Consider the following 230686-nt stretch of genomic DNA (forward strand, 5'->3'; position numbering starts at 1 on the left):
GAGGCTGCTGTGGTCAGAGCCCTGGGTCAGAGCGGTGCTGATCGCGCCGGGTGGGAGTTCATCGAGACCGGATCCAGCAACCTCGTGGTGCTCGCTGGCGATGTCGCGGTGAGGATCGCGCGAGACCCACGATCAAGCGTCGAACTGCGACGCACTCAGGGCCTCATCGACAGGCTCCCGGACCTTTCGTTCGCTGTTCCGCGCAGTCTCGGACCAGTCGTGGAGCACGAGGGGCTGGCGGCCGTGCCCACCCGGCGTCTAGTAGGAACCCCCCACCCTGCGCGTTCGGGTGATCCGGTCAGACTGCGGAACCTCTTGGATGCCGTTCACTCGATCGACGTATCCCCGCTCCGTGAGTGGCTGGCGCGGCCACGAGCGTTTTGCGGGGGCCCGGACTGGCTGCGGGTGATGAGGGAACAGGTCATTCCTCGGCTACCGGAAGACGTTCGCGGCGAAGCGTCCGAACGCGTTTCCGCGCTGGCCACCCTGGATACCCCGGGTTTGGTGTTGAACCACGGAGACCTTGCTGGATCGAATGTCCTATGGGACGGCGGGCGGGTCACCGGGGTGCTGGATTGGGACCTCGCCGCAGAAGATGACCCGGCGGAGGACGTGGCGAGCCTGGCAGGATGGCACGGTTGGGATCTGGCCGCCCAGCTTGCTGATCCGGACACCGTGGCCCGAGCAGAGACCTTCCGGCGATCCTTCCCGCTGCAGGTCATTGCCTTCGCCTTGTCGCACGACCGGCCGGCACCGGAGGTGGAACGAGCAATTCAACGGGCGCTTCCAAAGCTTCGTGACACGACTGACTGATAGCGAAATCCCGGTCACCGATCGGTCTCCGGACGTCTGGCGAGCCGGATAGCGTCGACAATCACCGCCGCTCACAGCTGAGAGCCCGGGGCCGCGCGTACCCCAGGACGCTAGACAGTTACGGCCGAAAGTGCGGCGGCAGCAGCAGCGATCTTGGCGGCGACAGCATCGAGCGACGAGTCCTTCGTGCTCAACCCGGCGTGGGATGCCAGCATGGGGCTCACGTCGTAGAGCTCGTCGAAGGTCACCCCGTGCGTCACGGGCACGACTCGGCTGGTGTTCAGCAGGACAGCGAGCTCCTTCTCGGCGATGCCCTCATTCCGGATGCTCGCGAGCAGAGCTGGCGTCACCAGCACGATCCCGATGCGGGAGTTGCGAAGGCCCTTGTCGATCTCGCGCATCTGCAGCGAACCGAGCGGGATGTCTTCCTCGCTGAACCACACCGTCGCACCGCTGGTCTTTAGGTGCCCATGCAGCCCCTTTGCGCTGCCCTCCCGATCATTCCACGCATGGCACAGGAACAGGTCCCGCTTGTCCGGGTGGGCGACGGCCTGCTCGGCAGCCTTCGCGGCGTAGGGCTGGACCGCACGCCACTCGGCCGGGGTGTATGACACGGACCTCCCGGACCTGGTGCTACGCGAGGTGCCGCCGCCGGACGAGCCGCTATAGGACGACCCGCCGCCGCTGTACGACGAGCGGGGGGAGTACGAGGAGTAGCCGTACCGCCGACCTCCTCGACATGCGGGACAGTTTGCTGCCCCACTGGCGGTGCGGTGACCCTGCGACGGCGCTGTGCACTGCGACATGCTCGTTCTCCAAACAGTTGTGAGAGCGACACGGGCTGCCGCGCCGGATGAGAAATAAGCTAGCCGAACGTCCGCCCCATCTTGTGCATGACACGCCCCAGCACCACTAGATGTTGGGTTCGGTAGGAATGGGCATTCCGAATCCACACGACCCGGGGTGTCCGGGCAGTGATCGCCGACTAGTCACGTTTCCCACCCGCGGTAGATGGTCCGGTGTACGTGCACACGGGTCAGGGAGAGCTGGTCCAATCAGTGGCGACCCAAGATGCGCAGGAGGCCGGCTCGACGCCGTTCACGTCTTTCGCGTCGAGCTCGTTGATAGGGGTACTCAAATCCCTCCAGCATCGGTTGTACGCGCTCCAGCTCGCGTCGCAGCACTGCTTCGTACGTGTGCCGCTCGAACCGAATGTTCGGGAAGAGGCCCGCTGTGCCCAGTTCGACCATCTCGTCGGTGTACTCGTACTGCTCGGCGATCGCGCGCCAGGTGACGGTGTCTTCGCCAATGTCGAGGCGGGCGGTGATCACACCGCAGTCAGGATTCTGGCATTCAGGGCACCCGTAGAGCGACACTCCCGCGTTGCCAAGATCGGGTGAAGTAAGCCCGAGCAGTCGCTCCAGTGCAGCGACCGTTTCGATCGGCCACTCCTCTCGAACAACGCTGACCTTGTCCAGCGGTCCGCCAGTTGCCGACGTCAGGTAGTCGAGCACGCGGCCACCATCGGCAGTGAAATCGAGGTAGGCCACTGGAGATCTATGCAAAGCATTGACGTGCAGGCTGGTCGTTGCCCCTCCCTGGATCGTCAGGTCCCGATCGGCTGCGATGAGTCCGAGTTGCGTCTGCACGGTGCGAACTCTCCCAGCTCTAGCGTGCCGATATCGTGCTGTTTCCCGCAGGCGCCGGACGGTGGGGCGGCACAAAGCAGGAGCACGGCGCTACAGGCTGCACCTCATGGCGTCTGTCCGTTCGCCAATCAGCGCGTGAGCGTGCCGCCAAGGGATCCGTCAGCGGTGCGTCGCTGAGGTGAAGCAGGCGCGGACCTGACGCTAATGAGCTAGTTCAACGCCGGGTAGTGCCTTCGCGCGGCGTGGTTTGTTCCAGTGGGCCCACCACCACAGGAAACCCGCTCCACCCGGGACGGCCAGCAACATGGCGATGAAGAAGAACCAGTCCCGGCCTGCCTCTTTGGTGTTAACCACATCTCGTGGGTGGGCGGGGTTTACCAGGATCCGTTGAGGAGCTCGTTCTGGGCTGTCTCGGTCATTAGCGACGGCGACTCCAGATTCGACCTTCCCGCCGACTGTGTAGTGCCCGTTGGACCACCAGCGGCAACCTCCGCGGCCGCACTCTTTGTAGACCCTGTCAACGGCCGCGGTGACAGTCACGTCGTCAGGGTCGTAGCGGATCTTTAGCTGTTTGCCAGCAACGACCCCGAAAAAGATCCCCATGATGAGGAGCATCGTTCCCGACACCATCAGCTGCCAGGGCCGCTTCCCGTGGGCGCGGACTCCACTTGCAGTGGTGGCTGTTTCTGGGCTCGCCGTGGTGGAGTCTCGCCACAGCTTCAACGTGCCCGCCGCGTCAGGCGTCACAGTGGCAGAGCTGGCCAGGATTTGTTCGGCGACGTGATGGGCTACTGGCCCACGCCAGTGCAACGGGAACCGGTGACGGCTATCCCCAAGGTGCAGGACCACCGAATCGGTGTCTTCAGCGACCGAGGTCAGGTCCGCGAAGTGACCAGACATCGGCGCACGAACCATCCCGCTCCGTTCCAACCACCACCCCTGTCCCACAGCAACGAAATGACGGCGGTACAGAAGGAAAACGTTCAGCGCGGCGGCTGGACCGACCAGACTGATTAGGCCCACCGGGCCAAGGATCCACACGAAGAGCCCCGACAACGCCAACAAGGGGACGCACATGAGCGCCCGCTGCCGGGCGGCGGCTGGCTCCGGTGGCTGCACAGCCAACGTCGGCCCCGTACACCCCGGCGGGGGCACCGGCGGGGTGCGCCCCGCCCACAGTGCGCCCCGCCCCCGCATGGCCACCCCGCCAAGGGCTCCACCAGCCTCCCCTAGCGTCCCGCCCTGAGCTTTGGTGAAACGGCCCAAGGTCGCGTCCTGTCCCGACATCTCTCCGCCCGAGGTCCCGTTCTGGTCTGAGCTGGACGCCGCCGAGGAACTCTGGCCGTCGCTGGCGGTTCCACGTCCACCGAGCAGACCCTGGAGCCCGCCTTGGGCCTCCAGTCCGGAGCGCAAGGCCGCGCCGGAGGTGCTGCCCGGGTCCACGAACGCCAGCAGCTTGAACAGCGCGAGGGGACAAAAGCAGGAGATGAGGGTGAGAATGACGCTCGGGACAGCGGTACCAATCGCGGCCTGCGTGGAATCGGTCATTCCGGTGGCCACGCCGGTGGTCAGCTGCACCCCGACCCCCAGGACCAGCACCATGATGACGGGGGTGAACGCGGCAGCCAGGAACCAGCGCAATGACTTCCAGAACCATCCGCGACCGGCGTCGGCGACCAGGCCCGCTGCGGACAGGGGCGTGGTGGTCGAGAGCACGAGCAACGCGCCGGCCCTGGTCAACATCACCAGCAGGTGACCGATCGCAGCCAGCCAGAGCAGGCACCCCATGCCCCCGAGGATGGTGGCGACCGTGCCGTCGGTGACGTGGGTGGTGTCGACGGTGTGGAACGGTTTCCACCCTGACCAGGTGCTCACCCCCAATAAGCCCGTCATTAACGCCCGTGTCAGACCACCGGCCGCGGCGAGCACCGCGACGGCGCCGCCGACCCAGCAGGACCACACCAGACAGAACTGACCACTGCCGATCAGAGCGGTCGCAATGCTCTTCCCGTCGCGTCGGATCGCGGCCGCGCCCAGCTGAATCATCAGCATCAACACGACCAGGGACCCAGCGATCCAGAACGTGTACTGGTACACCCGACCCCCGGGGCCGTCCGCTCTGAGGTCGGGGGTCAGGAAGGCGTCCATGATGTTCAGGACGAGCCGCAGCATCCACAAGCCTGCGTTCCAGAGGCCGAGCATGGCCGTGATCCACGCGCCCGTGACGGCCCGGCCCGCCGCATTTGCCAGCCAATCAAACGGGTTGGGCACCCCGGGGATGGCGGGCATCAGTCGTCGCCCTCGCCGGCCCACGTGCGCCACCCAGCGGCGCGGCTGACATCGCTGCCGGGCCAGGTGGACGGTGCCGGCGCCGGTGTTGCGCCCGGTGCGATCATCCAGCGATCACCGTGCCACTGCATGCGTTCGCAATAGCCGTAGCCCATCTGCGCGTCCCGGGTAATGGTGGCGTGCACTGTGACGAGCACGCACGCCAGCACCCAATCCGGGCCATCGGTGCCTTTGACCTGGGCTCCCCCGGGTGACCACGACGGTGCTCGTCGGGTCCAGTGCGCTGCCCATCTGAGCGCTGCCAAGGAACGACCGCACGTCCTGCGCTAACGGCCACCGCGCGACCCCGGGCGCTCCGGGCAATGCCCAGTCCGCGTGCACCGCGGCCGTCTCGCGCATGCTCATGCTCTGCAGCACGACCTGCTCGATGCTTGCAAGCTGCCCGATGGCGCCCTGCGGGGTGTGGGGAAAGCCCGAGGGAACTCCTGCTGGACCCTGCATCAAACTTGCCGGAACGGTCATGGCCGGCGCCGCGACCGCACCGGGCGGGGCCGGCTGCGCAGCGGCCGCGTCCACCGCCGGCATCTGCTGGGCCGCGACGGCGTCACGATGGGCGCGCCCGGTGGCCGTGGCACTCGCTGGTCGTTCTGCTCCCGTAGGTCGAGCGCCGTCGTGCCCCTCGGAGGTAGTACCCGCGATCGCGAAGTAGACGGCAAGCAGCAGGCCGACCAGCACGGCAACGCCCATTGTAATGACGGCCACCAACGCGCCCAGCAGTCGACGGCGGGCCCAGCTGCCTGCTGTGTCGAACTGCGCGATCACGTCACACGCAGCCCTTGCCGACAATGCCACTGAGGACTCCGGGAAGCACCAAGTAGGCGATGGCGGCGCCGAACACCACGCAGATGCCGACCACCGACATCTTGCTCGCGTGCGGCATCGAGAACACCCGCCCGGCAACCACGCCGCCGACGCCGACCAGCATTCCCAAGCCCATCAGCGCGATGACACCCCACATCACGTACCCCGTGATGTCATTCATCGGCGCCGATGCCCCCGGTGGCGCCTTCGGACACACCTGCGCGGTAAAGGCAATCAGCTGCGTGTTTGTCTGACTCATCATTGCGATACCCCTTGGGTGAGGTCACGGTTCGACAGCCACCGGAGAAGTCGACGCGCCGTGGCCAGCAGCGGCCCCGGCAGGTCGGCTGCGGTGAGCCCATCGCTGGCCAAGCGGCGATCGTGCGGGATGGCAAACAGGGCCCCGTCGCGCTCCAGGTGTCGCACGGCGCGTCCGGCGGTGTGTGAGACGCTCCTGGTCCATTTCCGGCGTGGTGTGCCAAGAACAGCAACACAAGGGTCGGCGCCGGCAAATGAATCTAGTGCGCCCTCAAGACGGCGCATGCCAGGCACCGTGGCAGTCGTCGTCAGGACCAGGTGCGGTGCATGGCGCACCACGTCGGCGACCCAACCGGGCGAGCCCAAGACCTGACCGATGTCCCATCCGATGTCGAGGACAGTGAGCTCGATGGGTCGGTCCAAGGCCGCGGGGTGCGGGATATCCCCCACGCTCGTCAGCACATCGCTAACCCGCTCAAGTAAGACTTGCCCGCGCGTGCCGCGGGACCAAACCCGCTCATACCTTCCGAGTTCGGCGGTGCTGGCGGCGACAAGCCCAGAAGCGGCAACCGAAGCGAACTCGACGACCCGGGCGGGACGCTGAGCGACGGTGGCGATCGCGACCGCGACCGCCAAGGATGTGGCCCCGGATGACCCTCCGCAGCCAACCACCGAAACGACCGTCTCGGTGGGGCTCGGCTCCCACCGATAGCAGGGGGAACGTCGCACTGCCTCAACGGGTGGCCTCCTCGTGCCGGGACGTGCGCTGAAGTCTCCCGCCTGTACCGCAGTCCAGGCTTGTTTGAGCTCATCGACCGAGGCCACCGAACGGTCGGGTACGGTCTGCGTCATACCGATGCACCGCATGCGATCGTCAGCCACCCGTCGATTCCGGCGGGTCGATAGAACGCTGAAAACGAAAAGACTGCGGGCCGTACCCGTCGCAGTAGCCGCCGACCGCCCACTCCTCGGGCACGCCATCCAACAGCCAAGCCGTCAGAAGTCTCCGTGGCGCGAACTGCAGCAGCGGTCGCGGCTTCACTCACCCAGTCGGGACACGCGGTCTTCGATCCTGTCCGCACCCACGTGCGGACCCCGCCTGATGGGAGTGGCAGTGGCTGGTGTTGGAGGCAGTTCACGCCAACGCCTGCCCATTCCCGCACGCGTCGGCCAGCGCATCGATGCTGCGCCGGGCGCGCCGACGCAGGGTGCGTGCCGACATTCCGAGTTGGCGCGCCACGTGCTCGGTCGTCTCGTTCGCCATCAAACCTGCGCCACATCGACCCGTTCGGCGTGACCTCAAGCGATCCCCGGCCTCGAGGAGACGCAGCAGCATGCGCCGGTCCGCCGCCGTGATCACGTCGCGGTCGCAGGCCCAGTCGAGAAGCTCGAACAGCTCCGTGGCCGCGTCAGCAGCACCGACCTCCGAAGCTGACATACGTGCCCAAAAGGGTCCGTAGGGATCCACCGGGCTGGTTCGCGACCAGGTCGGGTCCGATCGCTTCAGCTGCGACGGGGCATCGCACTCGCGTAGGACACCGGCCCGCGTGTTGAGCACGATGTTCGAGGAAACTTTGGTGAGCCGGCGCCAGGGAAAGCTGCGAACCTCCAGCCACAACTGGCTCGCCACGACCTGATCAATCGAGGGGCTGAGCGTGCGTAGTCGATGCGCCAGGGTGCAGGCAGCCGGCAGCATTGCCCACGCCAACGCGGCAGCGGCCGCGTAGTCATCGCCGCCGTCGGGAGCCGCCAGCCGTGCCAACCCGAGCAGCACGGTGTCTGCGTCGGCCGCGGCCGACTGCTTCAACCACGACCGCAACGTGGCGGTGTCGGTGGCAACTGCCAGAGCCGGATCCTGGCGACACCACGTGGCCCATGCGTGGTCGGCCTGCGCCAACAGCTCGCTGTTCTCCGTGAGGCCAAGACAGTCTGCAACGCTCATCTTCGGCTCCTGCCTGTCGAATCGGACAGGCAGAGACTCGCGTGCGGTCGTATCGTGTTTCGTCCCCCCAGAACCTGTCGGCAGGCGGTACGACGGAGGCACGTTCCCCCAACGAGGGTGCTGACCTGCGCGAACGCGGCGTACCCCCACCGGTCGAAATACTTCGATGAGTACGCGCTCTTGCGCGCTCTCTCCTGCGTCCGCTAGGGCCGCGGCGACTGTCAAGCGGTAGCGCGCTATCCACGGGGCCCACCCCTTGGGCAGGACACCGACGCAGGATGACGCAGGGCGACCGGCCTCGGTGGCTGCGGTCGCGTCCTAATGCAGACCCCAGGCTCTGTTCGGATCGGCCAGTACCGGCCGCAGGTCTGCCGCCGGTACCCGTCGCTGAATGACGACCGGGTCCTCCTCCTGACGCAGCCTCACGACGACCACCAACGCCTGCCACTCCGACGAACGTCGCCGCCACGCCACGGATTCCCGAGAGTTCACGGATACTGACGGCCGCTTGAGATGAACTCAGCCCAGATACTCGACCAATTCGGCTGATCAACCCTGAGATTTGCGGAACCGGGGTGTACGTCTCGATGTTTTTGGCCAGGGGCACGGCCCAAGTGGCCGACCTCGCTGTTCAGCTCAGTTTCCATGATCCGGGCGCCCGTACGCCGATCGGCTGACGGTGTGTTCACGGTCCGGGGATCTGGTGAGCACGGGTGGTGACGTAATCGATGGGGCTCATCCATAGCGGATGGGGCCCGGTCGACGGCACCCGTCACGACTGACCTGTCATGGAACTTAAGCCTCCCGGCCTGATCAGTGACGGTTCGTGTCGACGGCCCAACCGTTCGTCGTGGACCGCTGTTGACGGCGTAGGAAACCTGTGGTCATTGTCGGCGCTGTTCGAGATCTTCGCGGGACGCAGTGTCCGGCGCTGGCAACGTGTGGCTGTCGGGCTGGTTCTAGCGTGGCGTGAGCTGGCGGGTGAGGGCATGGGTGACGGTCAGTGCTAGTCCGACGGCGATGCTGACGGGTGCCAGCAGTGCTTGGCCGGTTCCGGTGAATTCCAGGGTCAACAGAATGGCGGTTAGCGGTGCGCGTTGGGTGGCGCCCAAAAGCGCGGCGGCTCCGATGATGGCGTACTGCGCGTCGTTGCCGCCAGGCCAGATGTGGTTCCACAGTTGGCCGGTGAGTACGCCGAGTACGGCGCCGGTGGCCAGGGCGGGGGTCAAGAGCCCGCCGGTAGCCCCTGCGCGCAGGCAAGCGGCGGTGGCTACTGGTTTCAGCACAAGGATGGCGGCGGCCAGCGAGATGCCTAGGGTGCCAGTGAAGGCGAGGCCTGCTGGGCCTTTGCCGTTGCCGAGCAGCTGCGGGTACACAGTCGCGGCGGCGCCAAGGGCGGTGAACGTGGTGGTGGTCAGGAGCACTGCTCGCCATCCGGTGGGAGCGTGGCGCGCGGCGGTATTCGTCAGTCGGGTGAACAACACGCCGAGGACACCGGCCACGGGGCCGAGCAGCACAGCCCAGGCCAGGATCGGGTTGCTGTAGTGCACCGCCGGTATGGGGTAGGTGATGTGGTTGTGCAGCACGGGCCAGGCCACAACCGTCGCGACACCCGCGCTGAGGACAGCCGCAACGACGTCGGCCAAGGCGGCGGACGCGAGCAGGATCTCCAGGGTAAAAGCGGCCCCGCCTAAGGGCACGTTGTAGACCGCGGCCAGACCGGCACCTGCACCACAGGCCAGGACCGTGCGCCGTTGGGCTGCGGGCAGGCCGAAACGCGAAGCTGCCCATCCCCCGAGTGCTGCACCCGTTTGCCGGGGGGCACCTTCCCGACCCAACGATCCGCCCACACCCACAGCGACGATTTGCAGTGCGGCGTCGGTGAACGTGGCCAGGATCGGCAGCTGCGGGATCGGTTGGCGCAGCGCCGCGGTGACCGAGACCGCTGGTGGGTCGGTCCGGCGTCGGTGAGCCCACCAACCGACACCGACGAGGAGGCCGCCGACGCCGACAGCGAGCACCCGACGCAGGTAGGTGGCCCGTTGGACACCGGTGAGGAACGTTGCCTCGGTGTAACCAAATGCTGCGTGTTGGACAAGGTGCAGCAACAGCGTCAAGACCGCCCCTGCTACTCCGGCCAGGACTCCAGTCAGAAGGGTCGCACCGAGCATCCTCAGCGAGGCGGGACCTGCCCTGAAGGGCGACCGGGGGCTCACATTGTGGATGGAGTGGCGTGCACCGTGGCTCGGGGCCAGGCGTTGCTGACGTATCCCTTGGGGTTCCACAGGTGGGCGGCATCAGATGGTTGCGCCGCAGCGGTGCCGTCCCAGGCCCGGGCCAGCAAAACACAGTCCCCGGCGGGAAGGTTTACTTCGGTGGACCACATCCGCCACGCCCATGGTCCATGGTCTTCGCCGAGGTCGGCTTGGACCCAGGTGTTGCCCTCGTCGGGGGAGACATCCACTCGGGCGACCGCACGTGCGTCACCGGCGAAGGCGTACCCACGAACCTGCACCAGGCCGGCGACGACGGTGGCGTCATTGGCCGGAGACAGAATCGCGCTGTTGAGGGCGATCGGACCCAACGACAAGCCGTCACCCGGGCCGGCGCTATCAGGGTCAGCCTCCGGGGGCAGGAGCCGGTAGGCCACTGACTGAAAGTAGTTTTCTGACGGCGTGTGTTGCACGGTGATCCGGTTCAGCCACTTCACGCTGCGTGCACCAATCCAACCCGGCACGATCACCCGCAACGGCGCCCCGTGGACGGGTGTGAGCGGCACGCCGTTCATCGACCAGGCCAGCAGCACCTCACCGGACAGCGCCTTGCTCAGGGGGATTGATCCGCCGTACGCCTGGGGTGGTTCGGCCAGCTGGGACACATCAGGTGCATCGAACGCCACATGCGCCCCCTGCGCGTCCCCTGCGGTCGCTGTGACGCCGGCCCTGGCCAGGACATCGGCCAGGCGCACACCGGCCCAGGTCGCGGTCGAGGTCGCCCCGTCCCGCCAGGGATCCTCGCCAGGAATCTCACGAACCGCGATCAGCGCCGCCCGACGGTTTCCCGCACACTGCACCGTCGCCGTGATCGAGTACTCCGTGAACTGCTCGCGCAGATCCTTCAGGGATAGCCACAAATGGGTGCCCACCAGACCGTCAACATCCAGGCGCCACGCTGCCGGGTCCAGGGTGGGAATCGGCCCGTGATTACGGCTGTAGAACGTGTCCGTCGCGGTCAGGAAGTTCGTTCCTAACGCGGCCGAGGTCGGCTCGGCGTTGAATGGCTCGGCCTCGTGCACGAGCATGTCCGTTCGCTTACCCCAGCTGCTCATCGTCAGCGCTCCCATCGATTGGCTCAGGACCAGCATGGCCTCTCACCCGCAAGTTGGCTCACGCAGAGGCACCAGAGACATCCTGGTCGACCGTCGCACTGGTCATCGTCGGAATCAGACCCGCGTTCTTCGCCGCCCTGTGAAATGACTCCGAAGATCGACTTGTGAGCCGCTGCTCTGTTGCGGGAGCAGAACAGCGCAGGCGTAGTGCAGGCCTGGTTCCAGCGGATGAATCCCCAGCTGAAGGACATCGCACTGGCGAGGGTGCTGCGCGAGCAGCTGCTTGATCGGGCCGGCCCCGCGATGCTCGCCGTGGCTCGCGCTTTCGCCGCCGAAGGATGACGCTGAGCGTCTCCCGGCCAGAGACGGTAGCCGTCGACCAACAGGTGTGGCGGGTGGGTTATCTGCCGCAACCGTGGACTTGGCCGTCGTGGCAGTACTCCACCGACAGACGCTTCCCCAGACGGTGGGATGACCGGAACGGCACCGTCCGCACGATGTACGCCGGCGCCTCTCTGCTCCGATGCCTCCTAGAGGTCCTGGCAGGCTTCCGACCCGACTGCTCATCGATCTCGGACAGTTCTGCGTCCAGACGTTCCAGGACGCGTTAGCAGATGCTGCTGGGCTGACCCATCCAGGTGGGGGTGGCCAGGATCACGATGTCGGATGCGATCAGCTGGGCCCGGATCTGTGGCCACTGGTCGCCCTCGCCCATGTCGGCCTCGACGCCGGCCTTGACGTCATGGTCGGCGACCCGGACGACGGTGGCCTCCACGTCGGGCATCTGCTCGATGAGCAGGCGGGCCAGCAGATCACTGCTGGAATCGGACGAACTGTCGCGCAGGCTGCACACCAACGCCAGCACGCGAAGGGACTGCGTCATCACGTTCTCCTCACCACTTGATATCTCACCTTGCATGCAAGATACTTGCACACAAGTTTTCCTATCGCCGACAGACTGGACCAAATGACCACGATCACCCCAGCCCCGGACCCCGCGTTGGAGTCGATGGTCTGCTTCGACCTGTACGCGGCTTCTCGTGCTGTCACCGCGGTGTACCGGCGGCTGCTGTCGCAGTACCACCTCACATACCCGCAGTACCTAGTTCTAATCGTTCTGTGGCGCACCCCGCAGCCCACCATCGGGGAGTTGGCCGAGGCGGTGCGCTTGGACTACGGCACGCTGACCCCGCTGCTGCGGCGGATGGAACGAGCCGGTCTGGTGACGCGCTCTCGCCGTAGCCGGGACGAACGGATCGTGACCGTCTCCGTCACCGAGGCCGGCGCCGCGCTGCAAGAGCAGGAGCCCCACATCCGGGCCGTCATCACCGAAGCCACCGGTCTGGCCTCTGAGGAAATGGCCGCACTGCAACAGACCTTGCGCACCATCGCCACGACGAGCCGTCGGTTCCAGTGAGGCCGCCGCTGCGCAGATGCCAGGTCGGACTCACTTCCTGGAACGCCTCTCCTAAAAGGCCGCTAGACCGTCTGGGCTGCTACACCTTGTCAATGAAGCCGCGATGGGGCACCCAGGTACCTGCTGCCGCCGGCGGAGACCGGGCCGCGTTCGCGCAGATCTACGACATGACGACCGCCCTGGTCTATGCCCACCTGGTCGCTTTACAGCTTGACCGCACTGAGAGCCGCCTGCAGGAGGCCTACCTGCAGTACTGGACGCAACTACCCAACCTGATGCAGCAACGGTCAATGTCCAGCGTCGTCGCGTGGCTCGTTCAGGCTGGCGTGAACGCCGATCACATCGCTCTCCCTGCCACCACGCTCACCGGGACGCGCGCGCTCACGGTCGTACCCGACACAACGGTCCAGGCGGGGTTGCCTGCTGCTGTGGTGCAGGCAACCCCCAAGGCCGACGCGTGAGGGACCCAAGGAGATACCCACATCGTGTTGATGGGGGTACGACGTGACACCGCGCCTACCCACCGAGGCGCTCAGCGACCTCCTCGACAAAGCCGCCCGTCTCGATCGCGAACTCGGCCCGGACAGTGATGTCGAATGGGCCCTGCTCGAGATGGCCACCCGCCCTGAGCCTGCAACCGCACGCAGCAGATCGGCCCACCCAGAAGGCACCGTGGGTGACGCCACCGCTCAAAGGCCAGCTGCGACCAACGCCGTGCGAACCACGGGCGATGTTCGGGTCGCGCCGCTGGTCGGGGCAGCGCGACCTGGGTAGCCCTATTGACATCAGTAAGCAGGTTCTAAGAAGAGAGTTCGTCGTGATGACGCACCACCTGTGCGACCCGTGACCGCGCCACCACCGGCTCCTGCGCTCCCTGTACAGGAGCTCTTGCGGCAGCACCTGCCGGGATCACCCGGGGTCATGCGCCGGCAACTGCGGACCGCGCGCATGGAACCCGTTGTTGTTCCACCAGCCGGGGCCAACACCGAGCTGTTGGCGTACGCGATATCGGCCCGACTCAGGCTCAGCCGCGCGCGACGTAAGCACCTGAGACATTCTCCCGCACAGCGCGCACCCATCAGATCGTTCGCCGCGAGCTGGCGGGCATCGATGTGGAACCCCTCAATCCTGGATGAGCTGGAGGCCATCGTGGTCCCAGACGGCCGGGGACCAGGCAAGGGCACGATATTAAGTGGAGAGCCCACCAGGTGCGCTCAGATCGCGCTGCTGCTGGGACTGATCGAACAAGGCGCCAGCGCCTCCGCCCTGACAGTCCACCATCGAAGGCTGATGGACGCCCCCACTCTGGACGCAGCGGTCGATGCGCTGGACCCAGCGTGGGTTCAGGACGTGCACGACGTGGCCGCCCTTTCGGTGCCCTTGCTGGCGGACCTGTCGGGACCGGTGCGCATCGCGCCACCGCAAGCCAACCTGGGATCACTGCAGCAACCGGTCGCAGACCTGATCATCGGATCCACCCTGGTCGCGGTGAAAGCCACGCAATCTTCCCGCGTTCCTACCGGCGATCTCCTGCAGGCCTTCTGCACGGGATTGCTAGCCAGCGGGCACGATCAACCCGTGACCACCATCACGATGCTGATGGCACGATTCGGAATCGCGGTGTACTGGGATCTGGAGGAACTGACCCGCGCGACCAACGGCCTCACACTTCACCAGGCGCGCCATCGAATCTTGGTCCCTACAGTTCCCGTTGACTGAGGGCCCACCACCCCGATCCCTGACTCACTTGACGGCATCTGAGCCAACGGGCACGTGGTGAACTCGCCACAACGGGAACCGCACGGGGTGATTTGAAGGCGCATAACCCGATTGGTGTTCTTGCGGCGCGGCCGCCGCCGCATGGGCCGTTCGGGTGGTGGCACCGGGACACGGGCGGTGACTGGTGACCGCGAGGTGGATCGGTGACGGAACCGCTGGAAGGATGGCGTCGGCCGTGACCGCCTCGCCTTAGTCGATGAGTCGGCTGGCGTCTCGCGCGTAGCGAATGGCGGTGTGGTCGCACATCCCGAATAGGCGCTGCAGGTGGAGGGGGTCCGGGCCGTGCATGATGGCCTCTTCTAGTTGGCGGTCCATGCGTATCCGGTCGAGGGTTGTTCCGCTTGGGTTGAGTAGCCCGCGCAGGTAGGTCGCGCTGACTGGTCCGGTGGTGCAGGCGCTGGTCCGGCTGATGATCAGATGCGGATTGGCGGTGTGTGGCCAGTTGTCCCTTCGCTGGGTCAACCAGTCCAGGACAGTGTCGCGGGTCAGGTCATCGAGGCGGCGCCAGATCTTGTTCACGAGGAGCTGGCGGTTCCACAGATCGACGTCGTGGAGTTGGAGTGCACGGATCTGGGCGGGTCGTGCGGCGTGAACGCCGGCTAGGGCAAGCACCAGGCGGTGTACTGGCGTGGTTGCACGTGTCACGGCCCGGCGGTAGTCCTGGCTGGTCAGGGGGATGATCGGAGCGGGCGTCTTCGTGCCGAGGGTCAGCCCGTTCATCGGGTTGGCGAAGATGCGGCCGGTGCGCTTGAGGTATCTGAAGAGCGACCGCAGCGCGCTGAACAGGTTGGAGGTGCTTACCCCCGCCCCGGGTGCGTAGAGGGCAGCCTTGACCATGGTGGGGGTTACTTCACGCAGGCTGTCGCATTCACCGGCCCACCGGTTCATCGATGGGCGGATCCAGCGGGAGTACTCCTGCAGGGTCTTCCATGACCGTGGTGTGGTGCGGTCCCCACCCTGGGCGAGGTGGCTCATCCATGCTGCGATGTCGTGGACGAACGCGTCGGGTAGTTCCTGGGTGCGCCGGTCGAGCAGGGTGTTCAGACGGTTTGGGCGGTCGTCGACCAGCAGTTGTAGATCCTCCAGTACCGGCAGTATCCGTGCCGTGCGCCGAATTGCGTGCGGCAACGTCTCGACCTCGGTTCGGCGGACCGGGTCGGCTGGGCCGCGTTGTGACAGCAGGACCACCAGTGCCTCTTGGACGCATTCAATGGTGGTGCTCGACCAGCCATGCGCGTTTCCGATCGCGTCGGCGCGCCTGATCGCTGCGATCGTGTGCGGGAGCGCCGTCGCCGTCATCCTGCGCAGCGCCGGCCGAGTCGGCCGACGCTGTGTGGCAATCGTGAACAGCTGCAGCTGGCCTGGTGTTGGGGTCGGGTTCAGATCCGTCGCGTCACGCGGCCGCCACGGCAGGCGTCCACCACCTCGACGGCGCAGCGCGTACCGCATGTTGGTGAATTCCAGCTGGTGGCAGTCGAATTGCTCGCCGTGCGCAAGTAGTCGATGGGTGTTCTGTGGCCCGGCGTCGCGCGCGGCTTGAAGCCAGCACATGCGGCAGTAGCCCCGCTTCAGTCCTGTGTTGCCTTGCCGACAGCCCACACAGGTGCCCTTTGAATGCAGTTTCCGCCAGCTCACGCAGGGGCTGCATTGGTCGCGCCACGCGAGCATTCCCCAGCTGTGGCAGTCGCGGCACTCCCCCACCACCGGCGCTACTGGCATCAGTGCGGGTCACACGGTCGGGGGCAGCGTTCGCCCGTGACGGCGTTGAGGAGTGATCACGTCAGGACCGTTCGTGCCCGTGTCCGTCGTGCTGGTTCGTTCAAACTTGTCGCCGGCGGATGGCACGAGATCGGGTTCGGGAATGAGTAGTTCGTCGATGCCGCATTGCAGCACCGCGCAGAGCACGTCGAGGTCGGACAGCTTCAGGCTCGCGGGCTGACCAGACCAGAGCCCTGACATCTTCCCAGCGCTGATGACCATTCCGCGTTGCGCGAGCATCCGCTGCAGGTCGCTAGCGGTCCAGATCCCCTGGTTCGCGGCGGTCAGTCGCAGGTTCCATTTCATTGGCGTAGTCCCTCCAGGCGTGTGGAGGCCCGGTCCTGTCCTGCGGCCCAGGCGTCCTCAATGTGTGCGCGGTGGACGTGCACGTACCGCATGGTGGTGGCGATCCACTCGTGGCCGAGTAGTTCTTGTACCGCGAGCAGATCCATGCCGGACTGGTACAGGGTGGACGCGCAATAGTGGCGCAGGACGTGCGGGGTCAAACGACCCGACCACGACGGCAAGCAGCGGGCCACGACATCGGCCAGGCCCCAGCGCAACGTGTCGTCGCCGACCCGGGCACTGGTACCCGAGACCGTCCGACGTTCGGATGGAAACAACGGTGCGCCCGGAGCATCAGCGTCCTGGTCGAACAGCCCCCACACGTCGCGGACATACCACTCCATCAGCGGTCGAGCCTCGTTGATCAGTGGCACAACTCGTGCTTTGGGCCCCCGTCCGCGTGACCCCTTGCCGTGGCGCACGTGCAACTGCCCGAAGCGGCCGACTCCCCAGTGCATATCGGACAGATCCAGCTGCAGCAGTTCGCTGATGCGCAACCCGACCAGCGACATCAGCCGGCACGCTGCGTAGTTGCGCGCGGACGGTGCGTACTTGCGGCACGCCGCCAGATCCGTGCGCCACGCCGAAGACAAAGTCGACATCTCAACGGGTGTCGGCGGTATCCGGATCAGCAGGTCCGGTTTGGACGCTGGTCGGTTCAACTCGTCCAGCGGGCACTCCACCACGTGACCCGTGCGGTGATAGATCTCCACCTTGTGCCGCAGCTCGAGGTACCGGAAGAACACCGACAACGTCGCGGCCTTCCCGGCGCGGGTGCTCGGCGCGCACGACCGCAGGTGGTTGGCGAACAGCCGATCAGCGTCCGACGGGCTCATCTCCCACCAAGGTTTCCCGATCAACTCCCGAACCTGCTCCAAGGTGTTCACGTCGATCTGAATCGTGCTGTCGGCCATCCCCGCCGATGCCCGCGCAAGCACGAAACCCGCGAGGACGTCGGTCTCCAGCGCGGCCAGCTCCTCAGCAGTCGCGCGCGGACCGAAGTCACGAAGGTCTCGCACCAGCTCAACGACCACAGCACTTCACCCAACCAGGAACGCTCTCACTATTCCTGATGAGACTTCACCTAAGCTGAGAATCTGTCAATGCTCCACAGCTGAGCGCCTACCCTCCGCTTGACGCCGAGACGCGGCAGCGATGACCAGCTAGGTACTACCGGAACATGCGGGTATCCCTGCAACGAGCCCTTGGTCCGGGGGCTGGTGCGGGTGCAAGTCTTTGGACCTGACCCACACATGCCCGGTGGGCGCGCGGCCGTGGCCACGTGCGCTCTGACCGAGACTGCCCCATCACACCCAGCATATGTGTACATATGTACGAATGCGGGCCACGGATCAAGACTCGAGGCCCGGTCCGGATGACGCACTCACGCTGAGCCACCGCCACTACCGCCGCGTCATGACACCCGGCCGGCACGCGTATCCGCACCCGGCCTACGCGGAAAGCACAGACTCCTAGTGGGTTAGAGATCGCAGATCAAGTGTCCTTGGGGGTCGCCATCGCACAGGTGCTCAACGAGGTTCCGTCCTAAGCGCGACGACAGTGGATCAAGGTCGACGGAACCAGCAAGGAGCGCCACGTCACCAGGCCTGTGGGGCACTTTGAGCCCCTCTCGGGTTCCTGGCGTCGTTGCTTCGCGCCCAACGTTGAATGGAATCACTCAAGAAACAAACCCTGGCGTTCACACCCACCCGCCTCAGGAGAGGGTGAGAAAAAGCTTCTCCATCGTGGCCTGGTCTTCGGTGCTGATGCCATCGGGCGAGGTCAGGCACTCGCGCATGCCGGAAGAGACGATGGCGAAGCCGGCGCGGTCGAGGGCGCGGTTGAGAGCGGCGAGTTGGGTGACGACGTCCTTGCAGTCGCGGCCTTCTTCGATGAGGCGGATGACGCCGCCGAGTTGGCCTTGCGCACGGCGCAGTCGGTTGAGTACGGGGGTCATGTCATCTGGGGGCAGGCTGACCATGGTGGTGGTCCTTCGCGGTCTGGGAGGGATTAGGAGGTTGTCGTGTCGCCGAGTGATGCGAGGGCCTTGGTGAGCCTGTCGCGGGCGTCGGCGGCGACCGGGGTCAGTTCGTCGTTGCCGGTGAGGGTCACCATCAGTTCTGGGTCCATTGCCTCCACAGTGGTCCGCTGTTCGTCGATCGCGCGGACGACCACGTTGCACGGCAGGAGCAGTCCGATCGAGGGCTCGGCCTGAATGGCGGTGTAGGCCAGCGGGGGGCGGCACGCTCCCAGGATTACCTGGGGGGCGATGTCGGCATCGATCTTGGTCTTGAGGGTGCTGGCCAGGTCGATCTCGGTGAGGATTCCGAAACCCTGATCTGCGAGGGCGTCGCGGGTTGCCTGAACGGCAGCGTCGAACGGACGGTCGATGGTCGTGGTCAGTGCGTAACTCATGGGTTCCTCTTTCTCGGGGCGTGAGTGCTGGTGATGATGTGGTTTCAGGCGGTGGGTTGCGCTGCGAGCTGGCTGCGGATGTCGTCCATGTTCAGAGCGCGTACGTCGTCGATGACCTGCTCGAGAGCGGCCGCCGGTAGGGCGCCGGGCTGGCTGAAGACGAGGATGCCGTCGCGAAATGCCATCAGGGTCGGGATCGAGCTGATCTGCGCTGCGGCGGCCAGTTCCTGCTCGGCCTCGGTGTCGACCTTCCCGAACACCAGGTCAGCGTGCTCGGTGGCCGCCGCCTCGTAGACCGGCGCGAACATGCGGCACGGTCCGCACCAGGACGCCCAGAAGTCCACGAGCACGATGTCGCGACTGGCGATGGTCTCTTGGAAGTTCCCCGCGGTCAGGGTCTGTGTGGTCACTGCTCCTCCTTCGACGAGCGGGCCCAATATACCCGCTGGGGTATCCAACGGCACCAGTGATCGCATCATTCCCGACCGCCCTGCCCCATTGCTCGTGAGGTGGAACACATCATCCACCCGGGTGGACAGGAATACCCTAGGGGGTATATAACTTGTGCTCTACATACCCCCTCGGGTATGCGTCGATCCGCTGGGTGACGCGACGTCATGGCTGTACACAGCGTGACCCGCTCGCCACCGATCGTCGCCTCGACCGTGAGCAACGAGAGGAAGACCGTGATGACAACCGTGGACCAGCCGACCGTGCTGACCCTCGACACACCGACCCTGGGCAACCGCTCCTACCTGGTGCACGACGGATCGGTGGCGCTGGTGGTGGACCCGCAGCGCGACATCGACCGGATGATCGATCTGGCGCCGGAGGCCGGGGTGCGCATCACGCACGTGTTCGAGACGCACCTGCACAACGACTACCTGACCGGTGGCCTGGCCTTGGCACACGCCACCGGCGCCGCGTACCACGTCAACGCCGCGGACGAGGTGGCCTACGACCGCGACCCGGTGCGCGACGGGGACGTCGTCCGGGTCTCCCCCACCATGCGGATGCGGGTGATCGCCACACCCGGACACACCTTCACCCACCTGTCCTACGCCCTGGAGGCGATCGCCCCCAGCGGGACCGACACCGTCGGGGTCTTCACCGGCGGGTCGTTGCTGTACGGCACAACCGGGCGTCCGGACCTGCTCGGCACCGAACACACCCACGACCTGCTGCACCACCAGTTCGACTCCGCGCACCGGCTCGCTGCACAACTGCCCGACCAGGCGCAGGTCCTGCCCACCCACGGGTTCGGCTCGTTCTGCTCGGCGGGTGCCTCCGGGGGCGCCAGCGCCTCGACCATCGGCGCCGAGAAGAGCACCAACCCCGTCCTGACCCAGGACGAACGACGCTGGGCCGAAGAGACCCTCGCCGGACTGAGCAACTATCCCGCCTACTACGTCCACATGGCCCCGGCCAACGCCGCGGGACCCGCGGCACCAGACCTGAGAGCCCCCGAGCCCGCCGACGCAGCGACCCTGGCGCGCCGCATCAACGACCGCGAGTGGGTGGTGGACCTGCGCAACCGCACCGCATTCGCCGCCGGACACGTCAGCGGCACCCTGAACTTCGGCATCGACGGCCAGTTCGCCACGTACCTGGGATGGCTCATCCCGTGGAACACCCCCCTGACCCTGCTGGGCGACAGCCCCGAGCAGGTCGCCCAAGCGCAGCGGGAGCTGGTCCGCGTCGGCATCGACCGGGTGCAGGGCGCCGCGTCCGGCGGCCCCCGCGACTGGACCACCGACACGCTGGCCTCGTTCCCGCGCGCCGTCTTCGCCGACCTGGCGCAGGTACGCCACCACCGCGCCGTGGCCGTCCTGGACGTGCGGCGTGCGGCGGAGTACGACGCGGGGCACATCGACGCGGCCCTCAACATCCCGCTGCACGAGCTGATCCCCAGCCTGGACCGGGTGCCTGAAGGCGAGGTCTGGGTGCACTGCGCCGGCGGCTACCGCGCCTCGATCGCAGCGTCCGTCCTGGCCGCACACGGCATCGACGTCGTCGCGATCGACGACAGCTACGAGGAGCACGCCGCCTCAGCCGGCCTCCCGCTCGTCTGAACACACCCCACGCCCCACACCCCACACCCCACAAGGAGAAACATCATGTGCCGACCCGCCACCTGCAAGACCTGCGGCAAGACCACCTGGGCCGGATGCGGCCGCCACGTCGACCAGGTCATGGCCGGCGTACCCCGCGCCGACCGCTGCCCCGGTCACCCCACTGAGGCCACCGCTGCGCAGGGATCGTTCCTGCGTCGGCTCCGTGGCCGCGGCTGAACGAGGCCCCGACGATGATGACCGTGACGGCCGCAGCCCTGCTCGGGCTGCTCATCGGGATCAGCCTCGGTGCGCTCGGCGGCGGCGGTTCCATCCTCACCGTGCCGGCCCTGGTCTACGCCCTGGGCGAACCAGCCCAGGCGGCCACCACCGGCAGCCTGGTGATCGTCGGAGTCACCTCCCTGATCGGCGCGCTCGGACACTCCCGCGCCGGCAACGTGCGGTGGGTCACCGGCGTGATCTTCGGTGTCACCGGGATCGCCGCGTCCCTGGCCGGAACCGCCCTGAACCGGCAGGTCGACCCGAACGCGCTGCTGCTCGCCTTCGCCGCACTGATGGCCGTGGCAGCCGTCGGAATGCTGCGTCGGGCAACCCGCCCTTCCCTGCCCCGCGAACAGCATCACCAAGTGGCTGGGCGGTTCCCTGTGACCCCGGCCGGCGTCGCGAAGTTCGTCGCTGCCGGCCTGGTCGTGGGTTTCCTGACCGGGTTCCTCGGCGTCGGCGGTGGGTTCGTCATCGTGCCCGCGCTGGTCATGGCCCTGGACTTCCCGATGCCGGCGGCCGTGGGCACATCGCTGCTGGTCATCGCCCTCAACTCCGCCGCCGCCCTGATGGCCCGAGCCGGGCACGCGACGTTCCACTGGTCGCTCATCCTGCCGTTCACGGCCGCTGCCATCGCCGGGTCCCTCCTGGGCAGCCGAGTGGCTGATCGCACCTCGCACACCACCTTGAGTCGGGCTTTCGCCGGACTCCTGGTCCTCGTAGCGACCTACGTCGCCGCCCGCAGCGCCGTGAACCTGGCCTGACCAGTCCGTCGCGCGAACACCCTCCTCCGCCCCCCACCGTGAAAGAGATCGACGTGAGCTCCCCCCATCAGGCCACCGCCACCGGTCGCCCGACCCCCTCCCCCGCCACCGCGAACGAGAAACAACCCGACACCACACGTCACGCCGGTCTGGCACGCCTCGGCGCCTGGGCCGGTGCGCACCTGGGCGCGGTCCTGGCCCTGTGGCTGATCGCGCTCGCCGTGTTCGGCGCCTTCGCACCCCAGGTCGAGTCGGCCCTGTCCGGAGCAGGATGGCAGGACAGCGGTAGCCAGTCCGTGCAAGCGCGAGACGTCATCCAGCGCAACTTCCACGGCATGGGCGCGACCGCCCTACAGGTCGTCATCCACGACGGCACCGGACCGATCGCCAAAGATCCCAAAGCCCAGCAGCTGATCTCTCAGGTCGAGGCGCTGCTCAAGGCCGACCCCCGGGTCAGCACAGTCCTCGGCCCCCAACCCGGGTCATCCCTGTCGCGCGACGGTGCCACGGCGATCGTTCAGGCGGGCGCAGCAGAGGACGCGAACACGATGGTCCGCGCCGCGGACGACCTGACCGCACCGCTGTCCCGGCTCGCCACTCCCACCGTGTCGGTCAACCTCACCGGCGACAGCGCCCTGTGGTCGGACTTCAACAAGGTCAACCACGCCGCCATGATCAAGTCCGAGGTCCTGTCCTGGCCGGTCACCATGATCGTGCTGGTCATCGCGTTCGGCGGCCTCGTCGCCGCCGGCCTACCGTTGATGCTCACCATGGTCGGCCTGCTCACCGCAGCCGGCGCGCTGGTCATCTCCACCCACGTCGCGCCCGTCAGCGTCTGGGCGTTGAACTTCGCGATGATGTTCGCCCTCGCCCTCGGGATCGACTACGCACTGTTTCTGGTCGTACGGTTCCGATCCGCGCTTCGACACCGATCCGCCACGCCAGGAGACCGACAAGCCGCCGTCGACGCGATCGCCGAGACCATGGGCACCGCCGGCAAGGCCGTCGCATTCTCCGGGATCACCGTGCTGGTGTCCCTGTCCACTGTGCTGCTGGTGCCCAGCCCCGCGTTCCGCTCTATGGCCCTCGGCATCATGCTCGCCGTCATCGCCGTCCTGGCCGCGACCCTCACCCTGCTGCCCGCCGTCCTGGGCAGACTCGGCACCAAGATCGACGCCGGACGCGTGCGACTGCCCGGAAGGGGCGCCCGCACAGGGCGCCACACCGCCTCCTCCCAGGGCCGGCACGGCATGGAACAGGTCATGCACCGGTGGGGCGCCCTGCTGCACCGCCACCCCTGGGCCACCGGCGCCCTGGCCCTGGCGGTCCTGGCGATCCTGGCCGCCCCCGTCGCAGGGCTACGCACCGGAATGCCCTCGATCGCGATCATCCCCGCCGACCAATCGGCACGCGCCGGCTACCAGCAGGTCACCAAGGCATTCGGTCCGGGCGCACCCGGAATGCTCCAGGTGGTCACCCCCAGCAACGACGCGAAAGCCACCCAGACCACCCTGAGCAAGGACCCGGGTGTCGCGGCGACACTGCCGGGCGGCCAGCACAACGGATGGACCATGCTGATGACCGTCCCCACCACCGACGCCTCCGCGAGAGCCACCGGCGCCACCATCGACCGGCTCCGCAGTGAACTGCCCCACGGCACCCTGATCGGCGGCGCCGCCGCGGAGAACCACGACCTGGAGAAAGTGCTCTCCTCCCGCACCCCGCTGGTCTTCGGCCTGCTCATAGGTCTGGGCTTCCTGCTCCTCCTGGTCGCGCTGGGCAGTCCCCTGGTCGCGTTCGTCGGCACCGTCACCAACCTCGCCTCGATCGCCGCGGCGTTCGGGGTCGGAAAGCTGATCTTCGCCGACGGCCACCTGTCCGGCCTGCTCGGATTCCAGCCCCAAGGGTTCGTCGACGCGTGGGCGCCGCTGTTCTTCGGGGCCATGCTCACCGGGGTCGCGATGGACTACACGCTCTTCCTGCTCTCGGCGGCTCGTGAGCACTACGACGCCACCGGCGACCCCCAACACGCGATGCGCGAAGCGCTACGCACCTCCGGGCGAGTCGTCGTCGCCGCCGCCGGGGTCATGGTCGCCGTCTTCATGACATTCGCGTTGTCCGGGCCACTGGCACCCAAGGAAATGGGCATCATCCTCGCGGTCGCGGTCTTCCTGGACGCGCTCTGCATCCGACTGATCCTGCTACCCGTCATCCTCCGGCTGGCCGGACACGCCGCCTGGCACACCCCCGCGTGGCTGGCCCGGATACTGCCGAACGTCCAGTTCTCCCACTAAACCCCGCCAACGCCAAACGCGGCGCTGCTACCGGCTGTCTCATGAGCCCTCGCGTTCAAACCCAGACGTTGAGACCCGGTCCATCGAATACCCCCCAGGGGTATACATTGAGAGGTATGGAACGCGTGAGGCAGAACGTGACGCGGCGATCGTTGTTCGCACTGACCGCAGCTGCCGGCGTAGGTGTCCTCGGTGCGTGCTCGACCGACCCGCGCACGACTCCCCGCGCAAACCGGCAGACCTCAAAGGTTGCTCGGGTGCGGCCCACGAGCGAGCTTGTGCAACAGGTCGAGGCGCGGCGGCCCGGGGGTGGTCGCACCGTCAGCGCCACCCTGACCGCGGCCCCGATGACCGCGAGACTTGACGGCAGGCCGGTGCAGACCTGGGGGTACGACAAGAGCCTGCCCGGTCCGGTGCTGCGCGCCCGCGTCGGAGACACGCTCTCGGTGGCGCAGCACAACGGCCTGCCCGAGGCAACTTCGATGCACTTCCACGGACTGGCGCTGCGCAACGACGCGGACGGAGTGCCTGCTCTGACGCAGGCGGCGACCGCCCCCGGCGCCGCGTTCACCGCACGGTTCAAGACCGCGCACCCGGGCACCTACTGGTACCACTCGCACATGGAGCTGCAGCGCGATCGTGCGCTCTACGGACCGTTGATCATCGACGATCCCCACGAGCCGCAGTCGTACGACGCGGAGTGGGTCGTCCTGCTTGATGACTGGCTGGACGGCATGAACGGCAGGACGCCGGCGACCGAGGCGGCCATGTTGTCCAAGGGCATGAGCTCGTCAACTTCGGGGATGTCGGGAATGTCGGGAGGCAAGGGGGTGGAAGCGCGCCCGCAAGCCCGTTCCTCGGTGGCGACGGCGGGGACGTGACCTACCCGCTGCACCTGGTCAACGGTCGCGACCCGATGGCCCCTGAGGTGTTCGCGGCTAAGCCCGGGCAGCGGGTGCGCATTCGACTGATCAATGCCGCCGGAGACACCGCCTACCGGGTCGGGATCCCCGGGCTCCAGCTGACCGTGACGCACACCGACGGGTTCCCGATCGTGCACCAGGACGTGGACGCACTCGTCCTGGGGATGGGTGAGCGGTTCGACGTGCTGGTGACTGTGCCTGACCACCCGGTTGCGTTGACGGTCCTGGCGGAGGGCAAGAGCGGAGGCACCTTTGCGGTCCTGGACGCTGGTCGCGGTGCTCGACCAAGCGTGGCGACCCTGCCGGCCATCCTGGGCGGTCGGGTGATCGAGGCGAGGATGACCGCCGCCGATCCCTCGGTGCGCCTGGCGTCTCGCACCGCGGACGTCGTGCACACGCTGGCCCTGACCGGCTCGATGTCGAAGTACGACTGGGGCATCAATGGCCGCCGGTACGACCAGTCAGACCCGTTCGCGTCCGCAGTCACCATCCGCGCCGGCCAACGCGTGCGCCTCGACTACACGAACCGCACGATGATGTGGCACCCGATGCACCTGCACGGGCACACCTTCCAGGTCGGAGCCACCGGGCCCCGTAAAGACACGGTGATCGTCAAGCCGATGGAAACCGTCAGCGTCTTCTTCGACGCGGACAACCCGGGACAGTGGCTCACGCATTGCCACAACGCCTACCACGCCGCCCGCGGAATGATGGCCGTCGTGTCCTACGTGCAATGACAGTTACCTGGCAGCGACGCCATCGATCCCAGGTTCCGCACTGACCGGAGCCAAGGACAACCCGCTGCGGCTCTACTCCCGCATCGCCGCCTGCGACGGCAAGACCTGGGTGTGGGACATCCAGGACGTCGGGGTCTCAACCGACCGTGTCCCACCACCTACGCAAGCTGCGTGAAGCCGGGGTTGATCGACTGTGAACGCCGCGGCTGGGTATACGCCCTAGGGTCGCCCTCGTCGCCCTCGTCGCCTTGGTCGCCGCGTGCCGCCTGGCCGTCGGCGCTCACTACCTCGGCGACATGCTCGCCTCGTCGTTGTTCGCGACCGGCACCATCCTGGTCCTGGCATCCCCGAGCTCACCGGTCCCCGTATTGCTGGCTACCCGTCGCCGAATACGTCCATGACACGCTGAGCACCTAGGGCAGCGACCTCGCTCCGGCCGGTCCAACACCCGGTCGCCGGGAAGGCCACTGCGAGTCTGCTAATTGCGGTTCTGGGCGTTGACCTTCCTCGACGCTTGCCCGGCCGATCCCATGGCTGACCTTGCGGTAGTTACCTGGTTCTCTTTCCGAACGGGTCATTGACCTGACCGCTCACCGTCTAGCTGCGACGCCAGGACAAGGGCGTTTTCCGAGGGCGACGCGCCGGGAGGAGATCGCCGCAGGATCATCGCCAGCGGCCTGGCATGCTGTCCATTGATGCTGACCGGTGCCGCGAAGCCAGTGCTGCTTGCCCTACTCGTAGTGCTGTTCACCGTTGGTGCACGGCTCCTGCTGAGCCGGTTCAACCAAGTCGAGCACCGGGCCCCGCCCACCAGGACCAGCGATCCACCTTCGCCGCACCGCACCACGATCAAAGATCGCTGGGTGGCGATGCGCGCACCCGGCCAGCGGGGCTGGTACTGGCGTGGGCCCGTCGAACTCGCCGTCCTGGCCGCCCTCGATTTCGCCTATGAGTCGCTGCGCAACCTGGTCCCCAACCAGCGATCCCGCGGTGACGCCCTCGCCAGCAAGATCAACGCGCTGGAGGTGCACCTGCGCTGGGGCCTAGACCTGCGCCTCAACCACGCCCTGATCACCCATCCCCACCTGGCCCAGTTGGTCAACGACTACTACTCCTGGTTGTTCCTACCCGTCACCCTCACCGTGCTGACCTGGGTCTTCCTACGCCATCAACACCACTACCGGCACGTGCGCACCGTCCTGGTCGCGGTCACACTCATCGCCCTGGCGTGCTTCTACCTTTACCCGATGGCCCCACCCAGGCTGTTGCCCGGTGGCGCCTTCATCGACACCAGTCATCTCTTCCCGACCTGGGGGTCCTGGTCCACCCCCACCGTCGCGGATAACTCCAACCAGTACGCGGCCATGCCCAGCCTGCACTGTGCCTGGGCCCTGTGGAACGGGCTGGTCATCGCCCACCTCGCCCGCCGCACCTGGGTCCGCGCCCTCGGCATCCTGTACCCGGTGCTGACTTACCTCGCCGTCATCGCCACCGCCAACCACTTCACAATCGACGCCCTGGGTGGCCTAGCCACCACCGCCGCCGTCTTCGCCATCACTACCGCTCCCAGACGGTCCCTGCTCCAGAGGAGGCATCAAGGAGTCGCTGTCTAAGACCCGCCGTCCTACCAGTGCCAAAACTGGCGCCAGCGCCGGGGCTGCTTGTCCGGTGTCACCCTTCGGCGGGAAAGCTCGCGCCATGACGATAATTGCTGGGCCGGGCCTGGTTGAGTAGTTGCTCGCGGAACACGCGCGCCGCGCGATGTCCTTCAGGCAGGTTTCCTTTTCCTAAACCGGGCCTGCACCGCGCTGTCCTGGTCCCGGATCCGCGCAGTCGCCGAGCCCGCCTGAAGCGCTGCGTCGTCAAGTGCCTTGAAGACGCTGGGTCTGCTTACGAAGCTGACGTGTCGCCTCTGCAACGGCCGACCAGGACTCTCCTGAAGCTTTCGCGTAAGCCAAAGCCGTTGCAGCACCGCGGGTGGTGCACCCTTGCTGCGGGTGGACGTTAGGTACGGCTGCGTTCACAATCGAACTCATCGGGTGTTGTGAGCCCGGACCAACGCATCGATCGCTGGCCGGTCGTGGTTGGGGACCGCGCGCATGACCTCTTCGCACTTCTCGAGGACTGCGCCGGAGACAATAGCAAGGATGTCGCGTTGAACGTCCTGTGCGGTGTACAGCGTCGCTGGGTCCGACGGGCCGCCGACACCGTCGATGAGGTTGCGGGAGTCGTGGGCGACGACGAGCAGGGTGCCCCCTGGCGCGAGCAGGTCCCACGCACGGGTCAGGGCTGCCTGCCGGTCCGGCTCAGGCAGCTGCAGGTAAATCATCATCGCCAGGTCGAAAGAGGCGGGCAGGTTCAGTGCGGTCGCGTCCGCACTGAGCCACGTGATCGGCATGCCCGACCCGACCCGGCCCCGCGTCGCTGAGCGCTTGGGCTTTGCGGATCGCTTCGGCGGAAAAGTCGACTCCGGTGACCCGCCATCCTCGGGCCGCAAGCCAAACGCTATTGCGTCCCTCCCCACAGGCGAGATCAGGCACACGCCCGGCCGGCAGGTCGGTGGTTACGCGTTCGACCCAGATGTTGGGACCACCACCCCAGACTAAATCACTTCCTGCATAGCGTTCGTCCCACTCCGCAGCGGACATTGAGACAGGCATCCGGTCTTCTCCCATTGTTGGTTCTGGATCTGGAGTGTGGTTCTGGGCCCGTGCGGGTGGCCTTGTTCACTGCCCGCGTCGGGACGTCTCGTGGGGCAAGAATCGCTGGTATCGCGCGGTGGCCCTGCGGCCACAACTGATCCCTCGGTGTCCAACTCGTCACGTTAGTAGGCCCCAGGGTTAAACGAAGCCGCTTCAGCCGCGTTCCGCCCAGAACCGGTAGAGCCACGAGTCATAAAACTTCCCGGACAGCCACGCGTCGTCCCCCCTCAGCATGGGTTCGAGGAACCGCCCCTGCATGTCCGACTTAAGGTGCTCTTGGGCTGGGTCCGGGGAATCCGATGGCACTCCGAGGTAGGTCACCATGAAATCAGCACCCAGGACCTTCTCAGCCACCATGGCAATACGCGGGATCCGCCAATCCCCCAGCGGAAGAACGATCTGCTGCGGGGCCCCGTATTGGGCAAGCTTACGTTTCACGTAGTACAGATTACTGATGACATCCCTGGATTCTCCTTCGCGCAAGATGTCTGCACCCGAGACCCCCCGGGTAACGAGATCGTCCGCCAAACGGTCGCACTCGCGAAATGGTTGAGCCGCTTCGCCACGAGCAAAGCTCAGGCTCTGATCTCCCGATGTAATCACGACCGGCTTGATGGACGCTTGGGCGTAGCGCTGGGCTGCCAGGTCCAGGGCGTCATACACGTGGCGTGGGAAACGCCAGGTACCCGGGTCTGGCTGCGATCCAAGAACGACGATGGCCTCGCGCCGATTCACCGCGACCTCGATCCTTAGTCAGCCGCGTTCACGTGCAGCCGTGCAGGTGGGTCTCGATGGTAGCGAGACTTTCGCATCGGCTGTGGTTGTCGTCGAAACGAAGCGATGATGATGGGGATCTGGGATAAACGAGTGGACACGCGGCTCTCGCGGGTTCCATGTTCTGCCCTTAGTAGGTGCGTTCATCGCACCCCTGGCGTCAGGCTCGTCGTCGGCTGCCGTGTGCATGCACAATGGGGACGGTGCGCGCTCAACTGCTGTGTTTTGATGAGTGCCCCAATTGGGGGGTAGCCGACGCGCGCCTGCGGGAGGCGCTGACGTGGTTGGGGTACCCGGTTGAGGTGGAGAAAGTCCTTGTGGATACTGAACCGCCCCGGCGTGTCCGGAGACTTTCTCAGACGGGCAGCCCGGCGGGTTGCTGGGTTGTGAATCGAGCGTAGTAGGCGGCCTCGAGTTCGGCCGGTGGGATGTCACCGCAGTATCTATAGAGGCGGTGGTGGTTGAACCAGTCGACCCACTCCGCCGTCGCGATCTCGACGTCGTCGGCACCTTTCCAGGGCTTGCGGGGCTTGATCGGTTCGGTCTTGTACAACCCGTTGATCGATTCCGCCAACGCGTTGTCGTACGAATCACCGGTGCTGCCAATGGATCCCGCGATACCAGCGTCGGCCAGGGCCTCACCGAACCGAATCGAGGTGTACTGGCTCCCGCGGTCGTTGTGGTGGACGAGGTTGGCGAAATCGGCTGTGCTGTCACGGTTTCGGGTCCACACAGCCTGCTCGAACGCGTGCACCACGAAGTCCGTGGTCATCGACGACGAGACCGACCAGCCCACGATCCGGCGGGCGTAGGCATCGATGACGAACGCGACGTACGCCCATCCCGACCAGGTCGAGACGTAGACATCCCACGCGGGTCAGGTGTCAAGCAGCGGTTTCGCGTGGGGTGGCTGGGGTGGCTGGCCAGGCTTGGTTTTCGTCCCAGGGTTGCTCGTTGGCCAGGCACCACCACAGCCGGCCGAGGTTCTTGTTGGCCAGGTTGCGCAATGCTGCGTTGTGGGTCTCGCCGGTGGCGCGGCGTCGGTCGTAGTGCGCTCGGGCGCCGGGGGACTTGGTGAGCATCGAGAACGCCCACCAGTGGCATGCGTCGGCCGGGCGTTTGTTTCGGACTCGGCGGGCGTTGACGAACCGGGATCTGCCCGACGCGCGGGTGATCGGCGCGGTGCCGGCGAATGCGCGCAGCCCCTGGGCGGTGGCGAACGGTGTCGGGTCGTCTCCGATCTCGGCGAGCACTCTTGCCGCCAGGACCGGGCCGAGGCCCGGGGCTGATCGCAGCACGGGCGCGAGGTGGTGCCGGTCGAACTCGGCGGCCAAGGCATCCTCGAGGGAAGCGACGGCGCCCTGCATCGCGGTGATGACTTGGACCAGGCCGGCCACGGTCAGGCCGAGCGCGGCCTCGACCGCCGCGGGTTGACCAAGCGACGGTGCTGTGAGTTCGGCGAGGACTCGGTCGACCAGCGCCGGGTCGTTCCTTCGGCCGCATCGGTGCAGCAGCGCCACGAGCTGTCTTCGGGTCAGCTGCTTACCCTGCGCGGGGGTTGGCGCGGTGGCCAGCACGGCGAGGGCGGCCTTGTGCTTCAGCTGCGGAAACGCCTGCAACGCTTGGGGATAGAACTCCAGCAGGACCGACCGGAGCCTGCTGATCGTTTGGTGCTCGGCCCAGATTGCTTCCTGATGCTGCCGGGCCAGCGCTTTGATGGCCTGGGCGTTCTGGCTCAGCTGGGCCATGCTCCGGTGTCGGTGGGCGTCGGTGCGCAGGATGTCGGCCAGGACCAGTGCGTCACCGGGGTCGGACTTGCCGCCGGCCTGGCCGTGGCGTTCTCGGTAGCGGGCGACCGCGCGCGGGTTGATCGCGTACACCGGGTGCCCGGCTGCGTGCAGCGCGACCACCAGCAGGTTCTTGTCGGTCTCGATCGCGACCGGCACCGCGGCCGGGTCGTGACTATGAAGTGCGAACAACTCTTCCAACTCGGTGAACCCCCTGACGCCGGTATCGATCCGACGGCGCGCCAGCACCGTCCCGGAGGCGTCGATAATCGCGACGTCGTGATGCCCTTCGGCCCAGTCGACTCCACAGGTGATGCCTGCCACGTGCTCTCCTGACTCTCGTGTTGGTGAACGAGCCCGAGGACGTGCGCGGCGACCTAATGGAAGCGCTCAAGGCGCGGCATCTCACTAGCCGTTCACCCGTCCCAGCGACTGGCAGGGCCACCGTCTACGTTGAGGCCTTCACAGCCCGGTGAAGTATTGGGAGTGGACCACCGCCAGCGGCTCACTCCCACCCTGCACCCAGCCAGGGCCGGTGAAATCTCAGGGGCCCCTGCCAGTCGCATCAGACACCGCGAGGAGCTCGCGGTCCTCCCATTAGGTGAAGTCGGCCACCCACAACGTGTCCGGGGCCACCGGCGCGAAGCGCCGATTGACCAGATCGTCCGGGCGGGCAGCGCCCGGTTCAGCGATCATGGTGCGCTTGACCTTCCCGCGGAACGCGCCGACCAGGCCCTGCCCGCGCATCAGCCGTTCCACCGTGCACCTAGCCACCGGTGTGCCTTCGCGGTTGAGGGTCAACCAGACCTCCGCGCCCCGTACACCCCGTAATTACGCGCGTGAACCCGGCGGATCTCGTTGATCAACAACGCCTCCCGCCGTTGGGCGGCTGTCGCCTCACGGTTGACGTGTTTGTAGTACGTCGATGGGGCGATCCGCCACCCATGCTCGCTGAGCACGGCGCAGATCGGCTCGACACCCCACCGCAGGCCATCACCATCGCGCTGGTTCTTGTGCGCGGTAATGAAGTCCACGATCAGCCGTGTGGCCGGTCGAGCTCGGCGATGCTCCTATGTCAAGGCCGGTGCGCTGGTTCGGGCTTGTTGGTTTCATGCGACTGCTGGCAGCGCGGGAGTTGAGGTGGCGACTTGATCGGCGCGCAGCGCGGTGTAGACCGCGTCGGACAGGCGTCGGCGTAGGAGGCGGAACGCGGCCACACGGTCCTTGCCGCGCTGATGTTGCTTGTCGAGGTAGTCCTTGCCGGGGCCGACTCCGCGGGCCTGGGTGACGGCGATCATGTGCAGGGCGTAGTTCGCTCGCCGGTTGCCACCACGATTCAGACGTACCTTGCCGGCGGACGACCCGGACCAGACCGGAACTGGTGCGGTCCCGGTGAAGCGGGCGTAAGCGTGGCGGCTGTTGAAGCGGTGCACGCCAGCCGTCTCCCCCAGGAGCAGGGCCGCCAACAGTACGCCGCACCCGGGCACGTTCAGCAGCGCGGGTGCCAACGTGGCCACGAGCGTTTTGAGTTCTTTCTCGATGGCCTTGACTTGCCGGGTCAACTCGGTGATCCGGTCCAGCAGCTCACGGGCCAGTCGCGCGACGACTCCGTCACGGTCGGCGATGCTGCACGCGACCATGGCGACCGTCGAAGCATGCCGTAGCCCGCGCGCCGGGACATCGAGGTCGGGGTCCAATTCGTGCAGGTACCAACGTAATTGGCAACATGCGCGGGTGCGTTGCATCACCAGGTCCCGTCGGTGATCCGACAAGAGCTTGACCTCGCGGGCGGGACCCTCCAACTCCGCCACCGGCAGGCCAGGGTGGCGCAGCGCCGCGATCGCGACCGACTCGGCGTTGATCGGGTCGGACTTGCCGGGCGTGCGCGATCCGCGGCGGGCATCGGCCATCAACCGTGTCGGTACCCGGACCACACGCTGCCCCGCGCGCAGCAGATCACTTTCAAGCCGGCGGGTCAGATGACGACAATCCTCCAACGCGAACGTGACATCGCTGAACTGACTGGCCCACTGCAGCAATTGCAAGTGTCCCTCAGTATTTGCCCGCAGCGTCGTGAGGGCCAGCTGCCGCCCGACCGCATCAACAGCTACGACCGTGTGAGTCTTCTTATGCGAATCGGTACCGATCATGACCATGACGGACTCCCTTCAAGACGTGGACACATGGTTGTCCTGACCGCCGGGAGACCCGGGCACGCCTCAATCGAGCAAAAGCAGGCTCCTATCAAGCCACGAGACACCCGACGACCAGGGCATCCAGCGGAGCCGCACATCGGACGAAAAGCCACAACACGAAGTGCCGGGCAGCGAAGAAACGAGCAAACCCCGCTGGACCCCCTCAGCGTGGCATTGACGCGAAGAAAGCCGACGCCGCCCGCAGGATCCCGTTGGCCCTCTTCAAGTCAGCGTTCTCCCGCCGCAGCCGGCGCAGTTCCTCCGACTCCGCGGACGTGGTCCCGTCCCGCGCGCCCGCGTCGACTTGTGCTTGACGCACCCACTTGCGCAGCGTTTCCGCGGCCGTGATCCCCAGCAGGGGCGCGATCCGTTGCATCGCCGCCCACTCCGACTCATCCGATGGTCGCTCCGCGACCATCCGCACCGCCCGAACCTTCAACTCGGCCGGGTACCGCTTCGAGGTGTTCCCTGGCATGACTCCAACTTTCTCAACAATCGGAGTCTCCGGACATACCGGGGCGGTTCATACCCAGGAGCAGGCGCACCGCTGGGGCTTTCGTGGCTCCCCGACGGTTCTGATCGACGGTCAGGATCCCTTTGCCGAACCAAGGACCCCGATCGGGCTGTCGTGTCGGCTGTATCGGACGCCGGACGGTGTCGACGGTTCGCCTACGGTGCGTCAGTTCGTTGAGGTCCTATCCCGCAGTAACGGCTTAGCACACGGTTCGCCGGAGCCCGACGCGTCGTAGACCTAGCCAGCAGGGACGCGTGCACCGAACTGAGCACCGGCGCCGATGCTGGCGCGGAACCCTGAGGCGCAGTGCACCCACAAGCGGCCCGGCGGCAGGTCTTCCAGACGGGTGAGTAGGTCGCTGAGGGGGATATGGGCGGAGTCTTGGATATATCCCTGGGCTCGTTCGTCGTCGCGACGGACATCCAAGATCACGTCGCCGGGGCCCGCCTGTTCGGCGACCTCGGCGAAGTTGACACGGGGGTAGCTGGTTCGCGGCGCGTCGGCGGCGACCTGGTCCAACTCGCCGCTGCGGGCACCGGCCAACTGGTCCACACCGATGCGGATCAGCTGGCGTTGGGCGTCGGTGACCTGCTGGGGGGTATCGGCGATCACTGTCAGGGGGGCGCCCCAGGGGGCGAGCCATCCCACGTAGGTGGCGAACTGGGCGCCCAGCGCGATGCTGACGGTGCCTTCGATGTGGTCGGCGGCGTAGGCGGTGCGGTCACGAAGGTCGATCACCCATTCCCCGGCCTTGATGCTGTGGGCCAGGTCGGCGGCGTCGACTTCGCGGGGTGGGCTCAGGTCGGGAACGCCGGGGCCGGCCAGGTTCAGCGGTGCCATGTGGGCGTAGTAGGCGGGGTAGGCGGTGAGATTGGCCACCAGAGTGTCGACGAACTCCTGTTCGTTCTGGGTCACCAGGGCGTCGTTGCGGCCGCGCTCGATACCGATCGTGCTGTCTTGTCCGCCTGCAGCGGAACCGGAAGAGCAGAAGCTGCCGAACCCGTGGGTGGGATAGACCGGTGCGTCGTCGGGCAACAGGTCAGCAAGGCGGCGGGCCGAGTGGTACTGCGCGTGAGTCAGTTCCACGGTGCGGGCCGGATCCACCAGATCGGTGCGTCCCACGCTGCCGTACAACAGAGATCCGCCGGTGAACACAGCCGGAGGGCCATCATCGGGCGCAGTGGCATCAGTGATCACGAACGCCAGGTGCGTAACGGTGTGCCCGGGGGTGGCCACGACATCAACGGTCAGGTTGCCGGCCTGCACGGTGTCGCCGTCGCGGACGGCGGTACGTTCGAATGCGACCTGGTCCTCGCCATTGACCACATACCGCGCGCCGGTTCGGCGGGCCAGCTCATAGCCGCCGGTCACGTAGTCGTTATGGATATGGGTCTCGAGCACCACATCGACGCCCACCCCCAACCGAGCCACCACGTCCAGGACGCGATCGATATCGCGCTGCGGGTCGACCACGATGGCACGCGAGCCGTCGTGCACCACGTAGCTGCGGTCGCCCAGCTCGGATGTGTCCAGAACTTCGACCTGCATACGCAAACCCTCACTCAATGTCCGGTCATACCCGGCGAAGTGCCGTGGTAATGTCCAGACATTACGCCGATCGGTAAGTCGACACAAGACGCGGGTGCTTACACGGAGCAGGTCAACGAAACGAGGAGGTGCACCATGAAGAGCAGTTCCGGCGCGCGGTCCCTGGACCGGCAGGTGCAGACCCCGTTGTGGCGACAACTGCGCGATGACCTGTGTCGACGCCTTGAGGTCGGGGAGTTCGCCAACGGCCCCTTTCCCGGGGAGCTGAGCTTGCGTGAGCAGTACGGCGTCAGTCGTCACACCGTCCGCGAGGCGCTGCGGCAGTTACGGGAGGACGGTGTGGTGACCGCGGTCCGGGGTCGTGCACCACAGATCCCGCCGGCGGCTCAGATCGAACAACCGCTTGGTGCGCTGTACAGCCTGTTCGCCGCGGCTGAAGACGCTGGGATGGAGCAGATCAGTCAGGTGCGGGTGCTGGATCTACGCGTCGATGAAGTCGCCGCGGGCCGCCTGGGACTGCCCAACGATGTTCCTTTGCTGTACCTCGAGCGATTGCGGCTGGCTGACGGAGAGCCCTTGGCATTGGACCGGGTGTGGCTGCCCGCGCAACTGACCGCCCCGCTTCTGGACAGCGACTTCACGCGCACCGCCCTCTACGACGAGCTGGACCGCCGGTGCGCCATCCGGCTGACCGGCGGCGAAGAGCATCTCCGCGCCGTGGTCCCCACAGCACCCGAGCGGGTGCTGCTGAAGATCGACGACCGCACGGCGGCGTTCGCCATCGAACGCACCGGCACCTGGGGCAGTCGTCGGATCGAGTGGCGACACACGCTGATCCGAGGCGACAGGTTCAGCGTGAGCGCCAGTTTTGCCGCCCGGACCGGGTACCGCCTCGGCGTCGCCGCCCCGCTCCTCCACAGCGACCAAGCCTTCGTCGATTCCGCATTTCCGTCCGCTGCCCCAAGGAGTAGTCATGCCTGACGCCACTCACCCGCACCCCGGGCCCGACATCACACCCGCCGAAACACGCTCCGCTGCGGCGACCCCCACCGTTCTCCTGGATGTCCGCGAAGACGAGGAGTGGGACCGAGGTCACGCCGCCGGGGCCGTGCACATCCCGTTGGGTGACCTGGACCCGGCCACCATGGACACGGCGGTGCCGGTGATCGCGATCTGCCGATCGGGAAAACGCTCCGGCAAAGCCGCCGAGCGCCTGGCGGCAGCCGGGTTCCAGGTCCGCAACATGGCCGGGGGCATGAACGCATGGCACGAGCAAGGACTACCCATGGTCCGCGACGATGGAAGCGCAGGGGGTTTGGAGTGACCTGCGGGTCCCCACCCTGCAACGACCAACGCTCACCCCACGCACTGGCCCCATGACCGCCCGGCAGCCCGGCCACCCTCACCGCGACAGACCCACCCCCGCGGCGCGACACGGCGGACCGGGACACCTCACGCCACGCACGCCGGGGCTATCAACAGGTGCCGCGGCGGCCTCGGCCTCCTCGCCGCTGGTTTTAGCGCTGTGCATCGTCGTGGCCGGTCTGCTGAGCGGCGTGGCCGGTGTCGCCCTCAGCTTCGTCTTGCACCTGGTGGAATACCAAACCTTCGGTTACGACCATGGGATGTTCCTGGACGGCGTCCGGCAGGCACCCCGGTGGCGCCGGGTCGTCGGCCCCGCCCTGGGAGGGCTGCTCGCTGGTGGCGGGTGGTGGTGGATACGACGACAACGCCCAGTGCTGACGGTCAACGAGTTGGTCACCGGCTCCCCGCCACGACCGGCCCTGTGGCGTGTCAACCTCGACGCGCTCCTGCAAGTGCTCGCGGTCGGCTCTGGATGATCCATCGGCCGCGAGGGAGCACCACGTCAGATGGCGGCCATCCTGACCGCCACCGCCATCCAACACCGCAGGATCAGCCCCGCGCACCGCTCGGCGCTCATCGCAGCAGCCGCCGGTGCTGGCCTGGCCGCCGTGTACAACACCCCCATCGCCGGCGCACTGTTCGCCGTCGAAATCACCTTGCGGACCCGCCGAATGGCCACCCTGGCGATGGCCCTGGCCGTCTCGGGGATCGCGACCGGTGTGCTGTGGTCCGTGCACGGAACCGCCCGGGCCTACCACTGGCCCGGGACCACACCCTCCTGGGCCGCCACCCTGGCCTGGGCCCTCATCGCGATCGCACCGTGTGCCATCGTCGGAGAGAAATTCTCCGACCTCATGTCCCGCGCACGAGGAAAGGCCACCCCCGCCACCCCCTGGCTGATCGTCACGATCGGCGCCACGGGAACACTGCTGGGCATCACCGCCTGGTGGTTCCCTCAGCTTTTCGGCAACGGCAAAGCCATCATCGACACCATCATCACCGGACACGGCAGCATCGCAGTGTTCCTCGCCCTGCTGCTGCTGAAACCCCTGGCCACCAGCATGTACCTGCGAGCAGGAGCAACCGGAGGCCTGATCACTCCAGCGCTGGCAACCGGAGCCGCACTCGGAGCCGCCGCCGCCATCGGCGCCCACGCCCTCGGACTGCCCATCCCCACCCCCACCTACGCCATCATCGGCGCCGCCGGCGTACTGGCCACCACCCAAAAGGCACCGTGGTTCGCGGCATTCTTCGCCTGGGAACTCACAGGACCACCCCTATGGGTGCTGCCCTGCCTCCTACTCACAGCCATCGGCAGTCACCACCTCGCCGCGCACCGCGTCACCACCCATGCACCGTCGCCCACCCCATCCCCGAAAGTCAGCGACTCAGCGTCCAGCACACCCGCTACCGTGGTCCCATCTCCCGCACCGCCACCAGCGGCACCGTCCTCAGAACCCAGGACAGCGCCGGGACACTCGGTCACCTCTTCTGCCAGTCCTGACAAAGCACCAAAACCTGAGCAATTACCTGTGAGAACGGAACGCCCATGAAAGTTGAATACACCATATTCGGCATCCTGTGTGCCTTCTTCGGCATTGTTGGTGTCATCTACGGGATCTTCACCAAGTTTCACGAGCCGGTGGGGTTCACTGCCCTGCTGTTGTCCAGCGGCCTGGCCTTGATGATCTCTTTCTTCCTCTTCTGGACCGGCCGCAAAATCGATCTACGCCCCGATGACAATCCCGACGCCTTAATCTCAGATATCGAAGGCGACTTCGGATTCTTCAGCCCCCACTCGTGGTGGCCCCTCTTTCTGGCAGCCTCCGGTGCCATCGTCTTTCTCGGACTTGCCGTGGGATGGTGGATGGTCATCATCGGACTGCCCCTGCTGGCCCTGTCAGCTATCGGATGGGTCTTTGAATACTTCCGAGGAGAAGACGCCATCTGATGCCCACCCCGCACGATCAAGACCCCAGCGTCGTGATACACCTGCCCGACCAGTCCACCCTCGCCGCCGGACTGCTCAGCGCCACCAACATCCGACGCGAACTCGGTCAGGAAACGGTCATCGAGATCGCGGTCCAAGGCGCCGCAGTGCGACAGCTCTGCGGTGACTCCGACCTCAACAGCGCCATCAAGAAGGCTCTTCAGGATGGCTGCGTCATCGCAGCCTGCGGCAACTCTCTGCGCGCCCAGGCCATCGACCCCCAACTCCTGATCGACGGAATCAACGTCGTCCCCTCCGCAGTGGCCTACGTCGCGCAGCGCCAATGGCGCGGCGCCGCCTACGTGCGTCTCTAACTCGCCACGCCACGAAACTGCTAGTGCTTGGGTTGGGTTTGGAACACCTGTTCCTCCTGGGCAGGTTGCGGGACAGCACACGACCCGCGAACTGGGGACCTCGGCACCGGCGGGCCTCAGCTCGGGATGAGATGGTCCCCGCATGGTGTGTCGTGCCGCTGCGGCGGCGTTCGCTGGTGCTGCGCCGACCTATCTGCCCAGCCCACCGGTCAACGGCTTCCACCTCGGGCCGCTGTTCGTTCACTTCTACGGGCTGATGTACGTGGTCGGCATCGTGCTGGCGTTCTACATCACCTCGCGACGGTGGGAAGCCGCCGGTGGCGATGTGGCCGTGATCTACGACGTGCTTTGGTGGGGGCTACCCGCAGGAATCATCGGCGGACGCATCTACTTTGATATCACCACGCCGTTCGACATCCCCCACCACTGGTGGGGCATCTTCGCGGTCTGGCAAGGCGGTCTGGGCATCTGGGGAGGCGTCGCACTGGGAGCGGCCGCCGCCATATGGCGACTACGCCGGGCACAGGCACCGGTAGGAGTGTTCATGAACGCCGCCGCACCCGGGCTGCTCGTTGCGCAAGCCATCGGGCGGATCGGTAACTACTTCAACCAAGAACTGTTCGGCAAACCCAGCACCCTGCCCTGGGCCGTACAGATCAGCAGACCAGCACGGCTGACATCAGGGATGCCGCCGACAGACCTGCGATACACCACCTTCCAACCATCCTTCCTTTATGAACTCATCTTCGACCTGTTGCTCGCCGCAGCCCTGATCTGGGCTGGTCACCACCGACGGATCAAACCTCAGGGCCTTTTCGCGCTCTACGTCGCCGGGTACTCCGGATATCGGATCTTCGAGGAAACCATTCGTGTCGATTCTTCGGCGCACTTCCTCGGCGTTCGCCTCAACCTGCTCGTCGCAACCGCCATCACTGCTGCCGGCCTCATCTGGTTCGCAATAGTGAAGCTGCACACCCGGGAAGACACCCCTCAACCAGAGGCTGCAAGAACGGCGAACACTTAGTCGGCCGCCCGGTTTCACATTGCTGGAAAGCCACCCACACCACCACTGCTAGCCGGGCCACATGCCTGGTGGAGTGGGGCCGCCTCCCCTCTATCGGCGCTCGACGTGGGGCGCCACGGACCCGGGCCTCGTCGGCGCGCTCGATTCGGCAGTGTCCGGCTATGCGGTATGGGGCGTTGCGGAGATCCCATGTCACGCGGGAGGTCATTGCCCTATCCGTCCCCATTCACGAAGCAAGATTGACGAATTCTTCCTTCGTGAATGGCTGGACCGGGCCACCGAGATGGAAAGCATCTACCCGCGTGCAATGGCCGAGCTGGGTCCCGAAGCTCAGAAGGCCCAGGACGTGGCCACCATCATCGGGCGTAAGTCGACGCAAATGGGCCCCACGCGCGATCAGTTGATCAACACGGGGCTGCGCTACATGCCCGAGCAGGGTTCCGCCGCATTCACCGTGCCGCACTTTGACAAGTTCCTGACGAGAGCCATACCGGAGCTGATCATGCCGCCGGAGCGGGTAAAGAAGACGGCCCTCGGCTAGGGCCGCCGGTTCAGGCGCAGGTCGACGCGAAGTCGCTGATGGTGATGTCGTCGCCGGTGGTCGCTGTGGCGGCGACGAAGTCGTAACCGCAGCGACCACGGGCCAGTTGACGTCCGCGGGTCGGGGTGTAAGTGACGGTTTTGCTGCCACCGCCGCCGTTCGTGGTGTCCGCGTCGTCCGCGTCGATGGCGTCCGGCGCCGGGGTGACCCCGCCGATTTGGAAGCTCAAGGGCGCCTACCCGTGTAGCAGTCCCGTTCTTGGAGTACGTCGTGTAGTCGAAGCTGAAAACGCCCCTTTCGGACATAGTTGGACATCGTCGATCAAGGGTGGAGACAGGGTCTGATCTGCGCAAACCCGCCCGCGCGAGCGTTGGACGCGGCTAGCGAAATCAGTCCGCATAATTTGTTGCGGACTATTTGCGAACTGCCGACCCATTCATTGACGCCTCCGCAAAGGCCTTTGGCGTCGCCTTTGACCACCTCCGCGGTGACCCTTCGCCTGGTTGAACCGAATCCTGGCGAACGTTTCGTTCTCCCACTAGTCCCCCTCTGTAGGGTGCCACGACCCGAATGCACCCCACCTAGATCTTGGGCGACCGGGTCGTCGATGAGGCAATGTGAGCGAGCATGTCGCGCGCAGCGCCGGCCGGTGCTGTCCGACCTCCCACCCAAATGGCGCGGAGGTCGCGACGCAGGTCCAAGTCCGCGATCCTCACCGCAGCAAGGCGTCCAGCGGCTACGTCGTCACCCACCGCAAGCCGACTGACAACGGTGGGCCCCGCCCCGGCGAGCACCGCCGTTCGCACAGCAGCGGATGTGGACAACTCGAGGGCCGGTTCGACGAAGGATTGCTCGATACCGGTCTTTGCTGCGACAGCGGTCTCGAAGAAGTCGCGCGTGCCAGACCCCCGTTCACGCACTACGAGCGGAAGTCGCGTCAATTCTTCCACTGTCACCGCCCCACGCCTGCGCGCCCAGGCGTGACCCGAGGGCACGACCAGGATCAACTCGTCGTGGTCCACAACCGTGCTGCGTAGGCCACGCGGGGCCCGGGGTCCCTCGACGAACCCGAGGTCGGCCTCACCGGATCGAACCTGTTCTGCGACCTGCACACTGTTCGTCGCCGTCAGGACGATTCCTAGGGGGTCTCTTCCACGCCGGCGGGCGTCCGCCTGAAGGCCCACCAACCACATCGGCAGCAACTGCTCGGCGATCGTCAGACTGGCACTGAGACGAATGCTCGCCCTCGTGAGATCCCGCAGAGAAGCAATCCCTGCATCCACCTTCGCCGCATGACGCAGCAGACTGTCGGCCCACTCCACCACCAGACGGCCGTGTTCGGTCAGTTCGGTCCCGCGCGAGGTCCGAGTGGTCAACCGCGATCCGACAAGATTCTCCAGCGCGGTGATGCGTGCTGAGATCGCTTGCTGGCTGGTCCCAACCTCGGTCGCTGCCTTACTCAAGCTCCCGGTCTGCGCAACCACCAGCAGGACATCGAGCGCAGCGAGATCGGGCATCCTGGGCGACAACACGCCCACACTCTAGCCTTCGACATCACAATGTGCGTTTGTGGCCGCACAAGGTTAACAAGGGTGTTGCCGACAAGCCCACCGAGGCATCGTGGACGGCATGACGAATACGACGGTCGAACGACAGGCGGGCGAGCCGGGCGGGCAGCCGCCAATAGGTGGGCGGGCAACGTCCGGCCCGCGGACCGGGTTGCTGCGCGATCTGCAGCACCCCTCGGAGATGTTCAGCAACATCACGCCGAACTGGTACGCGTCCATCATGGGCACCGGCATCGTGGCGGTGGCAGCCGCATCTCTGCCGGTCCAGTTCCCGGGCCTGCGTGTCTTCGGTGTCGTGGTCTGGGCAGCCGCCGCGATCCTGCTGGTGCTGCTCACGGTCGCCACCGCAGCGCACTGGGTCAAGTACCGCGACACCGCACGCGGCCACCACCTCGATCCGGTGATGGCCCACTTCTACGGTGCACCGCCCATGGCGATACTCACCGTCGGCGCAGGCACGCTGCTCTTAGGTAAAGACGTTCTCGGCATAGGACCTGCCGTCGCCGTCGACTGGGTGCTGTGGTCGCTGGGCACTCTCACCGGTCTGGCGGCGGCCGGCGTTGTCCCCTATCTGCAGTTCACCCGGCACGAAGGCGTCGACGAGAAGAGCGCGTTCGGAGGCTGGTTGATGCCCGTCGTACCTCCCATGGTCTCGGCCTCGACAGGCGCCCTACTCGTACCCCACACGCCTGCAGGGCAGGCTCGTCTCACGCTGGTCCTGGCGTGTTACGCGATGTTCGGTCTGGCCCTCATCGCCTCGCTCGTCGTGATCACGCTTATCTGGTATCGGCTCGCGACACAAAAGGTCGGCGAAGCCCGCATGGTTCCGACTTTATGGATCGTCCTTGGCCCGTTGGGTCAATCGATCACAGCCGCGAACTTGCTCGGTGGTGTCGCAAGCCAGGCGTTGCCCGCGCCGTACTCGACTGCGTTCAAGGCGTTCGCCGTGGTTTACGGAGTACCGGTGTGGGGCTTCGCGCTGCTGTGGGCCGGGCTGGCGGCCGCGGTGACCGCGCGAACAGCGAAGCAGGGACTGCCGTTCTCCCTGACCTGGTGGTCGTTCACCTTCCCCGTGGGCACCTGTGTCACAGGGACGAGTGGGCTCGCGCTGCACACCGGATCCACCGTGTTTCATTGGGCGGCTGCCGTGTTCTACGTCGGCTTGTTGATCGCCTGGGCAACGGTTGCCGTGCGGACAGCGCACGGTTCGGTGCGCGGGACGTTGTTCCGCCCCGCCCCGCCCCGGACTGTGACCCTGGTGCCGTGATGCCTTCCCGAAAGACGAGCACCGCGTGTGATTCCGGTGTCGTCATTGACAGCCGAAGTGCTGCATTGCTGTTCGCCGAGGGCGCGATCTGCTTCGATACGGACACCGGCAGTGCTACGTGCGAGGGCCGGCAGGTGGTCCTTCCATCTGGCCCGGACACCATGACGCGACCGATACTGGTATGTGGTCACGCCCCATCCTCCAGGACCATGGTCGCGGACCATCTGGAAGCACTCGGCCTACCGGCGTGGCAAGTGGTCGAACCCAGCGACGACAGCTCGGACACCTGATCGTGCGCTCCCTGTCGGCGCCGTCCGTCAACCGCTGACTGGTTCGGGCGCGAGTCGCGCGGTGTAGATGGAGTAGCCATCGATCCACCGGGTCACGGCGGTCGCGATGGCCGTCGCGATCAGAATCGGCACCATCAGCGCAAACCCACTATGGGTGAGCTCAAGGACCAGTGCCACTGCTGCCAAGGGAGCCTGCATCGCCGCCCCGATCATCGCGGCGGCGCCGATCATCGCGTAAGCACCCACGGGGCTGCCCGGCCACAGGTGGTTCCACGCTAATCCCAGGAAGCCGCCGGCCACGGCTCCGGTGCTCATCACCGGGGTGAACAGCCCGCCGGAGGCACCGCTACCGAGACACAGCAGTGTGACGAGAGGCTTGAGCACGGCCAAAGCCAGCAGAAGTGTCAGTGTCCCTGATCCGAGGAAAGCGTCGTGCGCCATCCCTTTGCCGTTGCCGTACAACTGCGGGTAGACCAACGCCAGGAGACCGAGAATTGCGAAGGCGATAAGCGGCGCGATGAGCGCACGCCGTCCGGTGACCTGCAGATGCGAGACGCTTCCGATGAGCCGAACATAGCCGGCTGATGCCAACCCGATGACGATGCCCGCTACCAGGGCCCAGACCAGGAGACGTAACGCGAAGGCGTACTGAGGGATGTCGATGTACGTCGGATGCTGCGGAAGGAAGATCCACGCGGTGCTCGTCGCCACTGCTGAACAGATCACTGCCGGGAGCATGGTGGGCAGGTTGATGGCGCCGACGAGGATCTCGGCGGTGAATAACGCCCCGCCGAGGGGGACGTTGTACACCGCGGCGAGGCCGGCCCCACCCCCGCATGCCACGAGGAGTCGTCGCTGCGCGGGCGTGAGGCGAGCCCAGTCGGCGAGGACGTTGCCTGATACCGCGCCCATGAGTTTTGGCGCCGCTTCACGACCTAGGGACGCACCGAGCCCGATGACCACTTCGGAGATCACCGACGTCCCGAGGCTGCGACGGAAAGACAGCCGACCCACCCCGGTCCACAACACGTCGTCGACCTCGGACTTGGCCCCGGGGGTGAACTTACGCAGCAAGAACCATGCGGGACCCGCAATGACGCCACCGATCAGAACCGGAAGGAGTCGGTGCCATCCCGACGCCGCCTCGACACTGCTCAGTGTGCCGTCGCCGCTCAACGGCGTACCGAAGGCAAGATGCTGAACGCTGAACAGGACCAGCATCATCAGGACTCCGAACAGCCCCGTCGCGACACCGACCAGGACGACCAGGATCCAGAACTTTCCCGTCAGACGTGCATCGCCGTCCCCGGTGACGTTCGGTTGGGTCATCGCACCCCGTCCGGACGGCAGCCGCCGCCGTATCAGGGGCGGCGGCACCCGTAGACGTTCGGTCGGCCCGGGTTGTCGGGCCGGGCGGCGGATCCGACTCATCGCGGATTTGACGAAACGGGGGTCAACCCCAATTGCCGCCCGACAAGTGGTCGTCGGACCGGACGCAGACGCGCAGCGATATCGCTCAGCGTCAGCGCCGAGCCGCTCCGGGGTGCTGACAGTACGACCGGGACACCCGCGTCGCCGGCCTGACGCAACTGCACGTCGAGCGGAATACGGCCCAGCAGGGGTGTTCCCAGTTCGCGTGCGAGTTCTTCACCTCCACCCGAGCCGAACAGAGGCGTCTGCGAACCGCAGTGGGCGCAGATCAGCTCGGCCATGTTCTCAACGACCCCGGCGATCGGCATGTGCACCTCGCGGGCCATTGCGCCGACCCGTGAGGCGACCGTGCGCGCCGCGGCCTGCGGAGTCGTGACCGCCACGAGCGCCGCGTCGGGCAACAGTTCCAGCACCGACAGGGTGACATCACCGGTGCCGGGCGGCAGATCGAGCACCAGTACGTCCAAGTCGCCCCAGTGTGTTTCGGTCACGAATTGACTCAACGCCTTGTGCAGCATGGGCCCCCGCCACACGATCGGCTCGTTCTCTTTCACGAAGAACCCGAGCGACATCAGGCTGACGCCGTGCGCGCGAACCGGCAGCATCCTCCCGTTGAGCACCACAGGCGAGTGACGCACCCCGAACAGTTGAGGTACCGAGTACCCCCACACGTCGGCGTCCAACAGCCCGACACGTTTGCCGTGGGTGGCCAGAGCGACAGCGAGGTTGGCGGCCACTGTGGACTTGCCGACGCCTCCTTTTCCGCTGGCAATCGCATAGACGGCGGGCGCGGGAGCGGCTCCCAGACCATGCACTGGCACCGCCACGTCGGCAGCCGCCTGCCGCTCCTCCTCGCTCATCACATCGAAGGAGACGTCGACTCGATCGATCCCGGTCCCCCGCACCGCCTGCACCACGGCCGCGCGGATGTTCTCGGTCATGGGACAACCGCGCGTGGTGAGCGCGATGCGCACTGACGCTCGTCCGCGCCGGTCGATCCGCACTTCGCGCACCATCTGCAGTGCCGCAAACGTGTGATGCAGCTCGGGGTCGAGCAAGTCGCCGACGACACGCCTTACCTGGCTTTCGGACGCGGTGCTCGCGCTCTTCACGACGCTCCCTGCAGGACGAGGCCCAGCGCGTCGCTGGTCGCTCGTGCTCGCTCGGACCACCACCGGCCGGTCGCAGATTCGCCATCCCAGGTCTCGTGGAGATCCGCCCACCCGGCACTGTGAGCCGCAAGCCACCGCAGCGTCGCGTGGGAATCCTGGTCGAGCATCGCCTTGAGTGCGAAGCGTCGCTCGCCGCGCCGGTATCCCAATCCGACCTGCGCTGCGCCGGCCGCCAGGTCGCGCTGGGTCAACACGAAACCACATCGGATAGGTGCGACCATCGCGTCCAGCAGATCCTCACGGTCGATGGTTCCGGTCAAGTCCGCAGGTGCGTCGCGCAGGGCTGCCGGCAGTAGTTGCGGCATCGGGGCTTGTTGCAGCCCAGCGTGCAGGACCTGCAGGGTGAGCTCGCTCCACGCGGTGACCGACGGGATACCGAGCCGACCGACTGCGCCGAGATATCCCGGCGCCCACGGCCAGATGTGTTCGTGCAGGAGCGTGTAGGCCACTCGACGCGCCGCGGGGTCGGTGTCTTCGAGCAGCTGCGCCCAGCTCATCAGCAACACTCCGAGATGATCGGCGTCTACCGGTGGAGTGACACCGAGCGCCCGCCACAGGCCCTCGACGCGATCCAACGCATCGCCGCCTAACTTGCCTTCGGCGCCCAGGTGGATGGCAGCGTGGGGCGGCGCCATCAACACGAACGCCTCGGTGTAGTCGCTGCTGGTGAACTCCTCCAATTGCAGAGCGGCGCTGATGGCTGAGGAGCCCGGCGGTGGAGTCAGCAATACCGCGCCGGCTGCCCGAGCGACCTCCCCCAGGGCGGCCAAGGCCGTCATCTCCGAAGCGATCATGAGTGAGGTATCAAAAAGGCGTCACCCTGCGGTTTGAGCGGTCGCTGCAGCCACCGTGGCCGACGTGTCCCGTCGGGTGAGACCCGGTGCGCCTCGCGTGTCTTGGTCAACCACTCCAGGTAGACCTCACGAGCCTTCGCCGTGTCGACACTGATGTCCCCCGCTTTGTCGTTCGGACCGGCAGCTGAAATGCGGACCGCCTGATGCCAGCAGTGCATTCCCGAAATCGGGTCCGGGTGCACCGGGAACGTGAGGTTCTGGTGGACGCCGGTGTCGCTCCACCAGATGCGTTGGGTGTCCGGATCGCTGGACTCGTGCGGATGGACATCGCGCAGCCGGTGCATCGACCAGGTCGACCCGTCGTTCGCGAGGTCCACCGTTGCCATCATCCCGCTAACGCCCCCCTCCTGCTGTTGTGGGCGCCATCTGCCCATGTGGTGACTGCACGCCACGACGCCTGGGCGGATGCCCTCGGTGATCCAGGCCCTGGCAACGAAGAAGCCGATCGCGGTCTCGACACGGACCAGGTCGCCTGTCTTCTCGACTCCGAGCCGAACGGCGTCCTGTGGATGTATCCACACCGGATTCGTGTGGGCCAGCTCGTCCAACCATTTGGCGTTGGCCGAGCGGGTGTGGATCTGGGTCGGCAGTCGGAACGTCGACAGCAGCACCATCTCGTCCTCGGCCAGGTTGTCCGGGTGCACGTGGCTCTTGATGTATCCCGGGATGGCTTGCTCGGGCCAACCCCAATCGGCCAACGTCGAGGAGTAGAACTCCAGACGGCCGGACGGAGTGGGGAAACCGCGCCGGACGACACCGTCGACCTCGACACCGACCGCACGTCTGCCCTGATCGTCGGGGTCCGGCGCGGCGACGGGTGCCAGGTTCGGGCTGTCCGGCTTGGGGGTGGCGGTGTAGACGCGGCCGAGCGGCGTGATCGAGGTGTTGACCAGCTCTTCCGACGGAACCTCTTGCTCATGGACGGCACCCGTGCCCTTGGCTATCTCGAACGCCCCATAGGTCCGCATGTACTCCAGCGGCGTCTTGCCCTGCTGGGCCGCCGCCTCAGGCAGGCCGGGAACCGAATTCTCGAACATCCAGCCGTAGTACTCATCAACAGTGAGCTTGGTCCCGGGTTCCTTCCGCGATTCGTGGTACTGCCGGATGCCGAGGCTGCCGTCCGGGTCGATCCTCCAAGACAGCTCGATCCACCATTCGTTCTCCTCCCAGACCTCCCCGGGGTTGACCTGCCGGGTATCGGTGATGACCTCACCCATCCGCTCCCGCATGGCACGCAGCACCGGTTGCCGGAATCCGATCCACTGCCCGTCGTACTGTTCGTAGGAGTGGGTGTCGTGACGCTCGGACGCGTGACCCATCGGCAGGACCCAGTCGGCGAGATAGGCCGACTCGTTCCACGTCGGAGTGAGCGAGACAAAGCTGCCGACCTGTTCCTCGTCAGTCAGCATCTCCATCCAGGACAAACCGTCGGGGTTGGTCCACACCGGGTTGTAGACCCGTGCGAAATAGGTGTCCAACCGTCCGCGGCCATCTTTGATGAGGTGCGGAAGCAGGAAGGACAGTTCGTTCTGTGCCAGCGGGTACTCCAACGGCCAACTGAGCCCCTGCCACACCTTGGGATGTGGCGGAGTGTGAATCGGTTTGGGCACGAACTTGTTCCACGTGTTCGGGAAGGTGCCTCCTTCGGTGGCGATCGCACCCAACAACGCCGAGATCAGCATGACCGTGCGCGACACCTGCCACCCGCCGAGGTTGGCGGCGGCCGCCGAGCGCCAGGAGTGTGCTGCGAACCTGGTGCCCGCCGTCGCCACCGTCTCGGCGACCTCGCGAAGAGTCCCGGCGTCGATACCCGACTCACCTGCGGCGTACTCGAAGGTGAAGTCGTCATACAGCCGGGCGAGTTCGCCCTCGAACGACTCGAAGGTCGGCGGCAGGTCAGCGGCACACTCCTGCAGGTACTGCGCCCAGTTCCACCAGGTACGCACGAAGTCGCGATTGAACTGCTGAGTGGTGATCAGGTGCCGACAGATCGCCAGGTTGATGGCAGCCTCGCTGCCCGGCTGAGGCGACAGCCAGTAGTCCGCGTGCGTCGCGGTGTTGGACAGCCGGGTGTCGAGGACGATGACCTTCGCGCCATTGGCCCGGGCCTCGGTGATGCGCTGGGCATGCGGGTTGAAATAGTGCCCGGTCTCCAGGTGTGAACTGATCAAGTAGATGACTTTCGCGTGGGCATGATCCGGACTCGGCCGGTCGATGCCCATCCAGAACTGATATCCGGTACGCCCCCCGCTGGAGCACACGTTGGTGTGCGAGTTGTGACCGTCGACGCCCCAACTGGCCAATACCCTTTCGGTATAACCGTCCTCACCTGGACGACCGAGATGCACCATGATCTCGTTCTGCCGACCCTCGACGATCGCCGCGCGCAGGCGTGCCGCGATGGCGTCGAGTGCCTCGTCCCAACTGACCCGCGCCCACTTGCCAGCCCCCCGCGCTCCTACGCGCTTCAGGGGGTAGAGGATCCTGTCGGGGTCGGTGACCTGATTGATGGTCGCCGGTCCCTTCGCGCAGTTGCGGCCACGAGAACCGGGATGCTCCGGGTTTCCCTCGAACTTGCGCACCTGCAGGTTGTCCCGGTCCACGTAGGCGAGGAGGCCGCAGGCGGATTCGCAGTTGAAGCACGTCGTCGGCACCAGGGTGTAGTGATGCTCGACGCGCTTCGGCCACGACCGCGAGTCCAACTCGACCCAGTCGTCCCACCGTTCCTTCGGCGGGAATGCCGACAAGTGGATCGCGCTGGGACCTTGGTAGAAGGTCTCGCCCCGTTCTTCGACCGCTTTTCGAGCGGCAGAGACGCGTTCGCCCCGCTCCACCAGGGACGGGGTGCGTTGTCTTTTCACAGCAGCTCCTTGGGTCGCTCAGGCGAGGGGGACCGATTGGCCGGCCTGTACGAATGCATGCTCGTACGCGGCGAGTCCGACGAGCGCTCCGGCCACGCCGGCGAGGCCGATCCAGGGGGCCGCGACCGCGATCGCTACCCCCACGAACCCCACCCAGAACGCCCGCGCGAATCGGCCTTGCGTCATTTCCTTGCTTGCGCGGTGGGCATGCGCGGTCACATGGGGCAGGGTGATCTCGCCGACGACCAGCAGCAGATGAGCAACCGCCGCGACCGCCAGCGTGACCTCGAGGTCACTGGTGACATGAGAACCTGACCAGAGCATGGCGAACGGCAGCAATCCCGCCGCACCGGCGAGCACTGCTTGTACCGCCAGATGTGGGAGGAGTAGCGGGCTCTGCCAGAGGTCGCGCGCTTTGGCTTGCGCGAAGAGGAACGCGGTGTAGCACGCGGTGGCGACCGCGAGCGGGATCGCGATGACGCCGGTCACCACCTGCGCGGTGTGCAGATCGAAAGCGGCGGCGAGGAAGTACAGACCGACGATCGCGCCGTACCCACCGAGGACGAAGGAACCCCGCACCAGCCAACTACGCCACTGATGCCGAGTGAAGATGAGGTAAAACCGCATCGGGTGCTTGAGGTCTGCGATGAGCAGGACTCCGGTGACCGACAGGAAGAACACCGCACCCAGCGGTGCGACCCATCGAGCAGTGGCGTCCTGCCAACCCAATTTGCCCAGCACCGCGAGGGCAACGGCCACCAGCATCATCCCGGCGCCGAGAGATTTGGTCCACGTGTACGCACTCACCTCCCACCCCCACGGCGCCCGGTGCGGCACGTCATACGACACGAGCGCGGCAGCCGAGGACGTGTTGTGCCCTGCGCTCCCGGCGGGCACGAGCTGCGGGTCGGACATATCGCCTTGAGTGGCCCACGCGTACAGGCCGCCGTCGGGTCGGCGGGCTGCCAGCGGGTCCAAGGTGGCCTGGTGAGCGCCGAGGTAGAAGACGCCGGGGCCTGTCTCCTTCTCGGGGCGACGGACCGTCACCGGTTTGCGATTGATCAGGGTGGCGACCTTCGAGGTGGGGTCGTTCAGATCGCCCACCAGGATCGCCTCGGTAGGACACACGCTCACACATGCCGGCTCCAGGCCCACGTCGAGTCGGTGCGCGCACATGTTGCACTTCTCGGCCGAATGGTCTTCGGGATTGATGAAGATCGCGTCATAGGGGCAGGCCGCCATGCAGGCCTTGCAGCCGATGCAGATGCTCTTATCGAAGTCGACGATGCCGTCGTCGCGTTTGTACATGGCGCCCGTCGGGCACGCGGCGACACAAGGAGCATCGGTGCACTGGTTGCATCGCGTGACCTGAAAGGCGCGTCGCACCTGAGGGAAGACCCCAACATCGACGGACTTCACATAGGTTCGATTGACCCCGAGGGGCACCTCGTTCTCGCTCTTGCACGCCGTGCTACAGGCGTGACAGCCGATGCAGCGAGTCTGATCCAGGACCTTCACCCACCGCGCTGGGACCACGTCGTCCACTGCCATCCGATCACGGTAACCGCCACATCGCGGTTGCCCCTCACGATCAGCTACACGTTCTCTTTGTGGCTCGCAACGGCGGACGACCGGAAGTGAGTTGCAACATCGCTCTGCACATCACGTCTAGCTCACAGCTGCGAGGCACGATCGAGGGCGGTCACGCTTCGACGATGCTTCTCCTCTGCGCGCGTGGCGTTCGCGGGTGAGGGGTGAGGTGCTGCGAGGACCGGAACGACGCGAGCGTCCGGGTCGAGGGTGAAGTACCTCATGATGCCCATCAGCGCAGGTGTCCCGAACGTGACGACGGCGCGAAGGTCTGGCAGAGCTGACATCAGCTGGGCTAACGCCGGGCGGGCGTCTTCGAGGTCCTCGATCCTCGGCGTGTGATCCAGTGCCCACGGGATTATGTTCCAGCGCAGATAGTCGAATCGGTCCAGACCTGATTCCATGCGCGCACGACGGAAAGCGACTGCGGTGGGACCCGGATTGTCCTCGCTGCTGATTGCCGCGTCACCGCGCGCGATCGTCGAGGGACCTGGGGACTGCATCAGCACCAGTACTCGGGAACGATCGCCTCCAGAATCCGGGTCGAACCCGGGGACGAAACGTCTCGCTCCGACAGGCGACAGGCGCCACGTCGCGGCAAGCGCATCAAGACGGGTCAGGTGGCTCACCCGACGACCGTACCGGCGCGCACGCCCCCACCAGGGTGCCGAGGCCTCTGACCGGCATCAGGTGACAGCCAACGCCGCTGCGACGCCGAGCACCGCGAAGATGCTCCCGATGACTGTGCTGCACACAGCATTCGACAACGCCAGGAGTGGTTCCCCACGCCGGGCCAGTTGCGTCGTCTCGACCGAGAAGGTGGAGTAGGTGCTGAACGTGGCACAGAATCCAGTCCCAGCGATCAGTTGCAGTTCGGTCGGCGCACCTCGGGTCACGCATTCGGTGATCAGGCCCAGGAGGAAGCATGCAGTCATGTTGACCGCGAACGTTCCGTAGGGAAAAGCACGGCGGTGCCGGGTCTGGATGGCTCGATCCAGCAGGTAGCGGGCCGGCGCACCGGCTATGGCACCGATCATCACCCAGCAGGTGTTCATCTCCTCCACCCCTTCGCCGTCCGGTGGCTGCGATGAACGAGGTAGTCCCCCGCCATGGTCCCAGCAGCGCACACCGCCAGGGTGGCGGTGGCGTAGCTGAGAGCGGTGATCGTGTGGCCGTCGCGGACCAGCCGTTGGTTGTCGACCGCGAATGTGGAGAAGGTCGTGAACCCACCGATGACACCCGTTCCCAACAATGGTCGCCACCGAGCCCACGCGGTGCGCAACTCGATGCCGCCCAGAAGGGCTCCCAGCAGCGTGCTGCCAATCACGTTGATGAAAAACGTCGTCCACGGGAATCCGACTGCTGAGGTAGGCCACTGCACACCGACCCGATACCGGCCGACGGCTCCGACCACTCCACCGATGCTGATCATCGCGAGGGTCCCGAGCTCTCGACCGGGTGGTGTGGGGGCGAGGTCCTCGCCCTCCACATCGACATCGAGCGGTTCCGTTGTCGCGCGACCGGGCAAATGGCGGTCATCCATGTCACGTCTCCTACCCGCAGGGGTCCGCGAAAGGACCCGGGATTGTGTGGGTAGGGACTGTTGGCCACCCGTGGGTGGCGGTTCGGGTACGGCGAGCCCCACCGCCGCGTCTGGTCAGACTACCGTCGATGGACCTTCCGCTCGAACAACCCGCCACGCCCCGACGAGACCGACGGGCCACCTTGCAATTCTTCAAAGCGAGTGGGATGGTCGAAGCGGTGATGGATCTCGCCGGACCCTCAGGGTCGAACCGCCTTCAGGCTGATAGTTCCTACTTCGTCGAATGATGCGAGGTAGGCAATGTCCCCATCACACTCCCCACGTCACGCGTCGGTCGTCCCGGCGCAGCACGTTTCCTCCCGACAGGCGCCGCTTAGCACAGCCCCAGTTGCAGAGCGCCACACCGGGTACGCGCCGACCGATCACGGAGAGTCTGCCGCCCACGAGTCGGGCACCGAGCGGCACAGCGGCTACTGCCCCACCGATTTCGAGGGCGTACAGGCTTCCCGTTCGCACACCGGTGGCCCGGGCGGCATGGCCGCGACCGGGTCACACAGTCAAGGCGGCGGCCACGTGGGCGACGGCCTTCGGCACAGCGGATGGGGTCCCACCGACGGTGCGGTCAACTCTCGGAGCACCGCGGCAGCCGGGGACAGCAACGACGTGGTGCACGATGTGTGACCGATCCGTCGTGGTAGGCACGGACGCCACCGCGCGCTGTGATGCCGCATTGGTGTTTGCGGCCGATGAAAGTCGGTTGCGGCGGGCGCGGCTCGTCATCGTGATGTCGTTCACCGGACCCGTCGACCCTGACATCGATGATTTCGAGACTTCCCGAGACGTGCTCGTGCATGAACACAAGCGCCGCGTCATCGCAGCACTTGGCAGGGCACTGGCACTTTCGACCGCGGATCTGCCGGACCACGAGATCGTGTGCGACGACAGGGGTGTCGCCGACTTGTTGCGGGACACCAGTGTCGGCGCTGAGATGTTGGTGCTGGGTCGCCATCAGGGCCATCTTCTGGACACCCTGTTGCACGGCCCCTCCGCGACAGGGGACCTGGTGCGACACAGCCGAGTCCCTGTCGTCGTGGTCCCGCACCACGACCGTGAGCATTCGTCGGAGCAGGATGCGCATGACTTCGCTGCGCAGACCGGCTCGTCAGCGACCGGGTCATGACCGACCTCTCAGCTGCGTCGCTGCACGCCTCCAACCAGTTGCTTGTTGTGCTGGCACGAAGCGCGCGAACGGACTTCGACGACGCCGGGATGGTGGCAGGTCATCTAGATCCCCCGCTGCATCACGCCGGCGTCATGCAGGCGCGCCTGCTGGGGACGGCGGTGCGGGCGGTGTTGTCTCCGATTCGACCTTTGCGGGTTGTGCACAGCCCTCTCCTGAGGGCCGCCCAGACGGCTCAGGCGATCGTTAACGCAATGCCGCTACCACCTCAGGTGACGTGTCATCAGGGCCTGATCGACCGCTACTACGGCCCGTGGGAGGGGCACGCGGTGCCGGACAACACCACGCTCAACGGTGCCTTGGATGGCGGCGCGGGTTTGGAGACTCAGGATCACGTTCTTCGACGCACCTATGAGGTGCTGGACACTCTGTCAACAGGCCCTGTCGTCGTCGTCACTCACGATGCCAACATTGATGTCCTGCTCGCTGCACTCGGCTGCCTCCCCCATGCCGTGGAGCACACCCCGCCGGCGACGGCCGGGTGTCACCTCCTGGTGCGTGGCAGCACCGGGTGGGAATTGCACGGCTCGGCACGACGCCAGCGCGACCTGCCACCGGCGCTCAGCTCGACGTTGTTCAGTCCACGATGAGCACGCCTTCAGCTCCTCATGAGGATCCGACCGCGCGGCATGCTCACCCACCGTCCCGGTGGAGTGTCTTGTTCGGATACCGACCGCAGCCGCCAGAGCTGTCCCAGGTGGAAGAACCTGCATACTTCCGGGATCTCAATCTCGACCGTGTCGAGACCGACGTGTTCGGAGCCGGGGACGAGTACGACGTGGTTCCCCACTTCCGTTGTCCCCTGGATGACCAGGCGCTCATTCAGCTGCGCCAAGCCGTGTTCGCCGATCTTGACCGCGCCGACGTTCGGGCGGCGGTGGATGATTTCGTTCGGCGCATGCGCGTCGTGCGGGAGCGGTTGCACACCGCACGTAGGGCGAGCGAACCGTATGAGGGGCAGCGGTGGCACCTCGAAGCGGCGGTGCAGTACTGCGATGCGGTCTTGACACTGCGAACGGAACTGTCAGACGCTGAGCCAGCCTCCTCAGGCCTGCAGGGAATCGTGGCCCACCTCGACGCTTACCACGACTCTGCCGCGTTTCGTACGCTGCGTCATGACCGCAGTGCCGCCGTGGGGGCACTGGCAAGCGTGCACTATGGGATTTGGATCGACGGTGCGCGGGTGACCGTCGGTTCCTATGACGACGAACCCGACTACACCGAAGAAGTGGAACAGGCATTCGCCCGCTTTCGGGCCGTCGATGTCGATTCCACCCAGCTGTCGGTACCCCGAGGCTCCGGCCCGCTGGATCACGTGGAAGCCAGCGTGCTCGCCTGCACCGCCAAGATCTTTCCCGCCCACTTCGAGGTGCTTGACCGATTCTGTCGTGACCATCACACCTTCTTAGATCCGGTCACGGTGCTCTTCGACCGGGAGATCCACTTCTATTTGTCCTACCTTGATTACCTGGCTCCATTGGGGGAGAACGGGTTGCATGTCACGACGCCCGTCCTGGCTGAAGACGCCGTGTCGGAATCGCTAGTGGACGTCTATGACCTTCCTCTGGCGGTGCAGTGCGTCGCCCAGGATCGGCAGGTGGTCGTGAACACCGTCACCCTCGACGCGCCCGAACGTATTCTCGTCATCTCCGGACCCAACAACGGTGGCAAGACGACCTTGGCCAGGACGATCGGCCAGTTGCACCATCTGGCCCGCATCGGATGCCCTGTCCCAGGACGGGAGGTCCGGATCTTGGCTTGCGATGCTATGTACACCCATTTCGAACGCCAGGAGGATCTGACGACGCTAGCGGGTCGCTTGCAGAGTGAGCTGATTGCGCTGCACGCCACCGTGAGCACGGCCACGTCCCGCAGCCTCATCGTGATGAACGAGATGTTCAGTTCGACAACGGTGACTGATGCCCAATACCTCTCTCAGAAGATCCTCGAACGCATCACCGCCCTGGGGGCGATAGGGGTATGCGTGACGTTCCTGGACGAACTTGCGACGATGAACCAGGCCACTGTCAGCATGGTCAGCACCGTCGATCCACACGACGCCCGCCGCCGGACCTTCCAGGTTCTGCGCAAGCCGGCCGACGGTCACGCGTACGCGCATGCACTCGCTGAGAAGTACGGCCTGACCCGTGATGAGATTCGCGTGAGGATGCGCGCATGAGGTCTCGCCTGCTTTTCTCCGACCGTGATCTGGTCGTCCCAGCGACTCACCGGTCACGCGTCACCAGAGGCACGACGCATCCGACTCCCAGCGGCCCCAAGAACGCCACCGCCGCCGACCTGGGACTTGATCTGCTCTGGGACGCGATGGGTGGCGGCGATGAATTCGTGCGGGCGGTGTCGGCCGCCGTGACGAATGAGCCACTCGCCGACCCCGACGCCATCCGTTACCGCCAGGAGGTGCTCGAGGACGGCCTGCGAGACCCGGACGCTCTGCGCCGCCTGCACCAGCTCGCGGTGGACGCCATCGAGGCCGAGGCCGGCGTGTACCACAGTGCGTTCCGCGAGACAGGCGAATCCCTATTGCGACGGTCGCTCAAAGTGCTCGCGCTCTTCATGGACGCGCTCCGCGCCCTGCACGCACTCGCCGAGGAGAAGGCCGAGCACGCCACCTCACGCGCCCTGACGCGGTTCTACGAACAGATCCTCGCCGAACTCGATGACGCTTATCTCGCCGAGTTGGAGCAGCACGCCCAGACACTGCGCTTCCCTCGCGGGCTGGTGCTGAGCGCACACCTCGGCGCCGGCAACGCCGGTACCGACTACGTCCTTCGCTCGCCGCTGAGTCGCAACCGCGGCAACTGGTGGCGGCGCAGGGCGTTGAAAGCTCCGACGTACGACTTCACCATCGCCGAACGGGATCAGGCGGGTTTCGAGGCGCTGGCCGTGATGCGCGATCGCGGAGTCACGCTGGCCGCCCGGGCTCTGGGCGAGTCGGTTGATCACATCCTTCAGTTTTTCATCGCTCTGCGCACCGATACCGCCTTCTACCTCGGCGCACTCAACCTGCACGCCGGCCTGACCGCGATCGGCCACGAGGTATGCCGTCCCGTCGTGGAAGAGCCGGGCCGTGAGCTTCGCGCCGAGGCGTTGTACGACCCGTGCCTCGCCCTGCGTACCAAGCACCTGGTCGTCGGTAACGACCTTCACGCTACGAACTTGGATCTGGTCGTGGTCACCGGTGCCAACCAGGGCGGCAAATCCACCTTCCTACGCAGCCTGGGAGTCGCGTTCCTGATGGCGCAGAGCGGACTGTTCGTCGCCGCGTCACACTTCTCGACCAGCACGGTCACCGGCCTCTTCACCCACTTCACGCGCGAAGAAGACCCCGGCATGACAGCCGGGAAGTTCGATGAGGAACTGGCCCGGATGAGTCGCATCACCGACCGCCTCCGGCCCGGCGGACTCCTCCTGTGCAACGAGTCCTTCGCCGCCACGAACGAACGCGAAGGCGCCGAGATCGCTGCCGGAATCATCGAGGCTCTGCGCGAGCAGAGCGTCCGGATCGTCTTCGTGACCCACATGTTCGACTTGGCACGCCGGTACACCGGCGACGATCACACATTGTTCCTCAGGGCCGAACGCCGCTCCGACGGCCAGCGCAGCTATCGGTTACGCGTTGCCCCGCCGGAAGCGACGAGCTTCGGCGCTGATCTCTACCAGCACATCTTCCACACCACGTGAGCCACCAAAGCACCCGGAGCACGCCGCCAGTCCTCGTGAGAGGGCGAAGGGGACCCGCGGTCGGTGAAGCCCCAGGGCTAGCGCAGCAGTCGTCCTGCGCCGAGGAACACGACGAGCGCGCAACTCATCAGCAGCGCCATCACAAGCCAGGCAACCTGGTAGCCGGAGACCAAGAGAAGCAGTCCGAACAGGACGGGACCTGAGGCGTGGCCGACGTCCCACAGGCTGCCGAAGACACCCATCGCAGAGCCGTAGTTGTTGCGGGTGACCAGATCGCCGATCATGGCCATTGTCGAGGGTGTCACCAGGCCGGTGCCCAGACCGAAAAGGCTGCTGAAACCGATGAGGGGCCAGAAACCGACAACGTGGGGAAGCGTCACGAGGCAGGCCACGCACACGACAATGCCTGCCACGATGAGCGGTTTCCTCGATCCGAGACGGTCGGAGTATCTGCCCATGAGCGGGCGGGTAAGAACGGATGCAATACCCTGCGCACCGGCGATCAGCCCGATCTGCACAACCGGGATGTGAACGGAGGCCGCGTAGAGCGGCAGGTATGCCTGCACCGATCCGATTCCGAGCCAGAGCACTGCTTCGACCAAGCTCACGAGGCGGATCGAGGGCTCCGAGGCAATCTGCCGAACACCGACGGCGACCTGCTCGAGCGCAGCCCGCAGTTGTCGGTCTCCACATCGGCGCTCCGGCGCCCGGGTGAGCGCGTCCGAGGGCACGCGGAACATGATCAGCAACGCAAGGACACCAATGGCGCCGCAGACGAGGAATGCCGCGTTGAAGTCCATCAGCGTCCAGGTCAGCACCGCCCCGCCGAGAACGGGCCCGAGCACGGTCCCGGCGCTCTCGGCGGCGTTGTACACGCCGAGCTTGCGACCACGGGCGTCGGGGTACGCCTTCGCCACCAGGGCCGACGCCGGCGGCGCATAGAGCGCAGTGGCCAGCCCGTGATAGAAGCGGATGAAGAGCAAACCGGGCCACGTGAACGCGAGCAAGTACAGAAGCGGGCCGGTTGCTTTGACGATGGCGCCGGCAAACATCAGTGGGCGGAAGCCGAACACGTCGGAAAGAGCCCCTGCGGGGAGCTTCACGACGATGCCGCTGATGGTGACTGCGGCGACGATCAGCCCGATGAGCTGAACAGGCGCGCCGAGATGCCTGGCGAACAGTGGAGTCAACGGGCTGCGGGCCATCTCGTAGCTGAGGCGGCCAAGAAATCCGACACCACACACCGCGGCGAATGGTCCCGTCAGGCGTGTACTGCGCCACACGACCGGGACTTCTCCGTCGGCTACCGCATCTGCCTGGGTCACGCTGTGAGCGCGGTGAAACCCGCGACCGCGGTGCTCTGGTCGTCGCGGCGCGCGCTTTCCGAGCCAATGGTGAGTGTCGTTCACGCGGGGTCTCCTACCGTCACGACGTCATGAAGCCTCATGACTGTTCGGGTAGGGACTGTTGGCCACCTGATGGTGACGGTTTGGGAACGGCGAGCCCCACCGCCGGTACTGGCCGATTGTAACGGTGCGGGGCACACGCCCCTTCGCTTGCCCTGTATATCGACGGCCCCGACGAGCCCTTCGGCCTTCGGAACGCACGCTGTCCTGATGGGCAGTTCTTGCTTGCCGCTAAAAACAGTAGTGGACGTGAAGGGACTCGAACCCCTGACCTCTCGCGTGTGAGGCGAGCGCTCTAACCAGCTGAGCTACACGTCCGTAGACGGCGCAGACGAGCAGGTACGTCGTCCGGGCGCGAGGGAGAGGTTAACCCGGCGCCGTCGTCCACCGCCAATCGGCCCCGACCGACGCAGGTCAGAGTCCGGGAAGCCGGCCGAGCGGGGTCTCGACGAAGTCGGGCAGCCATGTCGGCACGCCCTTCCAGAGCAGGTAACCGTAGAGGCACGCCACCACGATGGCGGCCACGCCGAGACCCGCCAAGCCGCGTACAGCGGGGTTCTGCCGCCCCAGCCACGCCGTCCAGGCTTTGACCTGCCTCCTGGTCCAGGCAAGCAGCTTTGCGGCCCAAACGAATTCGGAGGCCCACACGCCGAGGCCGATGAAGATGATGACCCACCCAGGGCCGGGCAGGGGCAGCAGCACGATGCCGAGCGCGATGATCGCGAAGCCCAGGATGCCGACGAAGACGCGGTAGATCAGGTGGGTGGTGGCGTTGGCGCGGATCTTGCGCTGCCACTCCCAGCGCGCGGGTGCGGCCGCGCGCGCCGGGGACTTCTTGTCGTCCTGGGTCGAGGTGCTCATGACACATCCTCGACGGGCTGAACGGCGTACCTCACGGTGCGGGGTCGTTGTCGAGGGCGGCGGCATCGGCGAAGACCTGCGCCGCCCGGGCGGTGACCGGACCGGGTGTGAGCGTTCGCGAGCCCACCGCATGCACGCCCTGCACCTCACGCAGCGAGGAGGTCAGGAAGATCTCCTCGGCCCGGTCCAGCACGTCGAGGGGCAGGGTGGCCTCACGGATGGGCAGTCCGGCCGCCTGGCACCACCGCAGGACGAGCGCCCGTGCGATGCCCGCCAGCGGACCGGCGGACAGCGGTGGGGTGAGGATCTCACCGTCGACCACGACGAAGATGTTGCAGCCGGTGCCCTCGCAGAGCTCATCGCGGGTGTTGGCGAAGATCCCCTCGTCCGCCCCCCGCTCCTTGGCGTAGGCGAGCGCGACGACGTTCTCGGCGTACGACGTGGTCTTCAGTCCGGCGAGCGCACCCCGTTCGTTGCGCACCCAGGGCACGACCTCGATCTTCGAGGAGACCGGCGGAGGGTCGGCGGGGCCGGCGGTCACGATGTAGGTCTGCGCCGAGTCCAGGCGCCCCGAGCCGAGCGGCCCCGCTCCCCCGGTGACCATGTAGCGCACCCGACCGAGCGGCATCGGCTCGCGCAGCACCGCATCGATGCCCTCGTCGACGCGGTCGCGGTCCGCGCGCGGCAGCCCCAGCCCGGCCAGGGTGCGGTCGAAGCGGGTGTGGTGCATGGTGCGCGCGAACACCTGCCCGTCGATCACCTTGCAGGTCTCGAAGCCGCCGTCGCCGACGGTCACCCCGTGGTCCAGCGCGCTCAGGCTGGGTTTGTCGTCGACCCGCTCGCCGTCGACCCACACACGGATGCTCATTCCGACCTCGCGATCACCGATTCCGCGAGCGCCAGGAGGCGCCGCGCCTTGAGAGCAGTTTCCCACCACTCCCCCGCCGGGTCCGATCCCCAGGTGATGCCGGCGCCGGTCCCGTACCGCAGCCAACGAGTGCCGCCGCGGTCGTGTTCCAACCAGAACGTGCGGATCCCGACGGCGAGCGACGCCGTGCCCTGGTCGTTGTCGACATACCCGATCGCGCCGCAGTACGGGCCCCGCTCCACCGGCTCGAGATCCCGAATGGCGGTCAGGGCGCTGGACTTCGGAGCTCCCGAGACCGAGCCGGGCGGGAACGTCGCACCCAGGATGTCGGCCCACTGCGCCCCCTGATCCAACTGCCCCGACACCGCGGACTCCAGGTGCACCAGCCCGAGGTTGTACTGCGGGGCGAGCAACGCGTCGACCGCGACGGTGCCCGGGCGGCATACGGCGGACAGGTCGTTGCGCACCAGGTCAGTGATCATCACGTTCTCGGTGCGGTCCTTGGGGAGCAGCTCTTCGACCGTCGGTGCGGTGCCTTTGATCGGGGCAGACCGCACCCGGTCCCCGCTACGACGCAGGTAGAGCTCCGGTGAGGCGCAGACGACCTCGAGCCGCGCGTGGGGGATGTCGATGTACCCGTGTCGGGGTGCCGGATTTGCCTGTCGCACCAAGCGATCCAGCTCGGCCATCGAGAAGCCGCCCGGCACCGCGCGACTGAGCACGCGGCAGAGATTCACCTGGTAGACCTCTCCGGCCGCGATGCGGTCGCGGATCGCGCGCACGCCCCGTTCGTACGCCGATCGGTCCAACGAGGACGACCATGCGGACAGGTCGGGGTCGGCCACCAGGGGCTCGACCACACCGGCGGCGTCGGGGTGCTTCAGATACTCCACCGATCGCATCCGGACCGCTGTCAGCTCGCGCTCGAAGGTATCGACGACCACCCAGAAGCCCGGCTCGTCGAGTGCCACGAGGTCGTGCCGCACCTCCACGACCCCGGTGGCCGTCACACCGGCGAACTGTGCCCGCCCGTCCTCGTCATCCATCGCGGCCCAAGTATGCCGACCACGCGACAGTCCCCCCGCTCCGCATGGTCCACCCGTGGCCCGACGCGAGGACCGACCCGGATCGGTACGACACGGTTGGGAGCGGACCCGTGGGGGGTCGCATTCCGTCGTCGGAGGCGTAGCGTGCAGAACGCCCCGCAGGCGGTCACCGATCGCCCGCAACCGCCCCTTTGTCGGTGCGGAACGAAGCCCTCGGCCCTGACGGGTCGGGGGCTTTGCCGTCTGTCACTGCTGCCATCGCGTCGACCTGCACAGCCCTGATCAGGGAATCGACCTCGGCCGACCGTGGTTGCCGATGACATGACTTCTTCGACGAATACCGCCGTGCAGTCCGGGACGTTCTCCATCGGAGGCGACCTTCCCGTCGTTCGCCTGGGTTACGGCACCATGCAATTGACCGGGGACGGGGTCTGGGGCCCGCCGCGGGACCACGACGAGGCGGTCGCCGTCCTGCGTCGCGCGGTCGAACTCGGCATCACCTTCTTCGACACCGCCGACTCCTACGGGCCGGTCGTGGCCGAGGAGCTCCTGGCCGAGGCGCTGCACCCGTACGCCGACGACGTCGTGATCGCGACCAAGGCCGGACTCACCCGACAGGGCCCGGGCATCTGGACTCCGGTCGGTGTGCCTGCTTACCTGCGGCAACAAGCCGAACTCAGCCTGCGGCGCCTGAAGGTCGATGCCATCGACCTCTTCCAGTTGCACCGCATCGATCCCGCGGTCCCGCTCGAGGACCAGGTCGGCGAACTGGCCAAGCTGAGGGACGAGGGCAAGATCAAGCACATCGGGCTGTCCGAGGTGACCGTGGACGAACTGCAGGCCGCCGAGAAGATCGCGCCGATCGTCACTGTGCAGAACCGTTTCAGCCTCGGAACCCGTGACGCGGACGCACTTCTCGCGCACAGCGAGGCGAACGGCATCGGTTTCATCCCGTGGCGTCCGGTGGCCGACCACACCGCTGCCGCCGGAGCGCTTGCCGAGATCGCCGACGCCCACGACGCGACGGTCACCCAGATCGCCCTCGCCTGGCTGCTCCAGCTCTCCCCCGTGATGCTTCCCATCCCCGGGACGTCGCAGGTGGCGCACCTGGAGTCCAACACCGCCGCCGCCAGCATCACACTGACCGCCGACGAGGCGGAACGACTCGGCGATCTGACCGACTGACTGACACCCGCACCAATCACGACGAAGCCCCTCCACCCGCGCGGGTCGAGGGGCTTCGTCGTGCGTCCCGCGGGTCGGTCAGGTGCAGGTGTTGGCGAAGTTGCTGATGGTGATGTCGTCGCCGGTGGTTCCCGTCGCCGCGACGAAGTCGTATCGCAGCACCACGGGCGAAGTGACCGTCGTCGTGGGCGAGTACGTCACCGTCTTGGTGCCGGACCCGCCGTTCGTCGTGCTCGTGTCGATGGCGCCGGTCGATTGCGCGACGCCGTTGATCTGGAAGCTCATCGTCAACTTCCGCGGGTTCTTCGAGTAGGTCGTGTAATTGAAGGTAAAGGTGTAGGTACGCCCGGCAAGGAAGGTCTGGCTCGGGCTCTGCACCACTTCGGACGCCGCGGCGGTCGACGCAGGATCCTGCACCAGGACGTACCCGTTGTTGGTGAACTGATCGGTCCCGCCGTTGGTGGACATGTTGGTCTTGGTGACAGTCCACCCCGCTGCCGTGCTCGGTGCCGCCACCCCGCCGCAGGCCGATGCTGCGGCGAGGGGATCGACTGCACCGACCGCGATCACCGGCACAGACCAGGCTGTCGTGCCCAGCACGGCACGACGTGTCACCCGGCGCGTGTCACCGTCCACGTCCCGCTCCCGCCCCGTTGAATCGCTCCACCGAAGATACCGATCGCATCTCCTGTCTTGGTCAAGAAAGGGTAAGGGTTTGGCTAAGTCGGCGGTGTCGTATCAGTGACACGGTGATCGAATACTTCGCCGTCACCAGGCCGCAACCGATCGTCCCGACCCCGCACGGGCCATCAGGGTCGTGGATATCGTGATCGGTCGTGCCTCCGGATACCGAGCTCCTCTGGAGCAAGCCCACCTGATCTATGCCCGCGAGCAACTCACCCGAATGCGCGAGCGCACTTCGGCACTGGATCCGCTGAAAGCCAGCGACGCCGACTCCTCCGCCCAGCTCCAGCGGACCCTGCGTGACCGGATCGCAGCACTCACGGATGACCCGCGCACCACGCTCTTCTTCGGTCGGTTGGATCTGGACGCCTCGGGCGCTCCGGGGGCGCGCGACCTGCCCCCCACGCTGCACATCGGCCGACGCCACATCAGCGATCTGCACGGCGACCCGGTGGTCATCGACTGGCGTGCGCCGGTCTCCACCGCCTTCTATCGCGCCTCCCCTGCCGAACCGATGGGAGTCCTGCGACGACGTCGTTTCGGGGTCGATCACGGTGCACTCACTGCCATCGAGGACGAGGACCTCGCCGCTCCCGGCGTCGACGCCGCCGGCCGAGACAGTCGAATCCTGGCCGAGGAGATCGAGCGGCCGCGGACCGGGCCGATGCGCGACATCGTCGCCACCATCCAGCCCGAGCAGGACGAGATCGTGCGAGCCGAGCTGGGTCGGTCGATCTGCGTGCAAGGGGCACCCGGGACCGGCAAGACAGCGGTCAGGCTGCACCGGGCCGCCTGGCTCCTCTATGAGTTCCGGGATCGCCTGGAGCGCAGCGGGGTGCTGGTGATCGGACCGAACGAGGCGTTCCTGGACCACATCGGGGCGGTGCTGCCCGCACTGGGCGAGGTGCGGGTGGTGCACACCAGTCTCGAGGGCCTGGTCGCCTCCTCGCCGGTCCGGGGTGAGGACCTGCCGCGGGCCGCCGCCCTCAAGGGTGACGCCAGGATGGCCGAAATCCTGCATCGAGCGGTGTGGGCGCGGCTGGTCGCGCCGACCGAGGCGCTCGTGGTGCCGCGGGGCGTCCGGCGCTGGCGCGTCCCCGCGTACGAGGTCGCCGAGATCATGAAGCGGCTCCGGGCCCGCGGGGTGCGCTACGCCGCCGCCGGCGACATGCTGCCTCAGCGGCTCGCGCACGAGGTGCTGTTGCAGATGGAGCAGGCCGGTGACTCCCCGACGATCGGGTGCAGGACGCTGTCGCGTGGAGCGCACCGGTACGTAGCTACGCGAAGTCGGTGTGGCCCAACGTGGATCCGCGTCAGGTGCTGTTCGAGCTCCTGAGCGACCGGGTGCTGCTCGCTGCGGCCGCCGACGGCATCCTGACCGAACAGGAGCAGACCACCCTGCTCTGGCCGCACCCTCCACGTGCCAAGGGCCGCGCTCGGTGGTCCGTCGCGGACCTCTTCCTTCTCGACGAGCTGGGTGACGTGCTCGTCCGCACCCCCAGCCTCGGACATGTGATCCTGGATGAGGCGCAGGACCTGTCACCGATGCAGTTGCGCGCGGTCGGCCGCCGATGCGCAACCGGTTCGGTGACCGTGCTCGGCGACCTCGCGCAAGGCACGACGCCGTGGGCGACCACTTCATGGGATGTCGCGATGGCCCACCTCGACAAGCCCGACTTCCATCTGGAGGAACTGGAGCGCGGATTCCGGGTGCCGGCCGCGGTGCTCGGTTTCGCCTCTCGGCTCCTGCCCCTGATCGCACCGGATCTGCGAGCACCGCAGGCGATCCGTACCAACCCTGGAAGGCTGTCCATCCTGCCTGTCCCGGATCCGGTCGTCGCCGTCGTCGATCGGGTGCAGGTAGCGTTGCGGTCCGCAGGGACGGTAGGAGTGATCGTCCCGGACGCCGACCTCCCGGAGCACCTGGCCGCCATGAAGGATGCGCGGATCGACTTCTCGGTGCTGGGAGTCCACGACCCCGGTGCGGTGGATCACCGGGTGCAACTGGTCCCCGCCGGTCTTGCCAAGGGTCTGGAGTTCGACCAGGCGGTCGTCGTCGAACCAGCCCGGATCGTCGCCGCGGAGCCGGACCTGCGCACCGGCCTGCGCCGCCTGTACATCGTGCTCACCCGAGCCGTTTCCGGGCTGGACGTGGTGCACGGCATGCCGCTGCCCGGGCCCCTCGTGGACTGAACGACCGGTGCACCGGCACACGTACGTCAGGGCCGCCCCGACGCGCCCGATCGACCAACCGTCGAGCTCAGGGCCAGTCGGCAGTGGTGACCTGGGCTCCCACGACCGAGACGGTCAGCACGGTCGGCCCGTCGGGCCGCACCCACAGGTCGTAGGTGCCCTCCACCAGTCCGGGATAGACCGCGCAGGGGTGTAGGCCCGTGGGCGAGGGACGCGGGATGACCGCCACGTGCGGCCATGCCGCACGGGCATGGCGATGACCGTGACCGACAGGACCATCGGACGGGTGGTCGTGAGAGCGCCACTCACCGATCCACCAGTCCAGGCCCTCGTCGGGTTCGTGCCCCCGACGCCCACTCGGACAGATCTCGATCTCCACGCCGGCCATGTCGGCCGGCGTGGAGACGACGAGAGCGCCGACATCGCCGCCGATGTCGAGGACCACCATGCCCTGACCGGCATGCGGATTCTCGGCGTCGGTCAACTGACGTGCCCCTTGAGTGCGAACCGGCGGATCAATTGACGGTCTGCCCGCCCGGCTTGCCCGGCTTGGAGGTGAAACCGCTGTTCGGGTTCGACAGATACGGGAACGAACTCAGGTACGCCGCACCGTACGGCGCATTGTCGTTGGCCGTGCCCTCGGTCGAACCGTCGTTCAGCGCGCTTGCCGCGGCGTCCGGCTTGTAACTCTTGTCGACCAGCGGGATCGTCGCTCCCGCCACCGCACGCAACTCGATGGCGGTGACATCGTCGATCGGGCGCCGCCCGTTCGGGAATCCAGCCGCATCCCCGGCGATCAGACCGATCTTGTTGGCTTTGCTCGGTGGCGTGGGCGGGACTGCCATGTTGAGCCGCAGCATGTCGGCCTGGACCGGACCGGTGTAGTTCTGGAAGCCCGGGACCACGCCCTTCGGAATGCCCGTCAGCAGGATGGCTGCGAGGTCCGCACGCGGCTTCTTGGACTTGACGTACGCCGCCAGATTGGGGAACGCCGTCGGGTAGAGGACGTTGGCGATGAGGTTGGCGAGCTCGGGCTGCAGCACGTACTTGGCGAACTGGCTGTCCAACCGGGGCGGGTTGATGTTCCAGAGGTCCTTCTCGCCCATCGGGTTGATGACCTCGTTGACCAGCGGGTTGCCCAGTCGCGAGACCTGCGTCCACGCACCGTAGTTGTCGTACTTGCCGGTCTTCTTGTTGAGGATCCGGCTGGTGGAGCGGCTGGCCGTGGCCCACACACCGATCACCGAGTTCGCGGACATCACGTCCGTCGGGGTCTTCCCGTCGACCGTCAGGTCGGACAGCGGCACCTGGATGGCGATGGTGTGCACATTCAAGTCCAACAGGCCGTTCACACCGGGCATGTTGGCCAGGACCGGTGGGATGCCCTTGTTGTACGCACCCTGGAAGGGACGCAGGTCGCCCAGGTCGAAGATGCTGCCGAGGTCGACGTGGAATCCGTCGGCGCGCTGTCCTGCGAACACCATGCGCCCGCCCGCGAGCTGGTGGTAGCTCTTCGCCGCCAGGGTCGGATAGTTCGGGGTGCTGCGGATACCGACGTTGACCGGCGGGCACGTCAGATCCTTGCCCAGGATCCCGCTGAGGTGTCGCGGGAAGTACTTCGGCGGCGGCGTGAGGTCCACGCGCTCCACGGTGAAGGTCTGCGGACGGTTCCAGTTCGCGTCGGTCGGGGAGGAGATGGGCCCCACGTTGTAGAGGAAGGAGTTGGGGTTACGCACCTGCGTCTTGAAGGTGAACTGGTAGGAGATGTCGGCAAGAGCGCGACCGCTGTTCGACACGTTGATGGTGTAGACCACGGTGTCCGCGAATTCATTGAAATTCGGTCCGCCGTAAGGCAGTTCGAACGGCATGAAGTTAGCGATCAACGTCACGGTGCCCGGTTTGTCAGGGCTGACGAATGCATAGACATCCGTGTTGTCTGCGGAGGGATCCTTGGAGATTTCTGGCGCTTCGCGGTGCGAGGACATGAACGACCTTTCAAACGGGCGGAGGGTGAACGACGAGCTAATTCCCGATGAACGGGACCAGGCGGGGAGGCCCGGTCTCAGGCTCGAGTTGCGTGGTGAAAAGCGTGGGCCAACCGAGCAGCCAGTTGCTTGTCGGTCACGGTGACCTCGTCACCGTCCACCATCAGGGTCACCTCACCGCGATGGACGTCGCTGACGAACGCAGCCATCGACGATGCGGCACCGCGAGGCACCTGCACCCTGTCCGATGCCTGATCCACCGTGGCCGCGTTCGCGGCCGACGGCGCGGCCATCGCCGCGAGGCCGACCGCCGTACCCAAGCCCGTGATGGTGACGAAATTCCGCCGAGATGACTTTTCCATACGATCTCCGATCGCAGAATTCTGCAGTCCTCGCAGGGACCTGCACCACGGCGCGTGGCGCTCGCTGAATCTAACACCCGAAGTCGGTTTTCCCCGAGGAAATCTGGGCATCGTGTTCAGCCAATATCCTGGGAATTGGCTGGGCGGCTTATTGACAGTTGATAATTTTCGTGTTAATCCGTAGCCGACCTCCTGTCGGATTGCTTTTCTTCGCGATCTGGTTACGGGTCAAAACTCGCCTTCGGCTCGTATGCTGCCGACGTGAGCGGTCGCTCACGACCGGCTCTCGCAAAGGATGCAAGCATGCTGAAGAAAATCGCCGTCGCGGTAGGGGCCACCGCGCTCGCCGGTACCGGCCTCGCGCTGTCGAGTCCCTCGGCGCACGCGGCACCCCTCCATCCGGCAGGTTCCATCTATCTGCACGGCACCACGCACCTCGCGCACTTCTGGAGTCGCACCGACTGCGAGGCCCACGCGAAGTACGAGGTCGGGCTCGTCACGAAGGCGTCTGCGACGCAGACCCTGCTGCCTGCGGTGCAGCGCGCCAACGACGAGGGCCCGGAGTACCGATTCGCCTGCTATCCCTTACGCAGCGGTCAGTGGAGCTATCTCACGGCGTACATGTCGAAGACCGGGAATCCGATCCAGTCCGCGGATCTCTACCTCGACACCACCAACCGGCAGTCGCAGGTCGAAGCGGGCACGAGCATCGACACCCAGGACGTGTGGCCGTTCGCTCACGTGGTGACGCACGACGCCGCGACCACCAAGACGTCAACCTGCAACGCGCAGCGCAACTACATCGTCAACGAGATCAAGAAGAGCCTCAGCCTGCGGTTGATCGGAGCCGACAAGGTCTGCACGGTGTCCAACGGCAAGGTCAGCTATGAGGCCGACTACGCCTCGACAGGCCCGAGCGGGCTGCCCTACGACCACGTGTCCACATCCGCCTCGGAGTTCCAGCCCATCCTGGACGTGCTCGGCTACAAGTACCCCGGCGCACCCACCTACAACAAGGTGAGCTCCCACCACCTGGTGGCCTGGAAGTAACCACACCCGGCCCACACGGGCCCGACCTACGACAGCCCCTGCCCGCCATCGCGGTCGGGGGCTGTCGTAGGTCGGGGGTGGATCTGCACCCGGCGCCGCGCGCGCTCCACCGGCGTTCTCTCCTGCCCATCACCCGATGGAGATCTGTACCTGTGATCGGGAAGCTCCGTAGCTGCAGCAGAGCGGCGAACCGCGCGTCCGGATTGGCAAGGTCCAGCTCGCCCACCTCTGCCAGGCGACGCAGACGATAGCGGAAGGTGTTGGGGTGCACGAAGAACACAGCCGCCGCCGCGTTCACGTCGCCGAACGCGTCCAGCCACGCTCGCAGGGTCTGAACCAGATCCGTACCGTGCACGGCGTCGTACGACACCAGCCGCGCGAGCGGACCGGTCACCCGGTCGCCGCGGACCGCGACCTGGTCCCGCAGCTCGGACAGCAGCGACGAGATGTAGAGATCAGACAGCTGGGCGACCCGAGGGGCGCCGCCCAGCTCTCGCAGCACCCGTACGGTCCGATCGGCGTACTGCCGGGCGTGCGCGAGCCCTTCAGCATGCAGCGCTGTCGGGCCGACACCCACGATCAAGGACAACCGGTCGCCGATCCTGTCGATGAAGTCGGTGGCGACTCTGACGGCCCACGGCTCCTGGTCAGCTCCGTACACCGGCAGCAACTCGTAGAAGGTGCCGCTGGTCTTTAGGTGGTCATGCAACTCCTCCGCACTGCCCTCCCAGTCATCCCACGGATGGCACAGGAACAGGTCTCGCTCGTCCGGGTGAGCGACGGCCTGCTCGGCAGCCTTCGCGGTGTAGGGCTGGACTGCCCCTAGCCGATATGCTGCTCGAAGCAGCGGCTGCACAACCCGTCAGAGACTCGCCGCATGGATTCAGGACAAACTCGGGCCCTCGATGGGACAACCGGTCTTGAGCCTCACCTCGCTCATCGAGACACCCGGGGCCACCTCGACCACCCGCGGCCCGGTCTCGGTGACATCGATGACGCACAGGTCGGTGATGATCCGCTGCACCACCCGGAGACCGGTGTGCGGCAGGAAACAGCGGTCCAGGATCTTGTGCGAGCCGTCCTTGGCGACATGCTCCATCAGGACGATGACTCGCTTGGCGCCGTGGACGAGGTCCATCGCACCGCCCATCCCCTTGACCATCTTCCCAGGAATCATCCAGTTCGCGATGTCACCCTCCGCGCTGACCTGCATCGCGCCCAGGATGGCGACGTCGATCTTGCCACCGCGGATCATCCCGAAACTGGCTGCTGAGTCGAAGTAGCTCGCTCCGCTCCGTATCGTGATGGTCTCCTTGCCGGCATTGATCAGATCCGGGTTGACCTCCCCGTCGAGAGGGTAGGGACCGACGCCGAGCACCCCGTTCTCACTGTGCAGCACCAGCTCCACGTCATCGCCGACGAAGTTCGGAACGAGCGTCGGCAATCCGATGCCGAGGTTCACGTACGACCCGCTCACCAGCTCCGCTGCGGCTCGAGCTGCCATCTCATCGCGTGACCAGCTCATGCAGGTTGCCTCACAATCGTCTTCTCGATGCGCTTGTCGGCGGCTTGTTCGGAGGTGAGCGCGACGACCCGGTGCACGTACACGCCAGGCGTCTGCACGTCGTTGGGGTCTATCTGCCCGGGTTCGACGAGATGTTCCACCTCCGCGATCGTCAGCCGGCCGCACATCGCAGCCAGAGGGTTGAAGTTGCGCGCTGAATCGCGGTACACGAGGTTGCCGTGCCGGTCGCCCTTCCACGCGCGCACCAACCCGACGTCCGCCACGATCGCGTCCTCCAGCACGAAGTCGCGTGCACCGTGCTCGGTGGGGAAGGACCGCACTTCCTTCGGTGGCGAGGCGATGGCCACCTCACCCCGGGAGTCGTAACGCCAGGGCAGCCCGCCGTCCGCGACCTGGGTTCCGACCCCGGTAGCAGTGAAGAACGCCGGGATCCCGGAACCGCCGGCACGCATCCGCTCTGCCAGGGTGCCCTGCGGAGTCAGTTCGACCTCCAACTCCCCACCGAGATACTGCCGGGCGAACTCCTTGTTCTCCCCCACGTACGACGCCACGACGCGTCGTAGCCGTTTGGCCATCAGCAACCGACCCAATCCCCAGTCGTCGACTCCGCAGTTGTTGGAGACGACCTGCAGATCGTCGATGCCGGACATCAGAACGGCCTCGATCAGGACGACGGGAACGCCGCACAGCCCGAAACCGCCGACCGCCAGCGTGGCACCGGACGCGATGTCGGCGACGGCCTCGCCCGCGCTGGACCAGACCTTGTCCAGGCCGTGTCCGACAGACGGAGACTTCGGCGAGGTCGCAGTGTTCACAGTTGTCCACCACGCAGTTCGATGATCTCCATGGCGCGTCTCTTCGCCAGATCGGTGTACTGGGCCGCCGCGGCTTTCGCCGCGGTCCCGTCGCCGGCCTCCAGACCCTCGATGATGCCCCGTTGTGCGTCGATGAAGCTCTGCGACGTGACCGGGGTCGACCCGAAACTCTTCGTCATGACCTGCTTGATGGCGAGGCTGCCGAAGGTTGCAGTCAGGACGACGTTCTCCGCCAGTTCGACCAGGGTCTGATGGAACAGATAGTTCGCATCCAGGTACGCGTCGAAGTCGACGAATCGGTCGTCCACCAGCAACGCGGCCATCTGCTCGAAATGCTCGCGCAGGGCGGACAACCGCGCAGGGGGGACTCGCCCCACGATCTGGTCGATGACGCCCAGCTCGATGATCAGGCGAGCGTCGAAAGTACTGTCCGACGTCCGCAGATCGAACGGGGTGACCACGTAACCCAGCGCCGGATCCCGGCGTACGAGCCCGTCGGCAGCCAGTCGGGTCAACGCATAGAACGCGCCCGACTCATCCACCTCGAGGGCGCCGGCCAGTTCGAGCAGGGGAATGACGTCGCCGGATGCGTAGTCCCGGTCGAGCACCTTCTGTCGCGCGGTGCGGTAGATCTGGTCGTCGCGTGCGAATTCGAAGCGCCCGAAACCACCCTTGTAGTAGGTGAGGGGTTGCCCTGACCCCGTCTTCGCCGAGACCACATCGCCGAAGAAGACCGAGTGGGTGCCTCCGACCACCTTCTCGGAGACGACGCATTCGATCGTCGCCAACGCGTCGGAGATGAGGGGCAGGTCCAGTTCGCCCGAGGTGACCTGCACCCCGGCGAACTTGTCGTCGCTGGGGACCGCGAACTGGTGGGCGAGCCGGCCATGAGACTCGCTCAGCACGTTGATCGCGTATCGCATGGACGTCGCAACCGCGCCGGACGTGGGAACGGCGTTGTTGAGGCACGCGAGCATCATGGGCGGGTCCGAGGACAGCGATGTCACCGAACTTGCGGTCATGCCGTACCGGACGCCGTCCAGCTGGGTGGTCACGACGGTCACCCCGCTCGCGAGGTGGCCGACGACCCGGCGGAACTCACGGGGATCGATCCCCTCGGGGCTCTCATCGGTGGGTGTCGTCATGGGTGTCTCCGATCACTTGTCGTACGACGGGACCGACGGCAAGAAGGTCAGCAGGGCCTGCGCGAAGGATTGGGGGTGTTCGATGACAGCAGCGTGACCGCCGGGCATCCACGTCGGGGTGGGGTGACCCAGCGCGGGAGCGAGTCGTGTCGCCGCGTCGCGGAACGGCGGCGCATCCTGCGTCCCGCACATCACGCAGGACGGACAGGTGATACGCGTGACGTACTCGGACACGTCCACGGCCGCCAGGAGCTCGCACGCCCGGGCGTATCCCTCCGTGTCGGTGGAGCTCAGCCGGGACCGAACGGCGTCCACCTGCGGGGACCCGGAGGTGCGGAAGGCATCGGTGAACCACAGCGCGAGGGTCGGCTCGATGATCGGTGCGACGCCCGAGGCGCGAACGTCGACGGCGCGTCCGCGCCACATCTCCTGCATGGCCGGCGGATAGACGTCGACCGCATCGGCGATGGTGACGCTGCTGACCTCCGTCGTCCGGGTCGCCGCAAGCACCGTGGCGATGAGCCCTCCCAGGGACACCCCCACGAGGTCGTACTGCGCGATCCCACGACGGGCCAGCTCGGCGGCCACCGCCTCCGCATGCTGCGCGACGTCCGCGCCGCGATGAAGAGGCGCGCACGTACCGTGGCCGGGAAGGTCGAGCGCCACCACCGGACGCCCGCCGAGGTGCGGCAGAACGGCGTCCCAGAAGGTGTGGTCCACCCCCAGCGGATGCAGGAGCACCAGGGGCGCGGGTCCCATCACCGGTCGCTCGAGCGTGCCGAGAGGGCGGGAGCGTCGGACGGGGCGGGCGTCCGCGCGACGTTCATGACCAGCGCCAACGTGGTGTAGTAGCCGACCGTCGCGACCGCCTCCACCAGGGCCTGATCGCCCATGGCGCGCTCCATCTCGTCGTAGGTCTGGTCATCGACCTGACCGGTGCCAAGCAGGGACGTGACGGCGCGCGCCACGAGCGCGATCTCGGGTCGTCCGCCGGACGGGGCACGACCGGACTCGACGTCCTCGACCACCGACGCGGGCACACCCGACGCCAGCGCCAGCGGGTGGTGGTGCCCCCACTCGAAGGACTGGTCCCAGTGCCGTGCGACCAGCAGGACGATGAGCTCGAACAGGTCGTCGTCCAGCGAACTGGAGTACCGCAGGTACTCCCCCACCCGCTGGACGCGGGTCATCAACTGCGGGGCCCGCAGCATCGGCACGAACGGACCGACCAACGCACCCCGCGGCCCGGCGACGATCTCGTCGACGGCATCGGCCTGCTCGGGTGAGAGCACCTCGGTCGGCGGCATCGGCAACCGGTCGGGACCCACGGTCATCGCGGCTCCACGTCGCCGATGGCCGCGTTCACCGCGGGCATGACCTCGGTCGCCATCAGTTCCATGGAACGGCGGCCCAGACCCTCGTCGACCCAGTCCATTCCGGCGTACACGAGTTCTCCGAAGCCGCCCACCTGAGCGTTGAACTCGACCAGCTGCTCGGCGACCTCCTCCGCCGTCCCGGCGATCACGAGGTCGTCGAGGATGCCCTCGAGCGTCACCTCGTCGTCCGGCTGCTCCCTGGAGGACTTGAACAGCTCCAACCGGCCGAGCTTGCGCATCTTCTTGAGCATCTGGGAGTAGTAGAAGCGGTAGGGGCTGTCCTCCTGCACCTTGGCGTAGGCGACGGCCTCCTCGTGCGTATCGGCGACGAAGATGGTGCGAGCCACGCGCCAGTCCGCGATATCGGCGGTGACGCCGACATCGGTCTTGCCCTGCACGTAGTTCGGCCAGTGGGTGGCGACCCACTGCGGAAGCAGGAAGTTGGCCGACATGGGGTGGAAGTCCTTGCGTCCCATCTCGATGACCCCCTTGGAGAACGGGGCCACGACGGTCCCCACGATCTCGGGGCGCGGCTGCTGCAGCGGCTTGGGAAGGACGCCGACCCCGACGTTCTGGTCGATGGTCTGCCGTGTCGACACCTTGAACCGGTTGTCCGGCAGATCGATGTCGTAGGGGGGCTCGGACTCCCAGACGGCGGTGATGACATCGACCGCCTCCGCGAACATCTTGTTGCGGTTCTCGTCGAGGATGCCGAGCACCTCGGCATCCGATGCGAGGGCCCCGGGGCTCACACCGAGGATGAGGCGACCGTTGCTCAGATGGTCGAACATGGCGGAGTTCGCGGCGACCAGCACCGGGTGCTGGTGGGACAGGTTCGTCGTACCCGTGCCCAGCCGGATCTGGCTCGTCTCGTTGATGAGGGTCGCCAGGAACAGCAGGCTGTTGGTGACGTTCTCGTGCTCGTCGGTCAGGTGCTCGCCGATGAACGCGTCGTGGTAGCCGAGGCTGTCCGCCAGGATGACGGCCGTGCGGTCCTCGTGGAGGGTCTCCTGCCACGTGCGACCGTGAGGGTGCAAGGGCATGGCGAAATAGCCGAGCTTCATGTGGTGTCTCTCTCAGGAGTGTGACGGTGGGTGGGTCCGAAGGACCCTGACGAGGTGACCGTCGCCGCTCTCTCGACGACGACCGGTCCGATCGGTGCGGTTCAGTTGATGTTCTGTGGTTGCAGGCACTGCTCCAGGACAGCGAAGACGCATGCCGTGTCCTGCTGAAGTCGCCCCTGGGCTGCGGCCATCTCGTAGAAGACGGCCGTGGCCGACAGCAGCGGCGTCGGGCTGTGCAGATCGCCCGCCATCTCCTGGATCGCGAGCAGGTCCTTCTGGAAGACCTGCACGCTGGCTGTCGCGTGGTCGTAGGAGCCGGCCGCCATCAACGGGCCCCGGACCTCGAACATCCGCGACGTGCCCGCGCCGTCACCGACGGACTTCAGGACCTGATCGAGATCGAGGCCGGCGCGTTGCGCGAGTAGAAGGGCCTCGGCTGCGGCCATGTTGTGGATCGCGACGAGCAGATTGGCGACCAGCTTCATCCGAGTGCCGTTGCCGAACTCCCCCACGTCGTGCACCGCTCGGGTCATGGCCTGCACCACGGGGGTGGCGAGGACGACCGCCTCCTCCTCGGAAGCGGCCAGATAGGCGACCAGGTCGCCGCGTTCGGCCTGAGCACTGGTGCCGCTCACCGGACAGTCGAGCAGCGCGCAGCCGTAGCGTGCGGCCAGATCGCGCAGTGCCTCCTTCTGGCGAAGCGCCAGAGTGCTGGTCTCCACGATGACCAGACTCCGTGCCTGGTCCCGGGCGGCCGATCCCAGGGAATCGACGACCGCACGTACGGCGTCGAAGGTGGGTAGCGAGGTGACCACCACTCGCGTCGCCCGCGGCAGGTCTGCGAGATCGTCCACCACGTGACCACCGCGGTCGCGATGACGCGCGACGGCAGCCGCGTTCACGTCGTACCCGAGGACCTTCCATCCGGCGTCGGCCAGGCTGCGCGACATGGGGTCCCCCATGGCCCCCAGGCCGACGAACCCCACGACCCGCGCATCGGGGTCGTGCGCGCCTGCGCTGTCGGGTGTCATCGCTGCACCTTATGGATGCCCGGCGTCCAACTACCGCCGAGATGGGCGTCCGCGGTGGACGGGCGGGCCGTGGCCGCCTCGAACAGATAGTCACGAGCCGCCAGCACCCGGGTCTTGATCTGGTCGATGTCGTGATGCAACAGCCGACCGTGCCGCTTCACGGCCTGGCCCCTCACGAAGACACTGTCCACGAGACCGGGGTGACCGGAGTAGACCAGCGCGCCGGCCGGGTTGTTCAGAGGCGTCATGGCGAAGCCGTCGGCCCTGACCATGATGAGGTCGGCGTCCTTGCCGGGGGTGAGGCTGCCGGTGACCGTGTCCAGTCCCAGTGCGCGAGCACCCTGCAGGGTCGCGAACTCGATGACATCGCTGCACGACAGACGTACGGCGTCCTGCTCGCCCGGGCGCTCCTCGGCCGCGTTGTCCAGCGCACGCTGGATCCCGATGGTGGCCTTCATGGCGTTGAACATGTCGCCGCCGTTGGAGACGCATACATCGACCGACAGCGAGGGCCGCACTCCGACGTCGAGCAACCGGCCCGTCGCCGGCCAGCCCAGACCCATCTGGGCCTCGACATCGGCCGACACCGACGCGGTGCCACCGGAGTCGGCGATCATCCGGAACTCGTCAGGAGACAACGAACTGCAGTGCACATGGGTGACGGTGTCGTTCAGCATGCCGTTGTCGTGCATCCAGGCGACAGGTCGTCGTTTGCCCCACTCACCGTCCCCGTTGTGGACCGTCACGCGCAAGCCGGATTCGCGGACCAGGGCCCAGTCGGCGTGAGCGACGTCCGGCACGCTGAACTGCGGGCCCCGCAGAGCGAAGGCCATTGTCACAAGTTGGTCCGTCGACGAGAAGTACTGATCGCGGATACGCATCACATCGTGGGTGTGGGGCACCGTGCTCGGCAGATTCCACATCGAGGCGCCCCCACCGTGCGCGAAGACCGCCCGCATCCCCGAGGCGACGAGTGCCTCGACGGCGGCATCCGCGTGCTGCGGCGTGTCGATGTTGTGCGACCAGTCGAGCAGGGTGGTGATCCCGCTGTCGAGCGCCTCCAGGGCACCCCAGAGGTTGCCCAGGTAGGTGTCCTGCGGGCGGAAGTCGCCGCTCAGGCCGAGGTGCACCCCGGTGAGGTACTGACCGTGCGTCCAGTCCGAACCGATGTGGCGGATGAGCGACTGCCACAGGTGCCGGTGCGAATCGACGAATCCCGGCATGACGATGTGGCCGGTGGCGTCGATGACCTCACAGTCGGTGGCATCCAGGCCGTGACCCACCGCGGCGATGCGAGATCCTTCGATCAGGACATCGGCACGGTCCAACTGGCCCAGGTTCGGGTCGACGGTCAGCACCGTGGCGTTCTGGATGAGAATGCGGTGGTCGGACAATTGCGGCTCCTTCGCTTGACATGACCTGGATCACATTCAAGCCCGCGACCCGCCCGGGCACATTGGCGCGAGGTGGGAAAAACCCTCACCCGACTGACAGCATCCGTTATGCCTTGGTTCGCTGTCTCCGTCACTGACGTCGATCGGCCGCGGCGCGACCTCTTCCCGTCGGGCGAGCACGGTCACCGGGTGGCGAGCATCCGGCGCAGACGAAGGGCCACCAGGATCTCCGTACGCCGATCCTGGTAGGCGCCCAGGATCTCCTGCACCTTCTGCAACCGGTTGCGAACCGTGTGCTCGTGCAGCTGCAGGTAGTTCGCGGCGGCCACATGGCTGCCCAGCCTGAACGACGCCTCGATCGTGTCGCGCAGCTTGCCGGCCTCCAGGCTGCTGTCGGCGAGCGCGCCCAGCTCCTGGTCCAGGAACTCTTGCGCGAGCTCCGGGGACTGCATCAGCAGGACCTCCAGGCGCAGCTGGGCGTACTGCACGACGGTGGGCGTGGTGCGATCGGACCACCCGGCCTCCAGCGATTCGACCTGGCGCACCTGCTGGTAGGCCTTGCAGAAGCCTGTGGTCCCGGGCCGTGGTTCACTCAGACAGGCGGTCACCCCAGCTTTCCGCAGGGTCGCCACCACCCGACCGATCCGCTCGTCCGACCAGGTCTTCGGTGATCCGAGCCAGATGGCCGAGCAGCCGAGACGGACCGGGTACACCAGGCTCCCGCTGGGGCGGACGGCCTCTCGCAACCCCACCAGGAGCTGGTTCGCCAGGCCCTGGGGGGTGTACGGGAGCAGGATCGCCAGGTGCGACGCATCGAGCGCGTATCCGAGGATGATCAGATCGGCCGGCGACAGTCCGGCCTCGCGCCCCTCCAGCAGGTCGCGCACGAGACGTTGCTGCACGTGCGCCTTCGATCTGTTGAGGGCGTCCTCGGATCGCGCGAGATCCTGGGCCATCCGGGATATCACGGCGTCGGAGTAGGCCTGGACGACGATCGCCAGCGTGGTCAGCGCATCGACGGCATCGTCCCGGGACAGTTCGAGGCGCTGGGCCTCGGCCGCGACGACCTGGGACCACTCCTGCCCCTGCAGGAAGAAGCTGATGCGGTACGAGCGCTGCAGGGACGCCTGCTCGACCCGGACCTCGGCCTCCAGAGCCGTGAATCGCAGCCGGTGGGTCAGCGGGATGTCGTCCAGGTCCAACTGTCCGGCCAGGACGTCCCGTAACGCCTGCGCGTTCTCACTGACACTCGCCTCCAACGCCTCCAGGAAGACCGCGTCGTCGATGTTCTCGCGAAACACCGCCGAGGCGCACTTGTCGACGATGGCTCGTCGCATCGGACCCGTGTCGTGCGACTTGACAGCTCGACGGGCCCACTCGGGGAGCGCCGACTCGCCCTCCATGCCCGGAAAATGATCGGCGAGTTCCATGGATCCCCCTGTCCTACCGACGAAGTCGTTCGAGCTTCCCGCTCGCCGCGGATCGCGAGATCGCTTCGAACGTGTCCACGTTGAGCTGAATGTCGGACGTCGCCACAGGGTACGACGCCCCGCCGTTCACCGAGTCCGCGAAAGCCTGCAGGTTGGCGACGACGGACGGGAACGGTGGGAAGTACTCAGCCCGAGGTTCTCCTCCACGCAGGACCGTGGTGACGTCCCACCCCATGGACTTCTCCGGGTGGTTGCGGTCCCTGATCTCCGTCCACCCCTCCGAGCCCATCACGCACACGCGGCCGATGAAGGGGGTGGTCAGCACCGCGGTGATGACGGCGGTGGACCCGGACTCGAAGCCGATGGTGACCACGAGGGTGTCACCGTTGGCGAATCCGGTGGCCAAGGTGCCGAGCCGTGCGTGCACCTCCGCGGGAGCGCCGAACATGCTGATCGCCAGGTCAACCAGATGGATCCCGGTGGCCGACAACGGCCCCACCGGCGCCAACGACGAGGACAGACGCCAGTTGTCCGGAGGCAGGCTGAGGAACTTGTCCTGACTAAAGTTCCCTTCGAACACGAGGGGAACGCCCAACACACCGGTGCGCAGATCGTTCTGCAGCTGCTGGACGGCGGGCTCGAAGCGGCGTTCGTGCCCGATCCCCACACCGACGCCCGCTGCCTTGATCGCGGCCAGTGCGGTACGAGCGTCCCCGGAGTTCACCGAGAACGGCTTTTCGCAGAACACGTGTTTCCCGGCCTCGGCCGCTTGAACGATCTGCTCCAGGTGCAGCGGGTGCGGCGAGCACAGAACGACGGCGCGCACCTCGTCGTCCTCGAGAGCGTCGGCGAGGGAGGACGTCGTCGGGATGCCGAACCGATCCCCCACCCGAGCGCATTGCTCCTGATCGACGTCGACCCCGCGGATCACCCGCAAGTGCTCGTTGTCCTGCAGGCCGTCGATGATGGTGCTTCCCCACCAGCCGAGACCGACGACCGCGACGGGGACGGGCTCTCGGGAAGCGTCGGGTGTGCGATGCGCGGTCGATGTCGTGTCCGTCATTGCGCTGTGAACCCACCGTCGACGAGAAGTGCGTGGCCCGTGATGAACGACGAGGCGTCCGATGCCAGGAACAAGGCCGCGTCGGCCTGCTCCTGAGGTGTGCCCAGACGACCCAACGGGTGGTGGTCGACGAGCCACTGCATCGTGGCCGCCCGGTCGCCCGTGGCCTCCGCCCACCCGTCGAGGAACTCCGTCTGAGTGGCGCCGGGGCACAGCGCGTTGACGCGGATGCGATCGGGCGCCAGCTCCAGCGCCAGGGACTTGCTGAGGCTGATCGCCGCGGCCTTGGTCATGGCGTAGGCGGCGGAGCCTCCCGCCCCGACCATCCCGAAGGTGGAGCCCAGGTTGATGATGCTGGCGCTCGGGGACTGCCTCAACAGCGGGACGGCATGCTTGGTGACCAGGTACATGCTCGTCAGGTTGCAGGCCAGGAGGTAGTTCCACTCCTCCAGCGCCATGTCCTCCAACGGTCCGGCCGGAGCGACACCGGCGTTGTTCACCACGATGTCGAGACGCCCGAACACGGCACGACAGTGCTCGATGAGCGTCGCGACCTGCGCCTCGTCGCTGGCGTCACCGCCGACGAACTGCACGTCGGCGTCGTCGCCCCGCAGCCGCTGCGCCATGGCCTCGCCCTCCGCCAGCCGCCGACCGGTGATGATGACGTGGGCGGACTGGGCGGCGAACGTCTCGGCGATAGCGGCCCCGATGCCGCTCACCGCTCCGGTGACGAGGGCAACGCGACCGGCCAGACTGCCGGGCGCTGATCGGTCGGGGACGTTGGCTGGGATCGTCGTCGTCTCCATCAGCAGGCCATGTTCGCGACGGCGGTCTGTTCCATCGAGATCAGGGACATGCTCTCCTCGGGTGGCAGCACCATCCCGGCGGTGCGCATCACGGCATCCATGATCCAGTCGCGCGACTCCTCCGCACGACGGCGGGCGGCGTCGTAGTCCACACCGACGAGGCGGCCGTCCTTCTTGACGGCCTTTCCGGCGACGAAGACGGTGTCGATGTCCTGGGGGTGGGAGTGGAACACCACCATCCCCGGCTCCTCGTTGATCGGCCACATGGTGGGGCTGTCGCCGCTGATGATGAGGACGTCCGCCTGTTTTCCGGCCTCGAGACTACCCGTGACCGATCCCAGGCCGAGCGCCTCGGCGCCGTTGATGGTCCCCCAGGCGAGCGCGTCCATCGAACTGGTCTCGAGCCGGAGCGGCATCTCGCGTCGGGCGTTGAACGAGTCGTTGACGCGCACCCGGGCGTCCTGCAGCCCGAGGCGCAACTGACCGACGATGTCACCGCCGTTCAGCGTGATGATGTCGCAGCCCACCGTCGACCGGATTCCGGCGGCCTTGGCCTCGTTGAACACCGGGTGACCCATCCCCATCTGGATCTCGGTGTCGGGCGTGGACACGATCGTGCACCCGGCATCCGCGAGGTACCTGAACTCGTCGGGGGTGCTGGTGTTGCAGTGCACGTGAATCTGGCTGGGCGACAGCAGACCCGCCTCGTGCATGGGTGCCACTCCCTGCGAGACGGTGACACCGAAGTAGTTGTTGTTGTGGATGGACTGCGGCACTCCCATGTCGAGAGCTGCGGTGATCTCCTTGACCGAGGAACTCCACGGGATCAGACCCGTCTCGGTCAGCGCCATGCCCATCGTGACCAGTGCCGACGGGGAGGACAGGTACTCGTCGTGGATGCGGTGGGCGTCCTTGATGCGATCGTCCACCGAGGTGAAGGCCGGGTGGTCCACGGGCGCGGGCACCAGTCCGTAGCCGTACACGGCTCGCATCCCGCTCTCCAGGAGCGCCTCCACACCCGCCGATGCGTGCTCGGGACTGTTGTTGCTGTGGGAATAGTCGAACACCGTGGTGACGCCCGCGTTCAGAGCCTCCAGCGCTCCGATGTAGTTGCCGGCGCCGATGTCCTCGGCGCGCAGAACCGGCGAGATGCTGAACCGGATCCCTCGCATGTACTCGTGCAGGGTCCAGTCGGTGAGCATGGCGCGCAAGTTCGTCTGCCACATGTGGCGGTGGTTGTCCACGAACCCGGGCATCACGATGCCGCCGCGGGCATCGATGATCTCCGCGTCGTCCTGCGGCAGGCCGTGCCCGACAGCCAGGATCTTGTCGTCGCCCAGCAGCACCTGCCCCCGCGAGAGCACCGAACGTTCCCTGTCCATGGTGATGACGTAGGCATTGGTGATCAGCGTCTTCTTCATGACGTCGCTTTCTTCGTTCTGAGTCGCGTGACGAGGGGGGATCTGAGGAGCTGGGCCCTACGGGCGGTGTTCGTCGTACTGAAGACGGTCACCACAATGAGCAGGCCGCCCGTCAGGAGACTGACGGTGTACTGCGGGCTCGCGAGGGTGGTGAACAACTGCGCGAAGAAGCACAGACCGATACCACCGGCGATGATGCCCAGCGGATTGCCGCGTCCACCGCTCAGCGCGATACCTCCCAGCAGGGTTGCGGTGACAGCGAAGATGAGCGGTGACAGCCCCGGGTTGGCCGTGGCGGTCGCGACGCCGAAGCTCTGCAGCGAGCCGCCCAGGGCCGACAGTACTGCGGAGGCCACGAAGGCGCCGACCACCATCAGATTGACCCGTACGCCTGCCGTACGGCTGGCACGCCGACCACCGCCCGTGGCGCGCATGTTGCGCCCCAGGGTCGTCCCCATCACCACCACCGCCACGACGGCCATGGCCACCAGCGCCACCACTATCTTCAGGGAGAGGATGGACGCGATGGGCTGATTCAACCGGCCGCTGAAGGCGTAGTTGGAGAACGGAATGCTCTTGTTGTTCGAGATGGTCCCGGTGAGACCGAGGCTGGCGAGATAGCCACCCAGGGTCACGGCCATCGAGTTGATGCCGAGGTGTGCCACAAGCAGCCCTTGGACGAGCCCGAACGCCGCGCACACGAGCAGTGCGCAGAGGATGCCGAGGACCGGGTGGTGCACGCCGAACTTCACGGCGATCATCCCTCCCAGCGCGTACGTTCCCACCACCGAGAGGTCGAACTCGCCCACGATCATCGTCAGGCCGAGTGCCAGTGCCACGAGTCCCAGTGCCGCGAAGCTCTGCAGGGCGTTGTACACGCTGAAGGAGTTGACCGGGACGTTCCGAAGGGGCGGCACGACGAAGAGTGCGATGAGCATGAGCACGGGGAAGATCAGAGGAGCTCCGTGGGCCCGGATGCTGTGCCCGATCCCGGCGGGATGCCCCTGCGCTGTGGCGGTCACGATGCCTCTTTCGCTCGGCGGGTCAGATGATTGACGACGACGACGCACGCCACGATGACTCCGAGGACCAGGAGCGCGACGGGAGAGGAATACCCGCGTAACAGCAGCATGTCCTCGATCGCCGCGATGACGAGGGCCCCCACCGCGGAGCGGAGCACCGAACCCGTGCCGCCGGTAACGGCGGTGCCGCCGACCAGGACCGCCGCGATGGAGTCGTACGTGAGCGTGCCGGTCGTGGTGAGGGTGCCGCTCTGGTTGAAGGCTCCGAGCAGGACTCCGGCCACCGCCGCCGTCAGACCGGCGGCGGCGAACGCCATCGTGGTGAGACGTGTGATGGGCAGTGCGCTCGCTCGGGCCGCCGGGAGGCTCTCCCCCATCAACATGATCTGACGACCGAACACGGTGCGCCGCCGGACGATCTCGCCCAAGACGGCGACGACCACGAAGACGTAGACGGGGAAGGGCAGTCCGAACAGGGGTGCCGCCAGGAAGCCGTAGCTGGGACCGTGGGCAGGCGGGTACACCGAGACACCACCTGTCACCCACGTGACGACGCCCTCCTGAAGAGCCCCGGCACCGATGGTCACGATGATGGGGTTGGCGCGTAGCCGGCCGACCAGCCAGCCCTGGAGCGCCAGTACGACGACTCCCAGCAGGAGCGTGAGGAGGATGGCCAGCACCATGCCGACCCGCAACGAGTACAGGAAGAACATCGCGCAAATCGCGACGGTCGTACCCACCGACAGGGAGAACAACCGACCGCCGAGGACGATGGCCGTCACGCCCACGGCGATGATGCCGACAATGGAGGCAGAGTTGATGACCACCTTGGCGTTGTCCAGCGAGTAGAACCCATGGGTCTGGGTGGAGAACACGATCAGGACCAGCGCCAGCACGATGATCGGCAACCATCGCGGGTTCAGGAAGGACCGGGTGCTCCGTGACGGGACGAGCGCCGGCTTGACGGAGGTGGACGTGCTCATGCGACTGCTCCTGCCGCCGGGCCGTGCGTCATGTCCGCAAGGACCTTCGCCGGCGTGAGCCGATCGCTGGGGTGGGTGTCGACGACCCGTCCTCCGAACATCGTCACGACGGTGTCGGCGAGCTCGAGGACCTCGTCCAACTCGGTCGAGGAGAAGATGACCGAGGTCCCCGCCGCGGCGGCGCTGCGCACCAGTTGATGGATCTCGGCGCGACCGCCGACGTCCACTCCGCGGGTCGGTTCGTCCAGCAGCAGCAGCCGGCAGGAGGTGTTCAGCAGGGATCGGGCGATCATGATCTTCTGCTGATTGCCACCGCTCAGGGTGCCCACCGGCTGCCGACGACGATCCGCCGGGATCCCCGTGAGCTGCAGCAAGGTCGACACCGCGTCGGCGTCGCGGGAGGAGCTCATGACCCCGGTGGTCGCGAGCGTGGGGAGTCGAGTGGCGACCAGATTGCGAGCGATCGAGTGGCTGAGGAAGAGGCCCTCGGACTTGCGGTCGCTCGTGGTGTAGACGACCCCGTGACGCGCGGAGCGCAACGGACTCCCGAGGGCCACCTGCACACCGTCGACGGTCATCGAGCCCGACGCACCCGCCTCCAGCCCGGCCAGGGCTCGCAGAACCTCGCTGGCTCCGCACCCCACCTGCCCTGCGAGACCTACGATCTGGCCCGGCGCCACCGAGACGCTGACATCGGCGACGCGCGGCTCGACATGCAGGTGTTCGACTACGATGGAGACCGGTGGTCGCTCGCCGTCGGCGGGGCGCGCCGGCTTGTCCAGATCGGGCAGCTGTCCCAGCATCATCTCGACCAGCGAGCCACGATCGAGCTCCGCCACGGAACGCGTGCCGATGCATCGACCGTCACGGAACACCGTGGCCCGCTGACACAGGTCCAGGATCTCGCCCAGCCGGTGCGACACGTAGATGATCGAACGACCGTCGGCGGCCATGGCGCGTACGGCCTTGAACACCATCTGGATCTCGTGGTCGCTCAACGTGGCCGTGGGCTCGTCGAGGATCAGGATGCGCGCATCGCGGCTCAGGGCTCGTGCAATCTCGACCAGTTGCTGCTCGCCGAGGGTGAGCTCGGACACGCGCCGGCCCAGCGGCACCGTCTGCAGACCGAGCGAATCGAGGATGCGCCGGAGACCGTCGGGTTTCACGCGCGATCCGCGGTGGGACCCGAGCAACATGTTCTCCGCGACGGTCAGCGTGGGGACCAGGCTCAGTTCCTGATCAACCAACGCCACCCCGCACGTCTGCGACTCGCGTGGGTTGCTGAACTCTACGACTGAGCCGTCGATCGTGACGGTGCCGGAGTCTGGCTGAACGAGGCCCGCCAGGACCTTCACGAGGGTGCTCTTGCCGGCCCCGTTGTGACCCAGCAGGGCATGGACCTCTCCGGGTCGCAGGTCGAAGGACACTCCGGACAACGCTCGGACCGCGCCGTAGCTTTTGCTGATGTCCGAGACTTCAAGGCGCATATCTGGGCCCACTGTGTACAGCTCTCAATCGGTGGAGGTGGTGGCAGGGCGCGCGTGACCACCCGCGCGCCCTGCCTTCGAGACGGTGGGGCGATTACGCCTTGGAACAGGCAGCTGCGTACTGGGCGACGTTCTTGTCGGTGACCCGGTACTCCTTGTTCAGGTTCGTCTTCGGGATCTTGTCTCCCTGCAGGAACTTCAGCGCCCACTGGACGACGAACTGGCCCTCGGCGTCGGGGGCCTGGGTAGCCGTGCCGAACTGCTTGCCGGACTGGATGTTGTCGATCCCGACCTTGAAGCAGTTGCTTCCCGTGACGATGAGGCCCTTCTTGGCCACCCCCAGGGGCAGACCGGCCTGCTGCGCGCTCTGGATAACGGCGTTGGCCATGTAGTCCGCCATGCCGTAGGCCGCCTGGATGCCGCCCTTGCTCTGGTACTGGGCGAAGAGCTGGGAGGCGATCTTCCCCGTCAGCGCCGGGTCCCAGTTGCCGTTCTTCACCTCGACCAGCTTGTACGAGGGGTACTTCGCCAGCTCAGCCTTGAACGCGGTCATCCGGTCTCCACTGGTGGCGGTGGCGTCGGCACCGGTGATCGCGATGATGTTCCCGCTGGTGCGGCCCTCTGCTTTGAGGCCCTCCACGATGTTCTGCGCAGCGTAGGTGCCGAGCGACGACTGATCTGCGTCGATCGTCGCGCTGACGTCGTTCACCGCAGCGGCGGCCGGCCGGGAATTGTCGATGATGACCGGCACGTTCTGAGCCTTGGCCTGTTGCAACGACGGCACGAGCGAATCGTCGTCCGTCGGAGACACGAGAATGAGATTGGGGTGCGAGGCGATCGCCGACTGGAGGTTCTGGATCTCCAGGGAGACATCGAACGGGTCCTGCAGATATGTGACCTTCACCCCCTTCGCCTGGAGGCCCTTGATGATTGTCTTGTTGTACACCGCGCACCACGGGTTGACGTCACCGCAATGAACCAGGGTCACCTGCTTGCCTGCCACGGAGCTGGCGCCGCCTGCCGCCGACTTTGTGGAGCCCGACGAGCTGGACCCGCACCCGGCCAGCCCGAACATCGTGATCACAGCCACCCCAGCTGCGGCCCGTGTCGCCATCGACGTACCACCGGGCGAGTTCTTCCTCGTCACACTCACTGGAGTGGGGATTCTGACCATGCGTGTCTACCTACCTGTCTCATGTGTGACGATCGCCACTAGGTTGCGTGGTCATTACAGCCCGGTGTGATCGGCGACACACTGGCGCAGTGCGTGAAGTAGCATGGGGTGGATGACGGGATCCGTCATCGGTGCCTCCCGGATCCCGCTCGCGGCGCCAGTCCGACCGGCAGTGGTTGTACTGATCGGTGACGTCGTCCCTGGTCAGGCGTCCGCCGGCACCCTCAGACGCTTGATACGCGGGTGGATCGACGCCGGCGCTCCCGGCGGACGGTCGGGCCCGCCGACGGTCCTCAGGTCAGCGCTTGCGGCGCCGAGAGGTGGTCGCGCGACTATCGGGGTTCGGCGCGTAGGGGTCGGCCGGGGAATGCGTCGGAGCGCAGGTGTCCGTCCCGGACCACCCCTTCGCCGTTGACGAAGACCTGTTGCACTCCGCGTGAGGTCGCGGTCGGCATCAGGTACGTGGCCATGTCGGTGACCCGGTGCGGGTCGAGGACGACGACGTCCGCGTCCGCCCCGACGCCGAGGTGACCTTTGGCCCGGGCGGCAGGTGCGGCGTCGTCGAGGACGCGGGCCGGGAGGTAGGAGCAGCGACGGAAGGCCTCGGGCCAGCTCCAACGTCCGGATTCGCGCACCATCATCCGCAGCGAGCGGCAGAAGGTGCCCGCAGTGCGTGGGTGGGTGGAACCGCCTTCCGGCAATGGCCACCTGGTCGTCTCCCACGTCCCGTCCGACCAGAGCACCGGCATGGCATCACTGGCCACGATGCTGTCCGGATAAGCGAGCGCGGCGGTCAGTCTGTCCTGGTCGTCGGGGTCGTGTTCGTCGAGGAACTCCACGACGCAGGCCGTACCAGGTGCGTCCGCCCGTATCTGACGCAACCGTGCCTGGTTCTCGATGCGTTCACCACTCGGGAGCAGCACCAGGGACGAGGGCTTCAGCCCCCAGGCGCCGAGGCGCTCCGGCGCCAGGAACACGGCACCGATCGCCGTGCTTCCCGCACCGTACGGGTAACTCTCCACCGTCACCCTCGACCCCTGCTCCTGTGCCCGGGACAACGTGGCGAGCACCCGGTCGATGTGTCGCCGGGAGGTGCTGTTGACGTGACAGTGGTGCATCGCCGCTCCGGTCTCGGACGCAGCACGCACGACCTCCTCCACGCCGTCGATCGGCGTCCTCGGATCCGCCTCGACCAGTTCGCGCACGTGCGTGTACGTCGGCACGCCCGCCTCTGCCGCCAGCCGGGCCACGGCGAGGTACTCCTCCGGGTCGCTGTACGGGGCGTACCCCATGAGGATCCCGATACCCAGTGCCCCTTCGGCCAGTTCGTCGCGCAGGAGATCCAGCCACGCGGCTCGTTGGGCCGGTGTGGAGGACCCCTGCCAGGCCGGGTCCGACAGCAGCGACAGCGACTGGTGGATGCTGGCTGTAGGGGCCACGCCGGCCAGCACCTGGCCCCGCGCGTCACCCCACGACGCCGAGAAGCCGTAGTTCAGCGGACGGCCCTGTGCGGCTGCTTCCGCGTACGCCCGGGCCAGCGGCATGACACCGGATTCCAGATCCAAGGAGGTCGTCACGCCGTCCATCGCCTGCAGCCGTTGGCCGGCGACCGTGTGCACGTGGCTGTGCAGGTCCACGAACCCCGGGCCCACGACCATCCCGGCGACATTGATCGTCTCGCCGTCGTCGGGTGGTCGCAGATGCGCCCCGACCGCTGCCACCCTCCCAGCGGACAACAGGAGATCGCCGACGATCTCGCTGCCGGTGGCCGGGTCGATGATGGTGCCGCCCTGCAGCAGGGTCGTCGTCATGAGCGTCCACCTTCCACGCCGTGATTCACCACCGGATGTCGGTCCGCGCCCGGTCAGCTGACCTTCGGTTGCGCCCGGGCGCCGTAGTGCAAGTACGGGCTCCCGTCGGGCAGGTCGTAGAAGAACACGGGCAGCCAGCTCTCCTGGCCGGGAGGCCGGGTGACGAAGAGACCCTGCTCCACCGGCTGCAACGTCATCTCCTCCACGGTGGACCCGGATGCCTCGGCGGCAAAGCCACTAGGGATTACCTTGATGACCAGGCTCCCGTCGCGTTCGAAGACCTCCGAGGTGATCGAGCTGCGTTCGTAGGTGCCCACGTAGGACGACAGGTCCACCTGGGGCGCATCCGCCGGAGGGGTGAGCTGGTCACGCATGGACACGCCGGCGACCTCCTCGAAGATCTCCCGGTAGAGGTCGTTGTACAGGTCGGTGGTGTGACCTCCGTTCGTGAGCAGGGCGACGGAGAGCCCTTGGGACGGCAGCACCTTCAGGTACGCGTTCTGTCCGAACGTGGATCCGTCGTGGCCGTAGAGCCGTTCGCCGTCCCAGTCGAACCGGATCCATCCAACGCCCCAGGAGTCGCCGAGGGTGTACTTCTCGGGGAGGTCCACCTGATGGGACTTCATCTGCGCAACCGAGTCCGCGGAGAGCACGCGGGTGCCGTCCGGTGCGGTTCCGCCGACCTGGTGCATCCGCGCGAACAGGGTGACCTCGGCGGCGGTGGCGTTGATCAAGCCCGCGGGACCCAGGGAGCGAGGTAGGAGGAAGGTCGGCACGACCCGCGTCTCCTGCTCGGGTTCCGGGGAGATGTGTCCGATCGCGGCACGCTCCAGGATGACCTCCTCCGGCAGCGTCGAGGTGTGTGTCAGACCCAGCGGCTCGATGATCCGCTCCCGCAGGACGGCGTCCCACGTCTTGCCGGTCAGGACCTCGATGATCCGACCGGCCAGGACGAATCCGGAGTTGCAGTAAGAGAACGTCGCGCCCAGCGGGTGGTTCTGCGCCACGTCGCGCAAGCCGTCCGTGTACTTCTGCAGGCAGTCGTCGCCGCGTCCGGTGTCGGTGAACACGTCACCGTCGATGCCGCTGGTGTGGGTGAGGAGGTGGCGCATCGTCACCTTCTGGGCGACGTCCTGGTCCCCCAGTTCCAAGCCGGGTAGCAGCTCCACGACCGGGGTGTCGAGGCTGAGGAGACCGTCGTCGACCAGCTGCATGACCATGGTGGTGGTCCACACCTTGCTGATGGAGCCGATCTGGAAGACCGAGTCGGTGGTGACCGGGTAGCCGGTGTTCTTGTTCAGGACACCGGTCGCGGCCTCGACGAGTTCGTCCTCGCCGCCCTCGTCCACCCGGCGGATCGCCAGGGTCGCGCCCACCACGTGGTGGCGTGCGGCGAGTTCCTCGAGGCGTCCGGCCCAGTGCTGCTGGTCCAGACGCGAGGGCGCGGTGTGGGTGGTCATGTGGTGCTCCGTCCATTGGATGAGTCGGCGGTTGTAATCGATGCGGTGTGATGGCCGCCCGTTCAGGATGAAGAGGTGCGAACCCCCCGGATAGAGCACCATCTCGGTGGGGACACCCCGGGTGCGCAGTGCGGCGAACCACTGCTCGGCCTGACCCGGCGGGCAGGCCTCGTCGGCCAGGCCCTGCAGGAGCAGGGTCGGGGTGTTGACGTGCGCCACATTGGCCCACGGCGACATGGCGGTCAGCTCGCCCGGCTGGGTCAAGGGGTCGGGCCATTCCTGCTCTCCGAGCACCAGGCCCTCCGTGCTGGTACCCCACAGGCTGGTCAGGTCCGCCACCACACCGCCGGCCACCGCCGAGGTAAACCGGTCGGACCGGCCCGTGAGCCAGCAGGTCAGATAGGCGCCATAGCTGTAGCCGGCGATGGCCACCCGCGCCGGGTCGGCGAACCCCTCCGCGACCAGTTCGTCGAGCGGATCGAGCAGATCCCGCTCATCAGCTGTCCCCCAGCCGAACGCGGCGCCACTCCAGAAGTCCTGTCCGTACCCGTCACTACCCCGCGGATTGAGCAGGAGCACCGTCCAGCCGTGCGCCGCCAGGACCTGGTGGTAGGCGTGTGCCGGATCAGGCACCGGCGACCATGCGTTGTGCGGGCCGCCGTGCACGTCGATGAGCATCGGACCCGGCGGTGACGTGTCCGGGTCGCGCAGCAGCCACCCGTGCACCGCGGCGCCGTCATGCACGGTGAAGGTACGTGCCTGCGGTTCCAGCAGCTCCACGTCCGGCATGCTGCGCGCCGTGTGGCGGGTCAGCAGGACAGGGTCGCCCCCGGCGAGCGGAACCATCGCTATCTCGCCGTAGGTGGAGCGATTCGCGAGGACCACGACGGCCCGGTCGGTGTCCCTGGACACAGCGAGCCCGGATACCACGCCATGCGGATCTGCCAGGACCGGTCGTGGCGCCCCCGAGCCGTCGACCTGCGCCGCGTACACCTGCGAACAGCCGTGGTCCCGGATACAGAACACGACCTCGTGGCCACCGGTACGGAGTTGCGGCCGCCCACCCGGATACCCGGGTCCACCCGGCATCACGTTGCGGTCGAGTGACGCGGTCAGGTCGAGGTCCTGGTCGGCGGGGCCGAGAGACATCACCAGCAGCGCCGTGTGACCGAGGTGGGGTGCTGTCTGTCCGGCGACGAGAAGAGCGTCTCCGTCGGCGTTCCACAGCAACGGACCCGCGACACCCGTGCCGGGTCCGATCCGCCGAGGTGGCATATCGGCGGTCAGCTCCAGGACGAAGGGCTGGGGGTACGACGTGCGGTTCGCATCTTGTCGCGGAGCGGCGGTGAATGCCAATCTCGTGCCGTCCGGGGACCAGGCCGGGTCGCCGGCATCCCAGTCCCCATGGGTCACCTGTCGCACGTCGCCGGTCGCGAGATCGAGCAAGTGCAGATGCATACGGACAGATCCCGTCAATCCGTCACCGTCGCTCTTGTAGCCCAGCCGGGTCACGACGACCGGAGCGTCCGCATCAGGTTCGACGCCGTCGGGGCGGACCGGAGCCACGAACGCGATGAGGTCCCCCTCCGGGCTCCATACGGGTGCACCCGCCCCGTCGCGCAGCGCCGTCACCGGGCGTACGTCGCTCCCGTCCAGCCCAGCCAGATACAGCTGCGGCTCAGGGCGGCCACGCAGGAACGCCACCGATCTGCCGTCCGGTGCGATGGACGGCGCGGTGTCGTCGCGCCCGTCGGTCAGTGCGACCGGCCGGCCCCATCCGTGATCGTCCTCGCGCACCGACCACAGCTGATGGTCGTCACGGTCCGCGACGGGGTCGGTCGTCCGCAGGACGTAGACGACCGACCGACCGTCGGCGGACAGAGTCGGGGAACTGGGCAGCTGGAGAGCCGCCAGATCGCTCAGGCGAAGGCGCCGCGTCATGGCGTACAGCGTGCCCGCGTCCTCCGGCCGGCTGTTCATCCGATCCGACCAAACCCGGCGCCGATGCTTGGCACATGTGACGAGAGAATCGCCCCGAGCTTTCGTAGCTTCGCCGTATGACGAAACTGGACGAGGTCAAGGCGTGGCTCGACACGCGGCTGCCGGAACTCATCGAGACGTACGACGTGCCCGCGGCCGCCGTCGCGGTGAGCGCGGGCGAGGAGACCGTCGAGGCGGCCGCCGGGGTGCTGAGTCTCTCGACCGGAGTCACGGCCACCACCGATTCGGTCTTCCAGATCGGATCCATCACCAAGATGTGGACCGCGACGATGGTCATGCAACTGGTCGAGCAGGGCCGGGTCGATCTGGAATCCCCGGTCCGCCGATACCTGCCCGATTTCAGCGTTGCGGACGCAGCGGCGACGTCGGCCATGACGGTGCGACAGCTGCTCAGCCACACGGCCGGCTTCGAGGGCGACATCTTCACCGACACCGGCCCCGGCGACGACGCACTGGAGAAGTACGTCGCGACCCTGGGCGATGTCGAGCAGCTCTTCCCTCCGGGTGAGCGCTTCTCCTACAACAACGCCGGATACTGCGTGCTGGGGCGCCTGCTGGAGGTGGTGCACGGCACGACGTACGACGAGTGCCTCCGCTCGCACCTGTTCGCCCCGCTCGGCCTGACCCACTCCGCCACCAGCGCGGCCGAGGCGATCCTCTTCCGCGCGGCGGTCGGTCACGTGCGTCCGGAGCCGGACGCCGAGCAGCAGCCGGCGCCCATCTGGAACATGGCACGCTCCAACGCGCCCGCCGGCTCGATCCTGTCGATGCGCGCGGGCGACCTCATCGCCTTCGCCCGGGTCCACCTGAACTCCGGCCGCGCGGCGAACGGCGCCCAGGTTCTGCGCCAGGACACGGTCGCGCAGATGCAGCAGCGACAGGTCGAGTTGCCCCGACTGCGCGTGATGGGTGACGCGTGGGGGCTGGGCTGGGAGATCTACGACACCCCCGCAGGTCCGGTCATCGGACACGACGGCACCACGATCGGCCAGGCCTCGTTCCTGCGGATGGTGCCCGCCGACGACGTGGCCGTGGTGCTGTTGACCAACGGTGGTGAGGCCTACCCCCTCTACCTCGAGGTCGTCGGGCACCTGTTGGCGGAGCTGAGCGGTACGCGACTTCCGCCGCTGCCGGCCCCTCCGCACGATCCGCCACGCATCGACGCCTCGCGCTACACCGGTATCTACGCCAGCCGGGTCGCGGACCTGGTCATCGAACAGGACGACGACGGTCGTATCTGGCGGGAGATCCGGCCCAAGGGCGAGTTCGCGGACATGGGCGAGTCACCGACGCGGGTGGAGCTGGTCGCCTACGAGGACGACATGCTCATCGACAAGGACGGTCAGCAGGGGCTGCACATGCCGCATGCGTTCATCGGCAGCGGCGACGCCCCGGCCGACTACGTGCACATCGGCCGGGTCGTACCACGCGCGCACGGTCACTGACGTCCGCGCTGTCGCCCGCGTCTTGTCCGTCCGGACACACACGCACCCTTGGCATCGTCCGCTTCGACAAGCGTGGCCGTCGGTGCTCCCCGCAGTATTTGTTCGAGGCCACCCACCGAGAGGACACACCATGAAGCTTGCCGGGACCATTGCTGGCGTCTGCGTCGCCGCGACCGCGCTGGCTGCCTGCGGGGGAGGTGGAGGAGGCACGGCGTCGGGCTCCGCCAAGAAGGCCAAGGTCGTCAGCGGCGGGACCTTCACCATGGCGCTGCCCACCGACCCGGGCAACCTGGACCCGCAGATGACCGCGAACAGCGGAACGCTGCAGGTGGCCAACTTCGCCTACGACACGTTGATCCACATCGGCAACACCGGCACCCTCAGCCCCGAGCTGGCCTCCGCGTGGAAGGCGTCCGGAACGACGGTCTCCTTCACCATGCGCCCCGGTCTCACCTGTGCCGATGGTTCGCCCTTCACCGCGGCCGATGCAGCGGCGAACCTGAACTTCGTCACCAACGTCAAGAACAAGAGCCCGCTGACGGGTGCGTTCGCCCCTCCCGGGGCCACCGCCACGGCCTCGGGCTCGACGGTCACGCTGAAGCTTGCGGCGCCGTCACCATTCGTCCTGAACGGACTGGCAAGCATCCCCATGGTGTGCAAGGCCGGGCTCGCGAACCGGTCCACCCTGGCGACCAAGACCGACGGCACGGGTCTGTTCCAGCTGACGCAGGACGTCTCCAGCGACCATCTCGCCTTCACCAAACGCAGTGGGTACACCTGGGGTCCCGCCGGCGTCACCAGCAGTACGCCCGGCCTGCCCGACAAGGTGACCATCAAGTTCGTCGCCAGTCTGACGACCGCCGCGAACCTGGTGCTGTCCGGGGGCCTGAACGCTGCGACGGTGACCGGACCGGACGCCAAACGCCTCGCGGGGTCGCGACTCTTCTCCTCCCCCACGCAGGCCCTTCTCGCCGAGATGTGGTTCAACCACGCGAAAGGCCGCCCGGGCTCGGACCCGGCGGTGCGCAGGGCACTCACCCAAGCCGTCGATCTCCCCCAGTTGATGAAGGTCATCAGCTCAGGTGAGGGGACCGCGGCGACGACGTTCGCGGTCGCCGCGCCGGTGGCCTGCCCGGGCAACTCGATCCAGTCGGCGTTGCCACCGCACGGCATGGCGCAGGCGAAAGCCACTCTGCAGGCAGCGGGTTGGGCTGACGGAGCAGGCGGTACGCGGACGAAGAACGGAAAGCGGCTGTCCCTTTCATTCATCTACGACACCGCCGGCGGTGCAGGCGCCTCGGCCGCGGCCGAGCTGGCCGCATCGACCTGGAAGCAGCTCGGGGCCGACGTCAGCATGAAGGCCCAGAGTGACACCCAGATCAGCCAGACCGTGTTGGGCGGCAGCGGCAACTTCGACATCGCCTGGCTGCCCCTGAACGTCAGCAGTCCTGACCAGATCGTGCCCTTCATGTCCGGGCCGGCTCCTACCGCGGGCAACAACTTCGGTCAGATCAGCAACCCGGCCTACGACGCGAAGGTGGCCCAGGCGACCAAGTTGGAGGGCAAGGCGGGATGCTCGACCTGGCTGGCTGCCGAGTCCGATCTGGTCAGCAACGCCGACGTCATCCCGTTCGCCAATCAAGTGGTCAAGACGTTCGGCAAGGGCGCGCAGTTCACGTCCGGCTTCAGCGCCATCGACCCCACCACCATTCGCATGACGGCCGGCTGATCGCCGACGGACGCCCAGCAGCCCGATGACCGCGGAGCAATGAGACCACCCTGGGGAAGGAGCCGGAGATGACGACCGTGACGACGACGTCGAACAGGCTCGTCACCGCGTTCGACCAGGCGCGTGACAACACGTGGGTCCGGTTCGGAGTACGCCGGTTCGCTCAACTCGTCGTGTCGGTGTGGGTGCTCATCACAGCCTCGTTCCTGATGATCCACCTCATCCCCGGGGATCCGGTGCGCGCCTCCCTCGGCCCGACGGCCTCGCAATCGTTGATCCGGGCCCGCCGTCACGCCCTCGGTCTGGACGACCCCCTGCTCAACCAGTACGCGCACTACCTCAAGGGCGTCTTCACGGGAGATCTCGGAACCTCGATCACGTCCCAGCTGCCGGTCTCTCAGATCATCGGTCAGCGATTGCCGCCGACACTGCTTCTCGCCGTGCTGTCGTTCCTGGTGGTCCTGGTCGTCTCCATCCCCCTAGGCGTGCTGATGGGTGTGGTGACCCGGGGTGGACGGGCACGCCGTACGGAACTGGTCTTCTCCAGCACGAGCGTGGTGTTCGGGTCGTTGCCCGACTTCCTGCTCGGTGTCGGCCTGGTGTACGTCTTCGCGGTCAGCGCAGGCATCTTTCCGGTGGCGGGACGCTCCGGCCCGACGTCCTACGTGCTACCCGTCCTGTCCCTCTCGATCGGGCCGGCGGCCGCGCTTGCCCGGATCATGCGCGTCGAGATGGTGTCGGTGCTGGACGCCGACTTCGTGAGGACGGCACGGGCCAAGCGGTTGCCGGCGCTGAAGATCTACCTCGGCCACGCGCTGCCCAACGCTCTGACCGCTGCGATCACCCTGGGCGGGTTGCTCCTGAGCGCACTGGTCGCCGGCACGGTGCTGGTGGAGACGGTCTTCGCCTGGCCCGGGCTCGGCTCCACCATCGTGCAGTCCATCCTCGCCAAGGACTATCCGGTCGTGCAGGGCATCGTCCTGGTCTACGGCGCGGGTGTGCTGATCATCAACCTGGTCGTCGACGTCTCCCTCGCACTCCTCGATCCGCGCTCCGTCATCAAGGAAAGCTGAACGATGTCGATCATCCGGGACGTCGACCATGACACCGTCGCCACCTCCCCCGCCACGAGACGGCCACGCAGCGCCGACCGTTGGCTCGCGGTGTTGCGAACTCCGGTGGGTCTCAGCGCCGGGCTTCTGCTGGCAGTCGTGCTGGTGCTCGCGGTGGTCTCGCCGCTGATCTGGGACCACTCAGCTAACGCCGTGGACACCGACAACATCCTGTCAGGGCCCTCCGGAAAGCACTGGGTCGGCACCGACAACCTCGGCCGGGACATCTTCTACCGCGTCCTCGTCGCGACGCGGCTCTCGGTGGGTCTGTCCCTGCTGGCAACCCTCATCGCTGTCGTCCTCGGCCTGATCCTGGGGACCCTCCCGCTCCTGACGGGGCGTGTCATCGGCCAGCTGATCACGGCGGGCATCAACATCGCGGTGGCCTTCCCGGGGTTGCTCCTCGCCCTGTTCTTCGCGGTCATCTTCGGGATCGGCATCAAGGGCGCCGTGCTCGCGATCGGTGTCGCGGGCGCCCCGGCCTTCGCCCGCCTGACGCAGACGCTGGCCGCCGGCATCGCTGAACGGGACTACGTCGCCGCGGCCCGTATCGCCGGCATCGGGCGCCTGCGTCTGTTGGTGCGCCACATCCTGCCGAACATCGGCGAGCCCCTGATCGTCAACGCCACCATCGGCGCAGGTGGCGCGCTCCTCGCGTTCGCCGGCCTGTCCTTCCTCGGCCTCGGCGTCCAGCCCCCCAGCTACGACTGGGGCGCGCTCCTGCAGAACGGTCTGACCGGCATCTACATCCACCCCGCGGGAGCGCTGGCTCCCGGTGTCGCTGTCGTGATCGTCGGGCTCGCGTTCAACCTCTTCGGAGAGGCCGTGGCCAAGGGCATCGGCCTGACCGCCACGGTCGGCCGAGTCCCGCTCCGGCCGATCGCGGAAAGCCGCAGGCGTCCCACGCCGGCGGCGGTCGAGGCCGACCCCACTCCTGGCGATGTCGTCCTGCAGGTCGAGAACCTGACGGTGACCCTGCCCGGAGCCACCGGACCGCTGGTCCCGGTGCGGTCGGTGAGCTTCACCGTGCACCGTGCGGAGACCGTCGGCATCGTCGGGGAGTCCGGGTCGGGCAAGTCGCTCACGGCGATGGCGATCGCCCAGTTGATCGAGGAGCCGGGGCAGGTCACAGCAGATCGACTGAGCTTCCTCGGCACCGACCTGCTGTCCGGGAGCGGACGCGATCATCGTCACCTGCTGGGCCGGTCGTTCGCAATGGTCTTCCAGGACCCGATGACCTCCTTCAACCCGACCTGGCGGATCGGCCGGCAGCTCGCGGAGGTCGCCGCCCAGCACCAGAGGATGACCCGGGCCGAGTCGATGACGCGGGCGGTCGAAAGGCTGCGCGCTGTACGCGTGCCCGGAGCCGAGCGGCGGGCGCGCCAGTACCCGCACGAGTTCTCCGGTGGGATGCGACAGCGGGCCATGATCGGGATGGGTCTGATGAACGATCCCGCGCTGATCATCGCGGACGAACCGACGACCGCCCTCGACGTCACCGTGCAGCGTCAGGTGCTGCAGCTGATGGCGCAGATCCGCGACGAGAACGGGGTCGCCCTGGTGCTGATCAGTCACGACGTCGCCGTGGTCCGGCAGGTCTGCGACCGGGTGCTGGTGATGTACGCGGGGCGGATCGTGGAGGACCTGCGCGCCAGTGATCTGTCCAGCAGTGCGCGCCACCCATACACCCGGGCGCTGGTCGCCGCGGTACCGGACATGGATGTCGATCTCGACCAGCCGTTGTCAGTGATCCCCGGGCGACCGATCGACCCGGCACAGCACCCCACCGGGTGCGCCTACGCGGCTCGTTGCCCGCTGGCCAGCGAGCGGTGTGCGACCGACGACCCAGAGCTGGTCACCGATGTCGACGGAGGTCGTGTCGCGTGCTGGCACGCGGGTGAACCGATGCCACATCACTGGCAGCAGATCGTCACGGACCGGGAGGCCGTCGCGGCCGGTGAGGTGTCATGAGCGAGCTCCGTTTCGAGGACGTCACGATCCGCTACGGGTCCAGGCGGCGTGGGATGACCGCCGCCGACCGCATCAACCTGGTCGTTCCGGACGGTTCGATCGTCGGGCTGGTCGGGGAATCTGGGTCGGGCAAGTCGACCTTGGCCCGGGCTGCCGTCGGGCTGACACCCGTCTCCAACGGCCGGATCCTGCTGGACGGACAGCCGCTCGCACAGCGCACGGGCCGCCGCCGCCCTGTGCAGATGGTCTTCCAGAATCCCTACTCGTCCCTGGATCCGCGGATGACCATCGGCGACAGCATTGCCGAGGCGATCCCCAAGGGCACCGGATCGACGAAGCGACACCAGGAGGTCGCGCGGCTTCTGGAGCTGGTGGAACTGGACTCCTCGCGCTCGGACGCCTACCCGACACACCTGTCAGGTGGACAGCGCCAGCGCGTCGCTCTGGCCCGTGCCCTGGCAGCACGCCCCGAGGTGGTGATCGCAGACGAGATCACGTCCGCCTTGGACGTCTCCATCCAGGGCACGGTGCTGAACCTGGTGCGTGACCTGCAGCGGGAGCTCGGTATGTCGATGCTCTTCATCTCCCACAACCTCGCTGTGGTGCGTTACGTCGCGAGCACCATCGCCGTGATGTACCTCGGTCAGATCGTCGAGTACGGACCGGCGACCCAGGTCCTGTCGGATCCGCAGCACCCGTACACCCGGGACCTGCTCGCAGCGATCCCGGGCACCGAGGTGGGGCTGAACTCCGGCGCAGCCGGGATCGTTCCGGTCGCGATAGCCGCTGCGGAGCCCGGGGATCCGCACACTCCTCCCACCGGCTGCCGCTACCACCCGCGCTGCCCGGTCGGCCCGCTGGTCGACGCCGACCGCGAGATCTGTCGTACGACGGAACCGGACCATCGGCACCGTCATGCAGCGGCGTGTCACTTCGCGGTGGCGGACGTGCTGACACCGTCCGGGACCACCCCACTCTCGGAAGACCTGACGTCGTGACCTCCCTCGTCGACACGATGACCGTGATGCTGCGGCAGGTGCTGGCCGATTCCGAACGACTCATCCGGTGCGAATCCCCTTCCGAGGACCTGCAGGCGGTCGCCGACAGCGCGGACCTGGTTGCCGACATCGGTAGGCTCCGACTGGGAGAAGAGCCGGAACGTATCGAGATCGAGGGCCGCACCCACCTGTTGTGGACGTGGGGCGGGGGTCCGAGTCGGGTCCTGGTGCTGGGACACCACGACACCGTCTGGCCGATCGGTTCACTCGAGACCCACCCGTTCCAGATACAGGAGGGGATCCTGCGCGGACCCGGGTGCGTCGACATGAAGGTCGGTCTGGCGATGGCCATGCACGCAATCGCCGCGCTCCCGGACCGCGACGGGGTCACCCTGCTCGTCACCGGCGACGAGGAACTGGGCTCGCCCAGTTCGCGTGCCCTCATCGAGAGGAGTGCCGCCGGATGTGGCGCTGCCCTGGTGCTGGAGGCCGCCGCCGACGGCGGCGCGGTCAAGACCGCCCGCAAGGGCGTGTCCCTGTACGACGTGCATGCGATCGGCCGGGCCTCGCACGCCGGCCTGGCGCCGCAGGCCGGGGTGAACGCGTTGGTCGAGTTGGCCCGTCAAGTGCTGGCGGTATCGGCCCTCGGAGATTCGGGGCGCGGCACGACGGTCACTCCCACGTCGGGTTCTGCTGGCACCACCAGCAACACGGTGCCTGCGACGGCTCGGTTCGCGGTCGACGTACGGGTCAGGGACGTGCGCGAGCAGCAGCGGGTCGACGCAGCGATGCGCGGTCTGCGACCGTCGTTGCCCGATGCGCAACTAATCGTGACGGGCGGGCCCAACCGTGCGCCGCTCGAGCGGGCGATGTCGTCCCTCTTGTACGACCGCGCCGTCGGTCTGGCGTCCGCTCTGGGACTCCCACCCCTGCATGAGGCTGCTGTGGGTGGAGCATCCGATGGCAATTTCACCGCGGGTGTCGGTGTGCCGACGCTGGACGGTCTCGGAGCCAGCGGCGGCGGCGCACACGCGGACGACGAGCACGTGATCATCGATGAGATCCCCGGCCGTACGGCGCTGCTCGCCGCGCTGATCGCTGACCTGTTGTCGGAATCGCCCACCCTCGCCGGATCTGGCAGGGACCCTCGGTCGGGTGCGGAGCGGTCATGACCGGCGCCCTGGAGCCCCGCGCCAAGGACGGCCCCTCCCCCACGCTCGCGCGGACCGAGGACGATGTCGCGTACGTGCGAGCGGGGGCCGAGCGCGCGGCCGAGGAGGCTGCCCGGGACGCGGGCATCGTCATCCGGGAGCTCAGCATGGTCGTCGACCTGGAGGCCGTGGTCGACCTGTACGACAGCATCTGGAAACGAGATGAGGGCCCGCTCCTCACCGCGCAGCTGCTGCGCGCGTTCGCCAAGGCCGGGAACTACGTGGTGGGCGCCTTCGACGGCCCGACCCTGATCGGCGCGTGCGTGGGATTCTTCGCGGCGCCCGCCGATGGTGCACTGCACAGTCACATCGCCGGGGTCTCAGCCACCGCACGCCGTCGCCACGTGGGTCTCGCGATCAAACTGCATCAACGCGCCTGGGCACTGCATCGCGGTGCGTCGACGATCGGCTGGACCTTCGATCCCCTGGTCGCCCGCAACGCGTGGTTCAACCTCGGGCGGCTCGGCGCCGTTCCGGTGGAGTACCTGACCGACTTCTACGGCGGGATGCACGACGGGATCAACGGCCCTGACAGCAGTGACCGGCTGCTGGTGCACTGGGACCTGACCAGGCCGTCGCCGGCAGCCGTCGACCGCTCCGCCCCCGGGCGGGCCGAGCGGTACGACCATGCTGATGCAGCCCTGGGGGTCTCGGAATCCGGTGCACCCGTTCCGGGCCCGACCCGAACCCCGATCCTCCTGGTCGCCGTCCCGCCGGACGTGGAATCACTGCGTGTCACCCACCCGCACCTGGCGTCGCAATGGCGTTCGGAGCTGCGGGCGTCCCTGGGCGGCCTCCTGGCCGCCGGCGCGCGGATCGAGGGTTTCGACCGTCGCGGCTGGTACGTCGTGCGTCAGGACCCGCCACGACCGGCGGCTGAGCGAGCAGAAGAGGGTGTCGGATGAAACTGACGGGGATCGAGCTACGGCGGATCGGCCTGCCGCTGGTGTCGCCGTTCCGGACGTCGTTCGGAACGCAGACCCAGCGGGACATCCTGCTCATACGAGCCGTGACCGACGCGGCCGAGGGATGGGGCGAGTGTGTGACACTCGTCGACCCCGCGTACAGCGAGGAGTACGTCGACGGCGCGGTCGACGTGCTCACCCGCTTCCTGATCCCTGCTCTCGCTTCGGCCGATCAGCTCGACGGCGCTGCGGTGCAGACGATCCTGGGTGGGTTCAAGGGACACCGGATGGCCAAGGCCGCGCTCGAGATGGCGGTGCTGGACGCTGAGCTGACGTCGCTGGGGCGACCTCTGGCGCGCGAGCTCGGTGCGGTCCACGACCGGGTGCCCTGCGGTGTCTCGGTCGGGATCATGGATTCGGTGCCGCAGTTGCTGGACGCGGTTCAGGGGTACGTCGAGGAGGGCTACCTGAGGGTCAAGCTGAAGATCGAACCCGGCTGGGACATCGAACCGGTCCGCGCGGTACGGGAGCGGTTCGGCGAGCAGCTGCTGCTGCAGGTCGATGCCAACACCGCGTACACGCTGGCGGACGCGCGCCACCTGGCCAAGCTGGATCCGTTCGACCTGCTGCTCATCGAACAGCCGCTGGACGAGGACGACATTCTCGGCCATGCCCGGTTGGCCCAGTTGATGACCACACCCATGTGCCTCGACGAGTCGATCACCTCGGCGCGATCAGCAGCCGCCGCGATCTCCTTCGGTGCATGTTCGGTGGTCAACATCAAGCCCGGCCGGGTCGGCGGATACCTCGAGGCGCGCCGTATCCACGACGTGTGCCTGGCGCACGGGGTCGCCGTCTGGTGCGGTGGCATGTTGGAGACCGGGATCGGCCGAGCCGCGAACGTCGCGTTGGCAGCGCTTCCCGGCTTCACCCTGCCCGGCGACACCTCGGGGTCGAATCGCTACTACCACCAGGACATCACCGAGCCCTTCGTCCTGGATGACGGGCATCTCGCAGTGCCGACCGGTGCCGGGATCGGCGTTGCACCACGCCCGGAGTACTTGAACGAGGTCACGACGTGGTCGCAATGGGTTCCGCTGTGAATCCGCCCCGATGGCTGCCGTTACCCTGACCTCGTCCGTACCCAGCGTCCAGGCGGTACCACCAGTGGCGATCAAGCTCCAACGAGCCGGGCTGCGCCGGATCCTGGACGATCTGGGGTCGACGCTGCTGGAGTTGATCCAGGGTGACCCCGATGCGGTGCCCGAGGTGTGCGGCATCGCGATCCACGACCCACTCGACCCGCCCTTCCTGCCTCCGACCGTCCTCGTCCTGGGCGTCGGGGTGGGCAGCGTGCCGGACATTCTCGCGCTGCTCGGTGATCTCGCCGGGCGGGACGTCGCGGGGCTCGTCCTCCGATCGGGCACTCCCATTCCGCCGGAGGTCATCGCATGTGCACGCCAGGCAGGAGTGGCCCTGTTGGGTCTCACCCGCGGCGCCACATGGGCCCAGTTGGCGGCGATGCTGCGTTCGCTCCTCGCGCAGGACGACATCGGCTCCACCGGGCCGGAATCGTTGGGTGGGCTCCCCTCGGGCGATCTGTTCGCCCTCGCCAACGCGATCGCCGCGCTCCTCGACGCGCCCCTGACGATCGAGGATCGCAGCAATCGGGTGATCGCCTTCTCCGGTCGCCAGGACCAGACGGATCAGGGCCGGATCGAAACGGTGCTCGGTCTGCAGGTTCCCGAACGGTACGCCCGGGTCCTCTCCGAGCGCGGCGTGTTCGGTGAGCTTTACCGGTCTCAAGGCCCGGTAATGGTCGATCCTGTTTCTGCAGAGGATGATTCGCACACCGACAGCCTGCCCCGGGCCGCGATCGCCGTACGGGCAGGTGATGAGCTGCTGGGTTCCATCTGGGTCGTGCTCGACCGACCACTGGACGCCGACCGGTCGGCCGCCTTGGAGGAAGCATCGAAGCTCGTCGCCCTGCACCTTCTGCGCGAGCGAGCGGGAGCGGACGTCGAACGCAGGTTGCGCGCCGACCTGGTGAGTACAGCTCTCGAGGGTGGTGCCGGTGCCCGGGAGGCGCTGAACCAGCTGGAGCTGGCGGACCGGCACCTCATCGTGCTCGCCGTGTCAGCCATCGAAGCCGACAACGGTCCGGAGTCGGCACGCTCCACCGCGCTCTTGACCAGCGATCGTCAACGTCTGTCCGATGTCCTGTGGATGCATCTGACCGCGATCCATCCGCACAGTGCGACAGCGCTCCTCGGACGCACGGTGTACGCGTTACTGCCGGTAGCCGACCTCCAGGACGACCAATGGGCACTGCGGGTCGCAAAGGACTTCGTGGATCGCACGGGCGATCGTCTGCCCGCAATCATCGGGATCGGACCCGTCGCCGCGGATGTCGACGGCCTCGCCCACGCACGGAGTGGAGCGGACCGGGCCCTACGTGTCGTGCGTGAGACCGACAGCCCACAGCGCGTCGCGCGTCTGTCCGACGTCTACATCACGTCGCTGGTCTTCGAACTGCGCGATTCCATCGCTGCCCGCGGGGATGCTCTCACCGGACCCGTGGCCCGGCTGATGGCCTACGACGACGCGCACGACACCAATCTGGTCGACACCCTGCGCGCGTGGCTCGACGCGTTCGGTGACGTGGGAGCCGCTTCCTCCACACTCTTCGTGCACCCGAACACTTTCCGGTACCGGCTGCGTCGGCTCTCCGAAGTAGGACAACTGGACCTGGACGATCCCGACGCGCGGTTCGCAGCGCTGCTCCAACTTCGACTGATCCTCTAGGCCTGAAGACCCAGCGGTGCTGTCACCGCGACGCAGGCGACCTTCCAGATGTCGACGGGTGGCTCTCGCCGCGAGCGGGCGCATTCGTCGACCGCGTCGACCATCGTGACCCCATTGGCATTGCTCCGCATGCAGTACTGACGACGACGACTCCATCGGATCAGCCGCGTGCTACGTGTCGGGGGGGCTGCGACGGAGGGCCCTGTGAGGTCGTGGACGTGTAGGCATCCAACCTCGCGCGTGTTCGTGGCCTCTGTCGGCGACAACCCACGGGCGGTCGCCTCGATGTGGGTTCTGCACCGGAGCTGTCATGAACTATCGCAAGCAACACGCGATCGCCTGAGCTGGGGTCGATGAGTTCGACCAGTGCGAGACCGCTGATTGCCGGGTAGATGAGGTTGCCGGCCACCTGCCGGATGGTCTTGGTGATGGTGTCGTTGATGGGTCCAACGGACACCACGCTCGCCGCCGTTGACACGTCGGAGCCCCTGACCTCATCGACTCCGTACACAATGAGACCGCCCCCGCTGTAGCCATCGCAGCGAGATCCTTGGCTAGTTCCAGCTGCTGGGCTTGCTTGCCCACTGGGTCCACAGCCTTGAGTGGCAGTTCCTTCTTCCAATCCAGCTGCATTGACTCAGCAACCTTCTGGGCGCAGGCTTCCGCGACCAGTTGGAAGGTCAGATCGGAGCTGAGACGCCGAGCGCCGCGTGCAGTGGAGTCCAGGGCATAGCTCAACCTAGATGTCATTGACTTCCTCCACACCCTGGCCACCACCAGCGTGGAAGTCCTGGACGCAGACGCTGCGGGTCTGATGCTGGCCGACCAGCGCGGCCAGCTGCACCGTAAGCAGTCGAGAGCGTGACCAACCCCGACAACGCCGATGGGCGCAGGGCCGCACACGCGTGTGCGGCACGCGCGCCCCAGTCGTGTCCAACCAAAGTGACGTCGCGTAGTTCAAGGTGCGCCATCAAACCCAGGACATCACTGGCGAGGGCGGCCACCTGTCCTGACTGAGCGTCGCGCGTCAGAGCGCGGGTGCCACCAACCCCTCAACTCGACGAAGAAATGCAAGTGGTAGTTATGGCGTGTTCCCAGTTGCTACCCAAGGACCTGGTCACTTCTAGCCTGAAGCCCAGGGCACCGGGCAAGCCCGACGACACAGCACTGAAGGCTTCGTGTCATCGTTACCAACCGGCGAAGTCTCTGAAGATGGAATGCCGGAGACACTATTCGTGGGGCGGGGCCTGCGAGATCACGACCGGGTCAGTGAGGCGAACACCACGGTGTTGGATTCGTAGTGGTGAGTGGTGGTGTTGAACCGGCCCCCGCAGGTGATCAACCGCAGGCCGGCGTAGTCGATGGGGCCGTACACGGCCTGGGAGGGAAACTGATCTTTGAGGTAACTATCGACTGCATCGACGCGGAAGTACGCCAGGCTTCCATCGGCGCGGGTGACCTCGATTCTCTGGCCCGGGCGCAGAGCACCCAGTTTGTAGAACACCCCGGGGCCGGAGGTGGAGTCGACGTGGCCGAGAATCACAGCCGGGCCGAGCGCACCGGGTGTCGGTCCGAGGCGGTACCACGCCGCCTCAGCTGCGGTGGTGGGAACTTCGATCGTCTGGTTTGCGTTCAGCCCCACCGTCAGCAGGTGGGACCGGATGCCGACCGAGGGCACGCGTATCGACACCGGTGCCGAAGCGCTCAGATGGAAGGCCGATGGTGCGGCTGAGGAGTTGGCCGGCTTCTTGCCCGCCGCCTTCGTGGCAGGAGCAGCGGGGATCGTCACGGCCTGCTGGGCCGGTCTCGCCATGGCTGCAGGAATGGTGCCTAGGTCGCCGGCGGCAGGCGGGGCCGGAGACATCGTCAGGTAGCGACCGATCAGCCCAACGGCAATCACGGCCAGCATCACGCTCAACACCAACGGGACATGCCGCTGCGCACGTCGTCCTGGAGGTTCCTGGACCCTCCACAACGGGTGGCATCCAGCGACGCGCCTCGTCCGCCCGTTCCGTCGTCGTACCGGTTCATGGAACAACGGGTGGCATCCAGCGACGCGCCTCATCCGCCCGTTCCGTCGTCGTACCGGTTCATGGAACAACGGGTGGCATCCAGCGACACGCTTCATCTACTCGACTCTCTTCGCGAACCGCCCCGACATGTCCGCAAACGCGTCTCAACGATCGAACCCGGCCGGTTACTGGAATCTTGTGCATCGGCAACGCGATCCGGGGCTCCACACCTGTCGCACCGGTACGCGCAGCATCCCCATGGTATGTCGACGAGGCGGTCCGCCACCCGAGCTCGGAAAGTGCCTGCAGATCAACTCGACACCCCACCGGGCTCACACCCGTGGCGTGAGTAACGACGGAGCCCACGATCAGCCCGTGGCCGGTCGAGCTTGGCCACGAGGAAAGCCGACACCGCTCAAAGCTCTCGTCGGCCCTCACGAAGTCAGCGTCCTCCCGCCGCAACCGGCGTACTTCCTGCGTTTTCCGCAGTCGTGGTCCCGTCCCGAGCGCCGGCACCGGTCTGCGCCTGACGCACCCACGTGCGCTGCATTTCTGCGGCAGTGACCCCGAGCAACGGCGCGATGCGCTGCATGACCGCCCACTGCGACTCGCTCGATAGTCGCCTCGCGACCGTCTGGACCGCTCGAACCGTCAACCCGGCCGAACACCGCCTCGAGGTGCCCCCTGAATCGTGGTTGGCACCAGGCGATATCGACGATCGCTGGTCGGGGTTGAAATTGGGACCGGGCCGAAGGCATGTGCTCGCCGGCGCGGGTCGCGGCGCACCTGGATCGGCACCGACCGGTCGTGCCGCGAGACCGCCCGCACACCGCCCAACGTACGAGGGCATGTCCGCCCAAGCTGCTCCCCCGACGACGCGGGCCGTGGGCACCTCTGGGCGGCTGTCGATGACCAGGCAAAACCCCGCGTCCGCCCCACCCGCAGAGCGTGTCTTCTCCAGATTTACGGAGCGACAACCTCGGTTGTATCCAAACGGCGCGCAGCGACGTAGCGTGTCTAGCAGAGCGACGGCAAGTGCGGCACAAGCGTTTTCGGGTCGAATCTCGACCCGTTCGATCCGGCTCTCGGGTGTGCCCCGCTCACGATTCCCCACGTCCGCATCCGAAAGGTTTCATCATGGCTGGTAGTAATCGTCGCAATTTCCTCAAGAATGCCTCCCTGGGGGCGGTCGGGGTAGCGGCGGTCGCTGCCCCGGAATTGCTGTTCGGTGGGGCGGCGCAGGCGGGCACCCCCGCCCTGGAGACGCCCATCCCCGCGAAGGGGGTGAACGGACCGATCGTGGTGTTCCTGCGCGACGCCGGCAGTGGAGAGTTCACCGTGATGCACGGTGAACGGTCTTCAACATTTGTCGACAAGGGGCTCGCCGCGCGCCTGACTCATGAGGTACCCAAGGCCTGAGCTGGCAGCTCGACTGTTTTCACTCCTGCCGCACCTGGCGGGCACAGACACCCATTTCTGGTTTGGCGCGAACGCGCCGGACTTACTTTGCCGATAAAGAGGTAGTTCATGTCGTCTCACAAGGAAGCCCCGTCGATCAGCAACGATGCGGCCGCGGACAACACCGACGTTTATGTCTTCGTCAGCCCAGACAATCCGGACACCGTCACGATGATCTCCAACTTCGTGCCGTTCGAGGACCCGGCCGGTGGGCCGAACTTCTACGAGTTCGGTGACGACGTGCTGTACGAGATCCACATCGACAACAACGGTGACGGCCTGGCCGAGATCGTCTACCAGTTCACATTCAACACCGACTACACCCTTCCGAACACGTTCCTGTACAACATAGGGCCGATCGAGTCGTTGACCAGCAAGAACTGGAACCGGCGGCAGTACGTGTCCGTGAACCGGCGGGACGTCACCACCGGAAAAAACCTGCGCCTGGCAGACAAACTTCCCTGCCCGCCCTGCAACATCGGGCCCTTCTCCACCCCGGACTACGTGAAGCTGGCCAACGCGGCGATCCACCACCTCGACGGCGGTCGCACCCTGTTCGCAGGGCAGCGGGCCGAGGGCTTCTACGTCGATCTCGGAGCGATCTTCGACCTCGGTGATCTACGGCCGTTCCAGAATCTGCATGTGGGCTCGCAGATGCCGGCCGCCGGAGGCATCAGCGGCACGAACGCCAAGAACGTGCACTCCATCACCCTGCAAGTCCCCAAAACCGACCTGAGCGCGGGCGGCCGCGCGCCGACCGATCCCACCAACCCCCGTTCCACAATCGGGGTGTGGGCCACCGCCAGCAGGCAGCAAACCCGCATGTACGACACGGACCGCCCAGGCACCACCATCAACACAGGGCCCTGGGTGCAGGTCTCCCGGCAGGCGAACCCGTTGTTCAACGAGGTACTCATCCCGATCACCAAGAAAGACCTCTTCAATTCCCAGCAGCCCGGTAATGACAAGCAGTTCGCTCAATATGTCACCAGTCCCGAATTGGGGAAGCTGCTTCCCAGCCTCTACCCCGGTGAGTTCCCCCGCCTCGCGGCGTTGAATGCCTCCGGCAAGCCGCGGGCGGACCTGGCAGCCATCTTGCTCACTGGGATTCCGGCAGGGATCGTCCCCGGTTTCCAGAACAACACCGGCACGGTGATGGCCGATCAGCTACGACTGAACATGGCCATCCCGCCCACCACCAAATCGCCCAGCAACCTCGGCCTGATCGGGATGGATCCGGCCGGGTTCCCCAACGGGCGCCGCGTGTTCGACGACGTGACCACCATCGAGCTGCGCGCTATCGCCGGGGTGACCTACGCCCTGGTCGACAAATCCTTCACCCCCGACAAGGCAGCCGGGGCAATCACCCAAGGCCTGACCTCCTCCAACACCGACGTCCATGCCAAGAACACCCAGCACTACCTGCCCGGCTTCCCCTACCTGGGCACCCCGCACAACGGTCACGACAACCCCGCCAACAACGACCCGGCACCCTACCCGGGTACCAGTGCCGGCCCGACCGTGCCAATCGGTGGCCCCAGCACGGGTGCCGGCGGCACCAGCGGTGGCCGGGACACCGGGCTGCTCGTCGGGGGTGCCGTAGCGGCGGCAGGGGCCGCCGCCGCCGCCGTCGCACACCAACACCGCTCAGGCAACGACATCACACCCGAGACCCCGGCATGACCGCCGCCACGCTCGGCGCACCGAAATGGCGGGCCGGGTAGATGGCCGAACAGCCCTACGGGCCGACGGACGCCGGCGCAGTGGTGCTCGACATCGGTGGGGACGTCGGCGCCCTGGTCCTGCACACCACCCCTGAGCTCGTCGGCGCAGAGATCGAGGTCAGCCGCGTCGGCGCCGGAACCCCCCGCACACACACCGCAGTCCGGCAACGCCGCGACGGACCAAGCGTGCAGTACGCGGCAATCTTTGCCGCACTGCATGCCGGTGACTATGTCGTCCACGACCTCGACGGCACCCCCACCGACACCGTCACCATCATTGGTGGCCACGTCGCTACCCTCGACTGGTCCCAGCACTGACCCACCCACAACAGCCGCTCCGGGTGCCACCGCCGTCGCCGGGGTGAAGCCGCACCAACCCACCCCGCACGGTCAACGCAGGGTGCGCCCAAAGTGGATCGCCGGGTCGAGTCAGTGTTGGACCGTGGCCACGAACACGAGCCGCGACAGCGAGGACCAGCTCAGTCGTTGACCTAGTGCAGGCTCGCTGCAACGTTCGTAGGTGAGTTAAATGATGTGGTCTCACCGCCCCAGCCCTGGTGGTACTTCCTGAAGGAAGCGCTGGCCACAGTGGCCGACGAAGCTGGGCTGTCACTCATCTACCTGGCGCTCGGATTCGTTCTTGCCCACCCAGGGGTGGCCACCGCAATCTACTTGACGGGTGCCGCAACGCGGGCCTCACGGTTGTCCTTGCGACGAGCGGGGCCAAGTCTGATCTTGACCGGATGTTGCCCCGGATCGGCGCGCATGACGTACTGAAGGGCGCAATCACCTCCGATGACGTCGTTGCTTCCAAACCAGCACCGGGACCTGCTGACCGCGGCACTGAAGGAGCACGGTTGGACTCAGCACGCACAGCCATCGTCGGAGACACCGTGTGGGATGTAGAGGCAGCGCAACGGGCCGGATTGCCCTGCATCGCGCTGCTGTCTGGCGGGATTGCCGAGGCAAAGCTGCATGACGCGGGCGCGATAGAGACCTACCAAGATCCGGCCGACCTACTCGCCAAGCTGGAGTCATCCCTCCTAAGACCGCTGGTCCCCCTTAGCACCCGTCGATGATTGACCCACTACTGGCCGGCTCATTGCTCGGACTGCCCCACTCTCAGCTGCTGCCGTCGGCCTTCCGTCCGGTCTGGGTCGTGGCTAGATGAGATCGGACGCGCACGGTGGGAGCGTTGGGGTCATGTAGCTGAGGGATTGCGGCAAGGTTGAAGTCCTTGATGACTCCGGGGCCGAAGATTAAGCAGTGGGTAGACCCACCGAACTGGAAATACCCCAGCTCGTCGCCCTTGCCCACATGCTGACCGGGTGTCATACCCGCGCCGATCACGCAGGAGGAGACCTCGTTCATTCCGACGGGCATGAACGCCACCAGGCCGATGGCCGGGTTGTCGGCTTGGATGAGAAAAATGGCCCGGGCGGCGACATGCGCCTGGTAGCCCTGGGAGTTGCGCGGGTCCACGGCGTCGGCGCCTTCGGAGTCGGCCTCGGAGTAGTAAGTACCTTGCTGGACCGAGGCGCGCACGATGGTCCCGGCCACGGGACTGTGCCAACGGTGGTAGTCCACAGCGCTTAGGAACGCCTGGTAGACGGTCCCGCCGACGAACTGGTCTACGGCCTCATCGCCGGCGAGCATGTCGTACAGCGAGTAGGGCTGATTCTTGATCCAGAAGCGGTCATTGCGTTGCACATCGGTCTTGATGCTGTACGGAGTGGACTCGCACGCATTGGCGATGATCGAGTCGTCCTCCGGGGCCGCGACGGGACGTTCCCCGTCCTTGAAGGTGCGGGTGAAGTAGTCGTTCCAGGATGCGAATCCCCAATACTGGTCTTGCGGGTCGTGCTGGAACTGCTCCATGCCCACGGCCTTGCAGGCCTGCTCGCTCTTCCACCCCGTGGGGGTGTCGTTCAGGACGTAGCGGGACTCGTTGCTGCTGAGGAACTGACACCACGCGTTCAGGATCTTCTGCAGCATGGCGTTGAGCTGGGGGTTGCGGTAGGCGGCGAACCCGGCGGTGGTGCCCATCGTCCAGTCCAGGATCCCGGCCAGTGGCAAGGTCACGGCCTGGTCCCCGAATTCCGGTGCCACCGTCAGCACCTCGTTGATCAGCAGCAGCATCTGATCGACGCTGGTCAGGTGCTGCCGGCTGTAGGACCTGCTGCGGGGCACCTCGGTAATCATCCGATCCAGGTACATCCGCACCACCGGGTCCCCAGCGATGAGTTCTTTGAACTCCACGATGACCGGGTGCAGCACTACCTGGTCGCCCTTGGCTTCAGCACGCTGCTGGTGACCCTTCAACCACTCCTCCAGAGCGTCTTGGTCAGGTAACCATCCAGCCCGGCGCCGAAGATCCGTATTCGGAGAGGTATCGCTCATCCGGCAACTTAAGCACCTTCCGAGACCGGCACCCTCACCGGTCTAGAACGCTGTCTGCGGTGACCCACGTGCAACGCAGCGCTCCCACTTCCCAGCTGGCGTGGGTACGAGTCACGGCGTGCATGGGCGAACCAGATCTCGCGCGCTATCGCGTGTCAGCAAGAGGCGGTGCGACCACCGTTGCCGATTCATCAGGGCCCGTGGTCACGTGTTCAGGCAGCCCCGATCTGGCGGCGGCGGCAGTTGCGTGATGAACCGGTCTTCAGTTTCCGGACCGCTTCGGCGGACCAGCTTCCCTCATGCGCAACCCCGGCGACGGACATCGGCGGGGTCATCGCCGCATTGGGCGCAAGATGCGCCGCCCGGCCCGCACTAGGAAAACGACCCACAACACCACGGAGACTGGCTATGGTCGCGCCGGGCGCCACCGCACCCGTGAGCTGCTCCTCCAGGACGTCGTGACGAGACGGCCGCGAATGGTTGACACCTGCTGCTGACCCCCAGCGGCACCCATCTCTGTCGAAGGGGTTTCATGAATGAGATGAAGCCAGATAGCCACGGGAACAGCATCGCGGCTTGGACCGGAGTCGTAGTGATACTTCTGGGGTCCGTTTTGATCGGTTGTGGCGCGGCATTCGGTCGCCACGCTCTCGACATTGCAGGTGTGGTCGCCTGCGCCATCGGGGCTGGCTCCGCAAGCATCCTGAGTAGGGCAGGTTTTGGTGCGCCTCACCTGCAGCCACCACCACGGGCCAGCATTGGCGAAAGCAGGCGCCGGTCCTCGAGTTCTTGATAAGCGACCCCCTGGTGACAGCTGGGATGGTTCGACAACCCACAGGACGGTCGCCGTGGCGGAGACACCACCCACGGGCACAACGACGGCGACGACCAGCAGGGCCACTCCCCGCATTCGCACATGGAGGTGCCAGGACTGAACGTTGTGAGCCCACCCCATCTGCTGAGCCGTCGTTGTAGCGTGACCGCAACGGCGTTACGCCGCATCACTTGTTGAGCTGCGACCCCCTGCGGGCGGGCTGTCAATGATGAGAGGTCTTGATGGCATCGAGACCCTAGAAGATTCCGACGTCGCAGCAGATCGCGCAGATCGGGCTCGCCGCAGGAATGATGTTCGCGGACGTAGGCCACTGGACGTTCGCGCGCAAACCGTTCCAGGCGCAGGTACCCAAGTGGGTTCTTCTCGACAAGGACGCGGTCGTCTTGGCCTCGGGCGTGGTGGAGCTTGCGCTGGGTGCCATCGGTGCCCCGCAGCGTCAGGCGGATTCCGCTCGCGGACTCCACGAGGCGGGTCGGCGCGGGCTCGGTGACCGAGGATTACGGGTGCCAGAGGTGGTCACGGTCGTAGGACAGCAGCTGCGACGGGTCGGACACCCCCGCATCCAACCAGCCGGTCCGGTCCAGTTCGTCGAGCGGTGGTTCCAACAGGTCGGCGCACACCCTGCGCGGAGGACCCTCCGGGTGCAACGATGAGGAACCGCCGGTCAGCCGGGCGGTCCGCTCGCCGTCGTACGAGGTAGCTGATCGGAGAAGATTCATGGTGACACCGCTGCGCTGGCCGGTCCTACGCCAACTCACCTCGGGCGACCCGAGCGGTCGGCATCAGGCGGCGACCTCCAGAGCCACCGAGGAGCTGACCGCCCGGACCGCGACGGCCGACAGGGTGGTGGGTTCGATCTGCCCGTTCTGCGCGGTGGGGTGCGGTCAGAAGGTCTACGTCAAGGACGACGAGGTCGTGCAGATCGAGGGCGACAAGGATTCCCCGATCAGCCGAGGACGCTTGTGCCCCAAAGGATCTGCGACTCTGGAGCTGACGACCGGCGACGCCCGGGAGCGTCACGTCCTCTACCGCCGCCCGTACGGCACGGACTGGGAACGGCTCGATCTGGACACGGCCATGGAGATGGTCGTCGACCGGGTGCTGAGCGCACGGGAGGAGGGGTGGCAGCAGGAGGACGACGAGGGGCGCACCACCCGCCGCACGATGGGCCTGGCGAGCCTCGGTGGTGCCACCCTGGACAACGAGGAGAACTACCTCATCAAGAAGCTGCTGACCTCGCTCGGGGTGGTGCAGGTCGAGAACCAGGCACGCGTCTGCCACAGTTCGACGGTCGCGGCACTCGGTACGTCGTTCGGTCGGGGCGGCTCCACGACGTATCTGCAGGATCTGGCGAACTCCGACTGCATCGTGATCGAGGGGTCCAACTTCGCTGAGGCACACCCGGTCGGTTTCCAATGGGTGATGGAGGCCAAGGCGCGGGGCGCCAAGATCATCCACGTCGACCCGCGCTTCTCGCGGACCAGCGCCATGGCCGACCTGTACGTCCCCATCCGTGCGGGCACCGACATCGCGTGGCTCGGCGGCCTGATCAACCACGTGCTGAGCACCGAGTCGTACTTCCACGAGTACGTCCTGAACTACACCAACGCGGCAACGATCCTGAACGAGGACTTTCAGGACACCGAGGACCTGGACGGAGTCTTCTCGGGCCTGGACCGTGACGGCTCCACGTACGACCCGTCGTCGTGGCAGTACGACGGGGTGCAGGTCGCGGCAGCGTCCGGCGCCCGCGACAGCGGGTACGACGAGAAGGTCCAGAAGAGCTCCAGCACCGACGAGTCGGGGCACGCGCACTCGTTCGGGTCCGGTGGTCCATCGCTGCGCGGCACCTGGCACCGCGACGAGACCCTGCAGGACCCGCGGTGCGTCTTCCAGGTGCTGCGTCGTCACTACGCGCGCTATACCCCCGAGATGGTGCACGAGGTGTGCGGGGTCCCGCCGGAGCTGTTCCATCAGGTGGCGGACGCTCTCGTGACCAACTCCGGTCGGGAGCGCACCTCGGCGTTCGCATACGCGGTGGGCTGGACCCAGCACACGGTCGGGACGCAGTACATCCGCACCGCCAGCATCCTGCAGTTGCTGCTGGGCAACATCGGTCGACCAGGCGGCGGGGTGATGGCGTTGCGGGGGCACGCGAGTATTCAAGGCTCTAGCGACATCCCCACGCTGTTCGACCTGCTGCCGGGGTACATCCCGACCCCTCACGCGCACCGCCACAAGACCCTGGACGACTTCATCAAGGCCGATGAGGCGGAGGTCGGGTTCTGGTCCGGGATGCGCTCGTACATGGTGAGTCTGCTCAAGGCCTGGTGGGGCGACGCCGCCACCGAGGACAACGACTTCTGCTTCGACTACCTCCCGCGGATCACCGGGAGCCACGCCACCTACGACACGGTGCAGGAGCAGCTCGCCGGGCGGTGCAAGGGGTACTTCCTGATGGGGGAGAACCCGGCGGTGGGGTCGGCGAACGCCGGCTTGCAGCGTCGTGGGATGGCCGAGCTCGAATGGCTCGTGGTGCGCGACTTCTCGCTGATCGAGAGTGCCACCTGGTGGAAGGACGGCCCGGAGATCGCGACCGGTGAGATGAGCACCGAGCAGATCGCCACCGAGGTGTTCTTCTTCCCGGCCGCGGCGCACACCGAGAAGAGCGGCACCTTCACCAACACCAACCGGCTGCTGCAGTGGCACAACGCCGCGATCGAGCCGTCGGACGACCGGCGTAGCGACCTGTGGTTCATGTGGCACCTGGGACGAATGATCCGCGAACGACTCGCCGGGTCCACCGACGACCGAGATCGGCCGGTGCTCGACCTGACCTGGGACTACCCGACCGAGGGCCGATATGACGAGCCGAGCGCGGAAGCCGTCCTGGCCGAGATCAACGGCACCGGCGCCGACGGTGCGCCGCTGTCGGCGTACACGCAGTTGCGTCCCGACGGTTCGACCTCGTGCGGGTGCTGGATCTACGCGGGCTCCTACGCCGACGGTGTGAACCAGCCGGCTCGGCGCCGCCCGCACCACGAGCAGGGGCAGGCCGCACTGGAGTGGGGATGGGCCTGGCCCGCCAACCGGCGCGAGCTCTACAACCGCGCGTCGGCCGATCCGCAGGGCCGGCCGTGGAGCGAGCGCAAGAAGTTGATCTGGTGGGACGAGGACGAGAAGAAGTGGGTCGGCGACGACGTGCCGGACGTGCAGCCGGACAAGCCGCCGTCCTACCGGCCGGCGCAGGACGCGACGGGTGTCGACGCCCTGTCCGGGATCGACCCGTTCATCATGCAGTCCGACGGCAAGGGCTGGCTGTATGCGCCCGCGGGTCTGGTCGACGGCCCGCTCCCGACGCACTACGAGCCCCAGGAATCGCCGTTCGAGAATGCGATCTACCCCGATCAGCGCCAGAACCCCGTACGCAAGCTGGTGATCCGTCGAGGGAACAGGTACCACCCGAGCGGGAAGGAACCCGGGGCGGACGTCTACCCCTTCGTGCTCACGACCTACCGGCTGACCGAGCACTTCACCGCCGGGGGCATGACGCGGTGGCTATCCCGGCTGGCCGAGCTGCAGCCGGCGATGTTCGCCGAGGTGTCCCACGAGCTCGCCGCGGAGCGCGGCCTGCACAACGGCGGATGGGCCACCGTGGTGTCGGCTCGGAGCGCCATCGAGGTGCGGGTGCTCGTCACCCACCGGATGCGGCCGCTCACGGTGGCGGGCACCCAGCTGCATCAGATCGGTATGCCCTACCACTGGGGCGGCAACGGCCTCACCACAGGAGACGCGATGAACAACCTGAGCTCGATCGCGATGGACCCCAATGCCCACATCCAGGAGGTGAAGGCGCTGACCGTCGACATCAGACCCGGGCGTCGACCGCGCGGGGCCGATCTGCCGCGCTTCGTGGCGGAGTACCGGCGTCGGGCCGGCATCGATGAGCACACCGGCGTCGAGCACGGGGTGATGTCGTGAGCACGGTGGACCTCGGGATGCCACGGGTCGGATTCTTCACCGACACCAGCGTTTGCATCGGGTGCAAGGCCTGCGAGGTGGCCTGCAAGGAGTGGAACGCCGTCCCCACTAAGGGTGCACTGGAGCTGACCGGGGAGTCGTTCGACAACACCTCCGAGCTGTCGGCCGACTCCTGGCGGCACGTGGCGTTCATCGAGCAGCAGGTGCAGACCCCTTCCGCGAACGGGCCGCAGGAGGGGGTGCGATGGCTGATGTCCTCGGACGTGTGCAAGCACTGCACCCATTCCGCCTGCCTGGACGTCTGCCCGACCGGGTCGCTCTTCCGCACCGAGTTCGGCACGGTCGTGGTCCAGGAGGACATCTGCAACGGGTGCGGTTACTGCGTGTCCGCGTGCCCGTACGGCGTCATCGCTCAGCGCGAGGACGACGGCCGGGTGTTCAAGTGCACGATGTGCTACGACCGGCTCAAGGTTGGGTCGGAGCCGGCCTGCGCCCAGGCATGCCCGACCCAGTCCATCCAGTTCGGCGACCTGGACGAGCTGCGGGAGCGCGCACAGACACGGGTGGAGGAGTTGCATGCCGCCGGGCAGGACAAGGCGCGGCTGTACGGCGAGTCGCCCGACGACGGCGTCGGTGGAGCCGGCGCGTTCTTCCTGTTGCTCGACGAGCCCGAGGTCTACGGGCTGCCGCCGGACCCGGTGGTGACCACCCGCGACCTGGGCGCGATGTGGCGCCGTGCCGGGGCTGCAGCGGCAGCCCTGCTGGCCTGCGTCGCAGCGGCGTACTTCACGGACCGCGGATGAGCCCCCGACGCGGACCAGAGGACAAGTTCACCTCCTACTACGGCAGGCCGATCCTCAAGCCTCCGACGTGGGAGCCGCTGGACATCGCCGGCTACCTCTTCGCCGGAGGTCTGGCGGGCGCGTCGTCGGCACTCGCGGCCGGTGCCGAGCTCACCGGGAGGCCCGCGCTCGTACGGTCCACCAGACTGACGGCCCTCGGCGCCCTCGGGGTGTCGTTCGTCGCCCTGGTCCACGACCTGGGCCGACCGGCCCGGTTCGTGAACATGCTCCGTGTCGCCAAACCGACGTCGCCCATGAGCATGGGGTCGTGGTTGCTGACGATGTACGCGCCGCTGGTCGGGCTGGCCGCCGGAGCGGAGCTGGTGCCGCTACCCCTGCTGCGACGGGTCGCCCCGGTCGCCGGACGAGGTGCGGCAGTGCTGGGGGCAGGCGTCGCGACGTACACCGCCGTGCTCATCGGCGACACTGCGGTGCCGACCTGGCACGACGCGCATCGCCAGCTGCCTTTCGTCTTCGCCGGATCGGCCGCGGCGAGCGCTGGTGGTGTCGCCAGCGCGCTCACGCCCCTCGCGCAGTCCGGGCCCGCCCGCCGGGTGGCCGTCGCGGCCGCCGTGGCGGAGCTCGCCGCGACCACGGCCATGGAACGCAGCGGGCACCTCTCCATGGAGACGCTGCATGAGGGTCGGGCACGCAGCCTCATGACGGCGGCCAAGGGACTCACCGGCGGTGGCGCGCTGGTGCTGGGTGCGTTGGGGGGCCGGTACCGGGCGGCCGCCGCCGTCGGCGGGCTGGCGCTTGCCGCGGGATCGGTCTGCCTGCGTTTCGGGATTTTCGAGGCCGGCCGCGCATCCACGCTCGACCCCCGATACGTCATCGAACCGCAACACCGGTCCTCCCGTTCCCCGTCGGCCGCCGATTCGGCGCCCTCCGAGACTGCCGCGGACGCACCCACCGGCGGGTGACCTCAGCGCGGATGGCACCGCAGCCACACACCTGACCCCGCTCCCCCGCCTCGAGGCGCACCAACCGGCGCTGAGAAGTCCGATTCAGCACGAAGCCAACGAGGGTCGCCCAGTTGCGTCCTGGTTTCGCGCGCCGCTCCTCAACGCTCGCGCAACGCGTTGATCAGCTCGTCTTTGGTCATTGTGGAGCGGCCCTCCACCCCAATGTCCCGGGCGCGGTCCAAGAGTTGCTGCTTAGTCCATTCGTCGTAGGAAGGATGCCTGCCGCCCTTGCGGCCAACACTCGAACGGGAGGAGTTTGCAGCAGCGTTGGCGATGCGCGCTGACTTCTCCTTGCTGTTTCCCTCATCGCGCAGCTTTTCGTACAGCTCGTCATCCTTGACCGAAGGGCCAGGATCTTCGCGTGGAGTCACGATGTCTCATCCCCATCACCTAGTTGACGTCATCCCGCCCGCGCCGGCCGAGGGCATCCGCAGCGGCCTCGCCCAATTTACCGCCGCACGTGTCAACTCGAGCCAAAAATCCTGCGGCACGGGCACGGGCACGGGCACGGGCACGCGCCGGCCGGTACGGCGCACCACGTGCAGCACGCGCTCAGCGCAGCCTCCAGCACAGGGCCCACGCAATGCTGCCTCCGGTCGCCCGACGCGTGCCTGACGTGCGGGTTGCGCACGTCAGGCACGTGCCCGTGTTGCGCTCAGGGGTGCAGGAGCACCTTGGTCCACCCATCGAGCCGGTCGTCGAAGTTCTTGTAGCCCTCGGCGGCCTGGTCCAGGTTCAGTTCGTGGGACACGATCAGGCCCGGGTTCAGCTTGCCGTGGTGGATGAGATTACGCAGCTGCCGGTTGTACTGTTTGACGTTTGCCTGCCCGGTGCCCATGGCCTGGCCCTTGAAGAAGAACGTGCCGAAATCGAACCCGAACTTGCCCTCCTTGGCGAGGTCATCTTCGGCCTCGGGGTCCTCGGGCACGAAGACGCCAACAACCCCAATGCGCCCGGTGGGTCGCACGGCCTGGATCAGGCTGTTGATCGTCAGACCCGGTCGCTCCCGCCCTTCGTGGTCGTGCGCCTGGTAACCCACGGCCTCCACGCCCTTGTCAGCGCCTTCACCACGGGTCGCGTCCAGGATTTGTTGCACGGCGTCGCCCTTGCTGTCGTCGATCGGGGTCGCGTCCAACTGTTGCACCAGCTTCAACCGGTCGGCCTGACGGTCGACCACGAACACCTGGTCAGCGCCGCGCAACCGCGCCGACATCGCCGCCATCAGCCCCACCGGGCCGGCGCCCCAGATCACCACGGACTCCCCGATCCCCACCTGCGCGAGCTCGGTGCCGTGATACCCCGTCGGCAGGATGTCGGACAACATGACGTAGTCCTTCTCCTTCTCCCGCGCGTCCTCGGGCAGGACCAGGGCGTTCCAGTCGGCGTACGGCACGCGCAGCAGCTCCGCCTGTCCCCCGTTGTAGGGGCCCATGTCGGCGTACCCGTACGCCGCGCCGGCGTTTCCGGGGTTGGCCGTCAGGCAGAAACCGGTCCGGCCCGCCTCGCAGTTCTTGCAGAACCCGCACCCGATGTTGAACGGCAGGCACACCATGTCGCCAACTTTGACCCGATCGACACCCTCACCGACCTCGATGACCTCGCCCATGTTCTCGTGACCAAGGACCTTGCCCTCCTCCACGTCGGTACGGCCTTCGTACATGTGCAGGTCGCTGCCACAAATGTTGGTGGTGGTGATCTTGATCAGAGCATCCGTCGGCTTCTCGATCTTCGCGTCGGGAACCTCGTCGACCGAGACGTTCTTCGGGCCGTGGTAGACCAATGCGCGCATCATGCGTCCTTTGCTGTGAAGGGGCTCCACGTTGCAGGTTGTGGACTGACTGGGTTGCTCGGCGGCCGTCACGCCGAGGTAGCGGCCCCCTTCCTTTGTACCCTTTACAGCGTCTTGGTGCTGGCCCTCATCGTGGTCATCCCCACCTACCTCCCCTTCTTCGTGGGTCTGGAAGACACCTGGTGATGGTCCTGGGAGTGGCCCCTTGTGCCGGCGCCGGGCAACCAGCTGCCTGAGGCCTAACCAGTGAGGTGACTGATCAGTCCGCCGCAAACGAGCGATCAGTGACCTCGATGGCCCTATACCCGGGGCCGGCCGGCACCAGTCGTCGCACCCATAGCCCCGTTGATGGGACCCAAGCGTGACCGGGTGGTGGTGGGCGCAGATCTTCCGCAAGGCCGTCTCTTGCCGGTCGAAGCGCTTCAACGGGGATGGGCGCGGCTACTCGAGGTGTGGCGCCGCCGGCTTTCAATCTCGGTGGTAGCTCGTGGACGCTTGTAACGGCTATTGCGCAGGGTTGATTCGTGGCGCAAGCTGTATGCACAAGTGGACGTATGTCGTTACAGATGGTTGCCACTCGTTTTGGTCCCAGACCCTGGCCTTGTTGACATCACCGCAAGCCAGGGGACCAACCATGAGTCAATGCTCCAGCACTACCTCAGCATCAGCCGAACGTCGGGCAACACCGGAGGATCACATCGCGCAGCTTTCGCCAATACATCAGGCCCGGGTTCGCGCGGCTCTGAGCGGCGCCGACCTGGAGCAGCTCGACGTGGAGGAGGTCGTTGACCTGTGCGACCGAGTTGCGGGAGTGATTAGTTTCACCGAGTACCAAGCACGTGGCCGCGCACGGCGAAGGCGCGCCACGATGCACCTGGCGTAGCCACAGCGCCCGTTGCCCTAAGACGTGCTGTTTTCAAGCTGCGCGCCGGGCCGTCGGGACCGTGGCTGAGGATTCGTGCCTTTGGATCCTGCAATGGCGGATGGCAGTTGTCGCCACGGGCACTTCGGAAATCCTTAGGTCCCGAAATCGTAAGGTCCCCCTTCGAGCCGTGGGCCCGTGCGGCCTTGGCGACGGCTCGGCACTCTCAACGCGGGCACCCTGCAGCCATCCGTGGCTCCTATGAGCAGGTGCCTGTCATTGAGACGGTGGGAGTGTTCGGGCCGGCAGGGAGCACGGAAGACAGCGGGTGGCCGTCTTCGTCGGTTGTGGGGCCGGGTCCGGTGGTGGCGGCGCAGCCGGTGATGAGGACGGTGCAGCCTAGGGCCAGGTACAAGCGCCACCCATGGGAAGGGTGGCGCTTGTGCCTGGACCGTGCTTGGTGAGCACGAAGGGAGGGCATGGGTCAGTTGCGGTAGGCCTGTACTGAGGTCTTGTCGATCTTGCGGTGGTAGTGCATTCCGGCCAGGCCGCCGAGGATCGCTCCGACGAGGCTGGCGACCGCGACCGCGATCAGGGCGATGACGCCGGTGGTCGTGAGGGTGCCCTCCTTGACCGGGATCCGCGGGAAAGCGTTCAGCTTGGACAGGACGTTGTACTTGTCACCGGCCACGGCCGCGACGATGGCGAGCACGATCGCAATGACCAGGGCCCACACCCAGACCGCGATGCCCTGGCGGATTCCGTTGAACCGGGCCATCCGACCCGCGACGTAACCACCGCAGTAGTACGCGACGAGCACGATGAGCAGCAGCGCGATCGCGCCCACGATGCCCACCGTGGTGGAGTTGTTGCTGGCGGCGTTGGTGGCCTTGGTGACGTCGGTCTTGTTTGCCAGCCCGACGCCTGCGCCGATGGCGGCCAGCAGCGCGGTCAGCAGTACCGCCATACCGGTCGCGGTCAGCCAGCCGAAGAAGGCTGACCCGATCTTGATGCCGCCGTGCTCCTCCTTCTGCGCTGTGGTGATCGACTCGTGGTCGATGTTTCGAGGTCGGCGACGATCTCGATGGTCGCGCTCATCACTGCCCCGGCCCCGATGCGTGTCCTGGTCATCGGCCGGCCACTGGCCCCGTGTAGTACGAGGACTGGTTGAGTCAGCTGATCCTTGTGCGTTGGAGTCGAAGGTGTGGGCGCCGCCGCGGTCATTGGCCATGGGTCATCTCTCTTCGGGATTGTGCGTTGGTAGGCCAGCGCACACGTGACCCGTGGCCTGGGGTGGATCAAGACCACGCCGCGCCTCCATATCAGGAGGCGCGGCGTGGTAGGACCTCAACGGTTGTTGTTGTCTCGGCGGGGTTCGTTGCCCTCGCCGGTGTCAGTCTCGATCTGCTCCTTGCGGACCTGCTCGGTGACTTCCTGCTCACCGGAGACGGTCTCGGTGTCAAGCTTCACGCGCTCCACCGGGACGGTCTCCTTCTGCACGACGGGCTGCTCGGCATGCAGCGTCACCTCGTGCTCCTCCTCGGTCAGGTCGCCACCAGATAGGGCGTCACCGCGGTTGGCCTCGGTGATCGGCTCACGGACGACGCGGACCTCTTCGTGGCTGACAGGCACCGTGGTGGTCACATTCTCGGTGACCACGTACTTGCGCAGACGCGCGCGTCCGGTCTCCACCTTCTCGGTGCCCACATTCAACCGCTCCTCCGAGCGGGTCATGGCGTCGTCAGTCGTGGGACCGGAGGTGTCCCGACCCACGACACCGGGCTCACCGGCGCGGTCGCGACGGTCGTCGTGCTCGCGCTCGCGCTCGTGCTCATGGTCGCTGTCCTGGACGCCGTCCTGCACTGTTCCCCGGCCGCCGACCACGTCGTCGTGTCCGTTGCCGCCCGTCGACGATGTGCCATAGGCGAGGCCGTAGTACTCGTACAGCTTCTGCTCCTGCTCGACGTCGAGGTGCTCATCGGCATCGCTGACCCGGGGGGCGTCCTTGACCTTGTCCTTGCTGTACGGCAGCCGCAGGTCGTTGCCGTCGACTTCGGCGTCCCGGATGGGGATGAACGTCTCTGAGGTGCCGAACAGACCGGTCTTGACGGTGACCCACTCGGGCTGACCGGACTGGTCGTCCAGGTAGATCTGCCCGATTGATCCGATCTTGGCGCCTTCGGAGTCGACGGCGTTGCCGCCGGAGATGGTCTGGATCTGCTCTGTGGAAATCATGTGTAGTCCCTCACATAGAGATGGTGGTGCGGTCGGATCACCGGACTGGGCCGGCATCCGTGGGTTCCCGATCCGCCTACTAGGGGGTCGGAGCTGAAGCAGGAAGAACAGATCGCGCCGGTTCTACTGGTCGGTGGTTCGTTCCCTGATCCGGGCTGCTTCCTCGGCCTCGCGTTGCTGAGGCTCATCCAGCTTGCGGGTGTCGCGCAGCTCCGCGAAGGGCTCCACGTCGTGCGGGAAGCCGGAGCGGATCGCCCGTTCGCGTTGAGTCTCGGCGTTGAACTCCGCGCCCAGCAGCACGCAGATGTTGCTGATCCACAACCAGACCAGGAACACGATCACGGTCGCGAACGAGCCGTAGGTCTTGTTGTAGGACCCGGAGAAGGAGACGTAGAGCGCGAACAACGCTGAGGCGATGATCCAGATCACGACGGCGATGACGCCGCCGAGGCTGATCCACCGCAGACCGGGTTGTTTGACATTCGGGCACGCTTTGTACAGCAGCGAGAACATCAGGCTGACCACGATCACCAGCACCGGCCATTTGGCGATCTCCCACACGAGCACCGCGGAGTGGCCGATGCCGAAGACCTTGCCCAGTTGAGAGGCCACCGGACCGGTGGCGATGACCATCACCGCACTGGCGGCCAGCAAAACCACCAGCACCAGCGTCACCAGCAGACGCACCGGCGCGGTCTTCCAGATGGGTCGGCCTTCGTCGACGTTGTAGATCGCGTTGGAAGCGCGCATGAACGCTGAGACGTACCCCGAGGCCGACCACAACGCCAGCGCCAGGCTCACGATCAACGCGATACCGGCGGCGCCGGCCTTGCCCTGCACCTGGGTGATGATGGACTTCAAGACACTCGTGACCCCACTGGGGGCAATCGAGGAGATGTTGGACAGCAGTGAGTCGGTCTGGTGTTTTCCGAGCAGTCCCAGCACTGACACCAATGCCAGCATGGCCGGGAAGATGGCCAGGATCCCGAAGTAGGTCAACGCGGCGGCGTAGTCGGTGACGTTGTCGTGTTTGAACTGTTTCATCGATCGCCGCAGGATCGCGAACCACCCGGCTTTGGGCAGGTCGGTGGGCCGGTCCGGGGCGTGATCGGCACTGTTGGCGGCGCTACCGCCGCGGCCCGCGTCAAAGTTCTGTCGGCCTCGCTCAGGTTGGCCCGGCTGGGCGACCGCGTCAGCCGGCATAGTGCCCGCCGATAGAGCCTGCGCCTCTGCTTTGACCTGACCCGTTGTCCGTGACGTCTTGGGTGGCGTCTTGGGCATGTTTCTTCACGTCGGAGGTCGCGCTCTTGGCGTGCTCGGCAGTCCGGTTCGCTGCCTCGGTCGCGGTTTGCTGCACCGATTGGGCGGCATCACGTGCTGGCTGTTTGAGGTTGGAGGCCACGTCCTGTGCGGACTGCTTCACCGAATCAGTGAGCCCGCTGGCGCGGTCTTCGACCGTGGCGGCGGCCTTCTGCTCGGTATCGCTGGCGGGTAGGAGCGAGGAAAGCAACCAGCCGGCGCCGAACGCGATCACGCCTGCGGCGATGGGGTTGCCCGACGCCCGGTCGCGGACCGCGTCCGGCGCGGAGCCGGCTGCGCCCTGTGCGGACCCGCCCGCGTTCTGCGCGGAGTCAGCGGCCGACTGCGCCGTCTCCTTCGCGGCCTGCGCGGCACTGGTGCCCACGCCCATCACGCGATCCTTGATCGAGCTCAGGCCGCGGGAGACCTTCTCGCGGCGGGTACCCACGAACTGCTGTGGGTTGACCCGGTTGGTCAACCGGGTCACGTCCTGGGACAGGGCGTCCTGGGTACGGCGGGTGTCGGCTGCGAGCTGGTCGGGGTCACTCATGCTGGTCTCCTTGGCGTGGCTTGATCGCACTGGGGATGCGCTTGATGGAATCGATGGTGCGTTGCGGGGTGAGGCTGATGGATCGCAGGACACCGCGGCCCACGATGAACAGCACCGCGGCGATCACGGCCCACACCAGGGCCACAATCAGCGCGGCCCAGGCAATCCCCACGAGGTGACCCAAGCCCCACCACGCTGCGGTCGAGGCGAAGATGACCGCCATCAGCGCCGCAAAGCCCGCGCCGCCCAACATGCCGGCGCCCTTGCCGGCCTTGCCTGCCTCGGCACCAATCTCGGCCTTCGCGAGCTCGACCTCCTGGCTCATCAACGCCTTGAGGTCCCGCGAGACGTCGGACATGAAGTCGCGGACCGCGGCCTTCTCATCGGTGCTGGGCGGCAGCTGGCTGCCCAGGTCGGTCACGTCGTCGCGTAAACCGCCGACCTCTTCGCGCAGGTCACTCACGGCCGGCCCGCCCCTCAGACGACACACCGGTCTCCCAAGGAGCCGGTGTGACGGTGGACTGGTCGTCATCGGAGTCCGTGTTCGTGTCTATGTGCTGAGCAACGACCCCGCGGGTGAGGCGGCCGGCTGCTACCCCGGCCAAGGCAGCAGACAGCAGAAACGCACGGGGGCGCTGCCGACCAAACTTCCTGACGTCATCCAGCACTTGATCGGTGTCGCGCCGCTCGAGCCACTCCGCAGCGTCGCTGACCCGGTCACGGGCCGTGGTCACCGCGTCGATGGCGGCACCTTGAGCGTCGTTTGACGACGCGTTGTCTGTCATGGCCGACAACTGCCGACCCAGATCCTGCAGAGCCTGCACCGCGGTGGTGCGCTGGGTCTCTGCCTGCTCGCGCAGCTGGGTGCGGGTCTGACCCAGCAGGTCGCTAGCCCGTTCTTTGGCTTTACCCGCGACCTGAGCGGCGGCCTGCTGGCCGGTGCGGGCCACGTCGGCTGCGGCCTGTTGGCCGTGGCTGGCGACATCGGCGGCCGCGTCCTTGGCCTGCCCTGCCGTGGACTCCTGCGAGCCATCGCCCGCTGGGCGCTCTGCTCGCCGCGAGAATGACTCGTTCGTTGGACTACTCATCGTTGCCTCCTGGTGCGTCGCACCCTGTTGCTTCACATCGGTCGCCCCTGTAGGCCTGCCGCAAGCTGTGGCCCGTCGAGCCGTCTACACCGTAGACGCAAAGTGCGTACGGCGTATACAACCGCGTCCGAACAGGCCGCTTCGCAGCAGATTCACCTAGAGTGCACAACACCCCACGGTGGGTTTCGAGTGGCTCGACAGGGGGTCGATTCGAGTCGTACAGCCAAGACGTGAAGGCCAGGTGACGGGATGCGCGAGCTAGAGGCGCAACGCGCTGAAAGTAGGCGGCGGCTGAGTCTGGACCAGATCGTCTCCGCCACGGTGGACCTCATCGACGAGCAGGGGATTGCCGCGGCCTCGATGCGCACTGTCGCCCGCCAACTGGGTGTACAAGTGATGGCGCTCTACCGCTATGTTGCCAACCGAGAAGATCTCTTCGACGCGGTCGTGGACCATATTGTCGGCGAACTGGACGATGACCCGACCATCCAGCAAGACGTCGGCGATGACGGGTGGCAGTCCTACCTGACCGACCTCGCATGGGGTGTGCGCCGGTACGCCCGAGCCCACCCTCACGCCTTCCCCCTGGTGGCCACCCGCCCCCCCAGCGCTCCGTGGATAAATCCGCCCCTGCGTTCGCTGCGCTGGATCGAGACCATGTTAGCCAACCTTTCTCAGGCCGGGTTCAACGACGAACAGGTGCTGTTCACCTACCGGTCCTTTAACAGTTTCCTGCTGGGACACCTTCTCCTAGAGACCAGCGCCATGGTCATCGACGACCCCAAACCCGGCGATGGCTCCTTTCAGGCTGGCGACGACACCGGAGCCCACGATCCAGTGGATCCGGCAGACCCCGTCCCCGGTTCCATCAGCCCCACCCGCACCACCGCCAAACGTAAAGCACTGGCCAACGCTGCGACCACCAGCGAACTACTCGGCGTCAAACCCAGCGACTATCCCGTGATCCATCGACTGCGCGCCGGTCTCACCGAGGACCATTTCGAGGAAGAATTCGGGGCCGGACTCGACATCCTGTTCGGTCGCATTGCCAACAAAATGGACCACGTTTGACGACCCGGATTGCTCACAAGGCCTGGGATTCTCACACGATAGGGTCCGCGCGTCACCGCAGGATGCGCACTCTAACGTGGGCTCACTCGCACGTCAGGTCCACGGTCGAATCGCCGGGCAACAGATCTTGCCCGGGTTGTTCAGCCGGCGGAGGACCGCTGCTCGCGTGGCCTGGTCGGTCGTCGCGGCTCTTCTTCGCGCTGATCGTCGGTGATGATCAGCACGTGCCGGTGGTCAGTCGTCAGCCCGCGGGTGGCGGCCCAGCGCGTAGTTGTGGGCCGCAGTTGCGGAGGTACCTGACGCGTCGGGATCGGGCTGAGTTGATAAATGTGCAAGGCGCGCATCAACCAGACGCGCATTGCGTCGGGCCCCCTGCGAGGCACGAGATCGACGCGCACCCACGGGCCGGCTTCGCGACCTTCACTGCGGTAAATCTTCATACTCATCGCGACCCCGCCGGCTGGGTAGCTCGAACCCTCAAGCGTGGGGCTACCGGATTGCCGAAGACACGTCGTGCGCGGTATCCGAAGATACGTCGTGCGCGATAGCGGGAGATCAAGGTCATTGCTGGCATGAGGGTCACTTTCCGTGAGATGGCGCAGGCTCGGCATGCACTGGGCGGCGTGGTCAGTCAGGACGCCGCTTCAGCGGTGTCATTGGTCAGGGTGGCGCGCAACCGGGTAATGACCGAGGACAGCTGACGGGAGACCTGCATCTGGCTGATTCCCAGGCGCACACCGATCTGCTGTTGGGTCAGGTCCTCGGCGAATCGCAGGTGCAGCATCAGTTGCTCCCGTGGTGGGAGCAGCCGGATGCTCTGGCGTAGGTCCAGACCTGTGAGCTGGGCATCGACGCTGCGCACCCGGCCGACGTTCACCGGCTCACCCCACGGAATGTCGTCGCCACCGGGCCAGGCGTCCAAGGATGCGGCGGCATAGAACCCGCTGACGTTCTGGGCTTCTCGTACTTGCTGCGAGGTCACGCCCAAGGCTTGGGCAATTTGCCCGGTGCTGGGCACAGCCTGCAGCGACTGGGCCAGATCATCACCAATGCGGACGACTTGCAGGTATGTGTCGTGCAAGGCCCGCGGTGGTCGAACTGCCCACGCATGATCGCGCAGGTGTCGTTTCAGCTCACCGTGCATGGTGACCTGAGCGAATGCGCCGAACCCTCGTCCCTGTTCCGGCTCGAGGCGGCGGGCGGCCAGCACCAACGCCATCCCGGCGACCTGCTGCAGATCTTCCAACTCCACCCCGCGGCCGGCATAGCGCCGGGCGACCCCACGGACCAGTCTCAGGTTCAAAGCGACCGCCTCGCCACGCAACTGGCTAGCGATACCGGGATCGTCGACGCGCCCGGCCCGGATCAGCAACGCCACCGTGCGTGCTTCGCGGTCACTCCCGCTTGTCTGCTGCTCAACGTCGTGATCCTCGGTGGCCGACACCGCAGCTGGCAGGGTCTCCTCTACGACCCGCGAGTGCGGGTGGAGTCGTGTAGTCACACTCATTACGCCGAGTGCGAACCGTCGCTGCTGCCCGTACCGGTTTGCGCACGGTCAGCCAGGGCGGCCAGCCGCTGCGCGACCCTTGCTTGGGACATCCCCACGGCTTGAGCGATCTCCGCGGGCCTCAAGCCGTGGACGAAGCGCAATGTCAGTAATTGCTGATCAGACCCGGAAAGGGGGTGTGGGGTGACGGTGCCAGGTTTATCGGCGTCGGGCTTACCGAACGCGGCCCCGGTAGGGGAATCGGTGATCATGAGCAGCGCCCTCCGCTCACGATCAGGACAGCAGCGCGCACAAGTAAAACCCCGCCCCAATGCTTCCTCGTTGAAAAGAAGTCGCACCGGGTCCGGGGTGCACAGCCACCTGCGGCGGCCAGGTTGAATATTGCGCCACCGGGGGGTGGTGTCAAGCATCTCTCAACAGCGATAGCGGGGGACGGCAGGGCGTGCTGGACGACGAGCTGAGCGGGTCGGGCTCCGCTACGGCGAACCCGGTCGATGCGCTAGTCCTGGCGAAGCTGAAGCAGTACGGCACCGCGCAGGCGAACGCGCCACTGTTGCAGCCGGACCCGGCGCAGCCCGGTGTGCGGATGATCTCCGGTGTCCCGCTGCGCGTCTCGGCCGGTGTCACGCCCGGCACGATCTGGGGCGTACCCGGCGATCGTGCACACATCATCGTGCGCACCGACGCCACTGTGACCGCCGACAGCTCGGTGTTCTTCACCAGTGATCGTGTCGCGGTGCGCGGCACCATGCGGTGTGGATTCTCCTTCCCGCACCCGGCCGCCATCGTGAAGATGAGCCTGACCGAGGGCGACTGACGCGGATGCGGTCCTGCCCTGTGTGCGGTGGCAGCCAGCTCGTCGGTCACCCGGCCGGCTGGCTCGCCATCGACCACGCCACACCGTGCGCCATCCGGGACTTCGAGGACGCGACCCGCGCCGCGGACTACGGCAGGGGGTACGCCAACGGTTCACCGGCTGAGCGCACGATCGGGGTCGACGTGCCACTGCTGAACCTTGGCACCGCCACAGTGACCTGCTTGCCGGACGACGCGACTGCCCTGCCCGGTGACACCCGCGGGTACGCCCGCGATGCCACACCGACCGAACGTGCGCTGCTGGTCGCGCTCGGGTACGCCACCACTGAGCCGGTCGACGGTGCTGCTGGCGCGCTTCCCGTGCTGCCCATCATCCTGCGCACGGTCGTGCAGGCGCCCACCTTGGGCGGCGCGATCATCCGCCGACAATGGCCGCAATTGGAGACCAGGCAGCCGCCACAAGCTGCCGCATAGACCAGCTCGGCCGCGTCAACGTCACCACCCCGCTGTCTCATGACTCCAGCGGGCACCGTGGATCGATGGCGCGTGAGGACCTCCCTCTCCTTTCGCAGGTCCCATGACCGCGCCAGCGCGGCCGAGCAACCCACCCACAGCCCAGCCTTGCCCAAGATCGCGGCCCTCGCGGAAACCCCCAGACCCGTACCCAGTGGCAGAACCAGTACGCCCCGGTGCCTCAGTGCGACGGGGGCAGGGGGTCCCTGCCCGGGGCTCAGCGTCGTGCCGCTGCATTCTGCGAAGTTCGCTGCCTACGGGATCCAAAGTTTTCCTGGTGGCCATTGTTTCGGCCGCTGAGGTCGCCGTCAGGCCCGTCGAAATAACGGGGACGCCTCGGGCCGGTTCCGTTCGTCGCCTACGGCCCGAGCAACCCCAACTTGACCCGATGTTAAGTAGGGTGCTGACCGGATGGGTTCACTAGTAATGCACTGTCGCAACAGGGGGAGCCCGATGTCATACCAGCAACCACTGCCGCCCTACCGCCCGCAGCCGAAACGCAAGCGGAGCCCACTGAAAATCCTCGGCCTCGGGTGCGGTGTCATCGTGGCGCTGTTCGTCGGTCTGGCGACCCTGGGCGCAATCCTGTCTGCCAACCACGTTGGGACAGCCACAAAGGCCACCGTTGCAGCATCGAGCAGCTCCACTGCCGCAACCACCTCTGCGTCCACCACGACACCTGCGCCAACCACAGCCCCCTGCACCAGCACCACCACCACAGTTACGCCGCGACCGAGCACCACCAGACCAAGGCCGACTCACAAGGTGACGCCCACCCAAAAGGTGGCCCCAGCACCCACGCACTCTGCTCCGTTCGTGGCGCCAGCCCCGGCGCCGCCGGCGTCGACCAGCTCCAGCGCCGCATCGGCCGCCTGTTACCCGCTTACCAACGGGGGCAACTGCTACGAGCCCGGCGAGTTCTGCCGCAAACGGGACCACGGCGCGACCGGGGTCGCAGGCGACGGCGAAGCGATCAAGTGCGAGAACAACGACAAGTGGCGCTGGGAGCCCCAGTGACGTCCAGCGATGCGGCAGAGCACTAGCCCCGCTGCCGACGGGCCGGCAAAGCGCCGACGATTCGGCGTGACCCGTCGCCCGTCGGTCGAGCCCTTTAGCTGTTCCGACACCTCGCCGCGGCCTCATGTGTTCGATGTTTGACCGGGCAACTTCCGTGGCGATAGATCGTCGCCTTCGCGCGACGTTTGGCACCCGCCCGCATGCTTGTCGCCAAGGACCGTTGAGCTGAACACTTTGCATTGCTGACCGGGTGCATCGCCCGGCGCATCTGCTTGATTGGCTTTGGCGTCACTGCCCGTCGCACAGTGCGAGCCGGGTGCATCGCCCGGCGGACTGAGCGCGGGATGAGTAGACGCGAGATGAAGCCCATGGCATTTAAGCTACGCCCAGTATCTTCAGGTGGTGATTGTCTGTCGCTCAGGGCGTCTTGAGTTCAGTCACGTGACTCTGCTCAGGTCTTGAGTCGGTCCACCACACTTCGAAATTGAACCAGTCGGCCATTCCACCCTCGAGGCGCGCGATGGGTAGATCAACGGACTTCCCTGGTTCTATCCGCTTGATCGGGGTGGACGAGTCGTGTACCTCGACCATCGGGGCCGCACCTCCAGCCCCTTCGACCCAAGGCTGGCATCTGACATTCACCGCCGGGGCCGCTCCTGCATTGTGCAATCGCACCACAGCGACACTGCCAGCGGCAATTTCCACGGAAGCTCGCATATCGGCCTGCGTTGACTTCGCTTCGGCTACCTCCCGGGCGGCGACTTCCTCACGCCGTCGCGCAGTGTCATTTGCTGCCATGGTGCGGTTGGCCTCCGCGGTACGCCTGGTGTAGACGACCGATGCCGCTGTAAACAGGATGGCGAGGATCGAGATGATCAGTGACGCAATACCCATAGGCCAGCATCCTGCCAGGAAGATGGTCCCGTGAAGCGCCCGCTCAATCCCGGATGTCCTGCCTACCGCTAGCGCACGGACCACCCTGACGGGGGGCGCAGTGGTGGCGAACCCTCCCAATGCCGACCCAGCCAGTTCGCACCCGGCCACGACTCCTAGCTCGGCCTCGGTGTGAGAGCGAGCGGGGCCGTCGACCCACGACCGGCCGTGCACAGCTTGGTTGTGGGCGCACGCCGGCGGGTCGGCGTGCGGGGGTCAGTCACCCGCGGGCAGCGTCCGAGTTGGTTCGCGGCTGAGGCCCTGTCCAGCGCCGCGTCGTGCTCGGGTGTCTACCGAGCGTGTCGCCTCAGTGGGGTGGTGAGGCCGTCGGCCTCATCGGCGCCGCGCAGAAGCGAGGCGGCAAGGGTGCGCGCTTCGGAGCTGGTCAGGTTCGCCGCCAGACGAGTTTCATCCATGACCGAGAAGTCCAGGCGGACGAACGTTGTGCGGCAGCTTGACGGCAGCGGCACGGCGTACATGCCCTGCATGTAGCTGCGGGCGAGGGTCACGACTCCGAGCAGCGGTTGTCCGTCATCCTCGGCCGCCTCAATCAGGTTGCCGATCATCAGTGACATGCAGTACGGACCGTGGTCGTAAACGGTGTGACCATCGCGCCGTGCGTCTCCACAGTCGGTCTCGCACCACGGTTGGCAGTGCCCCCACATCGCGATCACGCTGCCATCGCGCGCGGCGTCGAGGTCGTCCGGTTCGTAGGCCTCGGACACGGGGAGCGGGAACTGAGAATTGGGTACGGTGGTGCTCACGGGCAGCCTCCTACGGCTGGTCGTCAGACCCCGGAGCGTTCCTGCGCTGCCGGGGTCATCTATTGACGCCAGTTGCTCCCGCGTTGGGCACGTGCTGGGCACGACCGCAAACAAGAAAGCCCCTGACCTTGCGTTTCCGCAGGTCAGGGGCCTTACGTGCTGGTGGGCGATACTGGGATCGAACCAGTGACCTCTTCCGTGTCAGGGAAGCGCGCTACCGCTGCGCCAATCGCCCAAATCATGGGTGGAGCGGACAACCGGGCTCGAACCGGCGACCTCAACCTTGGCAAGGTTGCGCTCTACCAACTGAGCTATGTCCGCCTGCTGCACTCCCCGGCGTACGCCCGGGTGAACAACGAGGGGAACTGTAGCCGAGGTGGTGCCCGGCACCCAAAACGGCACCGATCACGGCGCGTTCCTGGCGCGATCGCGCCCGTCGTACGGCGACCGCTCAGGCCCAGAACTCCGCCACCCGAGCGGCTCTGGCGCGGCCCACCGCACGGCCCGCCTCGGCGGACGGAGCGCGGGTCGCCGGTGACAGCGGGTTGCGCCCGAACGCCGCCATCGATCGCACGTTGGCCTGTACGACGAGCACCTGAGCGTCCGCGGGTGCGACCACATCGGCGTCCAGATCGCCGAGCAGCGACGGCGCACCGGGCAGCGTCGGCGACAGCACCAGGATCCGGTCGCAGCCTGCCGCCAGGTCGACGTTCGTGCCCGAGCGCATCCCCCCGTCCATGTAACGGCGCCCGCCGATCGTCACGGGCGGCCAGACGCCGGGCACCGCGCAGCTCGCGGCCACGGCGTCGGTCAGGCTCGTGCTCCCCCGCGGCGTGAACGTCTCCAACTCGCCGGTCGCGGTGTCGACGGCCGTGATGAACATCTCGCGGTCGGGCCAGTCGAGCGAGGGCAACCTGGCCTTGATCGCCGTACGCCGGTCGGCCTCGGACACCGTGCGGGCGGCGAGCGCCAGCTGACCGAACCGGCGACGCGCATCGACCGCGGAGGTCGCGCCGCGAGCCGCTGCCTCGTATGACGCGGCCAACGCCTCGGCGTCCAGGTCCACCTCGATCTCGGCGCTCGCAGGATCCAACTGCGCGGCGTAGAGCTCCGCGAGATCGACACCGGACGTGATCTGAGCGCCCACGGCGGCGCCGGCGGACGTCCCGACGACGACGTCGGCGTCCACCAGAGCGGGCCGCAGATCGGGCGCGCCGTCGCGCAGCCCGAGGAGCACCCCGAGCTCCCACGCGATGCCGGCCACCCCTCCGCCGGCCAGGACCAGGGCTCTCATCGTCGTTCCCGTCCGAGGGTCATGCCCCGAACCCTGCCAGTTGTCGGTGACACCGGGCATGCTGAGCGCGACCCACCCGCCCAGCGACACTGGAGGAGACCCCACCCATGGACATGCGCCTCGAGCTCGTCCCGCTGCCCGTCACCGACGTCGACCGCAGCAAGGCGTTCTACGTCGACCGGGTGGGTTTCGTGCTCGACCACGACATCGAGCCGGGCAACGGGATGCGCATCGTGCAGCTGACTCCCTCGGGGTCGGCGTGCTCGGTGGTCGTCGGCGTCGGGATCAGCGATCCCGATGCGGGTCGGGTCAACGGCCTGCACCTGGTCGTCGACGACATCGCCTCGGCGCGCGAGGAGCTGCGCAGTCGGGAGGTCGACATCTCCGATGTGCAGGACATGGGAGGGGTGAAGTACGCCTACTTCTCGGACCCGGACGGGAATTCGTGGGCGCTGCAGGAGATCTCCAGCCGCAGCCCCGAGCCCCCGGCGTAGGACGTGATGGAGGTGGCGACGGGATTTGAACCCGTGTAGACGGCTTTGCAGGCCGTTGCCTCGCCTCTCGGCCACGCCACCACGTCCGGGCCGGTGCGCCCGAGGGCGCCGACCGGTCCCGGAGCAGAGCGGACAACCGGGCTCGAACCGGCGACCTCAACCTTGGCAAGGTTGCGCTCTACCAACTGAGCTATGTCCGCATCTACACGTCGACGGAAAGGGCCGTCGAACGCTCCGCGAGGTTATCCGATCGCCCACAGCGAGTCCAACCGCGCTGCTCCAAACCCGTGGCGCCGTACGCCGAGTCGCGGGATCAGCGACCGGTCGGCCCTGCGATAGTCCGTAGATTCGGCCCGCAGGCGCCACGAGACCGCGGACAACCGGAGCGCAGCAGGCTGAGAGCGCGCCGCTAGGAGCGGGAAGGCTGCGAGGCCCGCGCGTCTTTCTCGACGGCAGCCGCCGGTGCGGGCTTGGGCGCGGTCACCGTCGGCATCCCGGGCGGGGGCTGCTCCACGGGCGTCTCGCGACGGGCGCGGATCCACGCCGCGCGCCGGCCCGGCAGCCGTGCGGCGACCGGCTGCTCGTCGTCACGCGATCGCGCGTCCATCCAGCCCCGGGCCCGGTCGCGCACCGTGGGCACCTCGCGCATCGGCCAGATGCGGGAGGCCGCGGCATTGAACGCAGCGCCGATCAACACCCCGATCCCGAGGAAGTACAGCCAGATGAGCACCACGATGGTGGCCGCCAGCGGCCCGTAGATGCTCACGCCGTTGATCGACGCGCCGAGGAACCAGCGCAACGCCATCGAGGTGACCACCCAGATGGCGAGCGTCAGCGTGGCCCCCGGCAGCGCGCGTACCCACGGCGTACGTCGAGGCGTGGCGATGTAGTACAGCGTCGCGAAGCCCAGGATCGTCAGACCCCCGACGAGCGGCCAGTAGAAGTTCATCAGGAAGAGGAACTTCGCCGGCAATCGCTGCTCGAGCAGTCCCGGGCCCACCACGATGAGCGGCACGACCAGTGCGCCGAAGACCAGCGTCACGAAGTAGAGCGAGAGGCTCAGCACACGGGTGCGTACGATCCCGCGGCGCCCGCCCTGCCCGTACATGATCGAGATCGTGTCGAGGAGCACATTCAGGGCACGTGATCCTGACCACAGGGAGAGGACGAAACCGACCGACACAACGTCCGGCCGCCCGCCGTTCAGGGCTTGTCGCAGGGTCGGCACGAGCACCTCCTGCAGGCTGTCCTCGGTCAGGAAGCGCGCGGCATACCGCACGATGCTGTTGGTCACGTCCTGACGCACGCCGGCGCCGAGCCAGTTGCCGACATACCCCACCAGGCCCAACAGCCCGTAGAGCAGTGGCGGGAATGACAGGAGAGCGAAGAAGCCTGCTTCGGCGGCCAGTCCGGTCACCCGGTAGCGCATGCAGATCCGCACGGTGCCGAGCACGAGCCGTACCAACGAAACCAGCCCGGGCACCCGCCCGAGCTTCTCGCGGAGGGCCGATCTGTTCAGGCTCACGGGGTGCAGTGGGCCTGCGTGCGATTGGTCACGACAGCCACGGTAGCTGTCAAGACCCCCAACTCCATGCACCATGATGGTGCGATGGACATTTGGCCCGGCCGCCCATATCCGCTCGGCGCGACCTTCGACGGCAGCGGAGTCAACTTCGCACTCTTCTCCGAGGTCGCCACCGGAGTGACCCTGTGCCTCATCGGTGAGAACGACGAAGAGACCCGCTACGCGCTGACCGAGGTCGACGGACACGTCTGGCACGGCTACATCCAGGGCGTACAGCCCGGGCAGCGCTACGGCTACCGGGTCGACGGACCGTTCGACCCCGAGCAGGGGCAGCGTTGCAACCCCGCGAAGCTGCTGCTCGACCCGTACGCGAAAGCCATCGACGGTCAGATCGACGGTCACGAGTCGTTGTTCTCCTACCGGTTCGAGGACCCCGAGGAGTTCAACGACGACGACTCGCTGGGTCACACGATGACCTCGGTGGTCATCAACCCGTTCTTCGACTGGGCACACGACCGGCCGCCGCAGCACGAGTACCACAACAGCGTCTTCTACGAGATGCACGTCAAGGGCCTGACGATGACGCACCCGGACGTGCCCGAGGAGATCCGCGGCACGTACGCCGCCGTCGCGCACCCCGCCATCATCGAGCACCTCAAAGAGCTCGGCGTGACCGCGGTCGAGCTGCTGCCGGTGCACCAGTTCATCCAGGACACCACCCTCACCGACCAGGGTCTGTCGAACTACTGGGGCTACAACACCATCGGCTTCCTGGCGCCGCACAACGCGTACGCCGCAGCCGGTAGCGACGGCCAGCAGGTCACCGAGTTCAAGACGATGGTCAAGGCGCTGCACGACGCCGATATCGAGGTCATCCTCGACGTGGTCTACAACCACACGGCCGAAGGCAACGAGCTCGGCCCGACCATCTGCTTCCGTGGGATCGACAACTCGGCGTACTACCGCCTGGTCGACGACGCGAAGGAGCACTACTACGACACCACGGGCACCGGCAACAGCCTGCTGATGCGGCACCCGCACGTGCTGCAGCTGATCATGGACTCGCTGCGCTACTGGGTGCAGGAGATGCACGTCGACGGGTTCCGCTTCGACCTCGCCGCGACGCTCGCCCGCCAGTTCCACGAGGTCGACCGCCTGTCGGCGTTCTTCGACATCATCCAGCAGGACCCCGTCATCTCCCAGGTCAAGCTGATCGCCGAGCCGTGGGACCTCGGCGACGGCGGTTACCAGGTCGGCAACTTCCCGCCGCTGTGGACCGAGTGGAACGGCAAGTACCGCGACACCGTGCGCGACTTCTGGCGCGGCGATGGCGCAACGCTCGGCGAATTCGCCTCTCGGCTCACCGGTTCCAGCGACCTGTACGAGCACTCCGGGCGTCGTCCGATCGCGTCGATCAACTTCGTGGTCGCTCACGACGGCTTCACGCTGCGGGACCTCGTGTCCTACAACGAGAAGCACAACGAGGCCAACGGCGAGGGCAACAAGGACGGCGAGAGCAACAACAGCTCCTGGAACTGCGGCGTCGAGGGACCGACGGACGATCCGGACATCAACGCGCTACGCCAGCAGCAGGAGCGCAACTTCATCGCGACCCTGCTGCTCAGCCAGGGCGTGCCGATGCTCGCGCACGGCGACGAGCTCGGACGCTCCCAGGGCGGCAACAACAACGTCTACTGCCAGGACAACGAGATCGCCTGGGTCGACTGGGAGTTGGACGACTACGACCAGTCCCTGCTCGACTTCACGCAGCAGGCGCTCGCCCTGCGGATGGCGCACCCGACGTTCCACCGGCGACGGTTCTTCCAGGGTGCCGCGACCCGTGGCGGCGCGAGTGACATCGGCGACATCATCTGGTACTCCCCCGGCGGCTCGCCGATGAGCGAGGAGGACTGGAGCAACGGCTACGCGCGCACCTTGATGGTCTTCCTCAACGGCGCGGAGATTCGCACCCCCGACACTGTCGGGCGCGACGTCACCGATGACCACTTCCTCATGCTCTTCAACGCGCACTACGAGGACGTGGAGTTCGTGGTGCCGAAGGACGTGCCGGACGCCACGTGGTCGATCGCGCTGCGCACCGCCCCCGTTGACGAGGACGAGGCCGCTCAGCCGCCGACCTACTCGCCGGGCGAGTCCTTCGCGCTTCCGGCCCGTTCGATGCTGGTGCTGCAGAGCCCGCTGGCCTGATCCTGCCGGCGTACGACGGCCGACCGGCTCACAGCCGGTCGGCCGTCCTCAGCTGCTGACGAGCCGCGCCGGCGCAGGTGCCCCCGGTGGGTTGTCAGTGGTGCGGTCGCTTCCCTGCGCCGGATGGCACGGGCCGGGTGGGTTGTCGCCTCAACGGCCACTTTCTTGCGCCGGCTGACCTGTGTAGGAGAGGCGGGGTCGATCAGCTGGACGCGAGGCGCGCCTTCTGCTCCGACACGTCGTACGACGGCGCCGGCCACTGGGGGTCCATCGCCCGCAGGTGGTGCAGCAGCAGATGGTGCACCGCGAGGCGCGCGTACCACTTGTGGTCGGCCGGGACGACGTACCACGGCGCGGCGTCGGTCGAGGTCTTGTCCATGACGAGCTGATAGGCCTCCTGGTACGCCGGCCAGAAGCCGCGCTCGTCAACGTCGTTCGGGTTGAACTTCCACTGCTTGTCGACCCGGTCCAGCCGCCCGGCGAGGCGCTCCGCTTGCTCCTCGCGCGAGACGTGCAGCATCACCTTGATCACGGTGGTGCCGTTGTCGATGAGGGTCTGCTCGAAGCCGTTGATCTGCCCGTAGCGACGACTGATCGTCGCGGGCGGGACGAGGTTGTGCACCCGTGCCACCAGGACGTCCTCGTAGTGGGACCGGTCGAAAACACCCACGCTGCCCGCCGGCGGGAGCGCGTTGCGCACGCGCCACAGGAAGGGGTGACTCAGCTCCTCGCGCGTCGGCTTCTTGAACGCGTGGTGCGTCACGCCCTGCGGGTCGAGGGACCCGACGACGTGCCGCATGATGCCGCCCTTGCCGGACGTGTCCATCCCCTGCACGACCAACAGCACGTTGCGCCGGCCGCCCTGGGTGCTCTCGGCGTACATCCGCTCCTGGAGGTCGTCGAGCTCGGCCGCCGTGGTTTCCTGTGCCGAGACCGCGGTCTTCTTGCCCTTCGTGAAGCCCGGTGTCGATGCGGGTGCACGGTCGGCCAGGACGAACCCCTGGTGCACCCGCAGCGCCTTCTCCAACGTCGTCGCGAGGTCCTTGGCGGCTGCTTTCTTACCCATGCGGGTCTCCCTGATCGCTCGCGGTTGCTTGGATGGCACGGTGCGCCAACTCATTCCAAGCCCTTCCGCCGAGCTTAGCGATGCCGAGCTGGTGCGGCTCTACTCCACGGAACCCGCCCAGGACGAGCCGCGGACGCACGTGCGGCTCAACATGGTCTCCACCGTGGACGGCGCCGCTGCCGGCCCGGACGGCCTGTCCGGGTCGATCGGCTCCCCCGCCGACCGACGGGTCTTCGACGTGCTGCGCGCCTGGGCGGACGTCGTCCTCATCGGGCGCGGAACGTATGCAGCAGAGCAATATTCGGCGCTGACCACCCCGGGACACCTGGCGTCCTTCCGCACCGGCCCCGCACCCCACCCGGACCTCGCCGTGCTGACGTCCACTCAGCTCTCAGCGCAGCCCGCGACGCCGGAGCGCGGAGCCGTCTACTCCGTGTCGGGCGCGTTCGACGAGGTGCTCGCCCGGTTCCGACGGGACCGGATGACACGAGTGCTCTGCGAAGGCGGTCCGCACCTGGCGAGCTCGATGCTCGAGCACGGGCTCGTCGATGAGATCTGCACGACGACGACGCCGATGACGCTGTCCGGCAGCGCGATCCGCACGCTGTCCGGCCCCGCCCACCGGTCCGACCTGGAACTGCTGTCGCTGGTGGAGCAGGACTCCACGCTCATCGCCCGCTGGGAGGTCGGGAGCGCAGGGTGACACGGCGCCGTAGACACGACGAAGCCCGCGGCCGATGGCCGCGGGCGACGTGTGTCAGGTGAGGACGCTCAGCCGATCGACTCCGGTTCGTTGCTGAGGTCGACCTTGGCGACCGCCTGCTGGCCCTTGTCGGCCAGGTAGGACTCCGCGGCGACGTAGGCGCCACCGAGGGCGAGCGCGGCGGGCACCCGGCCGAGCGGCAGGAGCCGCGCGAGACCGATGACCGGCACCGACGCGAGGCCGACGATCAGGCTGGGCAGAGCGATCTTGGCGAGCTGCTCCTGCGCGGGCGGGATCGGCAGCCCCTTGGTCGAGACCGTGAACGCACGGGGGCTCGACGGGTCCTGCACGATCGTCGCGGCGTACGCGCCGCCGACCAGCGCCACGGACAGCAGCCGCCGCTTGGGAAGCGCGCTCGGCAGCAGAACACCGAGGGCGAGTGCTGCGGCGGGGCCGGCGGAGAACGGGTTGACCTTCACGTGGCTTCACTCCTGGTGCTCGGGGTCATGCGAGATGAACCGACTCTACTCACAGACGCGAGACCCCGGCCCGGGTCGACCATCAGGAGCAGCCGCGCTATTCGTCGTCGGCGCCTCGCCCGGACTCGGCCACCCGCGTCCGCACGAAGGTCTCGACCACGGAGCGCCACCGCTGCGGGTCGACGTTCCACTCCCGACAGTGCAGCGCGGTGTGCCAGGTCTCGAGCTGGATGACGTCGGGTCGGGCCTCGGCCAGGTCGCGCGAGGGCTCGTAGGGCACGAAGTCGTCGTCCACGGAGTGGATCAGCAGGGTCGGCACCCTCAGTTCGTCGGCCCGCGCGATCCAGTCGGTGTGCGGGATCGACAGCGGCATGCTGACCCCACCGAACGACTTGCTCCACGACTGACCGACGAGGCGCTGGGCGGCGTGGCTGAGCGCGAGCGGCAGACGGTGCGCGGCCGCATGGGAGTCGATGACCTGCCGCCAGCTCACCACCGGGGCGTCGAGGACGACCCCGACCACTTTGTCGGCGTACGCCGACTGGTCCAGTAGCTGCAGCACGATCGCGCCGCCCATCGACCACCCGAAGAGCACGATGCGCTGCGCGCCGCGCTCGACGGCGTACGCGAGCGAGGCTTCGATGTCGCGCCATTCGGACAGTCCCAGGTGGTAGCGACCGTCGGCGTTGGGCGGGGTGTCGACGTCGTTGCGGTAGCCGGGCACCAGGATCGCGAGACCGAGGTCGTGCAGCAGGGGTACGGCGCGCAGCGCCTCGGCGCGGAACGCACCGCGACCGTGCACGAGGACCGCCCACACGTCGTCCTGCGGCTGCGCCGGCTCGCTCACCCACCCGGGCATGGTGCCGAGCGCGCCGTCGTACGTCATGTCCTCCAGCTGCGTGCCGTCCTCGACCGACGGCGCGGGGTAGAAATAGCTGCTGAGCCGGGCCGGGCCGGGGGTGGGCTGCCCGAAGTCGACCGCCAGCACCTCGCGGGTCACCGATTCGTCGTCCTCGTGCAGGATCTGTCCGATCCGCGCATGGCCCGAGAACGACTGCCAATACAGGCTGTAGCGCCCCGGTGAGGTCGAGGCCGGCGTACGTCGGAGGGTGATGGTGTCGGCGTCGACGGCGAGCACCGTCTCGTCCTCGGCCACCGTCTTGGCAGGTGTCAAGATCTGGCGGACGAAGTAGCCGCCGAGCCCCATGAGCGAGGCCCCGGCGAGGGTGACCCCCACGGCCCCGGCGGTCGCTGTCCTTCGGATGACGTGGCTCACGGCGTCATCGTGCCAGGTCGGCGCTGTCGGCAGCGACACGGCGTGGAGCCGTGCACGTGAGGCAACGAGAACGACGGCTGTGGGTCGCGTCCACCCTGTGGCTGTTGGGTGTGGACAAGTCCGTTTGCGACTGAGAGATGTGGATGACCATTGCTCGAATCATACTGTCGAATATGAGAATTCGTCCTATTTGCTCTTGCGGGCGGCTTCGAACGCGCGTACGATAGGAAGCAGATCGCAAAGCCGCCAGGTGACTGGGAGGAGGTGGGCGCGGATGAGTGTCGAGGGGATCTCACGGGTGCCTGATGCGCCACTTGCCGCCTGCCCGCCGGTGGTGCCAGCCGGTCCGGGTGCTGCGGCCGGGTTGCTGGCCGACCTGGGGGTGCTCGCCTCCCGACTGGAGGACTGGTCCGGTGCTTTGTATCAGCTCGGCGAGGCCCAGTTGGGTGGGTTCGTGGCCACGATGGTGGGTCTGGCGACCCGTGCGGAGTCGTTGGCGGCGGTGGCCACCACGGAGGCGGTCACCCGCGGCACTGTGGCCAACTCGACTGCGACTGACGCGGGCGGGTGGGTTGCCGCGTGCGTCACCGAAGCGGGTTCTGCCGGGTCACTTGGCGGTGGCGCCGAGGGGTGTGCGCCGAGCGCGATCGTCGCCGAACCGGCCATCTGCCGTCGGATCGGGGTGGTCGCGACCGGGTGCGCCGACCCGCGGAACCGGGTCGTGGCCGATGCGTTGGCCGCCGGCGCGGTCACAGTGCACTGCGCGCGAGTCGCGTTACGGGAGGTCCCCAAGGTGCTGCCGGTGATCCCCGGCGCGGACCGGGAAGAGCTGCTGTCCTGGTACCTCGCGCTCTCGCACACCGGGACCCGCACACTGCGAGACCTGTCCGCGCGGATCATCGGCCGCTTCGCCCCCGAAGTCCTCATCGCACAGGAAGAACACCAGCAGGCCTGTGAAACGCTGACCTGGACCGACCTTCCCAACGGACTCACCCGGCTCACCGCCGACCTGTCCGGCGGTCACGCCGCCGTCATCAAACACGCCATCCAAGCCCTGTCCGCACCAGCACCCGCAGCATGCACTGGCCCGAACACCGCTGACACGTCTGTGGACTCGACGGTTGATGTGGTGCCGGAGCGGGACATCCGCACCCCCGGTAAGCGCCGCGCGGACGCCCTGATGGAACTGGCCAACACCGCGGCCCGGCTGTTGGACGGGGACCGCTCCCACAGCAACGGCACCATCGGCGGCTCCGCCAGGATCATCGTCACCCTGGACCACCAGACCCTCCTCGACCAGCTCACCGCCGTCGGACGACTAGGCAGTGGCCACCAGGGTGGCCCACCCGGCCACCTACCCGGCGTGGGCCGCACGATCAACGGCGATCTGCTCGGCGCGGGCACCCTGCGACGGCTCGCCTGCGACGCCGACCTGATCCCCGCAGTGCTCGGTGGTGAGTCCGAACCGTTGGACGTCGGGCGCACCAAACGCCTCTTCACCGGAGGGTTGCGTACCGCGATCGTCCATCGCGATGAAGGGTGCACGTTCCCCGGCTGTGATCGACCACCGGACTGGTGCGACGCGAACCTCACCCCACGAAGTTCTCCGCTGCGCTCCGATACTTCGCGGGGACCCCGAGACCACCTTGTCCTGCCCTGGTGGGCCGGCGGCGAAACCAAACTCACCAACGCCGCACTGCTCTGCGCCAGGCACCACACCATCGTCCACCGCGACCTGCTCACCGCCACCGTCACCACCACCGGCGTCACCTGGGACCCCACACCCGGACTCATGCCCCAGCGACCCGGCACGGGACACGCGGCATGACCCTGACGGCGTTCACGTTCGTTGCCGGTGTTCAAAGACCGTCAACCGACGCGAACGCCGTCAGGCCGGGGCGGACGGCGGAGCTGAAACGCAGTGCGGGTCAGTCCGCCGCCACCCCGAGCCCCGGCACGATGTCGGTGAGGCGGAAGTTGACCGGCTCCTCGAGCTGCTCGTAGGTGCACGACTCCGGCGTGCGGTCATCGCGCCATCGGATGAAGTGCGCGAGATGGCGGAAACGGGTGCCCTCCATGTGCTCGTACTTCACCTCGAGCACCCGCTCGGGACGCAGCGGGACGAACGACAGGTCCTTCGTCGCATTCCACCGGCTCACGTTGCCCGGCAGCCGCTGGCCCTCGTGCGCCGCGGGGCTGGACCACTCTTGCCAGGGGTGGTCCTCCCCCTCGCCGAGCAGCAGGGGTTCCAACTCCTCGACCAGCTCCGCGCGCCGTTTCGCCGTGAACGCGCCCACGACACCGACGTTCTGCAACCGGCCGTCTCCGTACAACCCGAGCAGCAGCGAACCGATGAGCGGCTTCTCCTGCGTCGAGGTCTTGTGCCAGCGATATCCGGCGAGCACGCAGTCGGCGGTCCGCGTGTGCTTGATCTTGAACATCACCCGCTTGTCCTGCTGATACGTGCCGTCCAGCGGCTTCGCGACGACCCCGTCCAGCCCGGCGCCCTCGAACTCGGTGAACCAGCGCTGCGCGACCTCCGGATCGGTCGTCGCCGGTGTGACGTGCACCGACGGCCCGGCACCGGACAGCGCCTCGACGAGCATCGCCCGGCGCTCCACGAACGGTCGGCCGCTCAGGTCCTCCTCACCCAGCGCCAGCAGGTCGAACGCCACGAACGACGCCGGCGTCTTCTCGCTCAACATCGTCACTCGCGACACCGCCGGATGAATACGCTGCTGCAGCGCCTCGAAATCCAGGCCGTGGTCGGTCGCGATCACGATCTCGCCGTCGAGCACGCAGCGCTCCGGCAACTCCTTCAGCACCGCTGCCACCAGCTCCGGGAAGTACCGCGTCATCGGCCGCTCGTTGCGGCTGCCGAGCTCGACCTCGTCGCCGTCCCGGAAGACCAGCGAGCGGAACCCGTCCCACTTCGGTTCGTACGACGCGCCGTCCGGGATGCCGGGCACCGACTTGGCCAGCATCGGCTTGACGGGTGGGTTCACGGGAAGTCGCACGACTCAGCCCTCCATCTTCTTGCGCGACGGCTGCACGCGCGGTGGTTCGCCCGGCATCTTCGGATAGTCCGGCGGGAAGGGCATTTCCCCCAGGCCTCGTTCGTCGACGTCCCTGTCCCACAACGCGATCGCGCCGCGTACGTCGCCCACGGCACCTCGCTCCGCCCACGCGTCACCACGGTCGTCCAGCAGCTTCGGCACCGTCGCGATGGTGAAATCCTTCGTGGCGATGTCGCTCAACTCCTCCCAGCGCACCGGCATCGACACGGGCGCCCCGGGCAACGGCCGCGGGCTGTACGCGCCCGCGATGGTGCGGTCCCGGCATGCCTGATTGAAGTCGACGAAGATCTTCTCCCCGCGCTCCTCCTTCCACCAGGCGGTGGTGATCAGCTCCGGCATCCGGCGCTCCAGCTCGCGGGCGACGCCGATGACGCCGTGCCGGACGTCGAGGAACTCGTGCGTCGGCTCGATGCTCGCGTAGATGTGCAGGCCCCGGTTGCCGGACGTCTTCACCCGCGGATCGAAACCCGCCTCCCGCAGCACGTCCCGCAGCTGCGTGGCCGCCTCGACGACGTCGGCGAACGACCGCTCGGGCTGCGGGTCCAGGTCGATGCGCAATTCGTCCGGGTGGTCGTTGTCAGCGGCACGGACCGGCCACGGGTGGAAGGTGACGGTGTTCATCTGGATCGCCCACACGGCCGTGGCGACCTCGTCGAGCACCAACTGCGGGTGCGAGCGACCCGAGGGATAGGTGCAGGTGACCGATCGCGCGTACTCGGGGACCCCGCGCGGCGGGTTCTTGGAGAAGAACCGCTCCCCGTCGACCCCGTCGGGAAAACGTTCGAGGGCGACCGGCCGGTCGCCGTTCGCGCGCAGGAACGACTCCCCCACGGCGATCAGATACTGCGCCAGATCCAATTTCGTGTAGCCGTCGTCCGGCCACATCACCCGGTCCGGGCTGGAGAGCCGGACGGTACGCGGCTCGCCGCCCGGCGACTCGATCTCGAGCATGACCGGCTTGCTGGCGCTCATGCTGCCCGACCCTAGCCGCGTGCACCCCCAGCACTGCGGGATCCGCCGGGCGAGCGGCCGTCCGACGCCGAAGAGGGCAGCTCCGCGTTCACCGAATGGCCATCCGCGCCCCTCCCGCGGGCCCTCTCAGGATGCATACAGTCGAGCGACCGACTCCACCCGCGATCCACCGTCGCGCCGCGGAGAACCGCACCGTCACAGATAGGAAAGCTCACCATGCCCCGCATCTCGACCAGCAGACGCACCCTCAGCGCCTTCGGCACCGTCACCCTCTGCGCCACGGCAGGCCTCGCCCTGTGGCAGCCGGCCGCCCACGCCGCATCCGGCACGACCATCGACCAGATCCAGGGCGCGGCGCATGTCTCGCCGCTGAAGGGCCAGACCGTGCAGGGCGTCGCCGGCCGCGTCACGGCCACCAGCCGCACAGGCTTCTGGATGCAATCGATGACGCCCGACTCCGACCCCGCGACCAGCGAGGGGATCTTCGTCTACACCAAATCCGTGCCCACGGTCAGCGCCGGCGACGACGTCACCGTCGCGGGCACCGTCGTGGAGTTCCGCCCCGGCGGCAGCGGCGGCGTCGGCAACCTCAGCACCACCGAGCTGAGCGGGGTCACCGTCACCGTCGTCAGCACGGGCAACCCGCTGCCCGCCCCCGTGGTCATCGGCCGCGACCGGATCGCGCCGCAGCAGACCGTCGAGCAGGGCAACCCCGGCAACGTCGAGACGGCCGAGACCCCGTTCGACCCGTCCCGCAACGCCCTCGACTTCGATGAGTCCCTGGAGGGCATGCGCGTCGCCGAGCTGAACGCGAAGGCCGTCGGCCCGACCGCCGTGTCGTACGGCGAGACGCCCATCGTCCCCGGGCAGAACGTCCGCGCGATCTCCACTCCGCGTGGCGGGGTCCTCTACTCCGGATACGACCACCCCAACTCGATGCGGCTGATCCTCGACACCGCGCTGCTGCCGACGGCGAGTGTGCCCAGCGCCGCGAACGTCGGCGACCGCTACGCCGGCCTCACCACCGGCGTCATGGACTACACCTTCGGCAACTTCCACCTGATGGCGACCTCGGTGGGCCAGCGGCGCTCCGACGGCCTCACCCGTGAGGTGACGGCACGCGCCTCCCGCTCCCAGCTCGCGGTCGCGACGTTCAACGTGGAGAACCTCGCGCCGCAGGACCCGGCGACCAAGTTCAGCCGGCTCGCCGGCCAGATCGTCACCAACCTGCGCGCCCCCGATCTGGTCGCGCTGGAGGAGATCCAGGACAACAGCGGCGCCACCGACGACGGGACCACCGATTCCTCCGCGACCGTCGCGAAGCTCGTCGCCGCCATCAGCGCCGCGGGCGGCCCGTCGTACCAGGCGCGGTGGATCAACCCGCAGGACAAGACCGACGGCGGCCAGCCGGGCGGCAACATCCGGCAGGTCTTCCTCTTCCGCACGGACCGCGGCCTGTCGTTCGTGGACAAGAGCGGCGGCACAGCGATCTCGTCGACGACCGTGATCGGGAAGGGCGCTCGCACCTCGATCAGCGCCTCCCCCGGGCGCATCGACCCGACGAATGCCGCGTGGGACGACTCCCGCAAGCCGCTGGTCGCAGAGTTCCGCTGGCAGGGCGCGCCGGTCTTCGTCATCGCCAACCACTTCGATTCCAAGGGTGGTGACGACCCCCTGATGGGCCGCTGGCAGCAGCCGGTCCGCAGCTCGGAGAACCAGCGGCACCAGCAGGCCACCCTCGTCCGCGGTTTCGTCGACAGCCTGTTGTCGGCGAACAAGAAGGCGAACGTCGTCGTGCTGGGCGACCTCAACGACTTCGAGTTCAGCGCGACCGCCGACATCCTGGCCGGTCACAGTGGCACCCGCCTCACGGACCTGCCGCGCACGCTTCCGAAGAACCAGCGCTACACCTACGACTTCGAGGGCAACAGCCAGGTGCTCGACCACATCCTGCTGAGCCCGGCGCTGTCCAAGGGCTCGGCGTACAGCTACGACATCGTGCACACGAACGCGGAGTTCAGCGACCAGGACTCCGACCACGACCCGCAGATCGTCCGGCTGCACATCGGCGGCTGAGCACCAGCTGACGCGCCGCGACCCGTACGCCGCCGCCCTGCCGGAAACAACCGGCCGGTCGGCGGCGTTGGTCTAGGTAGTCCACCCGAGAGGAATCCGCCATGTTCGGTCGCACCACCGACAAGTCCGAAGACACCAACGAGAAGACCTACCCCGTCACCAAGTCCGACGCGGAATGGCGCGAGCAGCTGTCGCCGGAGGAGTACCAGGTGCTGCGCAAGTCGGGCACCGAGCGCGCGTTCACCGGCGAGTACACCGACACGGAGACGACCGGCATCTACAACTGTCGGGCGTGCGGCATCGAGCTCTTCCGCAGCACGGGCAAGTTCCACAGTCACTGCGGGTGGCCGTCCTTCTACGAGCCGTCCGAGGGCGACAACGTCGAGCTCATCACCGACCGCTCGATGGGCATGAAGCGCACCGAGGTGCGCTGCGCCAACTGCGGTTCGCACCTGGGCCACGTCTTCGAGGGCGAGGGGTACGACACCCCGACCGACCAGCGCTACTGCATCAACTCGGTCAGCATCACCCTGCAGCCGACGTCCTGACGTCTTCCCCACGGCGACGAGGGTCGCGGCGCGCTCCATGGAGCGCGCTGCGACCCTCTCGCCGTGTTGGGGGCCTGGCTCAGCGCAGGGCGGTCGCGAAGTCGGCGACGCTCGTCTGCGGGCCGGTGAAGAACGGCAACTCCTCGCGCACGTGCCGGCGCGCCTCTGTCTCCCGCAACGCGCGCATCAGGTCCACGATCCGGTGCAGCTCGTCCGCCTCGAACGCCAGCAACCACTCGTAGTCGCCGAGCGCGAACGACGCGACGGTGTTCGCGCGCACGTCGGCGAAGTCGCGTGCCGCCAGACCGTGATCGCGCAGCATCGTGCGGCGTTCGTCCTCCGGCAGCAGGTACCAGTCGTATGAACGCACGAACGGGTAGACGCAGAGATAGCGCTTAGCTGGTTCACCGGCCAGGAACGCAGGCACGTGACCCCGGTTGAACTCTGCGGGCCGGTGCAGCCCGACATTGGACCAGAACCCGTCCAGGTGCCGCCCGAGCGGCGTCGCGAGGAAGCCCTTGTACGCCGCCTGCAGCGCCTCGATGGTCTCGGCGTGCCACCACACCAGCAGGTCGGCGTCGGCGCGCAGCCCGGACACGTCGTACATGCCGCGGACGACCACTCCCTCGGCGTCCAGCCCCTTGACGAACTGCTCGGTCTCGCCGACCAGCTCGTCCCGGTCCGCGGGGAGCTCGCGGGCGACCGTGAAGACCGAGTACATCGTGTAGCGGATCGAGGCGTTGATCTGCTCGGCGTGCTCGGTCGTCGGCTGCGGGTTGTCGTGGTGCGTCATGGCTCCATCGTCTCAACGTCGCCTGACCGCCTCACAGCCGGGTGACCAGCTCCTCGGCCGCCCTGCGACCGGACGCGATGCAGGCCGGGATCCCGACCCCGTCGTACGCCGCACCGGCCAGTGCGAGCGTCGGGTGCGCCGCCGTGGCCGTGCGGATCGAGGCGACCGTGTCGAGGTGACCGACCGCGTACTGGGGCAGGCCGCCGCCCCAGCGGCGCACCTGCGCATCGACGGGCTCGGGCATCGCGCCGACCGCCTTCTGGAGGTCCGCCAGGCCGATCCGGATCAGGTCGGCGTCGTCTTTCTGCAGCACGCGTTCCTCGCCGTGCCGCCCCAGGGACACCCGCACGAACCGCAGATCCGGCACCGCGTCCGTGAGCCACGGCCACTTGCTGCTGCTGAAGGTGGACGCCTTGATCTGCGCTCCGTCGACCGGGGGCACCAGGAAGCCCGTCGTCCCCTCGAACGCCGCGCTGTCCGACGCGCGGAAGGCGAACGTCACCAGCGCCATCGACGCGTACTCGATGGTCCGCAGCGCCGCCGCCGCGTCGGGTGCCGGGTCGCTCAGCAGGCGCGCGGTCGGCGCCGCCGGGGTGGCGAGCAGCACCGCGTCGGCATGCATCGTGGTGGCGGGCGCGGCGTCCCCGGTGCCGGCGCCGGACTCCGAGCCGGTCAACCGCAGCCGCCATGCCGGACCTTCCGCCGTCAGGCCGCAGACGACCGCACCAGTGCGGATCGTCACCCCCGCACCGCGTGCCGCCTCGGCCAGACGGGCCGGCAGGGTGCCCAGGCCCCCGTCGACGGCGGCGAACACCGGCTCGTCCCGGTGGGCGGCGCCGACCTCGGCCGCGTGCGCCGCGGTCTGCAGCAGGGAGCGACCGGTGGCGGCTGCCTCCCACAGGGCCGGCATGCAGGCACGCGCGGACAGCGCGCGGGCGTGCCCGGCGTACACCCCGCCGAGCAACGGTTCGATGAGGCGGTCGACGACCGCACTGCCGCAGGCGCGTTCGACCAGGTTACCGATGCCGATGTCGGCACCGTCGAGGTCCACGGAACGCTCATCGCGCACCCGTGCCACCTCGTCGTCGGTCAGCAGGCCGCGCAGCGACGACGGGTCGGAGGGCACACCCATCAACGTGCCCGCGGGCATCGGAGTCATGGTGCCCCGGCTCCACAGGCTTGCGGGGAATCGCTCCGGATGCACCAGTGGAGCGTCGATCTCGGCCATCAGCTCCAAGGCCTCGGGTCGTCGTGCCAGCACCGACTCGGCACCTCCGTCGACCACGTGGCCTGCCACCCGGATGGAGTCGAGCTTGCCGCCGAGCCGCGACGTGCTCTCCAACAGCACGACCTCGTGACCGGGATGCCGGGTCGCCAGGTGCCAGGCGGCGGCCAGCCCGGTGATGCCCCCGCCGACGATCGCGATCGTGCTCATGGGAGCAAGCCTCGCAGCCCGTCGCCGGCGTCTGAGAGGCAGCCGCCGACGGCAGCGCGTCCACGGCTGCCGGTGAGGATCAGTACACGTCGACGGCGTCGAGCTCCGCGTAGAACGTCGACTTCGTGAACGTGATGGTGTTACTGCCGCGGTGCAGTCGCACCGGGTAGTAGACGGTCGACCAGTTGTCCCACGTGGTGTTGGGGAAGATCACGTCCGGCGCGCGGCGCCCGTCGACGGTGATCAGGTCACTGGAGGACACCGGGTATCCGCTGCGGTCCAGCGACCCGTTGCCGAACCGGATGCCCAGGATGGCGCGGCCCGCACGGGCTCGCTGGACGGTGAGGGTCACTGAGCTGTCGGCGTTGTCCAGGCCGCCGACCTTCTCCCCGCCGGATGCACTGGGATCAGCGATGACTCGTGCATCGACGATCACCCCGCCCTCGGCCTCGTACCGCGTCGGCGTGCGACCCGGCGGGGGTGCTGTCGGCGTACGGTCCGGCGCGACGGGGCTGCGGTAGAGGTCGATCGCGTCGAGCTCGGCGTAGTACGTCGCCTTGGTCAGGGTCACGGTGTTCCAACCCCGGTGCAGGCGCACGTCGTACGCGGTCGTCGACCAGTTGCCCCACGCCGTGTTGCGCAGTGTGACCGTGCCGGCCGCGCGCCCGTTGACCACGACCTCGTCCGTGGCTGCGACACCGTTGCCGGACGCATCACGCGAGCCGTTGTCGTAGCGGATGCCGAGCGTCGCCGGACCGCTGTGGTCCGCGGCGATCCGCACGGTGACAGAGCTGTCCGGGTTGTCCAGGTAGCCCACCTTGGCCTCCCCGGAGGCGGTCACGTCCTGCACGACGCGGGCGTCCGTGACGACCCCGTCCTCTGCCTGGTACCGGACGTCGGCGCTGTCGACGCTCGGCACCCCGCTGCGCGACCAGCTGAGCCCGCTGACGTACATCGCGCGGTAGCTGTACGTCGGGTCCCATCCGTGGAAGACAATCTTCGTGCTGCCGTCGGCCGCGGTGATCACGTCCTGTCCACCCGGCCCGATCACGGTGCCGTGGAAGAGGTCGGTGGTCATCAGCTCGGTGTGCGACTGCGTGAACGGTCCGGTGAGCGACGTCGCGGTCGCATACCCGGTGCGGTAGTTGCCGCCGCCGAAGTCGTTGGCGGAGAAGAAGAGGTAGTAGGTGCCGGCGTGCTTGACCAGGGTCGGCGCCTCCACGACGTGCCCCTCGAACGGCAGGGCGTTCGAGATGAGTTTCGTCGGCGGCCCGGTGAGGGTGCGGCCGTCCGCGGACAACGGCTGCAGATAGATGGTCGCCGGCAGCGCGCAGCAGTTGCCGTCCGCCTTCCAGAGCAGGTAGCGGTGGCCGTTCTCCACGTACGTCGACGGGTCGATGGCGCCGCCGAGATCGGTGGTGCCGCGCTGTCCGTCGGGACAGACCAGTGGCTCGGTGCCGACGGGGGTGAACGGGCCGTCGGGCGAGGTGGAGAACGCCATACCGATGCACTGACGGGGCGCCAGTGCGTCACGGGCCGTGTAGTACATCGCGTAACCGCCGGGCACGGCCGATACGTCCGGCGCCCAGACGCAGTGGTCGGTGGCGCCGCCAGGGGTGAAGCTGCACGGTCCGGTCCAGGCGCCCAGGGTCGGGAGCGCATCCGGGCGAGCGCTCCAGTGGACGAGATCGGTCGAGGTCTCGTGCTGGATGTTCTTGCCACCGGAATTGGTCGCGTAGGCGTGGTAGACGCGCCCGACCCGCAGGATGTCCGGGTCGGCGAAGTTGGCGTCGATCACCGGCCTGGGTGCGGACCGCGCATGACCAGAGCCGGACGGACCGTGCTGCGGACTCGGCGGCGACGCGGTCGCCGGGCTCGCCGCGACCACGGGCGTCCCGAGGGCCAGGGCGATCACGGCCATGATCGCGGCCGGGATCCATCCGAGGTGATGACGCTGACTCGATGACCTCATGCTGTGCCTCTTCGCGGTGACGACGCTGTCCCGTGGATCGCCGACGTGGGCGATCCAACTGGTGTTGCCGAGCTGCACCCAAGCTACTCACGGTGTCGGGTCGATGCGCGGATCAGCGCGACCTTCCTCCTCCGCGTGACCCCGCGTCCTCCTGGGCGATCTGCTCCCACGACCGCACCAGCGCCGGGACAGCTGCGCGCGCGGCGTCCGCGAGCGCGAACGGCGTACGCACGTAATGCTCCAGCCCGCTCCCCTGCACCGCCTGCGTCGATCCCGGATCGAGGAGTACGCCGTGCTGCCGCGCGATCGCCGCCAGACGGGTCGCTCGCGGCTTCGGCACCCGCCACCACAAGGACAAGCCGCCGGACGGCACACGTACCTCCCACTGCGGCAACGCATTTCGAAGGTGGAGCAGTGCGGCTCGGCTCTCGATGAGCCCGGCACGAGCGTCCGGGTGCAACGTCGCGCTCGTGCGCATCAATTCGGCGGTGATGAGCTGCTCGAGCACCGGCGCCCCCAGGTCGAGGGTCGCGCGTGCGGCGGCGATCGCGCCCACGAGCGCGCGAGGCGCGCGGATCCAGCCGATCCGCAGACCGCCCCAGAACGTCTTGCTCGCGCTCCCGACACTCACACAGCCGCGACTGTGCGCCGCCATCGGCAGGACGTCGGGCGCCTCGTCGAGCCACACCTCGGTCAGCGTCTCGTCGACGATCCCCACCACGCCGTGGCGCTGCCAGACGCGCGCCAGCCGGGCGCGGTCGTCGTCGTCCAGCGACAGACCGGTCGGGTTGTGGAAGTCCGGGAGGGCGAGCATGGCGCCGGCTCCTGCGGCGAGGGCCTGGTCGCGCGCCTCGCGATCGACCTCCACGGGACCGATCGGCACCGGCACCAGACGCGCGCCCGTGTGGCGCAGGGCACCGACGGAGTGCGCGTAGGTCGGCGACTCGATCACCACCCGGTCGCCACGACCGATCACCGCACGGAACACCGTCACCAGCGCGGACAGGGCCCCCGAGGTCACGAAGATCTGCGAGGCATCGGTGGGCACGCCCCGTTCGGCGTACCGGGCGGCGATCAACTCACGCAGCTCCGGCACCCCGAGCGGGAAGTAACCGGCGCCACCGACGTACGCCGGCAACCGCGCCGTCGCGGACTCCAGCGCCTCCCGCAGTCCCGGGGGCGCCGCCTGCGCGGCGCGCCGCAGATCGATCACGTCGCCCACGCCGTCGTCCGCCACCCACCCGGGCAACGGTTCGCCGCCGCCGACGACCGGCCCGCCCGGCAACTGCACGACGGTCCCGGACCCGCGCCGCGCGACCGCGTACCCCCGCTCCCCCAGCACGGCGTACGCGCGGGTCACCGTCGTGCGGCTGGCGCCGACCGCGTCGACCAGTTCACGCTCACTCGGCAGCCTGGTGCCGTGCAGCAGACGACCGTCGGCCACCAGCCCGTGGATCCCGTCCGCCAGCCAGAGGTAGGCCGGCCGGCCCGGATCGGGCGCGCCCAGCAGCGTCGTGAGCCGTCGGCCGGTGATGTGCTGCATAGGAATCCACCTCGTGCAGATTGGCCCTTCTTCCCAAGGCCACTTGCTGCGAAACTAGCACCATGACCGCACCACCACGAGCCCCACGAGCAGCCCTCGCCGCCCTGACCCCGATGGGCCAGCTGCGCGCCGGACGACTGCCGCGCCGTGTGGTGCAGCTCTTCGTCGGCCTCACGATGTACGGCGTCGCCATGGCGATGTTCGTGCGCGCGGGGCTCGGCCTGGACCCGTGGGACGTCTTCCACTACGGCGTCGCGCGGCTGACCGGGATGGACCTCGGCACCGCGGTCATCGTGGTCAGCATCCCGGTGCTCCTACTGTGGATTCCACTGCGTCAGTGGCCCGGTCTCGGCACCATCGCGAACGCGATCTGGATCGGCGTCGCCACCAACATCGCGCTCGCTGTGATCCCCACGATGCACGGACTGCCCACTCAGATCGCAGTCTTCGCGCTCGGCCTCGTGGTCAACGGCGCGGGCGGCGCGCTCTACATCGGCGCCCAGCTCGGGCCGGGTCCGCGCGACGGACTCATGACGGGGCTGCACCGGCGTACCGGCCTCAGCCTGCGGCTGGTGCGCACCGCGCTCGAGCTGACCGTCCTCGGCACCGGGTGGCTGATGGGCGGCGTGGTCGGTTTCGGGACGTTGGCCTACGCCGTCGCGATCGGTCCTCTGGTGCAGGCGTTCCTGCCGTGGTGCATCGTGCGGCTGGACGTCCCGCTCAACGCGCCGAGCGAGAGTGCACCCGCTGCACAACCCGTGTGATCACGTCGGGGTCGGTGTCGGGGAGCACGCCGTGCCCCAGGTTGAAGATGTGCCCGGGCGCGGCCCGGCCGGCGTCCAGGATCGCGTCGATGGACCGTTCGAGCGGCTCCCACGGAGCGAAGAGCAGCGCCGGATCGAGATTGCCCTGCAGCGGATAGCGGCCACCCAGGCGGGCGTTCGCCTCGTCCAACGGGACCCGGAAGTCCACGCCGACCACGTCCGCCCCCGCCTCCCCCATCACCGTCAGCAGCTCGCCCGTGCCGACGCCGAAGTGGATGCGGGGCACGCCGAGGTCTGCGACTCCGGCGAGCACGGCCGCGGAGTGGGGCTGCACGTAGCGCACGTAGTCCTCGCGCGACAGTGCGCCGACCCAGGAGTCGAAGAGCTGCACAGCACTTGCGCCCGCCTCGATCTGCACCCGCAGGTAGGTCGTGGCGATGGCGGCGAGCTTGCTGCACAACAGATCCCACGTCTGCGAGTCGCCGTGCATCAGCGCCTTGGTGTGCTCGTGGTTGCGCGACGGGCCGCCCTCGACCAGGTAGCTGGCCAGCGTGAACGGCGCTCCGGCGAAACCGATCAGCGGCACACCGTCCAGCTCCGCGACCGTCTGCCGCACCGCCTGCGCGATGTCGGGCACCTGGTCGGCGGTCAGTGAGGGCAGCGCTTCCACCGCCGCGCGGTCGCGGATCGGCGACGCGACGACCGGCCCGACGCCGGGCACGATGTCGAGATCGACCCCGGCCGCGGCGAGCGGCACCACGATGTCGCTGAAGAAGATCGCGGCGTCCACACCGTGGCGGCGTACCGGCTGCACGGTGATCTCGGTGACCAGGTCAGGGGTGCGGCAGGCCTGCAACATCGGGATGCCCTCGCGCAGCGCGCGGTACTCCGGCAGGGACCGCCCGGCCTGGCGCATGAACCAGACGGGGGTGCGCTCGACCTCCAGCCCGCGCGCGGCGCGGATGAGGAGTGGCAGCTCGGTGTCGGGGCCCTGGGAGGTCACGACGCGATCCTTCCACGCGCGGCGACCTGCCCAGGACCACCGGTCCGCGTCCGCCATCCGCGGGTCGGGTGGGTTGCCGGCGCGGCGGTCACTTTCCTGCGCTGACGTTCACCGGGGCGGTGGGTTGTCGGCGCCGCGGTCACTTCCCCCCGCCTCTCCATGTGCCCGCTGTGGCCCGCTCGGCCCGCAACGTGCGCGCGTCGTTCAGGACACGGTGAGTGCCACCCCGACGACGGCGCACATCACGCCCACGAGCTGCACCCGACGCAGCCGCTCGTGCAGGAACCCGCGCGCGAGCAGCAAGGTCATCACCGGATAGAGCGACCCCAACACGCTCACCACACCGACCGCTCCACTGGTCGAGGCGATCCCGAAGAGCGCGTTGGCGCTCAGATCCGCGCTACCGACGAGCATCGCCAAGGGGATCAGGCGTCTGCTCAGGTGCGGGCCGGGGATGCCGCCCGGGCGGGTGCGCCACACCGTGAACAGCAGCCCGAGCGCCACGATGCTCGTCACCCGCATCGCCCACAGACCACCGAGCACGCTGGTGGCGCTCGCCTGGTGCAGCAGGTAGAGCGCCAGTCCGAATCCCACGGCCGCGACCACGGCGAGCCCCAGCGGTCGACGGGAGACCTCGCCCGACAGCTCGGGCCCCGAGGCCAGGGCAGCGCCGGCGAGCGCCAGCGCCATCCCGGCACCGGTCAGCAGACCGATGTGCTCGCCGCCGAGGACACCCAGGACCACCGGCACGATCGCGCCGAGCGCTGCGATCGGCGAGACGACTCCCATCGTCCCGGAGGACAGCGCCGCGTAGAACGCGCAGAGCCCGACGCATCCGCACAGCCCGGCGAAGGCGCCGTACACCGGCCAGAGGCCGCTCTGCGGTGCGTGGCCCGAGCTCACCGCGACCGCCATCGCGACGCACGTGATGATCAGCCCGCCCACCTGCGACGTGAAGACCACCTGCACGGCGTGCGCACGGCGGGTGAACAGACCGCCGGCGAAGTCGGAGCTGCCCCACACCAGGCTGGACAGCAGAGCCAGCAGGTAGGTCACCGGCGACCGAACGCGTCCCGGTGTTCGCGCGAGACGGCGCGGTCGGCGTACGACATCGTCCCCTGCTCTGCGAATTCTCCTGCGGCCCGGACCATCTCGCCGTACGCCGCCCACGCGAGGGCACCGCCCAGCGACACCCGGCGCACGCCCCACCCCCGCAACGACGACACGTGCGGTCCACCAGGCAGCTGCAGGACGTTGACCGGTGCCCCGATGCCGACCACGGCGCGCACCTGCTCCTCCGAGGTGATGCCGGGCGCGTAGAGGACGTCGCCACCGGCATCCCGGTACGCCGTCAGCCGGGTGACGGTGTCGTGCAGATCGCCCGCGTCGTAGAGGAAGTTCTCGCACCTGACCGTTAGCAGCATCCCGTGCTCGTGCGCGACGGTCGCCGCAGCGCGCACCCTGGTCGTCGCGTCGTCCAAGGGCAGCACGCGGCCGGCGGACTGGTCGTAGTCCTCGAGGGACACACCGGCGGCACCCGCCTGCGCGAGCAGCTCGACGCTGTGCTCCACTCCGCCCGGATCCCGCGGGAAGAGATCCTCGGCATCGACCTGCACCGGCACGTCGACGGCAGCACAGACCGCGGTGACGTGCTCGACGAGCACCTCACGCGTCACCTGCTGGTCGTCCAGACCGAGGGTTGCCGCGAGCCCGGAGCTGGTGGTGGCCAGCGCCGGGAAGCCGAGCGGGCCGGCGAGCAGCACGGCCGACCCGACGTCGTACGGATTGGGGATGAGGAACGTCCCGCCCCGGTGCAGATCGGCGTAGCGACGGCGCAGGTCCTCGGTGGTGACGGTGCTCATCGCAGCATCGTGCCAGCCCACGGCCGCGCGGTGCCTGCAGGTTTGCGTCGGCGCTGACGGTTTGCGTTGGCGGCCAGCGCTGCGGTCCTGGCCGCGGACGCAAACCGTGCACATCCCCGATGCCGACCCAGACACACCTGGCCGACTGCCACCGTGCGGCATGACGCGGCGGAACGGCGCGTCGCACGGGATTCGAGCGAATGTACGACCTACGCTGCACGAGTGGGTACCCGAAACCTTGGCGGTGACGCCGCGGCGGATTTCCAGCGCGCGACACGCGAGGTGGAGGCCGTCGGCCTGCGCCCCGAGGTGCGTCTGACCGAGGTCCCCGCGCCGACCCGCATCGCGCCGTACGCCGTGGCGCTGACGGCGGAGGTCGTGTCCAGCACCGAGGACGACGACGAACTGGCGAGTGGCCGGTTCGTGCTGCTGCACGACCCGTCCGAACCCGAGGCATGGGGCGGTGCGTGGCGCGTGGTGAGCTTCGCACGCGCCGAGCTGGAACCTGAGATGGCGACCGACCCGATGCTGGGTGACGTGGGATGGAGCTGGCTGACCGACAGCCTGCAGTCCTGCGACGCGCACGCCGTGGCCGAGGCCGGGACGGTGACCCGCGTGGTGTCGCAGGGCTACGGCGGGCTGGTCGACAACGGCACGAGCGTGGAGATGGAGGTCCGCGCATCGTGGACCCCGGTCGCGCCCGGCGGTGTCGGCCTGGGCGCGCACTTCGAGGCCTGGGGCACGCTGCTGTGCACGATCGCCGGCCTGCCGCCGCTGCCGGAGGGCGTGGTCGCGCTGCCGGGCCAGCGTCGATGACACCCACCGGAGACGAGGCGCCCGTCGAGACCGAGAGCGCAGCGGAGCAGGACGCTCCGTCGTACCCGATGCTGGACAGTCCTGCCGACGGCGTTCCCGACGTCATCGTCGACGAGCGGGCCCTGACCGCCGCGGCGGACGCCATCGCAGCAGGTCACGGACCCGTCGCCCTGGACGCCGAGCGCGCCTCGGGATTCCGCTACGGCAACCGTGCCTACCTGGTGCAGCTGCGCCGCGAGGGCGCCGGGCTCTTCCTCATCGACCCGATCGCGTGCCCCGACCTGTCGCCCGTCAACGACGCCATCGGGGACGCCGAGTGGGTGCTGCACGCGGCCACCCAGGACCTGGCCTGCCTGGCCGAGGTCGGCCTGCGCCCCCGGGCCCTCTTCGACACCGAGCTGGGCGGTCGCATCGCCGGGCTCAAACGCGTCGGGCTCGCGGCCGTCATCGAGCACTACCTGGGAGTGACTCTCGCCAAGGAGCATTCGGCGGCCGACTGGTCCACCCGCCCGCTGCCCGAGCCCTGGCTGCGCTACGCCGCGCTCGACGTCGAGGTGCTGACCCAGGTGCGTGACCTGATGTACGCCGACCTCGAAGCCAGCGGCAAGCTCGACTGGGCCCTGCAGGACTTCCAGGCGCTGCTGTCGTTCACCGGGCCGCCGGTGCGCACCGACCCGTGGCGCCGCACCTCCGGTATGCACAAGATCCGCGAACGCCGCGCCCTCGCTCGCGTGCGCGAGCTGTGGCAGACGCGCGATGCCCTCGCTCGCGACAAGGACATCGCACCGGGCCGGTTGCTGCCGGATGCCCTCATCGTCGCGATGGCCACGACCCCGCCGACCTCGGCCGAGGAGATGAGCGCCCTGGGCGCCGCGCCGCCCGCCCCCGGCGCTCCCCCACGCAGGTCCCGCAAGCCGCATCACGGATTGCTGCGCTACCAGCGCGACTGGCTGACGGCACTGGAGCGCGTGCGCGTCATGCCCGAGCGCGCGCTGCCTCCCGCCTCGGTGCGCGGCGACGGTCCGCCGCCCGTGCGGGCGTGGGCCGACCGCAACCCCGTGGCCGCCGCCCGCCTGTCCCAGGTGCGCGACCGGCTCGGCACCTTCGGTGAGGAGCACAGCGTGCCTCTGGAGAACCTCGTCACACCCGAGAGCCTGCGCCGCCTGATCTGGAACGCCCCGAAAGTGTGGGACGAGAGCATGATTCGCGAGCAGCTCGCGTCGCACGGCGCCCGCCCCTGGCAGGTCGACGCCGTGACGCCGCTGGTCGTGCAGGCCGTCGAGGATCACCCGGCTACTGACGAGTAACAATTCGGTCTAGAGTGGCGGAGTTCGACCAACCCACCACTGCAATCCTCTGGAGGCGCCGTGCCCCGCACGCTGTCAGAGGTCGTTTTCGTCGACGGCGTGCGTACGCCGTTCGGCAAGGCCGGCGAGAAGGGCATCTACGCCCAGACCCGCGCCGACGACCTGGTCATCAAATGCATCCGTGAGCTGCTGTGCCGTCAGCCGCAGCTGCCGCCGGAGAAGGTCGAGGAGGTCGCCATCGCGGCGACCACCCAGATCGGCGACCAGGGTCTGACCCTGGGCCGCATCGCCTCGCTGCTCGCCGGTCTGCCGAAGACCACGCCCGGCTACTCCGTGGACCGGATGTGCGCCGGCGCGATGACCGCCGTCACCAATGTCGCCTCGAGCATCGCGTTCGGCGCGTACGACATCGCCGTCGCCGGTGGCGTGGAGCACATGGGACGCCACCCGATGGGTGAGGGCGTCGACCCCAACCCCCGCATCGTCGCCGAGAAGCTCGTCGACCCCAGCGCGCTGGTGATGGGCTCGACCGCGGAGAACCTGCACGACCGCTACCCCGAGGTCACCAAGGAGCGCTGCGACGCGTTCGCCGTCGGAAGCCAGACCAAGCTCGCCGCGGCGTACGACGACGGGAAGATCCAGCCCGACCTGGTCGACGTCGCCACCCGGCACGCAGAGCTCGGCTGGGGTCTTGCGACCGCCGACGAGCCGCCGCGCCCCGACACCACGTTGGAGAGCCTCGCGAGCCTGAAGACTCCGTTCCGCCCGCACGGTCACGTCACCGCCGGCAACGCCGCGGGCCTGAACGACGGCGCCACCGCGTGTCTGCTCGCCTCCGAGCAGGCGGCTGCGGACCTCGGTCTGCCGGCCGCGATGCGGATGGTCAACTACTCCTTCGTCGGCGTGGAGCCGGAGGTGATGGGCATCGGTCCCGTCCCGGCCACCGAGAAGGCCCTGAAGAACGCCGGTCTCTCGATCGAGGACATCGGCCTCTTCGAGCTGAACGAGGCCTTCGCCGTGCAGGTGCTGACCTTCCTGGATCACTTCGGCATCGCGGACGACGACCCGCGGGTCAACCCGTGGGGCGGCGCCATCGCCGTCGGCCACCCGCTGGCCTCCTCCGGCGTGCGCCTGATGACCCAGCTCGCGCGCCAGTTCGCCGAGCACCCCGAGGTGCGCTACGGCCTCACCGCCATGTGCATCGGCATCGGCATGGGTGGCGCGGTGATCTGGGAGAACCCGCACCACGCCGACTACGTCCCGAGCATCCAGACCACCACGGACGGAGCCGCCTGATGACGACGACCACTCAGGACCAGACGCAGCAGCTCACCCAGCCCGACGAGGTCGTCACCCACGCGCACGTGCGTGACCTCCAACTACCCGGCGGTGCAGGCACATTCGCGCTGATCACCCTCGACAACGGCTTCGACCACACCAAGCCCAGCAGCTTCGGCGCGCAGGGCCTGCGCGAGCTGAGCGAGGCCCTCGACACGCTGCACGCGCGCGCGGAGGCCGGCGAGATCGTCGGCGCCGGCGTCACCGGCAAGCCGTTCATCTTCGCCGTCGGTGCCGACCTGACCGGGGTCCCGTCGATCACCACCCGGGAGCAGGCGTACGAGATCGCCCGCCTCGGGCATGCGACGTTCCAGAAGCTGTCGGACCTGCCCGTGCCGACCTTCGGCTTCATCAACGGCGCCTCGATGGGTGGCGGTGTCGAGTTGCCGCTCTACGCCGACTACCGCACGATCTCCGCGGACGTTCCGGCGTACGCCACGCCGGAGTGCTTCCTCGGCCTCGTGCCCGGCTGGGGCGGCACCTACCTGCTGCCGCGGCTGATCGGCGTGCAGGACGCGCTCACCCTGATCGTGGCCAACCCCCTGGCCAACAACAAGATGATCGGCGGCAAGCAGGCGTTCGAGCTCGGCGTCGCCGACCGGCTGCTGGAGCCGGTGACCTTCCTGGAGGACTCGCTGGCCTTCGCCGCCGGCGTCATCGCCGGCACAGAACAGGTCGAACGCCGCGAGGTCGACCTGGACCAGACCGCGTGGGACGCCGCGATCGAGGCCGCCCGCGGCCAGGTCGAGGGCCGCACCGGTGGCGCCGCCCCGGCCCCGCTGCGGGCGCTGGAGCTCATCAGGGCCGCGCGTACGGCGGATCGCGCCACGGCGTTCGAGGCCGAGAACGACGCCCTGGCCGACCTGATCATGAGTGACGAACTGCGCGCCGGGCTCTACGCCTTCGATCTGGTGCAGAAGCGGGCCAAGCGCCCGGCGGGCGCCCCGGACAAGTCGCTGGCCCGCAAGATCACCAAGGTCGGCGTCGTCGGCGCCGGTCTGATGGCCAGCCAGATGGCGCTGCTCTTCGCCCGTCGCCTGCAGGTGCCGGTCGTACTGACCGACCTGGACCAGGCGCGCGTGGACAAGGGCGTCTCCTACTGCACCGATGAGATCGACAAGCTGCTCGCCAAGAGCCGGGTCTCCCCCGACAAGGCCAACCACCTGAGGTCGCTGATCTCCGGGTCGGTCACCAAGGAGGCCTTCGCCGACGCCGACTTCGTCATCGAGGCCGTTTTCGAGGAGATGTCGGTCAAGAAGCAGGTCTTCGCCGAGGTCGAGGCCGTGGTCGGCGAGGAGTGCGTGCTCGCCACGAACACCTCGTCGCTGTCGATCACCGAGATGGCCGCGGAGTTGAAACACCCCGAGCGCGTCGTGGGCTTCCACTTCTTCAACCCCGTCGCGATCATGCCGCTGCTGGAGATCATCCGTGGCGACGCGACCGACGACGCGACTCTCGCAACGGCGTTCGCCACGAGCAAGGGCCTGAAGAAGACCTCGATCCTGGTCAAGAACTCACCGTCGTTCGTGGTCAACCGGCTGCTCGGCCGCTTCATGGGCGAGTCGGGCGCGATCGTCGACGAGGGCACCCCGATCGAGGTGGTCGAGCGCGCGTTCGGCGGCCTCACGCCGATGCCGCCGTTCATGCTCATCAGCCTGGTCGGACCGGCCATCGCCCTGCACAACAGCGAGACCCTGGCCGGTGCGTTCCCCGACCGGTTCAAGGCATCGCCCAACCTGGCCAAGGTCGTCGAGGCGAAGATCGCCAGCTTCTACGGCGCGGACGGCACGATCGACCCGGTGGTGCTCGACCTGTTCGAGGCACCCGCCGACCCGACCGTCCTGACCGAGCAGGAGGTCCGCGACCGCGCGCTGTCAGCGCTGGGCGACGAGGTGCGCCGGATGCTCGACGAGGGCGTCGTCGCAGCCGCTCAGGACATCGACCTCGCGATGATCACCGGCGCCGGCTTCCCGTTCTGGAACGGCGGGGTCACGCCCCTGCTCGACCGGACCGGGATCTCGCAGGAGGTCACCGGCGAGCGGTTCCTCGCCCCCGGCGTGGCCAGCGTCCCGGCGTAGCCCGCTGCCGTTACCGTCGGGAGTACGGGTGTGCGCTTCACGTGGCGCACCCGTACTTTCGATGAGGCACTTGCTCCACCCCCAATCCTGCTGAACGCCGCCGATCCGCGACACGCCGGTCGGCGGCGTTCGTCGTTATCTCATATATGAGATACGCTCGCCGCATGACGGATGACTACCTGGACCGCGTCGGCACCCTCATTCGCGACGCCCGCCGCCAGCGCAAGCTGACCCAGTCCGAGCTCGCCGAATCCCTGCAGACCTCCCAGAGCGCGGTCGCCCGCATCGAACAGGGCAAGCAGAACCTCAGCCTGGAGATGGTCGCCCGGATCGGCGAGGCCCTCGACACCGAGGTCGTGCAGGTCGCCACCAACACCCCTCTCAACCTGCGCATCAAGGGCGGTCACAAGCTCTCCGGTGAGATCGACGTGCGCACCAGCAAGAACGCCGCCGTCGCCTGCCTGTGCGCCTCCCTGCTGAACAAGGGCAAGACCACGCTGCGCAACCTCGCGCGGATCGAGGAGGTCAACCGGATCACCGAGGTGCTGAACTCCATCGGGGTCAAGACCCGGTGGCTGCCCGACTCCAGCGACCTGGAGATCACACCGCCGGCCCGCCTCGACCTGGATGCGATGGACGAGGCCGCGGCGCAGCGCACCCGCACGATCCTGATGTTCCTCGGCCCGCTGCTGCACGAGTTCGACGACTTCAAGCTGCCGAACGCCGGTGGCTGCGACCTCGGCGCCCGCACCGTGGAGCCGCACATGCACGCGCTGTCGGCGTTCGGTCTGCAGGTGGAGGCCAGCCACGGCTACTACGTCGCGACCGTCAACCGCGAGGTCGCCGCCGGAGCGACGATCATCCTCACCGAGCGCGGCGACACCGTCACCGAGAATGCGCTCTTCGCCGCGGCGCGCTTCGACGGCACCACCACCATCCGCAACGCCAGCCCCAACTACATGGTGCAGGACCTGTGCTTCTTCCTGGAGAAGCTCGGGGTGCGCATCGACGGCATCGGCACCACGACGTTGATCGTGCACGGCCGCCCGCACATCGACCAGGACGTGGAGTACCACCCGTCCGAGGACCCGATCGAGGCCATGTCGCTGCTCGCGGCCGCCGTCGTCACCACCTCGGAGATCACCATCAAGCGGGTGCCGATCGAGTTCATGGAGATCGAGCTGACCCTGCTGGCGAGTATGGGGATGAAGTACGACCTGTCGCCGGAGTACACCTCCGCCAACGGCCGCACCCGCCTCGCCGACCTGCGCACCATTCCCGGCCCGCTGGTCGCGCCGAAGGACAAGATCCACCCGATGCCCTTCCCGGGCCTCAACATCGACAATCTGCCGTTCTTCGCCGCGATCGCCGCGGTCGCCGAGGGCCAGACGATGATCCACGACTGGGTCTACGAGAACCGCGCCATCTACCTCACCGAGCTCACGCCGCTCGGCGCGAAGGTGCACCTGATGGACCCGCACCGGGTGCTCATCGAGGGCCCGACCCGCTGGCGCGCCGCCGAGGTCATGTGCCCGCCCGCGCTGCGGCCGAGCATGGTCGTGCTGCTGGCGATGCTGGCCGCGCCGGGTGAGTCGGTGCTTCGCAACGTCTACGTCATCAACCGTGGCTACGAGGACATCTACACCCGGCTGAACGCGCTCGGCGCTGACATCCAGTCCTTCCGCGACATCTGATCCGTGCCGCGCGGTTGTCAGCGGATTCACGGCGCCGATGCCACGAATCCGCTGACAACCGAGTGCATCACCGGGCGGATGAGACCAACGTGAGGGGACGCGCCGACGTGACGCCGCGTACGCCGTACCTGGACTGGCCGGGCCCCATCGCCATGGCCCACCGGGGGTTCTCCCGCGACGGCTTGGAGAACTCGATGGCGGCGTTCCGCGCCGCCGTCGACCTGGGGTACGCGTACGTCGAGACCGACGTGCACGCGACCGCCGACGGGGTGCTCGTGGCCTTCCACGACAGCTCGCTCGACCGGGTCGCCGGGCGTAGCGGCGCGATCGTGAACCTGCCGTGGCGCGAGGTCGAGACGGCTCGGATCGGTGGGGTGGAGCCGATCCCCCGGTTCGACGAGCTGCTCGAGACGTGGCCGCAGCTACGTCTGAACATCGACTGCAAGTCCGACGCTGCTGTCGCACCGCTCGCGGACGCGATCGAGCGGCACCGCGCGTGGGACCGGGTGTGCGTCGCGTCGTTCTCCGACCGACGACGGCGATCGGTCCTCGCGCGGCTGACCCGTCCGGTGGCCACCACTGCCAGCCCCGTGCTCGTCGGGGTTGCCCTGGCATTCGGACGGACACCCCTGGCGCGTACGCCGATCGGAGCCGTCGACTGCCTGCAGATCCCCGAGCACACCCGCAAGCTGCCGGTGCTGACCCGCACGCTCATCCGCCAGGCACACAGGGCCGGCGCCCAGGTGCACGTGTGGACCGTCGACGAGCCGGCGGCGATGCACCGCCTGCTCGACCTCGGCGTCGACGGGCTGATGACCGACCGCGCCGACCTGCTGCGCGAGGTGCTCATCACACGCGGTCAGTGGCACGAGGTCTGAGCGCCGTCCCTCGAGTGTCCGCGGTTCCGTGCGGACGTATGCGCGATGGTGCGGACACTCGCCTACGCCGGTAGCGGATCTGCTGTCAGCAGCGTGACCTGACAGCGAATGCGCAGCGGTGGCAACGTCGTTCGCATGAGTGACGACGAGACACCCACGGTCAATCCTCTGGACGCCGACTTGGAACGACGGCTGCTGCAACGGCGCACGCTGCTGCTCGGCGCCGCGCTGGAGGAGGCGAACGGCAATCGGCTCTGCAACGCGCTGCTGCTGCTGGCCGCCGAGGACGCGCACGCCGACATCCGGCTGCTCATCAACTCCCCCGGCGGCTCCGTCTCGGCCATGCTCGCCATCCGCGACTGCATGCGGGTCATCCCGAACGACGTGAGCACGGTGGCGCTCGGCGCCGCGTACAGCGCGGGACAGTTCCTGCTGAGCTCGGGCACCAAGGGCAAGCGGTACGCGCTGCCGCACGCCCAAGTGCTGCTGCACCAGGGCTCGGCCGGCTTCGGCGGCACGGCGATGGACATCGCGATCCAGGCCGGACAGCTGCGGCACACCCGGGACACGGTGCTGTCGCTGGTCGCGCAGGACACCGGGCAGGACATCGCGACCGTCGAGCGCGACTCGCAGCGCGACCGCTTCTTCACGGCGCAGGAAGCCCTCGACTACGGCTTCATCGACGCGATCGTGGAGTCGATGGACCAGGTCGGGCCCATCGCCTCCCGCACCGCCGGACTGGGGGCGACGCGATGAGCTCCTACACGGTGCCCTACGTCACGACCCGCAGCGAACGCGGCGGTGACCGCACGGTCGACGTGTTCAGCCGGCTGCTCGCCGACCGGGTGGTCTATCTGGGCACGGCGATCGACGACGGCGTCTCCAACGTGCTGATCGCGCAGTTGCTGCACCTGGAATCGGACAACCCGGACCAGCCGATCAACTTCTACATCAACTCCCCCGGCGGATCGATCTCGGCGATGCTCGCGATCTACGACGCCATGCAGTACGTCCGCGCGCGGGTCGAGACGACCTGCGTGGGTCAGGCCGTCTCCACGGCGGCCGTGCTGCTCGCCGGCGGCGCACCCGGATACCGGCAGATGCTGCCGCACGGTCGGGTGGTGCTGCATGCGCCGGCAGCCGAGGGACGTGGGGCGATCCCGGACCTGATCCTGGAGGCCGAGGAGGTCGACCGGGTGCGGACGCTCCTGGAGGAGTTGCTGGCGCAGCACACCGAGCACACGCCCGAGCAGGTCCGGCGCGACACCGAGCGGGATCTGGTGCTGACCGCCGACGCCGCCCGCGCGTACGGCGTGGTCGACACCGTCATCGCATCGCGGAAGGCGTGAGTGGCGGGGCATGCTCAGGCGGCCAGACGAAGCTCCGCCTGCTGGGACGTCGAGCTCGGTGCGCCCGAGCCGGCGGCCAGCTGGTCGCGCACGCGCGAGGTCAGGTCGAGCAGCGTCAGGTCGAGTGCTCCGCCGATGGCCGCCAACATCTCCGACGACGGCTCCTTGCGACCCCGCTCGACCTCCGAGAGGTACTGCGGGGAGACCCCTGCGCGGCGGGCCACGTCCGCCAGCCGCTCGGCGCGGGCGGTCCGCTCCCGTCGCAGCTGCTGTCCCAGCAGCTGGCGCCACAGCGGCTCACCCCGGCGCGCCGCACGTCGTACGCGCGCGTCGTCGGGTGACGGGAAGGGCACCACACCTCGCATACGGCGAGACTAGGCCGCGGCGCCGGTGCGGTGGACGGATTCTGCTGCGAGCAGACAGCCCGTCTCGGTTCCAGGCCGACGTCGCAGCCTCGGTAGGCTCGCAACCATGGTGTCCGCACTGACGATTCGAGAGTCCGGCCCGAACGACTGGCGTGCGGCGGGCGAGCTGCGATGGGCGTGGGACATCGAGGACGGCGACGCCCCGGCGTACGAGCACGACGAGTTCGTCCGCACCTTCGCCGACTGGATCGGCGCGCAGCAGGCGACCCACACGTGCTGGGTGGCGCAGGAGGGTGAAGCCATCGTCGGCATGGCGTTCCTGGTGCGCACACCCCGGCCGCCGCGACCATCGACCGGTGACCGCTGGGTGGCCGAGATCCAGTCGGTGTACGTACCGGCGAGCCACCGGGGGCGCGGGATCGGCTCACAGCTGGTCGACACCCTGATCGAGCGGGCGCGCACCGCCGGCTCGGACCGCGTCATCGTGCACTCCCGGCCGAAGTCGGTGCAGGTCTACCACCGCGCCGGTTTCGCGACCACCCCCCTGCTCATGGAGCGCACGCCGTGAGGAAGCGGCCGCACCCTGACGGCGTTCGCGTCGGTTGACGGCGTTCGAACGCCGTCAACCGTGCGAAACACCGTCAGAGTGGCCGTGTGCCGGTCGGTCAGGCAACCATCCCGTGCGGGTCGATCACGTACTTCTTCGCCGCGCCCTTGTCGAAATCGGCGTAGCCCGTGGGTGCCTCGTCCAGGCTGATCTTCGTCGCGTTGACCGCCTTCGCGATCTGCGCCTTGTCACGCAGGATCAGGTTCATCAGCTGGCGGTTGTACTGCTTCACCGGGCACTGACCGGTCATGAACGAGTGCGACTTCGCCCAGCCGAGGCCCAGCCGGACACCGAGGGTGCCTTCCTTGGCGTTGTCGTCGGCCGCACCGGGGTCGCCCGTCACATAGAGCCCCGGGATGCCGATGCCGGCGCCCGCACGGGCAATCGTCATGCAATCGTTAAGCACCGTGGCCGGCGCCTCGTCGGCGTCCGCGCCGTGCCCGCGCGCCTCGAAGCCCACCGCGTCGACGGCGGCATCGACCTCCCGCTCGCCCACGACCTGCTCGATCAGGTCGGCCAGGTCGTCGCCACTCGACAGATCCACGCTCTCGCAGCCGAAACTGCGCGCCTGCGCGAGGCGTTCGGCATTCATGTCGCCGACGACGACCACGGCCGCACCGAGCAGCTGCGCGGCGTGTGCGGCGGCGAGCCCGACCGGACCGGCACCTGCGACGTACACCGTCGAACCGGTGGTGACGCCCGCGGTGTACGCGCCGTGGTAGCCCGTCGGGAAGATGTCGGACAGCATCGTCAGGTCCAGGATCTTCTCCATCGCCTCCTCGCGGTCCGGGAAGGGCAGCAGGTTGAAGTCGGCGTACGGCACCATCACGTACTCCGCCTGCCCGCCGATCCAGCCGCCCATGTCGACATAGCCGTAGGCCGCGCCCGCCCGGGCCGGGTTGACGTTGAGGCAGATGCCGGTCTTGCCCTCGTTGCACATCCGGCACCTGCCGCACGCGATGTTGAACGGGACCGAGCAGATGTCGCCCTTCTTGACGAAGAGCACGTCGTCGCCGAGCTCGACCACCTCACCGGTGATCTCGTGGCCAAGGGTCTGACCGACCGGGGCCGTGGTCCGGCCGCGCACCATGTGCTGGTCGCTGCCGCAGATGTTGGTCGTCACCAGCCGCAGGATGGCGGCGTGCGGCGCGTCCTTCTTCAGTTTCATCCCCGAGACCACGTCGTCCGGGAGCGTGAGCGAGGGATAGTCGATCTCCTCGACGGCGACCTCGCCCGGACCCTTGTAGACGACGACTCTGTTGCTTGCCATGACTGCGACCTTCCTGGATCGGATGTCACGCGTGATGTGACCTAGGTCATATCAACGTAGCCATCGGGCCTGAGCGGCGCATCTGGTTGACGTAGGTCCTCCGCGAGGGAGCACGATCTCCGTACACCGCGCAGGACTGCGCCTGACGACCGCTTCGGACCGGGGGGCTCAGTGCGCGATGCGCCCGATCAGGTCCGTCGCGATGACGTCGGAGGTCAGGCCGATCTGCTCCAGCACCTGTCCGCGCGAGGCATGGTCGAGGAAGCGCTTCGGAATGCCGAACGGGTGCACCGGCACCTCGCAGCCCGCCGCGCGCAGCCGCGCGGTGACCGCCATACCGACGCCGTTCGTCGCCAGATTGTCCTCGATGACGGCCACGTGGCGGGCCGACCTCGCCAGCTCGACCAGCTCGTCGGCCACGGGAAGCACCCAGCGCGGATCGACGACCAGTGTCGAGATCCCCTGCGCCGCAAGCTTCTCGGCCACGCCGAGTGCCGTGGCGCACATCGCGCCGACGCCGACGAGCAGGACATCAGGTGTCGCAGGTCCGTCGTGCAGGACGTCGAGCGGGCCGACCGAGCGCACCGCCGTCAGCGGTTCCGCGACATCCCCCTTGGGGAAGCGGATGACGGTCGGCGCATCGGACACGTCGAGGGCCTCGCGCAGCTGCAGCTTCACCTGCTCGCCGTCGCGCGGGGCCGCGAGGCGCAGCCCGGGCACGATCGAGGAGATGGCCATGTCCCACATGCCGTTGTGCGACGGGCCGTCCGAGCCGGTGACGCCCGCCCGGTCGAGCACGAAGGTGACGCCCTGGCGGTGCAGCGCGCAGTCCATCAGCAGCTGGTCGAAGGCCCGGTTGAGGAAGGTCGCGTAGACCGCGACGACCGGGTGCAGCCCGGCGTACGCGAGACCGGAGGCCATCGTCACGGCGTGCTGCTCGGCGATGCCGACGTCGAAGACGCGGTCGGGGTACGCCGCCGCGAACTTGTCGAGCCCGACGGGGATGAGCATGGCAGCGGTGATCGCGACGACGTCGGCACGCTCGGCACCGATGCGCACCATCTCGTCGCTGAACTCGTCGGTCCAGATCCGGCCGGACACCTCGAAGGGCAGCCCGGTCTCGGGGTTGAACTTGCCGATGCCGTGCCACTGGTCGGCCTCGTCGTCCATCGCCGGCTGGTAGCCACGGCCCTTCTGGGTGATCACGTGCACGATGCACGGTCCGCCGAAGTCCTTGGCGCGGCGCAGGCCCATCTCGACGGCCTGCTCGTCGTGGCCGTCGATCGGACCGACGTACTTGATGCCCAGGTCCTCGAACATGCCCTGCTGCGGGGCGACGATGTCCTTGATGCCCTTCTTGACCCCGTGCAGGGTCTCGTACATCGCGTGGCCGACGACCGGGGTCTGCTGCAGCGTCGACTTGCCCCAGTCCAGGACCCGCTCGTAACCGCGTGTGGTCCGCAGGGTCGCCAGGTGCGCGGCCAGCCCGCCGATGGTCGGCGCGTAGGACCGCTCGTTGTCGTTGACCACGATGACCAGCGGAAGGTCCTTGCTGACGGCGATGTTGTTGAGCGCCTCCCACGCCATCCCGCCGGTGAGCGCGCCGTCGCCGATGACCGCCACGGTGTGCCGGTCGCCCTGGCCCTGCAGCACCCGGGCGTGGGCGATGCCCTCGGCCCAGGACAACGACGTGGATGCGTGCGAGTTCTCGACCACGTCGTGCTCGGACTCGGCGCGGCTCGGGTAGCCCGACAGGCCGCCCTGTTTCTTCAGCGCGGAGAAGTCGTGCCGACCGGTGAGCAGCTTGTGGACGTAGGACTGGTGCCCGGTGTCGAATACCAGCGTGTCCCGTGGTGAGTCGAAGACCCGGTGCAGTGCGATCGTCAGCTCGACGACGCCCAGGTTGGGGCCGAGGTGTCCGCCGGTCTTGGACACCGACTCCACCAGGAAGGTGCGGATCTCGGCAGCCAGTGCGTCGAGCTGCTCAGCAGGGATCGCGCGCACGTCACCCGGCTCGTTGATGCCATCGAGCAAACCCACGTAGAAAAATCCCTTCCGGCCACGGTCCAACGCCCGAGTCTATGCGCTGGGGTACGACGCCACGGACCCCGAGTCGCTGGGCGAGTCAGGGGCCCGGCCGGCTGGGACGGATCGCTCAGTGCAGAACGGTGATCAGCGGCGCGTAGAGCTCCATGGCCGCCAGCGCGTTCTCGTGCGCTTCCTGGGTCGACCCGGCGCACGCGTCCGCTCGGATCGTCACCTCGAGGCCGGCATCGGCCATCGGCAGGGCCGTCGACAGCACACAGCAGTCCGTGGACACGCCGCACAGCTGCACCGACCGCGCGTCGCCGAGCGCGACGCGCAGCGGATCGCCCCACTTGCCGAATGTCGTGGCGTCGACGGTCGGCCTGCCGGCGAACTGCGGGATCAGTTGGTACTGCGGGTGATCCGGCCCGGTGAGGGCGAACGGCCACTGCTCGAAGTACGCCGCCCACGCGCCGGCCGGCTCGCGCGGAGCGACGTAGCGGGTGAAGACGACGCGGTCGGCGTACTCCTGCACAGCCGCCTCGATGGCGGGCAGTGTCTGAGCGAACATGGGCGACGCCCACGGGCCGCCCGGGTCGGCGAAGACGTGTTGGGCGTCGATCACGACCAGCACGTCAGACGGCACTCGCGGCCTTCGCGGTGGAGGTGGGATCGACGCGCTCCTGGCGCCGGACGGTGCTGGAAGTGAGGGCGACGGCACCCACGAAACCGACGACGATGGCGACGAGCACGCCCAGTCCGGCGTACGCCCAGGTGCCCTCCTTGCCGCCGAGGTGCAGCGGGTCCAGCAGATAGCCCTGCCATGTCAGCCACGACACCTTGGCCGAGGTGACGACCAGCCCCCACCCCAGCACCGACCCGATCACCATCAGCACCAACGGGATCGGGGCGAACGAACCGTAGCGGCCACGGGCGTCGTAGAGCTCGGCATCGGCGTACGCGCGCCTCCGCAGCACCAGGTCGCCGAGGAAGACACCACACCACGCGGCAATCGGCACGCCCACGGTGACCAGGAAGCCCTGGAAGTTGGCCACGAAGCTGCTGGAGGTGAAGAAGACGACGTAGATCCCGCCAAGCGTCATGATCGTGCCGTCGATCAGCGCGGCGACGAAGCGCGGCGCGCGCAGCCCGAGACTGAGCAGCGACAGTCCCGAGGAGTAGATGTCGAGCACGGCACCGGACAGCAGGCCCAGGATCGCCACGATCGCGAACGGCACCAGGTACCACGTGGGCAGGGCGGACGTGAGCGCGCCGATCGGGTCGCTACCGATGGCGGTGGAGAGCTTGGGATCGGACGCGGCCAGCAGGATGCCGAAGACCACGAGCACCACCGGGCCGAGCGCGCCGCCGAACGTGGTCCAGAAGATGACGCCGCGGCTGGGCGTCGAACGCGGCAGGTAGCGGCTGTAGTCGGCTGCGCAGTTGACCCACCCCAAGCCGAGCGCGGTCAGCACCAGGATCGTCGCGCCGAGCACCTGCGGCACTCCCCCGGCTTTCATGGTGCTCACCGCGTGCCAGTGCACGCGGTGCACGGTCAGGGCGATGTAGCCGATCGTGAGGACGGCGGTCGCCAGGGTGATGACGGTCTGCAGCCGCATGATGAGCGCGAAGCCGAAGACTCCCGCGACGACCGTGATCGCCGCCACCACCAGCAGGACGATCAGCTTGGTGACGGTGCCGTGGCTCCACCCGAGTCGCGCGAAGACCGTCGAGGTGCCGAGGGTGGCGAGCACCACCAGCACCGTCTCCCAGCCGACGGTGAGGATCCAGGAGATTGCCGACGGTACGCGATTCCCATTGAGCCCGAACGCCGCTCGCGACAGCACCAGGGTCGGTGCCGACCCGCGTTTGCCCGCGACGGAAACGAACCCACACAGCAGGAACGAGCCGATGCTGCCGACCACCGCGGCGCCGAGCGCCTGCCAGATGTTGAGTCCGAAGCCGATCACGAACGCGCCGTACGCGATCGCGAGCACCGAGATGTTGGAGGCGAACCAGGGCCAGAAGAGCGACGCGGGCCGCCCGTGCCGTTCGGACTCCTCGATCACGTTCAGACCGTTGGCCTCCACCCCGCTCGGGGCGCGCACCTCTGGTGCCTGCGTCGTCGCCATGACGATCACGCTAGGCCAGCCGCCGCCACGCGGCGGGACATCCGGCATTCGATGTTGAATTCACTGTCGACAACGTACAACCATTTGGTTGTACGTTGTGCTCATGACCGATCCCGAGGACGCCGCGGACGCGATGTTCCGCGCGCTCGCCGACCGGACGCGTCGCGACATCCTGCGCCGCATCCTCGCCGGCGAGCACTCGGTGTCGGCGCTGGCGGAGCACTACCCGATGAGTTTCGCGGCCGTGCAGAAGCACGTCGCCGTCCTCGAACGGGCAGGGCTGCTCGTCAAGCGTCGCCACGGACGCGAACAGCTCGCGCGCGGAGACGTCGAAGCGATCCGTTCGGTCGCGTCGATGCTCGGTGAGCTCGAGCAGATCTGGCGCGGCCGGATCTCCCGGATCGACGAACTGCTCAGCACCGAGAAGACCGGAACGACCGACATCACGAACAACCCGACACCAGAGGAGAAGTGACATGCCCGTCACCGATGTCAAGACCCAGGCCGAGGCCCGCACGCTGACCATCACCGCCGAGTTCGCGGCACCCGTCGAGCGTGTCTGGGAGGTGTACGCCGACCCACGCCAGCTCGAGCGCGTGTGGGGCCCGCCGACCTACCCCGCCACCTTCGTGGATCACTCGCTCACCGAGGGCGGCCGGGTGCACTACTACATGACCAGCCCCGAGGGCGAGAAGTACCCCGGATGGTGGCACGTGACCTCCGTCGACGCCCCGCACGGCTTCGAGTTCGAGGACGGTTTCGCGAAGAACGCCGACGACTTCGCCCCCGACGAGGCGATGCCGGTGTCGCAGAACGTCTACCGGTTCGAGGACATCGGCGGCAGGACGCGCGCGACCTACGTCAGCACGTACACGACCGCCGAGGGTCTGCAGAAGGTGCTCGACATGGGCGTGATCGAGGGCTCCTCCCAGGCGATCGACCAGATCGACGACCTGATCGCCTCCTGACCCGGACGCCGAACGACCCCTGCCGCGTTACGGCAGGGGTCGTTCGGTGTGAAGCCGGTGTCTACGTCAGGCGCCGGCCTTCACCAGCGAGCGCAGCACGTACTGCAGGATGCCGTCGTTGCGGAAGTACTCCGCCTCACCCGGGGTGTCGATGCGCACGACCGCGTCGAACTCGACGACCGCCCCGTCGCCCTTGGTCGCGGTCACGTGCACCGTCTTGGGCGTGCGCCCCTCGTTCAGCGCCTCGACTCCGCTGATGTCGAAGGTCTCGGTGCCGTCCAGGCCGAGCGACTCGATGTTCTGCCCCTGCGGGAACTGCAGCGGGAGCACGCCCATCCCGATCAGGTTGGAGCGGTGGATGCGCTCGAACGACTCGGTGATGACGGCCTTGACGCCGAGCAGCCGGGTGCCCTTGGCCGCCCAGTCACGCGACGAGCCGGAGCCGTACTCCTTGCCGCCGAGCACGACCAGCGGCACGCCGGCCTCCTGGTAGGCCGCCGACGCGTCGAAGATCGTGGTCTGCTCGCCGCCGGCGAGGAAGTTGCGGGTGAAGCCGCCCTCCACGCCGTCCAGCAGCTGGTTGCGCAGCCGGATGTTGGCGAACGTGCCGCGCACCATGACCTCGTGGTTGCCGCGGCGCGAGCCGTAGGAGTTGAAGTCCTTGCGCTCGATCCCGTGGTCGGACAGGTACTTGCCTGCGGGGCTGTCGGCCTTGATCGAACCGGCCGGGCTGATGTGGTCGGTGGTCACCGAGTCGCCCAGCTTCGCCAGGACGCGTGCGCCCTTGATGTCCGAGACGGGCTCGGGCTCGGCCGGCATGCCGTCGAAGTACGGCGGTTTGCGCACGTACGTCGAGTCGGCGTCCCAGGCGAACGTGTCGCCCTCGGGGGTCTGCAGGCTCTGCCAGCGCTCATCGCCGGCGAAGACGTCGGCGTAGTCCTTGACGAACAGCGCCCGGTCCATGGACGACGCGATGGTCTTCTCCACGTCGTCGGGGGCCGGCCAGATGTCCTTGAGGAAGACGTCGTTGCCGGCGGTGTCCTGCCCCAGAGGGTCGACCTCGAAGTCGAAGTTCATCGTGCCGGCGAGCGCGTACGCGATGACCAGCGGCGGCGATGCCAGGTAATTCATCTTCACGTCCGGGTTGATCCGGCCCTCGAAGTTGCGGTTGCCGGACAGCACGGAGACCACGGTCAGGTCGTGCTCCTGCACGGCCTGGGAGATCTCCTCATTGAGCGGGCCGGAGTTGCCGATGCACGTGGTGCACCCGTATCCGACGAGGTAGAAGCCGAGCTTCTCCAGGTAGGGCCACAGGCCGGCGTTCTCGTAGTAACCGGTGACGACCTGCGAGCCGGGCGCCATCGAGGTCTTCACCCACGGCGGCACCGTGAGGCCCTTGTCGACGGCGTTCTTCGCGAGCAGCGCCGCGGCCATCATCACCGACGGGTTGGAGGTGTTGGTGCAGCTCGTGATCGAGGCGATGACGACCGAGCCGTCCTTCAGCCCGTACGCCGGCCCCTCGGCCGGGGTGACCTGCTCCTCGCGCAGACCGCCCTCGACGCCGTAGTTCTTGACGTCAAGCGCGAACTGGGTCTTGGCGTCGGAGACCACGATGCGGTCCTGCGGACGCTTCGGACCGGCGATGGAGGGGACGACGGTGGACAGGTCGAGCTCGAGGTACTCCGAGAAGCGCGGCTCGTTGGACGGGTCGTGCCACAGGCCCTGGGTCTTGGCGTAGGACTCCACGAGGGCGATGTGCTCCTCGCTGCGGCCGGTGAGGTGCAGGTAGTCCAGGGTCACGTCGTCGATCGGGAAGATCGCGCAGGTGGAGCCGAACTCCGGGCTCATGTTGCCGATGGTCGCGCGATTGGCCAGCGGCACCGAGGCGACGCCGTCGCCGTAGAACTCCACGAACTTGCCGACGACCCCGTGCTCGCGCAGCATCTGGGTGATCGTGAGGACGACGTCGGTCGCGGTCGCGCCGGCCGGGATCGCGCCGGTGAGACGGAAGCCGACGACGCGCGGGATGAGCATCGAGACGGGCTGGCCGAGCATCGCGGCCTCGGCCTCGATGCCGCCGACGCCCCAGCCGAGCACGCCGAGGCCGTTGACCATCGTGGTGTGGCTGTCGGTGCCGACGCAGCTGTCCGGGTAGGCGACGCCATTACGGGTCATGATCGAGCGGGCCAGGTGCTCGATGTTGACCTGGTGCACGATGCCGGTGCCCGGGGGCACGACCTTGAAGTCGTCGAACGCGGTCTGGCCCCAGCGCAGGAACTGGTAACGCTCCTTGTTGCGGCCGTACTCGATCTCCACGTTGCGCTTGAACGCGTCGGCGCGGCCGAAGACGTCGATGATCACCGAGTGGTCGATGACCATCTCGGCCGGAGCAAGGGGGTTGATCTTCTTGGCGTCACCGCCGAGGTCGGCCACGGCCTCGCGCATGGTGGCCAGGTCGACCACACAGGGCACGCCGGTGAAGTCCTGCATGATCACGCGGGCCGGGGTGAACTGGATCTCGGTGTCCGGCTCGGCGTCGGCCTTCCATCCGCCCAGCGCCCGCACGTGGTCGGCGGTGATGTTCGCGCCGTCCTCGGTGCGCAGCAGACACTCCAGCAGCACCTTGAGGCTGAACGGCAGGTCCGAGGACCCCTCGACCTTGTCCAGGCGATAGAACTCGTAGGAGTTCTCCCCCACCTTCAGGGTGTCCTTCGCATCGAAGCTGTTGGTGCTCACGCCGACTCCTTCGTCCTGTCCGTCGCGCCGTTCCGGCCGCATCTCATTTATCTTGACGTCAAGATAAGTCAAGCATATCCGCTACGCTTCCGGCAGCAAAGGTCGACCTAACGCGCACCCCGCCTCCGTTGTCAGCGGATCGGGGGCGGCGCCGTCGCAAGAACGCCGACAACCGGCGTCGCGCCGGTCAGCCCCGCTCAGCTGGAACGAGGATCGCGATGCACTCGACGTGGTGGGTCATCGGGAACGCGTCGAACGCGCGCAGCGACGTCAGCGCGTAGCCCTCGTCCGCCGCGTACGCCAGGTCGCGGGCCAGCGCCGAGGGGTCGCACGCCACGTAGGCGACGGCCCGCGGGCGCAGTCGGGTGATCTGCTGCACGACCTCGCGACCGGCGCCGGTGCGCGGCGGGTCCAGCACCACCAGATCGGCGGCGCCGCCCAGGTGCCGCTCGACGAGCGGCTCGGCACGACGTACGTCGGAGCGCTCGATGCGCGCCTGCGGCACGTCGCGCAGGGCGGCCTGCGCGTCGGACACAGCACGCTCGTCCCCCTCGATGCCGAGGACAGCACCGCTCTGACCCACCCGCTCGGCGAGGAACCTCGTGAAGAGCCCGACGCCGCAGTAGAGGTCGAGCACCCGCTCGCCCGGTCGCGGCGCGAGCTGCCGCAGCACCTCGTCCACGAAGGTCGGCGCCGCCCCGGGGTGCACCTGCCAGAAACCGCGCGCGGACACCTCGAAGTCCAGTGACGTCCCACCCGCGGTCACGCTCTCGAACACTCCCGGCACCTCGCCGCGGCGCGGCAGCAGCACTGCGGTCGCCGAGCCGTCGGACGACACGGCGACGTCCACGCCGGTGACCCCGGCCTCGAAGCGCTCGGTGAAGATCCCGGTCGCCCGCACCTGCGGCACGCTGATCACGCAGTCCTCGACGGGTACGACGTCGTGTGAGCGGTGTGCGCGGAATCCCGCCCGGCCGTCCGGACCGGTCGCGAGCTCGACGCGGGTGCGCCAGCGCAGCCCGTCCTCGTCGCCGGGCACGGCCTCGACGTCGCCCGTCCAGTCGATGCCCGCCAACCGGCGCAGCTGCTCGGCGACCACCGCGGTCTTCAACTCTCGTCCGTACGCCGCGCTCGTGTGCTGCCAGTCGCACCCTCCGCAGCGGCCAGGGCCGGACCAGGGACACGCCGGCGTGCGCCGTTCGGGTGAGGCATCGAGCACCTCGACCGCGTCGGCCCGCAGGAAGCGGGAGGTGCGGGTGCCGTCGGTGACGCGCGCGCGCACCCGCTCCCCCGGCAGCGTGTGCCGCACGAAGACGACGCGGCCCTCCGTACGCGCGACGCACGATCCGCCGTGCGCGACCGCCCCGATGTCCAGGACCAGCTCGGTCCCCACCATCGAGCCGGGCGCGGCGGGATCGCTGCCGGTGCGGCGTGCGGGGCGACGTGATCCGCCGCGCCGTTCGGGTCGTCCGCGGCGGGGTTCGCCGGAGCGGGGGCGCTGGGGCATCGCGGGTCAGCGACCGAGCCGGACGGACCCCGGAGCAGACCCGTCGAAGCGGTCCTCGGACCCCTCGGAGGAGTGCAGCTGCCACGGCACGCTGGTGACCATCACACCGGGCGTGAAGAGCAGCCGGGCCTTCAGGCGCAGCGCGGACTGGTTGTGCAGCAGCTGTTCCCACCACTTCCCGAGCACGTACTCGGGGATGTAGACCATCACCACGTCGCGCGGGCTGTCGCGCCGGATGGCGCGCACGTAGTTGATGACCGGCCGGGTGATCTCGCGGTAGGGCGACGCCACCGTGCTGAGCGTGACGGGGATGTCGCGCCGCTTCCACTCGTCCTTGAGCGCCTGCGTCTCCTCGTGGTTCACGTCCACGGTCAGTGCCTCGAGCACCGCGGGACGAGTCGCCCGGGCGTACGCCAGCGCGCGCATCGTCGGCTTGTGGATCTTGGAGACCAGCACGATGACGTGCAGTCGTGCGGGCAGCACCTGCTCGTCGCCGTCGATGTCGGACAGGGCCAGCTCGTCGCGCACGTGCGCGTAGTGGCGGCGGATGCCGAGCATGAGGACGTAGAGCACGATCATCGCGCCGACGGCGTACCCGGCGCCGTGGGTGAACTTCGTCAGCAGGACGACGACCAGCACCAGCCCGGCCATCACGGCGCCGACGGCGTTGATGACGCGCGAGCGCCGCATCCGGTATCTGACCTTGGGGTCCTGCTCCTCCTTCAGGTGCCTGTTCCAGTGCCGGATCATGCCGGTCTGGCTGGTGGTGAAGGAGACGAAGACGCCGACGATGTAGAGCTGGATCAGTCGGGTGGTCTCGGCGTGGTAGATCACGATCAGGGCGACCGCCGCGCCCGCCAGGATCAGGATGCCGTTGGAGTAGGCCAGCCGGTCGCCGCGGGTGTGCAGCTGCCGGGGCAGGAAGCCGTCCTTCGCGAGGATCGACGCCAGCACCGGGAACCCGTTGAACGCGGTGTTCGCGGCCAGCACCAGGATGATGCCGGTCACGATCGAGACGAAGATGATGCCCGGCGGGAAGCCGTGGAAGACCGCGTGGGACAGCTGACCGAGGACGGTGTTCTCGTTGTAGTTCTCGACCGGCTTGCCGTTCAGCAAGAGCCTGCCCGGGTGGTCGGGGTCCTGCATGTGGATGCCGGTCCAGCGCGACAGCGCGATGATCGAGACGAGCATGACGACCGCGATGGAGCCCATCATCAGCAGCGTCGTGGCGGCGTTCTTGCTCTTGGGCTTCTTGAACGCCGGCACACCGTTGGAGATCGCCTCGACACCGGTGAGCGCCGCACATCCGCTGGAGAAGGCGCGCAACAGCAGGAAGAGCATCGCGAACTGCGACAACGACGACATGCCCGCCTGCGGGGCGAGGGAGAACTTCGCGCTCTCGGCGAGCGGGAGGTCGCCCATCAGCTTGCGGAACACCCCGACGATCGCCAGTCCCACGATGCCGAGGATGAACAGATAGACGGGGATGGCGAAGTACGAGCCGGACTCGCGCACGCCGCGCAGATTGAGCGCCGTCAACGCGACCACGAGCAGCACGGCCACGATGACCTCGCGGCCCTGCACGAACGGCAGCGCCGCGGACGCGTTCTGGACGCCGGAGGACACCGACACCGCCACCGTGAGCGTGTAGTCCACGAGCAGGGCCGAGGCCACGGTCAGACCCGCCTTGGGGCCCAGGTTGGTGGTCGCGACCTCGTAATCGCCACCGCCGGAGGGGTAGGCGTGCACGTTCTGCCGGTAGGACGCCACGACGATCGCCATCACGAAGACGACGGCGCCGGTGATGTACCAGGAGTTGGTGGTCACGAACGCGCCACCGGCCGCGCCGAGGGTGATCAGGATCTCGTCGGGCGCGTACGCCACCGAGGAGAGCGCGTCACTCGCGAAGATCGGCAGGGCCAACCGCTTGGGCAGCAGCGTGTCGCCCAGCTTGTCGCTGCGCATCGCGCGACCGACGAGCACACGCTTGATGGTTCGTCCAGTCACTGACACAACCGCAGAGTCTAGGGGCGAGATGCCGGAGCTTCGCGCACACTCCGGTAGCGTCCTCGGCGTGCACTTCGTGATCATGGGATGCGGCCGGGTCGGCTCCACGCTGGCCATCGGCCTACAGGAGCACGGGCATGAGGTCGCGATCATCGACCAGGACGAGGGAGCCTTCCGTCGTCTCGGGTCCAATTTCGCCGGATCGCGCATCACCGGAGTCGGTTTCGACCGTGAGACGCTCGAGCGGGCGGACATTCGCAACGCGTACGCGTTCGCCGCGGTCAGCAGCGGCGACAACTCCAACATCCTGGCCGCGCGTGTCGCTCGCGAGACCTTCGACGTGGAGCACGTCGTCGCGCGCATCTACGACCCGGGTCGCGCCGAGATCTACCAGCGTCTCGGCATCCCGACCGTCGCCACCGTCCGCTGGACGGCCGACCAGGTGCTGCGCCGGCTCGTGCCGCAGGGCGCCATCCCGCTGCACACCGACCCGAGCGGCCGCATCAGCCTGCTCGATCTGAGCCCGCACATCAGCTGGGTCGGCACACCGCTGCGGGTCATCGAGCGCGAGACCGGCGCCCGCGTCGGGTACTTCACCCGCCTCGGCGAGGGCCGCCTGCCCGACCCGGACACGGTGCTGCAGGAAGGCGACCTCTTGCAGGTCCTCGCCGAGCGCGACCGTCGTCCGGAGATCGAGAAAACCCTCACCTCACCCCGACCCGCAGATCTGTAGGAGTTCCCCACCATGCGCGTCGTCGTCGTCGGAGCGGGCAGTGTCGGCCGCTCGATCGCCCGCGAACTCATCCACAACGGGCACGCGGTGCTGCTCATCGACAAGTACGCGGAGGACGACCGCACCGCGTCGGTCCCGGACGCGTCCTGGCTGCTCGCCGACGCGTGCGAGATGAGCACGCTGCAGGAGGCGCAGGTGCAGGACTGCGACGTCGTGGTCTGCGCGACCGGTGACGACAAGGTCAACCTCGTCGTCTCGCTGCTCGCGAAGACCGAGTTCGGCATCGCGCGCACGGTCGGACGCGTCAACAACCCCAAGAACGAGTGGATGTTCGACGAGGCGTGGGGTGTGGACGTCGCGGTGTCGACCCCGCGCATCATGACCGCACTCGTCGAGGAAGCCGTCAGCGTGGGCGACCTCGTGCGCCTCTTCCAGTTCCAGCAGGGCAAGGCGACGATGGTCGAGATCACCATCCCGTCCGACAGCCCGGCCGTCGGTCAGACCGTGGGCGGGCTGGACCTACCGCCGGACTGCGTGCTGGTCGGCATCATCCGGGACGAGCGGCCGATCGTGCCTACCCGGACCGAGCCCATCGAGGGTCTTGACGAGCTGCTCTTCCTCGCCACCGCCGACGCCGAGGCGGCGCTCGGTGCCGCGATGACCGGACGCGACATCGCCGACGTGCGCACCGTCTCCCACGAGAGCACCTGAGCCTGCGGCGATTCGGCGACACTGCGAAGGGCACGCTCCGCGGAGCGTGCCCTTCGCTGTGTCGCCCGGCCGGATGCCCGGTGCGTCGGATCAGCCGGGTCAGTCCACCTCGACGGCGGGCTTGATCTCGTACTCGGGGTTGAAGATCGTGGGCATGCCACGACGGTGCAGCACCCGGCCCTTGACGGTCAGGTAGACGCCCGGCTCGATGCCGGCGATGCTCCGGCGGCCCAGCCAGACCAGCTGCATCATCCGGGTGCCGTCGTCCAGACCGACCACGAACGCCGGCACGGAATCGGTGCGCGGACGCAGGCTGGTGTAGCGAACGGTGCCGCAACAGCCCGCGATCTGACGGTCGCAGCACGCCTCGATCGGGGTGCCGCCCCGCTTGGTGGCGGCCTCACGCAGCTCGTCGCGCTCGATGGCGGCCGACGACCTGCTGAATCGGCGCGCCGCCTCGCGAATCGTCGCCGTTGCGCCCATCAGCGCACCTCCGTGATCTCAGGCCCTCGCTCGAACGGATCGAGCGTACGAGGAGCATCCTCCTCCTCGGCGGCCTCGGCCACCGCATCGGGCACCTTCAGTTCCAGCAGCTCCCGCGGCGCCCGCGCTTCGCTGCCGCGCAGCACCACGGTGTCGCGCACGAAGTCCACCAACGTGGCGGCTGCCCCCGCGTCGGTCGCTGCGGCACCGGAGAAGACCGCGCGCAGGAACCAGCGCGGTCCGTCGACGCCGGCGAAGCGCGCGGCAGAGTACGTCGTACGGCCGTCGTTGCCGCGCGCCGGGATGCGCACGGCCAGCTCGATGCCGAGCGGACCGAGCTCTTCAATAGCCGACCCACCGCCCGTGATCAGCCCGTCGGCGATCTCGTCGCGAATGTCATCCCAGATGCCCCGGCTCTTGGGTGCTGCGAACACCTGCACCTGGCAGGCCGATTCGCCCAACACGGCAGTGATGCCGGTGATGTTTCCGGCCTCCTGGTCCACGTCGAGGCGCAACTCCATGCCGGCGAGCGGACGCAGCGCGAGTGCGCCGAAGTCGAGCCGGTCGTCGAGGTTCTTGACCTCCGAGCGGTCGAACGGGCCCTTGCTGCGATCCAGGTCGTGCGGCCGCGGCAGGCGACCGGGAATCTCGTGGTGCGATTCGTCGGCCTCGTCGTCGCCGGCGTCACTCAGGTCCGCGTCGCCGACATCGGAGCCGACGGAGTCGGTCTCCGACGCGAGATCCGTCGCCTCGACGTCCTCTGCTCCGGTGTCGTCCGACTCGACCTCGGCCGACGCCGCGTCATCGTCGTGCCCGGACGCGGTCGGCCCGTCCTCACGCGCCTTGCGGCGGAAGATCCCCACGGGTCCAACTTCCCTTCCTCGAACTGATGTCAGCGCACCGTATCCCGCGCCGGCGGACTGGTGAAACCGCCGGACGCACCGTGACCGCCCTGGCCGCGCTCACTGGGGCCCAGGACGTCCACCTCGCTCCACTGCACCTCTTCGACGCGCTGGACGATCAGCTGCGCGATGCGATCTCCCCGGTCGAACGAGAACGACTCGCGGGGATCGAGGTTGATCAGATTGACCTGGATCTCGCCGCGGAAGCCGGAGTCGATGGTGCCCGGGGCATTGACCATGGTGATGCCGTGCCGGGCCGCGAGGCCGGAGCGCGGGTGCACGAATCCGGCGTACCCGTCGGGCAGCTCGATGGCGATCCCCGTCGGGATCAGTGCCCGGTGCCCCGGCGGGATGGTCAGGCCGATCCGCGCGTGCAGATCCACCCCCGCGTCGCCCGGGCGGGCGTACGACGGGAGCGGGAGTCCCGGATCCAGCCTGCGGATCGGGACCGGGACGGCGCTCACGAAGCGCTCAGGCCGCGCACTCGCTGCAGACGAGGACTCCGTCGGCGTCGCTGGCCAGCTGGCTGCGGTGGTGCACGAGGAAGCAGCGCGAGCAGGTGAACTCATCCGCCTGACGCGGGATCACCTGGACGGACAGCTCCTCGCCGGACAGGTCCGCGCCGGGCAGCTCGAAGCCCTCGGCCTGCTCGGTCTCATCGACATCGACGCTCGCGGCGTTCTTGTCGACGCGGCGCGACTTCAGCTCTTCGATCGAGTCTTCGCTCAGGTCGTCGTCGGTCTTACGTGGGGCGTCGTAGTCAGTCGCCATGCCATGCCCTCTCTGATGCTCATGCGCTCGCCCGTGAACTTCGCTGACGGGCGGAGGAATTGTTACCTACCCGCTGAACGCATGGCCAACCGGGGTCATTCCCGGTGGCGACTACACCTTCAGAACGCTCTTCAGGGCGGCCACCAGAGGGGCTGGACCAGCGACGACGAGGTCCTTGTCCGGGGGTCCGTCACCCCTGCCGACGACCACGCCTCCGGCCTCGGTGACGACGAGCTGGCCGGCGGCCTGGTCCCAAGGATTCAGGCCCGACTCGTAGTAGACATCGAGACGGCCCGCCCCCACCGAGCACAGGTCGAGGGCGGCGCTGCCAATCCGGCGGATGTCGCGCACCTGCCCAATCAAGCTGGCGACGACCGCGCCCTGCCGCTCGCGTTTGGCGATCTCGTACCCGAAGCCGGTGCCCACCAGCGACTTCGCGAGATGCTTCTCCCCGCTCACCGAGAGCGACTGCACGTCGCCGCGTCGCCGAAGGAACGCGCCACCGCCGGCGTGGGCGTGGAAGAGCTCGTCGGTGACCGGGTTGTAGACCGCGCCGGCCACCGTGCTCCACTCCCCGCCCTGCCGTACGTCGCCGACGCACGCCGCGACGGACACGGCGTACGCCGGGATCTCGTAGAGGTAGTTGACGGTGCCGTCGATGGGGTCGACCACCCAGGTGATACCCGAGCTGCCCTCGTGCTGGGCACCCTCCTCGCCCAGCAGGCCGTCGTCGGGACGCACCTGGTCGAGGCGTTCACGCAGGAACGCCTCGCTGCGCTGGTCCATCACCGTGACCACGTCGGTGTCGCTGGACTTGGTGGCCGCCACGCCGAGCCCGCGGGGCCGCTCGTCGACGATCAGGCGCCCCGCGGACATCGCGAGGTCGCACGCCATCTGCTCCAGGGTGGCGAGCTCGGGGTGGCCGAGCTGCGGACGGTCGGTCGTCATCAGTCGCTCCCGCACGCGGCCGGCTTGGGCGTGCGCAGGTTGGGACAGCAGCCCGCGGCGCACACCGACGGCATCGCGGCACCCGGCCACGCGGGCAGCAGCACCTGTTCGCCGCGCGCCTGGGCGGCCCGCTCCTCGGCGAGATCGACCAGCCCGCTCACGAACTCCGGGTCCACCCCGACGGTCGGCACGCGGGTCATCCGCAGGCCGAGCTCGTCGGCGGTCGCGCGCGCCTCGGTGTCGAGGTCGTACTTGACCTCCATGTGGTCGGAGACGAAGCCGATCGGCGCGACGACGACGTCCGTGACGCCCTTGGCGGCCAGTTCACGCAGGTGGTCGTTGACGTCCGGCTCGAGCCACGGCTGCCCGGGGGCACCTGAGCGGGAGCAGTAGACGAGCGCCCCGTGCAGGTCGCGGTCCAGGGTGATCCCCGCCTCGTCGAGGATGACGTGCGCGATCTCGTCGTGCTGATGCTCGTAGAGGCTGCCCTCACCGTCGCCGGGACCGGAGGTGTCGTCCATCGCCTCCGGGATCGAGTGGGTCACGAAGACGACCCGCAGCTTCTCGTCGTCCGGCTGACCGCATGCGCGGACGGCGTCGGTCACGAGGCGGGTGTTGACCCGGGAGAAGCTCGGGTGGGTCGCGTAGGGGCGGATCTTGTCGACGGCCAGCTCGAGGCCCTCGTCCTGCAGTTCGATCTGGGCGGCGGCGATGTCCTCTCGGTACTGCCGGCAGGAGCTGTAGGAGGAGTACGCGCTCGTGGTGATCACCAGCACCCGGCGGGCTCCCCCGTCGTACGCCTCGCGCAGGGTGTCGACCAGGAACGGCTCGCCGTTGCGGTTGCCCCACAGCACCGGCGTCGCGATGCCGCGGCGGCGCAGCTCGCCGTGCAGGGCGTCGCGCAACGCGCGGCACTGGTCGTTGATCGGACTGACTCCGCCGAAGTCGTAGTAGTGCTTCGCCACCGACTCCAGCCGCTCGTCGGGGATGCCGCGACCTGCGGTCACGCGGCGCAGGAACGGCATGACCTCCTCCGGTGCCTCCGGGCCGCCGAACGACAGCAGCACGACCGCGTCGTACGGCACCATCGCGGCGAGTTCCTCCTGCGGACCCGGGTCGGGCACCGGCTCGGTCGCGGCGGCGAGCACCTCCTCGCTCACGCCGCCCGGCTCGGGCTGCTGGACCGGTGCGGGGACCGCTTCCGGAAGGGGCCGCGCCGCAGGAGCGACCGGTTCCTCCGGGTGGGACGACTCGGGGCCGTCGCTGGGAACGTTCATCGGGCCAGTCTGCCGCGCACGTCGCGCGCGCGGTCCGGGAGGTCGGCGTGGCCTTGCCGACAGCCGTCGCCGATCGTGACATCCTGCGGACCAGAAGACATCGAGAGGCGGGACGAAGCGATGCGGGACCTGAAGGTGACCGGGGTCGACGGCGCCGACCTGCAGCTGGTCGACGACGAGGGCGGACGCTACCGGCTGTCGGTCGACGACCGGGTGCGTGAGTCGGTCACCGCGGCAACGGTGGCTGCACCGACGACCGAGGCAGAGTCGTCTCGCGGCAATGCGCCTCGCGCCGAGGGCACGCAGCCGGGCACGGGCAGAAGTGCGGCCCCGGCCCCAGCCACGGCGGCCCGTGCGGTGAGCCTCGTGCCGGATCAACCCACTGCGCCGATCGGCGACCTGCCCCACCTGCCTCCCGGCGAACTGGTCACCCCGCGCGCCGTGCAGGAGCTGCTGCGCGCGGGCCACTCGGTGGGACATGTCGCCGCGGCCGCCGGGTGGGACCAGGCCAAGGTGGAGCGCTACGCGGCGCCCATCGAGGCCGAGCGCTCCTACATCGCCGGTCTCGCGCAGGATCTCCCCGTCGGCGCCAGCACGACCGACACGGCAGCGACCGTGGGACAGCGCGTGGCCGCACGGCTGCACGACCGCGGCGTCGCCGGCGACACCGTCGCCTGGGACGCACACCGCACGGCGGGTCGCGGCTGGGTCGTGGTGTGCCGGTTCAGCGCCGGCGGCCGTACCCGCGAGGCGACCTGGCTGTTCCGTGCCGCCACCCGCTCGCTCAACGCCGTCGACGACGAGGCCCGCTGGCTCGGGGAGGACGAGCGAGCCGCAGGTGGCCCGATCCCCGCACCCGTCGCACCGGTGAAGGTGTTCGACGTCGAGGCCGAGGGCGGGGTGTCCGAGCCCGGGGCTCCCTCCGGCTCACCCGCGTCCGCGAGCGCGTCCACATCCGCCGGATCATCCGCATCCGCGGCCTCCGCGACCTCTGCGGGAGCAGTCGATCTGGTGTCCGCCATGCAGGCCCGCTCGCGCGGCCGACGTACGAGAGGCTCGCGCAACCGCTCCGGTCGCACGCCGGTCGACGTGCCACCGATCGAGTCCCTCTCCGATGGATCGCAGGCCACTCGGTCGACGCACCCGGAGCCCCGGTCGGTGCCCGTGCAGCAGCCCGGGCAGACCGGTCATGAGGCCGACCGAGCGGACCGAGCCGCGCCGGACGAGACGCCGGCGGCACCGACGGTCGACGACCTGGGGCACGACCCGGTCACCGGCACCGTGGACCTCTTCGGGGCGGTCGCTCTGCGCCCGGACGAGTCCGGGTCCGCCTCGGGCCTCGGTGACGAGGACTCTGCCGTCGCGGATGCCGAGCGCCCGCAGACCGCCGCCCCGGTGCCCGGCCCCGACCACCTCGAGGCGACCGCGCCGACCACCGATCCCGAGCACTCTCGACACTCCGAGCACACCCACGACACCGCCGAGTCCGAGCGCGGTGAGGATGCCGGGGCGCTTGAGGACGCCGAGGATGTCCGGCACCTGCCCGACGCGAGCATCGGGCACGGGGCCACGGCGGTCGACGCGTTGCATGACAGCGACCGCGCCGCACCGGGTGCCCCCGACCCGGCGTCAGAAACGTCGGGGGCGACCCCCGACCGCGACGACCAGGCGCCCGGCGATCAGGCCGAGGAGCCGACGGTCGACGTGCCGTCGGACGAGACGCCCTCAGCCGCCCCGCCCCGTCGTCCGAGCAGCGCGCGATCCGGTCGGCCCAGCGTGCCGAGCTGGGACGACATCATGTTCGGCGGCCGGCGCGGCCGAGACTGACCCGCGGCAGGTCGCGACCGCTGCGCCAGATCAGCACCGCGGTCACCCACAGCAACAGCACCGTCGCGGCGAGCACCATGCCCACCGTGGCGTTGTTCGGGATGACCACCGCGACGATGCCGCCGACGACCCACGACAGCTGCAACAGCGTCTCGGAGCGGCCGAAGACGCTGGTGCGCATGTGTTCAGGCACGGTGTCCTGGATCAGTGAGTCCAGAGCCAGCTTGCCGAGCTGCTGACCGATGCCCGCGATCAGCCCGACCAGGACGGCGGCCCGCAGCCCGAAGAACACGGCCGCGGCGACGATCGCCACCGCATCCGCGAGCAGCGTCACGAGCACGATGACCCGCGGCGCGGCGAACTTCAGCAGCGAGCCCATCACCGTGCCCAGTGCGTTGCCGACGCCCGCGGCGCCGACGACGAGGGCGAGCAGCAGGTTGGTGCGGTGCTCCCACCCGGGGAACGGGTGGGAGCGCATGAGGAACGCCAGGAAGATCGTCAGGAATCCGGACAACCAGCGCAGGCCGACGTTCGCGCGCAGCGCGAGCACCACGTCGTGGGACACGCCCCGTCGTACGACGTTCTCTCCCGTCGCGAGATCGACCATCGACGCCGGCTTCTCGCCCTCGCTGGAGTCGACCCGCGGTGAGAGCAGGACAGCCAGCACCGTGCCGATGATGAAGAGCACGAACGCGACCCGCAGCGACCAGGCAGGGCCGCCGAGCTTGGTGGCGAGGCCGGCGATCCCACCACCGATCGCCGCGCCGACGACACCGGCCAGCGACAGACGCCCGTTGGCCTTGACCAAAGTGAGCTGCGAGGGCAGGAGCCTGGGCGCGGCCGCGGAACGGGTCACCAGATAGGCCTTCGAGGCCACCAGCACGCTCATAGCCACCGGGAAGAGCCAGAGTGAATCGGCGTCGACCGCCTGCGCGAGCACCCAGCAGAGGAACGCTCGCCCGGCCAGGGTCGCTCCGATCGCCCAGCGTCGACCGTGCCGGAAACGGTCGAGCAGCGGTCCCATGAGGGGCGCGACGACAGCGAACGGCAGCATCGTCAGCAGCAGGAAGAGCAGGGTGTGACCGCGCGCCTGGCTGCTGCTGCCGGCGAAGAAGACCGTGCCCGCGAGGCCGACCGTCACGGCGGCGTCGCCGGCCGAACTGAAGGCGTGCACCTCGATCAGCCGTGACAGGCCCGTCTCGCCCGCGCCCTGCGCCTGGCTGGCCCGGCGCGCCAGCCGATAGGACCCGCGGCCGAATCCGGCACTGCCGCGGCCGAGGAGTGCCGCCCCTCGTACGGCGCCCCGGCCGACCGCCTTGGCCGCCCGCCCGCGCGGCGGGTGTCCGTGTTCCGCGCCGGCACCGTCGGCGTACGTCTCGTCCGCGTGCGCGTCCCCTCGGCGCCCCTGCGCACCCCGACGGTGCGGCGACCCGTCGCGCAGGGGGCCGGACCTCGACGTCGCCCGCCCGTCCGAGCGGTCGACGGGCCGGGTCCGGTCAGGCCGAGGGGCCCGAGGCAGCGGCAGGGTCCGCGCGTCGTCGGGTCCCGGCTCGTTCATGCCCACATCATCCCCCGCACCGGTGTCACTCCCCGGCGGCTCGCGGCGTCGATTCTGTGGCGCCGTGCGCGGCAAGGGTGGGCAACGGACAGAGGGCGGAGACCTCCGCCTCGAACGGCAGCGGGTGCTGGGAGGTGACGCGCGCGGTGTACGACGTCATCCGTCGCATGTAGTGCCGCCGGCAGAGCACCTCGTACTCGACGAGGCGCTCCGGTGCGCCCGGTTTCACCTCACCGACGTCGCCGACGACGACCTGGTCGCCCTCGACCACCATCTGACCGTCGACGACGCGCGCGTTGTGGGTGGCTGTGCGCCCGCACCAGCACAGCGCCTCGACCTGCAGGGTCGACACCCGGTCGGCGAGCTCGATCAGCCGTCTCGACCCTGGGAAGAGCTGCGCGCGGAAGTCGGCGGTGATTCCGAACGCGTAGACGTCGATGTCCATCTCGTCGACCACCCGGGCGAGCTGCTCGACCTGCTCGGAGGTGTAGAACTGCGCCTCGTCGCAGATGAGGAAGCGTAGGTCGCGACCGTGCGTGGCGTGCTCGACGACGACATCCCAGAAGTCGAGTCCGTCGCTCACCTCCAGCGCCTCACGGGCCAGCCCGAGTCGACTGGAGAGCACCGCCTCGCCCGCCCGGTCGTGCCGCGTGAAGACCAGCCCGTCGTGACCGCGGGCGCGATGGTTGTGTTCCATCTGCAGCGCCAGGGTCGACTTGCCGCAGTCCATCGTCCCGGAGAAGAAGACCAGCTCAGCCACGGTCCACCACCCTAAACGGCGACAGCCCTCCGACCCACCAGCTGGCCGCCTCCCCCGCGTTGCGGCCCGCTCGGCCCCAGACGACCGCCAGAGACCCCTACTCCGTCGCACAAGAGTCCATGCGGTGCCGGTGTGCGGCAGCGGCAGACGCTCCGACGTCCACGAGGGCCCACACAGCACCCTCGCCAGAGACGCGGAGTCCCGCCGACAGACCCTCAGGCGGTCAGGTGCACGAACGGCACCAGCTGTTCGGCCGCGGTGAGCGACCCGTGCTGGCCGACGAGACCCGACACCCGAGGCGTCATCACCCGGCTGTCGAACACCCCGGCCGGCGCGTGCATCGCCACGATGACCTCGCCGAAGCGCGGCAGCACCCGGTCCAGCACCGGCCCGAAGAGCCCTGCGGCCACGGCCTCCTCACGGCTGAGCACCCACGCGGACGACGCGAGCCGTTCACGCCATGCGGCCAGTACGGTGTCGGCGGCACCGGGCAGGCAGTAGACCTGAGGTGCGCGCAGCTCGCCGCCGACCAGGTGTACGCCGTCGCGCAGATCGGGATCGTGAACGACGTCGATGCGGGCGTCGGCGGGGATGTCCACCATCCCGTGGTCGGCGGTGATGGTCAGCGAGGTCCCGGGCGGCAGCGCGGCGTGCAGCCTCGCGAGCTCCCGGTCGAGCAGCTCCAGCTCGTCACCCCACTGCCAGGAGTCGCACCCGTGCACGTGACCGGCCTTGTCCACCTCGCCCCAGTAGAGATAGAGCAGCGCGGGATCGTCCACGGGTGCGGCGCGCAGTGCGGCGAGCGCGGCGTCGACCCGCCCGGACAACTCCTCCTTCCCCACGAACCGGGCACCGCGCAGCGCCGCGGTCGTCAGGCCGGAGCCGTCGAAGTGGTCCGGCCCCACCATCGTGACGTGCACCCCCGCTGCCGTCGCCTGTTCGAAAACCGTCGGGCGTGGCTGCCATTCGAGGGGATCGGGACCGCCCTGCCAGGTCAGTTCGTTGAAGACGTAGCGGGCTCCCGGCGCCCGCACCTGGTAGGCCACCAGCCCGTGCACCCCCGGTCCGCATCCGGTCCCGAAGCCGCCCATGCTCGTCGCCGTGGTCGAGGGGAAACCGGCCGTCAGCGGTTCGGCGATCTCCGCTGCCCCGGCCAGGGCACGACGCAGGAACGGCGCGTGCCCACCCCGGGCACGCAACTGCTCCCAACCCAGCCCGTCGACGAGCACCACGACGGCGCGGCGTGCCGGCGGAAGCGGCGCTACGGGTGGCTCGCCCGGCAGCCGCACGCCCAGCGACGCCACGAGCCGGGGCAGCACTCCGACCAGGCCGCGCTCGTCGTACGACGGGAGCACGGCTGCGGGGAAGGTCACCTGGTGGGCTGTCCGAGCGCGCGGGACAGGACGGCGGCGAACTGCTTGGCCTGCTCCAGGGTGTCGTCGCCGTCGACCTCTCCGGTGATGCGCAAGGTGATGTCGTCGTCGCCGATGGTGCCCTCGTACCCGTGGTCGGCCTCGCACTGCGGGTCGGCGCACTGCGCGGGCATGATGTCGATCGCCGCGACGGTGCCCCACCCCAGCTTGAGGGTGATCTCGCGGCCGAGGCTGCCGGGCCGGTAGTCCTCGGGCGCGGAGACCACGTGCGCGAGCATCACCCCGCGGACCCTCCCGAGCGGGATGGTCTCGGAGGTGGCCGTCGCGACCGCGCCGAGGTGCTCGGCGGGCGTGTCGGCAGAGGGCGCGTGGTCATCGGCGTGCACCACCACGAGACGGTGCGGCGCGAGGACGAGCACGGTGACGTGACGGCGTACGGTCTCGCTGTCGAAGGTGGTCTCCGCGTGCACCAGGTGGGACACCACGGTGTCGTCGCCGAGCGCGGTGGCGACCACATCGCTCACGAGCGCCGGGTAGTAGCCCGAGGTGTCGATGTCGGAGAGCAGGGATTCGGGCAGCGCGTCACTGCGGGGACCGGCATAGGACATTGGGGCATCCTCTCACCCCTGCGGGCCTGCCTCCCAAGCATCGGTACTGCACCGCGGCCGCCGGGACGCGTGCCGTACGACGACCGGTCAGGCCAGTGCGCGCCGTCCGCGATCGGTCCGTGCCGCGCCCGGCGCGACCGTGATGCTCGCGCCCAGGACCTCGATCCCGTCTTCGTGGGTGTTGACCGGGTTGAGCTCCAGGGAGACGACCTCGGGCATCTGCTCCGCGATCATCGAGACCCGCGCGATCACGTCCTCCAGTGCGACCCGGTCGACCGGCGGGCGACCTCCGTGTCCGCGCAGCAGAGGCGCGGCGCGCACCGATCCGATCAGGTCCCGCACGTCCCCGGTGCGCAGGGGCGGGATGCGGTAGCCGATGTCACCCATCACCTCCCGCGGCGGCCCAGCCAGCGCGAAACTCACCACGGGGCCGAAGAGCGGGTCCTCCACCGAGGAGATCACGCACGGGATCCCCGGCGTCGCCATCCGCTGCACCACGAGCCGGTTGGCGTGCAGGGGGCGCAGTCGGTCGTCGAGGGTCGTGTAGGCCGCGCGGACCGCGGAGCGGTTGTGCAGGTCCAGCCGCACGCTCGCGATGGGCTGGCTGCTCGCGATGGGCGACGTCGACTTGACCACGACCGGGAAGCCCAGTCGCGCCCCCGCCGCGGCGGCACGGGCCGGCGAGTCGACGGGCACGGTCTCCCAGACCTCGATCCCGTACGCCGCCAGCAGCTCGCGCACCTCGCCGGGCTGCAACGCGCGGCCCTGCGGTGACCCGGCCAGCACGGCGTCGACGACCGCATCGGCGCGGGTGCGGTGGATGCCCTCGGGGGTGACCAGCTCACCGTGGTCGGCCGCCCGCCACTCGGCGTACCGGGTGGCGGCGGCCAGCGCGCGCACCCCGTCCTCGGGAGTGCTGTACGCCGGCACGATCACCGGGGTGACCTCGCCGTCGGGCGTCGTACGCCGGCCGGACGCCAGGGCCGCGCGCACCTCGTTGATCCCCACGAAGGTGGCGACGCAGGGTTTGCGGTGCCGCGCCGCGACCTGTGCGAGCGCGGTCGCCGAGGCGATGCTCGGCTCGGTCTTCGCGTGCAGGAAGCACGCGACCACGCTGTGCACGTCCGGGTCGGCGAAGACCTCCTCCAGGGCCTGCTCGACCTGTGCGCCCGACGCGTCCGGCGGCACACTGCGCGGACCGTGCACCACGTCCAGGCCCCAGCTGACGACCGCGTCCGCGGCGAGCGCGCCCAGCGACACGGTGTTTCCGACGACCGCGACGCCGGTGCCGCCCGGGAGCGGCTGATCGACGACCAGCTGGGCCACGTCGAGCAACTGGTGCAGGTTCTCGACCCGGATTACGCCGGCCTGCCGCAGCATCTGGGCGAACGCCTCGGGACCGACGGTCGTGTCGCGCACCCGGTGACCGGGCGGGACGCCGTAGACCGAGGTGCCGGACTTGATCACGATGACCGGCTTCTCCTGCGCCAGCCGTCGGGCGATGCGGGAGAACTTGCGGGGATTGCCCATCGACTCCAGGTAGAGACCGGCGACGCGCGTGGTCGGATCATCGATCCAGAATTGCATGATGTCGTTGCCGGAGACGTCGATCCGGTTGCCTGCGGACACGAAGTCGCTGAGGCCCAGGCCGCGACGCCCGGCCGAGGCGAGCACCGAGATGGCGAGGACGCCGCTCTGCGCGAAGAGGCCGAACCCGCCGGCCTCCGGCATGTCCGGCGCCACCGAGGCGTTCATCCGCACGGATTCGCGCGTGTCGATGATCCCGAAGGAGTTCGGGCCGACCACCCTCATACCGCCCCGCCGCGCCACCTGGAGCAGTTCGCGCTGCAGCGCGGCGCCTTCCTCCCCGACCTCGGCGAAACCCGCCGACACCACGATGAGCGCCTTCACCCGGTGCGCGGCGCAGTCCCGCGCCACCTCGAGCACCCCGCCGACCGGCACCGCGATCACCGCGACGTCGACCGGTCCGGGCAGGTCGCTCACCCGTGCGTAGACCTCACCCTCGACCTCACGGTGCGGGTTGCTGTTGACCGCGTACGCCGTGCCGGTGAACCCCTGCCCGACCAGCCGCTCGTAGATCTCCCGGCCCACCGAGGTCGGGCGAGAGCCGACACCGACCACCGCCACGCTGGTGGGGTGCAGCAGCGCGGCCACGCTGAGGGCCTCCGCCCGGTGCTCGCGGGCCTCCAGCACCTCCCGGCTGCGGCTGGTGGTCTCGATGCGGAAGGACAGCGCCACGACCCCGTCGTCGAAGTGACGACGCACCTCGAAACCGGCCTCGGAGAAGACGCCGAGCATCTTGCGGTTCTGCGGGAGTACATCGGCGGTGAACTCCTCGATGTCGCCCTCCTGGCCGATGGCCACCAGGTGCTCGAGCAGCACCGATCCCACGCCGCGGCCCTGGAAGTCGTCGGCCACGTTGAAGGCGACCTCGGCACGCGGCGGTGCGTCACCCACGCGGTCGTAGCGGGCGATGCCCACCAGCTGCTCGCCCGCCTCCATCACCAGGGCGACCCGGGCGTGGTGGTCCACGTTCGCGAAACGGTGCGCGTCGCGGTCGGACAGGTGCGGCAGCGGTGCGAAGAAGCGCAGGTAGATCGATTCCTTGGACTGCCGCTCGTGGAACTCCTGGATCAGGGCGGCATCGGTCGGCCGGATGGGGCGCACGTGCCCGATCGAGCCGTCGCGCAGGACGACATCGGCCTCCCAGTGGGAGGGATAGCCCGGCGGCCGCGGGTCCCCGTCGCTCACTCGGTCAGCTTCCCACGTCAGCCGACCGGATCGACGAGCCTCCAGGTGGCCCCCGCGTCGTTGGACCACCAGTACCCCGCGCCGTTCAGGGTGATCGCGTAGTACTGGCTCCCGCCGGGGCTGGCGATCCAGTCGATCCCGCTCGTGCCCAGGTTGAGCGGCCCGTCCTTGGCCGTGAACGTGGCGCCGCCGTCGGTGGACACGACCAGGGACCCCGCTCCTACGGTCGCGGCCCCACCCGATGTATCGGTCGGACCGGCCGAGGCGGCCACGTGATCGGCGTCGATGGATGCCAGGTCCGGCCGAGCGCCGGTGGGCAGCTGCAATGCCCCGGTCGAGACCTTCGTCCAGGTCGACCCGTCGTCGGTGCTGTGCACCAGCGTGTAGGCCGTCAGCGATCCGCTGGGCACCGGGTCGCACAGTGCGAAGAGCTGGTGGTCGAGGGTGGAGGACGGGGTGATGGCCTGCAGCGGCGTACCGGCGCATGCGTCCGTTGCGGACATCGGCTCCAGCGTGTCGCCGGTCAGCCGTAGCGGGGGCAGCGGCGACCCCGAGGCGCTGGTGAGCGAGAGGTAGGCCATGCCGTTGCGGACCACGATTTGCCCGGACACGATCGGCGCCGTGAGGTCGGCAGTCGAGGACGCGGCCTGCGGCACGGTGTCGGCGGAGGTGTCCATCCGCGTCACGCTCACCGACCCGTCACACGTCGAGGAGGCGCAGTTGTCGGCGGTGAGGACCAGCAGGTCGCCGTGCCACGCCTCGACGTCGAGGACGGTACGGCCCGGGTGGGCCACCCGGGAGAAGCTCGCTCCCGAGTCGTGGGTCACCCACAGGTCGCCGCCGAAGACGTATCCAATGGTCGGCGTCACGAAGCGGACGTCGCGCAACTGGTCATCGGCCTGGATGCGACTGGCTCCGGGCCCGACCGGAGTGGAGTAGCGGGATGCGTCGAAGGTGTGCACGGAGGACCAGTGCGTGCCGTTGTCGCCGGAGCGCAGCAGCACCGGACAGGTGAAGCCCCCGCAGGTGCTGGACCCGAGATCGTAGACCACGTTGTCGCCGGCGTTGCTGAGCGACCAGGTGACGAAGCTGTCCGGCGGCGCCAGACGAGGCTGTGCCTGCGCCTGCGACTGCGACTGGCCACCGGGCGACGTCGGCGTCCCGCTCTGTTGCTGCTGCGGCTGCAGGGTGCCGGACCGCCCTCCCGATGAGCCGGACGAGCCAGGTGAATCGGATGCGCCGGCGGGGCCGCTCGCCTGGGGCGCGCCCGACGAGCTCGTCGTCGATCCACCGGCCATGGCCGGGGCGTTCGACTGCGGGGTCTGCGCGGTCCAGACCCCGAACGCGGCGATGGCCGCCACCGCGGCGGCTGCCACGCCACCGGCCAGGAGACGGTGCGGGCGCCGGCGCCGGGCGGCCCGGGTGATCCGGGCCCAGTCCAGGTCACCGGCGGCCTCGGGTCGCACCGACGAGCGGTGCGCGCCGAAGAAGCGCGCGACCGGGTCGTCGTCGTACGCCGGTTCGCGGTGGTCGTCGCCGGTGTCGTACCGGTCGTGGTTGCTCATCGCACCTGCTTCAAATGCTCAGCCAGCAGTTTGCGGCCGTCGTAGAGGTCTCGTTTGACTGCGCCCTCGGACTTGCCCAGCTCGCGGGCGACCTGGGCCACCGACAGATCGGCGTAGTAGTGCAGCAGCACCGTCATCCGCAGTCGCCCGGGCAGGGATTCCACGGCGTCGCGCACGGTCAACCGCGTCGCGACATCGGGTTCGGGCGCCGCCACGTCGATGTCGACGGGTCGCCCGGCAGTGAACTTGTCGTACGCCGCCGCCTCACGGCCCCGCTTGCGCCAGTGGTCGCGGACCTGGTTGGCGACCGTCGTGTAGAGCCACGGCCGCGGCTCGGCGACCTGGCCCCAGTGGTTGATCAACCGGATGAACGCCTCCGTGACGAAGTCGTGCGCCAGATCACGGTCCCCCACCAACGACGTCGCCCATCCAACGAGTCGACCGAAGTGCGCGTCGTACACCTCGCGCACCGCCGCGTCGGTCGCTGATGCCCCCCGAACCACCGTCGCCCTCCCCTCTTCACGCGTGTGTCGCCGCGACCGGACGCCGGCGGGCGCCAGGAGGGAGATGGTGGTCATGTCCCTTGAGACGCCGAAGGCACCCGATCGGTTGGTGCACCTCGCTGCGCCCGGCGCGTGACGTTGGTTACATTCACATATGCCGTCGACGAGCCAGCACCCTATCGCTACGCCGGCAGACGATTTCCGCGCTGCGCGGGATCACCTGCTGTCCCACCGCACCGACTACGACGCCGCGATCGCAGGCTACTCGCCGCCACGCCTCGAACGCTTCAACTGGGCCACCGACTGGTTCGACGTGTTGGCCACGGAGGCGGAGTCGCGCGATCGGGCGGCGCTGACCATCGTCGATCAGAGCGACGGCGAGGACCGCCGTACGAGCCACACCTACGCACAGCTGGCCCGACGCTCTCAGCAGGTGGCCGGCTGGCTGGCGTCGCTCGGCGTCGGCCCCGGTGACCGGGTGCTGCTGATGCTGGGCAACCAGGTCGAGCTGTGGGAGAGCCTGCTGGCGTGCATCCGGCTGGGCGCGGTCACCATCCCCGCAGCGACGCTGCTCACCCCGGCGGATCTACGGGACCGGATCGACCGCGGCGTCGTCGCGCACGCCATCGTGAGGGCCGACGCGGCGGACGCGTTCGAGAGGGTGCCCGGCGACTTCACCCGGATCGCCGTTGGCGACGGCCACCCGGAGGGCTGGCGCTCCTACTCCGAGAGCGAGTCGTACGCAGGGTCCGCGCCCGCGGCCGTCACCGGCGCGCACGATCCGATGCTCGTCTACTTCACCTCGGGCACGACGGCGGCTCCCAAGCTCGTCACCCACACGCACGCGTCGTACCCGGTCGGGCACCTGTCGACGATGTACTGGATCGGTCTGCAGCCCGGAGACGTGCACCTCAACGTCAGCTCGCCCGGCTGGGCCAAGCACGCGTGGAGCTGCGTCTTCGCACCCTGGAACGCCGGCGCCACGGTGCTGATGGTCAACCAGGCGCGGTTCGACGCGCAGGGTCTGCTGCGGGCCCTCGCGCAGGAGCGCGCCACGACGTTCTGCGCGCCGCCCACCGTCTACCGGATGCTCGTGCAGAGCGACCTGGCGCCCTGGCGCGAGCGGTTGTCGCTGCGCGAGATGGTGGGCGCGGGCGAGCCGCTCAATCCCGAGGTGATCGAGCAGGTGCGCGCCGCGCTCGGGATCACCGTGCGCGACGGGTTCGGGCAGACCGAGACGACCGCGCAGATCGGCAACACCCCCGGCCAGCGGGTCGTGCCCGGGTCGATGGGCCGGGCGCTGCCGGGTTACGACGTGGTCCTGGTCGACCCGGCCTCCGGCGCCGACACCGGCGACGAGGAAGGCGAGATCTGCCTGCGTCTGGACGGACCGCTCGGCCGGCCTGTCGGACTGATGGTCGGCTACGACGCGGACCGCGAGCGCACTGCCGAGGCGATGCGCGGCGGGGTCTATCACACCGGCGACGTCGCCGTGAGGGACGCGCAGGGCTACGTGACGTACGTCGGCCGCTCCGACGACGTGTTCAAGGCGTCGGACTACCGCATCTCCCCCTTCGAGCTGGAGTCGGTGCTCATCGAGCACCCGGCGGTGGCCGAGGCGGCCGTGGTGCCGTCGCCCGATCCGACCCGTCTGGCCGTGCCCAAGGCGTACGTCGTCCTCGCCGCGGGCCACGCACCGGACGAGCGCACCGCGCTCGACATCCTCACGTACGCGCGCGAGCACCTCGCGGCGTACAAACGGATCCGGCGGATCGAGTTCGCCGAGCTGCCCAAGACGATCTCCGGCAAGATCCGCCGGGTCGAGTTGCGCGCCCGGGAGCAGGATCAGCACGGCACCGGCGCGCCCGATGCGCGGCGGTCGGGACCGGCGGAGTTCTGGGAGTCCGACTTCCCCGACCTGAAGTCGGCGCCCGACTCATCGTCCTCGTCGATGTCGTCCACCTCGCCCGGCCGCACGGACTGACGGCGGTGCAACTGCGCGAAGCCATCCTGCGGCGTCGGATGGTGCGGCGATTCGATGCCACCCGACCGGTCCCGCCCGAGGTGCTGCGACGAGTGGCGCAGCTCGCGTTGCGGGCGCCGAGTGCCGGGTTCAGCCAGGGGTTCGACTTCGTGGTGCTGCGTGACGACGCCGACCGGGCGGCGTACTGGGCGGCCACATCCGACCCTGACGCGCCCACCGACGGCTGGCTGCACGGAGTGTCCGACGCGCCCGTGCTGATCCTGTGCTGCTCGGACAGGTCGCGCTACCTGCGCCGCTACGCCGAGCCGGACAAGGCGCGCTCGGGCGTGGCAGGTTCGCCCTGGCCGGTCCCCTACTGGGACGTCGACACCGGCATGGCCGCGCTGCTGATGCTGCTCGGCGCGGTCGACGAGGGGCTGGGCGCGCTCTTCTTCGGGGTGCCGGCCGACCGGACCGACACCGTCCTGGCACGTTTCGGCATTCCCGAGGGCCACCACCTGGTCGGCGTCGTCGCACTCGGCTACGCCGCCGAGGACCGGCCGAGCGGCAGCACCCGCACCCGTGCCCGCCGGCCGCTGGACGAGGTCTTCCACGACGGCACCTTCGGCGCCCCGCTGCACTGAACCTGGGTGCGCCGGGCACCGACCGTAGAGCCGGGCCGACCGCTTCTCCGCCGAGGTGGTCGGTTTGCGTCGGTGGCCAGTGCTGCAGCACTGGTCACGAACGCAAACCGACCACGTCGCCGCTAGCGCAGGTCGCCTACCGCGGATCGAATCTCAGCGGCACCCGGGTGACCAGCGACGGGTCGAGCTGCTCCAACCCCGTCGCACCGGCCAGGCCCATCAGATGGGCGAGTTCCTCGCGCAGCCCGGTCAGCAACTGGGCCACACCCTCCGCGCCACCGGCGGCCAGGGCCCAGACGGCGGGGCGGCCGACGAAGACCGCCGACGCTCCGAGCGCCAGCGCGACCAAGGCGTCACGACCACACCGCACGCCACCGTCGGCCAGCACGGTGGTGCGGTCGCCGACCGCGTCGACGACCTCCGCGAGCGCGTACGCCGTCGGGACGGCGCCGTCCAACTGCCGGCCGCCGTGGCTGCTCACCCATACGCCCGCGGCGCCGGCCTGCACACAGGCCAGCGCGTCGTCTCCGCGCAGCACCCCCTTGACGATCACCGGCAACCCGGTCAGATCGGCCAGCCGCTCGATGTCGGCGAGCGTCTGACGCGGGGTCTGATCGATCAGCGACCAGGGATCCTGCACGTCGGTCGGCAGATGCTGACGTACCCCGATCAGGGCCAGCTCGTCGTCCAACGGCACCGGTCGCGCCCGGCCCGCGGTCGGCCGGTAGCCGAGATACGGCGTGTCACCCGTGAGCACCAATGCGGTGGCGCCGGCCGCGGCAGCCCGCAGCGCGAGCGCATCGCTGACGCCGCGCTCGCGCATCAGGTAGACCTGGAACCACCACGGCCTGGCGCCCAGTTGCTCCGCCACCTGCTCGAGCGGCACGGTCGAGCGACTGGACAGCACGAAGGGTGCGCCGCTGGCGGCGGCACCGCGCGCGGTGGCCGCCTCGCCCTCGGGATGCACCAACCGGTGGTACGCCGTGGGCGCGACACCGATCGGGCTCTCCCAGTCGCCGAAGACCGCGCACGACGTGTGCACCGACGAGACGTCCCGCAGCACACGCGGGCGCAATCGCCATAGGTTCCAAGCCGGTTCGGCCTCTCGGGCGCTCTGGTCATCGCCCGCACCGCGGGCGATGTAGTGCCAGACGTCCGGATCGAGCCGTTCCCGCGCAGTGCCCTCCAACTCGTGAAGCGTCTCGCGCATCGACATCCGGTGTTACGGCAGGTAGTACGTCGGGTTCGGCAGCTTGATCGGCACCAGCGCGGAGCCTCCGATCAGGTCACTGAACTGGTCGCCGAAGTTGGCCAGGATCGTGTATCCGCCGCCGGCCGTCGTCTGCTTGTACGCGCGGGTCTGGCTCTTGTACTCGATCGTCGTGCACTTCGCCGTGGCGCAGTGGATGTAGGACGGCTGCTGGCTGGAGCCGACGCCGGTCCACTTGGTGTAGAGGTTGGCCGAGGTGAAGCCGGTGTAGCCGACCTTGCGCAGGTTGGCCAGAGTCGCGGCCTTCTGGTCGTCGTTGCGGCCGGTCAGGCCGATGATCGTGCAGCCCGCGTCGCTCGCGGCATTGGCCAGCGCGACCATCCCGGGAGTGGCCGGAAACCGCTCCTGCTGCACGTAGACGTCCTGCAGCGCCGGGTCGAAGTTGAAGTGCATCGCGGCGTCCTCCATGTCGTACGTCGACAAGGTGGTGTCGTCCACGTCCAGCACGACGGCGGGCCGGATCCCGAAGTACCGGGTGACTCCGCACGCGGCGTCCAGCAGGGGCGAGATCCGCCGGGTCAGACCGGTGATCTCGGTGATGTACGGCGAGCTGGTCTTGTTGGCGATGCCGGTGGAGTCCGCGTTGTAGTAGGTGCGGATCGTCGCCTTGGTCGAATCGATGTTGGGGATCCCCTCACCCCCGGCGGTCGTGCCGCTGCTGCCGTCCGGCTGCATCGTGAAGTGGGTGCGCGGGGTGAGCCTGGGCTCGGACAGCCCGGGCAGGTCCGGCGACGGCAGGTAGTAGGTGGGGTTGGGCAGCTTCAGGTAGTGCTGCGCGTGCCGACCCTGCAGGTCCGACCACTGGTCGCCCAGGTTGAGCGCGATGTCGTAGCCCTGGGACTCGATGTGGGCGCGGGTGCCCGCCTTGTACTCCACGGTGGTGCACTTCGCGGTCGCGCAGGTGATGTACGACGGCTGTTGGCTCGTGCCCTTGCCGGTCCACTTCGTGTAGAAGTGGTCCGCGGTGAAGCCGGTGAAGCCGACCTTCGCGAGATTCTTGAGGGTCGCCGTCCTCTGGTCGTCGTTGCGCCCGGTGAGACCGAAGATCGTGAAACCCATGGCCGCGGCCTTCTTCTCGAACGCCACCGTCGCCGGGACGGCCGGGAACCTCTCGCCCTGCACGTAGACGTCCTGCAGCGCGGGGTCGAAGTTGAAGTGCATCCCCGCGTCCTCCATGTCGTAGGTCCACAGGGTCGTGTCGTCGACGTCGAAGACCAGGGCGGGCTTCTTGCCCGTCTTCTTCGCGCCGGCGAGCAACGCGGGCAGCTTCTTCGTCTCGCGGGTCATCAGCGCGTTCATCTGGTCGATGTACGGCGAGCTGGTCTTGCTGGCGATGCCGTTGGTGGCGTTGTAGTAGGTGCGCACCGTCGACTTCACCGAGTCGATGTTGGGGATGCCGGCGCCGCCCTGCGTAGCCCCGCTGGAGCCGTCGGGAGCCATCGTGAAGTGGGTGCGCGGCGCGAGACGCTCGCCGACGCCGAGCGGAGAGCGCTGCAGCTCACGCACAGCGGCGGAGTGGCCGGGTCCGCGCGGTGTGGCGGCCGTGGCTGTGGTCGCAGTGGCCAGGACGAGGGCGGGCACGGCGGACGTGGTGACGACGACGGCGGTGATCCGGCGCGCGGTCGGCGAACGGTAGGACATGAAACCTCCGGTGGCGGTGACGGTCGTGACGAACCTACCTGCGGGCCCGGACAACGGGAAGGTGTGAGCTCGCCCCGCCTCGCCTCGGCCCGGCCGTGGGTGCCGACGGATACATTCGGGCGCGTGGCCACCGGGGGATGCAGCAGAGGTCGCCGCGTCGTCGCCCTGATGGGTGCCGGCGCACTGCTCGTCGCGCTCCTCGGCGCGTGCGGACCGGCGGGGAACGAGAAGACGGCCGCCACCGGGCCCGGACCGGCCTCCGCCTCGTCGACGACGCCCGGCAGCCGTGCGACCGGGGCGGGACGGGGCTCCGGCGCGACTCCGACGTCGCCCTCGTCCGCTGCGACGTCGCCGTCCTCTCTCGGAGCGCTCGTTCCGGTGCTGAGCGTGATCGACGGCGACACCATCGCCGTGCGCGAGGGCGGCGTACGCCGCAAGATCCGACTGATCGGCGTCGACACCCCCGAGACCCGCAAACCGAACACGCCGGTGCAGTGCTTCGGCAAAGAGGCGAGCAGCAAGATGCAGAGCCTCGTGCAGAGCCGCAGCGTGCGGCTGCAGACCGACCCGTCACAGGGTGACACCGACAAGTACGGCCGGTGGCTGCGCTACGTCTTCACCGCGGACGGCCGCAACGTCGCTCAGCTGCTCATCGCGGGCGGCTTCGGCCGTGAGTACACCTACGACACGGCGTACCGGTTCCAGTCTCGGTTCCGGGCCGCCGAGAGCGCCGCGCGCGGCGCCCGCGCCGGGCTGTGGGGCGCCTGCCCGTCGTTCGGTTCGCCCGTCGCCGGCTCACAGTCGAGCACCGCCCCCGCTCCGGCGGACCCGAGCGACCCCGCCGCGGCACCGGCCGGCTGCCGGATCAAAGGCAACATCAACTCCAGGGGCGAGAGGATCTACCACCTGCCGGACAGCGCGACCTACGACAAGACCGTCATCACGCCGAGCACGGGCGAGCGCTACTTCTGCTCAGAGGCGGCTGCGGTCGCCGCGGGGTGGCGCGCCGCCCGGGACTGATCACCGCCGGAGCCGCCCGTTGCTCCCCGGCGTGCAGGGATGCCGGCACGCATCGCAGCGCGCCGGCTTAGGTCTCGATGCGCTCTCCGGACGCCCGGTCGAACAGATGGATGCGTTCGGCCTTGATGGTGAAGTGCAGTTTCGTGCCCTTGTCGGGTACGTCGCGTCCTCCCAACCTGGCCACCATCTGCCCCTCCTTAGCGCCGGTCGCGCGTCCGTAGATATAGGCGTCGGCGCCCAGTTCCTCGACGACCTCGACCTGCACCTCCAACCCTTCCCGCTCGGTGTTGAGGACGAGGTCCTCGGGTCGCACCCCGACCGTGACCGATCCGCCGGCCCGTGCCAGGGCCTCACGTGGGACAGGCACGACCGCGTTGCCGAGCTTGACCCCGCCGTCGGTGACGGGCAGGTCCAGCAGGTTCATGGCGGGCGAGCCAATGAAGCCGGCGACGAAGACGTTGTCGGGGTGGTCGTAGAGCGTGCGGGGCGTGTCGCACTGCTGCAGGACACCGTCCTTGAGGACCGCGACCCGGTCCCCCATCGTCATCGCCTCCACCTGGTCGTGCGTGACGTAGACCGTCGTGACGCCCAGCCGCCGCTGCAGGGACGCGATCTGGGTCCTGGTCTGGACGCGCAGCTTCGCATCGAGGTTGGACAACGGCTCGTCCATGAGGAAGACCTGCGGCTGACGCACGATGGCCCGGCCCATCGCCACCCGCTGACGCTGACCGCCGGACAACGACTTGGGCTTGCGGTCCAGATAGGGCACCAGATCCAGCAGCCCGGCCGCCTCCTGGACGCGGGATCGGATGTCCGGCTTCGAGACCCCGGACATCTTGAGCGAGAAGCCCATGTTCTCCGCCACGGTCATGTGCGGATACAGCGCATAGTTCTGGAAGACCATCGCGATGTCCCGCTCCTTCGGCGTCAGATCGGTGACGTCCCGGTCCCCGATCAGGATGCGCCCGTCGTCGACGTCCTCCAGACCGGCCAGCATGCGCAGCGAGGTGGACTTCCCGCATCCCGACGGCCCCACCAGCACCAGGAACTCACCGTCCTCGATCGCGATGTCGAGGGCGTCCACGGCCGGGGCGTCGGCACCCGGGAAGAGCCGCACGGCCCGGTCGAACGTGACTGTCGCCATGGCGAGTCCTTTCCTTCACCGGCAGTGACCTGCCGGGCGATCGATGGTGGATGGAAGACGGGAGGAGTTGCGCCGCGTACGAGACCGCATCAGCGCCCGGCCAGCGAACCGCCGATGCCCCCGACGCTGAAGTACTTGTTGAGCACGGAGAAGAGCAGGACGGGCGGCACCATCATGATGACCGCGACGGCCATCACCAGGCCCCAGTTGGTGGCGTTCTGCTGGAAGAAGGTCTGCAGCCCGATCTGCAGCGTGTAGTTCTGGTCCGACCGCAGGAAGACGACCGCGATGAGGTAGTCGTTCCAGGCCAGCAGGAAGGAGAAGATCGCCGTCGACAGGAGGCCGGGCAGGGAGTTGCGCAGCACGATGCGGAAGAAGCTGCCGAAGACCGAGCACCCGTCGATCCAGGCGGCCTCCTCCAGCGAGATGGGGATCGAGTCGAAGTACGCGGCCATCATCCAGACGGCGACCGACATGGTCGAGCCGACGTAGATGATCGTGATGCCCGTCAGGCTGTCGACGAGCCCGACCTTGGCGAAGAGGATGAACAGCGGGATCACCGACGTCACCACGGGGAGCGACTGCGCGACGAACAGGATCAGCGCGTACCCGGACACGAGCCGGTTGCGTCCTCTGGAGAGGACGTACCCCGCGGGAGCGGCGACGCTCACGGCGACCACCACCGTGACCAGGGTGACGAGAAGGCTGTTCTTGAGCCAGGTCCCGACGGAGGTCTGCTGGAAGACCTTGCTGAAGTTCTCCAGCGTGAGGCCGGTGGCGGTGCTTCCGAGCGATGGCTGGACCGACAGGTAGAGCACGGCCACGATCGGGACGAGCACTACGGCGGTGATGACCAGGATGACGGCGAACCGCCACCACTGACCGCGCCTCTCGGACGAGCTGATGGCGCCGCGCTTGCGCGGCCTGCGCGCGGTGTCGCTGTCGGTACGCACCGCGGCCGCCTTGCCGAGTCGGATCGGCGAGCTCTCGGCACTCACTCGATGTCCACCTTTCGAATCTGGCGGTAGAGCAGGGTGGCGATGACGACCAGCACGACCGTCATCAGGAAGGCGATGGCCACGCCGGGACCGGTCTGGAAGTTGGCGAAGACGGTCAGATACGCCATCACCACCAACGACTGGGTCGCTCTGACCGGGCCTCCCCCGGTGAGCAGGAAGATGGTCGGGAAGTCGTTGACGCAGAAGATGGTCATCAGCACCCAACTGATGTAGGTCGACCGGGAGATCATCGGGAGGGTGATCTCCCGGAATGTCTGCCACTTGCCGGCACCGTCGATCTTGGCGGCCTCGTACACGTTGACGTCCACCGACGCCAGGGCGGAGGACATCATCATCATCATGAACGGGAAGCTGATCCACACCTTGAACACGCACACGAGGATCTGAGCGAGGAGCGGATCGGCGAGGAAGAGCACATTGCCGAAGCCGAGCGCTGCGAAGAGCTTCGACATCGGGGACTGCGGCGTCGCGACCAGCCAGTTCCACGACGTGGCCGAGACCACCACGGGCACCACCCACGGCAGCAGCAGCAGCACCTTGAAGATGCTCCTGCCAGGGATCCGCGTCCGCAGCAGCAGCGCGAGTGCGAGCCCGATCGCCCAGCTGCCGAAGACCCCGACGAGAGTGAACACCACGGTGAATCTCGCCGCATGCCAGAACGCCGGATCGTGCAGGATGCCGGTGTAGTTGCGCAGCCCGACGAACGTGCCGGCGTCGATGAGGCTGCCGTTGCGGAACGACTGCAGAGCGGCGTAGATGACGGGGTAGAGGTTCAGCAGGAGAAGCAGCGCCACCGAGGGCAGCGCGAAGATCGCGAAGACCCGTGCGAACCGGTTGCGCCGCCTGTGGTGCACCGATCGAGGCGGGCGCCCCCGCCCACCGACGCCCACGCCCTTGCGCGCCCGCACCAGAGCTCCGGTCGACGACGATGCCATGCACTTCTCCTGTGAGCCGGGGGTGTGATGGTGGCGCGAACGGCGGGCGGCGGCTTCTGCTGGCCGTGCCACCCGCCGCGCGGCCTCTAGGTCATCAGCGGTTCGATGGCGTTCTGCAGGGTGGTGAGTGCCGACTTCGCGGAGACCTTGCCGCCGAGGATGCTCTGCGCGAAGTTGTTCATGGGCGCTGTTCCGTCGACGGTGTTGGCGACGTTGTAGAACAGGGCCGTCCCGCCGGGAGCGGCCCACGTCTTGAAGATGGGCTGCCAGTCGTCGACGATCTTGACGTTATTGGGGTCGGCCTTGAACTGCTCGGTGGCGGTGATGGACTTCAGCGGCGGGAGACCGATACCGGTGTTCTGCGTCCACAGCGACTTCATGCTCTGGTAGTAGTACGTCAGGAACGCTTCCGAGCCCTTCTGACTCGGCGTGTTCGTGTACATCATGATGTTGTTCGGGAAGTACAGGCCGCCCTTCTTGCCGCTCGTGCTCGCGAGTGGCACACCGACGACCATGTCTTTGGCGACCGAGCCGCCGACCGAGACCGCGGCGCCGGCCGTGTCCCAGCCCATCCCGAACTTCTTGGCCGTCCACTGCGAGTAGACGTTCGCCGTGCTGTAGGTGGCAGCGGCGGGGTCGGAGTACCCCTTCTTCACCAGTCCGAGGATGAACTCCACCGCCTCGACGTTCGCGTCACTGGCGCAGTCGGGCTCCTGCTTGGCGTTGAACAGGCCACCGCCGTTGTTGATCATGAACGCCGTCAGGATGTGCGCCATGATGTTGTTGCCGGTGCCGGCTCCCAGGCCGAACCCGTAGACACCGATGCTCTTCAGCTTCGCGCAGACGTTCTCGTACTCCGCCCAGGTCGTGGGCGGTTCGACACCGGCCTTGGCGAGCAGCGACTTGTTGTACCAGGACACGCGCACGTCGAGGTTGTAGGGCACACCGGCGTAGCCCTTGTCGGTCTTCATGGTGTCGACCAGGCCGGGGAAGAAGTCGTCGTAGATCCCGTTCTTCTTCCAGGAGTCCAGCAGGTTGTCGGCGTACGCGATCTGCCCCTGGTGCGCGAACTGGAACGCCTGCGTGCCGCCGCCCGAGCTGACGGCCGGGCCTGTCTTGGAGGCGATGGCGGAGGCGAACGTCTGGGTGAAGTTCGCCCACTGGATCTCCTGGTAGGTCGCCGCCGGCAACCCACCGGTCGGCTTGTAGGCCGTGGTGATCTTCTTGTCCAACGGGTTGAAGGCCGTGCCGCCCCACGGCATGTTCCAGAACTTCAGGGCCTTGCCGCTGCCCCCGCCCCCACCGCTCTTCGTGCCTCCGCTGGAGGAGCACGCAGCGAGCGCAGCAGCGACGGCCGCGCCGCCGGTCATGCCGAGGACGCCGCGACGACTGAACGACGCCCCCGCAAGGTGAGAATCCATCTCGATCTCCTGTTCTCTTCGCAGTGCCCCGGTCAGCGACAAGATGCGACTTCGCGGGCACGAGTACCCGCCGATCGGAGAAACATTTCGCTCTGGGGTGCGAAGAGTATCCAAGCCCTGCCGTGCGGCTGTCAACAGTTTCTGTGAGGCAGATCACGCAAAACGCCTCTGCACATACCAAGATGAGAGTCCGAGCGACGACGGCGACTCTCGACCTCGCGAAAAGCATCGGATGTCAGTACCATTCCCGCCATGAGCACGCGAAACGTTTCGCCCCGACGGGCGACACTTGCAGAGATCGCCATGGACGCATCGGTCTCCATGTCGACGGTCTCGAAGGTGCTCAACGGTCGTCCCGGTGTCTCCGAGCCGGTCCGCATCCGTGTCGAGAACCTCCTCGCGGCGGCCAGCTATCAGCGGCGCACCGACGAGAAGTCCCACTCCGGCTTCATCGAGCTGGTCTTCGCAGGCCCGTTCAACATTCAAGCCGGATGGACCACGGCATTGCTGGCAGGGGTGGATCGTGTCGCTCGGGAGAACGGGATCAGCGTCCTGCTCACTGTCAGCGGCGAGCACCACGGACCAGCGCCGGAGTGGATCGTCGGCGCGACCACACGCAATCCTGCGGGGGTCATCCTGGTCTCCTCCGAGCTGTCGGAGGACTCCAAACGACGGCTGCGCACCCGGAACATCCCGTTCGTCATCATCGACCCGGCCGGGGATCCGGCCCTCGACGTCGCGTCCGTCGGCTCGGCCAACTGGTCCGGCGCGCTGATGGCCACCCAGCACCTGATCGAGCTCGGACACCGCAGGATCGGTCTGATCACCGGGTCGGACGACATCATGAGCTCGCACGCGCGCACCTCCGGCTACCGCACCGCACTGGCGAGGGCCGGGATCGAGATCGACCCGGGGCTGATCGTCGCCGGTCGGTACGAGTACGAGGACGGAGTCCAGGGGGGCGCCCGGCTGCTCGCCGCCGCCGACCGTCCCAGCGCGATCTTCACCGCGAACGACCAGCAGGCGTTCGGTGTCTACGAAGCCGCCCGGTCCCTCGGGATCAGCGTTCCGAACGACCTGTCCATCGTGGGGTTCGACGACATCGAAGCCGCACGATGGATGACGCCGCAACTGACCACGGTGCGCCAACCACTGACCGAGATGGCCGAGCAGGCGACCCGATTCCTTCTGCAGCTGCGCAATGACGGCGATCCGTCGACGATGCGTCTGGAGATGGCGACCAGCCTGGTCGTCCGAGGCAGTACCGGCCCTCCGAGCAGGCAGCTGAGGGCGACATGACCGCCGCGACGGATCCGATCCGCAGCGCGCTGATCGTCCGCGGCGGATGGGACGGCCACCAGCCGGTGCAGACGACCGACTCGATGATCCCGTTCCTGCAGGACAACGGGTTCAGCGTCCGGGTCGAGGAGGCGCCGGCCGTCTACACCGACGCCGACTACATGGGCACCGTGGATCTGATCCTGCAGACCAACACGATGAACTCCATCGCCGACGATGAATTGGCGGGCCTGCAGGCCGCGGTGCTGGGCGGCGCGGGACTGGGCGGTTGGCACGGCGGCATCGTCGACTCCTACCGCGACAGCGCCGACTACCTGCACATGATGGGCGGCCAGTTCGCCCACCATGCCGCCAAGCACCCCGCGCTGCGCACCGGCGAGCAGTCCGACAACTACCTCCCGTTCACCGTGCAGATCACACCGGCGGGTCGGGCCCACCCCATCACTCAGGGCGTCGCGGACTTCGATCTGGAGACGGAGCTGTACTGGGTGCTCACGGACGAGCACAACGAGGTGCTCGCCACCGTCACCCAGCCGGCCCGTCCGTGGGACGCGTGGCACCGGCCGGTCACGTTCCCTGCCATCTGGACGAGGCAGTGGGGCAAGGGCAGGGTGTTCGTCTCGACCCCCGGCCACACCCTGTCGATCCTGGACCACCCCGACGTACGCGCCATCGTGCAGCGCGGTCTGCTGTGGGCCGCGCGATGAACGTGGGTGTCATCGGCGTCGGCGTCATCAGTGCGCAGTACTTCGCCCAGTTCCCTTCGCTGCCGGGTCTGACCGTGGTCGCCGTCGCCGACATCGACGAGGCTCGCGCGGCCGAGGTGGCCGCTGCGCAGGGTGTGCGGGCGCTCGGTGTGGACGCGTTGCTCGCCGCCCCGGACATCGATGTCGTCCTGAATCTCACGATTCCCGCCGTGCACGTCGACGTGTGCATGCGGGCGCTGCGGGCCGGCAAGCACGTCTTCACGGAGAAGCCCCTCGGCCTGACCCCGCAGGAAGCGGCTCCGATGCTGCAGCTAGCCCGCTCGTCGGGTCTGCGGGTCGGAAGCGCCCCCGACACCGTCCTCGGCACCGGCGTCCAGACGGCGCGCGCGCTGCTCGACAGCGGCGCGGTCGGCGACCCCGTCGCTGCATCCGTCCAGTGGGCCTCGCCCGGCCACGAGCTCTGGCACCCGCACCCGCAGTTCTACTACCAGCCCGGCGGCGGCCCGCTGTTCGACATGGCGCCGTACTACCTCAGCACCCTCATCACCCTCTTCGGCCCGGTCCTGCGGGTCAGCGGTGTCACGCGCAGGTCGAGCCGTGAGCGCACGGTGGCGACCGGCCCCGAGGCGACCGCCGCCGTCCCGGTGCAGGTCGACACCCATGTGAGCGCGATCCTGGAGCACCGCGACGGCGTCACGTCGACCGTCACCGTCAGCTTCGAGGTCTGGGCCTCCCGCACTCCCCTGTTCGAGGTGTACGGCACCAGCGGCACCATCGCCGTCCCGGACCCGAACTGGTTCGCAGAGCCCGTCGAGGTCTGGACGACCGCGACCGGGGACTGGGCTGGGGTCGAGGTGTCGGCGGGCTACCCGGACGCGGGGCGGGGGGTGGGGCTCGCCGACATGGCACGTGCCATCGAGACCGACCGCCCGCACCGCGCATCCGGCGACCTGGCGTTCCACGTGCTGGAGATCATGGACGCCGTCCTGCTGTCGGCCGGGCGACATGAGGTCGTGCACCTGGTCAGCACCGTCGAACGACCGGAGCCGGTGCCGAAGGGATCGTCACCGGACACCTGGTAGACCCCGGCCCACCACCTCGTCGCGCCCAGCTTCCACACACGGGCTGGACACGGACACCTCCCACGAATCGTCGAACGAAAGGGTGAATGCAGCGATGAGCACGAGCACAGACAGAGCGGCCGACCGAGGTGACGGGCTGAGGTTCCCGGACGGTTTCGTCATCGGCTCGGCCACGGCGTCGTACCAGATCGAGGGCGCCGTCGAGGCGGACGGACGTGGCACGAGCATCTGGGACACCTTCAGCCACACGCCCGGCAAGACCCTCGACGGCGATACCGGCGACGTGGCCGACGACCACTACCACCGGGTCGAGGCCGACCTGGACCTGATGCAGTCGCTCAACCTGCACGCCTACCGGTTCTCCATCGCCTGGCCGCGCATCCAGCCGACCGGTCGCGGCCCGGCCAACCAGGCGGGCCTCGACTTCTACTCCCGGCTGATCGACGGACTCATCGCACGCGGCATCACCCCCGTCGCCACGCTCTACCACTGGGATCTGCCCCAGGCGCTGCAGGACGAGGGCGGCTGGACCAACCGCGAGACGGCGCTGGCGTTCGCCGAGTACGCCCGCATCGTGGGTCAGGCGCTGGGTGACCGGGTCGCGATCTGGACGACCCTGAACGAGCCGTGGTGCGCGGCGTTCCTCGGGCACGCCTCCGGTGTGCACGCACCCGGCCTCACCGATCCGTCGGCGGCACTGCAGGCAGCGCACCACCTGAATCTCGCGCACGGGCTGGCTATCGAGCAGTTGCGCGCCGTGGTGACCAACGACCCGCAGTTCTCGGTCACGTTGAACCTGCACATGCTGCGTGGATCGGGGCCGACCGGGGAGGAGGCCGTACGACGTCTGGACGCGGTCGGCAACCGCGTCTTCACCGGACCGCTCCTGCACGGCGCGTACCCCGCCGACCTGCTGCGCGACACCGCGTCCATCACCGACTGGTCCTTCGTGCAGGAGGGTGACGCCGAGATCATCCACCAGAAGATCGACGCCCTCGGCGTCAACTACTACTCGACGTCGTTGGTGCGGGTGTGGGACGGGCGCGGCGAGCGCCAGAGGGCGGACGGTCACGTCGCCGGTGACGCGTCACCGTGGCCGGGCGACGACGACATCGAGTTCCTCCCGCAGCCGGGTCCTCACACCTCGATGGGGTGGAACATCGATCCGAGCGGGCTCGAGGACCTGCTGCTCGCCGTGCATGCGGAGTTCCCGGGACTTCCGCTGCTCGTGACCGAGAACGGCGCCGCGTTCGAGGACACGGTGACGACCGGGGAGGGCGGTCCGGCCGTGCACGACGCGGACCGGGTGGACTACCTGAGGCGGCACCTCACCGCGGTGCACCGCGCCATCGAGCGGGGCGCGGATCTGCGCGGGTACTTCGTGTGGTCTCTGCTGGACAACTTCGAGTGGGCACTCGGCTACTCCAAGCGGTTCGGCATCGTTCGCGTCGACTACGACACCCTGGAGCGGCTGCCCAAGGACAGCGCGCGCTGGTATGCCGAGCTCGCCGCCACCCGCGCGATTCCCGCCGTCTCGCCGGATGCGGAGCCTTCGCTGTCGGTCGGCGACTGACCCACCCGCCCGGTGCGCCGCCGCAGTGGTGGCGCACCCGGCGGTCCTCAGCCGGCGCGGCAGTACCGCCGCACGGAGTCGACGTACCGCCAGCTGGCGCCGCGCTGCACCCACCGACCCAGCGGCCCGGCCAGCCGGGTGAACCACCGCCCCGGCGCCGACACCGCCGAGACGCTCACCCTCGTCTCACCGGAGGCCAGCCGCTCGACGAGGAAGAGCTCCTCCCCGCGTTCGGGATGGCCGGGCAACGTGCCGTACGCGAAACCGCGCCGGTCGGTCTCCCGCACCACGTAGACCACCCGGGTCGGGATCCGCAGTCCCCGACCTCGCACACCGAGGGTCATCACGACGGTGTCCCCCACCTCGAGCGGACGGTCGGGCGCCTGCACCCGGGCCCCCACGGCACGTTGCATGCCGAGCCCGAGCACGAAGTCGCACGCCCGCTCGAAGACCTCCGGTCCGCCGACGATCCGGGAGGTGCCGCTCGCGTGCATCCCCTCCGGCACCGGCGTGATCCCGCGGGTCAGGCCCACGGGCGCATAGGTCAGGGGCTGCTGGTCCAGGTGTGCGGGCACCCGTCGATCGTCGCACGGCCGGCAGGACGCGCCCGACGGCTCACGGCGTGGGTGCCGAGCCCGGCAGGCGGCGGTGAGAGACACTGACCCGGCAGTCACCGACCCACCCGAGGAGACATCCGACGCATGGCGCGCGGCACCAAGACACCACCTCCCGCGGACGACTTCGTGGAGAACATCACAGACATCGACGTCCAGGACGAGATGCAGACGGCGTACCTGGAGTACGCGTACTCGGTCATCTACTCCCGCGCCATCCCGGACGCGCGCGACGGCCTCAAACCGGTGCAGCGGCGCATCCTCTTCTCGATGGACGAGCTGGGCCTGCGCCCGGACCGCTCGCACGTGAAGTCCTCGCGTGTCATCGGCGAGGTGATGGGCAAGTACCACCCGCACGGTGACCAGCCGATCTACGACAGTCTCGTGCGACTCGCCCAGGACTTCACGATGCGCCTGCCGCTGGTCGATGGGCACGGCAACTTCGGGTCGCTGGACCAGGGCCCGGCGGCCGCGCGGTACACCGAGGCCCGCCTGGCCCCGGCGTCCATGACGATGGTCGCGGCGCTGGATGAGGCCACCGTCGACTTCGAGCCCAATTACGACGAGCAGTTCCAGCAGCCGACCGTACTGCCCGCGGCGTTCCCCGCCCTCCTGGTCAACGGCGCGAGCGGCATCGCCGTCGGGATGGCGACCAACATGGCGCCGCACAACCTGGTCGAGGTCGTCGACGCGGCACGCCATCTGATCTCCCACCCGGACTGCTCCCTGGACGACCTAATGAAGTTCGTGCCCGGCCCGGACCTGCCGTGCGGCGGGCAGATCGTCGGCCTGGACGGCATCCGGGACGCCTACCTCTCCGGTCGCGGCAGCTTCCGCACCCGGGCCACCGTGCGCATCGAGAACGTCACTCCCCGCCGCAAGGGGATCGTGGTCACCGAGCTGCCCTACCTCGTCGGGCCCGAGAAGGTCATCGACAAGGTCAAGGACCTGGTGCAGGGCAAGCGGCTGCAGGGCATCGCCGACCTGAAGGACCTCTCGGACCGCACGAAGGGTCTGCAGCTGGTCATCGAGATCAAGAACGGCTTCCACCCCGAGGCGGTGCTCGAACAGCTCTACCGGCTCACCCCGATGGAGGAGTCCTTCGGCATCAACAACGTGGCGCTGGTCGACGGCCAGCCGCGCACGCTGGGCCTGAAGGAGCTGCTGAAGGTCTACGTCGACTTCCGCATCGACGTCGTACGCCGCCGCACCCAGTACCGCCTCGACAAGCGGCTCGACCGGCTGCACCTGGTCGAGGGTCTGCTGATCGCGATCCTCGACATCGACGAGGTCATCCAGGTCATCCGCACCTCGGACGACTCCGGCAGCGCACGGTCCCGGCTGATCGAGGTCTTCGACCTGTCGGAGGCGCAGGCCAACTACATCCTCGACCTGCAGCTGCGCCGACTGACCAGGTTCTCCCGGATCGAGCTGGAGAAGGAGCAGCAGGAGCTGCTCGAGGCGATCGAGGCGTTGCGGGCGATCCTGGCCGACGAGAAGCTGCTGCACCGCACGGTGTCCAACGAGCTGGCCGAGATCTCCAAAACCCACGGCACGCCACGGCGTACGACGCTGTTGGAGTCCTCCGGCACACCTGCAGCGGCCGCGTCGCTGGAGGTCGCCGACGACCCCTGCCACGTGCTGCTGTCCTCGACCGGGTTGCTCGCGCGCACCACGACCGATGACCCGCCGCCCGAGGGGGGCACGAGGCGCAAGCACGACGTGGTGGTGGCCGGGGTGTCGACAACGGCGCGGAGCGAGTTCGGCATGGTGACCTCCACCGGCCGGTTGGTGCGTGTCTCGGCGATCGACCTGCCGACCATGCCTCCGACCAGCGGTGCGCCGGTCCTGTCCGGCGGCGCACCTGTCGGCGCGTACGTCGACCTGACCCCCGGCGAGCAGGTGCTCACCCTGACGTCGCTGCGCGCGGACTCACCCGGGCTGGCGCTCGGCTCGCGTCAGGGTGTGGTCAAGCGGGTCAACACCGACTACCCGAGCAAGGACACCTTCGAGCTGATCACGCTCAAGGAGGGCGACTCCCTGATCGGAGCGGTGGAGCTGCGCACCGGCACCGAGGAGCTCGTCTTCGTCACCACCGAGGCGCAGCTGCTGCACTTCAACGCCGATCTCGTGCGCCCGCAGGGGCGTTCGGGTGGCGGAATGGCCGGCATCAAGCTCGGCAGCGGTGACACCGCCGTGTGGTTCGGCGCAGTGGACCCGCAGCTGCCGAACGCCGTCGTGACCGTCGCCGGCAGTGCGGACGCCCTACCCGGGATGGACAGCGCGACCCCCGGATCGGTCAAGGTCACCGCCTTCGAGGTGTATCCCGGCAAGGGACGTGCCACCGGCGGCGTGCGGGCGCAACGTTTCGTACGCGGTGAGAACGCGCTCGTGCTGGCCTGGGTCGGTCCGATTCCCCCGCGTGCCGCCGGACCGACAGGTACGCCGGTGGACCTGCCCGAGCCCGACGACCGTCGCGACGGCAGCGGCGCACCTGCGGGTGGTCCGATCGCGGCCGTCGGAGGCACGCCCCGCTGATCGCTCCGCGAGTGTCCGCACTTTCGTGCACCCGTCAGCACGGAACTGCGGACACTCACTCGCCGGTGACGCCGTCGACCGACTCGCGGATCAGGTCGGCATGCCCGTTGTGCCGGGCGTACTCCTCGATCAGATGCAGGATGACCCAGCGCAACGAGAAGAGCTCTCCGGTACGACGGCTCGGTCGTGCGCTCAACGTGTCCAGAGCGGTCGGCGAGGCCGCCAGCCCGCGCAGGACGGCGTCGCTGCGCGACCTGGACTCGGCGTATTGAGCCTGCAGTTGCTGCACGCTCTTGCCTGCCGCGGTCGTCATCTCCCAGTCGCTGTCGCCGTCCCAGTCAGCGGACGCCCAGGGCTCGACCGGGTCGGCGCCGAGCAGCACCTCACCGCTCCAGTTGTCCTCCACGAGCGCCAGGTGTGCCATCAGACCGCCCAGCGTGAGTGTGGAGGGCGGGTGGGTCGCCTGCAGCTGGGCCGGGGACAGGCCGTCGACCTTCAGCATCAGGGTGTCGCGGTGGTAGTCGAGGAAGCCGATGAGCGTCTCGAACTCGCTGGCGGCATGCGGCGGATCGACTCGCGGATCGTGCGAGTCCGGCGTGGTGGTCATGGCCGAGACCCTAGGTCCGCCCGCAGACAAGTCCTCAGGGCTGGGAGTGTCCGCACTCTCGTGCACCCGTCGGCACGGAACTGCGGACACTCGCCGACAGGTCGCGTGCCGACCGGGCTGTCGGCGGCCGGTGCGAGCATGCCCGCGTGCTGCACACGGTCGCCATCTCGGGCTATCGCTCCATCCGCGACCTGGTGCTGCCCCTGACCGGTCTCGACGTGGTCACCGGGCCCAACGGCAGCGGCAAGTCCAACGTCTACCGGGCGCTGCGGCTGATCAGCGGCCTGGCGACCGACAGCGCGATCAACGCCCTGGCACGGGAGGGCGGCCTGGGGGCCGTGCTGTGGGCCGGTCCGGAGTTCGGCTCCGGCGCCGCGCACGCGGCCGGACACCCGACGCAGGGCACCCGACGCAAGGGGCCCGTCGCGCTGCGGCTGGGCTTCTCCGGCGACGGGGTCGGGTACGCGGCGGACCTCGGGCTGCCCACTCCGATGGACGTCGGCGAGGACTCGATGTTCCGCCAGGATCCGGTGCTCAAACGGGAGTGGGTATTCGCCGGGGCGTTCCCCAAGCCGTCGGGACTCCTGGTGGACCGCAACCGGCAGGTGGTGCGGGTGCGCGACGGCGCCTGGCACGACCTGCCGTATCCCGTCCCCGGGCACCGTAGCGTGCTGTCCGAGGTCGCGGACGGGGCGAGTGCGCCGGAGGTGCTGGGTCTGCGGGACACGTTGCGGGAGTGGCGTTTCTACGACCATCTGCGCACCGACCCGGGTGCTCCGGCTCGACTGCCGCAGGTCGGCACCCGCACCCCGGTCCTGGCGTCGGACGGTGGCGACCTCGCCGCGGCCCTGCGGACCATCGTCGAGTTCGGACACGGCGATCTGCTACAGGACGTCGTGCGGGACGCGTTCACCGGTTCCCGGCTCATGATCGAGTCGCGGGACGGCGTCTTCTCCGTGGGGCTGCATCAACCGGGCATGCTGCGGGGGCTCGGGGCCGCCGAGCTGTCCGACGGCACCCTGCGGTTCCTGATGCTCGCTGCAGCGCTGCTGAGCCTGCGCCCGCCCTCGCTGATGGTGCTCAACGAACCCGAGACCAGCCTGCATCCCGACCTCTATCCGGCTCTCGGCGCGTTGATGGCCGCGGCCGCCGCCCACACCCAGCTCGTCGTGGTGACGCATGCGTCCGACCTCGCCACGTGCATCAAGAACGCCGGCCGTGCGCAGGTCGGGCGGTTGCGGTTGGACAAGGCCGACGGGCAGACCCGGTTGCCCGACTTCGGGATGCTGACCACCCCGGCCTGGGAGTGGCCGCGCCGCTGAACCGAGCGGCTGACGAATGCGAATTTCTGCGGTTCGTCAACCGCCGTCATCGCGCTACGGCGAACACTCAGTCGCCGGCAGCCGCGGTCTTCGCCTGCTTCTTCGCCGCCTTCTTGAAGTCGCGCACCTGCTGCAGCGATTCGGGCCCGACGACGTCCGCGACCGAGCGGCGGCTGCCGTCCTCGGCGTACGGGCCGATCGCCTCACGCCATCCCGCCGGCCGGACGTCGAGCTGCTTGCCGAGCAGGGCCGCGAAGATCCGCGCCTTCTGCTGGCCGAAGCCGGGCAGTGCCTGCAGGCGGCGCAGCAGTTCGCCTGCATCGCCCGCGGTCGTCCAGAGCCGGGAGGCGTCACCCTCGTACTGGTCGCGCACGACGACCGCGAGCTCCTGCACCCGGCCCGCCATCGAGCGCCCGTAGCGGTGGATGGCCGGCGGGGTGGAGCACAGATCGGCCCAGGCCTCCGGGTCCTGTTCGGCGATCCGCGCCGGATCCAGCGAGCCGAACCGATCCATGATATTGGCCGGGCCCCGGAACGCATGCTCCATCGGGTACTGCTGGTCCAGCAGCATCCCGACAAGCAGCGCGAACGGGTCGGTGCTCAGCAGCTCGTCCGCGCGCTCGTCCTGGGCAATCCGCAGCGTCGTCATATCCGCAGAGGATAGGGGCCCTCACTCCGGCAGTCTCGGCATCTCCCAACCGCCCGACCGCCCGACGTGCACGCCGCGGGTGAGCGCCGTGTTGCCGAAACGCTCCCGGATCTCATCCAGCGTCTGATCGACCCGACCGGATTCGACCGCGTCGAACGGCAGCATGGGCTGCAACCGATCAGGGGTCGTCAGACCGGCGATCGTGATGCCCAGCAGCGTGATCCCCCGGTCTGCAATGAGTGGCGACACCTGCTCCAGCAGCTCCCTGCCGACCCGCAGGAACGTCTGGGTGGCCGCCGACGGCAGCGGCAGGGTGCGCGACCGGGTGATCCGGTTGAAGTCGGCGAGGCGCAGCCGCAGGGTGAACGTCGCTCCCCACCGCCCCGAGTCGCGCAGCCGCCCGCACACCTTCTCGACGAGTCCCATCAGGATCTCGTCCAGCTCGTCACCGGTGCGCGGCCGTCCGCCGATGGCCCGTTGCGCACCCATCGACCGGCGCCGACGCCCCGGCGTCACTGGTCGCGGGTCGCGGACGTTCGCCAGCGCCCACAGGTGGTGACCCGCTGCGGCGCCCAGCTCCCCCACCACGGCGTCCTCCTGCGCGGCCGCGAGCTGGCCGATCGTCGCGATCCCGCGCGCGTGCAACTTGGCGGACGTCACCTTTCCCACGCCCCACAGCCGCTCGATCGGTAGCGGATGCAGGAACGCGGTCTCACCACCTGCCGGTACGACGAGCAGCCCGTCGGGTTTGGACACCGCGCTCGCGATCTTGGCGACGAACTTGGTCTGCGCGACCCCCACCGAGATCGGCAGCCCGACCTCGGAGCGCACCCGCGACCGCACCGTGCGCGCGATCAGCTCCGGTGGTCCCACGAGGCGCCGCAGTCCCCCGACGTCCAGGAACGCCTCGTCGATGGAGATCCCCTCGACCACCGGCGTAATGTCGTGGAACACCTCGAAGACAGCCCGACTGGCCTGGGTGTACGCGCTCATCCGCGGTGGCACCACCACCAGATCCGGGCACAGACTGCGCGCCACCCGCTCGCTCATCGCCGTCCGCACACCGCAGGCCTTGGCCTCGTAGCTGGCCGCGAGCAGGATGCCCCCGCCCACCGCCATCGGGCGGTCGCGCAGCGACGGGTCGTCGCGCTGCTCGACCGAGGCGTAGAACGAGTCCAGGTCGGCGTGCAGGATGGACACGAACACATGTTCGCACCCCCGCAGGCCAGGCGCCAGACCGGTGCCGATCCTCTGCCGGATCGTGACGATGTCGCGACCCGATCCGATGACCGTCGGGCCGTCCGAACGGACGGTGCGGCCCCACCGGTCCTGGTGGCCTCGCTGCCCTACCGGACCGTGCACCGGCGGCTGAGCCCCGCGGTCGTCAGCAGATTCCTGGCGTCGGCACCAGGAAGACGCTGACAACCGCGCTCAGACGTCGATGCGTTCCTTGTCCAGCGCGGCGGCCGAGTCGACGATGAAGTCCTTGCGCGGCGCCACATCGCTGCCCATCAGCAGGTCGAAGACCGACTCGGCCTTCTCCGCGTCCGCCATCGTCACGCGGCGCAGCATCCGGTGCCGCGGCTCCATCGTGGTCTCGGCCAGCTGGTCGGCGTCCATCTCGCCGAGACCCTTGTAGCGCTGCGGCGTCTTGATGGTCCGCCCGCGCGTCTGCAGCTGCCCGATGGTCTGGCGCATCTGCGCCTCGGAGTAGGTGTAGAGCACCTCACCCTTGGAGCGGCCCTGCGCGGTGGTCTCGATGCGGTGCAGCGGAGGCACGGCGGCGTACACCTTGCCGGCCTCGACCAGGGGGCGCATGTAGCGGAAGAACAGAGTGAGCAGCAGGGTACGGATGTGCGCGCCGTCGACGTCGGCGTCGGTCATCAGGATGACCTTGCCGTAGCGGGCTGCCTCGACCTCGAAGCTGCGCCCGGAGCCCGCACCGATGACCTGGATGATCGCCGCGCACTCGGCGTTCTTCAGCATGTCGCCGACCGAGGCCTTCTGCACGTTGAGGATCTTGCCGCGGATCGGCAGGAGCGCCTGGTACTCCGAGTCGCGGGCGGCCAGCCCGGTGCCGAGCGCGCTGTCGCCCTCGACGATGAACAGTTCGGTGCGCTCCACGTCGGTGGAACGGCAGTCTTTCAGCTTGCCCGGGAGCGACGAGCTCTCCAGCGCGGTCTTGCGGCGCTGGGTCTCCTTCATGGTGCGCGCGCTGATGCGCGCCTTCATCTCGGAGACGACCTTCTCCAGCAGCTGCGCGGACTGCGTCTTGAGGTCGCGGGTCGTGGCGCTGAGAGTGGCGCTCAGTTGGGTCTCCACGACCTTCGCGACGATGGCGCGCACGGCCGAGGTGCCGAGGATCTCCTTGGTCTGCCCCTCGAACTGCGGCTCGGCCAGGCGCACGGTGACGACCGCGGTGAGGCCCGCCATCATGTCGTCCTTCTCCGGCTTGTCCGAGCCGATCTTCAGCCTGCGTGCGTTGGCCTCCAGCTGTTTGCGGAAGGCCTTGACCAGGCCCTGCTCGAAACCGGCGATGTGCGTGCCGCCCTTGGGGGTCGCCACGATGTTGACGAACGAGGACACGGTGGTCTCGTAGCCGCTGCCCCAGCGCAGCGCCACGTCGACGACGGCCTCGCGCTCCACCTCCTGGGAGCTCATGTGGCCGAGCTCGTCGAGCACCGGCACCGTCTCGGTGAACGTGCCCGATCCCTGCAGGCGCCAGGTGCCGGTCAGCGGAGTGTCCGGAGCCAGGAAGTCGGTGAACTCCGAGATACCGCCGTCGTGGTGGTAGATCTCCTCGTGCGGCCCGTCCGCGCCGGGGGTGCCGGTCAGGCGTCGTTCGTCGCGGATGACCACCCGCAGACCAGGGATGAGGAACGAGGTCTGCCGCGCGCGCGCCGCGAGCACCGTGTCGTCGAAGTGGGTGTCCTTGGGAAAGACCTGATGGTCGGCCCAGTAGCGGATCCGGGTGCCGGTCACGCCCCGCTTGACCTTGCCCACCACCCGCAGCTCGCTGCGGTCGACGAACGGCGTGAACGGGCTGCCCGGACCCGTGCCCGCTTTGTCGTCGAAGACACCGGGCTCACCGCGCCGGAAGCTCATCGCGTGGGTCTTGCCGTCACGGTCGATCTCGATGTCCAGCCTGCTGGACAGCGCGTTGACGACCGACGCCCCGACGCCGTGCAGTCCGCCGGTGGCGGTGTAGGAGCTGCCGCCGAACTTGCCGCCCGCGTGCAGCTTGGTCATCACGACCTCGACGCCGGACAACCCGGTGCGCGGCTCGGCGTCGACGGGGATACCGCGGCCCCGGTCGACGACCTGCACGGACCCGTCCTGGTGCAGCACCACGTCGATGCGTTCGCCGTGCCCGTTCAGCACCTCGTCGACCGAGTTGTCGATGATCTCCCACAGGCAGTGCATGAGGCCGCGCGAATCGGTGGAGCCGATGTACATGCCCGGCCGCTTGCGGACCGCCTCCAGACCCTCGAGGACCTGCAGGTGCCGCGCCGAATAGTCACCGGCCCGGTCCACGCCCTGCTTGCTGCCTGCCACCCGCCACTCCTCCGCCCGCGGTCGTGCCGCGGTCTCGTGTCCTTGGAATCTGCTCGTCGAGAGCCACTGGCGGGCAGGCTATCCCGGCCCGGTGACAGGTGATGCGCACCACACGCGGGGTAGCTACCACTGGGGAATGGCATTGCATGCTTGACTGTTGATCGTGTCGAAGGGCGAAACCCGATCCGGGAACATCTCGGCTTCGAATGACGTCCTAGGTACACGGCCCACGTGGGCCAACCGCCGTAGGCGCCCACAGGCGTCCCGACGAAAGGATGAACGACCATGGCAACAGCCTTCGCCCCGACTCTGACAGCGGCCGACCGGTGTGACCGGTGCGGCGCCCAGGCCTTCATCCGTGCACGCCTCGCCGAAGACCACGAGTTGCTCTTCTGCGCGCACCACGGTCGTGAGCACATCGACAAGTTGCGCGCCGTCGCTCTCGAGGTCGTCGACGAGACCGAGCGTCTCGACGAGACCCCCTCGACACCGCAGGTCTGATCGGCCGCGGGACGGTCACCGTCCCCGGCCACCGACACGCCCGCTCCGCATCCGCGGGGCGGGCGTCGTCATGTCCGATGAGAGAGGCATGCCCATGCAGACCGCCACCGTCCTCGCCGCGGTGCTGATCGTCGTCGGGACGCTCGGGGTGCTGATCCCGGTGTTGCCGGGGACGCTGCTGTGCGTGGCGGGCGTGCTCCTCTGGTCGGCGACGACCGGCGGAGCCACGGCATGGTCGATCTTCGCGGGGAGCGTCGTGCTCGCGCTGGTCGGCTGGACGTGCAAGTACCTGCTGCCCGGTCGGCGCCTCAGCTCCGCCGGTGTCCCCCGGGCCACCATGCTGGTGGGGACCGTGTGTGCCGTCGTGGGGTTCTTCGTGATCCCGTACGTCGGACTCGCACTGGGCTTCGTGATCGGGGTCTACGTGGCCGAGCACGCCCGTCTACGGGATGCCGTCGCTGCGCGGCGAGCCACGGCGGCCGCCGTGCGGGCGGTGCTGATGAGCGTAGGGATCGAACTGTCGACAGCTACGGCGATCGCCGTGCTGTGGGTGTGCGGCCTGCTGCTCACCCGGTGATGCGGTGAGGGCGTCCTACCAGCCGGAGCCGCCTCGACGGCGTTCCCACCGCTGCTCGACCCGTTGCATGAAGCCGCCCTGTGGTCCGTTGCCGCGCCCTGCGGACCGGCGCCGACGACGCCGGTTCAGCCGCTGCACCCCGCCGTCGGGCTGCACCGATCCGAGCGAGGGTCCACCCGGGCCGGTAGGGCTCACTGCGTACGCGGCGGCACCCACCATCACCGCGAAACCGAGCGCACCCACCGGAACCACTCGGATGAGGATGCCGGCCACGAGGGTGGCGACACCGACGACCAACAGGACCGCGCCCAGGGCGAGTCGCCGTCGGGCGCGGGCCCGAGCAGGGTCGGCCACCATGTGCGACGCGAACTTGGGATCATCGGCGCTCAACGCCTCTTCCATCTGTTCGAGCAGACGCTGCTCGCGCTCGGAGAGCGGCACGGTGACCTCCCGACGATTCGTCATGGGCAAGAAGTTCGCGAAGGGCCATCGCGGACCATGGACCCAAGAATAAGTGTCGCATCCCACACGCGTCTGCGAATGGGGCGGGACACCTTTTCCTCCTCATCCTACGGCCGTCGGAGCGGGCTGACGTACCCCGGAAGGGGTGTATACATCGGCAGCCCCAGCCGGGACAGGACCAGTTCCAGGAACATCTCCGCCTGACGCACCAGATCGTCGGCCTCCCGGGCCGTCAGATGCGCCCGCCCGCGCTCCGCGCTCGCTCCCCGGGCGCTGGTGAGGGCGAAGAACTCAGCCCATTCGGTGAGCTCCGGGACACCGGCGACGAGCGTGGTCCACACGTCGCGGCGGGCCGACCGCCGTCGCGTCGAGATCCGGTTCGCCACCAGGGCGGTGGCCGCCCGCAGCGCGCCGAGCTGGGCCAGCGCGTAGCGCTCGGTGGTGCCGTTGCTGTGGCACGCCTCCAGGAGCGCCTCCCGGGCGCGGTCGACGAGCTCCAGCACCGCCACCGAAGACGCTCCGCCGGTGCTTTCGGCGGCAGGCGGGACACTGCGCGGCGCGGGACTTCGCGCAGGGCGGGAGAGGGTGGGGGCATCGGGGGTGATGGGCATGGTCGATGTGCTGGGCATGACGGCCTCGCTTCGTCGTATCGAACGTCTGTTCGACGACTCTATGCCGTGTCACCGACAGCGGCAATGCCCGCCGACGTGCCGAGCGGGGCCCTAGCCCGAGACGGCGCCGACCGGCACGGCGCTCCTGCCCGACGCCAGGTTGCGGTAGACCTCCAGCGTCGCGGTCGACCGGTTCATCGTGATGAAGTGGATGCCCGGCGCGCCCTCATCGAGCAACCGGTCGGCGTGCTCGGTGCAGATCGCCACCCCGACCCGTCGCACTGCCTCCTTGTCGTGCGCGACCTGCTCGATCCGGCGTACGACGTCGACCGCGAGCGGCTGACCGTTGAGCTTGGTCATCCGCTCCAACTGGCTCGCGTAGGTCACGGGCATCAGGCCCGGCACGATCGGTAGATCCCGCCCGCGCGCGGCGACCAGGTCGCGCAGCCGCAGGTAGGCATCCACGTCGGTGACCATCTGGGTGATGGCGAACGACGCCCCGGCGTCGGCCTTGCGCACCAGCGCGTCGGCGTCGTCCTCGAGGCTGCGCGACTCCGGGTGCTTGTCAGGAAAGGCCGCGACACCCACCGTGAACGAGCCGAGCGATCCGATGAGACCGACGAGCTGATCCGCATGGTCCAGGCCCTCCGGGTGCGCGGTCCACGGGGTGCCGAGGCCGCCAGCAGGATCACCGCGCAGCGCCAGGATGTTGCGGATGCCGGCGTCGGCGTACTCCCCGACCACCTGCCGCAGCGATGCCAGCGAGGACCCGACACAGGTCAGGTGCGCCATCGTCGTGAGGGTGGTCTCCCGCTGGATGCGGCCGGTCACCCGCACGGTGCCGTCGCGGGTCGAACCTCCCGCGCCGTAGGTGACCGACACGAACGACGGGCGCACCTGCTCCAGCCTGCGGATCGACTCCCACAGCACGGCCTCGCCCGCCTCGTCGCGGGGGGGCATGAACTCGAAGCTGAAGCTGGGCGGCCCGGCGGACAGCAGATCGGGGATGCTCACGCGCGCGCCGACGGTCCGGCGCGCATGCTCGCCGGGCCGTGGGGGTAAGCGTCCGGGAACGGCCTCTGACATGCGACGATGATAGAGGTGCGTGCGCCAACTACGCTGCGGGACAACAGCCCGCGAGATCCATCGGAAGGACAGCCCGTGCCGGACCCGTTGGATGTCGCGGATCTGCGCGTCCGGGTGCAGGCGGTGCTCGACACCGCGCAGGCGCGCCAGCGCGACGTGCTCGCGCCGCTCGGACCCGACGTCGCCGAGTTGTCCGACGGGATCTTCCAGCTCCTGCGCGGAGGCAAGCGACTGCGCGCGGCATTCCTCTACTGGGGCTACCGCGCGGCCGGCGGGCGAGACAGCGCCGCCCTGGTCCAGGTCGCCACGTCGATGGAGATGTTCCAGGCGGCGGCACTCATCCACGACGACGTGATGGACCATTCCGACACGCGACGGGGTATGCCGACCGCGCACCGCCGCCTCGCCGCGCGCCACGCCCGCGAGGGCTGGGAGGGCGACGGCGAAGACTTCGGCAACGCCGGGGCCATCCTCGCCGGGGACCTGTGCCTGGTGTGGACCGATGAGCTGTTCGTGGGCAGCGGTCTGCCGCACGCCGAGCTCGCCCGCGGCCGGGACCAGTTCGACGCGATGCGCACGCAGCTGATGGGCGGCCAGTTCCTCGACGTGCTGGACTCGGTGCGCGACTGGGCGACGCTGACCACCGATCAGCGGATCGAGGAAGCGCTTCGCGTCGTTCGTTACAAGAGCGCCAACTACACCGTGGTCCAACCGCTGCTGATCGGAGCCGACTGCGCCGGGGTCGACGCCTCGACGCGCTCGGCGCTCGCGGCGTACGGAACGGCCCTCGGCGACGCCTTCCAGCTGCGCGACGACCTGCTCGGGGTCTTCGGCGACCCCGAGCAGACGGGCAAACCGGCCGGGGACGACCTGCTCGAGGGCAAGCGCACGGCGCTCGTCGCGTTCGCGCTCGATGACGTCGCCCCGGCGGATCTGAGCCGGTTCACGGCGCTCTTCGGGTCGCCGGACCTGGACGAGGAGCAGGTGGCGTGGCTACGCGACCTGTGCAAACGCTCGGGTGCGGTCGACCGGGTCGAAGGGATGATCCAGGAGCGGGTGCTCGTCGCGCGGGAGCAGTTGCGCGGTGCCGTGCTCGACGAGGAGTCCGCCGTGATCCTGCACGATCTGATCGACGTCGCGACGGCGCGCGACTCCTGACCGGGCGGGTCAGAAGGCCAGTTCGCTCGCGCGCTTGCGGATCTCGGCCTTGCGACCCGCCAGCAGCATGTGGATGGGCGCCCCCGGCAGCGGAAGCGTCTCGTCCGGGGTGAACAGCCACTCCAGCGCCTCCTCATCCGGCAGGCGCGCGTCGCGCAGGACCGTGACCGTGCCCTGCAACGAGGGCAGGATCTCCCCGTCCCGGACGAACGCCGCAGGGACGCCGATCGCGGCGTTGGGGCCGACGCGGTGCGAGAGCAACTCGCCGTCGGTGATCATCTTGCGCACCTGTCGCTGGCGCAGCCCGATCGCCTCGGCCACCTCCGGCACCGAGAGCCACTCCCCCACCAGGTCCTCCAGATCAGCCATGGCGCCAGTTTCCCATGCGCCGCGCCTCCCGATGACCCACATGGTCGCTTCGTAGACTGCGACGGTGCCGCCCACCGCATCGCCGTCTCTCGTCGGCCGCCGCGTCGACGGGCGGTACCAGGTGCTGCACCACCTCGCCGACGGGGGGATGGGGTCCGTCTACGTCGCCCTCGACGAGCGACTGGACCGGCACGTCGCCCTGAAGATCATGCGCCCGGATCTGGCCCGTGACGAGGCGTTCGTCGAGCGGTTCCGTCGCGAGGCGCTGTCCGCGGCCCGGCTGTCGCACCCCAACATCGTGGCCGTCACCGACCAGGGCCAGGACGAGCAGTACGTCTTCATCGCGATGGAGCTGGTGGAGGGCACCACGCTGCGCGAACTGCTGCGCGCCTCTGCGCCCCTGTCGGCCCGCCGCACCCTCGACATCGCAGGCGGCATCCTCGCGGCGATCGCCGTCGCCCACCGCGCCGGCATCGTGCACCGCGACATCAAGCCCGAGAACGTCCTGCTGCGCGACGACGGCACGGTCAAGGTGGTCGACTTCGGCCTCGCCCGAGCCGTGACGACCCACACGTTCAGCACGGACGCCAGCGTGATGTTCGGTACGGCGGCGTACCTCGCGCCCGAGCAGGTCGAGACCGGCACGGCGAGCGAACGCTCCGACGTCTACACGGTCGGCCTGCTGGTCTACGAGATGCTGACCGGCGCGAAGGCGTTCCCGGGCGACTCCCCCATCCACGTCGCCTACCAGCACGTGCACGGCACGGTCCCCCGCGCCGGGGCGGTCGTGCCCACCGTGCCGCCGGTGCTGGACGAGTTCATCGCCCACGCGACGGCGACCGACCCCGACGAGCGCCCGGCGGACGCGGCGGAGATGCTGGAGCACCTGCAGGCCGCCCAGCGCAGTCTGAGCCCCGACCAGCTCGATGCGTTGCCGGCCGCGAGCAGCGACGGGTCGGACCCCCAGGTCGCCCACACCTCACGGCTCGGCACCGACAGCACCCACGCGCTCGGCCGGTACGACGGGTCGCCGGCGACGCTCTCGGGCACGTCGCGCCGACGGAGTGCCCGACCATTCGTCCTCGCCGTGGTCGGCGCCCTGGTGCTCGCGCTCATCGTGGCGGGCGGCTGGCTCTTCACCGCCGGCCCGCTCGGCGAGGAGAAGGTGCCCGACGTCGTCGGTCGTCAGCAGGGCGCAGCGCTCGCCGCGTTGCACGCCCACCACCTGGGCAGCGCGGTGCGCGAGGTCTACAGCGAATCAGTCCCCAAGGGCGCGGTGGTCGCGAGCGAGCCGGGCGCGGGAGCGCAGGTACGCCGGATCGGCTCGGTCACGCTTCAGGTGTCCCGCGGGCCCGAACGGCACGAGGTGCCCACGCTCGTCGGCAACACCCAGGCGCAGGCCCAGGCTGCGCTCACCGCGGCCCACCTTGCACTCGGCACGGTGGGCGACGGCTACAGCGAGACGGTGCCGGCCGGCCGGGTGATCAGCTCGAATCCAGCGGCGGGTGCCTCCCTCAAGCGAGGCACCCAGGTCGCCCTGGTGGTCAGCAAGGGCCGGGAGCCCATCGCGATCCCGAACGTCGTCGGCGTCTCCGGCAGCGACGCCACGAGCACGCTGAACGGGCTCGGCTTCACCGTGCAGCAGGGCACCCAGCAGTTCAGCGACACCGTCGCCCAGGGAGACGTCATCAGCCAGACTCCCTCGACCGGCACCGGCTACCGCGGTGACAGCGTCTCCCTCGTCATCTCCAAGGGCCCGGAACTGATCACCGTCCCCGACGTGACCGGCCAGACCAGTCAGAAGGCGAAGGCCGCACTGGAGGCGCTCGGGCTCAAGGTCACGATCAACCGCTTCTTCGGCGGGCTGTTCAACGACGTCCGTGCGAGCGACCCCTCGCCGGGCACCAGAGTGCGCAAGGGCAGCACCGTCACACTGTCGGTCGTGTGAGCCCTTCGGCGCGGGCGCTCAGCATCTGCGCCACGAGGAACGCCAGCTCCAGGCTCTGCTGGTGGTTCAGCCGCGGGTCGCACGCCGTCTCGTAGCGCTTCTCCAGGTCACCGGCCAGGATCTTCTCGGACCCGCCGAGGCATTCGGTGACGTCGGTGCCGGTGAGTTCGACGTGGATGCCGCCGGGAATGGTGCCAAGGCCCTGGTGCACCTCGAAGAAGCCCTGCACCTCCGCGATGATGTCGTCGAACTCTCGGGTCTTGTAGCCGGTCGAGGACTCGAAGGTGTTGCCGTGCATCGGGTCGCAGACCCAGACGACCTTGGCGCCCTCGGAGGTCACGCGCTCCACGA

General features: G+C 68.1%; 204 protein-coding genes, 5 tRNA genes, 3 pseudogenes and 1 riboswitch (1 of these 213 running past the window's edge). Of the genes and pseudogenes, 81 read left to right on the forward strand and 131 right to left on the reverse strand.

Features of this window, described 5'->3' with window-relative positions:
• Positions 1–9: 9 nt before the first annotated feature.
• Positions 10–813, forward strand: coding sequence for a phosphotransferase (locus tag JOB34_RS07555; RefSeq protein ID WP_347813804.1), 804 nt, complete (start codon positions 10–12; stop codon positions 811–813).
• A gap of 110 nt (positions 814–923) precedes the next feature.
• On the opposite strand, the gene JOB34_RS07560 is transcribed toward JOB34_RS07555, so the two are convergent.
• The 10 genes from JOB34_RS07560 to JOB34_RS07605 all read right to left on the reverse strand — a co-directional run bounded on the left by JOB34_RS07560 (position 924) and on the right by JOB34_RS07605 (position 12023).
• Positions 924–1427 (reverse strand): toll/interleukin-1 receptor domain-containing protein, encoded by a 504-nt coding sequence (locus JOB34_RS07560; protein ID WP_347813771.1) that lies wholly within the window; start codon positions 1425–1427, stop codon positions 924–926.
• 441 nt (positions 1428–1868) lie between these two features.
• Positions 1869–2462 (reverse strand): hypothetical protein, encoded by a 594-nt coding sequence (locus JOB34_RS07565; RefSeq protein ID WP_208052105.1) that lies wholly within the window; start codon positions 2460–2462, stop codon positions 1869–1871.
• Between the two features lie 201 nt (positions 2463–2663).
• Positions 2664–4751: a hypothetical protein gene (locus JOB34_RS07570; protein WP_208052106.1), complete on the reverse strand. Its 2088-nt coding sequence runs from the start codon at positions 4749–4751 to the stop codon at positions 2664–2666.
• Positions 4751–4948, reverse strand: coding sequence for a hypothetical protein (locus JOB34_RS07575; protein WP_208052107.1), 198 nt, complete (start codon positions 4946–4948; stop codon positions 4751–4753). Before JOB34_RS07575 ends, JOB34_RS07570 begins: the two co-directional genes overlap by 1 nt.
• Positions 4949–5574: 626 nt before the next feature.
• The gene (locus JOB34_RS07580) at positions 5575–5874 is read right to left on the reverse strand and encodes a hypothetical protein (RefSeq protein ID WP_208052108.1); all 300 of its coding nucleotides are present in this window, start codon (positions 5872–5874) and stop codon (positions 5575–5577) included.
• On the reverse strand, positions 5871–6722 hold the full coding sequence (locus JOB34_RS07585; RefSeq protein ID WP_208052109.1) for a hypothetical protein: 852 nt from the start codon (positions 6720–6722) through the stop codon (positions 5871–5873). Before JOB34_RS07585 ends, JOB34_RS07580 begins: the two co-directional genes overlap by 4 nt.
• 283 nt (positions 6723–7005) lie before the next feature.
• Positions 7006–7767 carry a hypothetical protein gene (locus JOB34_RS07590; protein WP_208052110.1) on the reverse strand — a complete coding sequence of 254 codons (762 nt, stop codon included), beginning with the start codon at positions 7765–7767 and terminating at the stop codon, positions 7006–7008.
• Between the two features lie 1004 nt (positions 7768–8771).
• Positions 8772–9929: a chloride channel protein gene (locus tag JOB34_RS07595; protein ID WP_208052111.1), complete on the reverse strand. Its 1158-nt coding sequence runs from the start codon at positions 9927–9929 to the stop codon at positions 8772–8774.
• Between the two features lie 95 nt (positions 9930–10024).
• On the reverse strand, positions 10025–11113 hold the full coding sequence (locus JOB34_RS07600; RefSeq protein ID WP_243757844.1) for a sulfite oxidase: 1089 nt from the start codon (positions 11111–11113) through the stop codon (positions 10025–10027).
• Positions 11114–11747: 634 nt separating this feature from the next.
• Positions 11748–12023 carry an NAD(P)H-dependent oxidoreductase gene (locus JOB34_RS07605; protein WP_208052113.1) on the reverse strand — a complete coding sequence of 92 codons (276 nt, stop codon included), beginning with the start codon at positions 12021–12023 and terminating at the stop codon, positions 11748–11750.
• Between the two features lie 84 nt (positions 12024–12107).
• Between JOB34_RS07605 and JOB34_RS07610 the strand changes: the two genes are divergently transcribed.
• From JOB34_RS07610 to JOB34_RS07620, 3 genes are all read left to right on the forward strand, one after another.
• The gene (locus JOB34_RS07610; protein ID WP_208052114.1) at positions 12108–12557 is read left to right on the forward strand and encodes a MarR family transcriptional regulator; all 450 of its coding nucleotides are present in this window, start codon (positions 12108–12110) and stop codon (positions 12555–12557) included.
• Between the two features lie 167 nt (positions 12558–12724).
• Positions 12725–13018 (forward strand): hypothetical protein, encoded by a 294-nt coding sequence (locus tag JOB34_RS07615; RefSeq protein WP_208052115.1) that lies wholly within the window; start codon positions 12725–12727, stop codon positions 13016–13018.
• Positions 13019–13847: 829 nt separating this feature from the next.
• On the forward strand, positions 13848–14276 hold the full coding sequence (locus tag JOB34_RS07620; RefSeq protein WP_208052116.1) for a hypothetical protein: 429 nt from the start codon (positions 13848–13850) through the stop codon (positions 14274–14276).
• 249 nt (positions 14277–14525) lie between these two features.
• Here JOB34_RS07620 and JOB34_RS07625 read toward each other — a convergent pair whose 3' ends face one another.
• From JOB34_RS07625 to trxA, 6 genes are all read right to left on the reverse strand, one after another.
• On the reverse strand, positions 14526–15971 hold the full coding sequence (locus JOB34_RS07625; RefSeq protein WP_208052117.1) for a hypothetical protein: 1446 nt from the start codon (positions 15969–15971) through the stop codon (positions 14526–14528).
• 93 nt (positions 15972–16064) lie between these two features.
• Positions 16065–16400, reverse strand: a complete 336-nt coding sequence (locus JOB34_RS07630) for a helix-turn-helix transcriptional regulator (protein WP_208052118.1) — start codon at positions 16398–16400, stop codon at positions 16065–16067.
• Positions 16397–17458 carry a tyrosine-type recombinase/integrase gene (locus JOB34_RS18085; protein ID WP_347813772.1) on the reverse strand — a complete coding sequence of 354 codons (1062 nt, stop codon included), beginning with the start codon at positions 17456–17458 and terminating at the stop codon, positions 16397–16399. The genes JOB34_RS07630 and JOB34_RS18085 overlap by 4 nt, the downstream gene beginning before the upstream one ends.
• A 695-nt stretch (positions 17459–18153) precedes the next feature.
• Positions 18154–18420 carry a metal-sensitive transcriptional regulator gene (locus tag JOB34_RS07640; protein WP_208052119.1) on the reverse strand — a complete coding sequence of 89 codons (267 nt, stop codon included), beginning with the start codon at positions 18418–18420 and terminating at the stop codon, positions 18154–18156.
• A 29-nt stretch (positions 18421–18449) separates the two neighbouring features.
• Positions 18450–18854 carry a DUF302 domain-containing protein gene (locus tag JOB34_RS07645; protein WP_208052120.1) on the reverse strand — a complete coding sequence of 135 codons (405 nt, stop codon included), beginning with the start codon at positions 18852–18854 and terminating at the stop codon, positions 18450–18452.
• A 44-nt stretch (positions 18855–18898) separates the two neighbouring features.
• The gene (gene trxA / locus JOB34_RS07650; RefSeq protein WP_208052121.1) at positions 18899–19264 is read right to left on the reverse strand and encodes a thioredoxin; all 366 of its coding nucleotides are present in this window, start codon (positions 19262–19264) and stop codon (positions 18899–18901) included.
• Positions 19265–19543: 279 nt separating this feature from the next.
• Between trxA and JOB34_RS07655 the strand changes: the two genes are divergently transcribed.
• From JOB34_RS07655 to JOB34_RS07690, 7 genes are all read left to right on the forward strand, one after another.
• On the forward strand, positions 19544–20926 hold the full coding sequence (locus JOB34_RS07655; protein ID WP_208052122.1) for an MBL fold metallo-hydrolase: 1383 nt from the start codon (positions 19544–19546) through the stop codon (positions 20924–20926).
• Positions 20927–20971: 45 nt separating this feature from the next.
• Positions 20972–21145 carry a hypothetical protein gene (locus tag JOB34_RS07660; RefSeq protein ID WP_208052123.1) on the forward strand — a complete coding sequence of 58 codons (174 nt, stop codon included), beginning with the start codon at positions 20972–20974 and terminating at the stop codon, positions 21143–21145.
• Between the two features lie 14 nt (positions 21146–21159).
• Complete coding sequence (locus JOB34_RS07665; protein ID WP_208052124.1) at positions 21160–21951, forward strand: sulfite exporter TauE/SafE family protein; 792 nt, start codon at positions 21160–21162, stop codon at positions 21949–21951.
• 53 nt (positions 21952–22004) lie between these two features.
• A complete protein-coding gene (locus JOB34_RS07670) occupies positions 22005–24245 on the forward strand; it encodes an MMPL family transporter (protein WP_347813773.1) in 2241 nt (746 codons plus the stop codon).
• Positions 24246–24592: 347 nt separating this feature from the next.
• Positions 24593–25126: a multicopper oxidase domain-containing protein gene (locus JOB34_RS07675; RefSeq protein ID WP_208052125.1), complete on the forward strand. Its 534-nt coding sequence runs from the start codon at positions 24593–24595 to the stop codon at positions 25124–25126.
• Positions 25123–25905: a multicopper oxidase domain-containing protein gene (locus JOB34_RS07680; protein WP_208052126.1), complete on the forward strand. Its 783-nt coding sequence runs from the start codon at positions 25123–25125 to the stop codon at positions 25903–25905. The genes JOB34_RS07675 and JOB34_RS07680 overlap by 4 nt, the downstream gene beginning before the upstream one ends.
• Positions 25906–26774: 869 nt before the next feature.
• Complete coding sequence (locus JOB34_RS07690; protein WP_243757849.1) at positions 26775–27518, forward strand: phosphatase PAP2 family protein; 744 nt, start codon at positions 26775–26777, stop codon at positions 27516–27518.
• 419 nt (positions 27519–27937) lie between these two features.
• Here the strand turns inward: JOB34_RS07690 and JOB34_RS07695 are convergent, their stop codons facing one another.
• From JOB34_RS07695 to JOB34_RS07740, 9 genes and pseudogenes are all read right to left on the reverse strand, one after another.
• Positions 27938–28303 carry a class I SAM-dependent methyltransferase gene (locus JOB34_RS07695; RefSeq protein ID WP_208052445.1) on the reverse strand — a complete coding sequence of 122 codons (366 nt, stop codon included), beginning with the start codon at positions 28301–28303 and terminating at the stop codon, positions 27938–27940.
• Complete coding sequence (locus JOB34_RS07700; RefSeq protein ID WP_208052128.1) at positions 28212–28580, reverse strand: class I SAM-dependent methyltransferase; 369 nt, start codon at positions 28578–28580, stop codon at positions 28212–28214. The genes JOB34_RS07695 and JOB34_RS07700 overlap by 92 nt, the downstream gene beginning before the upstream one ends.
• A 180-nt stretch (positions 28581–28760) precedes the next feature.
• Positions 28761–29342 (reverse strand): YdcF family protein, encoded by a 582-nt coding sequence (locus tag JOB34_RS07705; RefSeq protein ID WP_208052129.1) that lies wholly within the window; start codon positions 29340–29342, stop codon positions 28761–28763.
• Between the two features lie 394 nt (positions 29343–29736).
• Positions 29737–30243, reverse strand: a pseudogene (locus JOB34_RS07710) (DDE-type integrase/transposase/recombinase); the annotation flags it as partial.
• A 22-nt stretch (positions 30244–30265) separates the two neighbouring features.
• Positions 30266–31492: an IS110 family transposase gene (locus JOB34_RS07715; protein WP_208052130.1), complete on the reverse strand. Its 1227-nt coding sequence runs from the start codon at positions 31490–31492 to the stop codon at positions 30266–30268.
• Positions 31493–31768: 276 nt separating this feature from the next.
• A pseudogene (locus JOB34_RS17470) lies at positions 31769–32229 on the reverse strand (IS3 family transposase); the annotation flags it as partial.
• Between the two features lie 48 nt (positions 32230–32277).
• Complete coding sequence (locus tag JOB34_RS07730) at positions 32278–33324, reverse strand: IS110 family transposase (protein WP_208052133.1); 1047 nt, start codon at positions 33322–33324, stop codon at positions 32278–32280.
• A 223-nt stretch (positions 33325–33547) separates the two neighbouring features.
• Positions 33548–33838: pseudogene (locus JOB34_RS07735) on the reverse strand (transposase); the annotation flags it as partial.
• A 276-nt stretch (positions 33839–34114) separates the two neighbouring features.
• Positions 34115–35425 (reverse strand): MBL fold metallo-hydrolase, encoded by a 1311-nt coding sequence (locus JOB34_RS07740; RefSeq protein WP_208052134.1) that lies wholly within the window; start codon positions 35423–35425, stop codon positions 34115–34117.
• A gap of 135 nt (positions 35426–35560) precedes the next feature.
• Between JOB34_RS07740 and JOB34_RS07745 the strand changes: the two genes are divergently transcribed.
• The 8 genes from JOB34_RS07745 (at position 35561) to JOB34_RS07780 (ending at position 40659) form a co-directional block, all read left to right on the forward strand.
• Positions 35561–36406 (forward strand): GntR family transcriptional regulator, encoded by an 846-nt coding sequence (locus JOB34_RS07745; protein ID WP_208052135.1) that lies wholly within the window; start codon positions 35561–35563, stop codon positions 36404–36406.
• Positions 36399–36749, forward strand: coding sequence for a rhodanese-like domain-containing protein (locus tag JOB34_RS07750; RefSeq protein WP_208052136.1), 351 nt, complete (start codon positions 36399–36401; stop codon positions 36747–36749). The genes JOB34_RS07745 and JOB34_RS07750 overlap by 8 nt, the downstream gene beginning before the upstream one ends.
• A 211-nt stretch (positions 36750–36960) precedes the next feature.
• The gene (locus JOB34_RS07755) at positions 36961–37266 is read left to right on the forward strand and encodes a hypothetical protein (protein WP_208052137.1); all 306 of its coding nucleotides are present in this window, start codon (positions 36961–36963) and stop codon (positions 37264–37266) included.
• A gap of 3 nt (positions 37267–37269) precedes the next feature.
• A complete protein-coding gene (locus JOB34_RS07760; protein ID WP_347813805.1) occupies positions 37270–38343 on the forward strand; it encodes a chloride channel protein in 1074 nt (357 codons plus the stop codon).
• Positions 38340–38741, forward strand: a complete 402-nt coding sequence (locus tag JOB34_RS07765) for a cytochrome c oxidase subunit 4 (RefSeq protein WP_208052139.1) — start codon at positions 38340–38342, stop codon at positions 38739–38741. Before JOB34_RS07760 ends, JOB34_RS07765 begins: the two co-directional genes overlap by 4 nt.
• Entirely contained in the window at positions 38741–39094 is a 354-nt protein-coding gene (locus JOB34_RS07770) for a DsrE family protein (protein ID WP_208052140.1), read from the forward strand. Before JOB34_RS07765 ends, JOB34_RS07770 begins: the two co-directional genes overlap by 1 nt.
• 142 nt (positions 39095–39236) lie before the next feature.
• The gene (lgt, locus tag JOB34_RS07775; protein ID WP_208052141.1) at positions 39237–40118 is read left to right on the forward strand and encodes a prolipoprotein diacylglyceryl transferase; all 882 of its coding nucleotides are present in this window, start codon (positions 39237–39239) and stop codon (positions 40116–40118) included.
• A 307-nt stretch (positions 40119–40425) separates the two neighbouring features.
• Complete coding sequence (locus tag JOB34_RS07780) at positions 40426–40659, forward strand: hypothetical protein (RefSeq protein WP_208052142.1); 234 nt, start codon at positions 40426–40428, stop codon at positions 40657–40659.
• Positions 40660–40669: 10 nt separating this feature from the next.
• Here the strand turns inward: JOB34_RS07780 and JOB34_RS07785 are convergent, their stop codons facing one another.
• Positions 40670–40888: a hypothetical protein gene (locus JOB34_RS07785; RefSeq protein WP_208052143.1), complete on the reverse strand. Its 219-nt coding sequence runs from the start codon at positions 40886–40888 to the stop codon at positions 40670–40672.
• A gap of 352 nt (positions 40889–41240) precedes the next feature.
• Positions 41241–42191 (reverse strand): LysR substrate-binding domain-containing protein, encoded by a 951-nt coding sequence (locus tag JOB34_RS07790; RefSeq protein ID WP_208052144.1) that lies wholly within the window; start codon positions 42189–42191, stop codon positions 41241–41243.
• A 97-nt stretch (positions 42192–42288) separates the two neighbouring features.
• Between JOB34_RS07790 and JOB34_RS07795 the strand changes: the two genes are divergently transcribed.
• Positions 42289–43494, forward strand: coding sequence for a TDT family transporter (locus JOB34_RS07795; protein ID WP_208052145.1), 1206 nt, complete (start codon positions 42289–42291; stop codon positions 43492–43494).
• A 317-nt stretch (positions 43495–43811) separates the two neighbouring features.
• On the opposite strand, the gene JOB34_RS07800 is transcribed toward JOB34_RS07795, so the two are convergent.
• The 8 genes from JOB34_RS07800 to JOB34_RS07830 all read right to left on the reverse strand — a co-directional run bounded on the left by JOB34_RS07800 (position 43812) and on the right by JOB34_RS07830 (position 53235).
• Entirely contained in the window at positions 43812–45113 is a 1302-nt protein-coding gene (locus JOB34_RS07800; protein ID WP_208052146.1) for a chloride channel protein, read from the reverse strand.
• A 98-nt stretch (positions 45114–45211) separates the two neighbouring features.
• Positions 45212–46327 (reverse strand): P-loop NTPase, encoded by a 1116-nt coding sequence (locus tag JOB34_RS07805; RefSeq protein WP_347813774.1) that lies wholly within the window; start codon positions 46325–46327, stop codon positions 45212–45214.
• The gene (locus tag JOB34_RS17475; protein WP_243757707.1) at positions 46324–47181 is read right to left on the reverse strand and encodes a molecular chaperone TorD family protein; all 858 of its coding nucleotides are present in this window, start codon (positions 47179–47181) and stop codon (positions 46324–46326) included. The genes JOB34_RS07805 and JOB34_RS17475 overlap by 4 nt, the downstream gene beginning before the upstream one ends.
• Positions 47178–50102 carry a molybdopterin-dependent oxidoreductase gene (locus JOB34_RS07810; protein ID WP_208052148.1) on the reverse strand — a complete coding sequence of 975 codons (2925 nt, stop codon included), beginning with the start codon at positions 50100–50102 and terminating at the stop codon, positions 47178–47180. The genes JOB34_RS17475 and JOB34_RS07810 overlap by 4 nt, the downstream gene beginning before the upstream one ends.
• A gap of 18 nt (positions 50103–50120) precedes the next feature.
• Entirely contained in the window at positions 50121–51653 is a 1533-nt protein-coding gene (locus JOB34_RS07815; RefSeq protein WP_208052149.1) for a 4Fe-4S dicluster domain-containing protein, read from the reverse strand.
• Between the two features lie 122 nt (positions 51654–51775).
• On the reverse strand, positions 51776–52321 hold the full coding sequence (locus tag JOB34_RS07820) for a uracil-DNA glycosylase family protein (protein WP_208052150.1): 546 nt from the start codon (positions 52319–52321) through the stop codon (positions 51776–51778).
• 57 nt (positions 52322–52378) lie between these two features.
• Positions 52379–52729, reverse strand: coding sequence for a fluoride efflux transporter CrcB (gene crcB, locus JOB34_RS07825; RefSeq protein ID WP_243757856.1), 351 nt, complete (start codon positions 52727–52729; stop codon positions 52379–52381).
• A gap of 14 nt (positions 52730–52743) precedes the next feature.
• Positions 52744–53235, reverse strand: a complete 492-nt coding sequence (locus tag JOB34_RS07830) for a CrcB family protein (RefSeq protein ID WP_208052152.1) — start codon at positions 53233–53235, stop codon at positions 52744–52746.
• Between the two features lie 208 nt (positions 53236–53443).
• A riboswitch (Fluoride riboswitch) is annotated at positions 53444–53516 on the forward strand.
• Positions 53517–53926: 410 nt separating this feature from the next.
• Between JOB34_RS07830 and JOB34_RS07835 the strand changes: the two genes are divergently transcribed.
• From JOB34_RS07835 to JOB34_RS07850, 4 genes are all read left to right on the forward strand, one after another.
• On the forward strand, positions 53927–54415 hold the full coding sequence (locus tag JOB34_RS07835) for a universal stress protein (RefSeq protein ID WP_208052153.1): 489 nt from the start codon (positions 53927–53929) through the stop codon (positions 54413–54415).
• The gene (locus tag JOB34_RS07840) at positions 54412–55065 is read left to right on the forward strand and encodes a histidine phosphatase family protein (protein WP_208052154.1); all 654 of its coding nucleotides are present in this window, start codon (positions 54412–54414) and stop codon (positions 55063–55065) included. Before JOB34_RS07835 ends, JOB34_RS07840 begins: the two co-directional genes overlap by 4 nt.
• A 107-nt stretch (positions 55066–55172) precedes the next feature.
• Positions 55173–56654 carry a hypothetical protein gene (locus JOB34_RS07845; RefSeq protein ID WP_208052155.1) on the forward strand — a complete coding sequence of 494 codons (1482 nt, stop codon included), beginning with the start codon at positions 55173–55175 and terminating at the stop codon, positions 56652–56654.
• Entirely contained in the window at positions 56651–58177 is a 1527-nt protein-coding gene (locus JOB34_RS07850) for a hypothetical protein (RefSeq protein WP_208052156.1), read from the forward strand. The genes JOB34_RS07845 and JOB34_RS07850 overlap by 4 nt, the downstream gene beginning before the upstream one ends.
• Positions 58178–58254: 77 nt before the next feature.
• On the opposite strand, the gene JOB34_RS07855 is transcribed toward JOB34_RS07850, so the two are convergent.
• The 5 genes from JOB34_RS07855 to JOB34_RS07875 all read right to left on the reverse strand — a co-directional run bounded on the left by JOB34_RS07855 (position 58255) and on the right by JOB34_RS07875 (position 62358).
• Positions 58255–59586: an MFS transporter gene (locus JOB34_RS07855; protein ID WP_208052157.1), complete on the reverse strand. Its 1332-nt coding sequence runs from the start codon at positions 59584–59586 to the stop codon at positions 58255–58257.
• Between the two features lie 241 nt (positions 59587–59827).
• Positions 59828–59901 (reverse strand) — tRNA-Val (locus tag JOB34_RS07860).
• Between the two features lie 96 nt (positions 59902–59997).
• Positions 59998–60444 carry a TIGR02611 family protein gene (locus JOB34_RS07865; RefSeq protein ID WP_208052158.1) on the reverse strand — a complete coding sequence of 149 codons (447 nt, stop codon included), beginning with the start codon at positions 60442–60444 and terminating at the stop codon, positions 59998–60000.
• A gap of 31 nt (positions 60445–60475) precedes the next feature.
• Positions 60476–61312, reverse strand: coding sequence for an aminotransferase class IV (locus tag JOB34_RS07870; protein WP_208052159.1), 837 nt, complete (start codon positions 61310–61312; stop codon positions 60476–60478).
• Entirely contained in the window at positions 61309–62358 is a 1050-nt protein-coding gene (locus tag JOB34_RS07875; RefSeq protein ID WP_208052160.1) for a chorismate-binding protein, read from the reverse strand. The genes JOB34_RS07870 and JOB34_RS07875 overlap by 4 nt, the downstream gene beginning before the upstream one ends.
• Before the next feature lie 321 nt (positions 62359–62679).
• Here JOB34_RS07875 and JOB34_RS07880 point away from each other — a divergent pair, with 321 nt between their 5' ends.
• Positions 62680–63543, forward strand: a complete 864-nt coding sequence (locus JOB34_RS07880) for an aldo/keto reductase (RefSeq protein ID WP_208052161.1) — start codon at positions 62680–62682, stop codon at positions 63541–63543.
• Between the two features lie 78 nt (positions 63544–63621).
• Here the strand turns inward: JOB34_RS07880 and JOB34_RS07885 are convergent, their stop codons facing one another.
• The gene (locus JOB34_RS07885) at positions 63622–64179 is read right to left on the reverse strand and encodes a hypothetical protein (protein WP_208052162.1); all 558 of its coding nucleotides are present in this window, start codon (positions 64177–64179) and stop codon (positions 63622–63624) included.
• A 268-nt stretch (positions 64180–64447) separates the two neighbouring features.
• Between JOB34_RS07885 and JOB34_RS17480 the strand changes: the two genes are divergently transcribed.
• The gene (locus tag JOB34_RS17480) at positions 64448–65563 is read left to right on the forward strand and encodes a hypothetical protein (RefSeq protein WP_243757709.1); all 1116 of its coding nucleotides are present in this window, start codon (positions 64448–64450) and stop codon (positions 65561–65563) included.
• Positions 65530–66420 carry a hypothetical protein gene (locus JOB34_RS17485; protein WP_243757710.1) on the forward strand — a complete coding sequence of 297 codons (891 nt, stop codon included), beginning with the start codon at positions 65530–65532 and terminating at the stop codon, positions 66418–66420. Before JOB34_RS17480 ends, JOB34_RS17485 begins: the two co-directional genes overlap by 34 nt.
• Positions 66421–66487: 67 nt before the next feature.
• Here JOB34_RS17485 and JOB34_RS07895 read toward each other — a convergent pair whose 3' ends face one another.
• The 3 genes from JOB34_RS07895 to JOB34_RS07905 form a co-directional block, all read right to left on the reverse strand.
• Positions 66488–66904, reverse strand: coding sequence for a hypothetical protein (locus JOB34_RS07895; protein WP_208052163.1), 417 nt, complete (start codon positions 66902–66904; stop codon positions 66488–66490).
• Positions 66905–66935: 31 nt separating this feature from the next.
• The gene (locus tag JOB34_RS07900; protein WP_208052164.1) at positions 66936–68405 is read right to left on the reverse strand and encodes a DUF4331 domain-containing protein; all 1470 of its coding nucleotides are present in this window, start codon (positions 68403–68405) and stop codon (positions 66936–66938) included.
• A gap of 77 nt (positions 68406–68482) precedes the next feature.
• Positions 68483–68725 (reverse strand): hypothetical protein, encoded by a 243-nt coding sequence (locus tag JOB34_RS07905; RefSeq protein ID WP_208052165.1) that lies wholly within the window; start codon positions 68723–68725, stop codon positions 68483–68485.
• Positions 68726–69070: 345 nt separating this feature from the next.
• Here JOB34_RS07905 and JOB34_RS17490 point away from each other — a divergent pair, with 345 nt between their 5' ends.
• Positions 69071–69817, forward strand: a complete 747-nt coding sequence (locus JOB34_RS17490; protein ID WP_243757711.1) for a hypothetical protein — start codon at positions 69071–69073, stop codon at positions 69815–69817.
• Between the two features lie 883 nt (positions 69818–70700).
• Here JOB34_RS17490 and JOB34_RS07915 read toward each other — a convergent pair.
• The 18 genes from JOB34_RS07915 to JOB34_RS08000 form a co-directional block, all read right to left on the reverse strand.
• Positions 70701–71342 carry a 3-oxoacid CoA-transferase subunit B gene (locus JOB34_RS07915; RefSeq protein WP_208052167.1) on the reverse strand — a complete coding sequence of 214 codons (642 nt, stop codon included), beginning with the start codon at positions 71340–71342 and terminating at the stop codon, positions 70701–70703.
• A complete protein-coding gene (locus tag JOB34_RS07920) occupies positions 71339–72112 on the reverse strand; it encodes a CoA transferase subunit A (RefSeq protein ID WP_208052418.1) in 774 nt (257 codons plus the stop codon). The genes JOB34_RS07915 and JOB34_RS07920 overlap by 4 nt, the downstream gene beginning before the upstream one ends.
• 41 nt (positions 72113–72153) lie before the next feature.
• A complete protein-coding gene (locus tag JOB34_RS07925) occupies positions 72154–73302 on the reverse strand; it encodes a flavin reductase (protein ID WP_208052168.1) in 1149 nt (382 codons plus the stop codon).
• Between the two features lie 12 nt (positions 73303–73314).
• The gene (locus JOB34_RS07930; protein WP_208052169.1) at positions 73315–74061 is read right to left on the reverse strand and encodes an alpha/beta fold hydrolase; all 747 of its coding nucleotides are present in this window, start codon (positions 74059–74061) and stop codon (positions 73315–73317) included.
• Positions 74061–74636 (reverse strand): carboxymuconolactone decarboxylase family protein, encoded by a 576-nt coding sequence (locus tag JOB34_RS07935; RefSeq protein ID WP_208052170.1) that lies wholly within the window; start codon positions 74634–74636, stop codon positions 74061–74063. The genes JOB34_RS07930 and JOB34_RS07935 overlap by 1 nt, the downstream gene beginning before the upstream one ends.
• Positions 74633–75742 carry an LLM class flavin-dependent oxidoreductase gene (locus JOB34_RS07940; protein WP_208052171.1) on the reverse strand — a complete coding sequence of 370 codons (1110 nt, stop codon included), beginning with the start codon at positions 75740–75742 and terminating at the stop codon, positions 74633–74635. The genes JOB34_RS07935 and JOB34_RS07940 overlap by 4 nt, the downstream gene beginning before the upstream one ends.
• A 101-nt stretch (positions 75743–75843) precedes the next feature.
• Entirely contained in the window at positions 75844–76773 is a 930-nt protein-coding gene (locus JOB34_RS07945; protein ID WP_208052172.1) for an NAD(P)-dependent oxidoreductase, read from the reverse strand.
• A complete protein-coding gene (locus JOB34_RS07950; protein ID WP_208052173.1) occupies positions 76770–78167 on the reverse strand; it encodes an amidohydrolase family protein in 1398 nt (465 codons plus the stop codon). Before JOB34_RS07950 ends, JOB34_RS07945 begins: the two co-directional genes overlap by 4 nt.
• A 182-nt stretch (positions 78168–78349) precedes the next feature.
• Positions 78350–79504, reverse strand: coding sequence for a helix-turn-helix domain-containing protein (locus JOB34_RS07955; protein WP_208052174.1), 1155 nt, complete (start codon positions 79502–79504; stop codon positions 78350–78352).
• A gap of 106 nt (positions 79505–79610) precedes the next feature.
• Positions 79611–80660 carry a Gfo/Idh/MocA family oxidoreductase gene (locus JOB34_RS07960; protein ID WP_208052175.1) on the reverse strand — a complete coding sequence of 350 codons (1050 nt, stop codon included), beginning with the start codon at positions 80658–80660 and terminating at the stop codon, positions 79611–79613.
• Positions 80657–81466 carry an SDR family NAD(P)-dependent oxidoreductase gene (locus JOB34_RS07965; RefSeq protein ID WP_208052176.1) on the reverse strand — a complete coding sequence of 270 codons (810 nt, stop codon included), beginning with the start codon at positions 81464–81466 and terminating at the stop codon, positions 80657–80659. The genes JOB34_RS07960 and JOB34_RS07965 overlap by 4 nt, the downstream gene beginning before the upstream one ends.
• Positions 81466–82887 carry an amidohydrolase family protein gene (locus JOB34_RS07970; protein ID WP_208052177.1) on the reverse strand — a complete coding sequence of 474 codons (1422 nt, stop codon included), beginning with the start codon at positions 82885–82887 and terminating at the stop codon, positions 81466–81468. Before JOB34_RS07970 ends, JOB34_RS07965 begins: the two co-directional genes overlap by 1 nt.
• Positions 82884–83909 (reverse strand): ABC transporter permease, encoded by a 1026-nt coding sequence (locus tag JOB34_RS07975; RefSeq protein WP_208052178.1) that lies wholly within the window; start codon positions 83907–83909, stop codon positions 82884–82886. The genes JOB34_RS07970 and JOB34_RS07975 overlap by 4 nt, the downstream gene beginning before the upstream one ends.
• Complete coding sequence (locus JOB34_RS07980) at positions 83906–84892, reverse strand: ABC transporter permease (protein ID WP_208052179.1); 987 nt, start codon at positions 84890–84892, stop codon at positions 83906–83908. The genes JOB34_RS07975 and JOB34_RS07980 overlap by 4 nt, the downstream gene beginning before the upstream one ends.
• Complete coding sequence (locus JOB34_RS07985) at positions 84889–86379, reverse strand: sugar ABC transporter ATP-binding protein (RefSeq protein WP_208052180.1); 1491 nt, start codon at positions 86377–86379, stop codon at positions 84889–84891. Before JOB34_RS07985 ends, JOB34_RS07980 begins: the two co-directional genes overlap by 4 nt.
• A gap of 94 nt (positions 86380–86473) precedes the next feature.
• A complete protein-coding gene (locus tag JOB34_RS07990) occupies positions 86474–87469 on the reverse strand; it encodes a sugar ABC transporter substrate-binding protein (RefSeq protein WP_208052181.1) in 996 nt (331 codons plus the stop codon).
• 416 nt (positions 87470–87885) lie between these two features.
• Complete coding sequence (locus JOB34_RS07995; RefSeq protein ID WP_208052182.1) at positions 87886–89364, reverse strand: amidohydrolase family protein; 1479 nt, start codon at positions 89362–89364, stop codon at positions 87886–87888.
• Between the two features lie 53 nt (positions 89365–89417).
• Entirely contained in the window at positions 89418–92765 is a 3348-nt protein-coding gene (locus JOB34_RS08000; protein ID WP_208052183.1) for a serine hydrolase, read from the reverse strand.
• A 116-nt stretch (positions 92766–92881) separates the two neighbouring features.
• Between JOB34_RS08000 and JOB34_RS08005 the strand changes: the two genes are divergently transcribed.
• The 9 genes from JOB34_RS08005 to JOB34_RS18090 all read left to right on the forward strand — a co-directional run bounded on the left by JOB34_RS08005 (position 92882) and on the right by JOB34_RS18090 (position 105001).
• Positions 92882–94270, forward strand: coding sequence for a serine hydrolase domain-containing protein (locus JOB34_RS08005; RefSeq protein ID WP_208052184.1), 1389 nt, complete (start codon positions 92882–92884; stop codon positions 94268–94270).
• 130 nt (positions 94271–94400) lie between these two features.
• Positions 94401–95999, forward strand: coding sequence for an ABC transporter substrate-binding protein (locus tag JOB34_RS08010; protein ID WP_208052185.1), 1599 nt, complete (start codon positions 94401–94403; stop codon positions 95997–95999).
• Positions 96000–96067: 68 nt separating this feature from the next.
• Positions 96068–97072: an ABC transporter permease gene (locus JOB34_RS08015; RefSeq protein ID WP_208052186.1), complete on the forward strand. Its 1005-nt coding sequence runs from the start codon at positions 96068–96070 to the stop codon at positions 97070–97072.
• Between the two features lie 3 nt (positions 97073–97075).
• Positions 97076–99082: a dipeptide/oligopeptide/nickel ABC transporter permease/ATP-binding protein gene (locus tag JOB34_RS08020; protein WP_208052187.1), complete on the forward strand. Its 2007-nt coding sequence runs from the start codon at positions 97076–97078 to the stop codon at positions 99080–99082.
• Positions 99079–100080 (forward strand): ABC transporter ATP-binding protein, encoded by a 1002-nt coding sequence (locus JOB34_RS08025; protein WP_208052188.1) that lies wholly within the window; start codon positions 99079–99081, stop codon positions 100078–100080. Before JOB34_RS08020 ends, JOB34_RS08025 begins: the two co-directional genes overlap by 4 nt.
• The gene (locus JOB34_RS08030) at positions 100077–101252 is read left to right on the forward strand and encodes a M20 family metallopeptidase (RefSeq protein WP_347813775.1); all 1176 of its coding nucleotides are present in this window, start codon (positions 100077–100079) and stop codon (positions 101250–101252) included. The genes JOB34_RS08025 and JOB34_RS08030 overlap by 4 nt, the downstream gene beginning before the upstream one ends.
• The gene (locus JOB34_RS08035; protein WP_243757712.1) at positions 101249–102196 is read left to right on the forward strand and encodes a hypothetical protein; all 948 of its coding nucleotides are present in this window, start codon (positions 101249–101251) and stop codon (positions 102194–102196) included. The genes JOB34_RS08030 and JOB34_RS08035 overlap by 4 nt, the downstream gene beginning before the upstream one ends.
• Positions 102193–103299: an o-succinylbenzoate synthase gene (gene menC / locus JOB34_RS08040; RefSeq protein WP_208052189.1), complete on the forward strand. Its 1107-nt coding sequence runs from the start codon at positions 102193–102195 to the stop codon at positions 103297–103299. The genes JOB34_RS08035 and menC overlap by 4 nt, the downstream gene beginning before the upstream one ends.
• 64 nt (positions 103300–103363) lie before the next feature.
• Positions 103364–105001, forward strand: a complete 1638-nt coding sequence (locus JOB34_RS18090; protein WP_208052190.1) for a PucR family transcriptional regulator — start codon at positions 103364–103366, stop codon at positions 104999–105001.
• 1255 nt (positions 105002–106256) lie between these two features.
• Here JOB34_RS18090 and JOB34_RS08055 read toward each other — a convergent pair.
• The gene (locus JOB34_RS08055) at positions 106257–106910 is read right to left on the reverse strand and encodes a class F sortase (RefSeq protein ID WP_243757862.1); all 654 of its coding nucleotides are present in this window, start codon (positions 106908–106910) and stop codon (positions 106257–106259) included.
• Positions 106911–108150: 1240 nt separating this feature from the next.
• Between JOB34_RS08055 and JOB34_RS08060 the strand changes: the two genes are divergently transcribed.
• The 3 genes from JOB34_RS08060 to JOB34_RS08070 all read left to right on the forward strand — a co-directional run bounded on the left by JOB34_RS08060 (position 108151) and on the right by JOB34_RS08070 (position 110513).
• Positions 108151–108432 (forward strand): twin-arginine translocation signal domain-containing protein, encoded by a 282-nt coding sequence (locus JOB34_RS08060; RefSeq protein WP_208052193.1) that lies wholly within the window; start codon positions 108151–108153, stop codon positions 108430–108432.
• Between the two features lie 108 nt (positions 108433–108540).
• Positions 108541–110154, forward strand: a complete 1614-nt coding sequence (locus tag JOB34_RS08065; RefSeq protein ID WP_208052194.1) for a DUF4331 domain-containing protein — start codon at positions 108541–108543, stop codon at positions 110152–110154.
• A gap of 41 nt (positions 110155–110195) precedes the next feature.
• A complete protein-coding gene (locus tag JOB34_RS08070) occupies positions 110196–110513 on the forward strand; it encodes a hypothetical protein (RefSeq protein ID WP_208052195.1) in 318 nt (105 codons plus the stop codon).
• An 804-nt stretch (positions 110514–111317) separates the two neighbouring features.
• Here JOB34_RS08070 and JOB34_RS08080 read toward each other — a convergent pair.
• Together JOB34_RS08080 and JOB34_RS08085 are read right to left on the reverse strand one after the other, a co-directional pair.
• Positions 111318–112517, reverse strand: coding sequence for a phosphatidylserine decarboxylase family protein (locus JOB34_RS08080; protein WP_208052197.1), 1200 nt, complete (start codon positions 112515–112517; stop codon positions 111318–111320).
• Between the two features lie 1410 nt (positions 112518–113927).
• Positions 113928–114149, reverse strand: a complete 222-nt coding sequence (locus JOB34_RS08085; RefSeq protein WP_208052198.1) for a hypothetical protein — start codon at positions 114147–114149, stop codon at positions 113928–113930.
• Here JOB34_RS08085 and fdh point away from each other — a divergent pair.
• From fdh to nrfD, 3 genes are read left to right on the forward strand one after another with little or no spacing between them, the layout of a single operon-like run.
• On the forward strand, positions 114148–117411 hold the full coding sequence (fdh, locus tag JOB34_RS08090; protein ID WP_208052199.1) for a formate dehydrogenase: 3264 nt from the start codon (positions 114148–114150) through the stop codon (positions 117409–117411). The genes JOB34_RS08085 and fdh overlap by 2 nt on opposite strands.
• A gap of 17 nt (positions 117412–117428) precedes the next feature.
• Positions 117429–118214 carry a 4Fe-4S dicluster domain-containing protein gene (locus tag JOB34_RS08095; RefSeq protein WP_208052421.1) on the forward strand — a complete coding sequence of 262 codons (786 nt, stop codon included), beginning with the start codon at positions 117429–117431 and terminating at the stop codon, positions 118212–118214.
• Complete coding sequence (gene nrfD, locus JOB34_RS08100) at positions 118211–119176, forward strand: NrfD/PsrC family molybdoenzyme membrane anchor subunit (protein WP_208052200.1); 966 nt, start codon at positions 118211–118213, stop codon at positions 119174–119176. The genes JOB34_RS08095 and nrfD overlap by 4 nt, the downstream gene beginning before the upstream one ends.
• Positions 119177–119316: 140 nt before the next feature.
• Here the strand turns inward: nrfD and JOB34_RS08105 are convergent, their stop codons facing one another.
• The 8 genes from JOB34_RS08105 to JOB34_RS08140 form a co-directional block, all read right to left on the reverse strand.
• Positions 119317–119589, reverse strand: coding sequence for a Rho termination factor N-terminal domain-containing protein (locus JOB34_RS08105; protein WP_208052201.1), 273 nt, complete (start codon positions 119587–119589; stop codon positions 119317–119319).
• A gap of 284 nt (positions 119590–119873) precedes the next feature.
• Complete coding sequence (locus JOB34_RS08110; RefSeq protein WP_243757713.1) at positions 119874–121010, reverse strand: glutathione-independent formaldehyde dehydrogenase; 1137 nt, start codon at positions 121008–121010, stop codon at positions 119874–119876.
• Between the two features lie 1343 nt (positions 121011–122353).
• Complete coding sequence (locus JOB34_RS08115) at positions 122354–123100, reverse strand: hypothetical protein (RefSeq protein ID WP_208052202.1); 747 nt, start codon at positions 123098–123100, stop codon at positions 122354–122356.
• Positions 123101–123216: 116 nt separating this feature from the next.
• Complete coding sequence (locus JOB34_RS08120) at positions 123217–124104, reverse strand: PRC and DUF2382 domain-containing protein (RefSeq protein ID WP_208052203.1); 888 nt, start codon at positions 124102–124104, stop codon at positions 123217–123219.
• Positions 124105–124227: 123 nt separating this feature from the next.
• On the reverse strand, positions 124228–125148 hold the full coding sequence (locus tag JOB34_RS08125) for a YihY/virulence factor BrkB family protein (RefSeq protein ID WP_243757714.1): 921 nt from the start codon (positions 125146–125148) through the stop codon (positions 124228–124230).
• A 148-nt stretch (positions 125149–125296) separates the two neighbouring features.
• Positions 125297–125953 (reverse strand): DUF3618 domain-containing protein, encoded by a 657-nt coding sequence (locus tag JOB34_RS08130; RefSeq protein ID WP_208052205.1) that lies wholly within the window; start codon positions 125951–125953, stop codon positions 125297–125299.
• Positions 125946–126416, reverse strand: coding sequence for a phage holin family protein (locus JOB34_RS08135; protein ID WP_347813776.1), 471 nt, complete (start codon positions 126414–126416; stop codon positions 125946–125948). Before JOB34_RS08135 ends, JOB34_RS08130 begins: the two co-directional genes overlap by 8 nt.
• Positions 126409–127041 (reverse strand): hypothetical protein, encoded by a 633-nt coding sequence (locus JOB34_RS08140; RefSeq protein ID WP_208052206.1) that lies wholly within the window; start codon positions 127039–127041, stop codon positions 126409–126411. The genes JOB34_RS08135 and JOB34_RS08140 overlap by 8 nt, the downstream gene beginning before the upstream one ends.
• Before the next feature lie 249 nt (positions 127042–127290).
• On the opposite strand from JOB34_RS08140, the gene JOB34_RS08145 reads away from it, so the two are divergent.
• The gene (locus tag JOB34_RS08145; RefSeq protein WP_208052207.1) at positions 127291–128112 is read left to right on the forward strand and encodes a TetR/AcrR family transcriptional regulator; all 822 of its coding nucleotides are present in this window, start codon (positions 127291–127293) and stop codon (positions 128110–128112) included.
• A 631-nt stretch (positions 128113–128743) separates the two neighbouring features.
• Here the strand turns inward: JOB34_RS08145 and JOB34_RS08150 are convergent.
• Positions 128744–129556 carry a sigma-70 family RNA polymerase sigma factor gene (locus JOB34_RS08150; protein ID WP_208052208.1) on the reverse strand — a complete coding sequence of 271 codons (813 nt, stop codon included), beginning with the start codon at positions 129554–129556 and terminating at the stop codon, positions 128744–128746.
• 505 nt (positions 129557–130061) lie between these two features.
• Here JOB34_RS08150 and JOB34_RS08155 point away from each other — a divergent pair.
• The 3 genes from JOB34_RS08155 to JOB34_RS08165 all read left to right on the forward strand — a co-directional run bounded on the left by JOB34_RS08155 (position 130062) and on the right by JOB34_RS08165 (position 131965).
• Positions 130062–130436, forward strand: a complete 375-nt coding sequence (locus tag JOB34_RS08155) for a phage major capsid protein (protein WP_208052209.1) — start codon at positions 130062–130064, stop codon at positions 130434–130436.
• A 5-nt stretch (positions 130437–130441) separates the two neighbouring features.
• Positions 130442–130909: a hypothetical protein gene (locus tag JOB34_RS08160; RefSeq protein WP_208052210.1), complete on the forward strand. Its 468-nt coding sequence runs from the start codon at positions 130442–130444 to the stop codon at positions 130907–130909.
• An 855-nt stretch (positions 130910–131764) separates the two neighbouring features.
• Positions 131765–131965, forward strand: coding sequence for a hypothetical protein (locus tag JOB34_RS08165; RefSeq protein WP_208052211.1), 201 nt, complete (start codon positions 131765–131767; stop codon positions 131963–131965).
• 417 nt (positions 131966–132382) lie between these two features.
• Here JOB34_RS08165 and JOB34_RS08170 read toward each other — a convergent pair whose 3' ends face one another.
• The 5 genes from JOB34_RS08170 to JOB34_RS08190 form a co-directional block, all read right to left on the reverse strand.
• Positions 132383–132859: a hypothetical protein gene (locus JOB34_RS08170; RefSeq protein WP_208052212.1), complete on the reverse strand. Its 477-nt coding sequence runs from the start codon at positions 132857–132859 to the stop codon at positions 132383–132385.
• A 329-nt stretch (positions 132860–133188) separates the two neighbouring features.
• Positions 133189–133662, reverse strand: coding sequence for a hypothetical protein (locus JOB34_RS08175; RefSeq protein ID WP_208052213.1), 474 nt, complete (start codon positions 133660–133662; stop codon positions 133189–133191).
• 160 nt (positions 133663–133822) lie between these two features.
• Positions 133823–133897: transfer RNA gene (locus JOB34_RS08180), tRNA-Val, on the reverse strand.
• Positions 133898–133907: 10 nt separating this feature from the next.
• Positions 133908–133983: transfer RNA gene (locus JOB34_RS08185), tRNA-Gly, on the reverse strand.
• A gap of 130 nt (positions 133984–134113) precedes the next feature.
• Positions 134114–134956, reverse strand: coding sequence for a patatin-like phospholipase family protein (locus JOB34_RS08190; protein WP_208052214.1), 843 nt, complete (start codon positions 134954–134956; stop codon positions 134114–134116).
• Between the two features lie 107 nt (positions 134957–135063).
• Here JOB34_RS08190 and JOB34_RS08195 point away from each other — a divergent pair, with 107 nt between their 5' ends.
• A complete protein-coding gene (locus JOB34_RS08195) occupies positions 135064–135450 on the forward strand; it encodes a VOC family protein (protein ID WP_208052215.1) in 387 nt (128 codons plus the stop codon).
• Between the two features lie 7 nt (positions 135451–135457).
• On the opposite strand, the gene JOB34_RS08200 is transcribed toward JOB34_RS08195, so the two are convergent.
• The 3 genes from JOB34_RS08200 to JOB34_RS08210 form a co-directional block, all read right to left on the reverse strand.
• Positions 135458–135531, reverse strand: a tRNA-Cys gene (locus JOB34_RS08200).
• 46 nt (positions 135532–135577) lie between these two features.
• Positions 135578–135650: transfer RNA gene (locus tag JOB34_RS08205), tRNA-Gly, on the reverse strand.
• Positions 135651–135859: 209 nt separating this feature from the next.
• The gene (locus JOB34_RS08210) at positions 135860–136975 is read right to left on the reverse strand and encodes a YihY/virulence factor BrkB family protein (RefSeq protein WP_347813777.1); all 1116 of its coding nucleotides are present in this window, start codon (positions 136973–136975) and stop codon (positions 135860–135862) included.
• 84 nt (positions 136976–137059) lie between these two features.
• On the opposite strand from JOB34_RS08210, the gene glgX reads away from it, so the two are divergent.
• Positions 137060–139183 carry a glycogen debranching protein GlgX gene (gene glgX / locus JOB34_RS08215; RefSeq protein WP_208052217.1) on the forward strand — a complete coding sequence of 708 codons (2124 nt, stop codon included), beginning with the start codon at positions 137060–137062 and terminating at the stop codon, positions 139181–139183.
• Positions 139184–139385: 202 nt separating this feature from the next.
• Here the strand turns inward: glgX and JOB34_RS08220 are convergent, their stop codons facing one another.
• A complete protein-coding gene (locus JOB34_RS08220) occupies positions 139386–140249 on the reverse strand; it encodes a PPK2 family polyphosphate kinase (protein ID WP_208052218.1) in 864 nt (287 codons plus the stop codon).
• Positions 140250–140289: 40 nt separating this feature from the next.
• Between JOB34_RS08220 and JOB34_RS08225 the strand changes: the two genes are divergently transcribed.
• Entirely contained in the window at positions 140290–140952 is a 663-nt protein-coding gene (locus JOB34_RS08225; protein WP_208052219.1) for a dihydrofolate reductase family protein, read from the forward strand.
• A gap of 68 nt (positions 140953–141020) precedes the next feature.
• Here the strand turns inward: JOB34_RS08225 and JOB34_RS08230 are convergent, their stop codons facing one another.
• A complete protein-coding gene (locus JOB34_RS08230) occupies positions 141021–141431 on the reverse strand; it encodes a hypothetical protein (protein ID WP_179481249.1) in 411 nt (136 codons plus the stop codon).
• 97 nt (positions 141432–141528) lie between these two features.
• Positions 141529–142707, reverse strand: coding sequence for an alpha/beta fold hydrolase (locus JOB34_RS18095; protein ID WP_347813778.1), 1179 nt, complete (start codon positions 142705–142707; stop codon positions 141529–141531).
• A 274-nt stretch (positions 142708–142981) separates the two neighbouring features.
• On the opposite strand from JOB34_RS18095, the gene JOB34_RS08240 reads away from it, so the two are divergent.
• A complete protein-coding gene (locus JOB34_RS08240; protein WP_208052220.1) occupies positions 142982–144535 on the forward strand; it encodes an HNH endonuclease signature motif containing protein in 1554 nt (517 codons plus the stop codon).
• Between the two features lie 100 nt (positions 144536–144635).
• Here the strand turns inward: JOB34_RS08240 and JOB34_RS17500 are convergent, their stop codons facing one another.
• On the reverse strand, positions 144636–145724 hold the full coding sequence (locus JOB34_RS17500) for an ATP-dependent DNA ligase (protein ID WP_347813779.1): 1089 nt from the start codon (positions 145722–145724) through the stop codon (positions 144636–144638).
• Positions 145725–145727: 3 nt separating this feature from the next.
• The gene (ligD, locus tag JOB34_RS17505) at positions 145728–146756 is read right to left on the reverse strand and encodes a non-homologous end-joining DNA ligase (protein ID WP_243757716.1); all 1029 of its coding nucleotides are present in this window, start codon (positions 146754–146756) and stop codon (positions 145728–145730) included.
• A 216-nt stretch (positions 146757–146972) separates the two neighbouring features.
• On the opposite strand from ligD, the gene JOB34_RS08250 reads away from it, so the two are divergent.
• Both JOB34_RS08250 and msrB read left to right on the forward strand, forming a co-directional pair.
• Positions 146973–148832 carry an endonuclease/exonuclease/phosphatase family protein gene (locus JOB34_RS08250; RefSeq protein ID WP_208052221.1) on the forward strand — a complete coding sequence of 620 codons (1860 nt, stop codon included), beginning with the start codon at positions 146973–146975 and terminating at the stop codon, positions 148830–148832.
• Between the two features lie 101 nt (positions 148833–148933).
• Positions 148934–149380: a peptide-methionine (R)-S-oxide reductase MsrB gene (msrB, locus tag JOB34_RS08255; RefSeq protein WP_208052222.1), complete on the forward strand. Its 447-nt coding sequence runs from the start codon at positions 148934–148936 to the stop codon at positions 149378–149380.
• Between the two features lie 79 nt (positions 149381–149459).
• On the opposite strand, the gene hemQ is transcribed toward msrB, so the two are convergent.
• The 4 genes from hemQ to JOB34_RS08275 form a co-directional block, all read right to left on the reverse strand.
• The gene (gene hemQ, locus JOB34_RS08260) at positions 149460–150173 is read right to left on the reverse strand and encodes a hydrogen peroxide-dependent heme synthase (RefSeq protein ID WP_208052223.1); all 714 of its coding nucleotides are present in this window, start codon (positions 150171–150173) and stop codon (positions 149460–149462) included.
• Positions 150174–150204: 31 nt separating this feature from the next.
• On the reverse strand, positions 150205–151608 hold the full coding sequence (hemG, locus tag JOB34_RS08265; protein WP_208052224.1) for a protoporphyrinogen oxidase: 1404 nt from the start codon (positions 151606–151608) through the stop codon (positions 150205–150207).
• Positions 151609–151687: 79 nt separating this feature from the next.
• Positions 151688–153580 (reverse strand): family 43 glycosylhydrolase, encoded by a 1893-nt coding sequence (locus JOB34_RS08270; RefSeq protein ID WP_208052225.1) that lies wholly within the window; start codon positions 153578–153580, stop codon positions 151688–151690.
• Between the two features lie 112 nt (positions 153581–153692).
• Positions 153693–155123: a PLP-dependent aminotransferase family protein gene (locus tag JOB34_RS08275; RefSeq protein ID WP_208052226.1), complete on the reverse strand. Its 1431-nt coding sequence runs from the start codon at positions 155121–155123 to the stop codon at positions 153693–153695.
• 62 nt (positions 155124–155185) lie between these two features.
• Between JOB34_RS08275 and JOB34_RS08280 the strand changes: the two genes are divergently transcribed.
• Positions 155186–155887, forward strand: a complete 702-nt coding sequence (locus tag JOB34_RS08280) for a hypothetical protein (protein ID WP_208052227.1) — start codon at positions 155186–155188, stop codon at positions 155885–155887.
• On the opposite strand, the gene hemE is transcribed toward JOB34_RS08280, so the two are convergent.
• The 3 genes from hemE to JOB34_RS08295 all read right to left on the reverse strand — a co-directional run bounded on the left by hemE (position 155844) and on the right by JOB34_RS08295 (position 158752).
• The gene (gene hemE / locus JOB34_RS08285) at positions 155844–156890 is read right to left on the reverse strand and encodes a uroporphyrinogen decarboxylase (RefSeq protein ID WP_347813780.1); all 1047 of its coding nucleotides are present in this window, start codon (positions 156888–156890) and stop codon (positions 155844–155846) included. The genes JOB34_RS08280 and hemE overlap by 44 nt on opposite strands.
• 204 nt (positions 156891–157094) lie before the next feature.
• On the reverse strand, positions 157095–157946 hold the full coding sequence (locus tag JOB34_RS08290; RefSeq protein WP_208052229.1) for a DMT family transporter: 852 nt from the start codon (positions 157944–157946) through the stop codon (positions 157095–157097).
• Positions 157943–158752, reverse strand: coding sequence for an isocitrate lyase/phosphoenolpyruvate mutase family protein (locus JOB34_RS08295; protein ID WP_208052230.1), 810 nt, complete (start codon positions 158750–158752; stop codon positions 157943–157945). Before JOB34_RS08295 ends, JOB34_RS08290 begins: the two co-directional genes overlap by 4 nt.
• Positions 158753–158974: 222 nt before the next feature.
• Between JOB34_RS08295 and JOB34_RS08300 the strand changes: the two genes are divergently transcribed.
• The 8 genes from JOB34_RS08300 (at position 158975) to JOB34_RS08335 (ending at position 168212) form a co-directional block, all read left to right on the forward strand.
• Positions 158975–159568, forward strand: a complete 594-nt coding sequence (locus JOB34_RS08300; protein WP_179481271.1) for a DUF3000 domain-containing protein — start codon at positions 158975–158977, stop codon at positions 159566–159568.
• Positions 159565–160875 carry an HRDC domain-containing protein gene (locus tag JOB34_RS08305; RefSeq protein ID WP_208052231.1) on the forward strand — a complete coding sequence of 437 codons (1311 nt, stop codon included), beginning with the start codon at positions 159565–159567 and terminating at the stop codon, positions 160873–160875. Before JOB34_RS08300 ends, JOB34_RS08305 begins: the two co-directional genes overlap by 4 nt.
• A gap of 60 nt (positions 160876–160935) precedes the next feature.
• On the forward strand, positions 160936–162171 hold the full coding sequence (locus tag JOB34_RS08310) for a thiolase family protein (RefSeq protein WP_208052232.1): 1236 nt from the start codon (positions 160936–160938) through the stop codon (positions 162169–162171).
• The gene (locus tag JOB34_RS08315; RefSeq protein ID WP_208052233.1) at positions 162171–164291 is read left to right on the forward strand and encodes a 3-hydroxyacyl-CoA dehydrogenase NAD-binding domain-containing protein; all 2121 of its coding nucleotides are present in this window, start codon (positions 162171–162173) and stop codon (positions 164289–164291) included. Before JOB34_RS08310 ends, JOB34_RS08315 begins: the two co-directional genes overlap by 1 nt.
• A gap of 164 nt (positions 164292–164455) precedes the next feature.
• Positions 164456–165985 carry a UDP-N-acetylglucosamine 1-carboxyvinyltransferase gene (locus tag JOB34_RS08320; RefSeq protein ID WP_179481281.1) on the forward strand — a complete coding sequence of 510 codons (1530 nt, stop codon included), beginning with the start codon at positions 164456–164458 and terminating at the stop codon, positions 165983–165985.
• An 89-nt stretch (positions 165986–166074) separates the two neighbouring features.
• Positions 166075–166863, forward strand: a complete 789-nt coding sequence (locus tag JOB34_RS08325; protein WP_347813781.1) for a glycerophosphodiester phosphodiesterase — start codon at positions 166075–166077, stop codon at positions 166861–166863.
• Between the two features lie 135 nt (positions 166864–166998).
• Positions 166999–167619, forward strand: coding sequence for an ATP-dependent Clp protease proteolytic subunit (locus JOB34_RS08330; RefSeq protein ID WP_208052234.1), 621 nt, complete (start codon positions 166999–167001; stop codon positions 167617–167619).
• Entirely contained in the window at positions 167616–168212 is a 597-nt protein-coding gene (locus JOB34_RS08335; RefSeq protein ID WP_179481286.1) for an ATP-dependent Clp protease proteolytic subunit, read from the forward strand. Before JOB34_RS08330 ends, JOB34_RS08335 begins: the two co-directional genes overlap by 4 nt.
• Positions 168213–168226: 14 nt before the next feature.
• Here the strand turns inward: JOB34_RS08335 and JOB34_RS08340 are convergent, their stop codons facing one another.
• Positions 168227–168577: a helix-turn-helix transcriptional regulator gene (locus tag JOB34_RS08340; RefSeq protein WP_208052235.1), complete on the reverse strand. Its 351-nt coding sequence runs from the start codon at positions 168575–168577 to the stop codon at positions 168227–168229.
• Between the two features lie 106 nt (positions 168578–168683).
• Here JOB34_RS08340 and JOB34_RS08345 point away from each other — a divergent pair, with 106 nt between their 5' ends.
• Entirely contained in the window at positions 168684–169145 is a 462-nt protein-coding gene (locus tag JOB34_RS08345; RefSeq protein ID WP_208052236.1) for a GNAT family N-acetyltransferase, read from the forward strand.
• Between the two features lie 97 nt (positions 169146–169242).
• Here JOB34_RS08345 and fdhA read toward each other — a convergent pair whose 3' ends face one another.
• The 4 genes from fdhA to JOB34_RS08365 form a co-directional block, all read right to left on the reverse strand.
• Positions 169243–170454: a formaldehyde dehydrogenase, glutathione-independent gene (gene fdhA / locus JOB34_RS08350; protein WP_208052237.1), complete on the reverse strand. Its 1212-nt coding sequence runs from the start codon at positions 170452–170454 to the stop codon at positions 169243–169245.
• A gap of 168 nt (positions 170455–170622) precedes the next feature.
• Complete coding sequence (gene dxs, locus JOB34_RS08355; RefSeq protein ID WP_208052238.1) at positions 170623–172494, reverse strand: 1-deoxy-D-xylulose-5-phosphate synthase; 1872 nt, start codon at positions 172492–172494, stop codon at positions 170623–170625.
• A gap of 115 nt (positions 172495–172609) precedes the next feature.
• Complete coding sequence (locus JOB34_RS08360; protein WP_347813782.1) at positions 172610–173104, reverse strand: cysteine hydrolase; 495 nt, start codon at positions 173102–173104, stop codon at positions 172610–172612.
• A gap of 10 nt (positions 173105–173114) precedes the next feature.
• Positions 173115–174611 (reverse strand): cytosine permease, encoded by a 1497-nt coding sequence (locus tag JOB34_RS08365; RefSeq protein ID WP_208052240.1) that lies wholly within the window; start codon positions 174609–174611, stop codon positions 173115–173117.
• Positions 174612–174714: 103 nt separating this feature from the next.
• On the opposite strand from JOB34_RS08365, the gene JOB34_RS08370 reads away from it, so the two are divergent.
• Complete coding sequence (locus tag JOB34_RS08370) at positions 174715–175086, forward strand: metalloregulator ArsR/SmtB family transcription factor (RefSeq protein WP_243757717.1); 372 nt, start codon at positions 174715–174717, stop codon at positions 175084–175086.
• 1 nt (position 175087) lies between these two features.
• On the forward strand, positions 175088–175579 hold the full coding sequence (locus JOB34_RS08375) for an SRPBCC domain-containing protein (RefSeq protein WP_208052241.1): 492 nt from the start codon (positions 175088–175090) through the stop codon (positions 175577–175579).
• Positions 175580–175645: 66 nt separating this feature from the next.
• Here the strand turns inward: JOB34_RS08375 and acnA are convergent, their stop codons facing one another.
• The 3 genes from acnA to JOB34_RS08390 all read right to left on the reverse strand — a co-directional run bounded on the left by acnA (position 175646) and on the right by JOB34_RS08390 (position 181787).
• A complete protein-coding gene (gene acnA / locus JOB34_RS08380; RefSeq protein ID WP_208052242.1) occupies positions 175646–178357 on the reverse strand; it encodes an aconitate hydratase AcnA in 2712 nt (903 codons plus the stop codon).
• A gap of 145 nt (positions 178358–178502) precedes the next feature.
• On the reverse strand, positions 178503–179822 hold the full coding sequence (locus JOB34_RS08385) for a class I SAM-dependent RNA methyltransferase (protein WP_208052243.1): 1320 nt from the start codon (positions 179820–179822) through the stop codon (positions 178503–178505).
• A gap of 6 nt (positions 179823–179828) precedes the next feature.
• Entirely contained in the window at positions 179829–181787 is a 1959-nt protein-coding gene (locus JOB34_RS08390) for an APC family permease (RefSeq protein ID WP_243757874.1), read from the reverse strand.
• A 109-nt stretch (positions 181788–181896) separates the two neighbouring features.
• Here JOB34_RS08390 and JOB34_RS08395 point away from each other — a divergent pair, with 109 nt between their 5' ends.
• Together JOB34_RS08395 and JOB34_RS08400 are read left to right on the forward strand one after the other, a co-directional pair.
• A complete protein-coding gene (locus JOB34_RS08395; RefSeq protein WP_208052245.1) occupies positions 181897–182562 on the forward strand; it encodes a TrkA family potassium uptake protein in 666 nt (221 codons plus the stop codon).
• Positions 182563–182574: 12 nt separating this feature from the next.
• Positions 182575–183273 carry a TrkA family potassium uptake protein gene (locus tag JOB34_RS08400; RefSeq protein ID WP_179481311.1) on the forward strand — a complete coding sequence of 233 codons (699 nt, stop codon included), beginning with the start codon at positions 182575–182577 and terminating at the stop codon, positions 183271–183273.
• A gap of 99 nt (positions 183274–183372) precedes the next feature.
• On the opposite strand, the gene JOB34_RS08405 is transcribed toward JOB34_RS08400, so the two are convergent.
• The 6 genes from JOB34_RS08405 to JOB34_RS08430 all read right to left on the reverse strand — a co-directional run bounded on the left by JOB34_RS08405 (position 183373) and on the right by JOB34_RS08430 (position 187465).
• Positions 183373–183756, reverse strand: a complete 384-nt coding sequence (locus tag JOB34_RS08405) for an OB-fold nucleic acid binding domain-containing protein (protein ID WP_179481313.1) — start codon at positions 183754–183756, stop codon at positions 183373–183375.
• Positions 183756–184619: a DUF3710 domain-containing protein gene (locus JOB34_RS08410; protein ID WP_208052246.1), complete on the reverse strand. Its 864-nt coding sequence runs from the start codon at positions 184617–184619 to the stop codon at positions 183756–183758. The genes JOB34_RS08405 and JOB34_RS08410 overlap by 1 nt, the downstream gene beginning before the upstream one ends.
• Before the next feature lie 29 nt (positions 184620–184648).
• Complete coding sequence (gene dut / locus JOB34_RS08415) at positions 184649–185122, reverse strand: dUTP diphosphatase (RefSeq protein ID WP_347813783.1); 474 nt, start codon at positions 185120–185122, stop codon at positions 184649–184651.
• Between the two features lie 7 nt (positions 185123–185129).
• Positions 185130–185429: a DUF4193 domain-containing protein gene (locus tag JOB34_RS08420; RefSeq protein WP_208052248.1), complete on the reverse strand. Its 300-nt coding sequence runs from the start codon at positions 185427–185429 to the stop codon at positions 185130–185132.
• Between the two features lie 111 nt (positions 185430–185540).
• Positions 185541–186377, reverse strand: coding sequence for an inositol monophosphatase family protein (locus JOB34_RS08425; protein ID WP_208052249.1), 837 nt, complete (start codon positions 186375–186377; stop codon positions 185541–185543).
• A complete protein-coding gene (locus JOB34_RS08430; protein WP_208052427.1) occupies positions 186377–187465 on the reverse strand; it encodes a ferrochelatase in 1089 nt (362 codons plus the stop codon). Before JOB34_RS08430 ends, JOB34_RS08425 begins: the two co-directional genes overlap by 1 nt.
• 309 nt (positions 187466–187774) lie before the next feature.
• Between JOB34_RS08430 and sepH the strand changes: the two genes are divergently transcribed.
• Positions 187775–189481 carry a septation protein SepH gene (gene sepH, locus JOB34_RS08435; RefSeq protein ID WP_208052250.1) on the forward strand — a complete coding sequence of 569 codons (1707 nt, stop codon included), beginning with the start codon at positions 187775–187777 and terminating at the stop codon, positions 189479–189481.
• On the opposite strand, the gene JOB34_RS08440 is transcribed toward sepH, so the two are convergent.
• The 7 genes from JOB34_RS08440 to JOB34_RS08465 form a co-directional block, all read right to left on the reverse strand.
• Positions 189450–191039 carry an MFS transporter gene (locus JOB34_RS08440; protein ID WP_243757718.1) on the reverse strand — a complete coding sequence of 530 codons (1590 nt, stop codon included), beginning with the start codon at positions 191037–191039 and terminating at the stop codon, positions 189450–189452. The two genes, sepH and JOB34_RS08440, sit on opposite strands and share 32 nt — an antisense overlap.
• A gap of 25 nt (positions 191040–191064) precedes the next feature.
• Complete coding sequence (locus JOB34_RS08445) at positions 191065–191799, reverse strand: thymidine kinase (RefSeq protein WP_208052251.1); 735 nt, start codon at positions 191797–191799, stop codon at positions 191065–191067.
• A 215-nt stretch (positions 191800–192014) separates the two neighbouring features.
• A complete protein-coding gene (locus JOB34_RS08450) occupies positions 192015–193172 on the reverse strand; it encodes an alkaline phosphatase family protein (protein WP_347813784.1) in 1158 nt (385 codons plus the stop codon).
• Complete coding sequence (locus tag JOB34_RS08455; protein ID WP_208052252.1) at positions 193169–193780, reverse strand: DUF5998 family protein; 612 nt, start codon at positions 193778–193780, stop codon at positions 193169–193171. Before JOB34_RS08455 ends, JOB34_RS08450 begins: the two co-directional genes overlap by 4 nt.
• A gap of 87 nt (positions 193781–193867) precedes the next feature.
• Complete coding sequence (locus JOB34_RS08460) at positions 193868–196552, reverse strand: bifunctional GNAT family N-acetyltransferase/acetate--CoA ligase family protein (RefSeq protein ID WP_233761526.1); 2685 nt, start codon at positions 196550–196552, stop codon at positions 193868–193870.
• A gap of 17 nt (positions 196553–196569) precedes the next feature.
• Positions 196570–198117, reverse strand: coding sequence for a hypothetical protein (locus JOB34_RS17510; RefSeq protein WP_243757719.1), 1548 nt, complete (start codon positions 198115–198117; stop codon positions 196570–196572).
• Positions 198114–198620, reverse strand: a complete 507-nt coding sequence (locus JOB34_RS08465) for an RNA polymerase sigma factor (RefSeq protein ID WP_208052254.1) — start codon at positions 198618–198620, stop codon at positions 198114–198116. Before JOB34_RS08465 ends, JOB34_RS17510 begins: the two co-directional genes overlap by 4 nt.
• A gap of 154 nt (positions 198621–198774) precedes the next feature.
• Between JOB34_RS08465 and JOB34_RS08470 the strand changes: the two genes are divergently transcribed.
• Together JOB34_RS08470 and JOB34_RS08475 are read left to right on the forward strand one after the other, a co-directional pair.
• Positions 198775–200604: an AMP-binding protein gene (locus JOB34_RS08470; protein ID WP_243757721.1), complete on the forward strand. Its 1830-nt coding sequence runs from the start codon at positions 198775–198777 to the stop codon at positions 200602–200604.
• 5 nt (positions 200605–200609) lie between these two features.
• Positions 200610–201227: a nitroreductase family protein gene (locus JOB34_RS08475; RefSeq protein WP_233761522.1), complete on the forward strand. Its 618-nt coding sequence runs from the start codon at positions 200610–200612 to the stop codon at positions 201225–201227.
• Positions 201228–201363: 136 nt separating this feature from the next.
• On the opposite strand, the gene JOB34_RS08480 is transcribed toward JOB34_RS08475, so the two are convergent.
• Both JOB34_RS08480 and JOB34_RS08485 read right to left on the reverse strand, forming a co-directional pair.
• The gene (locus tag JOB34_RS08480) at positions 201364–202437 is read right to left on the reverse strand and encodes an alpha-hydroxy acid oxidase (protein ID WP_208052255.1); all 1074 of its coding nucleotides are present in this window, start codon (positions 202435–202437) and stop codon (positions 201364–201366) included.
• 12 nt (positions 202438–202449) lie between these two features.
• Positions 202450–204138 (reverse strand): HAD family acid phosphatase, encoded by a 1689-nt coding sequence (locus JOB34_RS08485; RefSeq protein ID WP_208052256.1) that lies wholly within the window; start codon positions 204136–204138, stop codon positions 202450–202452.
• Between the two features lie 123 nt (positions 204139–204261).
• Between JOB34_RS08485 and JOB34_RS08490 the strand changes: the two genes are divergently transcribed.
• Positions 204262–205158: a thermonuclease family protein gene (locus JOB34_RS08490; protein ID WP_347813785.1), complete on the forward strand. Its 897-nt coding sequence runs from the start codon at positions 204262–204264 to the stop codon at positions 205156–205158.
• A gap of 67 nt (positions 205159–205225) precedes the next feature.
• Here the strand turns inward: JOB34_RS08490 and ugpC are convergent, their stop codons facing one another.
• The 4 genes from ugpC to JOB34_RS08510 all read right to left on the reverse strand — a co-directional run bounded on the left by ugpC (position 205226) and on the right by JOB34_RS08510 (position 209677).
• Positions 205226–206302: a sn-glycerol-3-phosphate ABC transporter ATP-binding protein UgpC gene (gene ugpC, locus JOB34_RS08495; RefSeq protein ID WP_208052257.1), complete on the reverse strand. Its 1077-nt coding sequence runs from the start codon at positions 206300–206302 to the stop codon at positions 205226–205228.
• 89 nt (positions 206303–206391) lie between these two features.
• A complete protein-coding gene (locus JOB34_RS08500; RefSeq protein WP_347813786.1) occupies positions 206392–207300 on the reverse strand; it encodes a carbohydrate ABC transporter permease in 909 nt (302 codons plus the stop codon).
• A complete protein-coding gene (locus JOB34_RS08505) occupies positions 207297–208256 on the reverse strand; it encodes a sugar ABC transporter permease (protein ID WP_208052258.1) in 960 nt (319 codons plus the stop codon). Before JOB34_RS08505 ends, JOB34_RS08500 begins: the two co-directional genes overlap by 4 nt.
• 86 nt (positions 208257–208342) lie before the next feature.
• Positions 208343–209677 carry an extracellular solute-binding protein gene (locus JOB34_RS08510; RefSeq protein ID WP_243757722.1) on the reverse strand — a complete coding sequence of 445 codons (1335 nt, stop codon included), beginning with the start codon at positions 209675–209677 and terminating at the stop codon, positions 208343–208345.
• Positions 209678–209929: 252 nt separating this feature from the next.
• Here JOB34_RS08510 and JOB34_RS08515 point away from each other — a divergent pair, with 252 nt between their 5' ends.
• From JOB34_RS08515 to JOB34_RS08530, 4 genes are all read left to right on the forward strand, one after another.
• Positions 209930–210976, forward strand: a complete 1047-nt coding sequence (locus JOB34_RS08515) for a LacI family DNA-binding transcriptional regulator (protein ID WP_208052259.1) — start codon at positions 209930–209932, stop codon at positions 210974–210976.
• Positions 210973–211683, forward strand: coding sequence for a ThuA domain-containing protein (locus JOB34_RS08520; protein WP_208052260.1), 711 nt, complete (start codon positions 210973–210975; stop codon positions 211681–211683). Before JOB34_RS08515 ends, JOB34_RS08520 begins: the two co-directional genes overlap by 4 nt.
• A complete protein-coding gene (locus JOB34_RS08525) occupies positions 211680–212765 on the forward strand; it encodes a Gfo/Idh/MocA family oxidoreductase (protein ID WP_208052261.1) in 1086 nt (361 codons plus the stop codon). The genes JOB34_RS08520 and JOB34_RS08525 overlap by 4 nt, the downstream gene beginning before the upstream one ends.
• Before the next feature lie 94 nt (positions 212766–212859).
• Positions 212860–214338, forward strand: coding sequence for a GH1 family beta-glucosidase (locus JOB34_RS08530; RefSeq protein WP_208052262.1), 1479 nt, complete (start codon positions 212860–212862; stop codon positions 214336–214338).
• Between the two features lie 47 nt (positions 214339–214385).
• Here the strand turns inward: JOB34_RS08530 and JOB34_RS08535 are convergent, their stop codons facing one another.
• Positions 214386–214913: a DUF1990 domain-containing protein gene (locus tag JOB34_RS08535; protein WP_208052263.1), complete on the reverse strand. Its 528-nt coding sequence runs from the start codon at positions 214911–214913 to the stop codon at positions 214386–214388.
• 126 nt (positions 214914–215039) lie between these two features.
• On the opposite strand from JOB34_RS08535, the gene JOB34_RS08540 reads away from it, so the two are divergent.
• Positions 215040–217490, forward strand: coding sequence for a DNA topoisomerase IV subunit A (locus tag JOB34_RS08540; RefSeq protein WP_208052264.1), 2451 nt, complete (start codon positions 215040–215042; stop codon positions 217488–217490).
• A gap of 55 nt (positions 217491–217545) precedes the next feature.
• Here JOB34_RS08540 and JOB34_RS08545 read toward each other — a convergent pair whose 3' ends face one another.
• On the reverse strand, positions 217546–218097 hold the full coding sequence (locus tag JOB34_RS08545) for a DinB family protein (RefSeq protein ID WP_208052265.1): 552 nt from the start codon (positions 218095–218097) through the stop codon (positions 217546–217548).
• A gap of 146 nt (positions 218098–218243) precedes the next feature.
• On the opposite strand from JOB34_RS08545, the gene JOB34_RS08550 reads away from it, so the two are divergent.
• Positions 218244–219419, forward strand: coding sequence for an AAA family ATPase (locus JOB34_RS08550; RefSeq protein ID WP_208052266.1), 1176 nt, complete (start codon positions 218244–218246; stop codon positions 219417–219419).
• Positions 219420–219486: 67 nt separating this feature from the next.
• Here JOB34_RS08550 and JOB34_RS08555 read toward each other — a convergent pair whose 3' ends face one another.
• From JOB34_RS08555 to JOB34_RS08565, 3 genes are all read right to left on the reverse strand, one after another.
• Positions 219487–220068 (reverse strand): HhH-GPD-type base excision DNA repair protein, encoded by a 582-nt coding sequence (locus JOB34_RS08555; RefSeq protein WP_208052267.1) that lies wholly within the window; start codon positions 220066–220068, stop codon positions 219487–219489.
• 21 nt (positions 220069–220089) lie between these two features.
• Positions 220090–221268: a DNA polymerase IV gene (dinB, locus tag JOB34_RS08560; RefSeq protein ID WP_347813787.1), complete on the reverse strand. Its 1179-nt coding sequence runs from the start codon at positions 221266–221268 to the stop codon at positions 220090–220092.
• A 231-nt stretch (positions 221269–221499) separates the two neighbouring features.
• Positions 221500–223623, reverse strand: coding sequence for a DNA topoisomerase IV subunit B (locus tag JOB34_RS08565; protein WP_347813788.1), 2124 nt, complete (start codon positions 223621–223623; stop codon positions 221500–221502).
• A gap of 285 nt (positions 223624–223908) precedes the next feature.
• Between JOB34_RS08565 and JOB34_RS08570 the strand changes: the two genes are divergently transcribed.
• Both JOB34_RS08570 and JOB34_RS08575 read left to right on the forward strand, forming a co-directional pair.
• Positions 223909–224124: a hypothetical protein gene (locus JOB34_RS08570; protein WP_179481364.1), complete on the forward strand. Its 216-nt coding sequence runs from the start codon at positions 223909–223911 to the stop codon at positions 224122–224124.
• Between the two features lie 88 nt (positions 224125–224212).
• Positions 224213–224701 (forward strand): DUF456 domain-containing protein, encoded by a 489-nt coding sequence (locus JOB34_RS08575; RefSeq protein ID WP_208052269.1) that lies wholly within the window; start codon positions 224213–224215, stop codon positions 224699–224701.
• Between the two features lie 15 nt (positions 224702–224716).
• Here the strand turns inward: JOB34_RS08575 and JOB34_RS08580 are convergent, their stop codons facing one another.
• From JOB34_RS08580 to metF, 3 genes are all read right to left on the reverse strand, one after another.
• On the reverse strand, positions 224717–225166 hold the full coding sequence (locus JOB34_RS08580; RefSeq protein WP_208052270.1) for a DUF3040 domain-containing protein: 450 nt from the start codon (positions 225164–225166) through the stop codon (positions 224717–224719).
• A gap of 104 nt (positions 225167–225270) precedes the next feature.
• On the reverse strand, positions 225271–225792 hold the full coding sequence (locus tag JOB34_RS08585) for an SAV_6107 family HEPN domain-containing protein (protein ID WP_243757723.1): 522 nt from the start codon (positions 225790–225792) through the stop codon (positions 225271–225273).
• Positions 225793–225885: 93 nt separating this feature from the next.
• Positions 225886–226788: a methylenetetrahydrofolate reductase [NAD(P)H] gene (metF, locus tag JOB34_RS08590; protein ID WP_347813789.1), complete on the reverse strand. Its 903-nt coding sequence runs from the start codon at positions 226786–226788 to the stop codon at positions 225886–225888.
• Between the two features lie 147 nt (positions 226789–226935).
• Here metF and JOB34_RS08595 point away from each other — a divergent pair, with 147 nt between their 5' ends.
• A complete protein-coding gene (locus tag JOB34_RS08595; protein ID WP_347813790.1) occupies positions 226936–228018 on the forward strand; it encodes a polyprenyl synthetase family protein in 1083 nt (360 codons plus the stop codon).
• A gap of 9 nt (positions 228019–228027) precedes the next feature.
• On the opposite strand, the gene JOB34_RS08600 is transcribed toward JOB34_RS08595, so the two are convergent.
• Entirely contained in the window at positions 228028–228387 is a 360-nt protein-coding gene (locus JOB34_RS08600; protein WP_233761473.1) for an Rv2175c family DNA-binding protein, read from the reverse strand.
• A gap of 64 nt (positions 228388–228451) precedes the next feature.
• Between JOB34_RS08600 and pknB the strand changes: the two genes are divergently transcribed.
• Positions 228452–230335, forward strand: coding sequence for a Stk1 family PASTA domain-containing Ser/Thr kinase (gene pknB / locus JOB34_RS08605; protein ID WP_347813791.1), 1884 nt, complete (start codon positions 228452–228454; stop codon positions 230333–230335).
• On the opposite strand, the gene JOB34_RS08610 is transcribed toward pknB, so the two are convergent.
• On the reverse strand, positions 230316–230686 hold the end of the coding sequence (locus JOB34_RS08610; protein ID WP_347813806.1) for a 3-deoxy-7-phosphoheptulonate synthase class II. 1018 nt of this gene lie beyond the right edge of the window; the window shows 371 of its 1389 coding nt (coding positions 1019–1389); its start codon lies beyond the right edge, outside the window — the gene reads right to left on this strand; it ends in the stop codon at positions 230316–230318. The genes pknB and JOB34_RS08610 overlap by 20 nt on opposite strands.

This window comes from Allobranchiibius sp. GilTou38 (assembly GCF_017565325.1).
In the GTDB taxonomy this organism is placed as follows: domain Bacteria; phylum Actinomycetota; class Actinomycetes; order Actinomycetales; family Dermatophilaceae; genus Allobranchiibius; species Allobranchiibius huperziae.

What these genes read in the sequence shown, in the direction of transcription:
- JOB34_RS08115 (WP_208052202.1), bottom strand. Translation starts at nt 123,100, where the DNA reads ATGGCCAATGACCGCGGCGGCGCCCACACCTTCGACTCCAACGCACAA.
- JOB34_RS08020 (WP_208052187.1), top strand. Translation starts at nt 97,076, where the DNA reads ATGTCGATCATCCGGGACGTCGACCATGACACCGTCGCCACCTCCCCC.
- JOB34_RS07865 (WP_208052158.1), bottom strand. Translation starts at nt 60,444, where the DNA reads ATGAGCACCTCGACCCAGGACGACAAGAAGTCCCCGGCGCGCGCGGCC.
- JOB34_RS07960 (WP_208052175.1), bottom strand. Translation starts at nt 80,660, where the DNA reads ATGACGGACACGACATCGACCGCGCATCGCACACCCGACGCTTCCCGA.
- JOB34_RS08400 (WP_179481311.1), top strand. Translation starts at nt 182,575, where the DNA reads ATGCGCGTCGTCGTCGTCGGAGCGGGCAGTGTCGGCCGCTCGATCGCC.
- JOB34_RS08120 (WP_208052203.1), bottom strand. Translation starts at nt 124,104, where the DNA reads ATGATTTCCACAGAGCAGATCCAGACCATCTCCGGCGGCAACGCCGTC.
- JOB34_RS07780 (WP_208052142.1), top strand. Translation starts at nt 40,426, where the DNA reads ATGGCCGAGCTGGGTCCCGAAGCTCAGAAGGCCCAGGACGTGGCCACC.
- JOB34_RS08270 (WP_208052225.1), bottom strand. Translation starts at nt 153,580, where the DNA reads ATGAGGTCATCGAGTCAGCGTCATCACCTCGGATGGATCCCGGCCGCG.
- JOB34_RS07700 (WP_208052128.1), bottom strand. Translation starts at nt 28,580, where the DNA reads ATGGGAGAAGACCGGATGCCTGTCTCAATGTCCGCTGCGGAGTGGGAC.
- JOB34_RS07995 (WP_208052182.1), bottom strand. Translation starts at nt 89,364, where the DNA reads ATGACGACGACCCTGCTGCAGGGCGGCACCATCATCGACCCGGCCACC.
- JOB34_RS08510 (WP_243757722.1), bottom strand. Translation starts at nt 209,677, where the DNA reads ATGGATTCTCACCTTGCGGGGGCGTCGTTCAGTCGTCGCGGCGTCCTC.
- JOB34_RS08140 (WP_208052206.1), bottom strand. Translation starts at nt 127,041, where the DNA reads ATGAGTAGTCCAACGAACGAGTCATTCTCGCGGCGAGCAGAGCGCCCA.
- JOB34_RS08470 (WP_243757721.1), top strand. Translation starts at nt 198,775, where the DNA reads ATGCCGTCGACGAGCCAGCACCCTATCGCTACGCCGGCAGACGATTTC.
- JOB34_RS08055 (WP_243757862.1), bottom strand. Translation starts at nt 106,910, where the DNA reads ATGCTGGCCGTGATTGCCGTTGGGCTGATCGGTCGCTACCTGACGATG.
- JOB34_RS08000 (WP_208052183.1), bottom strand. Translation starts at nt 92,765, where the DNA reads ATGACGCGGCGCCTTCGCCTGAGCGATCTGGCGGCTCTCCAGCTGCCC.
- JOB34_RS07970 (WP_208052177.1), bottom strand. Translation starts at nt 82,887, where the DNA reads ATGAAGAAGACGCTGATCACCAATGCCTACGTCATCACCATGGACAGG.
- JOB34_RS08110 (WP_243757713.1), bottom strand. Translation starts at nt 121,010, where the DNA reads ATGATGCGCGCATTGGTCTACCACGGCCCGAAGAACGTCTCGGTCGAC.
- JOB34_RS08375 (WP_208052241.1), top strand. Translation starts at nt 175,088, where the DNA reads ATGCCCGTCACCGATGTCAAGACCCAGGCCGAGGCCCGCACGCTGACC.
- JOB34_RS07880 (WP_208052161.1), top strand. Translation starts at nt 62,680, where the DNA reads ATGACTTCTTCGACGAATACCGCCGTGCAGTCCGGGACGTTCTCCATC.
- JOB34_RS08125 (WP_243757714.1), bottom strand. Translation starts at nt 125,148, where the DNA reads ATGAAACAGTTCAAACACGACAACGTCACCGACTACGCCGCCGCGTTG.
- JOB34_RS07900 (WP_208052164.1), bottom strand. Translation starts at nt 68,405, where the DNA reads ATGTCCTCGCACCGCGAAGCGCCAGAAATCTCCAAGGATCCCTCCGCA.
- JOB34_RS07915 (WP_208052167.1), bottom strand. Translation starts at nt 71,342, where the DNA reads ATGAGCTGGTCACGCGATGAGATGGCAGCTCGAGCCGCAGCGGAGCTG.
- JOB34_RS08330 (WP_208052234.1), top strand. Translation starts at nt 166,999, where the DNA reads ATGAGTGACGACGAGACACCCACGGTCAATCCTCTGGACGCCGACTTG.
- JOB34_RS07935 (WP_208052170.1), bottom strand. Translation starts at nt 74,636, where the DNA reads ATGACCGTGGGTCCCGACCGGTTGCCGATGCCGCCGACCGAGGTGCTC.
- JOB34_RS08525 (WP_208052261.1), top strand. Translation starts at nt 211,680, where the DNA reads ATGAACGTGGGTGTCATCGGCGTCGGCGTCATCAGTGCGCAGTACTTC.
- JOB34_RS07630 (WP_208052118.1), bottom strand. Translation starts at nt 16,400, where the DNA reads ATGAAATGGAACCTGCGACTGACCGCCGCGAACCAGGGGATCTGGACC.
- JOB34_RS08170 (WP_208052212.1), bottom strand. Translation starts at nt 132,859, where the DNA reads ATGGGTATTGCGTCACTGATCATCTCGATCCTCGCCATCCTGTTTACA.
- JOB34_RS07875 (WP_208052160.1), bottom strand. Translation starts at nt 62,358, where the DNA reads ATGGATGACGAGGACGGGCGGGCACAGTTCGCCGGTGTGACGGCCACC.
- JOB34_RS08430 (WP_208052427.1), bottom strand. Translation starts at nt 187,465, where the DNA reads ATGGTGCCGTACGACGCGGTCGTGCTGCTGTCGTTCGGCGGCCCGGAG.
- JOB34_RS08420 (WP_208052248.1), bottom strand. Translation starts at nt 185,429, where the DNA reads ATGGCGACTGACTACGACGCCCCACGTAAGACCGACGACGACCTGAGC.
- msrB (WP_208052222.1), top strand. Translation starts at nt 148,934, where the DNA reads ATGTTCGGTCGCACCACCGACAAGTCCGAAGACACCAACGAGAAGACC.
- JOB34_RS07765 (WP_208052139.1), top strand. Translation starts at nt 38,340, where the DNA reads ATGAAAGTTGAATACACCATATTCGGCATCCTGTGTGCCTTCTTCGGC.
- JOB34_RS08540 (WP_208052264.1), top strand. Translation starts at nt 215,040, where the DNA reads ATGGCGCGCGGCACCAAGACACCACCTCCCGCGGACGACTTCGTGGAG.
- JOB34_RS08530 (WP_208052262.1), top strand. Translation starts at nt 212,860, where the DNA reads ATGAGCACGAGCACAGACAGAGCGGCCGACCGAGGTGACGGGCTGAGG.
- JOB34_RS17490 (WP_243757711.1), top strand. Translation starts at nt 69,071, where the DNA reads ATGCTGAAGAAAATCGCCGTCGCGGTAGGGGCCACCGCGCTCGCCGGT.
- JOB34_RS07795 (WP_208052145.1), top strand. Translation starts at nt 42,289, where the DNA reads ATGACGAATACGACGGTCGAACGACAGGCGGGCGAGCCGGGCGGGCAG.
- JOB34_RS08555 (WP_208052267.1), bottom strand. Translation starts at nt 220,068, where the DNA reads ATGACGACGCTGCGGATTGCCCAGGACGAGCGCGCGGACGAGCTGCTG.
- JOB34_RS07675 (WP_208052125.1), top strand. Translation starts at nt 24,593, where the DNA reads ATGACCGCGAGACTTGACGGCAGGCCGGTGCAGACCTGGGGGTACGAC.
- JOB34_RS07690 (WP_243757849.1), top strand. Translation starts at nt 26,775, where the DNA reads ATGCGCGCACCCGGCCAGCGGGGCTGGTACTGGCGTGGGCCCGTCGAA.
- JOB34_RS07695 (WP_208052445.1), bottom strand. Translation starts at nt 28,303, where the DNA reads ATGCCGATCACGTGGCTCAGTGCGGACGCGACCGCACTGAACCTGCCC.
- JOB34_RS08370 (WP_243757717.1), top strand. Translation starts at nt 174,715, where the DNA reads ATGACCGATCCCGAGGACGCCGCGGACGCGATGTTCCGCGCGCTCGCC.
- JOB34_RS08480 (WP_208052255.1), bottom strand. Translation starts at nt 202,437, where the DNA reads ATGCGCGAGACGCTTCACGAGTTGGAGGGCACTGCGCGGGAACGGCTC.
- JOB34_RS07815 (WP_208052149.1), bottom strand. Translation starts at nt 51,653, where the DNA reads ATGGCAGTGGACGACGTGGTCCCAGCGCGGTGGGTGAAGGTCCTGGAT.
- JOB34_RS08405 (WP_179481313.1), bottom strand. Translation starts at nt 183,756, where the DNA reads ATGGGCGCAACGGCGACGATTCGCGAGGCGGCGCGCCGATTCAGCAGG.
- JOB34_RS07750 (WP_208052136.1), top strand. Translation starts at nt 36,399, where the DNA reads ATGCCTGACGCCACTCACCCGCACCCCGGGCCCGACATCACACCCGCC.
- fdh (WP_208052199.1), top strand. Translation starts at nt 114,148, where the DNA reads ATGGTGACACCGCTGCGCTGGCCGGTCCTACGCCAACTCACCTCGGGC.
- ugpC (WP_208052257.1), bottom strand. Translation starts at nt 206,302, where the DNA reads ATGGCGACAGTCACGTTCGACCGGGCCGTGCGGCTCTTCCCGGGTGCC.
- JOB34_RS07620 (WP_208052116.1), top strand. Translation starts at nt 13,848, where the DNA reads ATGGACGCCCCCACTCTGGACGCAGCGGTCGATGCGCTGGACCCAGCG.
- JOB34_RS08575 (WP_208052269.1), top strand. Translation starts at nt 224,213, where the DNA reads ATGCCCATGCAGACCGCCACCGTCCTCGCCGCGGTGCTGATCGTCGTC.
- JOB34_RS07660 (WP_208052123.1), top strand. Translation starts at nt 20,972, where the DNA reads ATGTGCCGACCCGCCACCTGCAAGACCTGCGGCAAGACCACCTGGGCC.
- JOB34_RS07610 (WP_208052114.1), top strand. Translation starts at nt 12,108, where the DNA reads ATGACCACGATCACCCCAGCCCCGGACCCCGCGTTGGAGTCGATGGTC.
- JOB34_RS07615 (WP_208052115.1), top strand. Translation starts at nt 12,725, where the DNA reads ATGACGACCGCCCTGGTCTATGCCCACCTGGTCGCTTTACAGCTTGAC.
- hemG (WP_208052224.1), bottom strand. Translation starts at nt 151,608, where the DNA reads ATGAGCACGATCGCGATCGTCGGCGGGGGCATCACCGGGCTGGCCGCC.
- JOB34_RS07985 (WP_208052180.1), bottom strand. Translation starts at nt 86,379, where the DNA reads ATGCGCCTTGAAGTCTCGGACATCAGCAAAAGCTACGGCGCGGTCCGA.
- JOB34_RS08085 (WP_208052198.1), bottom strand. Translation starts at nt 114,149, where the DNA reads ATGAATCTTCTCCGATCAGCTACCTCGTACGACGGCGAGCGGACCGCC.
- JOB34_RS08580 (WP_208052270.1), bottom strand. Translation starts at nt 225,166, where the DNA reads ATGACGAATCGTCGGGAGGTCACCGTGCCGCTCTCCGAGCGCGAGCAG.
- JOB34_RS07665 (WP_208052124.1), top strand. Translation starts at nt 21,160, where the DNA reads ATGATGACCGTGACGGCCGCAGCCCTGCTCGGGCTGCTCATCGGGATC.
- JOB34_RS08065 (WP_208052194.1), top strand. Translation starts at nt 108,541, where the DNA reads ATGTCGTCTCACAAGGAAGCCCCGTCGATCAGCAACGATGCGGCCGCG.
- JOB34_RS07605 (WP_208052113.1), bottom strand. Translation starts at nt 12,023, where the DNA reads ATGACGCAGTCCCTTCGCGTGCTGGCGTTGGTGTGCAGCCTGCGCGAC.
- JOB34_RS08195 (WP_208052215.1), top strand. Translation starts at nt 135,064, where the DNA reads ATGGACATGCGCCTCGAGCTCGTCCCGCTGCCCGTCACCGACGTCGAC.
- JOB34_RS08455 (WP_208052252.1), bottom strand. Translation starts at nt 193,780, where the DNA reads ATGTCCTATGCCGGTCCCCGCAGTGACGCGCTGCCCGAATCCCTGCTC.
- JOB34_RS08060 (WP_208052193.1), top strand. Translation starts at nt 108,151, where the DNA reads ATGGCTGGTAGTAATCGTCGCAATTTCCTCAAGAATGCCTCCCTGGGG.
- JOB34_RS08250 (WP_208052221.1), top strand. Translation starts at nt 146,973, where the DNA reads ATGCCCCGCATCTCGACCAGCAGACGCACCCTCAGCGCCTTCGGCACC.
- JOB34_RS08345 (WP_208052236.1), top strand. Translation starts at nt 168,684, where the DNA reads ATGGTGTCCGCACTGACGATTCGAGAGTCCGGCCCGAACGACTGGCGT.
- ligD (WP_243757716.1), bottom strand. Translation starts at nt 146,756, where the DNA reads ATGAGCGCCAGCAAGCCGGTCATGCTCGAGATCGAGTCGCCGGGCGGC.
- JOB34_RS17475 (WP_243757707.1), bottom strand. Translation starts at nt 47,181, where the DNA reads ATGATCGCTTCGGAGATGACGGCCTTGGCCGCCCTGGGGGAGGTCGCT.
- JOB34_RS08320 (WP_179481281.1), top strand. Translation starts at nt 164,456, where the DNA reads ATGACGGATGACTACCTGGACCGCGTCGGCACCCTCATTCGCGACGCC.
- JOB34_RS08335 (WP_179481286.1), top strand. Translation starts at nt 167,616, where the DNA reads ATGAGCTCCTACACGGTGCCCTACGTCACGACCCGCAGCGAACGCGGC.
- JOB34_RS08520 (WP_208052260.1), top strand. Translation starts at nt 210,973, where the DNA reads ATGACCGCCGCGACGGATCCGATCCGCAGCGCGCTGATCGTCCGCGGC.
- JOB34_RS08585 (WP_243757723.1), bottom strand. Translation starts at nt 225,792, where the DNA reads ATGCCCAGCACATCGACCATGCCCATCACCCCCGATGCCCCCACCCTC.
- JOB34_RS08365 (WP_208052240.1), bottom strand. Translation starts at nt 174,611, where the DNA reads ATGGCGACGACGCAGGCACCAGAGGTGCGCGCCCCGAGCGGGGTGGAG.
- JOB34_RS07770 (WP_208052140.1), top strand. Translation starts at nt 38,741, where the DNA reads ATGCCCACCCCGCACGATCAAGACCCCAGCGTCGTGATACACCTGCCC.
- JOB34_RS08280 (WP_208052227.1), top strand. Translation starts at nt 155,186, where the DNA reads ATGACCGCACCACCACGAGCCCCACGAGCAGCCCTCGCCGCCCTGACC.
- JOB34_RS08015 (WP_208052186.1), top strand. Translation starts at nt 96,068, where the DNA reads ATGACGACCGTGACGACGACGTCGAACAGGCTCGTCACCGCGTTCGAC.
- JOB34_RS07745 (WP_208052135.1), top strand. Translation starts at nt 35,561, where the DNA reads ATGAAGAGCAGTTCCGGCGCGCGGTCCCTGGACCGGCAGGTGCAGACC.
- JOB34_RS08095 (WP_208052421.1), top strand. Translation starts at nt 117,429, where the DNA reads ATGCCACGGGTCGGATTCTTCACCGACACCAGCGTTTGCATCGGGTGC.
- JOB34_RS07800 (WP_208052146.1), bottom strand. Translation starts at nt 45,113, where the DNA reads ATGACCCAACCGAACGTCACCGGGGACGGCGATGCACGTCTGACGGGA.
- JOB34_RS17480 (WP_243757709.1), top strand. Translation starts at nt 64,448, where the DNA reads ATGCGCGAGCGCACTTCGGCACTGGATCCGCTGAAAGCCAGCGACGCC.
- JOB34_RS08240 (WP_208052220.1), top strand. Translation starts at nt 142,982, where the DNA reads ATGAGTGTCGAGGGGATCTCACGGGTGCCTGATGCGCCACTTGCCGCC.
- JOB34_RS08295 (WP_208052230.1), bottom strand. Translation starts at nt 158,752, where the DNA reads ATGAGCACCGTCACCACCGAGGACCTGCGCCGTCGCTACGCCGATCTG.
- JOB34_RS07600 (WP_243757844.1), bottom strand. Translation starts at nt 11,113, where the DNA reads ATGCTCGTGCACGAGGCCGAGCCATTCAACGCCGAGCCGACCTCGGCC.
- JOB34_RS17510 (WP_243757719.1), bottom strand. Translation starts at nt 198,117, where the DNA reads ATGAGCAACCACGACCGGTACGACACCGGCGACGACCACCGCGAACCG.
- JOB34_RS07925 (WP_208052168.1), bottom strand. Translation starts at nt 73,302, where the DNA reads ATGACGACACCCACCGATGAGAGCCCCGAGGGGATCGATCCCCGTGAG.
- acnA (WP_208052242.1), bottom strand. Translation starts at nt 178,357, where the DNA reads ATGCGGCCGGAACGGCGCGACGGACAGGACGAAGGAGTCGGCGTGAGC.
- nrfD (WP_208052200.1), top strand. Translation starts at nt 118,211, where the DNA reads ATGAGCCCCCGACGCGGACCAGAGGACAAGTTCACCTCCTACTACGGC.
- JOB34_RS08425 (WP_208052249.1), bottom strand. Translation starts at nt 186,377, where the DNA reads ATGACGACCGACCGTCCGCAGCTCGGCCACCCCGAGCTCGCCACCCTG.
- JOB34_RS08145 (WP_208052207.1), top strand. Translation starts at nt 127,291, where the DNA reads ATGCGCGAGCTAGAGGCGCAACGCGCTGAAAGTAGGCGGCGGCTGAGT.
- JOB34_RS08570 (WP_179481364.1), top strand. Translation starts at nt 223,909, where the DNA reads ATGGCAACAGCCTTCGCCCCGACTCTGACAGCGGCCGACCGGTGTGAC.
- JOB34_RS08010 (WP_208052185.1), top strand. Translation starts at nt 94,401, where the DNA reads ATGAAGCTTGCCGGGACCATTGCTGGCGTCTGCGTCGCCGCGACCGCG.
- lgt (WP_208052141.1), top strand. Translation starts at nt 39,237, where the DNA reads ATGGTGTGTCGTGCCGCTGCGGCGGCGTTCGCTGGTGCTGCGCCGACC.
- JOB34_RS07655 (WP_208052122.1), top strand. Translation starts at nt 19,544, where the DNA reads ATGACAACCGTGGACCAGCCGACCGTGCTGACCCTCGACACACCGACC.
- JOB34_RS07640 (WP_208052119.1), bottom strand. Translation starts at nt 18,420, where the DNA reads ATGGTCAGCCTGCCCCCAGATGACATGACCCCCGTACTCAACCGACTG.
- JOB34_RS07940 (WP_208052171.1), bottom strand. Translation starts at nt 75,742, where the DNA reads ATGAAGCTCGGCTATTTCGCCATGCCCTTGCACCCTCACGGTCGCACG.
- JOB34_RS08485 (WP_208052256.1), bottom strand. Translation starts at nt 204,138, where the DNA reads ATGTCCTACCGTTCGCCGACCGCGCGCCGGATCACCGCCGTCGTCGTC.
- JOB34_RS07965 (WP_208052176.1), bottom strand. Translation starts at nt 81,466, where the DNA reads ATGGAGACGACGACGATCCCAGCCAACGTCCCCGACCGATCAGCGCCC.
- JOB34_RS08025 (WP_208052188.1), top strand. Translation starts at nt 99,079, where the DNA reads ATGAGCGAGCTCCGTTTCGAGGACGTCACGATCCGCTACGGGTCCAGG.
- JOB34_RS08545 (WP_208052265.1), bottom strand. Translation starts at nt 218,097, where the DNA reads ATGACCACCACGCCGGACTCGCACGATCCGCGAGTCGATCCGCCGCAT.
- menC (WP_208052189.1), top strand. Translation starts at nt 102,193, where the DNA reads ATGAAACTGACGGGGATCGAGCTACGGCGGATCGGCCTGCCGCTGGTG.
- JOB34_RS07830 (WP_208052152.1), bottom strand. Translation starts at nt 53,235, where the DNA reads ATGGATGACCGCCATTTGCCCGGTCGCGCGACAACGGAACCGCTCGAT.
- JOB34_RS08220 (WP_208052218.1), bottom strand. Translation starts at nt 140,249, where the DNA reads ATGGGTAAGAAAGCAGCCGCCAAGGACCTCGCGACGACGTTGGAGAAG.
- JOB34_RS07980 (WP_208052179.1), bottom strand. Translation starts at nt 84,892, where the DNA reads ATGAGCACGTCCACCTCCGTCAAGCCGGCGCTCGTCCCGTCACGGAGC.
- JOB34_RS08385 (WP_208052243.1), bottom strand. Translation starts at nt 179,822, where the DNA reads ATGCCCCAGCGCCCCCGCTCCGGCGAACCCCGCCGCGGACGACCCGAA.
- JOB34_RS07740 (WP_208052134.1), bottom strand. Translation starts at nt 35,425, where the DNA reads ATGCAGGTCGAAGTTCTGGACACATCCGAGCTGGGCGACCGCAGCTAC.
- JOB34_RS08305 (WP_208052231.1), top strand. Translation starts at nt 159,565, where the DNA reads ATGACACCCACCGGAGACGAGGCGCCCGTCGAGACCGAGAGCGCAGCG.
- JOB34_RS08505 (WP_208052258.1), bottom strand. Translation starts at nt 208,256, where the DNA reads ATGGCATCGTCGTCGACCGGAGCTCTGGTGCGGGCGCGCAAGGGCGTG.
- JOB34_RS07945 (WP_208052172.1), bottom strand. Translation starts at nt 76,773, where the DNA reads ATGACACCCGACAGCGCAGGCGCGCACGACCCCGATGCGCGGGTCGTG.
- JOB34_RS07585 (WP_208052109.1), bottom strand. Translation starts at nt 6,722, where the DNA reads ATGACGCAGACCGTACCCGACCGTTCGGTGGCCTCGGTCGATGAGCTC.
- JOB34_RS08160 (WP_208052210.1), top strand. Translation starts at nt 130,442, where the DNA reads ATGCGGTCCTGCCCTGTGTGCGGTGGCAGCCAGCTCGTCGGTCACCCG.
- glgX (WP_208052217.1), top strand. Translation starts at nt 137,060, where the DNA reads ATGGACATTTGGCCCGGCCGCCCATATCCGCTCGGCGCGACCTTCGAC.
- JOB34_RS08340 (WP_208052235.1), bottom strand. Translation starts at nt 168,577, where the DNA reads ATGCGAGGTGTGGTGCCCTTCCCGTCACCCGACGACGCGCGCGTACGA.
- JOB34_RS07955 (WP_208052174.1), bottom strand. Translation starts at nt 79,504, where the DNA reads ATGCGACGAGCCATCGTCGACAAGTGCGCCTCGGCGGTGTTTCGCGAG.
- JOB34_RS08190 (WP_208052214.1), bottom strand. Translation starts at nt 134,956, where the DNA reads ATGAGAGCCCTGGTCCTGGCCGGCGGAGGGGTGGCCGGCATCGCGTGG.
- JOB34_RS08070 (WP_208052195.1), top strand. Translation starts at nt 110,196, where the DNA reads ATGGCCGAACAGCCCTACGGGCCGACGGACGCCGGCGCAGTGGTGCTC.
- JOB34_RS07870 (WP_208052159.1), bottom strand. Translation starts at nt 61,312, where the DNA reads ATGAGCATCCGTGTGTGGGTCGACGGCGAGCGGGTCGACGACAAACCC.
- JOB34_RS07840 (WP_208052154.1), top strand. Translation starts at nt 54,412, where the DNA reads ATGACCGACCTCTCAGCTGCGTCGCTGCACGCCTCCAACCAGTTGCTT.
- JOB34_RS08390 (WP_243757874.1), bottom strand. Translation starts at nt 181,787, where the DNA reads ATGCGCAGCGACAAGCTGGGCGACACGCTGCTGCCCAAGCGGTTGGCC.
- JOB34_RS08315 (WP_208052233.1), top strand. Translation starts at nt 162,171, where the DNA reads ATGACGACGACCACTCAGGACCAGACGCAGCAGCTCACCCAGCCCGAC.
- JOB34_RS08130 (WP_208052205.1), bottom strand. Translation starts at nt 125,953, where the DNA reads ATGAGTGACCCCGACCAGCTCGCAGCCGACACCCGCCGTACCCAGGAC.
- JOB34_RS08440 (WP_243757718.1), bottom strand. Translation starts at nt 191,039, where the DNA reads ATGAACGAGCCGGGACCCGACGACGCGCGGACCCTGCCGCTGCCTCGG.
- JOB34_RS08005 (WP_208052184.1), top strand. Translation starts at nt 92,882, where the DNA reads ATGACGAAACTGGACGAGGTCAAGGCGTGGCTCGACACGCGGCTGCCG.
- JOB34_RS08035 (WP_243757712.1), top strand. Translation starts at nt 101,249, where the DNA reads ATGACCGGCGCCCTGGAGCCCCGCGCCAAGGACGGCCCCTCCCCCACG.
- JOB34_RS07570 (WP_208052106.1), bottom strand. Translation starts at nt 4,751, where the DNA reads ATGCCCGCCATCCCCGGGGTGCCCAACCCGTTTGATTGGCTGGCAAAT.
- JOB34_RS08275 (WP_208052226.1), bottom strand. Translation starts at nt 155,123, where the DNA reads ATGCAGCACATCACCGGCCGACGGCTCACGACGCTGCTGGGCGCGCCC.
- JOB34_RS07850 (WP_208052156.1), top strand. Translation starts at nt 56,651, where the DNA reads ATGAGGTCTCGCCTGCTTTTCTCCGACCGTGATCTGGTCGTCCCAGCG.
- JOB34_RS08600 (WP_233761473.1), bottom strand. Translation starts at nt 228,387, where the DNA reads ATGGCTGATCTGGAGGACCTGGTGGGGGAGTGGCTCTCGGTGCCGGAG.
- hemQ (WP_208052223.1), bottom strand. Translation starts at nt 150,173, where the DNA reads ATGACGCACCACGACAACCCGCAGCCGACGACCGAGCACGCCGAGCAG.
- JOB34_RS07580 (WP_208052108.1), bottom strand. Translation starts at nt 5,874, where the DNA reads ATGATGAGTCAGACAAACACGCAGCTGATTGCCTTTACCGCGCAGGTG.
- JOB34_RS08515 (WP_208052259.1), top strand. Translation starts at nt 209,930, where the DNA reads ATGAGCACGCGAAACGTTTCGCCCCGACGGGCGACACTTGCAGAGATC.
- fdhA (WP_208052237.1), bottom strand. Translation starts at nt 170,454, where the DNA reads ATGGCAAGCAACAGAGTCGTCGTCTACAAGGGTCCGGGCGAGGTCGCC.
- sepH (WP_208052250.1), top strand. Translation starts at nt 187,775, where the DNA reads ATGCGGGACCTGAAGGTGACCGGGGTCGACGGCGCCGACCTGCAGCTG.
- JOB34_RS07930 (WP_208052169.1), bottom strand. Translation starts at nt 74,061, where the DNA reads ATGGGACCCGCGCCCCTGGTGCTCCTGCATCCGCTGGGGGTGGACCAC.
- JOB34_RS07730 (WP_208052133.1), bottom strand. Translation starts at nt 33,324, where the DNA reads ATGGTCATGATCGGTACCGATTCGCATAAGAAGACTCACACGGTCGTA.
- crcB (WP_243757856.1), bottom strand. Translation starts at nt 52,729, where the DNA reads ATGATCGGTGCCATAGCCGGTGCGCCGGCCCGCTACCTGCTGGATCGA.
- JOB34_RS07645 (WP_208052120.1), bottom strand. Translation starts at nt 18,854, where the DNA reads ATGAGTTACGCACTGACCACGACCATCGACCGTCCGTTCGACGCTGCC.